Here is a 230,686-nt window from a genome sequence, read left to right on the forward strand (position 1 = left end):
TCGCAAGCTGTGCCGGGTGGCATTCGCGCTCATGAAAAGCCAGAGCGAATACCAGCCGAATTTGAGGCTGCAGGGTTCCCCTGCAACATAGAATCTCCCACATTGGAACGCGGTCACCTGTGGGAGCGGGCTTGCTCGCGAAGGCGTCAGCCCAGACACCGCCAACCTCAAGGCTTACGCAACAAATAGGTATCCATAATCCACCCATTCGCCAACCGCGCCGTCTTGCGCACCCGCTCAATCTCATCCGCCACATCCTTGAGCTTGCCCGAGATCAGGATTTCATCCGGCGTGCCCAGGTAGGCCCCCCAGTAAATCTCTGTCTCCTGATCCGCCACGTGATGGTAGGAATCTTCGGCATCGAGCATCACCACCAGACTGTCCGCATCACCCACCTGCCCTGCCGCCAGCCGTCGGCCGGTGGTGATTTCGATCGAGCGGCCGATGCGATTCAACGGCACCTTATGCTGCGCCGCCAACGCCTGGACGCTGGTGATGCCGGGGATCACTTCGAATTCAAACTCACACCGCCCCGAGGCCAGAATTGCCTGCAGGATGCGCACGGTGCTGTCGTACAACGCCGGGTCGCCCCACACCAGGAAACCGCCGCACTGGCCGTCGGACATTTCCTCGTTGATCAGGCGTTCGAAGGTGTGCTGCTTGGCCAGGTTCAGATCATCGACACTGGCCTTGTAGTCCACATCGCCACGTTCCCGCTCCGGGCTGTGGGCTTCGACAAAGCGGTAGTCGTGATCGGTGATGTAGCGTTCGCAGATTTCGCGGCGCAGGTCGATCAGTTTGTCTTTGCTCTGGCCCTTGTCCATGAGGAAAAACACGTCCGCCCGATTCAACGCCTTCACGGCCTGCATCGTGATGTAATCCGGGTTACCGGCGCCGATACCGATGACCAGCAACGTTTTCATCAAAAGCCTCCGTCAGCATCAGTGCTCATCAAGCGTAGCCGCCAGCGGCCGGTGAACCGCAGTTCGATGGCCGACAACGGCTCGACGTCGATCAGGTTGAACGCGGTGCTGTGCAGAACGTGGGTCAGCACCGCGCGAACCACATAGGGATGGGTAATGGCGATGATGTCGCCTGGCGTCGTCTCCAGCGTCTTTAGCCAGGCCGCCAGGCGCTCACCGAGTTGCACCACCGACTCGCCGCCGTGGGGCGCGGAACTCGGGTCGTCGAGCCAGGCCTGCAGCGCCTCGGGCTCGGTTTTTTGCAGCTCACTGATGCGCTGACCTTGCCAGCGACCGAAATCACAATCGCGCAAGGCATCGACAATTTGCGCATCGCTGCCGAACAGCTCGGCGGTCTGGCGGGTCCGGGCTTCGGGGCCACAGAGCAGGCGCGGCGGGATCTTGGAGGTTCCACGCCGGGAACACTTGGCCGATTGCCAAACCATTTCCACCGGTTCATCCGTAGGAAAACGCGCCAGTTTTTGTGCGACGGTTCGGGCGTGGCAAATCAGCGTCAATCGGGTCGCCTGCACGGGCAATTACTCTTTTCTGGGTAGGCAAACGGCAATACGCCGCAAACAATTGCTCGATTGTGCCGCAAGACGACCTGCTAGGCGAAATCCCTGTGGGAGCGGGCTTGCTCGCGAACGGGGCCCTGCCAGTCAACATTGATATCGCCTGACACTCCGCTTTCGCGAGCAAGCCCGCTCCCACAGTTTTTCCTGCATTTCAAGCCAAGAAAACGGCGATCTCCGACACGGTTATGGGCAATGTCCTACACCATCAGTCGACATCGGTGTAGCCCTTATTACACGGGCACTTCGCCGCACTTTCGGGCTTGCTCCACACACGGAAAAATTCACTAGACATGTAGCGTGAGTTACATAAATACTGTTTTAGCGAATTGTGAAACAAAACCGACATATCCATCCAGCAGGAGCCGGGATGCCACCTCTCAGAGACCTGATCACCGATCCCGGCCTGGACCTTACGCCGTCGGAACGAAAAGTCGTCCGCGCCTTGCTGGACCAGTACCCGCGTAACGGACTGGGCCCGATGTCGCGTCTGGCCGAACATGCCGGTGTCAGCGATCCGACCATTGTGCGGCTGGTGAAAAAACTCGGTTTCGGTGGCTACGCCGAATTCCAGGATGCACTGCTCAGCGACATGGACCATCGCCTGCGCTCCCCCAGCACCCTGTTGCAACCCCGCTCCCACCTGCAAAAAGACGATCCGTGGAGCCATTATCTGGCGGAAACCCATCGTTCCCTGGTGGAAACCCAGGCCCTGACGCAACCTGAAGACGTGCGCATCCTCGTGGAATGGCTGCTCGACGTACGCCATCAAGTGCATTGCTTCGGCGGGCGTTTCAGCAGTTTCCTCGCCAATTATTTGCTTAATCATTTGCGTCTGCTGCGCCCCGGCTGTTTCGCCCTGGAAGACAACGCCCAGTTGCCCGACCGCTTGTTTGACGTGCAGCGCCAGGACGTGGTGCTGGTGTTCGACTATCGCCGCTACCAGTCCCAGGCCTTGCGGGTGGCCAGTGCGGCGAAAAATCGCTATGCGCGGGTGGTGCTGTTCACTGACATCTACGCCTCGCCGCTGCGGGAAATGGCTGACCTGATCATCAGTGCACCGGTGGAATCGGTGTCGGCGTTCGACAGCATGGTCCCGGCGCTGGCCCAGATTGAAGCACTGATCGCCTGCCTGACCCTGCGCAGCCCGGATCTGGCCGATCGCCTGGAAGGCATCGACAACCTGCGCTCCGACTTCGACACCCACCTGCTGGAGGAAAAATAAGGATGTTTACGCTCCCCCACCGCTCGCCACGTGACTTGCCCTTTGTCACCGGCCACACCGCACTGCTGTTGGTCGACATGCAGCGGGCCTGGCTCGAACCGCAGTTCGACCCGCACCTCAACGACCCCGATGCCGAGTACTTCCTGACCCGCGCCCACATGCAGGTGGTGCCCAATCAGCGACGCTTGCTCAGCGCTTTTCGCGGTGCCCGGCAGAACGTGCTGCACACCCTGATCGAAAGCCTCACCGCCGATGGCCGCGACCGTTCCCTGGACCACAAACTCTCGGACATGCACCTGCCCAAGGGCAGCCCGCAAGCGCGGATCATCGATGACCTGACGCCGACGGAAAACGAAGTCGTGCTGCCCAAGACCTCGTCGGGGGTCTTCAACTCCACCAACATCGACTACGTACTGCGCAACCTTGAGGTCCGGCATCTGGTGATCGCCGGCATCGTCACCGACCAGTGCGTGGACATGGCCGTGCGTGACGCCGCCGACCGCGGCTACCTGGTGACGCTGGTGGAAGACGCCTGCGCGACCTACACCCCGGAACGGCATCAGGCCTGCCTCAATGCCGTCAAAGGTTACTGCTGGATCGCCGACACCCACACCGTGCTCGGCCGTTTGCAGGAGATGCAGCCATGAGCGCGCGTCTGTTGCCAGTGCCGATGACCACGATCGTCACCACCGACCTGATCGGCGTGACTCGCGGTCGCTCCTTTCCCACGGATGAACTGGAGCACTATCAAGCCGTCGGTTGCGGCTGGGTGCCGGCCAACAGTGCGCTGACCCCGCAAGACGTCATCGCTTCGACCAGTCCGTGGGGCGCCTACGGTGACTTGCGCTTGATTCCGGATTTAAGCAGCCGGGTGACCGTCAACAACGGCCCGGACGCCAATGCTCCGGCCCTGGATTTCATCCACGGCGACCTCTGCGAAACCGACGGTCGCCCGTGGGCCACGTGCCCGCGCACGCTGTTGCGCAATGAAGTGGAGCGTTATCGGGCCGAGCTGGGTGTGCAGGTCAACGCTGCGTTCGAACATGAATTCAACCTGGGCAGCGGCGATGCCGACCGTCACGCGTTCTCCCTGGAGGCCCAGCGCCAGGGCGCCGAATTCGGTGGCTGGTTGCTCAGCGCCTTGCGCGCGGGTGGCGTGGAGCCCGAGATGTTCCTGCCGGAATACGGCAAGCACCAATACGAAATCACTTGCCGCCCGGCGCTCGGTGTCGTCGCAGCCGACCGTGCGGTGAACGTGCGGGAAATCACCCGGGAAATCGCCCGGCAAATGGGTCTCGACCTGAGCTTCGCGCCCAAGACCACCGAGCACGCGATGTGCAACGGCGTACATTTGCACATCAGCCTGCAAGACTTGGCCGGGCAACCGTTGCTGTACGACGCCGGCACCACCAACGGTTTGTCGGCCCTCGGTCAGCACTGGGCCGCCGGAATCCTGCATTACTTGCCGGCCCTCTGCGCGTTTACCGCGCCGACGCCCGTGTCCTACAAGCGTTTGCTGCCCCATCACTGGAGCGCCTCCTACGCCTGCCTCGGCCAACGCAACCGCGAAGCGGCGCTGCGGATCTGCCCGACGGTGAGCCTGGGCAGCAAATCCGTGGCGGCGCAGTACAACCTGGAATTCCGCGCCATGGACGCCACCGCCTCGCCACACCTGGCCATGGCGGCGCTGTTGATCGCCGGGCGGTTGGGCATCGAGCAACGCCTGACGCTGAACGCGATCACCGATGAAATCCCCGATGCCCTGAACGAAGAACAACGCCGGGCTCGTGGCATTGTTGCCCTGCCCGCTTCGCTGCCCCAGGCCCTGGATTGCCTGCGCAACAGTGAAGCGCTGATCGAAGCCCTGCCCCAGGCACTGCTCGACTCTTATTTCGCCCTGAAAACCGAGGAACTGACGCTGACGGAACAGCTCTCGCCCGCCGAACTGTGTGAGCACTATGCCCGTTTGTACTGAATCCGTTGAACAGGGGCTCTACACCGAGCCCCCGTACACCCTGAGCCGGGAAGCCTCCGAGCACCCGTTGATTCTAGTGTGCGAACACGCCAGCCGTTTTATTCCGCCGGCGTTGAATGACCTGGGCCTGGACGATGAGGCCGCTCGCCAACACATCGCCTGGGACATCGGTGCCCTGGCGCTGGCCGAGCGCTTGTCCGAAACCCTCGGCGTGACCCTGCTGGCAGCGAATTATTCGCGGCTGTTGATCGACCTCAACCGGCCGCGCCATGCCCCGGACAGCATTCCGCCCCAGAGCGAGATCTATCAGGTGCCGGGCAACCAGCAACTGGATGAAGCCACCCGAGAACATCGTCGGCAGGCGCTGTTCAAGCCGTTTCACACGCGCTTGCAAACCTTGATCGACGAACGCCTGGCCCGGGGACAAGCGGTGCGAGTGGTGGGGATTCACAGTTTCACCCCGATTTATTACGGTCAGCCCCGGCCGCTGGAAGCCGGTGTGCTATTTGGCGAAGCCCGGCAATACGCCCAACGGATCATTGACGGACTGAGCCAGCATCCACTTAAAGTGGCCGGCAATCAGCCGTACAAAATCGATCCGCTGGGGGACATGACCGTGCCGGTGCATGGCGATGCCCGTGGACTGGAGTCGGTGTTGATCGAGGTGCGCAACGATCTGCTGCGCACACCCGAGGCGATTGAGCGCTGGGCCGGCTACCTCGCCCCGTTACTGTAGGAAAAAGTAAAACGCTGTGGTTGCACCGACATAAAAATTAAAAAATCGACCGATGAGATGACAAGGAGTACGGCTTTCATGGAAATAGAAGCATTCGGCTACAAGCAGGAGTTGAAACGCAGCCTGTCACTGACGGACCTGGTGGTGTACGGGATGATCTTCATGATCCCCATCGCCCCGTTCGGCGTGTATGGCTACGTCAACGCCGAGGCACCGGGGATGGTGCCGCTTGCCTACATCATCGGCATGGTGGCGATGCTGTTCACCGCCCTGAGCTACGGCAGCATGGCCCGGGCCTTTCCGATTGCCGGCTCGGTTTATTCCTACGCCCAACGGGGCTTGAATCAACACGTCGGTTTCATCGCCGGTTGGTTGATGCTGCTCGATTACCTGCTGATCCCGCCGCTGCTGTACGTCTACGCGGCGATGGCGTTGAACCACCTGTATCCGGACATCCCGAAAGTCGGTTTCATCCTGGCGTTCCTGGTCAGCGCAACCTTTGTGAACCTGCGGGGCATCACCTTCACCGCGCGGATGAACATCGTGTTTCTGCTGGCGCAACTGGTGGTGCTGGGGATTTTCCTGTTCTACGCCTGGAATGCCCTGCACAACGGCGGCGGTCATGGTGAGCTGACGCTGGCACCGCTGTATAACCCGGAAACCTTCAACTTCGCCCTGCTGATGCAAGCGGTGTCGATTGCGGTGCTGTCGTTCCTCGGCTTCGACGCGATTTCCACCCTGGCCGAAGAGATCAAGGGCGACCCGGGCCGCAGCGTCGGCAAGGCTGCGTTGATCACCCTGATGGTAATGGGCGTGATTTTCGTGGTGCAAACCTGGATCGCCACCGACCTGGCCGCCGGCATGGGCTTCAAGTCTGCCGACACGGCGTTTTATGAAATCGCTGAAATCGCCGCCGGCAGTTGGCTGGCGACCCTCACCGGCGTGGCCACGGCGTTGGCCTGGGGCGTGGCGGTGGCGATCACCTCGCAAGCGGCGGTGTCGCGGTTGCTGTTCGGCATGGCGCGGGACGGCAAACTCCCGAAAGCACTGGCCAAGGTCCATCCAAAACACAACACGCCTTACATCAGCATTTACCTGGTGGCGGTGTTGTCGCTGGTGATCTGCTACCTGTTCATCAACTCGGTGGACACCCTCACCTCCCTGGTGAACTTCGGCGCGTTGAGCGGTTTCATGCTGCTGCACCTGACCGTGATCAATTACTACTGGCGCCGGCAGAAATCCGGCCAGGTGATCCGTCACCTGCTGTGCCCGGTGATCGGCTTCATCATCGTCGCCGCCATCATGTACAACATGGGCGTCGATGCACAGAAACTCGGCCTGATCTGGATTGCCCTGGGCCTGGTCTATTTGTTCTTCCTGAATAAGCTGGGCGCCAGCACGACGCTGCCCGACCCGAGCAACGTCTGACAAGAAAAAGGGCGGCGTCTGACAACAGTTCAGGCGACCGCCGCTTCCGCGCGTGGAAACCGACAGTGATAGTCAGGTTCGACGGCAAACCGCCGAACCCTTTGATACAGGAGTGCATCCATGCTGGTCTTACGCCCAGTCGAGTTAACTGACCTGCCCCAGTTGCAACAATTGGCCCGTGACAGCCTGGTGGGCGTCACGTCCCTGCCGGATGACAGCGAACGCCTGCGCGAGAAGATTCTCGACTCCTGCGCCTCGTTCGACAAAGACGTCGAGGGCAATGGTCCGGAGAATTACTTTTTCGTCCTTGAAGACCTGACCACCCAGCGTTTGACCGGGTGCTCGGAAGTCCTCGCCACCGCCGGTTTCAGCGAGCCGTTCTACAGCCTGCGCAACCGCCACTACACCAGCGCCTCCCGCGAGCTGAACATCGAGCATGGCGTGCCGGCGCTGTCGCTGTGCCAGGATCTGAGCGGCCACACCTTGCTGCGCGGCTTCCACATCGATGCCGCATTGGTGCGTACGCCGTTTTCCGAGTTGCTGTCACGGGCGCGGCTGTTGTTTATCGCGGCGCACGCGGCGCGTTTTTCCGACGCGGTAATCACCGAAATCGTCGGCTACAGCGATGAGCAAGGCCAGTCACCTTTTTGGGATGCCTTGGGCAAACACTTTTTCGACCTGCCTTATGTCGAGGCCGAACGGCTCTGCGGCCTGCAAAGCCGCAGCTTTCTCGCAGAACTGATGCCGCAATACCCGATCTACGTGCCGATGCTGCCCCAGACCGCGCAGGACTGCATCGGCCGGATTCACCCCGACGGCCAGGAAGCGTTCGACATCCTGGAACGCGAAGGCTTTGAAACCAACAGCTACATCGACCTGTTCGACGGCGGCCCGACGCTGTACGCGCGCACTGTCGGCATTCGCTCCATCGCCCGCAGCCACACGGGCGTCGCCCGGTCCGTCGAGGCCATCGACGCGCGCGGCAGTTACCTGGTGAGCAACGACTCGCTCAAGGACTTTCGGGCCATCGTGACCGAACTGGCCTATGACGCCGGGCAACCGGTGGGCTTGAGTGCCGAGATGTGCGCCGCCCTGAACGTGACCAACGGCAGCCCGATCCGGCTGATCGCCCTGTGAGCATCACCCGGCCCCGTGCCCAACGACAGCGCCCGAGCACGTGCGCACCAGGAGTTGCATCATGATTGTCCGTCCGGTTCACGTCACCGACCTGCCCGCCCTGCTGGCGCTGGTGCAACAGGCCGGCCCCGGGTTCACCACCCTGCCGGCCAACGAGGAACGTCTGGGCCATCGCGTGCGCTGGTCGCAGCGGACCTTCGCCGAACAGGTCGAGCGTGCCGACGCGGATTACCTGTTCGTGCTGGAAGATGACGATCAACGCGTGGTTGGGGTCAGTGCCCTGACCGGTGCCGTCGGCATGCGCGAGCCCTGGTACAACTATCGGATCGGATTGACGGTCAGTTCCTCGCCGGACCTGGGCATTCAGAAGCAGATCCCGACCTTGTTCCTGAATAACGAAATGACCGGCCAATCGGAACTCTGCTCGCTGTTTCTGCGCCCTGACCAGCGCGAGGGCAATAACGGCCGGTTGCTGTCCCTGGGACGGCTGTTGTTCGTGGCCGAGTTCCCGCAACTGTTCGGCGAAAAACTCATCGCTGAACTGCGTGGCAGTGCCGACGAACAAGGCAGCTCGCCGTTTTGGGAGAGCCTGGGCCGGCACTTTTTCCAGATGGATTTCAGCTACGCCGATCATTTGTCGGGGCTGGGCCATAAATCGTTCATCGCCGAACTGATGCCCCGCCAGCCGCTCTACACCTGCCTGCTCACCGAACAGGCCCAGGCCGTGATCGGCAAGGCGCACCCGAACACGCAACCGGCGCTGAAGATCCTCAACGCCGAGGGCTTTGCCCACAAGGACTACATCGATATCTTCGACGGCGGACCGGTGATCGAAGCCCAAGTCCCGAAAATCCGCACCGTGCGCGACAGCCAGCCGCTGGTGCTGGGCATCGGCACCCCGGACGACCAGGCCCCGGTGTGGCTGATCCATAACCGACGCATGGAAAACTGCCGCATCACCACCGCCAAGGCGCGGCTGGTGGGCAACAGCCTGATCGTCGACCGCCTCACCGCCAAGCGCCTGCAACTGCAACCGGGGAATTCCGTGCGGGCGGTGCCGCTGTTGAATCAGGAGCAGCAGGCTGTGGCGGCGTGACCCTCGAAACCGAGCTCCGCTGTAGCAGCTGGCGAAGCCTGCGTTCGGCTGCGAAGCGGCCGCCAAAACAGACACCCAAGACTTCACGCCAACCCTACATGGCATTTTCCCCGATCATTTGTACACATCGGATTGCGAGCGCTCCGCACTCGAACGCAGCCTTCGGCAGCTGCTGCAAGGTGAACGGTTTCCGAATGCCAACGGCCGCAAACTTTTGACTCTGCTTCCTTCTCCGACAAATTCGTCATCCTATTGACCCCGCGCGCGTGATAGCCTTTTGTTCCTTCGGCGTTGACACTTTTGCTCAAGCCCTTCCATTCCAATGCAGTGGTGGAACTCATATGTCCAGGCTTTCCCATCAAGATTTGCGCCGTAACTTTCGCCAATTGCTGGCTTCCGACACGTGCTACCACACGGCCTCCGTGTTCGACCCGATGTCGGCACGTATCGCGGCTGACCTGGGTTTTGAAGTCGGGATTCTCGGTGGCTCGGTCGCTTCGTTGCAGGTATTGGGCGCGCCAGACTTCGCGTTGATCACCCTCAGCGAATTCGCCGAACAGGCCACCCGCATTGGCCGCGTCGCCCAATTGCCGGTGATCGCCGACGCCGACCACGGCTACGGCAATGCACTGAACGTGATGCGCACCATCGTCGAACTGGAACGCGCCGGCGTGGCCGCGTTGACCATCGAAGATACCCTGCTGCCAGCCCAATTCGGCCGCAAGTCCACGGACTTGATCGGCGTGGCCGAAGGCGTCGGCAAGATTCGCGCGGCGCTGGAAGCCCGGGTCGACAAGGAAATGGCGATCATCGCCCGCACCAATGCGGGGATCCTGCCGATCCAGGAAATCATCAGCCGCACCCAGCAATACCAGAACGCCGGAGCCGACGGGATTTGCATGGTCGGCGTGCAGGACTTCGACCAACTGGAAAAAATCGCCGAGCACCTGAGCGTGCCGCTGATGCTGGTCACCTACGGCAACCCGGCCCTGCGCGACGACAAACGCCTGGCGGAACTGGGTGTCCGCGTGACTATCGACGGGCATGGCGCGTACTTTGCGGCGATCAAGGCGACGTACGACAGCCTGCGTGAACAACGTCAGATCTTTACCCAGGCCTCGGACCTGAGCGCGACCGAACTGACGCATACCTACACGCAGCCTGAGGATTACATTCGTTTTGCGGAAGAGTTTATGCGCGTCAAGGAGTGATGGTTTCGGCCATCACAACGCCTTCGCGAGCAAGCCCGCTCTCACAGGGGATCTTCGTTGAACACACCTCTTGTGATCAGCACAGGACCATTGTGGGAGCGGGCTTGCCCGCGAAAGGGCCAGCCGCTACACCGCTAAACCGTGGCTTTGTACCCCTCCTCCCGCTGCAACGCTCGCTTCTGAATCACATTCAGCACGGCGCAGCCTTCACGCGTCAGCAAATGCACCGCTCGGGTAATGCGGCTCAGGTCGCAATCGGAAGTGTCCTTGAGGTTGAGGCTGGACAAGGTGTCCATGAGGTCGCGAACCACAGTGAAACGGTGCATGGCACAGGCGGCCATGTCGCTGAGTTCTTTTTGGGTGTTGATGAAGAGCACCGGGGATTCGGCGTCGTAGGTGTCGATGGGGAGATAACGGGGCATTACTTCGAACATAAGGACAACTCCAGGTTGAGCCTCCACCGTTCGCGGCCAAGCGATTGAAGGTGGCAGCTGTGTGCGGGTTGGCCGACCGGTACCTGAAAGACCCGGCACACCCGCAGATGTCCCGCGCACAGCCGCCATAACACACATGACGCTATTGCGTTTCAGATAGTCGACCGGCCAAGGTCGTTCGCGGTGTTATTCCGCGAACCGAAACTATAGGGGTCGATGCCAAAACGCGGCAATAGGGTACGTTGTAGGAAAGGTCTTGGAAAGTTGTGGGGTGGTTTTGATGGCGGCGCCAGGCTTGAGAACCACCCCTCACCCTAACCCTCTCCCCAGAGGGTAGAGGGGACTGACCGAGTTGTTTTGGCGGGTTCCTGCGACCTGAAAGATCACGTCGAACTCAAAATTGGCAAACAGCAAAGCATTTGAAATCGCATTCAACCCGGTCGATCACGTCGCCGGATTTCTCAAGAAGCACACGGTCAGTCCCCTCGCCCCTCTGGGGAGAGGGCTAGGGTGAGGGGACGATCCAACTGACCCGCCACCCCACCCTGACCGCACGCGACTCAGCGAGACTTGGCCAACTCCATAATCATCCGCGACAACAGATAAATCCGTGGCGACACGCTCTCGACTTCCGCGTATTCCTCTGGCGTATGAATGTTGCCGCCGACAATCCCGAACCCATCCAGCGTCGGCGTGCCCACACCGGCCGAGAGGCTGGCATCTGCCGCCCCGCCGCTGCCTTCTTCGGTCAACTTGCGGCCAATTTCGCCGTAAATGCCTTGGGCCATGGCCATCAAGCGGTCGGATTCCGGAGTTTGTGGCATCGGTGGCAAGCCACGTTGCAGGGTGGTGGTGACTTCGGTGTCCGGGATCAGTTTGTCCTTGGACACTCGCGCCAGGTCTTTTTCGATGCGGTCGAATTCTTCCGGCACCGCCGCGCGCACGTCGGCTTTGGCGGTGGCTTGGTCCGGGATCACGTTGGTGCGGTCACCGGCCTTGAGCACGGTGAAGTTGATGGTGGTTTTTTTCGCTTCGTCACCGAGTTTGCCCAGTTGCAGAATCTGATGCGCGGCTTCCATCGCCGCGTTACGCCCCAGTTCCGGTGCGACACCGGCGTGGGCCGCTTTGCCCTTGACCTCGACCACCGCCGTAGCGCTACCTTTGCGCCACACCACCAGACCATCGGCAGGGCGACCCGGTTCGAGGTTGAGGGTCACGTCGTGGGCCTTGGCGGTTTTCTTGATCAGATCGGTGGCGACGTCCGAGCCGCTTTCTTCGCTGGCATCCAGCAGGAACGTGATCTGGGCGTAGTCCTTGAAGTCGAGGTTTTTCAGGACTTTCAGCGCGTAAATCCCGGCGACGATGCCGCCCTTGTCGTCCATCACGCCCGGCCCGTAGGCGCGACCGTCCTTGATGTGGAACGGACGCTCGGTGGCCGAGCCTTCCTTGAACACGGTGTCCATGTGCGCCATCAGCAGGATTTTCGCCTTGCCGGTGCCTTTGAGCGTGGCGATCACGTGGCTACTTTTATCCGGGGTGTTGGGCACCAGTTCGATGCTGAAACCGAGTTTTTTCAACTCATCGACGGCGATGTCGCGGACTTGGGTCAGACCGGGCTCATAGCCGGAGCCGGAATCGATGTTGACCAGTTTTTCCAGCAGTTTCAGGGCGTCAGCCTTGTACTGCTCGGAATCGGCGAGGACTTGTTTGTGGGGTTCGGCGAAGGCTGCGGGGGCGAAGGCGCCGAGAGCGAGGGTCAGGGCGAGGCTGGTGAGTTTGAACGTCATGAATCGATCCTTGTTTCTTGTCGGGGGTAGTCGAACCCTACCTGACTGTGGCGCAAGGCTCTATACCGGATGTGACATTGTGGGAGCGGGCTTGCTCGCGAAGGGGCCCGGTCAGTCGACATCACTGTTGACTGACACGCCGCTTTCGCGAGCAAGCCCGCTCCCACAGGGGTTGGAGGTAGGTCACTCAGACCGAGTCGAATAATTCGTGCCGGGGCTTGCCATCACCACAGCAGATCACCCGATTACGCCCGGTGGTCTTGGCCTCATAAAGCGCCTGATCCGCATCGTTAAGCCATAACGTCGCATCCGTATGCGCCGGGTTGAACGCCGCCAAACCAATACTCAGGCTGACTTTCAGCGCCGGGTTTTGCTCGTAGCCGAGGGTGGCGAAGCGATCGCGCAAGGCGTCCATCGCCGCGGCGGCACTGTTGAGGGGCAGGTCCGGGAGAATCACGCAGAACTCGTCGCCGCCGTAGCGTCCAGCGACATCTGCCGCCCGCAGGTTTTGCTTGAGCATTTTGCTCAGCTGACGCAGGACAATGTCCCCGGCGACGTGGCCATAGGTGTCGTTGATGGATTTGAAGTGGTCGATGTCGATCAACGCAATCGCCCCGCCCTGGCTCTGGCGCTGGCAACGCTGGAATTCGACTTCCAGTTGATCCTTCCAGGCGCCGTGATTCAGCAGGCCGGTGAGGCTGTCGGTGCGGCTCAGGGCCAGCAGTTCGCGTTTTTGCCGGCCGAGGGTGATGGCCTGGCGAAAGCAGATCCAGCCCAGCGCCAACGGGTACAGGCACAACAAGGGCAAGCAGGCATAGAGCTGCAACGGACTGGTGTGCGGGATGAACGCGGGGCTGAAAACCAGCAGGCCGACGCCCACCCCAAGGACCTGCGCCACGGTGCCGGCCAGGAGAAAACGCAAGCCGCCGATGGCCACGTTGTTCATCGCCATCATGGAAATCGTGGTGGCACTGGGCAATGGATTGAATTGCATGGCCACGACCCAGAAGCCGCCGAGAAAGGCGTCCACCAGCAGATTACGGTGTTCGGCGTGGTAGGGAAGTGTGGCGCGGCGGGCCCATTGGTAGGCCAGGTGCGGCCAAACGAGGGCATTGAAGAACATCACCACCCAGACCCACGGCGCCGGGTCGAGCGGGTACATCGCCGCGCTCACGCACATCAATCCCAGGGCCAGACCCAAGGTTCGCGACGTGTATAGCCTCCTGGCCAGTGAAAGTCCCTTTCCTCCCGTTTTTGCCATAGAGGCCTCTACCACTGAACGGAACCTGCTCACACCGAGGGTTACGGGTGTGAACGGAGTCTATCAGGGCAACGTCAAATAGCCATCACCGGCTGGCGGTGAATACCGGGGCATTTGCACACACTCCGCACTCCTGTGAGAGCGGGCTTGCTCGCGAAGGCGTAGTGTCAGTCGGCATCTATGTCGAATGTGACGGCCCCTTCGCGAGCAAACCCGCTCCCACAAAAAAAGCGAAAGCACCGCAGGCTTCCACGTTTTGGCTATACATGAAGAAAGGGTTCGATAAACAACGATAAGAGGAGGCTCATGCAAACCTTCCAGGTGTTGATCATCGGCAGCGGTTTTGGCGGCCAGTGTGCGGCGATCAATTTGCTCAAGGCCGGCATCAGCGATTTTCGCTTGCTGGAGCGGCGGGACTTTTTCGGCGGCACCTGGTGCCAGAACACCTACCCCGGTGCGGCCGTCGACGTGCCCTCGCCGCTGTATTCGCTGTCCTTCGCGCCCTACCAGTGGACGCAGATGTTCGCCGAACAGGCCGAACTGCACCGCTATACCCAGCATGTGGTGGAGCACTTCGGCCTGCGGGACAAAGTCGAACTGGAGGCCAACGTCGAGGGCATCGAATGGGATGACGCCAACAAGCGATGGGCCGTTCATACCGGCGCCAAAGGCACGTTCTACGCGCAGTTCCTGATTAACGCGACTGGGCCGCTGAGCCAACCGGTGGTCCCACACTTCGACGGCCTGGATCGTTTCCTGGGCAAAACCTTTCATACCAACAACTGGGATCATTCCTACGACTACAAAGGCAAACGCGTCGCCGTCATCGGCAGCGGCGCCAGTGCGGCCCAGGTGATCCCGACGATTGCCCCGGACGTCGAACACCTGCATGTGTTCCAGCGCACGGCGCACTGGGTGCTGCCCCGTGCCGATCGCACGTTCGGCCGCTTCCAGCGTTGGCTGCTGGGTCTCAAACCCGCCTACAAGCTGCTGCGCTGGATGATCTATTGGCAATTCGAGACCCGGGTGATTGCCTTCAAGTACTCAAAACCGGCGATTCACCTGGTTCAGCAACACGCCCTGCGCTTCCTCAAACGCCAAGTGCCCGACCCCGAGTTGCGGCGCAAATTGACCCCGGATTTCACCATCGGCTGCAAGCGCGTGGTGGTTTCCAGCACCCTGTACCCGGCGCTGGGCCGGCCAAATGTCACACTGCACAGCCGCGAACAGGGCATCGCCTCCCTCGATGAAACCGGCATCAACACCCTGGACGGCCAGCACATCGATGTCGACCTGATCGTCTGGTCCACCGGTTACGACGCCACCGACGGGGTGATTTCCTACCCGGTCACCGGCAAAAACGGCAAGCGTCTGAAAGACTTCTGGACCCAATACCCAAGGGCCTATCTGGGCACCAGCCTGCCGGACTTTCCGAACCTGTTTATCGTCACCGGACCCAACACCGGCATCGGCCACACCTCGGCGCTGTTCATCATCGAATCCCAGATGAACTACATCCTCGGCTGCATTCGCACACTAAAAGAACAGGGCTTGCGCAGCATTGAAGTGCGCCCCGAGGCGGAACGTACCTACACTGAAATGATCCACCGGGAAATGGAGCGCACGGTGTGGAAGTCCGGGGGCTGCCACAGTTGGTATCAAAGCAGGAGCGGTCATGTGATCGCCATGTTTCCGGGGTTCAGTTTCAGCTATCACCGCTTGACCCGAACATTGAAAACCGCCGACCACATACTGTCCTGATCACGTAATAAAGGAAGATGCCTGATGCTTTTGTTGGTAGTTGCAATCGCGGTTTTCGCCGCCTGGAGCTGGCTCAGCTACCCGGCCGTGGGCCATTGGATATATGACTTGAGCATGGCCCTGGAGGCCAAGCTGTATCGGCTGCACAAGATCGTCGTGCCGATCAGCGAAATGACCGTCTCGACCTGGCAAGGTGGGCCGTACGAAGCGTCCAGCAGCATCTTGATGCTGCACGGTTTCACCGCCGACAAGAACCTGTGGCTGCGCTTCGCCCGGCATTTTGTCGACGACCACCGGGTGATCATCCCCGACCTCGCCGGTCACGGTGAAACCGGATTCAAGGCTGGGGGCGGCTACGACATCGGCCTGCAAGCCAAGCGCATGATCCAGTTGCTGGACGTGTGCGGCGTCGAGAAGGTGCACGTGATCGGCAGCTCCATGGGCGGCTACGTCGCCGCCTGGCTGGCGGCCACCTACCCGGAGCGCATTGCCTCGCTGGCGCTGCTCGACCCGGCCGGCGTCACCGCCCCGGAAATCAGCGACATGGACCGCCAGATCAACAAGGGACATAACCCATTCCTGATTCACTCAAGGGAGGAGTTCCAGTATTTCTACAACATGTCCATGGCCAATCCGCCGTGGGTGCCCGGCGTGGTGATGGCCGCCATCGCCCAGCGCTACGAACAAAGCCGCGATGCGTTTGCGGAAATCTTCAAGGACTTCCGCGCCAGCCCGCCGATGGAACCGAAACTCCCCGATATCAAATGCCCGGCGCTGCTGGTGTGGGGGAGCAAGGATCGGATGATCGACGTCAGCAGCGTCGCGGTGTGGAGCAAGGGCATTGATAATTTGCGGGTGGACATCTGGGAAGGGATTGGTCATCTGCCGATGGTTGAACAGCCGGTAAGGGCGGCGCGGTTGTATCAGGAGTTTTTGGGCAAACCACGCACGTAACCCTACCGAAGGCTGCGTTCGCTTGTCTTGTAGCAGCTGCCGAGGTACGAGGCTGCGTTAGGTTTGTAGCAGCTGCCGAGGTACGAGGCTGCGTTCGCTTGTCTGGTAGCAGCTGCCGAGGTACGAGGCTGCGTTCGGCTGCGAAGCAGTCGTGAGATCAAGCCGCGCGGTGTTTCAGGAAGACCGCGTGCTCAGGTTGGACGACTGCTTCGCAGCCGAACGCAGCCTCGTACCTCGGCAGCTGCTACAAGGGTGATATTTGAAATTGGGGACAGGATTGATGAACATTCTGTATGACGAACACATCGACGGCGCCCTGCCGGACGTAGACAAAGTCGCCCTGCTCAACCGGCTGCACCAGCAAATCCCCGACCTGGACCTGCTCTGGCGCGAAGAAGAACTCAAGCCTTACGAATGTGATGGCCTCTCGGCGTATCGCACCACGCCGATGCTGGTGGCCCTGCCCCGGCGACTGGAGCAGGTGCAAAAACTGCTGGAGATCTGCCACGCCCAACACGTGCCGGTGGTCGCGCGCGGGGCCGGCACCGGGTTATCCGGCGGGGCCTTGCCCCTGGAAAAAGGCGTGCTGCTGGTGATGGCGCGCTTCAACAATATCCTGCACATCGACCCCGCCGCCCGCACCGCGCGGGTCCAGCCTGGGGTGCGTAACCTGGCGATTTCCCAGGCCGCGGCGCCGTTCGGCTTGTATTACGCGCCGGACCCGTCCTCGCAAATCGCCTGTTCCATCGGCGGCAACGTCGCAGAAAACGCGGGCGGCGTGCATTGCCTCAAGTACGGCCTGACCGTGCACAACGTGCTGAAACTGGAAGTGCTCACGGTCGAAGGTGAACGCCTGACTTTGGGCTCCGAAGCCCTGGATTCACCGGGTTTCGACCTGCTGGCGCTGTTCACCGGTTCCGAAGGTTTGCTCGGGATCATCACCGAGGTCACGGTCAAATTGCTGCCCAAACCGCAAGTCGCGAAGGTCTTGCTGGCCAGTTTCGATTCAGTGGAAAAGGCCGGTCGCGCCGTGGCCGATATCATCGCCGCCGGGATCATCCCCGGGGGCCTGGAAATGATGGACAACCTGGCGATCCGCGCCGCCGAAGACTTTATCCACGCCGGTTACCCGGTGGACGCCGAGGCGATCCTGCTCTGTGAACTGGATGGCGTCGAAGCTGATGTCCACGACGACTGCCAGCGAGTGCGCGAGGTAATGCAACAGGCCGGCGCCAGTGAAGTACGCCAGGCCCGGGACGAAGCCGAGCGCGTGCGCTTCTGGGCCGGACGCAAAAATGCCTTCCCGGCGATCGGGCGCCTGTCGCCGGATTATTACTGCATGGACGGCACCATCCCACGCCGCGAACTGCCCGGCGTACTGGAAGGCATCGCCCGGCTCGGCGCCGAGCACGGCTTGCGCGTGGCCAACGTGTTCCATGCCGGCGACGGCAACATGCACCCGCTGATCCTGTTCGACGCCAATCAACCCGGCGAACTGGCCCGGGCCGAAGCGTTGGGCGGGCAGATTCTGGAACTGTGCGTAAAAGTCGGCGGCAGCATCACCGGCGAGCACGGCGTGGGCCGGGAGAAAATCAATCAGATGTGCGCGCAGTTCAACAGCGACGAGCTGACTCTGTTTCACGCGGTCAAAGCCGCATTCGATCCGCAAGGCCTGCTCAACCCCGGCAAAAACATCCCGACCCTGCACCGCTGCGCGGAATTCGGCGCGATGCACATCCATGCCGGACAACTGCCGTTCCCTGAACTGGAGCGCTTCTGATGCTGGAATTCGATGCCAGTGAGGCGTTGCTGGCGCAGGTCAACCTGGCCCGGGAAAACGCCACGCCGCTGCGGATTCAGGGCAGTAACAGCAAGGCGTTTCTCGGCCGCGAGGTGGCCGGGGAAGTGCTCGACACCCGCGCCCATCGCGGCATCGTCAGCTATGACCCCACGGAACTGGTGGTCAGCGTTCGCGCGGGTACGCCTTTATCTGAACTGTTGGCCGCGCTCGATGCCGCCGGGCAAATGCTCCCTTGCGAGCCGCCGTCGTTCGGCGAAGGCGCCACCGTTGGCGGAATGATCGCTGCCGGGCTGTCCGGGCCACGTCGCCCATGGTCCGGATCGGTGCGGGATTTTGTCCTCGGTACGCGGGTGATCACTGGTCTGGGCAAACATCTGCGCTTCGGCGGCGAAGTGATGAAAAACGTCGCCGGTTATGACCTGTCACGCTTGCTGGTGGGCAGTTACGGTTGCCTCGGTGTGCTCACGGAAGTCTCACTCAAAGTGCTGCCAAAACCCCGGCAGTGCCTGAGTATCAGCCTGGAAATCGACAGCGTTCGGGCCTTGAGCAAACTCGCCGAGTGGGGCCAGCAACCGCTGCCGATCAGCGCCGCCAGCCATGATGGTGAGCGTTTGTTTCTGCGGCTTGAGGGTGGAGAAGGCTCGGTGACGGCGGCCCATCAACGGCTGGGCGGTGAGCCGCTGGATTCAGGATATTGGGCTTCGTTGAACGAGCAGCGACTGGCGTTTTTCGATGAGGGCCTGCCTTTGTGGCGGCTGTCGCTGCCGAACAATCTCGGGCCTCTATCGCTGCCCGGCGAGCAATTGATCGACTGGGCCGGCGCGCAACGCTGGTTGAAATCCGAGGCCCGCGACATTCAGTCGATGGCCCAGGAATTGGGCGGCCATGCCACCTGTTTCAGTCACGGCGCCAGCGACACACCGTTCCAGCCGCTGGCCCCGGCGCTGCTGCGATATCACCGGCAACTCAAGGCGCAACTGGACCCGCAAGGGCTGTTCAACCCCGGACGGATGTACGCGGAGTTCTAGCATGCAAACCACCCTCAGCGAACAGTCGCGCAAACTGCCACGGGCCGCCGAAGCGGAAAAGATCCTGCGCACCTGCGTGCATTGCGGGTTCTGCAACGCCACTTGTCCGACCTATCAACTGCTGGGAGATGAACTGGACGGCCCGCGCGGGCGGATTTACCTGATCAAGCAAGTGCTCGAAGGCGCGCCCGCCACGGCAAAAACCCAACTGCACCTGGACCGTTGCCTGTCGTGTCGCAACTGCGAAACCACCTGCCCGTCCGGGGTCGATTATCACAACCTGTTCGACATCGGCCGGGCCGTGGTCGATCAAGCCGTGCCGCGCCCGGTGGGGCAACGGCTGTTGCGCGAGGGGTTGCGGGCATTGGCGCCAAATCCAAATCTGTTCAAGTCATTGCTAAAGATCGGCGCGACATTCCGCCCATTATTGCCGCGCACGGTTGAAATGAAATTGCCCCGCAACTTGCCTGTCACGGGCGAGCGCCCTGCCCCTCGACACGCGCGGCGGGTGTTGATGCTCGAAGGCTGCGTACAACCTGGGCTGTCGCCCAACACCAATGCCGCCACGGCGCGGGTGCTGGATCGATTGGGCATCAGCGTCATCCCGGCGCCGGAGGCCGGTTGTTGTGGTGCGCTGGATTATCACCTAGACGCCCAGGCCAAAGGGCTGGAGCGCGCCCGGCACAATATCGATGCCTGGTGGCCGCACCTGGAAAACGGTGCCGAAGCCATTGTGCAAACCGCCAGCGGGTGCGGTGCGTTTATCAAGGATTACGGACATTTGCTGGAAGGTGATCCGGCGTATGCGGCCAAGGCCCGGCGGGTCAGCGCACTGGCGCTGGATCTGGTGCAAGTGCTGGCCGATGAGCCACTGGAACGAGTGTGCGCCGCCACAGACCGGAAGATTGCCTTCCATTGCCCCTGCACCTTGCAGCACGCGCAGAAACTCGGCGGCGCGGTGGAAGCCGTGTTGACCCGACTGGGCTTCAATCTCACGCCGGTTCCCGACAGTCATTTATGTTGTGGTTCGGCCGGCACCTATTCCCTGACCCAACCGGAACTGGCCCGGCAGCTGCGGGATAACAAGCTCAACGCTCTGGAAAGCGGTGGCCCGGAGCTGATCGTCACCGCCAACATCGGCTGCCAGAGCCACCTCGCCAGCGCCGGGCGAACCCAGGTGCGGCACTGGATCGAACTGGTCGACCAGTCGCTGGGAGAATGAAGTTCGTAGGAATCTTCGTTTGTCGGCGCCGCAGAAGGCTGCGATCTTTTGCCCCATCCTCTCTGTCACCGCGCCAGGAATTTTTTTCATGAGCCACCCCAGCTTCGTCAGCCCCGACCTGATCCGCCAACGCTTCTCCAAAGCGATGTCCGACATGTACCGCGAAGAAGTGCCGCTGTATGGCGCGCTGATGGAACTGGTGGAACAGACCAACCGCCACGTGCTGGCCAGCGAGCCGCAGATCGCCCGGCAGCTCGAAAGCACCGGCGAAATCCAGCGCCTGGACCTGGAGCGCCACGGCGCGATCCGGGTCGGCACCGCCGCTGAATTGGCCACCCTCGCCCGGTTGTTCGCGGTGATGGGCATGCAACCGGTGGGTTATTACGACCTGACCCCGGCGGGCGTTCCGGTGCATTCCACGGCGTTTCGCGCGGTGCATGAAACGGCGCTGCAAGTCAGCCCGTTCCGGGTGTTCACCTCGCTGCTGCGCCTGGAGCTGATCGAAGACCTGGAACTGCGCGCCTTCGCCCAATCGGTGCTGGATAAACGCTCGATTTTCACCCACGAGGCACTGGCGCTGATCGAGCAAGCCGAAACCCAGGGCGGGCTCACGGAAAAGCAAGCCTGGGAATTCGTCGAGCAGGCCCTGGAAACCTTCCGCTGGCACCACAGCGCCACCGTCACCGCCGCGCAATATCAACAACTCAGCGCCCAACACCGACTGATCGCCGACGTCGTGGCGTTCAAGGGCCCGCACATCAATCACCTGACCCCGCGCACCCTAGACATCGACATCGTCCAGGCACAAATGCCCGCCCACGGCATCACCCCCAAAGCCGTGATCGAAGGCCCACCGCGCCGCCAGTGTCCGATCCTGCTGCGCCAGACCAGTTTCAAGGCGCTGGACGAGCCGATTGCCTTCACCGATCAAGACCAGACACGCGGCAGCCACAGCGCCCGTTTCGGCGAAATCGAACAACGGGGCGCGGCGCTTACACCTAAAGGTCGAGGGCTTTACGATCGTCTGCTGAATGCCGCCCGGGATGAGTTGAAGGATTTCCCGAATGAAGCCAATGCCGCGCGCTACAACGAACTGATGGCCCAGCACTTTGGCGAATTCCCTGACACGCTTGAAGGCATGCGCCGACAGGAACTGGCGTACTTTCGCTACTTCGTGACGGAAAAAGGCCTGGCGGCGGACGGGTTGAACGGTTCGTCACTGGAAGACTTGCTCAGTGGCGGATACGTGCGGGTTGAACCGCTGGTGTATGAGGACTTTTTGCCGGTGAGTGCGGCGGGGATTTTCCAGTCGAACCTGGGAGATGCGGCGCAAACCCATTACGGCGTGCATTCGAACCAGCAAGCGTTTGAGCAAGCGCTGGGACGCAAGACGATTGATGAATTGGGGTTGTATGCCGAGACGCAGCAGCGTTCGATTGAGGAGTGTCTGGCAGCGTTGAATCGCAGATAAAACCTGTAGGAGCACGGCTTGCCGGCGATGGCGTCCTTGAGATCGCCATCGTGAGCAAGCTCAGCTCCTACACGTTGAGCTTCGCCAGCAGCGCTTCGGCTGTAGCCTGCGAAGACGCCGGATTCTGCCCGCTCAGCAACAACCCGTCGGTCGTCACATAGCTTGCCCAATCCTCGCCCTTCGAATAAATCCCACCCTTGGCCTTCAACTCCTCCTCGACCAAAAACGGCACCACATCGGTCAACTGCACCGCCTCTTCCTCGCTATTACTGAACCCGGTCACACGCTTGCCTTTGACCAACGGCTGACCGTCCGCATCCTTGACGTGACGCAACACGCCCGGCGCATGACACACCGTCGCGACCGGTTTGCCGGCCTTGTACAGCGCCTCGATCAGCGCGATCGAATGCTGGTCTTCCGCCAGATCCCACAGCGGACCATGGCCACCGGGATAGAACACAGCATCAAAATCCTCAGCCTTCACGCTGCTCAACACCACCGTAGACGCCAGCGCGGATTGCGCCGCCGAGTCCTTGCGAAAGCGGTCGGTGGCGGCGGTTTGCGCGTCCGGCTCATCACTTTTCGGGTCCAGCGGTGGCTGGCCGCCCTTGGGAGAAGCGAGGGTCAACTGAGCGCCGGCGTCCTTGAACGTGTAATACGGCGCGGCGAATTCTTCCAGCCAGAAGCCGGTTTTCCTACCGGTGTTTCCCAATTGATCGTGGGACGTTAGAACCATCAGGATTTTCATGTCGTTCTCACTTGATGTCGGGATGTTCGGCGCTCAGCGGCGCGCGGGGATCTTTTTCATTGACCACTCTGCATTTCGATTCGTTGCATTTGTTGAGGCCGACCCTGGATGATGGCGCATGGCCTTGATGCGCAAGAAGTTGCGCACTTGCTCCGCAAAAAAACCGGCCAACCCTGCTGAGCGCCCGGCCCGCCAGGCCCTCCAGCCAAGTGCGCAAGAAGTTGCGCAGTGGTGCGCAACTTCTTGCGCACTTTGGCGGGCGATCCGGGCTTCAGATCCGTTCAAGCCATGGAAAAAACCCCTTCAACCCCCGGTTTATATAGCCCTTAACATTTCTGGCACGGACCTTGATAACAGTCAGGCACCCACCGGGCGATACCGCCTCCCGGGCACTCTCATTTATTTAGCAAGGAGCACATCCATGGCTACTCCAGCGTACATGTCCGTCACTGGCGAAAAACAAGGTCTGATCACTGCCGGCGCATTCACCGCCGACTCGGTTGGCAACACCTACCAAGAAGGTCACGAAGACCAGGTCATGGTTCAGGCGTTCAGCCACGACGTGATCATCCCGCGTGACCCGCAGTCCGGCCAACCGACCGGTCAGCGTGTGCACAAACCAGTTGTGATCACCAAGGTCTACGATAAGGCTTCGCCACTGCTGCAAGCTGCTCTGACCTCCGGCGAGCGCATGAGCGAAATCGTTATCCAGTGGTACCGCACTTCGGCTCAAGGCACCCAAGAGCACTACTACACCACCAAACTGGAAGACGCGATCATCGTCGCCATCAACAACAAAATGCACAACTGCCAGGACCCGTCGAACTCGCACTTCACGCACCTGGAAGAAGTGCAGTTCACCTACCGCAAAATCACCTGGACCCACGAAGTATCCGGTACTTCGGGTTCCGATGACTGGCGTCAACCAGTCGCTTAATCGCGGCTGACCGCTTCACGCATCGGCCAGCTCTGCTGGTCGATGTCGTTTACGCCTTTCCAGAATTTTGCGTCTGCTGATTCCGTCTTCCGGTATTGTCGAACGCCGCAGCACAGCATAAGGAACAAGGGATGTTCGCGCCGGCCAATCAGACCCACTTTGCCCTGACTATCGAAGGTCTTTCCAATGATTTGCAGGTGCTTTCCCTGCAAGGTCGAGAAGCCATCAGCCAGCCTTTTGTGTTTGAGGTGGAACTGGTCAGTGAACAGCCGTCCCTGGACCTCGAAACCCTGCTGCACAAACCGGCCTTCTTGCAGCTCGCACCTGACGGCAGCGGCATCCATGGCCAAATCTATCGCGCCGCCCAGGGTGATTCCGGCAAACGCCTGACCCGCTACGCGGTGACCCTGCGCCCGCAACTGTCCTACCTGGCGCACCGCATCAACCAGCGCATCTTCCAGAACCTCACCGTGCCGAAAATCGTCGGCATGGTCCTCGAAGAGCACGGCATCCAAAGCAACGCCTACGAATTCAAAGTCGGGGCGATTTATCCCGAGCGCATTTACTGCGTCCAATACGATGAATCGGACCTGCAGTTCATCCAGCGCCTGTGCGAGGAAGAAGGTATCCACTACCACTTCCAGCACAGCGCCATGGCCCACAAACTGGTGTTCGGCGATGACCAGACGGTGTTCCCGAAACTCGCGCCAGTGGCCTATCAACAAGACTCCGGCATGGTCGCCACCGACCCGGTGATCAAGCGCTTCGACCTGCGCCTGGAAACCCGCACCAGCCGCACCACCCGCCGCGACTACGACTTCGAAAAACCGCGCCTGACCCTCGAAGCGGAAAGCCGCGGCGACGCCCTGCCCGACCTCGAAGACTACGACTACCCCGGTCGTTTCATCGACCGCGAACGCGGCAAACACCTGGCCAAACGCGCCCTCGAACGTCACCGCAGCGACTTCCAGCTCGCCGAAGGCAGAAGCGATCAACCGATCCTGGTCAGCGGCCATTTCCTGGCCCTTACCCAACACCCAAAAGCCAAGTGGAACGACCTGTGGCTGCTCACCGAAGTTCTGCACGAAGGCAAACAGCCGCAAGTGCTGGAAGAATCGGTCACCAGCCACACCACGAACCTGAAAGACGATTTCCACCAGGGCTACCGCAACCGCTTCCAGGCCACGCCTTGGGACGTGCCGAACCGTCCGCCGCTGAACCATCCCAAGCCACGTATCCTCGGCAGCCAGAGCGCCGTGGTCACCGGCCCCAAAGGTGAAGAGATCCACTGCGATCAATACGGCCGCGTCAAAGTGCAATTCCACTGGGACCGCGAAGGCCAGGCCGACGACAAAACCAGCTGCTGGCTGCGCGTCTCCTCCGCGTGGGCCGGCGCCCACTATGGCGGCATCGCCATCCCGCGCATCGGCATGGAAGTGCTGGTCACCTTCCTTGAAGGCGACCCCGACCAACCACTGATCAGCGGCTGCCTGTACCACAAGGAAAACATCGTCCCGTACGAGTTACCGGCAAACAAAACCCGCAGCAGCTTCAAAACCCTCAGCTCCCCCGGTGGCGGCGGTTACAACGAACTGCGCATCGAGGACAAGAAGGGCCAGGAACAAATCTTCCTGCACGCCCAGCGAGATTGGGATGAAAACGTCGAGCACGACCAGAAAATCCGCGTCGGCAACGAACGCCACGACACCGTCGAGCAAAACAGCTACACGGAGTTCAAGGCCGAGGAGCACCACACGGTTTATGCCGATCGCAAGGTTGAGACGCAGGCGAATGATCATTTGACTGTGGGGGTTAATCAGCACATCAAGGTTGGAACCGGGCAATTCATTGAGGCAGGCCAAGAGATTCACTTGAGCAGCGGCTTGAAAGTGGTGATGGAAGCAGGCACTGAGTTAACCCTGATCGGTGGAGGGAGCTTCATCAAGATCGATGCCGGGGGCGTGACCTTGAGTGGGCCGGTGATCAACATGAACTCCGGCGGCAGCCCGGGAAATGGCACAGGCGCAGCACCTTTGCTGCCGGGGCCATTGAAGCAGGCGGATTCGGACAAGGCTGGGGAATTGTTGGTGCCGGCGCAGCGGCAGGCGTTGATGCAGAAGAAGCCGATTTGCGCGATCTGTGAGAAAGCCAAACTGGAGGCACAAAATGCTTAAACCTGAGTGGTCGCTAGAGAATGGCTTACCCCAGGGTCTCCCATGGAATGGCACAGTAGGTTTGCTGCTGGATGGTGTCAGCGTCGAGAAACTTCCACAGCATCTGTACCAATGGTCTGATGACCCGGTATTCGAGCCGCTCTACCTCGGTACACGCTGGGCCGAGCTGGGTGATATTTCGCCATGCCTCGTCCAGATAAAAACACAGAACAATCCGATCCTGATGCAGTTCCTGAACGCGTCCCGTCAAGAATGGGGCCATCTTGTATTCAGCGAGCAGCCATGGGAACAGATAGTCGCGCACTTCCGTTGGCTCACCAGCGTGATGCACCCGCAAGGCGAAGAAGTTCTATTGCGTATAGCCGACCCCGCCGTGATTCACGCATTGCTCACCCACGCGGATAGCATCAAGGATCCGACCTTGTTCGGCCCTTGTGTACAGATCGTCACCGCCGATGCGGCGCTGAGCTGTTGGCATGTAAACCGGCGCCCCGCCAAAGTCCCCGAACCGAATCACAAAAAACTCTACCGCTTGAGTGACGAGCAGCTCAGCCAACTGGATGAAGTGAATTTCCGCAACATTGTTCTTCGACTCGACGAACACATGCACGAATACTTCCCGTCCTATCTGGCGCAATCGACGCATCTGCAACGCTGGGAACACCTGCACGCATTGGCGTCGACCTCGTATGATCGAGGCTTCAATACCGAACTCGACATCACCCTCTACGCCAACATTCACGGGTTCCTCGGTGAAAGAGCGCTGGAAGAACATCCAGACCTCAATGCAATACTCAAAACCCCATCGGAACAAACGCCCGCACAGCGACTCGAACAGGTCGCTGATATGGCCCAAGTACGGGCTGAATCCCCCCACAGGAATCAAGGATGACCACGCCAACATCGTCCGGCAAAAGCCCGAACAGCGTTGCAAAAAGCCAAGACGACGGCAAGTGCGCCATGGGTGGCTGCTCCCTGATGAAGGCCAAAATCCAACTCATCCCACTACGCTACGGTCTGGTCGAACGACTTGACCCATCCAACGAACTGGCGATGCCGTACAAAACCACTTCACGTCCCCTGGGCATACGCTTGATTCGCGATGGCTGGCTGTACGTCATCGTCGACAAAACACCTCAAGTCATCATGCACGAATACCGCATCCAGAACGGCATCGTGACTCAGTTGCTGTGGGAAAAAGGCGAGATCACCGCCAATAAACGTGAGAGCAACGTGGGTGAAGCCGTGCTGGTGTTCCCGCGATTGAGCAAGCTCTACGTCAATTATTCAGAAGTGCAATGGACAGCTGCTAAATGTTCGCAGGTCATCAAACATAAGTCTGAGCGTAACTACTTCATGCAGTCTGTCGACCTGACCAAGGCAGACCCCGAAAAAGGTGCCGCTAATCTGCTGACCCCGAGCCAAGCGGAAAAATGGATTGCGGAAGTTGCCGAGCAACCGAGTAAAGATCCAGCAGTCACTGGTGCCAAGCCTGAGGAAAGTCAAGATTACCTCTGGGAGCAGGCATCGCAGTTCAAAAAAATTCAGTTAGGCACACTAAAAAAGCAAGTCAAAACAGACAACGAACGTGATCATCTCTATTTGGTCATACAGGATGATCTAGGCGTGCTGCGCGATCTTGCAGAACATCAAGATCTGGTCACGGGTTGGATAAGTGACTGGAGTGATGCTGAGGCTAATCAGAAAAAGTATGTATTTGGTTGCTATATCGAATCGTTGTATACGGTCACCAGCGATACGATTCTTAATGCGGCCCAAGGCGATCCGCGATTTGCTCAGCTCAAAGATGAAACCACCGAAGAACAGCGGCAAACTATCGTCGACTACGTTAATGTAAAAAATCAAACTCAGTACTCAGGGGCAGGTACACATCGCGGTGCAATCGCAGCAGCGAAATCGCGAATGCGGACAAGCCTAATGTCGCTTTATTCAAAATATGAAACGCTCATCGAAACCATAGATGACAATACAGATGATGCTCTCGATGGGGCAAAGATGGGGCAGCAAGGCATCAGCGATCTGATTGACCGTCCGGCTATGGAAGCATTCCTCAAACAACAAAAAACCCAATTAAGTCGCTGGAACAAACGCCTGGATTTGATCAGCAAGGATCGAGCCAATCTAGTGAGCGAGGAGCGCTTTCACCGTTCGGCGTGGTATTTCGATCCGAAAATAGAAGACCAACTCAATACAACTCTCGCTACCGAATACGCGTGCATAAGAGACATTTGCCGGACCGATCTAGCCACGGAAAAACTCGCAGATTTAATTGAGAAACAGCCCGGATTTAACGTACCTACATTTTTCACATTGAGTCTGGCCGACCAGAAAGACATGCACGCTAAGGTTGCATCATTCGTCAAATCATTGCGCGATTCCGCTATGGCCCAAAAGGATTATGTCGGTGCTCAAGAGCTAAGCGGAAAATTTGGCAACCTGTTGACTCAAAACTTGGCTGCCGCTATGCAGCTTAAGGAGGACAGTATTGTTCTCGGGCAATTACGTGATACAGCATACGAACCAGCGAAACAACTACGTCTGGCGGGAGCTCTCGACAATGCAATGCAGGCCTTGCGTAATGGTCAGCCGTTAGATCCGGCGAAAGTATTGCGGGAAATCCCTGGCTCAGCGTGGATAAATGTATTGAGGGCATTCAACAAAAAAGGAATTACGCTGGAGTTTTCATCTGCCAGCCAAATCGAAAAATTTAAGGCTGATATTGTTAGTTTGACGGATCTGCGTAAGCAAATGTCGTCGCTCAAAAATCAAATAAAGCAAACCATCTCCAAAGAACGTAAAGGCCTCGCCGCCAAAGGCGGTTACAAAGCTCTGGTGACTCGCCGAAAAGCCATACAACAAACTATTGCGCCTCTCGAAGGGCGTGTAGCTCAGGCAATGAGCCCTATTGGGGATGGACCCAGCAAAGCCGCCTTCAAAATCAAAGGGCTTAACAACGCCCAACTGGTCGAATTTGAAAGAATGGCCGAGGACTATCGGCTCAAGCGACCGTACAAAGGTTTGTCCGGGGACGTGTTCAAATCGGTAGGAGGGGATTTGTTTGCCTCTGCAGCTTTTATCATGCAGACGGTGAACTTTTATCAAGTTTATGTAGAGTTACGCTCTAAAGCGGTGCGCGACAGCGCAGATAACATTGCATTCTTTAACGCCCTATTTTCTACCATAGGTGGTGGTTTAGCGGCAGCGCAAGGTATTGCTATAACAAGCCTCTCAGTAGCTATCAAGAATTACACAAGCGCTGCGGGCAAAATAAAATTAGCTGCCAAGTTAGGAAAAATCACCGGGGCACTGAGCCCATTTGCTTATATATTCAGTGCTGTCGCAGCAGGAACAAGCATTTACGGCGAAAAAGGTTCAGCAGCCAAATGGACAGAAGCGCTACGCTCAGGTAATGGAGCCAAGCTGGCTGGAGCCAGCATGACATTAGCAGGCGACTCTGGACAGCTTGCGCTTAATGGATGGGCTTTTGCACAAAGTGGCAAATCTATTTATGAAGCGTTTACCACCGTCAACGAAGCCCGTGCACTAGTCTGGGTTAAAGCGGGTAGCCAGTTGCTGAGTGTTGCCGCCAAAGCTAATTTGATTGGCCTCGTACTTACCGGCCTGCAATTAGGCGGAGAGTTCTTGTATAACCGTAACAACAAGACCGAACTTGATACATGGCTGCAAAAAGGCCCTTGGGGCAAGCAGAGTGCTAACCACAGTATGGCCGAGGAACGTCTGTTGCTTGCAGATATCACTGCCGCACCTCAGGTAGCCTTGCAGTCGGTAAACAACCAACCTATGGCCGTCCTCCGAATACCTGGAATAACAGCTCGTGAACTAAATGATGTAGAGTTTGGCGTGAGCGCTTACTGGTTGACAAACCACCAACGTAATGACTGGGAAGCGTGGAGCGAACCATTGCTTTATCAGCTCAATCTTCTTAGCGCTCCGGATGAGCCACTTAAACTGGGTATGGATATATTCCAACACGAGGCTAACGCGCAGCATGGTTTGGCTATTGCCGTACGCTATCACCCCGTCGCAGGCGATACGACTTATCGAGAAAAACGTTTCGAAACTACAACGTTAAATCCGCAGAATGGCAAGCTGCTTCCAGCGGTTTCTGTTTTAAAATCGCGTAACACCGATGCCCCATGGCTGCTGGTTAACAGCGACTTCCTGTAGCAGCCTAGCTCACCACTTAGGATTAAACTTCATGCAATCCAAATCAACACAACACGATGAATTTAATCTAAAACACCAGCGCCCTATCGCTGGTGAATCTCGACGCTTTCTCACTGGTGAGGCAGTTTTCTTTTCGCCGTTGCCTGTTCCTACCGGCCAGACCCCCATGGACTTGGGGGGGAGTTTTCTGGATGTCAATGAAACGTATCTCGATGTAGGTAGCAGCAATTTCAACAAGGCTTTCCAAACCAGAGTTATGATCGCCAGTGGTATGCTTATACTAATTGTAAGTTTGTTAGTGGGCCCCTTTATTGCCGGACTGATGAGTTTTGGTGATCCCTACGGCAGAACATTTTCACAAATTTTCATGGAGTTTTTTTTCCCTGGTGCAGCCATCGGCGCTTGGGCGGCGGCAGGAACAGGCCTATTAGGGCTCTATGTTGTTATCAGTACCACGCGCACTAAAGCACGCTCTCGCCCCATCCGCTTCCATCGGCAACGCCGCGAGGTCTGCTTTTTTGCGGATGGATCTGATGAGCCCGTAATCCAACCTTGGGAAGAGCTGGTATCCTGGCTCTCTATCAGCACTGGCGTAACTGGGGTAGGAATAATTAGCACTTACACTTTTGGCATGGCATTCGATAACCCAAAAGCCGATACAGTACATATGGTAACCCAGGGAGTACCGACCCCAATTCATGGTTTGGGTAAATGGGAAGCAATCCGTCTTTACATGGAGAAGGGGCCGCTATACTGTCCAGGCAAAGCATCCTACGAAGGCCGTCATACATTTGATAAAGAGCAAGCAGACATGCTTGAGGAATACAGACACAACGAACGCTCCGCGCTAAGTGTTGTCTTGTGGTATCTATCTCATATAATCACCTGGTGGAGACTTCCATATTTGGTCGCGGAATGGGACCATCGTTACAGCATGAAATCTCTACCTAAATCTATTACTGAGTGGTCTGAACCTTTATCATCCGAACAATGGGCAAAACCGAGTAGAGAATTGAAAGATCAGAGTGATAAAATCGAAAAATTCTTTTCTCAAGGGAAAGATTTCATGGAGTACTTCAGCGTAAATTTAAACGAGACAAAAACGCAAGAGCCGGAGTCATCGTGAGTATTAAGAAGACCTGTTTATTTTAAGTACAACAGGGACAGATTTTTTTCTTAGCACTCTCCTAGCAAGAGATCGCGCAAAAATAAATCTGCCCCCTTTTGCATCCAAGTCCCAAAAGCTGTTCCGCCGCTATCTCGGCCAGCCATCGTTTGCCATCGGAAAACCTGCAGCGGGATATCGTCCCACCCCATTGCAAATCGAAACCACTGAGTTCTCCGCATGACCGTACAAATGGATGCCCCATACGCTGCCAGTGCTTATCGCAGCAACAGTCATGAACCTTTGCCACCGCCAAAATGGGCGGAAGATATCAATCGTACAGGGAACTTTGACACCCATCTCGCCTTTGGTTACTACTCCAATCTGGAGCCGGCGATGGAGATCACTACCCAGTTGCAAGGTGAAGAGCACACGCGCTACCAACGACAGCAGGAGCAAGAATAAAAGGAAGAAGTTTACTGCGATGCCAGACATTGGTGCTTTCAAAACTCTAGCAAAATTCCACATCTATTGTTCGCACTTAAGATAGTGTGTATTTCTTTCATATGGGTGCCTTGGACCGTTTGGATCTTCGGATCCATCAAGCCAGAGCTTGGGCATGCCCCCCGGCACTGGGCTTGCACTTCTAGTTGCGTTTTCCGCTGTTGCCTTAATGTTAACTTCTTTAACTCTATATGTGACAGAAAAGAAAATAGTCCATCATCTACAAATTGCGGGATTCATTGTCAGTGCCAGTACTGTATTTTGGCTGCAGGGTTCACTCGTGGGCAAAAACAGCCCTGCATCATCAAGGCTCGCATTGATGCGTCCCTGAGCATCGAAGCTTACTACCGCGCTCAAGAAGCTAAGGGCATTCAGGCGACGCCGAAGGCCGATGACTTTGATGAGGTTCATCGCGGTTGAGCGTAAAGCACACAGATTTATTTTTTTAGACGGGCTACACAGCGCACCCCGGAAGAGTCCTCTGCAAGGAGCAGTAAGTTGAAACCCACCACCATGAAGAACTCAATACGACGCCGAAACTGCGCCCTCGTTGCCGCACTCCTGCTGTCGACCAGCACCGCTGCCTGGGCGGTGCCAGCAGGTCAGGCAAAGGCGCGGGCACCCAGTTCGGCGCAACTGATGCACGAGGCACAACGCCTGAGCAGCGAAAATTCATTGGCAGAGGCCACGGTTGCGGCCCGGGCGGCCATGGAGGCAGGCCGTAAGGGCGGCGCCATGGATTTCACGGAACTCGAGGCGGGCGACTTGCTTGTTAATCTGCTGCACCAGCAAGGGAGATACGACGAGGCCCGGAAAGCCGCCGAAGAGCAGATTACGTATTGGGATCGGCAAGCCGCCTCTGTCGGGTCGACAAACAGGCGCGACCCCCGCATCGCGAAAATGCTGGGCCTGGCCATCGAGGCCAGCATGAGGGCGGGTGAACGAGCAGAGGTCCCACGCTTGCAGGAAAAGCTCTTCACGAACAACAGTCCCGAGCCCGGCCTATGGCGCTTGTCGCCGGATGAACCGCGCTTGCGTTACGAACTGGCTGATTTCTCGATGCCACTTCTGCTGGGGCAATGGAAACTGGCGAAGTTTGAGCCCGCAGAAAAACGCGATGCCACCACCCGCCTCCTCTATACGCAGGCGTTGGTAAACGGGCGCCTGAGCGCCGAGATTTCGCTGGCTTATGACGAAGCACAACGCAATTACACCACAACGCAACGCCAGGATTGGCTCAAACCCTATCAGGAACAGCGTGAGGTTCGGGCGGTTGCATCGGCGATGCCCGACCTTCCCTTCGACGGCCTGGTCTCCGTAAAACTCGGGAGAAAAGAGGAGTGTGACGGAGCGCAATGCACCAACATTCGTTGGACGGCGCTACGCGGCGACTGGCGCATGGACGTTGATGTGATTTTTAGATCGCAGGACGAAGCCCAAGCCGCCGAGCAGATGCGCAACTTATTCGCGGCACTGAAATGGCAAAGCGCACCGCCGCTGTTCCGCGAACGCACGATGGCCGAACAGACCCAAGAAATGGATGCGGCCTGGGAGCGTCCCGGCGGCTGGCCCAAGGCCGCTGAACTGGCGGAACAGGCGCTGCCCGACGCGCATTTCTCGGAGGAAATTGCGCGCGTGCAGACACTGATCGGCGTGTCGCAATACCGGCACGGCGCCCTGGATGCCGCCCGCCGCTCGCTGGGTTTGGCCGTTCCCGCCTGGGAGAACGGCTTGACCTTTCAATCCCTCTATAGCACCGCGCTGGATTACGCCGCGGATATCGCCTACCGCCAGGGCAGAGATCACGAGGCCATCGCCCTGAACCGGACGCTCGTCGAAGGGCAGCAAAGCGATGCGACGCTGGGCTGGACAGTCCCGAAGGATGAAAATGCGTTGGTTAACAGCTGGAAAGGCATTCATCTGCCCTTGCGGGTGGGCGGCTACCGCCTGAGATTGGGCACGGAATATCGCTTCTACTACGAAAACCTGCAAACAGGGGTACAGCTTGGCCTTACCGTGGGTTCGGCCCAGACATCGGATGAAAAGCTTGAGTCGTTGCTGCGCTCATTCATGGCGGAAAAGCTGGGACTGCAAGCCGCCGATATGCGTCGATCAACGTTTTCACCCAAGTCGGCCAAGCCTGAGAAGTCGCAAGCAACCGGCCAAAAATGGGAGTTCGATGTGACGAAACTGCCTGACGAGAAAGAAGTCTCCGACGACGACTTCGTTGCCGGCATCCTGCGCAAAACACCGATAAAAATGGCGTTCTGGATCGTGGACCGCGAGGGCGAACGGTCGTTGCTGCGGGCACCGATCATGGAGGGTGAGCAAACCCGGACTGAAGCGAATCAGATTGCGCAGGCGTTGCTCTGGTAGAACCGGACGACCTGCCACCTTCGTGTCAGCGATCAGTCAGGCTGATCGCCCATGCAATCAGGCAGATGGGGACCGATCTGAATCATGGCCGCCGACACCTTGGGGTAGCTTCGGCTCCCCCAATCCAGAGGTCCGCCAGCATTGACCAGGTCGTAGATCTGGCTTTCGCCAATCAACTGACCATTGCGATGATCGTACAGGCGAAAAAAAGCCGGAATTTCCCAGCGTGCGAACCAATACACTTCTGCCTCCGGGTCCGGGAAGGCCATCGGGTGCAAGAACCAGGGCAACAGCCAAAAAGGTTGAAACTCCTGGACTCGATAGCAACCGTTGGGGCTTATGTCAGGGGCGCCGACTGGCTTCGCCAGGCCCTTTTCCCACCACTGCGACGCGGCCCACAGCCCGGCGCAGAACAGAGGCACGCAGAGCCAGAAACGTTGGCGTCGGGTCAGTCTTTTCATCTTCTGATATCCCTATCAATCCGCTTTATATGACAACCGGTATTTCAACTAACGCGTCATCAACCACATACTTAACCACCACCCGATTCCGATAAAGCCGCTCACTCGCCACCAACTCACTCCCCTGCCCCTTAGTCCTGACATCCCGCCATATCTCATTCTCCCGAAACACCCGCCCACCTTCCCGTACAAACCGATGCCCAAGTTGATAAACGTGATACCGGAACTCTCTTGCCCGATCACACAACAACTCGCCTTCCAACTGCTGCTCACCGACCTTCAATTTCAACTGAAAACACCGATCCGTCGGGTTATGCAAAACCAGATCAACATAGTTATAAAAAATCGCCGCGCCGGAGCCGAATGGAAGTACTCGCCCTTCATCAGGAAACGGATCAAAGCTGTGATTTGAGCGTTCGACCACGATCAGCGGCGAGTGAATGGCCATCCAGTGAATCAGGTTGCTCAGTTGGCAGATCCCGCCACCGACGCCTGTGCGGGCTTCGCCGAAGGACAACTCCATGCCTTCGACATACCCGCGCTTGCGGGTCGGTCGGCCAACCAACCGACAAAAAGAGAAATATTTACCCGGACCAATGACCACGCCATCAACAGAAGCCACCGCCAATTTCAGATTAATAACTTTGTTGTGTTGCAGTGCAATATCAGAATCGCCGAGTTTGCGGATCAGTTTGGAAGTGTGTTTGAGGTAACGGAATGGCAACCGAGCGGTGCTCAACGCGACGGCGTATTGCCTACGGGAGAAGCGCCAGGCCAGTTGGCGGAACAGGCGTTTTTGCCACACGCGCAGCCAGTAGAGGGCTGGGTGGTAGAGGGAGAGTGGTTTCATCCGTGTCAGAACGGCGGCGGCCGTTTTCTTCCTTGAATTGAAAAATGCCGCGCATCTTAACGTATTGCACTTGAAAGAAGGTGTTCGCCCAGTGTAATGGCCTGGCAATCCATGCACCGGTAAAGAGCCCTGACACTGGGCGAACGGGAAGCATTTTAATAGAACTCGATGAATATGTCCGTATACATAACCATGAAATTTATGCACACAACCTCAGTGGATATTTATCGATTTCAAACTTACATACATCAAACTCACCAACTGGAACATTAAAGCGATTATTCTTATACAAAAATCTGTACAAGAATAATCACTCTATATAGAGCCAATACTCAACTTTCGTGTTGAGTTGTCACTTTCAAGATATCGGTGTAGGTCACGACAACACTTTGCCCGATTTTCAGGTCCTTCAATTTCGCTTGAACTTCCGGTTTTACAACGTCGACGGTTTTCGATTGGCCAGCTGGATTTTCGAAGGTGACCTGATTTTTCTTCGTATCAATGTGGGTGATTTTCAGCTGGACCTGTACCTGACGAAAGGCTTCGCCGCCGGGATTCGGGTTGTCTTTGGTGGCGCGGATTTCGCCGGTGCGTTCGGTGGACCCTGGCAGGCCTTTGTCGACGTCGGTGTCGAGGTAGGCGGCAACGGAATGGGTAACTTCAACGTTGACCTTGTCGCCGACCTTAAGGTTGCCGAGGTCCTTGGCCTTGTCGCTAAGTTGTACATGAACTTGACGGCCCTCGGCGCCTTCCAAAACAACCTGGTGTTTGACGGCGTCGACGGCGAGGACTTTGGTGGTGACTTGATCGGCTTCTACGGCGGCGGACAGTGGAATATCGGCAGCGATGGCGCTGAGGCTGGCGGCGGAAAGGAGTGTGGCGAGGGTGATGGCCTGGGCCAGTGCGTTGAATTTCATAAACAGTACATTCCCTGTGATTGATGGCAGCGCACGGCTCTGGATCAAGGGTCCGCTCCGTGCGTGCCAGTGAGCATAGACGCTGTTCAGGGAGTGTTCGCAGTTTCTTGCGCGGTGGATTCGCCGCTGTCGGTACCCCGGCTGTTTTCTTTGCGTTTGTTCGAATCGGTGGGGCGCAGGGCGTCGTTGTCGCGCTCGACTTCGCCCGGTGGCCGGGGTTCGTCGGGGTGTTCGGCTTCGGTGATCGGTTTCATTGCGGTGCTCCTCAGGCTTCGGGGTCGTCGACTTCCTGGGCGACGTTCACGGCGGGCGAATCCTTGTGGGCTTGCTCGGCCTTGGCTTTCAGGGTTTGCCATTGTTCGAGGTCGATCGCGCCCTGCCCCAGCAAGTCGTCGGCCACCCGCAGCAGTTCGCTGTAGTGGGCGTCGGGGGACTGCTGCCAATAGGCCTTGTCGTCGAACAGACGTTGCCACGTGGCGAGGTCTGGGGGTTTGAGGTCGTCGCTCATGACGGGCTCCTGCAGGGGCGTTCGTACGGTAGAGGGTTGGCCGACGGTTGGAGTTCCGGTGGGTTTCATCAATGCAATATCAAGATCAAAAGATCGCAGCCTTCGGCAGCTCCTACAAAGGAACGCGTTCTCCCGTAGGAGCTGCCGAAGGCTGCGATCTTTTGATCTCAATAACCCGTCATTTCCAGATAACCCTGCCCCGCCTGACTACCGCTCAAGCGCACCGGCCCTTCCCAATACGGAATGCGCAAATTCATCCACGCATTGGGATTCAGCGCGGTGGTGGTGATGTCGAGTTGTTTGCCGGGGATTTTGATCGACCAGCGCACCGGCATCGAATGCCCGGCGACTTTGGCGGTACCCCCAGGCGTGAGGCTGATGTCATCACCATGTAATAGCTGCGTCTGACCCTGCGCGTCGATCCAGGTACCGGTGAGGTAAGGCGCGCCGTCCTTTTGCCGCATGCGGTAGAGCATCACCTGTTCGCCGCTGTCCAGGTGCAGGGAAAACCAGTCCCAGCCGCTCTGGTTGGCGGTCAGGGGTTGGCTGCTCCACTCGCGGTCGAGCCATGCGGGGCCGCTAACCGTGTAGGTTTTGCCATCGATTTCCAGCGAGCCGTTGGCCTGGAAAAACGGCTGGCTGTAGTAGTACGACGCCTGGCCTTGCTCGGATTTCTGACTGAAACCGTTATCGCCTTGCAACACCAGTGGACGCGTTGAAGTCAGCCGCAGTTGGTAGCTGAATCCCTTGCCCCGAGCGCTGAGCTGCATGTCAGCCAAAGGACCGCTGAACCGCCAATCATCAATCCACGCCTTGAACGGCGCCACGTTCACCCCGGCTTGACCCACGCCACCCCGAGCATAGCGTTCCGCCGCGTGATGCGCCGTGGCAGACGTTACCGCCGCATGCCCGAGCCAGATCGTCTGATTTCCCCAACCGGCCACCTCGGGTGTTGCTTTCAACGCGCTGCGAAACAACGTCCACTGCACGCCAAATTCGCGGCCCTGATCGTCCTTGAGGTTGGCGGTGACGTACCACCATTCGATGCGAAATCCATCGTGCGGCCCATGATCCGCCGGAAAGCTGAACACTCGCCCCGGCACCACCGGGGTAAACGCGGACGCCTCCCCGCCCAGACCGGCAAAGCCCTTCTCCACCGGCGCCGAGTTATCGCAGCCGCTCAACAACGCCAGAATCAGCAGCCCGACCTTAATCCTCATGGGCAAACGTCCTCAGCAGATCCGCCGGTTGGGTGCGGTACAACGTGTACAACGGCCACGCGGAGGCCAGCAAGGTGGCGAGCAACGCCAGCCCCATCAACTGCAACAGTTGCAGCGGAAACACCCGCAGCGGCAGTCGCCAACCGAAGGCCTGGACGTTGACCACCGTGTCCAGGCACCACGCCAGCGCGATGCCCAAGGGCAACGCCAGAATCAGTGTCAACAGCGCCAGCAGCCAGGTTTGCCCGAGGTTGAGCAGCATCAGTTGCCGCCGCGTTACGCCCAGCGCCCACAGCGGCGCGAGTTGCCCGAGGCGGCTTTGACTTTGGGTCAGCAGACTGATGAACAGCGCCACGCCCGCGACGCCGAGGGTCAGGCTGTTGAGCGCGGCGGTGGCGGCGAACGTGCGTTCGAACACTTGAGTAGACCAGCCCTTGAGCCGCGCCTGATCGACAATCCGACTGTCGTCGAGGGCGAAGCGATTTTGCAGTGCGGTAAGGAATGGCGGAATGGCCGCCGGGTCGATGCGCAGGTTAAAACGGTTCGGTGTGAGTTGCGGCCAGCCGCGCAGCAAGTGGTTGACGTTGACCAGCACATGGCCCTTGGGATTGCCGTAGTCGGCGTAGATGCCGACAACCCGTGGCGACCACGAACCGTTGGGCGTCGGGATCGTCAGGTGATCGCCCAGTTGCACTTTCAGGCGCCGCGCCAGTTGTTCGCTGAGCATCACCGTGTCGTCCTTGGCCAGGCGCTCCCACGGGTTGTCGCCCAAGGCTTCGAGCAGCGGCCAGTGTTGGCGATAGTTCGGGTGATCGATCACGCCATAAACGTCCGCCGGCCAGCCTTGCAGCTGGATCGACACTTGCCAGCTGGGCAGCACCGCTGTGAGCGGCGGCTGCTGTTTGAGCCAGGTGTGCAGTTCGCGGGCCTGGGCCGGGTTTTGCGGGTTGAGGTAGAGCTCGGCGGTCAGGCGTTGTTCGAGCCAGTCGCTGAAGGTCTGGCGGAAACCGGCGGTCATGCTGCCGGCACCGATGTTCGCCGCCAGCGCCAGCAGCAACGCCATCAGCGCCAGGCTCAGGGCCGGCAGTTGCTGGCGGCAATCGGCGAGAAACCATTGCCCCAGCACCGAGCGACTGCGGTGCAACACCAGATTGAGCACGGTGTTGAGCAACACCGGCAGCGCCAGTGCCGCGCCGAGCAACAACGCGGCCATCAGCACAAAACCGCTGGTCAGACTGTCGCCCCAGATCAATGCCAGCAGTGCGATCAAAGCGGCAATCGCGGCGACCCAGCCCTGACGCCGCAACCACCGCGCATGGGCCTGATGCCAGGCTTGCGGATTGGCCAGGGCCAGCAACGGCAGACGCGCTGCGCGCAACAGGCTGTTGGCGCCGGCCAGCAAGGCACCGAGCAGGCTCAGACCGATACCGCTGAGCCACCACAACGGACTCAAGCTCAACTGCCCCGCCACTTCGGCGCCGTACAACCCGCGCAGGCTGGCGGCGACATCGGGCAACAGCACGCTGGCCAGCAGATAACCGCTGACGACGCCGGCGACGCCACCGATCAAGGCCAGACCGCCCAATTCGACCGTGAGGCCAGCAATCAACATCCGGGCACTGACCCCGCAGGCGCGCAGGGTTCGCAGCAAGCCTCGGCGTTGCTCCAGTGCCAGGCCAATCGCCGCGTGGACGATAAACAGGCCGACCACGAATGACAGAAAGCCCAAGGCATCAAGGTTCAAGTGAAAGCTTTCGGTCAGGCGCGCGAGGTTGTTTTCTTCGCCACTGGTCTTGAACTGGAGTTGGCCTTTGAGATGTTCGGGCAGAGTCGCGGAGAAATCCTTGGGCAGCAGCAAACGAGAGACTTGATCCGGCAGGCCGAGGATCTGCTGGGCGAAGCCGATGTCCACCAGCAACATGCCGGGGGCCATGTCGGGCTGGGCGTGCAGTGGCGGCAAGGTCTGCCCGCTCTCCGCCACCGGCGTTTCACCTTCGCGCAAACCCAAGGCTTGCAAGGTCTGCGGCGCAATCCAGGTACGCCCCGGCGGGCTGAAGAATTCGACGATGCGCTCCATCGCCAACGCCTGCCCCGCCACCGCCGAACCGGCGGGCAGTGACACCGGTTCGATGCCCATCAACTGCAAACGCTGATCGTCGTGGCCCTTGAGGGTCAACCGACCTTGCAGCACCGGCGATACCGGCCAGCCTGCCCGACGCAGTTCGACAAACACTTGCTGGGAAAACACCCCGCCACCGGATGCACTCAGGCTGGCCTGGGGTTCGCCGCCGATCAATTGACTGGCCCGGGCGTAGCTTTCCCGCGCCTGACTGTTCAGCGCCTGCACGCCGGTCAGCAGACTGGTGGCCAGCCACAACCCGGTCAGCACACTGAAAAACTGCACCGGGTGCTGACGCCAATGGCTCAGCAGCGCGCGCAGGGTTTCGCGAAAGACCCGCACTTCAGCGCACGTCCGCGTCAACCAGACGGCCATGGTGCAACACCACCTTTTCCGCCAGGCGCGCGGCCACCCGTGGGCTATGGGTGACCATCAACAACGTCGTCGGCGTGTCGTCGAGCAGTTCCAGCAACAACTTCAATACGTCATCACTGGTGGCTTCATCGAGGCTGCCGGTGGGCTCGTCCGCCAACAGCAGTTTCGGTTGCGAGGCCAGGGCCCGGCCGAGTGCAACCCGTTGCTGTTGGCCGCCGGACAATTGCTCCGGATAGCGCCGCAGTAAATCGCCCAGGCCCAGACGCCGCACCAGATGCGCCTGCCAACGGGCATCGTGGCGCCCGGCCAGACGTGCCTGGAACGCCAGGTTGTCCTCCACCCGCAAACTGCCGATCAGGTTGAATTGCTGGAACACCAGGCCGATTTCCGTGCGTCGCCAGTTCGCCAGTTGCCCTTCGCTCATCTGCTCCAGCCGATGCTCGCCGCTGCTGATACTGCCGCGATCGACCTTGTCCAGCCCGGCGATCAGGTGCAGCAACGTGCTTTTGCCGCTGCCCGACTCACCCATCAACGCGAGGCTGCTGCCGGGTTTCAAGCTGAGGTCGATGCCTTGCAGTACCGGCAGCGGACCTTGGGGGGTGGCATAGCTTTTGAAGACGCCCTGGACCTGAAGCATGGGAAAACCTGATTGATGAGCGTGGTGCAAGGATAGCGGACTCGCCTGAGCCCATAGACTACCTGTTAATACTTCCAGTAGCGGCCGATCAGAGGCGGGTATCTAATATCGTCACACAAAGAGTGTTTGATACCGAGGAAAGTCCCCCATTGCACCATGGCGTTGCGCAGGACAGGTGCCAGGATCATGAACACTTCTGTTGGCAAATACTTGCGCAAGCCGATAGTCATCGGGATTGTCGAGGTCGGACGCGAGCCAAACTGCATGGCTCTCGCCGTCCACAGCTCAATCGCCTGCGTGTGCAATACCGATGACGGCACGCTGTCGCTGCTCGACACCCTTGCCCTTCGCGTGATCAGCGTCATAGCGCTGCCGATCCAACCGCTGGCCATCGTTATTGATCCCACGGACACTCGGGCCTACGTGACCGGGCAGGGCAAACCGCTGGTGGTGGTCGTTGATATTCCGTCGCGCCAGATCATCGGCGAAATCGCTGCCAGCGAAGGGCATGCGATGGCGCTCAATGCCGAGGGCGACCGGGTGTATATCAACGCCAATCGCCAGTTTTGTGTCATCGATCCGTTGGCCGGGGAGCGGCTGGCGTGTATCGACACCGGCTCATTGACCAGCGCCGCCGTCCTCGGTCACGACGGTCGCCTGTTCTTTTGTGACTACCTGCACCACGAACTGAAAGCGATGAATACGGTAAGCGGCGAGATCGCCACGGTCCTGTCGCTGCCCGAGCCGTTTGAAGAGTTCGCCCTCAGTCCTGCGGGGGACTTCGGGTATGTGCCCTATCGGACCACCGAAGGTGTCGTCGCGAAGATCGACCTGTCGAGCTATGCCATGGCGGACCTGTTGCCCATCCCTGCACTGCCCCACGGTTTCACCCTCAGCCCGAACGGCGGTCTGGCGTGCTGTTGCAGTGCAGCAGAACGGAGCGTTTCAATCATCGACACCGGAACGTGGCAGGTCGTCAGCCGCTTCAAGGCCGGTCGGTATCCGCAGAGTCCGGTGTTCAGTGCTGATGGGAGGCGTCTGTATCTGTGTGATTCATCCGGGGATGCGGTTTGGGTGATTGCGTTGGGTTGACTGCTTACTGGCACACACGCACCTGTGGGAGCGAGCTTGCTCGCGATAGCGGACTGACATTCAACATTAGCGTTGAATGTTAAACCCTCATCGCGAGCAAGCTCGCTCCCACATGGTTTTGAGGTGCACTCGAGAATCACTGCCCCGTCGCCACACTCGTCGCCGCCTGCCCCGGCGTGACAATGGTTTTCAGATCAATGTGCTTCCACTCCGGCTTGGCCCCCAGCCGTGCATTGAAGCGGTAGTTGAAGGTGAACTCATCCGCCGTCGCCACACTCAGCGGCTTGCCATACACCGCCTCCACCCCCGCCAGGTCATACCCCATCAACTGCAACAACGTCGGGAAGATGTTGTAGTGACTGGAGCGATCCTTGTTGCCGGCCAGTTGCGCCGACCAGTCCAACGTTTTCAAGGCGCTGCCCTGAATCACCACCAACGGCACCAGGCCTTCCTCTTCCACCGGGTCGCCACCGCAATGCGTATTGAGTCCAGGGTTGCCGCGTTCATGCAGGTCCTGCCCGTGGTCCGAGGTGTAGATCAGCACCGCATTGCTCAGGTCAGCCTGGGCAAACACCCGCGCGAAGAACTCCCCGACATTCCACAGCAGCGTGTTCTTGTAGGCATTGCGGTACAGCACCCAATCGTCCGGCTGACCATTGAAACCGTCGCGCTTGCCGGTGTCCGCCACTTCGACAAACTGCCCGCGGGGCAAGGTCGGACGGTAGGCCATAAACGCGTCCGGGTATTTGTCGTGCACCGGAAAATGCGCGCCCACCTTGTTGATCACCACCAGTTCCGGCTTGTCGTCATTTAGCAGTTCGATCAGCTTCGCCGCCGCCGCCATGTCGCGGTCGCGCACGCTGGTCTGGTCGAATTGCACGAATTCGTCGATGTCCTTTTTCTCAGCATCGTTCATCAGGTTCTGCAGATTGCCGCCGGTGCGCTGGGCGTCTATGTAGACGGTGCGCAGCCCGGCCTTTTTCGCGTACTGCCAGATCGACGGCAGCGTGGTGTTGATGCGCATGTAGTCGGCGCGGGTGCCGCCGTAGCGCAGGGTGATGTTGGTGTCGGCGCTGCAATTGGCGATGGAAGCGGCGTAGCCGTAATTGAAGATGTCCACGCCCGGGCGCGGTTCCTTGAGGTTGCTGTGCACGCCGAACGGCGCGTTGATGTCCAGGTAGTTGCCGGAAATGCTCTCGTCGATGATCAGCACAATGTCCTGGCCCACCGCTTGATCGCCGCGCACCAGTTTCACCGGTTCCCGCGGGCCGACGGTATTGTGCAGCGATTCATAGGCGAACAGGTTCAGGTAGGCCAGCGGCGTGTACATGATCGGCAGGCCCCGGGCGCCTTCGCCGGCCCGCACGAACAGCACCGCGCTGAGCAGCAACACACCTAACACGGGCGCCGCCACCAGCAACGCCCCCGGCAACGGCATCCGATGACGGGGTTTGAGGCCAATGCCGAACAGCAGCAACAAGCCGCTGACCAGGCCACTGATCAGCGGGTCACGGTACTGGTACGCCGCTTCCTGGATGAAACCGCCGGAATACACCAACGACACGAAGCTGCTGTAAGTCAGGTAATCGGCGGTCACTTTCGTATAAACGTCAAAGAACACGGCCGACACAAACAGCGTTATAGCGAATAGATGTCTAATCAGCGTCTGACGGATGTACGCCGTCATAAACAGCGCCACCGTCAGCACCACAAACATCCCGCCAAATAACAACAGCGGAATACCGATGCCCATGGCACTCAGTCGTTCGAGGTAATAGTCGTAATTCTTAATTAAATAGAGAACTAACAGCAGTTCTTTGAGATATCGAATCATAGTATTTACGCTGCTCGTCGAAGGTATCTGGCCAATAGTTTGTCGGCCATTTTTTGACACTAGCACCGGGCCATCAAACCGCAAGAAATGCCCGACTTTTCTCCAAAGCGTCAAAAAAACGTTGACTCAAATCTGACACACTCAAGGTGCTACAGCCCTTGTAATTCAAGCCTCTCGACCGTTTATCGTTTTCTTCCAAATGTGAAAAACCCGTCAAAACCGCGGCCGAACCAGCAGCAGCAAGCCTTTGATGGCCAATCGCCCCCAAAACCGGGGGTGTTCTAGCATTGCAACATGTCATTTTGCTGACACGAAATGCCGAGGCTGGGCTATACCCCTTTTGACAGTCTAATTCCTGATCTTTCCACCGTCTTACGAGGCACGCCAATATGGACGTGAGCGTATTTGGTACGGGCTACGTTGGCCTGATTCAAGCAGCCGCACTGGCCGATGTCGGACATCGTGTGCTGTGCGTTGATATCGATCCGAACAAGATCAAGCAGTTGCAACAGGCAGTTCCACCAATTAGTGAACCGGGACTTTCCGGCACCCTGGAAGAGAACATCAAGGCCGGCCGTTTATTGTTCACCACCCAGGCCAGCGATGCGGTCGAACACGCCGAATTGATCTTCATCGCGGTCGGCACGCCAGCCGATGAAGACGGTTCCGCCGACCTCAGCCATGTGCTGAACGTGGCCCGGCAGATCGCCAGTTACATGGAAGCCGATCGCACCCTGATCATCAAGTCCACCGTGCCGGTCGGCACCGCGGACAAGGTCGCCGAAGCCGCCAATGAAGAACTGCAACGCCGGGACAAAGCCGCGCTGGTCGTCCGGGTGGTGTCCAACCCCGAGTTTCTCAAGGAAGGCAGCGCCCTCGCCGACTGCATGCGCCCGGACCGGATCATCGTCGGCACCAACGACGAAACCGCCCGCAACCAGTTGAGCGAACTCTACGCGCCCTTTTGCCGCAACCATGAAAAGCTCATGTTCATGGACAACCGCAGCGCGGAGCTGACCAAGTACGCGGCCAACGCGATGCTCGCCACCCGCATCAGCTTCATGAACGAGCTGGCCAACCTCACCGAACTGTTGGGGGCTGATATCGAAGCGGTGCGCAAAGGCATAGGCTCGGACCCCCGCATCGGCTATCACTTTATCTACCCCGGTTGCGGCTTCGGCGGTTCGTGCTTCCCCAAGGACCTGCGCGCCCTGCTGCACACCGCCGAACACAACGGCATGCCATTGCGTCTGCTGCGCAGCGTTACCGATGTCAACGACACCCAGCGGCACATCCTGTTCAGCAAACTGAAAGCCCAATTTCCACAAGGCCTGGCCGGCAAGTCCATCGCCGTCTGGGGCCTGGCCTTCAAGCCCAACACCGATGACATGCGTGAAGCACCCAGCCGTTACCTGATGGATGCACTGTGGGCCGAAGGCGCGAGTGTGCAGGCCTATGACCCGGAAGCCATGTCCGAATGCCGGCGCATCTACGGCTACCGCAATGACCTGCACCTGTGCGCCACCCGTGACGACACCCTGGAAGACGCCGATGCGCTGGTGATCTGCACCGAGTGGAAAAATTTCCGGGTGGTGGATTTCGATCTGCTGGCGAGCAAACTGCGCTCCAAAGTGATCATCGACGGGCGCAACCTCTACAACCCGGAACAGGTGGCCGCCGCCGGTTTGCATTACAGCGGCATCGGCCTTCGGCACATCGTTCCGGAGGTGCTGCGCCCATGAATATTCTGGTGACCGGAGCGGCGGGATTCATTGGTGCCCATTGTGTGTTGCGGCTGTTGCGCGACGGGCACCGGGTCTGCGGGCTGGATAACTTCAACGACTACTACGATCCGCAACTCAAGCACGATCGCGTGCGCTGGGTGCAGGAGCAAGTCGGCCGTTTTCCGCTCGCAAAAATTGACCTGGCCGACGCCCCGGCCATCGAAGCCTTGTTTGCCAGCGAGCAACCGGACGCGGTAATTCACCTGGCGGCCCAGGCCGGGGTGCGCTACTCGCTGGACAACCCGAAGGCCTATCTGGACAGCAACCTCAGCGGGTTCCTGAACATTCTTGAAGGTTGCCGCCACCATCCGGTGAAGCACCTGATCTACGCCTCGTCCAGTTCGGTGTATGGCGCCAACCAGCACACGCCCTACTCGACCCATGACGGCGTGAATCACCCGCTGTCGCTGTACGCGGCCACCAAGAAAGCCAATGAGCTGATGGCCCACAGCTACAGCCACCTGTTCGGCATTCCCAGCACCGGTCTGCGGTTCTTCACGGTCTACGGGCCTTGGGGCCGGCCGGACATGTCGCCGATCCGTTTCGCCCAGGCCATCGTCGAGGGCAGTCCATTGAAGCTGTTCAATTACGGGCAGCACCAACGCGACTTCACCTACATCGACGACATCGTCGAAAGCATCGCCCGCCTGGTCGATCGGCCACCGAGCATCACCCCCGACTGGGACCGCGAACAACCGGACGCCGCCAGCAGCATGGCGCCGTGGCGGATCTACAACATCGGTGGCGAGCACCCGGTGGAACTCAAGGATTACCTGGCCCTGATGGAAAAACACCTGGGCCGCAAAGCCAATGTCGAGCTGCTTCCCCTGCAACCGGGCGATGTGCTCAACACCTGTGCCGATGTCCACGAACTGGAACGAGACACCGGTTTCCACCCGCGCATCGAGCTCGACGAGGGCCTTCGCCGCTTCGTCGCCTGGTTCCGCGATTACTACCCATTGCACGCCCATGCGCCGCTCGCGGCTGAGCTACAGGGCTGAGAGCTACAGCGGAGGAGTCTATGACTGGACATGAAAAAGGTGTGCCACTCCAGAATATGCGTCGTGACAAACGCCTGGACCCGGAGCACCGAATGCGCCTGGACACCGCGATCCACATGCAGGGTCGCGGCTGGATGACCGGTCGCGACGGTGGTCGGCCCTGGACGTTGTCGCGCACCAATCGGGTCGTGGCCTGCTTCGGTGCTCTGGTCATCCTGATCCTGATTTCGCCGCTGTTGCTGGGTCTGGCCCTGGCGATCAAGTTCAGCAGCCCGGGCCCGGTCATGTTCGTGCAAAAACGCACCGGCTATCGCGGCCGCTCGTTCGGCATGTACAAGTTCCGCACCATGGTGGCCAACGCCGAGGAGCTCAAGGAATCCCTGCGCCACCTGAACAAACACGGTGCCGACGCCATCGATTTCAAGATCGACAAGGACCCGCGCATCACCCGCATCGGTGGGTTCCTGCGGCGCAGCAGCCTCGACGAGCTGCCCAACCTGATCAATGTCTTTACCGGCGACATGCGCCTGGTCGGCCCTCGGCCCACCTCGTTCAACGCCTACCGCTACAAGGATAACCACCTTGCACGCCTGAGCATCTACCCCGGCATGACCGGCCTGTGGCAGATCTCCGGACGCAGCAATATTGACTTCGACCAGCGCGTTGAGTTGGACCTCAGTTATATCGCCGAGCAGAGCCTTTTGCTTGATCTGAAGATCTTGTTCAAAACCCCCTTCAAAGTATTCAGCGGCCACGGAGCGAGTTAAATGGACGGTTCAACCAATAAAGCCCTAAGCATCGCCAACCCGAGCGAGTCCAACCTGACCTCGACCGTGCTCGATCAAGATCTGCGGATCCTATTCCTGACCGCCGCCAACCCCGGCGCGGGCACCACCACCAGCGCCCTGGTGCTGGCCAGCCAACTGGCGCAGATGAGCAGCGGCCAAGTGCTGCTGGTCGACGCCAGCCAGTCGGCGACCAACCTCACGGCCCAGCTCAACCTGCAAAAAGAGCGCGGCTTTCGCGACCTGCTGTTCAGCACCGGCACCCCGCCGCTGCTGCAGGATTGCGTGGTGCAGGTCTCCAGCCTGCCGTTTGATGTGCTGCCCAACGGCCGGCATGTACGCGGCACTGAGCACCTGACCGCCGAACGCCTGAGCCCGCTGCTCGATCAGTTGGGCAGTCGTTACCGCTTTGTGGTGATCGACGGCGACGCGGTGTATTCGGCCGCCGACACCCTGGTCATCAGCACCCAGGTGGACGGCGTGATCATGGTCGTGCGCTCCGAGGACACTCGCTGGGAAGTGGCCCAGGCCTCGGTTCAGCGCCTGACCCAGGCCGGGGCGAAACTGGTCGGCAGCGTGTTCAACCGACGCAAGTACTACATGCCTAAATGGCTCTACAAAAACCTGTAAGCAACCAGAAAAGGATGACGCCATGAACGCCAAAATGCTTCTCCTGCTGTTGCTGCCGCTTGCAGGTTGCTCCAGCACCGCCGAAACCAACATACCGGTGAATATCCTCACGGCCGCGCCGGCCAACGCCCAGGCCACCGACATGCCCAAGGTCGAGCAGACCTTGCGGCCCCAGGATGTGCTGGACGTGATCTTCCACATCAGCACCAGCGGCTCGGACGCTTACCGCGTGCAGTCCGGTGACCAGATCGGCCTGAACTTCACTGCGGCCAGCCAGCTCAACGGCAATCAACTGGTGCTGCCTGACGGCACCATTGAACTGCCGGGTGCCAACACGTCGGTGAAAATCGCCGGGCTGACCTCAGAGGAAGCCAAAACCGAGATCCAGCGTGTCTATCAGCGCAAACAACTGTTCCAGCCCAACCGCAATCAACTGACGGTGCAAATCATCAGCCCGCTGAGCAATGAGTCCAACCTCAAGAGCGCGCTGAACCACCCGGCTACCGGCATGAGCCGGGAGATCACCGTGGGCACCGACGGCTATGCGAGTTTTCCGGAAATCGGCGCGGTGCCGCTGCAAGGCATGACCGTCAACCAACTGGAAACCTTCCTCAACAAACGCTATGCGAGTTTGCCGGGGCGAATGACCGTCGACGTGTTGCTCAAGTCCACGGCGGGCAACGAAATCTACGTGCTGGGTGAAGTCGGTCAACCGGGTTCCTACCCGATTCGCCGGCCGGTTTCGGTGCTGGAAGCCCTGACCCTCGCCCGGGGCGCCAACGTCAAGGCACGCCTTGATTCGGTGGTGATCATGCGGCGCAACGGCAATCAGGTGAAGGCCGTGCGCTATGACGTGGAAAAAGCCTTGTCCGGTGATGCCAGCCAGATTGCCTACCTGCAACCGGACGACATGCTCTACGTGCCCAAGACCAAACTGGCCAGCGCCGGTGAGCTCGCACGGCAATTGGCGGACGTGGTGTTGTTCCAGGGTGTGGGCCTGAGTTTCGGCTACCGCCTCGACAACAAAGACGACAACAGCAACTAACTCTCAGGTGATCTGACATGAACCCAAAGGAAAACTACCTGCACGAGTTCTTCAGGATCTTCTTCGCCAACAAGCAGTTGGTGAAACGGGTCTTCCTGATCTTTGCAGTGATCGCCCTGCTCTTGCCGCTGGTGCTCAAACAGAGCTTCGACATCACCGCGCAAGTGATCGTCCAATCGAAAAAACTCTCCCAGGGCGACGCGACAACGTCCCTGAATCAGGAGAATGCCAGTTTCATTCCGCCGTCACTGGCGGACATGGAAACCGAGAGCAATATCCTGCGCTCCCCGGCGCTGATCCGTCAGACCATCAGCGAACTGCGGGATAAAGGCGAGTACACGCCCAGCCCCGGCATGCTGAGCAAACTGGTGTCCGAGCCGCTGAAACGCTTTGTCACCACGCCGCTGCGCGAATACGTGATCAACCCGGCGAAATCTGCGCTGGGGATGGAGACTGATCCAGTGCGCGACACGGTGCTGGATTCGCTGACCCAGGAGGCCATCGACAAACTCAAGGTCGAGACCCTGCCGGGCTCCAACGTGATCTCCATCGTCTACAGCTTTGGCGATCCCGCGCAGGGCACCAAGTTCGTTGCGGCGCTGCTGCAAAACTACCTGGTCAGCCGTCAGGAACTGCAATCCATCGACCTGCCGCAAAGCTTCTATGAAACCAAGAAGCAGCAATATGAGGTGCGTCTGGATGGCCTGGAAGGCAATCGGCTGACGTTGCTGGAGGCCATCGGTTCGTCCGATCCCAAGGAGGAAATCACCTTCCGCCTCAATGCCATCAACACCGAGGAGCAAGCGCTCAACCTGTACCAGGATCGCCTGCTGCAAAGCCAACGCTGGCTCGACTACCTGAAGTCCAGCCTGGCCGCCGCCAATAACTCCAAACTCAACGACTACACCTTCCCCTACACCTTCACCACCACCGTGGACAACGTCGCCTTTGAAGATCGCGAGATCAAACAGATGGGCGAAGCACTGACCACCCAAGTCAGCCGCTACATGAACGACCTGGCGGTGTTCCAGCCGAGCAGCGAACCGATGCTGCTGACCCGCGAACAAATCTCCCGCACCCGCCAGCAGTTTTTGAAAGTGGTGAGCAACCGGATTCAGGAACGTACCAGCGATCTGGCGATTGTCAGTTCGGTGATCGCCCAGAAGACCGCGCGCATCGCCGACTTCAAGAACCGCATCCACCAGTTGCAGGTCACCCAGAGCAAACTGCGGCAGATGGACACCGAGATCGACGCCCTGCACGCGGCGTTCGGTACCTACGCTCAACGCTTTGCCGAAAGCAGCTCGGCCCGTACGCTGGACAACGACCTGTCGAACGCCCGGGTGCTCAGCCCGCCGTTTGAACCGACCGCCCCGGCGTTTCCCAAGCCGTTCCTGATCATCCCGTTCGGCTTGTTCACCGGGTTGTTGCTGGCGATTGCCCTGGTCTATGTGCGTGAGTTCTTCGATCACCGCTTCAAACACCCTGCGCAAATCACCCACGAACTGGGTCTGCCGGTACTGTTGGTGATCAACGAGCAGGCCATCGAGCCGACCAATCCGCACCGGAACTGGACCGTACCGAGCTTCGTGCATTGGGTGCGCAATTGAACGCGCCGCTCAACCCTTCCAGCGCCTTGCCGATCATTCATTTGCTCAGCAGCGGCGGCTTCTATGGGGCTGAGCGGATGCTGCTGGACCATTGCCTGGCGACGCCGGGGCAGCACCAGGTGCTGTTTCTCGATGCGCCGCCAGCCCTGATCGAACGGTTTCGCAAGGCCGGGGTGAATTGCCAGGGTTGCGCGGGGCTGGGGGCATTGCTCGGGCATTTGCGTCAGCGGCGGGCGGAACAGCCGCTGATCAATACGCACAACTTCAAAGGCCTGTTGTTTGGCTGGGTCGGCGCGACGCTGTTGCGCTTGCCTTTGGTGATTACCCAGCACGGCTTTACACCGCGCAGCCCCAAGCAAAAGTTCTACACCTGGCTGAGCCTGCAACTGTGCCGCACCGCCTCGGTGAATCGCGTGGTCTGCGTCGCCGAAAGCATCGCCACGTTGTGCCGCCAGGCCAGTGTCCGCGCGGAGAAGTTGCAGGTAATTCCCAACGGTTTGCCGGCGGCCAAAGGCGTGCTGCCGCACAGCGCTAATCGCCAGCGCTGGCTGGCCGGTTACGTTGGGCGGCTGAGCAGTGAAAAAGGTCCGGACCTGTTTCTCGATGCGCTGATTCCGTTGTGTCAGCAGTACCCGCGACTGGACGCCGTGATGCTCGGCGACGGTCCGGAGCAGGACACGCTGCTGGCACGGATCAACGCCGCAGGCTTGCAGGACCGTATCACCCTGCCCGGCTATCAGACCGCCATGGGTCCGTGGTGGCGGCAACTGGATGTGCTGGTGATCAGCTCGCGCACCGAAGGCACGCCAATGATTTTGCTCGAAGCGATGCAGGCCGGAGTGCCGGTGGTGGCGTTCGGTGTCGGCGGGATCCCCGATGTGCTGGAAGAGCGGCACAACGGCTTGCTCGCCACGCCGACCGACAGCGCGGCCCTCGCCCGGCAGATCGGCACCTTGCTGACCGAGCCGGCCCTGGCCCGCGAACTGAGTGACAACGCAAAACGTACACAACTGGATCGCTACGACCTCAAGGCCTTGGCCGAACGCTGGTCGCAGCTTTATATCCGTACTGCACGGGAGGCACGCGCGTGATCTTTCCGCTCTCGATCATCAGTCTGCTCGGCCTGGTCTGCCTCGGTTTGCTGGCCAGCCCTTATCCGTTTCTGGCACCGGGCGCGGTCATCGGCCTGGTGGGTGTCGCGGTGCTCTATCGCAAGCCCGGTTGGGGCTTGCTGGGGATCGTCGCCCTGGTGCCATTCGAGGGTTTCTTCAAGGACAGCGCACTCTCGGGGACCAAGTTCATCGGTGCTTCGCTGGCCGTGATCCTGATGCTGCAACTGGCCATCCACCAGATTCCATCCGAACGCCTGCGCAGCAACATCTGGCGCTTCCTGATCTGGTTCATGGTGTTGTACCTGCTGAGCACGCTCAATACCGATGACATGGGCATGTCGATGGGGCACCTGCGGGAGCTGAGCGTCGGCCTGATTCTGTTTGTCATCACGCTGCTGGTCGGGCGCGAGTTGAACCTGGATATGTTCGCCAAACTGATCACCCTCAGTGTGGCGGCGACCTGCGTATTGACGATGCTTTCCGTCAAGTATCAGGACCAGGGCCGCGCTTCCGGCCTGCTGGAAGATGCGAACGCCTTTGCCATGCTGATCGCCTTCGCCGTGCCCATGGGTTTGTTGCTGGTGATCCGCAGCCCGAACCTGTTGCACCGCGTGTTCTGGGGCGCGTGCAGCCTGGCGCTGTTGGGCGGCATGACCAAGACTGAATCCCGTTCCGGCCTGGTGGTGCTGTTCCTCAGCCTGATGATCGGTGTCTGGCACTACCGCGCCGAGTTGGCGCGTATCCGGCCACGGCACCTGGGGTTTGCCATGCTCGGCCTGGTGATCGCGATTCCGTTGGCGCTCTATGCGATGCCAGCCGGGTATATCGCGCGCATTCAGTCCTTGAGCATCTTGAGCGCCGGCGCCAAGAGCCAGGACGAATCCCTCGGCCGTCGCGCCTCCTACATCGTGGTCGGCGGCCAGATGATCCGCGAGAACCCGCTGCTGGGCACCGGCCCCGGCACCTTCCCGCTGCACTACGCCACCACCGGTTATGCCAAGGCCTTTTCGGCCAACCGCAAAGTCGGTGACTTGTACCGCCGCGCCCACAACACCTACCTGGAAATCTTCAGCGAACTGGGGATTCCAGCCGGGCTGTTGTTCGTCGGCATGATGACCCTGGGCGTGTACAACCTGATTCGCGCCCGCCGCGAATGGCTGCAGCGACGAAATTGGGAACAGGCCGACCTCATGACGCACCTGGGCATGAGTTTCCTGTCGCTGACGCTGTTCTTGATGTTCCTCAGCGCCCCCAACCAAAAGTACGTCTGGATCATGCTCGCCCTGACCAGCGTCCTGCGCCTGAAGGCTGAACAAGCCCCACTGACAGAGGCCAAGGCATGAACCGAATCAGCATTGTGATCCCGATGTTCAACGAAGCCCGGCACATCGGCCGGACCTTGCTCGCCGCGCAAAAGGCTGCCGATGCGGCGGGCGTGGAATGTGAGCTGATCGTGGTCGATAACGGCTCCGAGGATCACGGCCCACAGATTGCCCGGCAGTTCGGCGCACAGGTGCTGGTGCTTCCCGGTCTGCTGATCGGTGCCTTGCGCAATCGCGGGGCGGCCGTCGCCACCGGGGAATGGCTGGCCTTTATCGATGCCGATGTCGAGATGCCCGAGAACTGGCTGAGTTTGCTGTTCGAACTCGAGTCCACCGCCCAGGCCGATGTGTTCGGTCTGGACCTGCACACCCCGGCTCAGGCGCCGTGGTATGCGGATGCCTGGCAACGCCGCACGCTGCGCCCCGTCAGTCACACATTGCACACGGTGCAATGGTTGCCCACCTCCAACCTGATCATGCGCCGCACCTGGTTCGATCAGATTGGCGGCTTCGACGAAACCCTGCGCACCGGCGAAGACAAGGACCTGACCATGCGTCTGCGGGGCGCTGGCGCGCGTTTGCTGGCGGTCAATGAAAGCGTGGCCCTGCATTGGGGTTATGAAGCCAGTTGGCGTGAATGGATGGGCAAGGAAATGTGGCGCCAGGGCAGTCATTTGCAACTGCTGCGCACCCACGGCTACAGCCTGCGTTTGCTGCGTTTTCCGCTGTTGTCGCTGGTGATCTGGTTGCTGGATTTCCTGGCGATCTCCGCACTGCTGGACGGTTTCCCACACCATGCAGCGGTCATGGTGACGATGACCTCGCTGCCGGGGCTGGTCTTGAGCCTGCGCCAGAGCCTCAAACACCGCGACCTGCTCTTGACCCTTCAGCTGTGGGGCCTGCATTGGGTGCGCCTGCACCTGGCCGGCGCCGCATTCGTTCTCAGTCTGTTCCGTTGGAATGCCAGGAGGCCTGCCCGTGGCTGAATTCATTTTCTGGTTGTGCCTGTTATTGCCGGTCTACGCCTACCTCGGTTATCCGCTGTTGCTGACGCTGATGGCGCCGTTGTTTCCGGCGCGCCAGCATGGGCTGGCGACCCCGCTGAACGTCAGCATCGTGATCGCGGCACACAACGAGGCGCGACACATCGAACACAAGTTGCGCACCCTGCTCGCCCAGGATTACCAACCCGCATGGCTGGAGATCATTCTGGTCAGCGACGGTTCGACCGATGACACCGTGGCTTGCGCGCACAAGGTCATCGACCCGCGCATCACCGTGCTCGACCTGCCCCGCCAGGGCAAGGCCGCGGCCCTGAATACCGGCGTGGCGCTGAGCACCGGCGACATCCTGGTGTTCACCGACGCCGATAATCAATGGTCCCGCGACACCCTCGGCCACTTGCTCGCACCACTGGCCGATCCGAAGGTCGGGGCCTGCGCCGGGCACATGGTAATCCCCGTCACCGGCGGTGGCCTGAGTATCGGCGACAGCCTCTATCGCCACTACGAAGGCTGGTTGCGCCGGGTGGAAAATCGCACCGGTTGCATGGTCTCCGCGGACGGCGCCCTGCTCGCCTTGCGCCGCGAGTTGTTCCAGAACGTACCGGCGGAGGTCAACGACGATTTCTTTATCAGCACCTGCGCGCCGGTGGCGTTCAAACGCATCGTCTACGTGCCCGAGGCCCAGGTGATCGACCACGGCGTCGACGAAGCGGACAAACAATTCCGCCGCCGTCAGCGCGTCACCGTCGGTGGCCTGCAAAGCCTGGCCCAGCGCAGCGAACTGCTGAATCCGCTGAAGCACGGTTTGTATTCGATTGCGCTGATCAGCCACAAGCTGATCCGGCGCCTGGCGCCGATCCTGCTGGTGCCGTTGTTCCTGAGCAATTTCTGGCTGTGGAACGACCACGGGTTCTATCAATTGTTTCTGGTAGCGCAACTGCTCGGCTACGCGGTGGCCATCGCCGGTCTGCTGGATTCGCAACACCGTTTGCCCAAACCCTTTCGCCTCGCCGCGTTCCTTCTGGTGACCCTTGCCGGGATGAGTATTGGTCTGTGGCAGTTCCTGCGTGGCCAGCGGTACAGCCAGTGGAACCCCGAGCAAAATCGATGAGAGGCGCGTGCCATGGCGATCAAACAATTATTAAAGCGCACCAGTGGCTGGCTGTACCTCAACTCCCCGGTGGGGCGCAATCAGTTGCATGGCGCCGGGGTGATCCTGATGTTGCACCGGGTGCTGGCCAACGATCGCGCCGCCGACCTGCCCCATCGCAATGAACTGTGCGTCGGGCCCAAGGCCTTCGAGCACTTGCTGGTCTGGCTGAAAAAACACTTCGACTGCGTGCCGCTGATGGACATCCTGCATCCCGGCACCCAGCGCTCGGAGCGGCCGAAAGTGACCCTGACCTTCGATGACGGCTGGCGCGACAACGCCGTGAATGCTTTCCCGTTGCTCAAGCAATATCAGGTGCCGGCAAGCATTTTTCTCTCCACCGATTTCATCGGCAGCCGCCAGCGTTTCTGGTGGGAAAGCCTCGGCGAAACCCTGTGGGGCAGTCACGGCGAAAAACCCCGGATGCACCTGATCGAGTGCCTGCAACAGGTCGGTCGGCCGCTGCCGGTGCTGATGGATGACCTGGACGTGCAGCGCCGCAGCCTGACCTTGCTGCACTACCTGCAAAGCCTGAAAACCCTGGCAGCGGATGACTTGAGTCGACTGACCGACGAATGCCCCGAAGAGTCGCTGCCCCAGGCCCTGGACTGGCATCAAGTGCGCTCGCTGGAAGCCTCCGGCTTGGTGCGCTTCGGCCCCCATGGCGCCAGTCACGCGATCCTCACCGGCCTCGACGATCAACGTTTGCACGAAGAACTGAGCCGCAGCCGCGATGCGCTGTTGAACGGCTGCAACCGACCGCTGCCGGTCTACTGCTACCCCAACGGCGACCACGACGCGCGGGTTCGGCAACAGGTCGCAGACCACGAATTCCCGTTCGCCCTCGGCACCGGCACCGGTATCTACCGTGGCGGCGGCGAACCTTTGGCCTTGCCACGCTTCGGCGTCAGCCAGCGAACCGCGCGTAATCCGGAGTTGCTGTCGTGGCGCATCTACCGTGGGGCACGGCCATGAGCCGCAGCCATTACCTCAAGCACCTGGCCCTGAGCATGGGCACCAAACTGGCGATGATCGGCCTGCGTTTGCTGCGCAATGTGTTGCTCGCGCGGATTCTCGGGCCGAGCGAACGCGGCTTGTTTGCCCTGCTCAGCACCCTGCCCGACCTGATCAGCGCCGCCACCAGCGGTGGCTTGAATTCCGCGGTGGGTTATCAGGCGGCCAAGCAACGCCCGATGGGTTTGCTGCTGAGCCAAGTGTTGGTGTTCGGCTGTTTGCTGGCGCTGCTGCTGACGTTGCTGGTGGTGGCGTTGACCCGGGAGTTCGGCAGCGAACTGGACATCACCACGCAACTGGGTTTGCTCGCCTGGTTGCTGCTGTTGGCGGTGCCGCTGACGGTGCTGAAAAGCGGCTTGCTGACCTTGCACAACGCGTCCGGTGCAGTGGTCGCTTTCAACGCCTTGCGCCTGGTGGAATCCCTGGCGCCGCTGCTGTTGTTTCTGGCGCTGTTCTGGATGTGGAAAACCGCCGCCCTCGAAGCCGCACTGATCAGTTGGCTGGCGGGCATCAGTCTGGTGGTGCTGGCCGGTTGGGTCTGGCTCAAGCGCAATCAACCGCTGACCCTGCAATGGGATCGCGCCAGTCAAAATGAACTGCTGCGCTACAGCGCCCGCAGCCATCCCGACCTGCTGTTCCAGCAAGTGATCCTGCGTTCCGATTACCTGTTCATCGGCGCCCTGCTCGGCAGCACCGCGCTGGGTCATTACGCCATGGCCAGCGCCGCCGCCGAACTGCTGCTGATCGTCCCGGAAGCGGTGACTACGCCGTTGATGAAACGTCTGTTGCAACAAGACGAAGGCATGGACAAAGTCACTCCGCTGGCCCTGCGCCTGACCGCCACGGTGATGCTCGGCGCGTGCCTGACCATGGCGGTGATCGGCGAATGGCTGATCGTCACGCTGTTCGGCATCGCCTACCAACCCGCGTATCCCGCCTTGCTCGCCCTGCTGCCAGGACTGCTGGGCCTGTGCTATGCCAGCATTCTGCGCCTGGACTTGCTGGGCAAAAATCGCCCCGGCACGGTGTCGCTGCTGATGGGCATCGGCGCGCTGCTCAACCTGGCCCTGAACCTGGTACTGATTCCGGCTTACGGCATCGTCGGCGCCGCCGCTGCTTCGTCCATTGCCTATCTGGCGGTGACCATCGCGTTGCTGGTGTTGTATTGCCGCTTGAGTGGCGTGCCGGTCTGGCAAACATTGATCATCCTGCCCAGCGACGTCGCACCGATGCTGCTGATGCTGCAAAGGAAGTCGGCATGAAACGCCTGGCGCTGCTGTTGGGGTTGGGCCTCGTGCTTGAAGCTCAGGCGGCGTCGATGCGTTGGGCCGACATTCGTGACGGCAGTCTGTTTCTGCAAACGGATCGCCCGGATACCGTGACCGTGCGCTGGGTCCCGGCGTGGCAGGCGGACGCCAACGAAGAACACATTTACCTGGTGGATGGCCAAGGCAAACTCCAGGGCGATCGCCTGATTGCCGCCAGCGAAACCCGTGGCACCCAGAGCTGGCCTTTGGCGCCGGGTGCCGCCAGTGCTCGACTGGAGATTCCGGGCTACAGCTTTCGCCGCTACAAAGTCGAGCACGACGAACACACCGTGGCGCTGTTCGCGCCGGCCAAGGTGCATTTCAGCGCTGAAGTCCGGGACGGCGATGAGTTGTTTTTCAAAGTGGCGCCGGGGGAACACGCGGTGCTGGCCGGCAAGTTCCACGGTGGCGTCGGCGCCCTGCAAGCCCAGCGGGTGGGCGACAGTCGCCAAGTGCTGCTGGCGCTCAAACCCTATCGCGCCTATTGGCAGTTTGATCAGGTCGAACTGCCGGTCAGCAGCAGCGAACAAGTCTGGCGCCTGCGCCTGCGCGGCAGCGGCAAGGTGGCGTTCTGGCTCGACGGCACTGCCAACCTGTTCGCGCAGACACCGCAGCAACTCAAACCGCTGCGTGAAGACGACGGCCAGACCCGCCTGACCCTGCACAACAAGGTGCTCGGCCCGACCCCGAATCTGGGCATCGCCCTGCCCTATGTGATGCCGCCGCCCTCGAGTTTTGCGGTACTTGATGCGCTCGGGGCGCGGGCGGCCAGCTATTACAGTTTCGTCGACATCACGGCGAAGAAGCCGCACTACGAAGACGCGTTCCGTCAGCTGTATCAGGACCGTTTCGGCATCACCCAGGACATCACGTTGCTGGCCGGCAGCCTGCGCCAGGCCGACCTGCGCGCCGACACCACGAGCAATGGCGGACTCGACGCCTGGCTCGCCAGCACCCGTGCGCTTGGCGGCAAGGGCATCCACTACATCGGTTTCGCGGACGAGCCAAACCTCAACTACCCCGATTACGCCCACTACCAAAGCATCTTCAACAGCATGGCCCGGCAAGTGCGCAGCGACCCAGCCAACGCCAAGGCCGGCATTCGTATCGCCATGCCCGCCAGTTCGCGGCTGATCAACGGCCCCTTCGCCGACAATGCGGCGGACAAGCGCGGCATCGATTGGGCACGGCGTCTACTGGCCGAATCCGGCGAGCAGATCGACGCCCTGGCGTGGCACGAATGGATGATTCGCGACCTGCTGGCGACTCGGGTCTACCGCGACAGCGTGCGGCGCGCCGCCGACCTCGTGGGGCTGGACGCCAACGGGCGGCCGCGCAAGGCATTGCTGCTGGACCAGACCAACCTGTCCAGCGGCTCGAGCCTGAGCCCCTACGATCAGGACACCCATTTCGCCTCGCTGTGGTGGGCCTCGGTGGCGATCAATTCGGCCCAGGACGGTCTGCTGGAAATGCTCAACTGGTTCCAGGCCGCCGATGAGCCGAACTACCCCAAAGGCATGATCAAGGTCCTGGATGACGATCACTTCGAGATGAAACCAGTGGGCCTGGCCCAGCAGTTTATCCAGCAGCATTGGTTGCACGACGTGATGGCCCTGGAAAACGACGCCTTCGAAGTCGACGTGCTGGCCATGGCCACCGACCTGCAACGCAGCTTGTTGGGGGTCAATAAAGGCACACGCTTGCAACGGGTGGACCTGAGCGGGGCGAACTGCCCGTTGGCCAAAGGTTCATTGCGCTACTTCGGCGCCGACAACCGCAGCCGTGACGCGCCTTTCCACTGCCGGGACGGTCGCATCAGCTTCGATTTACCAGGGGAAACCCTGTTTGCTCTCAGCTGGATCGCCTCATGACCGCCGTTCGAATGCATGGCTGCGCAGGCATGTCGCCGCGCGTTGTATTACTCCAATCACGGCCGATCCCGTCAGGAGTTAATAACATGAGTATTTTGAAGAAACTCAGTGAACACATCAGACAAAAAGGCCTGCGCGCCACCCTCAACAAGGTGTGGAAGCACTACGTGTATTCCCACCAGGAACTGCTGTGGATGGAGCGCGATCTGGTCAGTCCGGTACCGCCCCACAAACTCAGACCTTATCCGCCGCTGCGGGTCGTCAACATCACGCCCGACAACGCCAGTGCCTTCGCGCGTTACTTCGGCGACCGCGTGGGGACCATGGCTGAACTGGCCCGCGAGGGTTACACCGGCCAAATGCACCTGGATGATAAAGGTGACGCGGTGGCATTCATCTGGGGCGCGGCGCGCAACTACCTCGACAAACATTATTACGGCTGCTGGTTCCCGGTGAAGCCTGGCGAGTTCTTCGAATTCGGTGGCGAACTGACCCGTGCCTACTGGGGCACCACGCTGTCGGTAGACCTGCAACTGGACCTGTGGAAAGCCATGGCCGATCAGGGCTGCGACACCGTGGTGGATGTCTGTGAATTCCACAACATTCCGGCACTCAAGCTGCACATTCGCATGGGCTACAAGGAGCAAGGACGAATCATGAACGTCTACGAGCTGTTTGGTCGTTGGCGTTTCTACCGCGAAACCCGCTACAGCGGTTCACGTCTGGATGCCTTGCGCAAACCGACGCCGAGCCCTGTTGCAGCAGAGGTGACCTGACCTGATGGCGACACGATTCGAATGGCGCACTTCGCTGTGCGCCCCGGACTTTCCGGCAGCGGCTTATGAAGCGCTGCGTCTGCGAGTGACGGACCACACGCCGTTCAACACCCTGGCTTGGCTGGGCGCTGCGGAACAGGCGCTCAAGGACGGGGAACGCCTGCACGTGCTGCTCGGCTGGCGGGGTGATGAACTGACGCTGTGCCTGCCGTTGGTGGCGTCGCGCGAACGTTTTGGCGGGTTGCCGTTCCGGGTGTTGCATCACCTCGGCTATCCGCTGACCGATCGCCTGGCGCTGCTCGCCTGCCTCGATGCCGAGAGCATCCGCAAGGCGCTGATCGTGATCCGCCGTCGCTTGCCCCACGCGTTATTGCAACTCAACGAACTGTCCGAACCCACGGGCGAAGAAAGTGCCCTGACGGAATGGATGGCTCACAGTTCCACCGGTGAACGGCGACTCAGTTGCAAGGTGCCGGTGCACCTGATCAGCGAAGCGGACCACCAGGAAGTCTCGGGCGATCCGCGCTACAAACTACGCCGCGCGCGCAAACGCATCGCCGCGTGTGGCGCCGAGGTACGGCGCATTACCCCGGATGCCTCGACCATGGGCCCGCTGTTGCAGGCCATCAGCGAAGTCGAAGCGGTGAGCTGGAAAGGTGATGAAGGCGTCGGCATCTTCGCCGACGAACGCCACCGACAATGGATGGACCACGCCTTCACGGCCCTCGCCGCTTGCGGCCTGGTGCGCGTGGTGGTGCTGGAGCTGGATGGCCGCTGCATCAGCTATCGCCTCGGCTTGCTGGAGCAGGGTCGACTGTACGACTACAACCTGGCGTTCCTGCCGCAATACGCCGACCTGGGCAGCGGCCGAGTGCTGCTCGAAGAGTGGATCCGCTGGGGCCTGGACGACAACTGGCGCTGGATTGATGCCTCGCGGGTCAGCCTGGAAAACTCCAGTCATCAACTCCACGAGCGCATGACCGGGCAACTGGAACACTGGCGCTGGAGTTTCTATTCCTGGCGGCCCAGTGGCCTGGTGCTGGGGCTGGCGTTGCGTGTCTGGCAGCGACTCAAACCGCTCTTGCAACAATGGCGGGCGAAACGGACAGCAGCGGTGGTCACGGTTTCCACGCCGGCGGCCAAGCCTCAGGCGCCTACTGAAAAAACCATGGAGGGCGAACATGCCTCACCAAGTCATAGTCAACGCTGACGATTTCGGCCTCAGCCCGTGCGAAAACGCGGTAATCCTTGGGGCCTTCCAGGCCGGGGTCATCAGCTCCGCCACGGCCATGGCGAACATGCCGGCGTTCGAAGCGGCCTGCCTGATGGCCCAGCATCCGCTGCTCAAGGGACGGATCGGCCTGCACTTCAACCTCACCTACGGCAGACCGTTGAGCCAGGGCATTCTCGAGCGCCCGACGTTCTGCGACCGCCAGGGTGGATTCGACCTCAACCTGCCCCGCCACACCCTCTGGCTCAATCGCCTGGATCGCGAAGCGGTGATGGACGAATTGGAGGCCCAATGGCAGCACTGCCTGGAACACGACGTGCGCCCCAGCCACCTCGATTCCCATCAGCACGTACACAACATCTGGCCCATCGGCGAAATCGTCGCGCGCTTCGCGGCTCGCCAAGGCGTGGCGGTGCGGCTGGCGCGAAATCTCGGGCAAAACCTGAGCCTGCCCAAACGCGTGTTCAAGGGTTTGCTCAACCGACGCCTACGCAATCTGGCCGGGGCAACGGCGGACTACGTGTGCACGCCGGTGGACCTGCGCAACGCCCCGGTGCCGACCGACGGTCTGCTGGAAATCGTCGCCCATCCGAACCAGCTCGGGGCTGATTTTGGCGATGCCTACCTGAACCCCGGCGAGTCGCTGACGCAGGTGCTAGAGCGGCGCCTTGCCGGTATCGAGCGGGTGTCTTATGCGGTTGTCAGCAGGGATTTTCAGGCCGGTACTGCCGCACTCGAATGAGTTACACACGTTGCAACACATTCAAAGCTGGCGCTTTGACATGAACTTGCAAGCTTCATCTATACCCATCAAAAGCCTCCCCACAACACCCTGGCCTCGGCTAAGGAGAGCGTCATGAATGTGATCGAAAAACTGCGCGAACGTATCAGGCAAAAAGGACTGGGCAACCTCTTCCGGGCATTCTGGAAGCGCTACGTGTTCTTCCATTGGGAGCTGCTGTGGATGGAGCGCGACCTGGTCAGTCCGGTGCCGCCACACAAATTGCGGCCCTACTCCGGCTTGCGTCAGGTGACCATTACCGAGGACAACGCGGTGGCTTTCACCAAGCACTTTGGTGACCGCGTCGGGACCATGGCCGAACTCGCCGCCGAAGGCCACACCGGGCACATGTACCTGGACGAGGAAGGCCACGCCGTCGGATTCATCTGGGGCAGCACCCGGGACTACCACGACCGTCACTATTACGGCTGCTGGTTCCCAGTGAAAGCAGGGGAGTTCTTCGAGTTCGGCGGTGAAATGACCCGCGCTTACTTCGGCACCAGCCTGTCGGTGGACGTCCAGGTCGCCCTCTGGGAAGCCATGACCGCCCAAGGCTGCAACAAAGTAGTGGACGTCTGCGAAACCCACAACATTCCGGCGCTGAAACTGCACATCCGCATGGGCTACCACGAACAGGGCCGCGTGACCCACGTCTACGGCTTGTTCGGCGGGCGCTGGCGCTTCTACCGCGAAACCCGCTACCAAGGCTCGCGCCTCGACCCACTGCGCAAACCAGGACGGCCAGTGGTGGCTGGCGCAACCGCAGGGGCCTGAAAACCCCGACTGTACTCATCACCGTAGGAGCTGCCGCAGGCTGCGATCTTTTGATCTTGATCGGGTGACCGACTCGATACCGCCAAAAGATCGCAGCCTTCGGCAGCTCCTACAGGGGACTTGAGTACATCCGCTTCATTGCAATTGGTTGTGAGGCCGCCTTCGCGGGCAAGCCCGCTCCCACATTGGATCTTCGTCATAAGGAGATCCCCTGTAGGAGCAAGGCTTGCCCGCGATGGCGTCAGTCGAAGCAACACATTCTCCAGCTCAGACTCTCAGCGCCTCACCCCCACCCACGTAAAACACAACGGCAACTGCGCCACCTGATTTTCATACCGGTCATACAGTTCTTCGCGGTTGGAATGCGGGTATTCCTTGAAGTGGCTGATCTGCAGGCCAGCGTCGAGGGCGGCGGTGAAGAGGGCGCCGAGGGTGTGGACGAACCAGTAGGACGCAGCGGCCGGTTGTTCGACTTTGCCTTCGTAGACGATCGGCTGATGCTGCACGAACGGTTCGCTGCGAAAGTACGAGCTGTCCAGGCGATAAGGGTCGGCGGCTTCGGGGTCGAGCATTTCCAGGAACGGGTGGGTTTCGTAGATCACCATCGCGCCGCCGGGCTTGAGGGTTTGCGCGACGTGGCGAAAAAACTCGCCGATGTCCGGCATCCAGTTCAAGACACCGATGGTGATCAGCGCCACGTCGAAACGGCCGTGCAACGCTGCAGGCAAATGATGAATATCCGCCTCGATGAACTCGGCCGCATGGGGTGAACGGGCCGTCAGTTCCCGAGCCTGTTCAAGAAAGGCTGCGGACTGATCAACGCCCGTCACCCATCGCGCCCCCAGGGCAAACAGCGAAAGACTTTCACGACCGTTGTTGCAGCCCAGTTGCACCACGTCCTTGCCTTCGACGCCTACCTGTTCCAGCACACCGCGCAATGTCTCGTCGATGCAGCAAAAATCGGCCTGGCTGACGGCGTTGAGCACGCCCTGCCATTCAGGACCGTCCTTATGATGCTTGGCGGAATCGTTCCAGGCCTCGCGGTTACTGGCCACGGCTTGTTGTTGGGTCGGCATGTCCATTGCTCACTCCAGCTCTCGTTTTTATTGACCGGTACGAGTCTAGATCAGCGTCCGGGGAAACCACATCGGGGCTTTGTTGCGATCTTGTAATCGGACCGTCGCGAGCGCGTGGCCGCACGACAGCTATAGTTAACAGCCTTGGGGAAATGCGGGAAAACCGAGTTCGCAGGTGTCGCCATGAAACAAACCGATCTGACGCTGTGCTTCATCGCCCTTCTCACTGCCGCCAGCGCGGTGCACGCGGACGACAGTCCGATGCAGACCGAGAGCACCAGCAGTGCATTGATCTACTACGGGCCGGACCAGCCCTTCGCCCATCCGGCGCCACCCACCTTGAGTTCAGTGCCGCCGCGCGCGTACATCCCGAGCGCGCCGCAGGACTTCATCCCGATCGCCAGTGAACATGTGTTCTACGACTCACAACTGCCCACCGTGGCGGATGCCAACGTGCGGGTGTTTATCCGCTCCTACGATCCGGAGCGCGGGATCTACGTCAACGATGAGGTCATCGACCCCTCGTGCCTGTTGGCCTGCCTGACCCGTCAGGAACAGGCCATGCCTTGAGCGTCAGTCGCAGGGCCAGGTATGGCGCAGCGCCGCCCGACGATCGATGGCGTTGCGCAGTCGGCGTTTCTGGGTTTCCCAGACTTCGTTGTCGACCTTGCTGGAACGCATCATCTCCAGCACGGCTTGCTTGGCTTTCAGGTATTCGTCCCAGGCATCCTGGCGCTTGAGCCGAAGCGTTTCTTCGTCGGACATTTCCATATGCCGCAGGGCCAATTCGCATTGGTCCTCCAGCATCACGCCCACTGTTGGTTGAATGCGATGGGGCGCGCGGAATCCGGACACGGTGGTGAGGATCGCCTGGGCGCGTGAGCCTCCCCATGCCAGGGCTTTCGCCAGGGAGGGATGCCCCTCAAGGTCATAAAACTCTTCCGCCAGCGGCGTGCCATCGCGGGTATACACGCCGACGAAAACCTGGGGCACATGCTCACGATTGAACCGCGACTGGACCTCGATCTGCGTACCGTCGGTCAGCACCTCATCGTGGCTGCGACTGTGTAATTGGCTGTTGCTCCAGAGCCAGAATTGCGTCCCTCTACGCCGCATAGCCCGCTTCTCCATCAAAGGGGAAAAATCAGTCAGGCACAGCCTCCGTGGATTTTCCACCGCGCGTACCCACCTCTCGTCGTCCTCTGACAAACAACCGACCATCAGTCCATCGCGGCACTTACCACTGACGCTTGTCCGGGCGCGCCAGGCCCAGTTTTTCGATCCGGTAACGCAACATGTCGCGGCTCAAACCCAGCAGGCGCGCCGACTTGGTGACATTCCAGTCGGTCTTGTCGAGCATCTTGCGCACCATGTCGCGCTCGACTTCCGGCAGGTTCATCGATTCGACGGGGTTGTGTTGCCGGGGTTCGATGTATTGCGTTTCCGGCAAGACAAACGGTTCATCCACCAGACTCTGGCAGACGTTCAATTGATGCGCGGCAATGGCGTCGCTCTGGGCGAGCAACACGGTTTGTTCAAGCATGTTGCGCAACTCGCGCACGTTACCCGGCCAGGTGTAGCTCAGCAGCAACTCCTCGGCCTGGTCGCTGAAATACAAGTGCGGTTTGCCATAGCGTTTGCCGTGGATTGCCAGGAAATGCCGAGCCAGCAACAGCACGTCTTCACCCCGGGCGTGCAGACGCGGGACCTTGATCGAAATGATCCGCAGGCGGAAGAACAGGTCACGCCGGAACTTGCCCTGCTGGACCATTTGTTCGAGGTTGCAATTGGTGGCGCTGATCACCCGCAAATCGACTTTGCGTTCTTTCACCGAACCCACCCGGCGAATGGTCCGGTCTTCCAGCAGCTTCAGCAGTTTGGCTTGCAGCAGCAGGTCCATTTCGCCGACTTCATCGAGAAACAGCGTCCCGCCGTCTGCGGCCTCCACCAGCCCGACCCGGCGATCCTTGGCGTCGGTGAAGGCGCCCTTCTCGTGGCCGAACAATTCCGATTCCACCAGGTTGGACGGGATCGACGCGCAGTTGAACTCAATAAACGGCCCTTTGGCCCGCGGACCGTCGAAGTGCAGCGCCCGGGCCACCAGTTCCTTGCCGGTACCGGTTTCGCCTTCCACCAGGACCGGCGGCAGGTCGGTGTTGGCCATCCGGCGCTCCGCGTCAAGCAACTGGCCAATGGTGTTTTTCAGGTAGTGCATCGGTGCCGACTCGCCGATCAACGCCTGCACCCCGGACTTCTGCGCCTCGCGTTCCTGATAGAACGACAGCGTACGCTCCATGCGGTCGGTGGCCAGGGCCTTGTCCAGCAGCAACTTGAGCTCCGGCAGGGCCACCGGTTTGGTGACGTAATGGAAAGCGCCCTCTTTCATCGCCACCACGGCGTCTTCGACGTTGCCGTAGCCGGTCATCATGATCACTTTCAGATCCGGTGCACTGATGCGCAGCTTCTGGATCAGGTCGTGACCGCTCATGCCCGGCAGCGAATTGTCGGTCAGCACCACGTCCGGGACGAAGGTGCCGAGTTGTTCAAGTGCGTCCTCTGCCGAGTGACAGACCGTGACCTCGAAGTCTTTGCGCTCAAGGTAGGTCTGGATGTTCTCGGCGAGGAGCTCATCATCCTCGACCAGCAGTATGCTGTGCTCCATATTCCCCTCCCGTTGCCACTTTAAAGGTGAGACAAACACGGGTTCCTTCCTGCTCCTGACTGGTCAGTACGACCGAGCCCTGGAAGCGTTCCATTATTCGTTTGACCAACGCCAGGCCGACGCCCAACCCGCCTTGCTTGGTGGTGAAAAATGGCTTGAAGACCATTTGTTGCTGCTGTCTGGTCATGCCCTTGCCGGTATCGCTCAGGGTCATGCTCAGTTGCCCCGGTGCCGGCGATTCGATCTCGACGCTCAGCACCCCGCCCTTGGGCATGGCTTCCAGAGCATTGGCGAACAGGCTGTTGAGAATCTGCGTCAGCAGCACGGGTTGGCTGACCACCGGTGGAAAGCTTTGCTGGGTAAAACGCACCTCGACATTTGAGCGTTGGATCAGCGGCTCGAAGGCGCTCAGGGTGTCGTCAATGGCGAGCACCAGGTCGACGGATTCAGAGTCATCGTTCATCGGCCGCAACGACACCAGCAACTCGCGCACCCAACGGGACATGCGATCGACCTGACTGATGATGTCGCCGATGTTCTTCTGGGCGCTCTGGCTCGCGACGTCCTGGGCCAGTTCGGCGCTGGAGCGGATGGTGGCCAGCGGGTTGCGCAAGCTGTGGGCCACTGCCGAGGACATTTCCCCAAGGGCCACGAAGGTTTCATTGCTGATCAGTTGTTTCTGCTGACTTTGCAGCAACGTCGCGGCGCGCCGCACGATCCAGAACAACGCCAGGTAAATCACCGCGCCGCCCAGCAGGGTCGCAATCCAGATCGACTTGAAGCCACGCTGGATACGCTCCACCAGATCCGCCGGTTCCTTGTAGACCTCGACCATGGCGATCACTTTGCTTTTGTCGGCGTTGAACATCGGAATGTAGTTCTCGATGAACAGCAATTGCGGCTCGCGCAATAGCCTTTGTTCCGGGCGTTCCTCGTCGATCTTGTGGTAGCTGGAGGACACCGGCAGCTTCATTTCGAAGGACTCATCCAGTTCCTCATCATCCTCGATACGCATCCCGACCAGCTCCGGGTTGGTTGACCAAGTGATCGTGCGGTCCAGGGCGTAAACGGTGGCCAACAGGACGTCGGGCAGGTGTTCCACGTGATCGAGAAACTCATTGCGCGCCGCGGCCCGGGACAGCGGGTCGACGTCGGGATAAGCCCGTTCCTGGCGCGGATCCAGCAGTTCGCCCATGGTGCGCGTCGGGGTGATCCCGGCGTGACGCAGTTCGGCGTCACCGATGGCCTGGATAAATTGCGCGGTGAGCAAGGCATCGCGCTCGATGCTTTCGGTGACCACGAAACGCGTGGAAATGTAGCCCAGGCCCAGCGCCACGCCGGCGATGATGAAAAAACTGGCCAGGGAAAACCAGCGCAGCAGATTGAACTGACCGCCCCAGCCCTTGCGCGCTGCTGCCGGCATAGTCGGCGCAGGTACTTTTTGTTGTTCTGATATCTGCATGGGCGTGTCCCGGGTGCTTGCTTCGAGCCTTTTTCAGCGGTGTCACGAACAGTGTAGGTCGCAATGTTCGTGATCGACGGGCCAATGATGTTATTTAGCCGCTAGTTCATTTGTGTCACCTCTGGCGCCTGCTCCGTCAGGGGTTGCTGGCGGTCGGTTTCTTCCTGCAAGAAGTCGATGATCGTCTGCGCGGAATGCTCATCCAGGCGCAGATTGGGCATCGAAATCTTGTCGAAACGCTGGTACAGCTCCAATGCAACCGGGTCTTTCTCCGCGAGCATGCGATCCGGTTCGCGAATCCAGCGGTTGAGCCAGGCCGGTTCGCGCAGACGGGTCACGCCGATCAGGTCCGGGCCGATGCTGCGCATGCCGATGCCCTGCCCGTCCTGCGGCCCAAGGCTGTGGCACGAGGCGCAACGGGTGCGAAACAGCTCTTCGCCGTTGCTCGGCGGACGAATCTCCGGTGCGTTGGCGTAGCTTTCCTCGATGCTCGGTTGTTTCCAGTTCTGCAAGGTGTTGGCCAGTTGATCGGCCAGAATCCAAGGGTTCTCAAACGGTGAAGCCTTCATCCAGCGACCGCTGGCCTGGTTGCCGACGATCAGGCTCAGGTTGTGGTCCTTGCTGCGGCCGTTGTCGACGCCCTCGATAAACAGCCCGAGTTTTTTGCGCAGGTCGGTGACGTCGGCAAACTCGCCGGTCAGAAACTTCCAGCCCGGCCCGACCTTGAAACGTTGCGCATAAGCCTTGAGCACCTCCGGCGTGTCGCTGAGCGGGTCAATGCTGATGGAATAGAAAAAAACGTCCTTGCCGACCCGGTCCCCTAGCAACTTCTGCACTTGGCGCAGGCGCGCGGTTTCCAGCGGGCAGGAATCACTACAGGAAGTGAAGATGAAATTGATCACCACCACTTTGCCTTTGATCAGGTCATCGAAAAAACGCACCTGCTGGCCGTCCTGGTCGGTCAGCAAGGTGTTGGGGAAATAGTCGCCGCCCCAGGGTGTCGCCGACTCGCTCGACGACAGTGCCCCTTCATGGGCCAGGAGCACCTGACTGACCAGCAAACAGGTGACCAGGACCAGAATCAGGTGCATGCCCAGGGCGCGGGAGCGCGGCGTGTGCGGTGCCATGTCGGCTCCCCGGCGGTTCATTTTTTCACCGCCACTTGTGGACCGTAGCCGTCGCCGGTACGGAAGGTTGGCAGCGCGGCCGAGTTGACGTAGCGCACCCCGTCCCAGCTCGGCAGCGGGGTCGGCATCAACTGGAATTGCCCGGGTTTCTCAATGTCCCAACGCAGCAGCATCGAGTTGTCCTCATGCTGGGTGTTGTGACAGTGCTCCATGTAGGTCCCGGCGAATTCGCGGAAGTTGATCGCCATCTCGACACTGTCCAGGCCATCGTTTTCCGAACCGATGCGGTACACGTCCTTGCGCGCCCATTTTTCCCATTCCGGTGGCGCCTTGCCGCCGCGACTGAGGATGATCCCTTCCTCGAAGTGCACATGCACCGGATGGCTCCAGCCCTTGCCGCCGGCCTTGATGTTCCACACTTCCAGGGTGCCGAAGCCCGTCACGCCAGCGTCGGTCGGACCGGTCTTCAACTGGGTTGCTGTGTTCAAGCGCCGTGGGTCCATGTGGAAGCCGAAACCGCCATCAGTCTTGACCGTCCACGGCGCTTCATCGGTGCCGTCGGAACGGCCGAAGGTGAAGGTGCGGTGGCGGGCATTGGCCAGCAGCACTTTGTCGGCGGCGTTGTCGCGGTGGATTTTCAGCGGGATCATCACCATGCCTTCCGCTTTGCCCGGTTTGGCCGGTTCATAGGCGGCGGGGTCCATGGCCAGGTCCTGACCGGTGTAAGCCTTGACGTTGAGCTGCAAGACTTTGCCCACGCCCGGGTCACCCTTGTCCCACTGCGGGCCTTTGCTCGACTGCTTGATCACCGCCAGGTATTTCTCCGACAGCACCTCCGCCAGGTCGATGGGCTCTTTCGGGCCTTTGCCGTCGTCGTGGGCCATCAGGTTGACCACGAACACCTTGTCCCCGGGCTTGATCCCGTTTTTCGCAAAGTTGACGATGATGTCGAAGCGCTCGGCGATGCCCTGGGTCGGCAGGATCGCGAAGTGGTTCTTTTTATCGCCATCGGCGTCGAGGTCCATGGTGCCGTCGAACGGCACGCTGTGCTCCATGATGTTGCCGTCGTTGGCAATCATGTGGAACGGCACGCGGGCGTAGGAAACACCGGAGTTTTTCGGCCCCTGGAACTCGCCGCTGCTGCCCTTGACCTCACGCACGATGGCGAACTTGAAGTAGCGCGACACCGAGCCATTGAGGATGCGGAACCGATAGCTGCGGGCGCGCACATCGAGGCTTGGTTTCCACTGCCAGTTGACCAGCACCTGGTCACCGAGGAAGCCGTCGGTGTTGAAGGGGTTGAACCACAGTTGCCCGGCCTGGTCCCACGCTTTGTCGGCGAACACCAGGTTGACGTCATAGTCGCGGTTACCCCACGGCAAGGCGCTGCCGCTGGGGAAACGCAGGTTGACGCCGTCGTTCACCGATTCGTTGCCACGGTCCAGGGCGCTGTAGTAGTTCATCATCGCCGCGTTGCCCTTGTAGACGTTCTGCGCGGTGAAATCGAGCATGTGGTCGTGGAACCAGTGGGTGCTCATGGTTTCGCGCCAGTCGCCACGGATCTTGATGGTGCCGTTTTCGCAGGTCTTGCGGCTGGGGCTCAGATCGTTGGTCCATAGGGTTTCGCCCGGCGAGCAAGGGAATGCGGCGCGCGGGTCATGGGCGTCAGTGTTGATGCTGTCGTAACCGGCCAGCTGGATCGGCCAGCGATAGTCGTAATACTGCCCGGGGAAGAAGAATGCATTGGCATAGCCGTCGCTTTCCGCCGGCGCGTGACCGTTGTGTTCGTGGGTGCTGATGGTGTGCAGACCAAACCCCATGTTGGCCGACGGATCGATTGGCAAGCCGTTGTAATGGCGCATCAGCACCGGCTGACCGTAGCGCACCATCAACAATTTGGGCGGCAAGGTGCCGTCGAAGGTCCAGACCGAGTTGTGGTTCTGCACCGGCATGTTCGGGTGAAAACGCGCATCCACGCCTTTGGCGGTGCCATCGGTGGCCGGCACGCCCGCGACGTTGTGATACAGGCCGCCGGGGCCAAATTCGCCCAGGGCATAACCGTGCATCTGATGGCTGTCACGCCAACCGCTGTTGAGCCGCGCCCCGGTTTGCACGGTTTTGTAGGCCACTTGCGGGTAAAACTCGTTCCAGCGCTGATGGGACCAGCCCTTTCCTGGCGGACGCCCTTCAGCGGATGAACCGATATGGCGGTTGAGGAACACCTCGATCTGCGACTGCCACGGGTTGCGGTCGACCACGTTGGAGAACTGGCTGGGGAATGGCGTCAGCCCCGATTGACGCATGAAGGCATCGAGCGCCGCGCTCGGCGGTGCACTGCGCGCTGCGTTGGTCGGGTCCTGCTGGGGCAACGGGCCCACGGCGGCCGGTGGAAAGCCTAAGGGCGCGGCCGGGGTGGTGGGGTCGAGTTTTTCCGGGCCGAATTCTTCGAACAACACCAATTGCTGAGTGAACGGCTGGGCGCCGAACAACGGGCTCGGCTTGCCATTGGTGGGGTAATTGAAACTGGTCTGCGCCGTCGGCGGCAGGATGTTTTCCTTGCGCGTGTCGTCGCGGCTGCCTTTGACGCCGTCGGGCAGATCGAAGGAATCTTCGTTGGCCTCGGGCATGGTCAAAATGGCGTTCAGGGCGCCCGCCTTGTCAGCGGGTTCGTCGTAGTAGGTCGAAGGGTCGGAAGGCTCGGGCTGACGCTCATCGTCAATCGGGCTGGCGCGCAACGAGGGCGAGATGCCCAAGGCCATCGTCAGGAGGAAACTCAGTGGGGTCAACAGGCCTAACCACTTGCAGGGGTGCCGCGCTTTTGTGTCCATTACCAGCCGCCTCGAAGTCGTGAAGGGGGTAATGGTGTTTTGCAATTACCTCGCCATACTTTTAGCGGCCCTCCACCAAAGTATTAACACCTGATGGATCAATGGCTTATCAATATCATCTCGCCACTGCTGGCCAAACGACTGGGGAATGACACCCGCTAACGGGGAAAGTTCATCCCCGTTTTCAGGGGATTAATTTAAACGACAGACGGACGCAAGTGCCCTCGCCTTCGCGGCTGCCGAGGGTCACCGCACCGCCAAAACGCTCCATGATCCGCTTGACCAGCACCAGCCCGACGCCGAGCCCGCCGGCCTTGGTGGTGAAGAACGGGCGGAAGGCCATGCTGCGCTGCTCTTCGTTCATGCCTTTGCCGGTGTCGCTGAGCACCACGCTCACGCCACGGGTATCGGTCGGTTCAAGGGTGATGGTCAGGGTGCCGCCCTTGTCCATGGCTTCCAGAGCGTTGGCCATCAGGCTGTTGAGAATCTGCGTCAGTTGCACTTGCTGGCTCAGGACCATCGGCGTCTGTCGCGGATCGAACACCACCTGCACCCCGGCCTTGGCAATTTGCTGCTCGAACGCCATCAGGCTGTCGTGGATCGCCGCCACCAGGTTCACCGGTTCCGGGTCATCGTTGAGCGGGCGCAAGGATTGCAGCAGTTCGCGAACCCACTTCGACATGCGATCGACCTGGCCGATGATGTCGTTGATGTTCTTGTGTGCCGGGCCGTTGTCGAACTCCAGGGCCAGCTCGGCGCTGGAACGGATGGTCGCCAGCGGATTGCGCAAGCTGTGCGCAACCGCCGAGGACATTTCGCCCAGGGCGACGAAGGTTTCATTGGTGATCAGTTGTTTCTGTTGCTGCGCCAGCAGAATCGCGGCGCGACGGACGATCCAGTACAAACCCAGGTAAATCAGCCCGCCGCCCAGGGCCGTGGCCAGCCAGATCAACGCCAGGCCGCGTTCGATGCGGTTGATCAGGTCCTTGGGCTCCTTGTAGATCTCGACCATCGCCGTGACGTTCTTGCCGTCGGCGTCGAACAGCGGAATGTAGTTTTCGATAAAGATGTAGTCCGGTGGCGTGATGAACTTCTGCTCCATCCGCGCCTGATCGACGTCGTGATAACTGGCCGAGACCGGGATCTTGAATTCGAAGGCGTGATCCAGATCTTCGTCGGCGTGAATCGTGGTGCCCATGAGTGCCGGGTTGGTGGACCAGATCACCATGCGGTCGGGGGCGTAGATGTTGGCCAGGATCACGTCCGGCAGGTTGGCGATGTGATCGAGGAATTCGTCCCTGGCATTGGCCCGCGCGGCGGGATCGACGTCGGGAAAGAACTTGTCCTGGCGCGGGTCGACCAGCTCGCCCATGGTCCGCACATTGGGGATCGACACATGCCGCACTTCGGCCGAGGCGATTGCCTGAATGAATTGCGCCGTTAACAAGGCATCGCGCTGCACGCTTTCGGTAATCACAAACTGCGTGGACACCGCCCCCAACGCCACCGCCACCGTCGCAATCACCGCCATGCTGATCAGCGAAAACCAGCGCAGCAGGTTGAACGGCTGCTTGCGCGAGCTCAAGCGAATGTCGCCTTCCTCTGGCCGGTGCGTTTGTGCGTGCATGTTCATTGGCGATGATCCAGGCGATTCCCCTATAGAGGGGGTATAGCCCAGTGTTTGGGGTTTGACCCAATGCAAGCAAGCTAAGCAAATCACCCCGTAGGAGCAAAGCTTACCCGCGAAGAACGATGACGCGGTGTGTCAGGCCTGGCGTCTTCGCGAGCAAGCTTTGCTCCTACAGGGACTGGTGATGCTGCAAATCTTGTGAACAACACAAAACAAATGTGGGAGCGGGCTTGCTCGCGAAAGCAATGTATCAGCCGACATTCATGCAACTGACACACCGCTTTCGCGAGCAAGCCCGCTCCCACAGGGGACGGTGTTGGCTTCAAATCTTCTGAACTCACTAAAACAATTGCAGGCGCGAGGCTTGCCCCATTCCCCACTGCCCCATCCACCCCCAATACTGGGGACACTCGCCCGTCCCGACATCCGGCCCTCAATCCCTCCAACCACGCGCAACGCCCGTACCCCGGCCCTCTCCCGCCCATTCCCGCCAATTGGTATGCAATTTGCGCTAGCCCCCTCAACTGGCCCGTCTCCAAGGGACAGGCATTCCGATAGAGGGCTTAACTCATGCACCCTTTACTGTCCAAAACCGCGGCCGCGCTGGTCGTTACCGCTCTTGCCCAAGGTGTTGCCCAGGCAGCGCTGTTTGCCGTCGACCCCGGCCCCTATGTGCCAGCCAACGGTTCGTTTGCCGCCTGGTATCAGGACACCCATGGTCGAACCCTCGACTTGTGCCTGTCCAAGGCACTCAGTTCCAGGGTTGCCAGCGCACCCGGTGCACCGTCCTACATGTGCCTGCTGGGTGCGGTCCCCGGCGTTTTCGACGACACGCAGCCCATCGTGTTCCCGAGCAACTTTCCCGATGAGGCGTTCTGGTTCACCGGCGACGGCTCAATCGTCGATGCGGCCCGGGGCATCGACCTGACCTTTGTCAGCGCCGTGGAAGCCGCCTTCGCCGCTGAAGAACCGGTGGAAGGCGACCAAGTCAGTTTTGGCCGCATCCGCATTCGGGTGGACGTGCCCACCGCCGGTGTCTACACCATCACCCACCCCTACGGCGTCGACATCTTTGACGTTCCCGCCGGAGGGCGTCGCGCCATCAACATGACCCGCGACATCGGCATCGGCACGCCGAAAACCTACGACGGCGCGCTCAAGAGTGACATCGGCCCGTTCCTGCGCAGCGTCAACGGCCCCTACACCGAGACCAACCCGGTCACCGGTCAAGCCGAGAAATTCGTGGGCGACCCGAACCTGGAAGAAGCCTTCACCGGCAGCCCTTTCAACACCAACTACATCCGCATCGAAGGGCCTAACGGGCTGGACCTGCGCACGACCGTGATGGCGATCTCCGGCAAGTTGTCGACGGTGGTTCGACCCACCCCGATCATTGCCGAGCGCAGCACTTACTCGCGCAAGGCCGGTGCCAGTGCCCCGGTGGCCCAGCAGGACGTGTTCGTCATGGCTCCGCCACCACCGGCCACCGTGACCCTGGACAGCAACAGCCCGGTGCTGAACCTGACTGAAGCCAACACCACCGGCCATTGGTACGCCCAGTCCGCCACCAACCCGACGTTGCCGAGCACCTTGCAGGTGACCGCCGACAACCACCTGGCCATCCCCACCAGCACGCCGACCACTGTCCCCACGCCATTGACTGATCTGGTGGTGATTTCGCAGGCCCAGTACAGCCTGAGCAGCGGGCAGCTCTCGATCGTGGCTTCAACCAGCGATGAAACTTCGCCGCCGGTCCTCACTGTCACCTCCGGCACGGGTGTCGCCATCGGCGCCCTCAGCGGCGACGGCGCGGTGAAATCCCTGTCGACCGGCATTTCGCCGATTCCACCGGCCAAGGTTCGAGTGACGTCATCCAATGGCGGCAGCGATACCGAAGAAGTGGTCATCGTGCAATGAACGCGCACCTGCCCAGATCCTCATCAGGAGGCATCATGAACAAATTGCCACGCCTGGCGCTCAACGCCCTGGGACTGACTCTATCGCTGTCCGGCAGTGCTTTCGCGCAGCTCGCTGCCGTCGACCCCGGCCCCTACACCTTTGCCACCGGCAAATTCCCGATGTGGTATCAGGACAACAATCTGCTGTCGCTGGAACTGTGCCAGTCGCGGGCGACCAGCTCGCGGGTAGCGAGCGCTCCTGGCGCGCCAACCTACATGTGCATCCTGAATCCGGAACCCGGATTTTTCGACGACACCCAGCCGATGGTGTTTCCGGATAACTGGCCACCGGAAGCGTTCTGGTACCTCGCCGAAACCAACATCGCCGATGTCGGCGGCTATGGCGTGGATGCCTACGTGGCCGGGGTAGAAGCGGCCTTCACGGCGGAAGACCCTATCGACGGCGATCAGGCAAGCTTCGCGCGGATTCGTCTGCGGGTGAACGTGCCTGTCGCCGGGACTTACACCATCACCCATCCGTACGGCGTGGAAACGGTCAACGTCACCGCGCCGGGCCGTCGGGCGATCAACATCACCCGCGACATCGGCATCGGCGCACCGGGCAATTTCAGCGGCGCGCTGAATGGTCAGGTCGGGCCGTTCCTGCGCAGCGTCAACGGGCCGTACACCGAAGTGAACCCGGACACCGGTTCCTCCGAGTCTTTCGTGGGCGACCCGAACCTCTCCGAAGCGGTCACCGGCAGCCCGTTCAATAACAACTTCCTGCGTGTGCAAGGGCCGGCCGGGACCATCCAGACCAACGTCTTTACCGTGTCCGGCAAGGTTCTCGACAACCGTGCGCAAACCCCGGTGGAAATTGGCCGCGCCACTTACCGCCGCACCGCTTCAGGCCCGGGCACCAGCACTACCCGGGTAGAAGTGTTTGGTAAATCAACCAACGGCTCGAGCCTGTGCTTCCGCGAAACCGTGGCCCTTGTACCCGGACCACCACAAACGCCCTGCCTGACCAGCATGCTCGGCGACAACACGGGCCTGTTCTTCGGCCAACGCCTGACGGGTGCCACCGTGCCTGCCGTGGTGGTGCTCACCGCGACCAACCCGGCCGGTACCACCCGGCCGACGGCAGTCTCGAGCAAGGTCACCGACCTGGTGAAAATCCAGACCGCGCGCTACAGCTGGAGCAACCACAGTCTGGTGATCGAGGCCACCTCCACTGACGAAGTGGCGGTGCCGGATATGGTCGCCCAGGGTTACGGACGCCTGTCGAAAACCGGCATCCTGCAAAAACTTACCGTGGCCGATCTGACCCAGCCACCCGCCACTGTCACCGTCAAATCCGCCTCCGGCGGCAGCGATACCGAGCCTGTCGTGGTGGTGGGTTCTGCACCGGACACCGGCGAGAACCAGGCGCCGATCGTGGTCGCCGACACCGGCAGCACCAGTTTCGGGGTACCGATCACCCTCAACCTGCTGGCCAACGACAATGACCCGGACGGCAACGTGCCGCTGAGCATTACCGCGCTGACCCAACCGGCTGCCGGGCAAGGCACCGTGGCCTTGAGCGGCACCACTTCGGTGGTCTACACCCCGCCAGCCGTGGTCAACGCGCCACTGACAACGACCTTCACGTACAAGGCTCAAGACGTCAAAGGCCTGGCCTCGACCGCTGCGGCGACCGTGACCATCACCGTGGCGCCGAATCGGCCACCGGTGGCCGTCAACGACAGCATCGCGACGTTGGGCGTAGCAATCCCGATCAGCGTGCTGGCCAACGACACCGATCCGGAAGGCAACGTGCCGCTCGGCGTCGCCAGCCTGACCCAACCGGCAGCCGGTCGCGGCACCGTCACCACCGACGGCACCGTGATCACCTACAACCCACCGGCCACGGTCACCACGGCGTTTACCACGACCTTCACCTACATCGCCCGGGACAGCTTCGGCGCCCTGTCGACGCCAGCGACGGTCACGGTGCAAGTCTCGCCACGGCCTGCTGCGGAAACCTTCGCGGTGACCACGGCCACGGTGTCGGCTCGCTCCAACAACCGCTTCACCTGGGACTTTGCGGGCACCTCATCGGTGATCACCGGCAACACCATCACCGTGCAGGTCACCACCCCGACCGGGCTGGTCACCCTGGGTACCACCACCGTGCCGGTGACCGGACGCTGGCGGTTGACGGTGAACAACAGCACCACGGTGGCCCCGTCGGCTAACCCGACAGCGACCATCCGCTCGTCCCAAGGCACCGTGCGTACCGTGACGGTCATCGCCAACTGAGCCCTCGCCCCACCCGCCGATCCGGTGGGTGGGGCCGGCCTCTTCCCACAGGACAACAGCATGAAAACGCCGACCGCCGCCCTGCTCTGCCTGCTTCTGCTTTGCAGCAGTGCGGGCGTGCGCGCCGACGATTTGATGGAAAACGACGACCTGGCGCCCAGCGCCGACCTCGGCGAGTTACCCGCGCCGATTGGCCAGCAAGCGCTGATCAACCAGCTCGGCCAGGCCAACGTCGCGTTGCTGCAACAGAACGGTCAGGGGTTGCTCGGACGGATCGTCCAGTCGGGCAGTAACCAGGAAGCCTACATCCTGCAACAGGGCAGCGACCTCATGGCACAGATCACCCAGCAAGGTTCTGGCAACGACGCCTCGATCACTCAGACCGGCAGCCACAACCGCGCGCAGATTTCCCAGAACGGCAATAACAACGACGCCAGCATCGACCAGGCCGGCACGGGGCTTTCCAGCGCCGTGACCCAGTCCGGTAACGGCATGAGCGTTTCGGTCAAACAATATCGCTAAGCACTGCAATCACCTTGGAGGTTTCATCATGTTTAAATTGACGCCCCTCACCGCTGCCATCCTGGTCATTGTCAGTGCCCAGGCCTTGGCCGACGACAGCGTGTCCACGCAGAACCAGCTCGGCACCGCCAACATCGCCGACGTGAAACAGACCGCGGCGCCGTTCAGCACCGCGACTCAACATCAACTCGGCCAGGGCAACGATGCCGCAGCCGTCCAAGACACTGCCACCGGCACCATCACCCAGGATCAAGTCGGCGACTACAACGCCGGTTACGCCGAGCAACTGTTCGAGAACGGCAGCAACATCACGCAGCAACAGGTCGGCAGCTTCAACACCAGCCATGCCAGCCAATCGATTGGCATGGGCGAAAACCAGGTGCTGCAACAACAGCAAGGCAGCGGCAACTTCTCGTTCGTCTATCAGGACAGCCAGGAAGCCACCAACGGCCAGACCTTCCAGTTCGGTGACAACAACGAAGCCAATATCGAGCAGATTCAGCTGGGCGTCGCCAACAACGCAGTGATCATCCAGTACGGCAGCACCAACTACGCCACCGCCGAACAGATCGCCCACATGGGCGGCCAGATCAACCTCAACCAGGCCGGCGAAGGCAACTACGCCTACGGCGATCAGCGCGATGGCATCGGCGGTACCGTGACCGTCAACCAGTTCGGCGACTTCAACGCCACCGAAGTCTGGCAAGGCGGACAAACTGCCAGCCAGGCCACCGTCAACCAATACGGGCAAACCAATGAAACCGTGGTCGACCAGAGCTTCGGCGAAAACAATAACGCCCAGGTGCTGCAAGTCGGCGACGTCAACGCCATCTATGCCGACCAGTTCGACTCCGTCGGCTCGGTCCTGGCGCTCTATCAGCAAGGCACCGGCAACGTGCACTTCACCTACCAGAGCGGCGACAGCCACGTACTCAACGCCACCTCCGTGGGCAACGGGAACAAGGTCTACGCCAGCGACTGGAAGGGCCCGCAACTGGGCGGCCAGTTCGGCAGCAACCAACGCGCGAACATCAGCCAGAACGGCACCAACAACGTGGCCAGCTTCAAACAGGATGGCGTCGGCCACATCATGACCACCCACCAGACTGGCACCGGCAACAAAACCACGGTCAGCCAGGCTGAAAACTACAACGAGCTGTACTTCGACCAGAACGGCAGCGACAACATCCTCATCGCCGACCAGCGCGGCACGACCAACCTGGCGCAGGGTTCTTCCAACGGAACCGGGAACAGCACTGAGTTCGACCAGTCCGGCACCGGCAACCAGGCGTTCACCACGCAGTTGTATGGCAGTGATAACCAGATCACTGTGAAGCAGGCTGACACGATGAACGTGGCGTACGTCACCCAGGGCGGGACCGGGAACATTGCCACTGTGGATCAGAGTGGTGTGACGCAAATGGCGACGGTTCAGCAGTTTGGCTCGGCTAACCAGGCGAGTGTTCTCCAGCAATAATCGCCCGGCATAAAAACCGCGGCCCTTGTGGGGTCGCGGTTTTTTTGTGCCTGTGAGATTGGGCGACTGTCCGGGCGCCATCGCGAGCAAGCTTGCTCCCACAGGGAGCCTGCGTCGGCCGCAGATCCTGCGAACGACACCGCCCCCCCCTGTGGGAGCGTGGCTTGCCCGCGAATACGGTGTGTCAGGCGGCAGTGTATTGACTGAGCCACCGCATTAGCGAGCAGGCTCGCTCCCACAAATGGGCTGAGTACATTCGCCAGGGATGTGTTGTCTGACACTCAGCCTTCGCGAGCAAGCCCGCTCCCACAAATGGCCTGAGTACATTCGTCAGAGATGGGTCGCCTGACACTCAGCCTTCGCGAGCAAGCCCGCTCCCACAGGGATTTGTGGTGGTCATGGAATTTGTGGCGCATGAAGATCAAGTGTGGGAGCGGGGCTTGCTCGCGAAGAACGATGACGCGATGCATCTGCCGGCCCCATCTGTGGCGAGGGAGCTTGCTCCCGTTGGGCTGCGTAGCAGACCCCTATCCGGCAAACGCCTGTCCACTGACACACTGCCCACTGTTCATCCCACACTGTAGGAGCTGCCGAAGGCTGCGATCTTTTGATCTTTGGCATTCGCGTCCAGGGAAGATCAAAAGATCGCAGCCTTCGGCAGCTCCTACACTAGCGCATGCATCCGCAAGAAACGGGTCGGCTGTCCGGACGCCTTCGCGAGCAGGCTCGCTCCCACAAATGGCCTGAGTACATTCGTCAGAGATGGGTCGCCTGACGCTCAGCTTTCGCGAGCAAGCCCGCTCCCACAGGGATAGCGGGCTGTCGCGGTTATTCGCTCTCCGGATCCATCTTGTTCTGACTCAGATACCGTCCCAACGTCTCGTCCTGCACGGGCGTGGAGTTGTCCCCCGCCACTTGCCACAGATGCCGTTCGATCCCCTGGGCCAGAAGGTGCCCCACCGCCGATTCAATCGCCGACAACACACACAACTGCGCCGGTTCGTTGGTGGTGTAGCCCACTTCAGCCTCAAGCAATTTCTTGAACTCGATAAACTTGAACACCCCGGCACTGCGGCCCACCGAGTAGATGGTCTTGCTGGTCATGACATTCGCCAGCACTTGCCCGCTGCGCACGTCCACCGCCCGCAGGTTTACCGAGACCTGGTCCACCCGATATTCCCGGGAGAGGTCGATCCCCAGATACCGCGCGCCTTCCCCGCCGCTGCGCACGTTGGTGTCGTAGGCAATGATTCCACCTTCAAGCATCAGGTTGGCCGCTTGCAGCGGTGGAAGTTCGCCCTGGATATTCACCGGGGTATTGGGTTTTTTCTGCGAGGCGCGAATGATTTTGCGTTCGGTCAGCAGGTTTTGCAGGCCTTCGCGTTCCAGCACCACAAACCAGCCGCTGGCCTGCAACGCGTCCATCAGCATGCTCGCGGCGCCCTGGGTCACGCTGGTGGAAAACGAGCTGGCCGGGGTCGGTTTGTATTGTCCGGTCTGGTCGCGAAAGCCGTACACCACGGCCATCAAGCGACCTTTGGGCCGTGGCATTTTCAGCAAGTCGTAATAGGTCGACGCCCGTGGTGTGAGGGTCGGTGATTCCGTGTCCTGTTCGGCCGGCATGGTGTCGCGCAAGCTGCAACCTTGTAATGCCGCCAACATCAGCCCTAGCACAATGATATTTTTCATGTCCTTCACTCCCCGGCAGCCTGAGTCCCTTTCAAGGGTTGAGGCCGTTCACCTGAATTTCCGAAACTTCACCGGTCGCTCGGTCGGTCACTTCAATGCTCAGTGCGCCGGAGTCGTCGATGACGTTGACGATAAAACTGTCGGTGGACAGGCTCCCGGTGTTACCCGTGGAGATGTTGTCCAGCAACTGCCCCAGCAACCGCGACTGCAATTGACTGGTGAAGCGTTCAAGGGCCGAGGTGCCTGCCACCGCCGTGCGGTTTTTCAGGTCCGGGTCGTCGTAATCGTTTTGCGCCTGGGCGTTGTTGAGCAGCCAGGTGCCGTTCAACGGGTTACCGCCGAACGATGGGTTGATCGGCGTGTAGACCAGCTCGGTGGCGTGGACCAGGCCGCAACTGCCCAACCCGAGGAGCCAAATGCCGGTGCGCTGTGAGAACGTTTTCTTGTTCATAATTCGTCCTTCTCCAGGTCGGTGGTGTCCTGCAATAACGTTTCCAGCTTGCGCTGGACGATCTGCCGGCGAACCCAGTCGGCGGCGTCGTACGCCTCGTCCTTGAGTTCCACGGTGTTCGGCGGCAGGAACCGCCGATAAACCAGGCGTTGTTGATATTCCACGGTCACCAGGCTGCCCCAGCGGGCCGAGGGTCGTTCGCGTACCACCAGGTTGAAATCCATCGGGCTGGTGGCGCGCAGGCGTTCACTGAACGAGTAGTAAAAGTCGTGGCCGATGTGGGAGATCGTGTCGTCGACGATAAAGCCCATCATTTCGTCCTCTTCACCGGCCGGGGCCAAAGGGCTCAGCAATATCAGCAGCAGCGCCAGGCAATATCGGTTCATGGCGTCAACGCCTGTGGGGCTGTTGACTGGGGCTTGGGCCCGGACGCGCCATCGAGGAAGGCTTTCTCGGCCACGAACTGCCAGTCCTTGTAGCTCGCCATGCCGACGAAATCCGACCATTGGCTGGGGAAATCCGTCTGCTTCAGCGGTGTTTCGGTGGATGGGCAATAGAGGCCGGTGATGCGTCCGTCGAAACCGCGCATCAGCGTCCATTCACCGCCGCCAATCGGGTCCGGATAGAGCTGGCGCAGATGATGTTTGGGCGATGGAAAACGCTCATCCTGCAACAGGTCTTGCAGCTCTTTCGGGTACTGCGCCAGCCCCGGCGAACTGCGGTAATAGCTGCGCAATGCCTGGGCGTATTGGGTGCCGACCCACAGCAACTGGCGCTCGCGATCCCGCCGCGAAGCGGTGGACCACAACTCCCCGGCGCTGGCCAGCCCCATGCCCATCAGCACAATCAGGAACAGCACGCCCAGGTAAGTGAAACCGCCCTCGCTGGCGGGCCTACCACTCGGAATAAAGGCTGCCATCACGCGCCCTCCCGGTAGCACCGCTTTTGATATCGGCCACTGCGCCCGGCACACCGTCCGGCGGCGCGACCAGGACCCAGAGGTCTTTGCGTTCGGCAATCGGATCGGTCGGCGGGTTGCGCAAATAACGCTGCTCAACCAGTTGCTCGATGGAGTCGGGATAGCGCCCGGTGTCGCCGTAATAGTGATCCAGCGCCTCGCGCATGGCCGACAGGCTCTGGCGCAGCGTGGTCTCTTTCGACGCCTCGAGGCTGCTGAAATAGCGTGGCAAGGCAATGGTCATCAGCGTGGCGATAATCGCCATCACCACCATCAGTTCCAGCAGGGTAAAACCCTTTTCCCGACGCATAGGTTCACCACTCGCGGTAGGCAATGCCGTTGAGGCCCTTGCCCCGGGCCTTGGAGTAGACGTCAAACACGTCTTCGCCTTCCCGTGGGTTCTGAGCCGTACTGTCGTAGGAGCGCAAGCCCCAGCCACCGTCGTCGTTACGCTTGACCGGCAGCAGCGGGTCATGGGGCACCCGGCGTAAAAAGTAAAACTTGGCACCCTTGGCGCTGCGCACATCGCGCACGCCGTCCACCAGCACTTGCAGGTTCGGCGGGTAGCCGCTGCTGGCCAGCGACTTCTCGATATAGCCGGCGTCGAAGGCGCGCTTGTAGGCATCGATGGCGTCGCGAATCTGGTACAGCGCCGCGCGCATGTCCTGCTCCTTGCCACGCCGCACCACGGTTTCGGTCAGGGGCGCGGCCATGCCGGCCAACAGGCCGACCAGGGCCAGCGTCACCACGACTTCAATCAGGGTAAAACCGCGCTGGGAGGCGTTCATGATCAAGGCTTCTCGACGACAACACGGGCGGACGAAGCAACCGGCGTGGTCATGACTTCGGTGTGAATCGCCGATTCCATGCCACGGTCAGGCGCCTGGATGTGCATGCTGGTTTCGGTGCCGGTCTGGAACTCCATGTCCGACGGGCTCTGGTACGGCAGGTTGCGCACGATCCGTGGCGTGATCGACAGCACCAGTTCCGACTTGCCGACGGTGTCCTTGTTGCTGCCGAACAAGCGGCCCAATCCAGGAATGTCGCCAAGGCCCGGAATCTTGTTGCCGGTGGCGCCGTGGTCGTTGCGCACCAGCCCGGCCAGGATCTGGGTTTCGCCGTCATGCAGGCGCAACGTGGTCTGCGCGTTGCGGGTGTCGACCTGTACCGGAATCGTGCCCTGGCGGGTCGGCTCCAGCGGCGTGGCGTTACTCACTTCCAGGGCAATCTTGATCGCCACTTCGTTGTTCAAGTGCACGATCGGCTGCACTTCCAGCTTCAGACCGACGTCAAGATAAGTGACGCTTTCCGTGATCACCGGCCCCTGAGTCGAAGGCACCGAGGTGGCGCTGATGATTGGCACCCGCTGACCGATGTGAATCCGCGCCTGTTCACGGTTGCTCACGCGAATCACCGGGCTGGCCAGGGTGTTGATGTCATTGTCCTGCGCATTGATCTTGGCTTGCGGCGACGGCGAAATGGAGATCCGGCTGGAGTTGATGCCCTTCAGTTGATCAAGGATCGTCACCCCCGAACCGTCGCTGTTGACCACGCCGAAAGTGTTCGGCCATTGCAGCCCCAGATCGAGAATGCGCTGGGTGGCGACTTCCATGACTTCGACTTCCAGCACCACTTCAGGGTCGGACTGGTCTTGGGATTGCAGGAGTTTTTCGGCCATGCGCACCGCGTCTTCGGTGTCGCGCATGGTCAAGGTGTTGAGGCGCTCATCGACGAACACGTCGCGGGTCTTGAGCATGGTTTTGATCATGTTCAGCGCGGTGTTGGCATCGACGCTGGTCAGGTAGAAGGTGCGCATCACCAGTTCCTGATAATCCTTGAGCTTCTGCGGCGAGTCCGGGTAGATCAGCAAGGTGTTTTCGTTGACGATCTTCTGGTGCAGCTGATTTTGTTGGAGCAGCAGTTCCACGGCGTCTTCGATGCGCACGTCACGCACGAAGATCGTGGCTTTCATGTCCGGCCGCAGGTCTTTGTCGAAGATGAAATTCAGCCCGGCAACCTGGGACAGCACTTCGAAAATGGTTTTCAGGTTGGCGTCGCGAAACTCCAAAGTCACCGGCCGATCCAGACGAGTACGCAGTTGTGGATACGGCACCACGTTGCGGCTCTGGACCAGGCGAATGTTGCCTTGCAGTTCCAGGGCACCCTCATTTTTCGGATCGAGTTCGAGCATCTGTTTGACCTGACGGTCGGCGCCGTAAATGTCGCCACGGCGCAGGTCGCCCCGGGCCAGTTCGAGTTTGTCGTCCTGGCTGCGCAGGTAATCGAGTTGCTTCAGGGAGTCCTGGGCGCGGCGGTTGCTCGGTTCGATGGTCAGCACCCGGCCGTAGGCCAACCGAGCGGAAGGAAAGTCCCGGCGTGCACGGTCGGTGTCGCCCGCCGTCAGCAGCGCGGTAATCGCTTTGGCGCGGCCGGTGTTCAGCAGCAGGTGCAATTCGGTGTCCCGAGGGTTTTCCCGCAGGCCTTCCTGGATGCGCGCCAACCCGGCTTCATATTGGCCTTGTTCAATCAGGTCGGACGCTTCTTTGTTGGCGACTTGCGCCGTACTGCACGCGGCCAGCGCTGTGCTCAGGCACAGGCTCATCAGCAAACGGGATCTGTTCATTGCGTGCTCCCCACAGACAAGGTCTGGGACAAATGCAGAGGCAGGTAGACCAGGCTCAATTCCACATCGGAAATGCCCTCGATCCGCCACGTGTCGTCGATCACATCCCCTTTGCGTACGACGTATATTTTTTCGCCGTTCTGCAAAAACACTTGCAGGTCGGATTGGTTATGCAGCCTGCCGACGAACTGGAAAGGCATCGCTGGTGCGCTGGGGGCTTGCACCACCGGGGTCAGGTTGACGGGTTGTTCGGTGATGCTGGCCAGTACTGGCGCAGCCTTCCAGCTGCGGGTGGCGAACAGGTCGCCGGACGGGCTCAAGTCCTTGATCGGCGCCGCTTTGAGGCTGGCGGCAGCGACCGGTGTTTTACCTTTGGCGGGTTTGGCCACCGTGGCGACGGTGACTTCACCGTCCTCCGGTTGCCGCAAGTAATCCGGCAACCAGGCCAGCGCCGCCGCCACGCCGAAGAACGCCACCCAACCCACTACGCGTTTGGTATTCATCACGACCTCGACAGGTAAAGGGTCATGCGGATCCGCCCGGTCAGGTCGGTGTCGGCGATCTTCTTGCGCTGGAACTCCACGTCCTCCACCACCACCGCCGGCAACTGGCCGAGCAAGGCGTGCAGGAAGCGTCGCAGTTGCGGATAGCTGCCGCGCACCGGCAGCAGAATCTGATAACGGGCCAGATGAGTCTTGGGATCGATGCCCAGGGAATATTCGCCCCGGGCCAAGGTGATGTGTTCCAGCGCGGCCAAGGCGTAGATCTTGTCGATGGCCACCGTGGCTTGCGGCTGGGACGGCAACTTGCTGCGGAAGTCGTCGAGCTGGCGTTGCGGTACCACCGGTGGCGCGACGCTGCCGTCTTCGACCTTGGCCAGGTACTCGCCGGCTTCGCGGGTCTGCTGGCTGAGGGTTTGCAGCGACTGCCAGTCCGGCACCAGCCCGGCCAAGGCATACATCAGCGTCACGGCCACCAGTGCCATCCCGGCCAGGCCCGGGATACCGAGGCCTTGCAGGTATTCGTGCACGATCAGTCTAGGGATTCGCATCGCCAATCTCCCACGTCGCCGACAGGTTGAATTGCACCGGGTGTTCCGGCACGTTGGCGACGATTTCGTGGCTCAGCAGGGACACGTCCGACAGCTCGTCGCTGGCTTCCAGACGCTGGTGAAATTCGAGCATCGCTTCCAGATCCCGCGCCTCGGCGCTGATCCGCACCTGGCCTTTGCGGGCATCCGGGGTCAGGGTCAGCAAGGCGATGTCATCCCGAGGCATGGCTTCGAGCATGGCGAACAGGCGTTCCCATGGCCGACGCAGTTGCTGGGACACCTTGCGCATCTCGGCGAGGTTTTGTGCTTGCTCGCGGGTTTCGGCCGGGGTCAGGCCGACCTTGCCGCCGCTGTCGCCAGTGAGTTCGCGCTGGGCGTGTTGCAAGTGGCCCTGTTGTTGGGAGGATTGCTGGGCGAGGTGCTGCTGAGCGAATACGCACGCTAGAGTCAGCGCCACGCCAGCAGTCAGCAGGCTCCAGCCCAAGGGGCCCGAGCGGCGGCGCGGCTGGAAGTCGAGGGTCAGGGCGCGCATGTCAGGCCACCGCCCGGGACATCACGTACAGGCAATCCCGTACGCCAGTCCGGTCTTCTTCGAGGGTCCGCAAGTGCACACCGGGCACCTCGGGTTGCGAGTCAATCCGTGCCGGCGCGTGCAGGTAGACGTTCAGCGGCCGTTCACTGCTGGAAGCCTGCAACTGGTTTTCCCGGCCAATCAACGCGGTCAGCGCGGTATCGCTGTCGCTGCTGCCCACCGAGCGCACCGAGGTCCAGCGCCCTTCCCGGGCCAGCAGCAACACGCTGCGCACCGGCTCGGCGACGACGAACAGGAAGTCCCCGGCGTCGAAGCTTTTATCGAAGTGGTTGAACGCCGCCATCAGGTACGGTTGCACCGAACGCAGGCGCAAACCGCGAGCGCTGACCAGGCTGCGCAGGCGTTGCAGCAAGTCCTGGGGCAAGGCCGAAGCGATACGGTCGTAACCCGCCGGTTCCGCCGAGAGCACCAGGCTCCAGGGTTGAGTCGGCACGCCGTAGAGGTCTTCGAAGCACAGTTGGGCGAAGCCGAGCAATTCATCAGGGCTGCTGATCTGGTCGCTCCAGGGCACCAGGCAAAAGCGGCTGAAGTGCCCGGAAATCACCACGCTCAACTCCGCACCGGAACGCGCATGCTCGCCGAGCAACCGGTCGAGGGTTTCCAGGGCAACGGCCCAGGCGTGGAAGCCTTCGTCGATAAAACCGACGCTGCCCAGCCAGCGGGTGTCGCTGCCCTGGCGCTGGCCGAGGCCGACGCCACTGGCGCCCAGCACGGCGACATAACGATCACGAGACAAAAGTGACACGATTGATCTCCTCGAGCGTAGTACGCCCCGCTTGCACCAGTTCCAGCGCCGACTCGCGCAACAGCCGCAAGCCACGTTTACAGGCGTGGGCCTTGATTTTCGAAATCGGTTGGCGCTCGACGATCATTTGCCGCAACTCGTCGTCCAGGTGCAGCAGCTCGGCAATCGCCGTGCGCCCGCGATACCCGGTGCCCCGGCAATGGCCGCAGCCCTTGCCATGCACAAACTGGTAATGACCGACCTGCTGCGGGTCGAGCCCGGAGGCTTGCAGTTCTTCCTCGGTCGGCTGGTGCGGGGCGCTGCAACTGGCGCACACCAGGCGAATCAACCGCTGAGCCAGCACTGCGTTGAGCGCCGAGACCAGGCTGTAGGGGTCGATTTCCATCTGCGTGAAGCGGCCGATCACGTCGAACACGTTGTTGGCGTGGATGGTGGTGAACACCAGGTGCCCGGTGAGGGCCGATTGCACGGCGATCTGCGCGGTGTCCGGGTCACGGATTTCACCGACCATGATCTTGTCCGGGTCGTGGCGCAGGATCGAACGCAAACCCCGGGCGAAGGTCAGGCCTTTCTTTTCATTCACAGGGATTTGCAGGACGCCCGGCAGCTGGTATTCCACCGGGTCTTCGATGGTGATGATCTTGTCCACGCCGTGGTTGATCTCGGTGATCATCGCGTAGAGCGTGGTGGTCTTGCCGCTGCCGGTGGGGCCGGTCACGAGCACCATGCCGTAGGGTTCGGCGGCGAGCCGGCGCAGTTGCTTGAGGGTTTCTTCTTCGAAGCCCAGGGCCTGCAACTGCACGCCGCTGACTTTGTCCGCCAGGTCCTGTTTGTCCAGCACCCGCAGCACCGCGTCTTCGCCGAAAATGCTCGGCATGATCGACACCCGGAAGTCGATCTGCCGACCGCTGATGCCGATTTTGAAGCGCCCGTCCTGGGGCACGCGTTTTTCGCCGATGTCCAGCTCAGCCATGACCTTGACCCGGGAAATCACTTGCTCGGCGAACTCGCTGCCCTGGATCTTGCTGATGTTGTTGAGCACGCCGTCGATGCGGTACTTGATCACCAGACCGCTGCCGGTAGTGCCCAAGTGGATGTCGCTGGCGTGCATTTTCAGCGCGTCGTAGAGGGTCGAGTTGACCAGTTTGACCACCACGCTCGCGTCTTCGCTGATGCTGGTCAGGGACAGGCTTTGCAGGTTGTCGATCTCGACGTTCGCGTCGGCCTGGGCGTTGAGCGACTCCACCGCGTGGAAGCTTTCTTCGTGACGGGCCAGGTAGGCTTTCAGGTCGTCGGCATGCACCAGATAGAGCGGCGCACCGTGCAGGCAATCGTCGATCCAGGCCAGGCGCGCGGTGTCGAACGGGTCGGCGAACACTCCGATGACTTCGTCGGCGTGGCGCAGCAGGATGAATTCGCGCTTGAGGCATTGGGCCAGGGTGACCCGGTCAAATACTGGAGTGGCCTGAAACAGCGTATCGGTGTCGAGCACCGGGTAATGCAGGGTCGCGCCGAGGCACTGGATAAAGGGCATGGGGGCCAGCTCGCACAACACCCCGAGGGCGTCCAGTACCCGTTCGCCGGAACTGGCGGCCCGGATCCGCGCCTGGGCCAATTGCTCACTGGAAAAGCGTGAAGGTGCAGAGTCCAACGGTGCCGGTTCGACGGCCAGTGATAGACGTTCCATGGCTTGCTCTCCAACGCCGGGGGCTTAGAGCCCTGTCGGCGCGGCAGGCCATTGCGGCGGAAGCCGGAACGTCGTGTCGCGCCATTACTCCCCGGTGAGCAATTGTTCGTCGTCCGGCGCCAGCGAGGCCGATGTTCGTCGGCGATCCGCCAGCACCCAACTGCCGTCGTACAACTGCAGCGGGAAACTCTCGGTCCTGCTCTGGCGTCGTTCGACAAAACCTTCAGAAGTGCTCACGCCTGCTTTGGCTTCGCGCTCCATCCCCAGAAGGTCGCAGACTGCACGGGCCAATTCCGCCAACGGAAAGGGTTTGAACAGGATATGGCTGACACCTAACTGTCGGGCCCGCTCACAGACTTCAGCGGTTGGGTGCCCGGTGATCAGCACAAAATGACACTTCCTGTTCTGGCGGACGGCATCGAGCACCTCAAAGCCTTCCATATCCGGCAAGCGGTAATCGAACACCATCACATCAGGTGCAAAACGTTCGGCTTCACCGATTGCCATGGCACCGTCGTGAGCTATCCGGACTTCCAACGCTTGCGCCTGAAGGTAATCCTTGAGGTTTTCGGCAAGCAGTTGTTCGTCTTCGACAACCAGTACTTTGTTTAACAAGGTCGACTCCTTGAAACCGCAGGTCCGAGTACCGAGCCTGGTGGAGTGTGTGCCTTACAAGGGCTAACGCACACTTCATGCCAGGCCGAGCGCCGGTATTTTTATCTGTTCATGTCCTTGAATTTGAAGACAATGCCAGGTCGTCCGGAATCCCCTCCCCCCAAAGGCGGGGAAGCGCATGGATTGGCATTGAAGCTTTTCCCCAGTATTGGGGGGGAACGTTCAATCATCGTCAATCCGCTCGATTCGATTGCTGGATCGAAGTTGCGCCAGAACGTCTCGACGAGCCTGGGCCTTTTGCTGTCGGGCAAGGTAAACCCGGACTGTTTCAAGCCCCTGCTCCTCTGTGACATCGGTCGCCTCCTGGTGGTTCTGTAAATAGATCAAATGCCAGCCAACCGGCGTGCGCACCGGATCACTGACTTGTCCCGGTCTCAAGGCGAACGCCGCCGCTTCGAATTCCGGCATCATGCGCCCGCGGGCAAAATAGCCCAATTCCCCGCCTGTACTGGCCGAAACGTCTTCGGAAGCGCTGCGGGCAACGCTGATAAAGTCCGCGCCTGCAGCAATTTGCACACGTAACTCCTCCAAGCGTAGTCGCGCGGCTTCAACTGTGGCGGCATCGGCGCCCTGGGGTACTTTGATCAGGATATGCCGGGCGTGGATTTGCTCGGGGCTGCTCATCTCGGCGCGGTGCTGTTCGAAGAATGCCTTGACCTGTTTTTCGTCCGGCTGCGCCACGCGGGTCAGGTCGGCGAAGACCTCCTGGGCGGCCAGTTCGCGGCGGGTGTATTCGGTAAAACCCGCCTCATCGAAACCGGAATCTTGCAGTTTGCGGGTGAACACCTCGGCGCCACCGATGGCCTGCCGGGTCAGTGCGACTTGGCTTTGCACGGTAGCGTCGCTGATCACCACCCCGCGCTTGACCGCTTCCTGCCACAACAGCTCTTTGTCGATCAGTGCATCCAGGGCCGCCTGACGCAGTTGCTTGTAGGCCTTGGGATTGCGAATGCTGGCCACCGCCCGGCCCTGGTCTTCCAGGTATTCGGCGAAATACCGCTCCAGGCGAAACTCGGAAATCTCCGCACCGTTGACCCGTGCGGCAACTGGCCCGTTATTACTGAAAGCCACGGGAACCCATAGCATCAGCAGCAACAGTAGCGTCTTCATGATCGAAGCCTCCGTTCAGGGTGTAGCGGCAATGGGTTTGTAGGGCGCAACCAGGTAAAAGCGCTGGTCGGACAGGTCCACGGTGACGATATGCGCGCCGTTCAGGCCCAGGCGCCGGCCGGGGCCGAAGCTGATCAGCGGGGTCAGCCCGGTGTCGAAGTCGTGCAGGCCTTCGAGGGCATCGATGAGCTTTTCGCGGCTGGCATCGCGCCCGGCCTGCTTCATGCCTTCGCTGAACAGCAGCATCGAACTGAACGCGCCCACTTGCAGCACCGCGTGTTCGCCGCCGAGGCCCTGATGTTCGCGCAACAACGTCAGGGCCGTGCGCCCGGACGGGGTCCAGTCGCTGGGCACGAACGGATAGGCGAGGAATATCCGCCGGGAAAACCCGTTGGGCACCTGCAGCAAATCCCCCGCCACCTGGTTCGACGCGGCAAACAGGTAAGGCACCTGCCCCGCGGTCTGCAAGCGTTCGGCCAAGCGACTGAAGCCACCGCCGCTGCCCAGGTAAAACACCGAACGCGACCCCAACGGCAACTCGTCCTGGGCCGAGTCGTAGGCTTGCAACCGCACGTCCTGCCAGGCGTGAGCCTGCAAATACTGGCCGAGGTTCTGCGCCGCCAGTCGCTGGCCGGGGTCATTCGGGTAGGCAATCAGCGTCGGCCCCGGCAGCACCCGCAGACTGTCGGTGGCGAAATTGGCCAGGGCGATCAGTTGCTCGCGCAAGCCGGGCAACGGTTCGAAAATCTGCCGACTGGCCTGGGCCGTGCCGAGCAGCGACAGCGGTCCGATCAGCGGCACCCCGGCCCGTTCCAGGCGGGCGGCCAGTTCGCTGTCCAGCGCCGGGACCAACGGCGCGATCAGGGCGAACACTTGCTCCTGGTCGATCAAGCGGTCGAGGGCCTGCTCGGCACTGGCGCGGTCCGGGCCGGGATCAAGGATCGTCAGGCGCAGCGTTCGACCGTGGATGCCACCCGCCCCGTTGATCCGCGCCACGCTGCCCTGGAGCACCGCCGCCACCGTCGCGCCCTCCTCGCTCAACGGTCCGTGACTCGGTAACAAAGTGCCCAGGTGCAAGCTGTCGGCGCTCAAGCCTGGATCGCGATCATCGGCCAGACGCTTAAGGTAAGCGCTGAGGTCCCGTTGATCCTTCATCGACAGCAAGAACCGTGGCATGGCCGGGTCGAGCCGATTGTTGCCGGGGTCGCGTCCTAGCTGAATCGCCCGGGCCAGCGTGCCTTCGGTGTAGGCCGGGTAATCGCGACCATTGACCTGTTGCTGGCCATACACGCTGCTGAGTCGCGACCAGTTCAGGTCCGGCGGTCGCACCCCGCCCTCCGCCCGGCCCTGGCCATCGGCGCCGTGGCAATTGGCGCACGGCAGGCTGCTGGCCGGCAGCAGGATATCCGCCGCACCGACCCTGGCCATGACCGGCTCGCCGCTGCCTGACAACCCTTCGCGGTACAGGCGCTTGCCCGCACTTTCGCTGGGGCTCAGCGGCAACGCGCTGGCGCTCAGGCTGACGCTGGCGAGAAGGATCAGGAGGGCACGTTTCATGGCCCGGACTCAGCGACCGGCCACGGGCATTGTCAGCAGTTGCAAGCGCTGGGCAATGGCGGCGGCCGGGGCATCGGGACGGATCTTGCTCCAGCGTTTGTTGGCCACGTCACCCACAATCAGTTGCGTGGAATGTTGCTCGGGCGTCGGCACGATCTGGCCGATGCGGCCCAGGACCAGCTCCATTTGCGCCTTGTCGCCGGTAAGAAAAAGCCAGTGGGGACCATCGACACCCTGCTTCAAGGTGTAAGCCTTGAGCACCGCCGGGGTGTCCCGCAGCGGATCACTGGTAAGGGAAATAAAGGTGATGCCGTCGGCCTTGTCGCCCAGCACTTCGCGCACTTCCTTGAGTTTGCGGGTGATCAGCGGGCAGGCATCGGTGCAACTGGTGAAGATCACGTTCAGCAGCACCACGCGGTTTTGCAGGGCATCGCTGTAGAAACGCAGGGTGTTGCCGTTCTGGTCCTGCAACGGCGTGTCGGTGAACCAGGTTTTCGCATCGCGGGTGCCGGTTGCCGGTGCGGCGGCGGCCACGATTGGCGTCGGCTCTTCGTGCCTTTCGTGGGAAAACGCCAGAAAACTGATCACGCAAAAGCACATGGTCAGGAAGATCAAAATGAGGGCTTTCATGGCTGGTTCTCCATGGCGATCGCGGTGTGTTTGGCGTGGGCGTTGCGCTGGCCGCTGAGTTTTTCCACTTCACGGGTCAGTACCGTTGGGTCGGTGAAGCCGTAATAGCGGGTCCAGTGGCGGCTGTTGCCGTCGCCCACCATGATCAACGGCGCATGGTTCTTGAAGTCGCCGCTGAAGGTGCCGAGGCCCTTGAGGGTTTCGGTCACCGATTGCGGAGTGCCGGTGAGCCAGCTCCAGCCCGGACCGTTCTGGAAGCTGCGGGCGTAATCGTTCAGGCGTTTGGGGTCATCCCGTTGTGGGTCGATGCTGATCGACACCAGTTGCACCTCTTTGCCGACCCGGGCGCCGAGTTGTTTCTGCACCTTGCCCATGATCGACGACACCACCGGGCACACCGTGGTGCAACTGGTGTAGATGAAGCCCATGACCACGATTTTGTTGCTGATCAGGTCTTTTTCCAGGCGTACCGCTTTGCCGTTCTGGTCCACCAGTGCGACGTCGGCGAATTTCACCTGGGCGCTTTCCTGGGTCTTGGCCGGCGGCGCGTTGTGCCCGGCATGTTCATCTGCCGAATGCGCCAGAACCTGGCTGATGCCGGTGGCCAACAGGCAGAACGTCAACAAGCCACGGTGTGCGAATCGGTTCATGTCGGTTTCCTCTCAATGTGCATCGCCGGGCAGTACCCGAACGCTGGCAAAGGTCTTGTCATCGAAACTCGCGCCCAGGGACGTCGCGCGCACATGCAGGTACCAGGCGCCACTCTGGTCGAGGGTCACCGGCGCTTCATACACGCCGTTGCCGACGTCCAGCGCCGCCACTTCCTGGGCCCGGGACGTCGGGGCGCGGAAGTAGCGCACCTGCACGTCCTTGACCCCGCTGCGTTGGGTTTTCTGCTTGCCCTCGACGATGCGAAAGCGCACGACATAGGGGTCGCCCACGCCGGCCGTGAATTTATCGAGCATGAATTCCACTTTCGGCAGGCCGGGATGCAGAGCGAAGGCTTTGTCCGGTTCCACCAGGGCGCTGAAGCAGTGAATGATGTTCGGTTGGTTAAGCAGGAACGCCACGTCGAAGCGCCCGGCCTGGGGCAGTTTGATCCGCGCGCTGTACAGCCCCGGCTCGACTTCCCGCAGGCTGCGGTCGATGACCATCGCTGCCCGCGCCACTTGCCCGCGATTGGGGTAACCGGACATCGGCGCGTTCATGCCTTCGGCGTAGAAGTAGGTGGTGTTGTCCACCGGGTTGACCACGAACACCGCGTTGTCATCCCGCGATACCGCCAGGCTCGACGCCAGCGGCAGATCACCGGCCAGCCGTGGCGCCTGGGGCCCGGCTTCGAAGCCCTGGCTGATGGGCGTGCGACCTTCGCCGAGGGATGCCAGGTTGATCATCGTGACCTTGGCCGAAGCCAGTCCGCGCACGTAGGCGTAGGCCTTGGTGAACACAACCTGGTAAGGCTCGGCGGAGACGTCGATGGAGTGGATACGCGCGTCGGTGGCGGCGTCGATGACCTCGACGCGGTTTTCCAGGGTGTTGAGCACCATGCCAAAACGGCCGTCGGCGCTGAAGCCCATCGGCCCGAGGCCCTGACTCAGTTTGATCACCCGGCGCACCGCCAGGCTGCCGGTATCGACCACGGTCACGCTGCCGTCCTGGCCATCGGCGACGTACACCGCTTGAGACAGCGGCGAGTACGCCACCGACAATGGGTGGGGGCCGGTCTTGAGCTGTTGGCTGATGGTCAGGCTGGCGATGTCGATGATGCTGAGGGTGCCGTCGTCGCGGTTGGTGACGAAGGCATGGCGACTGTCTTTGCTGAAAGCGATTTCGTGGTGACCGCGTCCGGTGGCGAGGTGTTTGAGGGTTTTGAGGCTGCGGCTGTCGATTACGGTGACGCCGGATTGTTCGGCGGTTTTTGCATTGTTGCCGACCCACAGCAGACGCTCGTCCGGTTGCAGGGCCACACGTACCGGGTTGTCGCCAGCGGCGAGTGAATCGATCAGTTTGAATTGTTCGCTGTCGATGACCGCCACTTCGCCCGCGGTGGGCATCGAGATGAACACGCGTTTGTTGTCTTTAGTGGTGACCCAATCCATCGGCGCTTGCTTGAGATCGATGCGGGCCATGGTGCTGGTGATGCCGCCGACCGACACCGATGGATCGACCACCGAGACGCTGGCATCGCGGTTCATCACCAGCAGAAAGTAGCTGTTCAAGTCGAGCATCGGCCGCGCACCGATACTGGATTTGAGAAACACCCCGACCCGGGATTTGCAGCTCTGTTCACGGCCCTGGGCCTGGTCGGCGGCGACGGTTTCCGGGTCGAGCCAGGCGCCGGGATTCACCCCCGACAGCGGTTGGCCCGAGTTGCTGTCACGGACCCGGAACTGCACGTCGGCAAACCCGCCTTCGCGCAGCACACCGTCCTCGGCCAGCGCCTGCACCTTAAAGTCCACCGCCACCCCATCACGGGCCAACGACTGCCCGCTCCAGGTATCCGGCAGCGCGACCTCGCTGAGCATCGTCGGCGGCGCCGTGCGCCAGATGCCTAGCCACAGCAGCACCACCGCGACAACCAGCGCACACCCGGCGACTCTTATTGTTCTGCTCATCACGCGTCTCCCTTACCCGTCTGTGCCTGCCACACCGGTCCCCTTGTGGGAGCGGGCTTGCTCGCGAAGGGGCCATCACATGCACCCTAAATGTCGCCTGACCCACCGCTTTCGCGAGCAAGCCCGCTCCCACATTCGATCTCCAGTGGTCGCAGCATCTGCGCCCAACCCCGGTCCCCTGTGGGAGCGGGCTTGCTCGCGAAGGGGCCATCACATGCACCCTCGATGTCGCCTGACCCACCGCTTTCGCGAGCAAGCCCGCTCCCACATTCGTTCTCCAGTGACCACGGCTCTTGCAATCAACCCCTGTCCCTGTGGGAGCGGGCTTGCTCGCGAAGGGGCCATCACATGCACCCTAAATGTCGCCTGACCCACCGCTTTCGCGAGCAAGCCCGCTCCCACATTCGATCTCCAGTGACCGCAGCATCTGCGCCCAACCCCGGTCCCCTGTGGGAGCGGGCTTGCTCGCGAAGGGGCCATCACATGCACCCTCGATGTCGCCTGACCCATCGCTTTCGCGAGCAAGCTCGCTCCCACATTCGATCTCCAGTGACCACGGCTCTTGCAATCAACCCCTGTCCCTGTGGGAGCGAGCTTGCTCGCGATGGCGTCATCCGCCTCACCACCCACACCGCGTCGTTCCCATCGCGGGCAAGCCTCGCTCCTACGGAGCCGGCGCCGGTTCCGGTTCGTTGGTCACCCGCAGCAATCCCCACAACCCGGCGGTGTTGCCGTAGGCGCCGTAGTCGCGGAACAGGTAGTCGCCCGGTATTGCGTTGCTGCCCCCGGCGCTCGGGTGCATGAAGCTGAAATGCGCCGCCGGCAGGATGCTTTCGCGAGCGCCGATGTACATCGACATCGGGTTGTAGCCGAACCGCACCGAGCCCACGCCTGGGGTGCTCATCGGATAGCCACCGGTATCGCTCTTCTCCGACTGGAACGGATTGACCGACCACACATGCCCATCGAGCTGGAAGGTCGAGCCGCGACTGCCACCGGTCGGCATCAGGATGTGGGTGCGGAACGGTTGCCCCGGTTTCACATACAGCACCGGTGTCTGCGGATCGCCGCCGATCAGCGCATTGCTATAGGCCATATGCGCGTTAGGCACGTCCCCGTAACCGGCGCCGCCGGCGTGTCCGAACGGCGCATCCGGCGCCAACCCGAAGCGGAACCAGATCGGCTCGGCCTTGTAGTTGATGGCCATGCTCGAGTTGTCCTGTGGATCGGTCGGTACACCGAAGCCTTCGGCGGCTATGCCTTCCACCGGCCGACCGTTGGCCCAGCGGATGTTCAACGCTTTCTGCCAGACCATCGCAAAGTCGCGGTAAGTGGTCTGCCCTGGCGCCGTGACCGTTGCGTTGGTTTTACGCGCATCCTCCACCCAGGTTGCGCCGATCGGCAGGATGGTCATCGCCCCACCCAAACCTTTCTGCGGTTGTTTGATGAGGTCCGCCGGGGTGATATTCAGTCCGCCGAACTCCACCGCCGTAGCGTTGATGTTGTCGACACTGCGGCCCAGTTGCGAGATCGGCTTGCCTTCGCGTTCCAGGTGCCCGGCGTAGTACTGATAAGTACGGGTCGGGTAGGCGCCACTGTTGCCGATGCGCGGTGGCACGGTCTGGATCGGGTTGGCGCCGACGTTGGTGCCGTCGGACTTGGTGATGTCGTAGGCCAGCAGTTGCGCGTGCAAACCCACGTGGCTCGACGGCCGCAGCAGGTTGTTGGTGAAGATGGTCGAGCCCTGACCATTGTTGCGATCGCGCTTGACCAGCCCTTGCATCACGGCCGTCTGGGTCAGGTCGGGCATGATCACCGGCAAGCGATTTTCCAGCGTGATGTTGATGCAATCGCCCGCCGCTGCGCGCAATACCAGCGGTTCCACCGGTACACCGGGTTTCATTTTTCCGGTGGCAGGATCGAGGTCGGATTTGCGCACGTACAGGATCGCAGTCGGATCATGCAACGGACCGCTTTGCCCGCCGACGGTGATGGTTTCGCCATCTTCAGGATCGACCACGGTGACCTGAGGGATATTCACCGGCCGCGAGTTGAACACCAGGGTGCCACCCGCCGGATTCAACGGCCCACCCACGTGTTGCCCGATGCCGGCCGGATCGCCGATGGTCAGGTTCAACGGATTGCGCAGGATGTCGTTAGCCAGCGCTGCAACCACTTCATAGTTGCGTTGCACGGTCGGCCGGGTGCCGATGCCGTTGGGGTTGGCACTGATCCGTGGGCAGGAGCCATCGAAGGCCACGGTGTTGCGCATACCCGCCGGTTTAGGGTTGTTGGGCACGGCGAACAGATCGTTGCGCTGGGCCGTGTAGTTGCGCATCACGCCCCAGATACCGTTCCAGTAACCTTCAATCGACGCGTCCATCGAGTACAGGTAATCCCCGGTGGTGGCCGCCGAACTGGAGAGCATCGAGACCGGCGCATTGAAACCCATCTGTTCGGAGATACCGACCATCTGCGACGAGCGCCAGCCGGAGTTGGAGCTGTTGCCGAAGCCGGAGCCGCTTTGCAGCCATTTCACCCCGTGCAAGGTCACGTTGTGCTCTTCCTCGTGACCGCCGGCATGCACCCGCAGCCGCACGTTGTCACCGGTGTAGGTGCGCAGCATCGGGGTGAACGGGTCACCGGCCTCGGCGCCGCCCTTGTTGATGTGCGGCGGGAACAGCGTGGTGCCGCCGGTCGGGCCGGTGGCCGCGGTGACCAGGTTCGGCGCCAGGTTCATCGCCGGGATCGAACGGTCGGTGCGGCTTTGCATGGCATACGCCAGGTCGCCACCGAGGCCGTCGGCCTGCATGCCGCGCTTGCCGTCCGGGCCGACCTTGTTCGGGTCGTACACCCGCAAGGCCAGCGGTTCGTTGCGGTAATTGACCACGAACATGCCGGGGTCATCGACCGAGATCGCTTGTGGGCATGGCCGAGTCGGACAACCCGGCACCATGCCGCCCTGCACTTCAATGATGCCATCGAGCAAGGTGCTGGCGTTGTTGCGTACCGGCGGGTTGATCGCGTAGCGGAAGCTGTCCGCGGTGGCCGGGAAGGCTTGCGGATCAGGCACGCCGTTAGGGCCGGCGCCGACATACACACCGGCTTCATAGGCGTGCTGGAAGTCGCTGTATTCGAGGAAGAACTCGCGGAAGCTGTCGTTCTTGCCGTCGCCGTCCAGGTCGCCGGTGGACACCACCGCTTGCCACGACGTCGGCCCGCCATCCTGCCGCGCGCCGCTGTACAACGGCTCGCCGGTTTCAGCGTGGAACCAAGTGGAACCGGCCGGTTCCGCCAGCACAGTGGCGTACAGGCCAATCTGTTGGTGAGTCGATGGGCCTAAGTGGTCGTGGGTGAAAATCGTCCCGAGGCCACGGTCGACACCTTTGGCGTTCACCACCGGATCGACAAACCAGCGCTGCATCGCCGTGCGCGCCCCCACCCAGTCCGCCCGGCCATATTGACCGAAGAACGGATGGGTCTTGGCTTTCGGGCAGGCCGGCGTGCCGTCACGCGGGTCGGTGCCTTCGCACTGGTTGAACTCGCGAATCGCGTGGATGCGCTCTTGCACCGCGCCGGGTGAGAGCACGCCGTCTTCGTAGTTCCAGCCGTTGGCCGAACCGTCGGCGGCGGTCAGGTCCCATTTCGGCAGGTGAATGTGCTGGCCGATCACGTCGGTCGGCGTGCGCACCTGATAGTCGTCCATCTCATAGGTGGCCGGCACCAGGTTGGTTTGCTGGTATTGCACGCAGTCGAAGGTGTTCATGCGCATCACCAGAGGTTCTGGTGGACGCTGCTTGGTGATCACCGGCCAGGCGTCCTCCCACAGGGCGAGGATGCGCGCTTGCGGGAAGTGGTAGCCGACCTTGTTGTACACCGCGTCGAACTGGATGTTTGCGGCTTTGTAGATGCGCGGACGGTCGGCGGTGAAGGTCGAGGAACCGGTGTAAGACATGCCGTCGATCCGTTCGCCACTGGCAAACTCACCGGTGCCGGCGCTGCTGGTCAGGCGTTTTTGCCGATCATCCATGCACGGTTCGTAGTACGGAGCACCGGCAATCGGTAACGCGCCGTTGGTGCGGAACGCCTTCGCCACGATTTGATTACCGGGTAGCAGCGCAAAGCTTGGGTGATCTTTTTTCGCGTGGAAGGCCATGGCCGCCTGTTCGACTTCGGTGCCCTCTTCCGGCATGTAGATCGGTTTGGCCCGGGTCACTTCCTTGGAAAAATCCAGGGACGTGGTCACCGTGTGCGCCTGGCCGCCGGAGGAAAAACCATCCAGGGAATGCCGTCCCAAGCCGCCGTCCCAACCACCGGATTGCGCCGGGTCGAGGTTAGCCCACAACGCTTTGCCGCTAGTCTTCAAGGACTGCGCCTTGGCGGCGTCGAGCATGTCCAGCGGTGGCGTTGGCGGACGTTGGCCCACCGAACTTTCCATGCCGCCGATCCAGAACGGATAGCCAGGGTTTTTCAGGCTGCCGTCGGCATTGCGATTGGCTTCGCTACGATCCACCAGGGCCAGGGAACCGATGGCTTGAGCGCCACCGCCATGGTGTTCGCCGTCATCATCGTCATCGTCATCGGCCACCAGGGTTTCACCGATTTTCGGCACCACGGCGACTTTGCCCGGCATCGGCGCCATGGCTTTGCCCGGCAGCGGCACGACCGCAGGAATCGGCGTCCCCGCGACAATCTCGCCATCGGGCAAGGCCCGGGCGCCTGCGGCCGGTTTACCGCTGCGCAAGGCATACGGTTCGCTGTGATAACCGTCGTTGCCCTGCTGGGATACTTCGAGTTTGGTGCCTTCCTCAAACACATCGTGGACCCGCCACATGCTCCACATGCCTTGGGCAAAGTGCGGATAGAAGTGGCAGTGATAAATCGCATCGCCGGCCACGCGGTTGCGGTTGCCCGACCCGCCGTTGGCGATTTCATAGGTGTAGCCGGCGCCCGGGCCGATGCCCTGGGCATCCACGTAGTCGGAGTTATCGTCGTTCGGGTTGAACAACCACTGATGACCGTGCAGGTGGAAGATGTGCTGTTCGTGGCCGTTGTGGGTGTTGCGGAATTTGACGAAGTCGCCGATGTAGCTGTGGTTGACGTTGGCCGGTTCGGAGGGGTACAGCGCCATGGTCGCCTTGACCCCGATCTGATCGGCGCGGGGCGTTTCGCCGGGGCGAATGTTTTCCAGGCCAACGTTGGCGGGTACGTCCACCAGCATCGCCACGTCGCCCACGGTGTGGGAACTGAGGAAGAATTCTTCATAGGCGCAGGACAGGCAATCGTGCATCGGCCCCACGCCCAAGCGGTTGGCCACCACTTCGGCGCCCATGCCGCCGGAGCCGTAGTTGATCATGAACGAATCCCGGGTCGGTTCCAGCACGTGGGCCATCACCGGGTCGGCCCAATAGGCCGGGAACGCTTGAGTGGCGGCGGTTTCATCCTGGAACTGCGAGGCGAAATCGCGGAATGGTTCGAGCCGATTGGGGATCGCCGGGTTGCGTTTGCCGACGGCTTCCAGCGGATAGGTCGAGGGCGGGAAGCTGCCGTCGGCGTTGCTGCCCATCACGATCGCGTCGCTCTCGCTGGAAATGATTTCATTGCCATCGACCATGCCAATGATCGGCGTGCCGGCCTTGCCTTCACGGATCCACGGTTCGCGCTGCGGGTAGCGCGCCTGGTAGTCGACAATCGGCTGACCGGTCGGGGTGCGGCCGGTGCTGGCCAGGCGCATTTCTTCTTCGGTGACGGTGTTGCGATAGGTGCGACCGCCCTTGGGCACCACCACCACTTCGCCGAACAGACCGTTGGCGACGTTGCCCGCATCGCCTTCACCACCGAAGGTCGCGCCACGACTGCTGGCGGCGAATGCGCCTTCGCGCTCGGCGTACAAGGTGTAGGAACGGCTGGCGCCGGGGGCGATCAAGGTGTTGGCGTTGCGCCCGGTGTAGGACGCGATGTCGTCGATGCTGTTCACCGCTTGCAGGCCGTTGACCTGGAAACCGACGTGGCGGTCAGTGACTTGCTCATCGACTTTGAAATCGTCGACATGGCCGACTTCGCCTTCCTCCTCTTCCCCGCTTTCATGGCTGCCGGGGTTGGCCTGATAGGCCAGCAGGTTTTGCAGGTTGATGGTCAGGCAATCACCGGCGGCGACGCGCAACACCAGCGGACGCGGACGCTTGTCCGGACGCAGCGAAACTTTGCCCGGCACCGCCGAACCACCCAGGGCCAGGGAGCGGTCATGGTCGTCGACCACATCACGGCGCAGGGCGAACATCATGCCGTTGGCGTTCTGTGCGCCGAGGCGGTTGAACATCAGCGGCTGGTCAAACGCCACGACGTTCGCCACCAGATTGCGCTCGCAGCGCACGGCGGCTTCGGCCAGCTCGATGCCCAGCATCGACGCTGCCAACAGCAGCCAGCTTAACAAGGATGGAATGTGGTTTATGCCGGTCATGATCACGGGCCTCACTGTGGGTGCTCACAGGAATAATTCTCGACAAGTCCGGTTGAGCAATCTGCATGCCATAAATAATTTGTTGGTTTATCAGCAACTTAAAGTTACGAGTTAATCAATCGGGGGAAATAACCCACCCCCATTCCCCACTTTCCAACCACGTTTGGCGACTATTTACCCTGTAGCAGCTGCCGAGCCCCGGCGAGGCTGCGTTCGGCGGCGAAGCCGTCGCAAACCCTATCCACGCGGTTGACCTGACACACCGCGCCGCCTGATCTCACGACGGCTTCGCCGCCGAACGCAGCCTCGCCGGGGCTCGACAGCTGCTACGAGGCCCCGGTTTTCCCCATGTTTGGGGGTAACCGCAATCACAACGGCGCATCCACGGCCAGGCCCTGCAAGCGTCGGTATTGGCGCAACACGCTGGGCACATAACGCTGGGTTTCGGCGAACGGCGGGATCACCCCGCCACGGCTGAGCACCGCTTGTGGGCCGGCGTTGTAAGCCGCCACGGCGAGGCTGATGTCGTTGTCGAACAAGGTCATCAAGCGCTTGAGATAACGCGCGCCACCCTGGATGTTGGCCTTGGGGTCGTAGACGTCGGTCACCCCCAGTTCGCGGGCGGTGTCGGGCATCAACTGCATCAGTCCGCCGGCGCCTTTGGCGGAGGTGGCATCGGCGTTGTAGCGGGACTCGGCCTGGATTACCGCGTGCAGCAACGCGGCTGGCAGTTGATTGGCCGTGGCCGCGGCTGAAACCAGCTCGGCATAGGGCTGGCGGGCGATCATTTGTGGCTGCTGATCCATGCTCAGTTGAGCGGTTTCGGGCTCGTGAATCACCCGCTCATAGTGCCGTCCGGGACGGTGGACATTGGACAAAACGTAGCTGCCCTTGGTGTCCATGGAAACGAAGACATCGGCCTGGGCGACGCCGTTCAGCAGCAGCGCGCCGAGCAGTCCTGCGGTGAAAGTTTGCATGTTTCATACCTCCCCTGGCCGGCCCCGAAAAACGGGGCTTTTGCCCCAATGGCCGGTAGTCAACCAGCCATACGCAAGCACTGTGCCGTCGGCGCAAAGGCCCGGATCACAAGGGGTTCAGCGGTATCGCCAAGCGTGAGCATGGCAATTGCATAAGGCCTCTTAGCGACCCTGCTGCCCACTGGATGGAGGTCATCATGAATCAGCGTCCGTGTTCCGCCCCGCGCTCCCAAAGCGGGTTCACCTTGCTTGAATTGTTGGTGGTGCTGGTGGTGCTGGGGCTGTTGGCCGGCATCGTCGCGCCGAAGTATTTCGCCCAGCTCGGGCGCTCGGAAGTGAAGGTCGCCAAGGCGCAGATCGAAGGCCTGAGCAAGGCACTGGATCTATACCGGCTGGAGGTCGGTCACTACCCGTCCACGGAGCAGGGTTTGCAGGCACTGGTCACCGCGCCCAGCGATGAAACCCGCTGGACCGGCCCCTACTTGCAGAAAAAGCTGCCGATGGACCCATGGGGTCGCGCCTACGCCTACCGCTACCCCGGGGAAAACAGCGAGTACGACTTGCTGTCGATGGGCAAGGACGGGCAACCCGGCGGCGAAGGCGAAAACGCTGAAGTCACCAACTGGCAATGACCGGAGCGACGCCCATGCGCTTTCATCTCAAAGCTGTCGGCAAGGCTGGCGTGGTGTCGATGACCGTCGAAGCCCCCGGCCACAGCGAAGCCCGCCGCATCGTCGAAGACCAGGGCTTGCGCGTGGTCAGCCTGCACGCCGAACGGCACTGGCGGGCCTTGCGCCTGCGCCAGCGCGAAACGTTCAACCTGGTGCTGTTCAGCCAGGAGCTGACCACGTTGCTGAATGCCGGCCTGCCGTTGATCGATGCGCTGGAAAGCCTGGCGGAAAAAGAAACCGCGCGCCAGGCCCGCAAAACCCTGAGCGAGCTGGTGCGCTTGCTCTACGAGGGCAAATCGTTCTCCCAGGCGCTGGGCCAGTTGTCGGCGGTGTTCCCGCCGCTCTACGTGGCGCTGGTGCAGTCCAGCGAGAAGACCGGCGCGGTGGGCGAGGCCCTCGGGCGCTACGTCAGCTATCGCCAGCGCATGGACGAGGTGCGGCAGAAGATTATCAGCGCCTCGATCTACCCGCTGCTGTTGCTGATTGTCGGCGGCGGCGTGGTGCTGTTTCTGATGGGCTACGTCGTGCCGCGCTTCAGCCTGGTGTTCGAAGGCCTCGGTTCGAACCTGCCGTGGATGTCGCAGGTCCTGATGAGCAGCGGCATGTTCCTCCACACGCATCAGCTTGAATTCTTCGGCACACTGGCGGCGATCATCGTCGCCCTCGCCTTCCTGCAGCGGCAACCGGCCTTTCGTCGGGGCGTGGACCGCTTGATCGAAAAACTCCCGGCGGTGCATCAACGAATCTTCATGTACGAACTCGCACGCTTCTACCGTTCCCTGGGAATTCTGCTGCAGGGCGGCATCCCCCTCGTCACCGCCATGGGCATGGTCCGCGGCCTGCTCACCGTCGCTTCGCGGGTGCGTCTGGACCAGGCCTGCGAACGGGTGCGCGAGGGGCAATCCCTCTCCACCGCGCTGGAACTCAATCACCTGGTGACCCCGGTGTCCCTGCGCCTGCTGCGTGCCGGCGAACAGTCCGGCAACCTCGGGCAAATGATGGAACGCAGCGCCGACTTCTACGACGAAGAAATCAGCCGCTGGATCGAGTGGTTCGTGCGCCTGTTCGAACCGCTGCTGATGACCTTCATCGGCCTGCTGATCGGCGTCATCGTGATCCTGATGTACATGCCGATTTTCGAACTGGCTTCAAGCATCCACTGACCTTCTGCAGATGGGTCGAGCGCTACCGTGCATCGGTCATCTACGTCTCGAATGAATAAATCGGAACGCTGATGTGTTTACGAACTGAATCAGGCAGCACGTTGCATTGTTCATCAACGTTCCAACTTGAATAAAAAGACGGAGAACGACATGCACATCAACAAGCTTTTACTGGCAGTAGCGATTGGCGCAGTTCTGTCGGCGTCTACCGTTCTGATTCCGGACAGCCTGTCCGGTGTATCGAGCGCACAGGCCAAGGATGGTGGGAGTGGTGGCGGTGGCGGCTCCGGTGGTGGGGGCGGCGGTTCGGGAGGCGGTGGCTCTGGTGGTGGAGGCGGTTCAGGTGGCGGTGGTGGCTCGGGCGGCTCCGGTGGTGGCAATGGCGGCGGCAGCGGCAATGGCGGCAGTCACGGCGGCGGTGGCAGCAGCGGCAACGGCGGAAACAGCAGCGGCCACAGCGGCAGCGACCATGGCTCGGGGCAAGCAGGAAATGCCTCAAACTCCGGACGCAGCGGCACCCATGCCGAGCGTGGGGATGATCATGGGGTTCATCGCTCGGGTGAACTGGGCGACGACCACGGCGTGCATCGCTCCGGTGAGCTAGGTGATGACCACGGAGTGCATCGCTCCGGAGAGCTAGGCGACGACCACGGCGTGCATCGTGCCGGTGAGCTGGGCGACAACCGTGGCGTTCATGCGGTCGGCCAGGTCGCCGACGACCATGGCGTTCACGTCGGCGGTGAGCCCGGGGATGACAAACGGGCTAACTAACCAGCACATATCCCCTGTGGGAGCGGGCTTGCTCGCGAATGCGGTGGGTCATTAAGCAGAGATGTTGACTGACCCACCGCATTCGCGAGCAAGCCCGCTCCCACAGGTGTTGGTGGTGTACGCGAATAATGAATACGCCGCCAAACCAGGCTCGCTCCCACAGGGGAAAGTGTCAGGCGTTATAACGTGCCCTCACGCTGATCCAGCCGCTCGCGCAAAAACTCGATAAACGCCTGCACCGGCCGCGACCCCTGGCGATGCTGCGGGTACACCGCCGACAACGTTAGCGGCTCAGGCCTGAAGTCATCGAGCACCGGCACCAACCGCCCATCCTTCAGCGCCGCGCCGACAATGAACGTCGGCAAATACGTAATCCCCATCCCCGCAATCGCCGCGTCCTTGAGCAATTCCCCATTGTTGACCCGCATCCGCCCGGTGACGTTGACGGTCAGCGGTTTGCCCGGCCCGTCGAACCGCCATTGCACCTGACGTCCATGCCCATACGGCAGGCAATCATGGTTGAGCAGGTCTTCGGGTTTACTCGGAGTGCCGCGCTCGGCCAGGTAGGCCGGGCTGGCGCAGTACACCCGCTGGATCGAGGCGATGCGTCGGGCGATCAGGGTCGAGTCTTCCAGCACGCCGATGCGCAGCGCCAGGTCGTAGCCCTCGCCGAGCAAATCCACCGGGCGGTCACTCAGGTCGACTTCCACGGTGACGTCGCGATAGCGCTGCAAAAACACCGGCAGCAGACAACCCAGATGCGCCAGCGCAAACGACAGCGGCGCGCTCAGGCGAATGGTGCCACGGGGTTCGGTGGTCTGGCCGGCGATGCCCTGCTCCACCTGTTCGACTTCGCTGAGCAGGCGCAAGGCGGATTCGTAGTAACTCTGGCCCAGGGGCGTCACGTCCAGGCGCCGGGTCGAGCGGTTGAGCAAACGCACGCCAAGGCGTTCTTCCAGTTGCATCAATCGACGACTGACAAATTGCTTGGACAGGCCCAATTGATCGGCCGCCGCGGTGAAGCTGCCGCAGTCCATGACCTGGCAAAAAATACGCATATCTTCGAACGGGTTCATTGTCACGCCCTGGTTGACAGTCAAACACTTTATAGCCGCTTTTTCCGTTTATGGCACCCCATTAATCTGTGTCCATGGTGCAGCGACAAGCGCTGCTCCTGAACCCAAACCTATTACCGGTAGGAGCTGCCGAAGGCTGCGATCTTTTAAAAGCAAGATCAAAAGATCGCAGCCTTCGGCAGCTCCTACAGGGGACCCCACACAAATTTAAAAAGGATTTGCACCATGAATCTCGTCAAAAAGACCCTGACCGCTTCCCTCCTCGCCCTCGCCGTTGGCAACGCATTCGCCGCCGGCAGCCCAGGCGTTGAACACACCACCCAGGCCTTTCTCGAAGCCCTCGCCGCTGGCGGTGGCAAACCCCTTGAGCAACTGAGCCCCAAGGACGCCCGTGCGGTGCTGACCGGTGCGCAGAACTCGGTGAAAGTGGATCTGTCGGGCGTGGAAGTCAGCGAGCGTGCGATCAAGGTCGGCGAGCAAAGCATCAACCTGACAATCGTGCGTCCGGCCAAGGTCAAGGGTGAGTTGCCGGTGTTCATGTTCTTCCACGGTGGCGGCTGGGTGCTGGGGGATTACCCGACGCACCAACGCCTGATTCATGACCTGGTGGTGGGCTCCGGCGCGGTGGCGGTGTATGTCGATTACACACCATCCCCGGAAGCGCAGTACCCGACCGCGATCAACCAGGCCTATGCCGCTACTCGCTGGGTCGCTGAACATGACAAGGAAATCGGCGTCGACGGCAAACGCCTGGCGGTGGCCGGCAACAGCGTCGGCGGCAACATGGCGGCAGTCGTGGCGTTGATGGCCAAGGAACAGAAAACCCCGGCGCTGCGTTTCCAGTTGCTGATGTGGCCGGTGACCAGCGCGCAATTCGATACCGGCTCTTACCAGCAATTTGCCGAGGGACATTTCCTGACCAAGGGCATGATGAATTGGTTCTGGGACAACTACACCACCGATGCCGGCCAGCGTGCGCAAATCCACGCCTCGCCCTTGCAGGCCAGCGCCGAACAACTCAAAGGTTTGCCGGCAGCACTGGTGCAAACCGCCGAGTTCGACGTGTTGCGTGATGAAGGCGAGGCCTATGCCCGCCACCTGGATGCGGCGGGTGTGCCGGTGACCGCGGTGCGCTACAACGGGATGATTCATGACTTTGGGTTGTTGAATCCGTTGAGTCAGATTCCTGAAGTGAAGGCGGCGGTGCGGCAGGCGGCGTTGGAACTGAAAACCCACCTGAACTGAATCCGATCCCTGTAGCAGCTGCCGAGCACCGCGAGGCTGCGTTCGGCGGCGAAGCCGACGCCAATCCTGTCACCCCGATAGATCTGATACACCGGGGTGTCTGGTTTTACGACGGCTTCGCCGCCGAACGCAGCCTCGCAGGCTCGGCAGCTGCTACAGACCAGATGCGATCTTACTTTCAGCGGAGTTCTCCCATGTCCCTCATCTATGACCACCCCTTGTCCTGGAGCGCCCTCCTGCTGGTGATCGACGCCCTGCTCTGGCACCTCGCGCCGTTACAGAAACGCGTCATCCGCATTGGCCTGCGTCTGGCGCTGTTCCTGATCTTCAGCGCGGTGATCATCAACGCCGGGGTCAGCCCGTTGCAGGCGCCGGTGTTTGCCGATGACCGCGTGGCGCAGCTCGGGGCCACGGCGTTGGGGATTGTCTGGTGGCTATACGCCGCACGGGTGCTCACCGAAGTCATCGGTCTGGTGCTGATGCGCCGCATCGGTCACAGCGGCCGCTTGTTGCAGGATGTCATCGGCGCGCTGGTGTTTCTGGTGGCCATCGTCGCGGCGGCGGGTTATGTGCTGGAGCTGCCGGTCAAGGGTTTGCTGGCAACGTCCGGGGTGGTGGCGATCGTGGTCGGTCTGGCGCTGCAAAGCACCTTGAGCGATGTGTTTTCCGGGATCGTGCTCAACACCACCAAGCCGTATCAGGTGGATGATTTTGTGGTGATCGACGGCGTGGAAGGCAAGGTGCTCGACATCGATTGGCGCGCCACCCATTTACTCACCAGCGCCGGCACCATGGCGGTGGTGCCAAACTCGGTGGCGGCCAAGGCGAAGATCGTCAATCTCAGTCGGCCGAGCAACATGCACGGGGTGTCGATCAGCATTCAAGTGCCCAATTCCATTCGCCCGCGTCGGGTGCTGGATGCGCTGGATCGCACGCTTCAGGGCAGTAGCACGTTGCTGCTCAACCCGGCACCGAAAGCCGTGTTGAAGGAGGCTGGCGAAACCATGTCTGTCTACGTGGCCAGCGGTTTTATTGCAGACCTGAGCAAAAAAAGCGAAGTGCGTAATCAACTGTTCGACCTGGCGCATCGGCATCTGGAAGCGGCGGGTATTTCCCGGCAGCTTGATGGCGTGATCGAGCCGTCGACCCGGGCCCGGGCGTTGCTGGATGAGGTGAAAATCTTCCGTTCCCTGGACGAGGATGAGCGTGATCGACTCGCGCAAGCCATGGTCCCGCAGCAGTACACGGCGGGTCAGGTGGTGCTGGAATTGAACGAGGTGCCGGACAGCCTCTTCGTGATCGCGACCGGCGTGGTCAGCGCCACCGTGCCCGACGGCACCGGGCAAACCGAAGCCGGGCGCATGGGGCCGAGCGAAGTCATGGGCGAACAGAGCATCCTCACTGACACCCCGTCCCAGGCCTGCTTTACGGCGCTGACGTCGTGCATCATTTACCGGATCGACAAGTCCCTGACCCGCGATTGCATGGCGCAACGTGGCGAGGTTGGGCGGGCGTTGAACAAGTTGCAGGCGGTGCGGCAGCAGAACAGTCGGTTGGCGTTGATGGCCGTGCCGGCGCCGGTCAAGAAAGGTGGTTTTCTGGGGTGGCTACAAAAACGCTGACACCCGACAAAACACCCCCGTAGCAGCTGCCGAGCACCGCGAGGCTGCGTTCGGCGGCGAAGCCGTCGTCAATCCTGCCAGCTCGGATAACCTGAAACACCGCAGTGACTGGTTTTACGACGGCTTCGCCGCCGAACGCAGCCTCGCGGTGCTCGGCAGCTGCTACGGGATTTAGTCGGATAGAAAAATGCCCGCGCAATGGCGGGCATTTTTTGTGCGGGGAGACTTACTTGGCGGTCAACACCGAATAGCTGTTCATCAAATTGCGATAGTTCGGAATGCGCGGCGACAGCAGGTTGGCCAGGCCTTCCATGTCGTTGCGCCAGTCGCCTTGCAGCTCGCACGCCACGGAGAACCAGTTCACCAGTTGGGCACCGGCCGCCGACATGCGCGCCCAGGCGGCTTGTTGCACGGTTTCGTTGAAGGTGCCCGACGCGTCGGTAACCACGAACACTTCGAAGCCTTCAGCCAGCGCCGACAAGGTCGGGAACGTCACGCACACGTCAGTCACCACACCGGCAATGATCAACTGCTTGCGACCGGTCGCCTTGACCGCTTTGACGAAATCTTCGTTGTCCCAGGCATTGATCTGACCTGGGCGCGGGATGTACGGCGCGTCCGGGAACAGTTCTTTCAGCTCAGGCACCATCGGGCCGTTCGGGCCGTTTTCGAAGCTGGTGGTGAGGATGGTCGGCAGTTTGAAGAACTTGGCCAGGTCCGCGAGGGCCAGCACGTTGTTCTTGAATTCGTTGGGCGAGAAATCCTGCACCAACGAGATCAGGCCGGTCTGGTGGTCAACCAACAGTACAACGGCGTCGTCTTTGTTCAGGCGTTTGTACGGAACGTTGCTCATGTGAAACTCCTCGGTAGTGGGATGGTGCTTGGGGCGCCGGCACGTCGGGCCGGCGCTTTTTTATGTGCGTTAAAAGGCAAAACACGAGCAGCCAAAGGCGCCCCAGAAACCCGCGAAATCGCTGACCGGCGCATTCGACAGACGCGCCTTGTTGTGGCTGTGGGCATGCACGCCACACGGCCCGCTGCAATGGTGAGCCTGGGCCTGCATCGGCGAAGTCGGGCGCCAATGGCCAGGGACTTTCACTACCGGCGACCAGTCCGGCAGCACCGGCACGCTGGCCGGCCCGAGTTTTTCGAAGTCACCGGCGGCGTACACCACCTTGCCGCCGACCACGGTCAACACGGACTCGATCCACTTGATTGCCTCTTCATCGACGCTGAAGAAATCCGCGCTGAGGGCGGCGACGTCGGCCAGTTGCCCGACCTTGATCTGGCCCTTCTTGCCCTGCTCGGATGAGAACCAGGCGCTGCCGTGGGTGAACAGTTCCAAAGCGGTCAGGCGCGACAGGCCCTCGGCGTGCAATTCCAGACCGCCGACGGTACGGCCGCTGACCATCCAGTACAGCGAGGTCCATGGATTGTAGCTGGACACCCGCGTGGCGTCGGTGCCGGCGCCGACCGGTACACCCTCGGCCAACATGCGCTTGATCGGCGGCGTGGCTTCGGCGGCTTTGGCACCGTAACGCTCGACGAAATACTCGCCCTGGAACGCCATCCGGTCCTGAATCGCAATGCCACCGCCCAGCGCCCTTACCCGCTCGATATTCTGTGGAGTGATGGTTTCGGCGTGGTCGAAAAACCACGGCAAACCGTTGAACGGAATATCGCGATTGACCTTCTCGAACACGTCGAGCATGCGGCTGATGGATTCGTTGTACGTGGCGTGCAAACGGAACGGCCAGCGTTGTTCCACCAAGTGGCGCACCACCGGTTCCAATTCAGCTTCCATGGTTTGCGGCAGGTCCGGGCGCGGTTCGAGGAAGTCCTCGAAATCCGCCGCCGAGAACACCAGCATCTCGCCGGCGCCGTTGTGTCGCAGGTAGTCGTCGCCCTGGTGCAGGGTCACGCTCGACGTCCAGTTTTTGAAGTCGGTCAGCTCTTCCTTGGGCTTTTGGGTGAACAGGTTGTAGGCGATGCGGATCGTCAGTTGCTGGTCCTTGTTCAACTGCTCGATGACTTGGTAATCGTCCGGGTAATTCTGGAAACCACCACCGGCATCGATGGCGCTGGTCAGACCGAGGCGATTGAGTTCACGCATGAATTGGCGGGTCGAGTTGACCTGATATTCCAGCGGCAGCTTCGGCCCCTTGGCGAGCGTCGAGTAGAGGATCATCGCGTTCGGCCGCGCGACCAGCATGCCGGTCGGGTTGCCGTTGGCGTCACGGACAATCTCACCGCCCGGCGGGTTTGGCGTGTCGCGGGTGTAACCGGCAACGCGCAGTGCCGCGCGGTTGAGCAAGGCGCGGTCGTACAAGTGCAGGACGAATACGGGCGTGTCCGGCGCGGCCTGGTTCAACTCTTCCAGGGTCGGCATGCGTTTTTCGGCAAACTGGAATTCATTCCAGCCGCCGACTACCCGCACCCATTGCGGCGTCGGGGTGCGGTCAGCCTGATCCTTGAGCATGCGCAGGGCATCGACCAGTGACGGCACGCCTTCCCAACGCAGTTCGAGGTTGTAATTGAGGCCGCCACGAATCAGGTGCAAGTGCGAGTCGTTGAGGCCGGGAATGACGCAGCGGCCCTTGAGGTCGATGACCTGGGTGCCCGAGCCGCGCAGGGCCATGGCTTCGCCGTCATTACCGACCGCGACAAAGCGCCCGTCCTTGATCGCTACCGCACTGGCCAGCGGGTTTTCGCGGTCAACGGTATGGAATTGGCCATTGAACAGAATCAGATCGGCGTTCATCACGGTTCCTTTTTCGCAGTGGAGTGAGACAACCAGGGCGCGAACAATCGGGTCGCCCGGGGCATGAACAGGTACACCACCGACACCACGATGGTCACGGTGATCAGGAACGTGGCGACCACGTAATTGGACAGGATGGGGTGGAGCTTGAGCAGCGGCCCCCAGAGCATTGGTACCAGCAAGGTATGCGGCAAGATCACCAGCAGCGTCACCACCGCTTGCTTCCAGCGCGGTGGCGGTGGCGCAGCAGCGTCGACCGTTGGCGCGAACCAGAACTCATTGACCGGGTTGACCTCGGTCTGGTCGCCGTCAGCCAGCATGGGCGTCGCTTCGTTGACCAGTTGCAGGCGTTGCGGCGAATCGAGCCAGTGTTGCATCGACTCGGTGGAGCAGAACCGCAGCACGCAGGTGTACATGTCGAGGCCGGCGCTTTTGCCGCGCATCACGTCCACGCCCAGGTGCCCTTCCTGCTGCCCGGCAATCGTGACGATATTGCGCAACCAGGCTTCATACGGTGCTTCGAAACCGGCTTTGACCCGGTGCTTGATGATCAAGGTCACGATCTCATCGAAACCCGGTTTTGCGGCGGTGACGTGGTTGGCTTCAGGCATAACGCAGAACTCCGGCGAATCGGTCATTGAGCGCCAGCCGTCCGGGCCCGGCGATAAGGATGCTGGTGAACACAATCAACAGCAGCCAGCCGAACTGCCCTTCAAACAGGCTCCATTGCGGATGCACGACCACCAACGCCACCAGCAGCAGAAACAGAATAGGCAAACACGCCAATCGCACCAGCACCCCCGCGACGATCAGCAGCGGGCACAACACCTCGGCGAAAATCGCCAGGATCAGCGTGAGGTTGGCGCCGAGGTGGAATGGGTCTTCGATGGTTTGCAGTTGTTCGCTGTAATTCAGCAGCTTGGGCAAGCCGTGCACCCACAGCAGAAACAACCCGCCGCTGACCCGTAAAAACAACAGCCCCCAGTCCCGAGTCCGTTCATCCCATCCCGATGCGTTCATGGCCTGTGCGCTCCATTGAAAAATCACCGGCATGGCTTCGCCGGCACTTGACCTGATAGTGCCGGGGTGAGGACGGGGAAAATTGGATGTACGTGCTCTTTTTGTGGGAGGGCTCAAATCCGGCAACTTCCACAAATGCCTTGTTGACCCCAACCCCTTGTGGGAGCGAGCTTGCTCGCGATGGCGGAGTGTCAGTCAACATCAATGCTGACTGATCAGCCGCCATCGCGAGCAAGCTCGCTCCCACAGGGGATCTTCATTGCCGAAATTGATCGTTCCCACGCAGAGCGTCGATCAGGGCTGTGTTGGTCTGGGGTTACGGGATCGGGATGTTGAGGGGTTCGGACATGTATTGGCTGATGCGTGAGCGCAACCATTTTTCCGCCGGGTCGTTGTCGTGCACGCCGCTCCAGGCCATAGACAGTTGTGCGGCTTCGATGGGGAATGGTGGGTCTTCGGCACGCAACGCGCAGCCTTCGACCAGGGCACACGCGGCGTAATCGGGGACGGTGGCGATCATTTCGGTGCCGGCCAATAAGGCGCGCAAACCGCTGAACTGCGGCACGCCCAGCACTACGCGGCGGCTGCGGCCGATCTTGGCCAAATCAAGATCGATATTGCCGCTCAGGTCACCGGAAAACGACACCATCGCATGGGGCCGTTCGCAGTATTCGTCCAGGGTCAGGGAGCCGGGCCGTTTGTCTGCGCGCAACACCTTGCAGGGGATGTCCCGCAGTTTCTTGCGCTTGGCGTTGGCCGGCAAATCGGTGGTGTAGCTCACGCCCACGGAGATTTCCCCGGACGCCAGCAACGCCGGCATCAGCAGGTAATTGGCCCGACGCACGACGACGATGATCCCCGGCGCCTCTTCCCGCAGTTGACTCAACAGCGGCGGAAACAAGCCGAACTCGGCATCGTCCGACAGGCCGATGCGGAACACATCACAACTGCTCGCCGGTTCGAACTCCTTGGCGCGGCTGACGGCGCCAGAGATCACATCCATCGCCGGTTGCAGCTCCTTGAGAATCGCCAGCGCCCGCGCCGTCGGTTCCATGCCGCGACCGTTGCGCAGCAGCAAGGGATCGTCGAACAGATCACGCAACCGCCCCAGCGCCGCGCTCACCGCCGGTTGACCCATGAACAGCTTTTCGGCAACCCGGGTCAGGTTCTTTTCGAACATCAGGGCTTCGAAAATCACCAGCAGGTTCATGTCGACGCGGCGCAGATCGTTACGGTTCATAAGGGCAATCCATTTGGGTTGTCAGCCAGGCACGGTTTGTCGAACTCTACTCGATCAACGGCACTTTCGCCGCTCGTTTGTACGGGCCGTATTCTACCGGCACCCATTGGAAATGCTTGCCCTCGGCGGCGATGTGGCCAATGCCCGGGAACGGCAAGTGTGCGGCGGTGACCCAGGTCTTGCTGGTGGCGGCGTCGGTGAAGACCTGATTGCGGCTCTTGATCGCCTGCTGACTGTTGACGTCAAAACCGATCGACACCTCAGGGTGCAGGAACTGCACGGCCAGGTTATGCACCAGATCGCCCATGAACAAAATGCTCTGGCCTTGGGAGGTAAAACGGTAGGTGGTGCTGCCCGGCGTGTGCCCGGCTTCCAGCGTGGCCTCGACACCCGGCACGGGCGACTGGCCGGCCTCAAAGGTTTTGAAGCGACCCGTCGCGACGTAAGGCGCCGTCGAATCCTGGGCGATTTTGAAGTACGGCTTGGCGCCTTCGGGGGCCTTGGCAAGGGCTTGCGGGTCGAGCCAGTAAGCGGCTTCGGCCTTGGCGGCGTAGACCGTGGCGTTGGCGAAGACCGGTTTTTGCTCGGCATCGACCAGGCCGCACACATGGTCGAGGTGCAGGTGCGTCAGCAGGATCGTGTCGACCTGATCCGGCTGATAACCGGCGGCTTTCATGTTGTCCGAGAGCATGCCGGCCGTGGCGCCGATGCACTGCCCTGCCCCGGTGTCCACCAGGATCAATTGCTTGCCGGTGTTGATCAGGAAGGCGTTGAACGCGGTTTGCACCCCGGGCGTTTCAATCGAGCGCCGGGCCAACAGTGCGCGGATCTGACTCTGGGTCAGGCCCTTGAGCAGTTTCGGCGACAGGTCGTTGTAGCCGTCGAACAACGCGGTGACTTCGTAATCGCCCACCGCCAATCGGTAGTAGCCGGGCACTTGGGTGCCGACCTGAGCCGGCGCTGCCGCCAGGGAAATACCGGAAGCCAGCGCCATCGCGAGGCCCAGCGTGCAAACCAGAGAATGCTTCATGCCTTCACCTTTATAAACCTGAGAAAAACCCACTGTCAGGGTTGCATCTTGCGCCTGCCCGACCCTCGATCAATTGCAGCGATGTGCTGAGTTGGCACGGTTTCTTCGCTGCAAACCAAGTGTGGAATTAACAACGTTTAACTCGCCTGCCCGCCCCCCGCGCCCAAGAATGAAGCCCTCTGCGCAGACCTGTTTTCTTCAAAAGGGAAGGTGCTGACCCACCGTGCAGTGCGCCAGCGCATTCCCACCGACACGGATATTTGTCATGGCCCACGTTCAGCATTACGCCGTCAGGGCGTCCGCCACGCCAGCGCCTAAAACCACCACCGGCGGCCTCGCACCCTGGCGCGAATCCTTGGTCAAGCAACTGATACTCGACGGCCTGAGCGACACCCTCGAAGTGACCGAACTGGCCCGGGCCTGCGCCCTCTCGCGCAGTCATTTTTCCCGGGCGTTCAAGTGCAGCACCGGGTTGTCGCCCCAGGACTGGATTCGTTGCCAGCGCATTGCCAAAGCCAAGCAGTTGATTCGGGACACCGACCTGACCCTGACGCAGATCAGCCTGGAATGCGGGTTTTGCGATCAGGCGCATTTCTGCCACATCTTCACCCGCAGCGAAGGGATTACGCCGTTTGCGTGGCGGTGCAGGGGTGCGCGCGCGGTGCCATTCAGTAGCAAAAGATCGCCGTCGCCAGGGGTGTGCGCACACCCGTAAATCCAGTGAACACAACCCCTGTGGGAGCGGGCTTGCTCGCGAAGGCGATGTCACATTCAACACATTGGTTGACTGACAGTCCGCTTTCGCGAGCAAGCCCGCTCCCACAGGTTTTTCGGTGTTAATCAGCTCTTCAAAAAGTCCAGCAGATCTTCGTTGAGCTGATCCTTATGCGTATCCGTCAAACCGTGCGGCGCACCCGGATAAACCTTCAACGTCGACCCCTTGACCAACCGGGCCGAAGCAATCCCCGCCGCTTCAATCGGCACCACCTGATCCGCATCGCCATGCAGCACCAGCGTCGGCACGTCGAACTTCTTCAGGTCTTCAGTAAAGTCGGTTTCCGAGAACGCCTTGATGCAGTCATAGGCATTCTTGTGGCCGGAGGTCATGCCTTGCAGCCAGAACCAGTCGATCATGCCTTGGGACGGTTTGGCGCCCGGTTTGTTGAAGCCGAAAAACGGGCCGCTGGCGAGGTCAATGTACAGCTGCGAACGGTCGGCCAACGAAGCCTGGCGAATCCCGTCAAACACTTCGACCGGCAAGCCACCGGGGTTGGCTTCGGTCTTGAGCATCAGCGGCGGTACCGAAGAAATCAGCCCGACTTTCGCTACGCGGCCCGTGCCATGGCGACCGATGTAACGCGCCACTTCGCCACCGCCGGTGGAGAATCCGAACAGCACGGCATCCTTCAGGTCCAGCAATTCGATCAGTTGCGCCAGGTCGTCCGCGTAGTGGTCCATGTCATTGCCGTCCCACGGCTGACTCGAACGACCATGACCACGGCGATCATGGGCGATGACCCGATAGCCTTTGGAGGCGAGGAAGATCATCTGCGATTCCCAGCTGTCGGCATTCAGCGGCCAGCCGTGGCTGAAGACGATGGGCTGACCGGTGCCCCAGTCCTTGTAGTAAATCTCGGTGCCGTCGCGGGTGGTGAAAGTGCTCATGTGGCGTACTCCTTTTGTGGGGGGATGAATCAAACCGGGGCGTGATGCAGGCGTTCGGCCAGACGCGCGACCCGCTCGCCCAGGTGCGCGGCGGTGCAACGATCCTCGGGCGGTGGCGCATCGTCGGGGGACTGTTCGACATTCGATTGGGCCATGGCGCCCAACGAACTGCCGAGGCGATTGAGCTGGCCATCAAACAGGCCGGTGCTGCTGCGCGCCGGCAACAGATCGAGGCCGACCCAGATCATCGAATGCTGGGCCGCGAACACGGCCATTTGCAGCAGGGTGTTGAGTTTGTCGCCGCACAGGCAGCCGGAATTGGTAAACCCGGCAGCGAGTTTGTCGCGCCACGGCCGCGCGAGATAGAACGCGGCGGTGGCTTCCATGAAACCCTTGAAGGACGCCGAGGCGCTGCCCATGTAGGTCGGGGCGCCGAAGATGATCGCGTCGGCCCGGTGCAGGTGTTCCCACTGGGTGTCGACGTCCTCCACCGAAATCAGCCGACAGGTGCTGCCCAAGTGCCGTTCCACGCCCATCGCCACGGCTTCGGCCATGACCCGGGTGTGCCCGTAGCCACTGTGATAGACCACCACCACATCGCTCATTCCGGCATCCTCCAGAAGTGTCCATTCCTTTTACAGCGCGAAGACAGAGGTCTTCGTTGGACTTGAAGCCCTAGAGTTTTGGGCGTAGACCAGACGCTCGACGAGTTAAACGTTGTTAATTTTCAAAATCGCGCCCAACACCCCGCAGTGCTTTTTGTCACCCTTGTGCCCAATAAACAGGGCGCCGCGACCGACACCGGGAACGCGGCAGTCGCGGTGAACACCTGACGGTCCGTCGAGCACGCGTTGCGCTGACCCACAATCCTGAGGAATATGCTCGGAAAACCGCGAACTAGACGGATGCAAGCAGGAGTGACCCGTTGACCCTTTCCCCCGAACAGGCCGTGCTTTTCGGCCCTTACCGGATCTATCCCGGACAACGTCTGATCCTGGAGGGCGACCAGCCTTTGCGCCTGGGCCGGCGCGCCATGGACATTCTGTTGATCCTGCTGGAGCACGCCGGGAACGTGGTCAGCAAGCAGCAATTGATCGCGCAGGTGTGGCCTAAAAACGTAGTCGAAGACATCAATTTGCGCGTGCACATGGCGGCGTTGCGCAAGGCCCTGGGCGACGGTCAGGCCGGCCAGCGCTACATCGTCACCGTGGCGCAGCGCGGTTACAGTTTTGTCGCGCCGTTCTCCCTGGAGACGGTCGGGCAACACCCGGACAACACGGCTCACGAACCCCGTCGGCATAACCTGCCGGTACGCCGCACCCGCATGATCGGGCGCCAGCATTTGGTCGACAGCGTAGTGACCCACCTGGCCCGCCAGCGCTTTATCACCCTGGTCGGCCCTGGCGGTATCGGCAAGACCACCGTGGCCCTGCGGGTGGCCGAGCAGTTGATCGGTCACTACCGCGACGGCATTCGCCTGTTGGACCTGGCGCCGCTCAATGACCCGACCATGATCACCGCACATCTGGCGACGCTGCTGGACCTGGCCCTGCACGACGATGAGCCGATGAACGGCCTCGCCGCCTTCCTGCGCGAACGGCAGATGCTGTTGGTGATCGACAACTGCGAACACCTGATCGACGCAATTGCGCTGCTGTGCGAAAGCATCCTGCGCGGTGCGCCGCAGGTGCACATTCTGGCCACCAGCCGCGAGAGCCTGCGGGCCGAAGGCGAGTTTGTGCAACGCCTGGAATCCCTGGACTGCCCTCCTCCTATTGCCGTGCTCGACCGCGCCCAGGCCCTGAGTTTTTCCGCGCTGCAACTGTTCGTCGAACGGGCGATGGCCAGCCACGACAGTTTCGAACTGAGCGATGCAGAACTGCCTTTGGCGATTGAGATCTGCCAGCGTCTGGACGGTATTCCGTTGGCCATCGAACTGGCGGCGGCGCAAGTCGTCGACCTCGGCATCAGTGGTTTGCACACGCAACTGCAAGGCAATTTCCGCCTGTTGACCCAAGGCAGCCAAACGACCCTGGGCCGTCATCAAACCCTGCGCGCAACACTGGACTGGAGCTTCGAACTGCTCAGCGCCTGCGAGCAAACCGGCCTGCGCCGACTGGGGATCTTCCGCGATGGTTTCACCCTGGAATCGGCAGCGGCGGTCATCGTCGGCGCACACATCGAACCCGGCGAGGTGTTTGCCTCGATCACGCAACTGGTGGCCAAGTCATTGCTGAACGTGGAAGTCGGCGATGAAGAGGTGTTTTATCGACTGCTGGACACCACCCGCAGCTACGCCCTGGAAAAACTGCACCTGGCGGCTGAACTGTCGGACACCCGGCAACGGCATGCCGAACGCTGCCTGGCCTTGATGCACCAGGCCCAGAACGATTGGGAACAAACCCCCACGCACCTGTGGATCGAGCGTTACGCCCGAAGCCTGGAAGACATTCGCGCCGCGCTCGAATGGGGTTTGAACGCCAACGGTCCGCAGGCGCTGGCCATTCGTTTGACCGCCACCTCGACACCGCTGTGGCAGGAGCTGTCACTGCTCAAGGAGCACGGGAGTTATGTGCGTCGGGCCCTGGCGTTGCTGGCGGCCAGCCCCGAGCCCTGCCCTCGCCTGAGCATGTCGCTCAAGCTTGCCCTGGGCAGTTCCTGCTACCACGCCCAGGGTGGCACCGCTGAAACCGTCGACGCCTTTGTCAGCGCCCGAATCCTCGCCGAACACTGCGACGATGTCGCCGGTCAGTTGCGGGCGGTGTCCGGGCACATGGCGGTCAATCTCTGCAGCGGCAACTATCAAATGGCGCTGGAGCAAACCCGGCAGTTCGACCAATTGGGGTTGCACGGCGACGCGGTGCTGGCGCTGAGCGCTCACCGTTTGCGCGTCCTGGCCCTGCACTTTTGCGGGGATCAACGTCAGGCGCGAGAGGATGCCGAGCAGGTTATCCAGCGCATGGCCCACAGCGGCCACCTCAACCGTTTCACCCGTGGCTTCGGCGTGCAGTACGACCAGAGCGTTGCAGCGTTGACCATTCTGGCGCGGATTCTCTGGCTGCAAGGCTACCCGGAACAGGCGTGGCGCACCGCGCGCCAGGCGCTGGACATCGCGATGCAGATCAACCACGGCACGTCCATCTGCTACACCCTGGCGTTGTCCGGTTGCCTGATCGCCCAGTACAACGGCGACCTCGCGACCGCCCGTGAACTGGTGCGACTGTTGCTGGAACAGGCGCAGAAACATTCAGTGCTGCTGTTCTACAACTGGGCCCGGCAGTACGCGCAGGTGATCGATGGGGTCGAGGGGCCTTCGCAACCGGGTGTCGGGTTGGTAAAAGAGATCATGGTGACGCTGGACGGTGGTTTTGTGGATGAGGGACTGTTGGCGCGCGCCGAGAGCGGTGCGGCGGGTTGGAGCGCGGCGGAGATTTTTCGGGTTCGGGGGGAGGCTTTGGTGGCGGAGGAGAATTCGCCGATAGAGCTGGGTTGTTTGGGCGGGCGTCTTCGCGAGCAGGCTCGCTCCCACAGGGGTGAGGCGGTGCTGCTCAGGGCGTTGGCCGTAGCGAAAAGTCAGGGGGCGTTGGCCTGGGAGTTGCGCAGTGCGACTTCGTTGGCGCGGCTTTGGCAGGGTCAGGGCCAGGCTCGGAAAGCTTATGAGTTGCTGGCGCCGATTTATGGGCGATTCACCGAAGGTTTCGCCACACCGGACCTGATGAAAGTCCGGCGTTTACTCGACGAACTCAGCGGGCAATTGCGCGCCTGAGATCCAGCGCGCCCGGCTGGTGTAGTGCGCATGACTGCGTTCGAGTGCACGCAGGTGGCCGCTGTTTTCGAGTTGTTCCAGGGCATAGGTGCGCATGGTGTTGAGGAAGCGATAACGGGGCGCGCCATTGACCTGCTCGACCGACAGCAGCGATTTGCTCACCAGTCGCTCAATCATGGCCAACAGGTGCATCGGCGGCAGCACCGCACAACTGATCACGCCTATCGCTGCATCCAGGGTGAAGGCCATTTTGAACACCGCCAGGTGCTGCAAGACCATTTGCTCCAGCGGACTCAAGCGTTCGTAACTCCAGTCCAGCGCGGCTTTGAGGGTTTGATGACGCGGCACGGCGGTGCGCCGGCCCTGGGTCAGCCACTGGAAGCAGTTGTCCAGTTGCGCTTGCAGGCCTACCAGCGCCAGCGCATCGATCTGCGCCGCTGCCAGTTCGATGGCCAGGGGCAGACCGTCGAGCCGCCGACACACGTCGCGCACGGCTTTGAGGTCCTGTTCGCGCAGGGTGAAACCTTGCTGGCGCGCGCGGGCGCGGCTGACAAACAGCTGCACCGCCGAATAGCCCATCGCTTCGGCCACGCTATAAAGCGCCGAGGCTGGCGGCACCGCGAGGGGCGGCAGGCGCAGCACGGTTTCGTCCCGTGCCTGGAGCGGTTCGCGACTGGTGGCCAGGATCGACAGCCGTGGCGCGCTAGCCAACCAGTCATGCACCAGCGTGCGACAGCGTTCAAGCAAGTGCTCGCAGTTGTCGAGCACCAGTAAGGCATGCCGTGAGGTCAGGTCCGTGCCGAATGGCAGGGTGTTGCTCAGGTGTTCGACCACTTGCGACGGATCGTCGAGGCTCGCCAGATCAATGAACCAGACGCCGTCGCGGTAGTGCTGCAACAGCAATTCCGCCACGCGCAACGCCACGGTGGTCTTGCCGATACCGGCCGGGCCGACCACAGTCATGAACCGCCGAACCGGCAACTGGCGCACCACGCTGCCGACAATCGAGTCGCGCCCGGTGACCGGTGTCAGCCGCGCAGGCAGGTTGTGTTGGGGCGGGTGTACGCTGTCAATGAACACCGGCGTCGCCTCCAGCGTGCGTTGCACCGGGGCGATGAAACTGTAGCCACGCTGGGGAAGGTTGACGATGTAGCGCTCGCCGTTCTGGCCATCGCCCAAGGCCCGGCGCAGAGCGGCAATGTGCACCCGCAAGTTGATCTCTTCGACCACCGACGTCGGCCAGACCCGGGCGATCAATTCGTCCTTGCTGACCACCTCGCCGGCGCGCTCGACCAACACCTGCAAAATGTCCAGCGCCCGCCCGCCCATGCGCAGCGACCGATCACCGTCAAGGATCAGCCGTTGGCTGGGATGAAACGCGTAGGGGCCGAACCGCAGCACCGCATCGCTGGTTAACGCTCTGAGGCTGTTCATGCACGTTCACGTGCTGAAGACCTGGCCGGGCTCAAGGTACTGAAACATCCGTTGCGCACGTCCATCCAGGCTCCCGCACCTCCATTGCAAAACATTCATGGCTATCTTGGCAGGCATCGATGACCGTACAACGACCGCGCGGGGGGCAATACGGACATCACGGTGCGCAATTCTGCCAAAGAGTCTCTAGCTGAACTGCTCGCGGTACTGCGCGGGGGTCAGGCCGAGTTTTTCACTGAACAAAAAGCGCATGTGCCGCACGCTGCCGAAGCCGCTTTTGTAGGCCACGGTCTTGAGCGGTGCGTCGCAGGTTTCCAGCAGATTTCGGGCGTGGTCGATGCGCGCACTTTGCAGGAACTCCATGGGCGTCATGTTCACTTCACGGGCAAACAGGCGTGCGAAGTGCCGCGAACTCATGTTCGCCAGGCTCGCCATGCGTTCGATGCTGAAGGCTTCGTCGAGGTGTTCGAGCACGTAGTTTTGCACGCGGGTGATGGGCGTTTCCTGCGGGGCGACCGTGGCCATCAACGGACTGAACTGCGCCTGCCCGCCCTGGCGTTTCATCACCACCAACAACACTTTGGCCACGTCCTGGGCGACTTTTTTGCCGTGGTCCTGGGCGACGATCGCCAAGGCCAGGTCGATGCCCGCCGTGACCCCGCCGGAGGTGATGAGGTTGCGATCCTCGACGTAGATTTGATCGGTTTCGACCATCGCTTTCGGAAAACCTTTGATCAGCCGTTCGGTGTAGTGCCAGTGAGTGGTCACGCGATAACCGTCGAGCAAACCGGCATGCCCGAGCACAAAGGCACCGGTGCAGATCGAGCCATAACGTCCGGCGCGGGTCACGGCACCGCGCAGCCAGGCCAGCAAGGGCTGCGGTTTGTCGTTGTAGGCGCCGGGGCCGCCGGGGATCAACAACAGGTCGTAGTGTGCGCTGGCCTGATCGATATGCAGGTCAGCCTGGACGCTGACGCCATTGGACGCGCGCAGCGGACCGTGCTCGGTGCCGAGCATCGACAACACATAGTGGTCGGCCGGTTCCAGGTAACGGTTGGCGATGGAAAACACCTCCATCGGCCCGGCCATGTCGAGCAGGAGAAAGTTGGGGAACAGCACCATTGCCACGGTTTTCATGGGTTGAGCATCGCTGAGGTCATAAGAAGAACTGCCCATCTGTTAAACACCGAATCCCCTGTGGGAGCGGGCTTGCTCGCGAAGGCGGCATCACATTCAACATCATGGCTGACTGATACACCGCCTTCGCGAGCAAGCCCGCTCCCACAGGGGGTTGTGTGGTTTGCATTATGGCCAAGTGTGGCGAGGGTGTCGGATAAGAATGCGTGATCCCTCGCACAAAACTGTCAACCTGAAAGAGACAGTATTTCAATTTTCATCTACTTATTGCATCTACGGGTAACCATTAACCTTCTCCTCACTCGGACGAATTCACGTCCTGACAGGAGATTTCATCATGCTGACCCTTCGCAAAGCCTCGGATCGCGGCGCGGCCAATCACGGTTGGTTGAAGTCGTTCCACACCTTTTCCTTCGCCAACTATCGCAACCCGAAAGAGCAGGGTTTTTCCGACCTGTTGGTGATCAACGATGACCGCGTGGCGGCCGGCAAAGGCTTTGGCCAGCACCCGCACCGGGACATGGAGATTTTCTCCTATGTGCTCGAAGGCGCCCTGGAACACAAGGACACCCTGGGCACCGGTTCGGTGATCCGCCCCGGCGATGTGCAACTGATGAGCGCCGGCAGCGGCGTGGCCCACAGCGAGTACAACCACTCGGCCACCCGTGGCGTGCACTTTCTGCAAATCTGGATCGTGCCTGAGGTCAGTGGTGCCAAACCGCGTTATCAGCAAGAGCATTTCAGCACCCAGAAAAAACGTGGGCGCTTGCAGTTGATCATCTCCCCGGACGGAGCCAGCGGTTCGCTGCAAGTCCGTCAGGACGCACGGGTGTATGCCGGGCTGTTTGATGGCAAGGAAAGCGCCACTTTGGAATTGGCAGCCAACCGTTATGCCTATGTGCACGTAGCTCGTGGCAGTGTTGAACTCAATGGCATGCAATTGCAGGAAGGCGATGGTGTGCGGGTTCGGGAAGAACAGGTGCTGACGTTAGGCAATGGCGTGGATGCCGAGGTGTTGGTGTTTGATTTGCGGCCGCAGGAATTGCCGGAAATGCCATAACCGCAACAGGCCCCGTAGCAGTTGTCGAGCCCCAGCGAGGCTGCGTTCGGCGGCGAAGCCGTCGTAAAATCAGGCACCGCGGTGTTTCAAGTAAACCGTGGTGGCCGGATTGACGACGGCTTCGCCGCCGAACGCAGCCTCGCTGGGGCTCGACAGCTGCTACGGGGCTACTCGGTTGTATTCGAAAACTCCTCGACGATTTCATCTATCACCGCCCTCACCCGCGCCGTGTGCCGCAGGTCTGCGTGGGTCACCAGCCACACGTCATACGGCACTGGCCGCGTGCGTTCCGGCCACAATCGGACCAACCCGTCCCGCTCCCCCATGTACACCGGAATCTCGCCGACCCCGATCCCCGCCGCAATGGATCGCCGCACCAGCAGACCCGACCCCAGGCTCGACACAATCCGCCCACGGGTCACCGGTTCCGACACCAGCGTCATCTCCTTGTTACTCGCGAGATACGGCTGATACACCACCAAATCATGCCCTTCAAACGCCGAACCCGGCGCCGGCACGCCGTGGGTGTCGATATAGCCTTGGGAGGCAAACAGCCCCACCGGCCAGCGCGCAATGCGCCGGGCGATCAGGTCCGGGTTGTCCGGTCGGGCGTTGCGCACGGCGATGTCAGCTTCGCGCTTGGCCAGGCTGATCATTTGCGTCGACGCGTCCAGTTGCACCCGCACATCCGGGTGTTTGTCGTGCAACCGGGCAATCGCCGGGATCAGGAAATCGATCGCCAGAGAATCGGTGGTGCTGACCCGCACGGTGCCGGTCAACCGATCATCCAGGCCCTGGATTTGCCGCTGCAGCTCCAGCGCCGACACTTCCATTTTCTCCACGGCCTGCAACGCCGCTTCGCCCACCGCTGTCAGCGCATAACCTTCGGAAGTCCGCAGGAACAGCGTCGCGCTCAGGGACTTTTCCAACGCCGTGACCCGCCGCCCGACGGTGGCCTGATCGACGCCCAGCACCCGCGCCGCGCCACGTAACGTCGATTCACGGCACACCGCCAGAAACACCCGTGCGTCATCCCAATTCATACGACTTCCCTCGCAATGCATATTCGCATCACTGTAGCGCGAAATCGCTGCATTACTGCATCAATAAACCCCGATACGCTGGACGCCAGAGATAACCTCACAGGACCGTTCTCATGCACAGCACATCGACCACCCCGCGCAGCGCAATCTGGCTGCCGATCTTCGCCGGCCTCTGCGCCAGCCTGGTCAGCATTGGCCTGGCGCGTTTTGCCTATACGCCGCTGATTCCTTCGTTGATCCAGGCGCAATGGTTTTCCGCCAATGACGTGGTGTACCTCGGCGCCGCCAACCTGGTGGGTTACCTGATCGGCGCACTGATCGGTCATCCGCTGGCTCGACGCGTGGGCAACAGCAGCGCCCTGCGCCTGATGATGCTGGCGGTGACGCTGTCATTTTTCGCCTGTGGCTTTCCGTTGTCGGTGAGTTGGTTCTTCGGCTGGCGCTTGCTGTCGGGGGTGGCCGGTGGCGCGATCATGGTGTTGGTGGCGGCGACCGTGTTGCCCCATGTGCCGGTGTCTCGTCGAGGCTTGGCCAGCGGTGCGATTTTCCTCGGCATCGGCCTGGGCATTGCCGGTTCGGGGACGATTGTGCCGCCGCTGCTCAGTCTGGGTTTGCAGAACACTTGGTTCGGCTTAGGCGTGCTGGCGCTGGTGTTGACCGCCGCGAGCTGGTTTGGCTGGCCGACCTCTACCCCACAGCACGCCGCACTGGTGATTAGCGACAGCGTGAAGTCGCCCACCCCGCCGGGCCTTTATCTGCTGTTTGCCCAGTACGCGTTCATGGCGGCCGGGTTGGTGCCGGCGATGGTGTTCCTGGTGGACTTTGTCGCCCGAGGCCTCCGCGCCGGGGCGCATGTCGGTGCGCTGATCTGGGTCATGTATGGCCTGGGCGCGATTGTCGGGCCGGTGAGCTATGGTTTTCTCGCCGACAAACTCGGCGCGCGGTTGAGCATTCGGATTGTGTTGGTGGTGCAGGCGATTGCCTTGGGTTTGCTGGCAATTTCCAGTTCCTTTATGGCCCTGGCGTTGCTCGCCGTGATCCTCGGCTCGTTCCCGCCGGGCATCGTGCCGCTGGCGCTGGCCCGGGTGCATGAACTGGTGCCCAATCACCATCAACAGCAGATTGCCTGGAGCCGTGCCACGGTGTCGTTTGCCACGTTTCAGGCGCTGACCGGGTTTGCCTATTCGGCGATTTTCAATGCCAGTGGCGGGCAGCATGCACTGTTGTTTGTGCTGGCCGCTGGGGCCATTGTTGTTGCATTGGTTCTGGAATTGGCGATGCGGTTAATCGCCAAAATCAAAAGATCGCAGGCTTCGCCAGCTCCTACATTGAATCGCATACACCCTGTAGGAGCTGTGTAGGAGCTGTGTAGGAGCTGTCGAGTGAAACGAGGCTGAGATCTTTTGATCTTTCAACACCACAACACGGTCCCACTTATCAATCACCTCCACAGGAACCCAAAATGACCCTGCCCCAAACCATGACCCTGATCGAAATCACCCAACCCGGCGGCCCCGACGTCCTGCAACCTCGCGACGTGCCCATGCCCACGGTGGCCGCCGGTGAAGTGCTGATCCGCGTGCACGCCGCCGGGGTCAATCGTCCGGACGTAATCCAGCGCGCCGGCAAGTACCCGATGAAACCCGGCATGAGCCCGATCCCCGGCCTGGAAGTGGCCGGCGAAGTGGTCGCCATCGGCAAAGGGGTGAGTGAGTTTGTGCTCGGCGACAAGGTCTGTGCCCTGACCAACGGCGGCGGTTACGCGCAATATTGCGTCGCCCCGGCAAGCCAGACGTTGCCGATTCCCGATGACATGGACTGGATTCAAGCCGCCGCCATTCCGGAAACCTTCTTCACGGTCTGGGCCAATCTGTTTGAAATGGGCGGCGCCAGCAAAGGCCAGCGCGCCTTGATCCACGGTGGAACCAGCGGCATCGGCACCACCGCGCTGATGCTCTGCCGCGAGTTCGGCGTCGAAGCGTTCGCCACCGCTGGCAGCGAGGAAAAGTGCGAGGCGATTCGTAAACTCGGGGCCAAGGCGATCAACTATCGCGAGAAGGATTTCGCCGAAGTCATTGCCGAGAAAACCGCCGGCAAAGGCGTCAACGTGATCCTCGACATCATGGGTGGCTCGTACTTCAACAACAACGTGGCCGCCCTGGCCATGGAAGGCCGACTGGTGATGCTCGGTTTCCTCGGCGGCGCCCATGCCAAGGACGTCGACTTACTGGCAATCATGGCCAAACGCGCGATCATCACCGGCTCACTGCTGCGCTCGCGCACCCAGGAAGAAAAAGCCGCCATCGCCCAAGGGTTGTACGAATACGTCTGGCCGGTGCTGTCGGCCGGGCGATGCATGCCGATGATCGACAAGGTCTACCCGTTCACCGACGCCGCCCAGGCCCATGCGCGGATGGAAGCCGGCGATCACATCGGCAAAATTGTCTTGAAAATGGATCAGTAACCCTCACCCGCCGACTGCGCACCCCCGATGATCGCGATGCCGGAGCTGCTGCCCAGACGGGTCGCGCCGGCCTCGATCATCGCCACGGCGGTCGGGTAATCGCGCACGCCGCCCGAGGCTTTCACGCCGATGGTTGGACCCACGGTGCGGCGCATCAGGGCGACGTCTTCGACCGTGGCGCCGCTGCGGCTGAAACCAGTGGAAGTCTTGACGAACGCGACGTTGAGCTCGCGGCAGATTTCGCAGGCCTTCACTTTTTCCGCATCGGTGAGCAGGCAGGTTTCGAGGATGACCTTCAGCGGTACATTGCCGCAGGCCTGTTTGACCTGGGCGATGTCGTCCTGGACCTCGGCGAACAAACCGTCCTTCAACCAGCCAATGTTCAACACCATGTCGATCTCCCCCGCGCCGGCGGCAATCGCCCGCTCGGCTTCGAAGGCCTTGGTGTCACTCAATCCGGCGCCCAGCGGGAAGCCGATGACCGCGCAAACTTTGACGTTATGCCCGGTCAGGCACTGCGCGGCGAGGGGCACCTGCGCGGAATTCACGCACACTGAATAGAAGCCATGTTCCGCGGCCTCGCGGCACAGGGTGGCGATTTGTTCGCGGCTGGCGTCCGGCGCGAGCAAGGTGTGATCGATGTACTGCGCCAGTGCCTGGGGTGGGAGATGGGCCATCGCAAAAACTCCTGTTTGTATATTCAAATGCCCCTGCGCCACAATCGAGGATCATTTGCGCAAAAACGTTACAAAACTCACAATTAATGTTACTTAAATAACATCAACAATCAACCCCGGAATGCCTGTGGACAGTAAAAAAGCCGAGCGTCTCAAGCTGATTCAACAAGCCCTGCAAGACCAGAGCGCCATTCACCTGCGCGAAATGGCCGCATTGCTGGACGTGTCGGAGATGACCCTGCGCCGCGACCTGAGCAAGTACACCGACCATCTGCGCCTGCTCGGCGGCTACATCACCAAGATTCACGACGGCAATGAACCCGGCGATTACCGTGTGGCCGAACAGGACACCCGGCATGTCGAGGAAAAACGTCGCATCGGCAAACTCGCCGCGCGGTTTATCCAGCCCGGCGACACGGTGTTTTTCGACTGCGGCACCACCACGCCATTCGTGGTGGATTTCATCCCCGACGAGCTTGAATTCACCGCCGTGTGCAACTCCCTCAACGTACTGCTCAAACTCTCGCAAAAACCCAACTGCCACATCGTGGTGTGCGGCGGCACGTTCCATCGCAAAAACCAGGTGTTCGAGAACCAGACCGAATTCGGCATCCTCGACAGCGTGCGCCTGACCTGGGCCTTTGTGTCCGCCGCCGGGGTCAGCCAGGACTTCGGCGTGACCTGCTTCAATTTCAATGAAGTGGAGGTCAAGCAGAAGGTCCTGCGCCAGGCGCAACAACGGTTGCTACTGGCCGACCACAGCAAGTTCGACACCGTGCGCACCGCGCATTTCGCGGCCCTTGAGGATTTCCAGTACGTGGTCAGCGACAAGAAAATCCCCAAGGTTTATCGCAACGCCATCGCGGCCAGCGGCGCACAGTTGATTATCTGATCATGGCTTGTTGCTCGGCCTTGTTCAGATAACCGGTGGTGACCTTGAACGCCGCCATCTCCCCCGCCGCCAGCGAGCGCACGTGGCCCTTGGCGGACTCGGCGCGATAGCCTTCCGGCTCGCAAGTGGCGGGCAAGATAAACGCCGCCACTTGTTGATCGGGGTTATGCAAAATCCAGCGCGCGGCATGCTCGAACTGGTCGGGGCGATAGCGCGTGTAGAACGCCGCGCCGTCCGGATGACTCAGCAGAAAATGCGCATCGCCGTTTGAGTCTGCACGTACGCCGTCGAAGAAAAACACGATCTCCGGGTCGTAGAGGTCCGGGCGATCCAGACAGCGGAACTGTTCCGGTTCCAATGCCAATTGCTCCATGTAACGGCTCCAGGCCGGCGTCGGTTTGACGTGGGCTGGCACGCTGCTGCGCAGGCGCACCCGCTCAAATCCCAGTGGCTCAATAAACCGCGCACCCTCGACGTAGGCGTAATTCATGTGGGCCATGTACATCAGGTCCATGGGTTTACCGGCCAGGTTGGTCACGCTCATGGCGATGTCGAACAACGCAGAATCGGCACGCAAGGTCACGCTCGGGCTAGCCAGATAACGATCGCCGAAACCCTGGGCGTATTCGTACTCGCCACCCAGGCGCAGGAACGGTCCGGCGCTGTCTTCACCGACTTCCAGCCAGGCGCGATCCATCGCCGCGCAAGGCATTTCGCCGTGCAGCGGATGATCGTCCTCGGGCGTCGGGCAGCCGTTGCGCAGCAAGCCGCTGTGGAACATGAAACAGCCGTAAGTGCCGATCACCGTCGGGCTGGGCCTTGGCTGGCTGAACAGGTTGCTCATGGTCAGGTCGCAACCGTCGAACACGGCGTCCCAGATCATCTGGCCTTGATACGGCAGCACCACCAGTTTTCCGCGGCTGTTGGCCAGTTCCAGCGCCAGTACGCCGCTGGGATAAACGCTGGCGCTGACCCTGAATTGCTCTGATTCGAGCAGCGTCTTCGGCGCTTCACCAAACAGCGCCGGATAGAGATTGATCCGCGTGCTCATGAAGTCACCGCCGTACCCACCGGTGCCCGTTCGCTGGCGCAATGGCGCAGGCAACGCACCGCATAAGCGACGATCACGATGAAGCACAACAACGGCACGCTGTAGGCCAGTTGCATGTTGCCGCCGCTGTAATCGGACAGCAGGCCCTGGAAGATCGGAATCACCCCGCCACCGACGATGCTCATGACCAGCAGCGAACCGCCGACGCCAGTGTCTTCACCGAGACCGTCGATGGTCAGGCCATAAATGGTCGGCCAGCATGGACCGAGGAACACGCTCACACCGACTGCCGCATACACTGCGGTGATGTTCGGCACGAGGATGGTGTAGGCCAGCAACACGATGCACAGCACGCCGTACACCGCCAGCACCTTGGCCGGGTGCAGTTTGCGCATCAGCACGTTGGCGATCATTTTGCCGATGAAATACATGGCGAAAGTCGTCAGCAAGAACCACGACGCGCTGCGCTCGTTCATCCCGCCCAACTGCATGGCCAGGCGAATGGTGAAACTCCACACGCCAACTTGCGCGCCGACGTACAAGAACTGCGCCAGCACGCCGAAGGTGAAACGCTTGTTGCCCCACAACCGCGACAGGCTCTGGCCGAGGCTGGCGGTTTTCTTGCTCGCGGTCTGCACGCCTTTGCACGCCGGAAACCGGGTGATGGCGACCAGGATGAACATCAGCACCAGCACCGCGATCATCCATTTGTACGGCAGCAAGGTGGACTGGATCATTTGCAGTTGCTGGATCGCCGCGTCCGAGGCGCTCATTTGCGTGAGCTGCTCGCGGGTGGCATCGGTGTCCTTGAACATCACGAAGCTGCCGACATACACCCCGGCCATCGCGCCGAACGGGTGAAAGGTCTGGGAGATATTCAGGCGACGGGTGCCGGTTTCACGCGGGCCCATCAGCGTCGAGTAGGTGTTGCACGCGGTTTCGAGGAACGACAGCCCCGCCGCGATCACGAACAGCGCCAGCAGGAACATGCCGTACTTGGCGGTCGATGCCGCCGGGAAGAACAGCAGGCAACCGAGCATGTACAGCATCAGGCCGATCAGGATAGTGGTCTTGTAGCTGAAACGCCGAACCACCAATGCCGCCGGGATCGCCACGAAAAAGTAGCCGAGGTAAAACGCCGATTGCACGAACGCAGTCTGGAAATCGCTGAGCAGGAAGGCTTTCTTGAAATGCGCGATGAGCACGTCGTTCATGCTCGCGGCCGCCGCCCACAGCGCAAAGATGCTGCACAGCAAGATGAAGGCGAACCAGGGCGTGCGGTTCAGGTAGAAACCATCGGGCGTCTGTTGGAGCGGAGGCTTTGTCATTGTTGTTCTCCGGGTGAGTTTCGAGGGGTGAATCAGTTCGGTGTCAGGCGTCGAATTGACGCTGGAATTCAGCGAATGCGGGGCCGTCCGGGTAGGAGGTTTGAGTGCCGAGGCCGGTGACCGAGCAGGCGGAATAGGCCACGGCCTGGGTCATGGCGGCACGGATATCGCGGTCGCGGCTCCAGTGCTGGATGAAGCAACCGATAAAGGCATCTCCGGCGCCGGTGGTGTCGCGGGCGGCAACACGCAGGCCGGGAATCTGGAACTCACCCTCCTCGCCGACGTACAGCGCGCCTTGCTGGCCGAGGGTCACGATCACGTGGCGGATGCCGCTGGCGACCAGGGCTTTCGCGGCTTTGAGCGCGGATTCGGGCGAATCGACAGTCTGGCCGCTGATCAGCGCCAGTTCGGATTCGTTCGGTACGAGGAAATCCAGTTGCGCCAGGTGTTCGCGGCTCAGGCCGGCCAAGGCTGGCGCCGGGTTGAGCAGCACCGGGATGTTGTGTTCGCGGCCGAAGGCGATGGCGTGGTAGACGGTCTCCACGTTGATTTCGAGTTGCAGCACGATCAGGGAACATTCACGCAGGGCTGGCGCGGCGGCATCGATGTCCGCCGGGGCCAGATGCGCGTTGGCACCTTTGACGATGAGGATGCTGTTGTGGGAGTCGGCCTGAACGAAGATCGGCGCCACGCCGCTGGATACGCCGGGCACACGCTGTACGTAGCGGGTGTCGATGCCGAAACGCTGGAAATTGGCCAGGGTGTTGTCGGCAAACATGTCATCGCCGACTTTGGTCAGCATCAATACATCCGCCCCGAGCTTGGCCGCGGCCACCGCCTGGTTGGCGCCCTTGCCGCCGCAACCGAGAGCAAACCCCGGCGCTTCCAGCGTCTCGCCCTGGGCCGGCATGCGGTCGATGTAGGTGATCAGATCCACCATATTGCTGCCGATGACTGCGATCTTGCTCATTGCTATCCCACCTTGTGACGGCTTGCCAGGCTGAGGCCGGCGTTGTTGTTTTGTTATTTAAATAACATTTTGTGTGATTATTCAATCTTTTTGTTGGATGAGTGGACAGGCAAAGACGAGCGGCTTTGCGCAAATGGGGGGGCAAACACTTATTGGGTGAACGACGCAGATCCATTGTGGGAGCGGGCTTGCTCGCGATAGCGGCTGGTCAGGCGACATTGATGCTGACTGTTCCGACGCCTTCGCGGGCAAGCCTCGCGCCTACAGGGGACAGCGGTGGGCATTGATTGGGTGAACGATGCAGATCCAGTGTGGGAGCGGGCTTGCTCGCGAATGGGGTGTGTCAGGCGAAATCAATGCTGGATGTGCTGGCCTCTTCGCGAGCAAGCCCGCTCCCACAGGGGGATCGGGGGTATGCATCACACCGTGCAACACACACGGCTGTCGAAATAATTCCCCTCCCCGCCGCGCATCTGTTAAAACCCGTGCTTTCCCCTGTTCGACTGGACCGCTGCATGTTTTCTACCCTCATGAGCCGCTTGGGCCGGCGCTGGTTGCCGTTGTTGTGCATGGCGCTGTTGATCGTCGGTCTGCCGGTGGGTTGTGGGGTGCTCAAGTACAAAGAGCGCGAATTGCTGTTTCGCATCGAGCCGGGCACGGCGGGCTGGTATCACGGCTTGCCGCAGGACGTTCAGGAGTTCGACATCAAGCCCGCCAGTTTCAAGGGCGGTCAAAACCTGCATGCCTGGTGGTGGCCGGCCGCGCGCCGCGATGCGCCGTCGATTCTTTACCTGCATGGCGTGCGCTGGAACCTTACCGGCCAGGCATTCCGCATCGAGCAATTGCGCGCCATGGGCTATTCGGTGCTGGCCATCGACTATCGCGGGTTTGGCCAGAGCAAGGGTGATCTGCCGTCGGAAGCCAGTGTCTATGAAGACGCCCGCGTCGCCTGGGATCGTTTCAAGCAGATGCAACCGGACGCCAATAAACGCCTGATCTACGGCCATTCCCTGGGCGGCGCGGTGGCCATCGATCTCGCGGCAGATCTGGCGACAGAGGCGAAAAAAGACCACGTTGCGGTGCCGGTGCGCGGGCTGGTGATCGAGTCCACCTTCACCACGCTGGGGGATGCTGTCGCGCAAGTGGCCGACAGCAACCTGCCGGTGAAATCCCTGCCGGTGCGCTGGCTGCTGTCGCAGAAATTCGATTCCATCGACAAGATCACCGAGATCGACATGCCGTTGCTGGTGGTCCACGGTCTGGCAGATGCGTTCATGCCGTCGCGCTTCAGCCAACAATTGTTCAATGCCGCCAACGAACCCAAGCGCCTGTTGCTGATTCCCGGTGGCACCCATAACAACAGCATGAGCCTGGGCGGCAGTCAGTATCGCCAAGCCATCGAAAACCTGATGAAAGCCAAGCCGGCCCAGGTTGCAGCGGTGAATCGCAGTTCGCCAGAGACCTAAGGCCTAGCGATAACCCCGGGCCTGCAAATCGAATAACTGCGCATAACGCCCGCCCGCAGACACCAGACTGTCGTGATCGCCGCGCTCCAGAATCGTCCCCTGATCCAGCACGATGATGTGGTCGGCGTTGCGCACACTGGAAAAGCGGTGGGAGATCAGCAAGGTCATGCGGCCCTGGGTGTGCTCGCTGAAATGCTCGAACACCGCCGCTTCCGCCGCCGGGTCGAGGGCTGATGTCGGCTCGTCGAGAATCAGGATGTCGGCATCGCGGCGCATGTAGGCGCGGGACAAGGCGATCTTCTGCCATTGCCCGCCGGACAATTCCTGGCCCCCGGCAAACCAGCGCCCCAGTTGCGTGGCATAACCGCGATCCAGCCCTTCGATAAACGGCGCGGCCATGCCTTCGGCGGCGGCAGCTTTCCAGCGCTGTTCATCGTCGAAAGCCAGGGTGTCGCCGACGCCGATGTTCTCGCCGACGGAGAATTGATAGCGAATGTAATCCTGGAAAATCACGCCGATGCGCCGTCGCAACGCGTCTTCCTCCCAAGTATTCAGATCGCTGCCGTCCAGCAGAATCCGGCCCTGATCGGGGCGATAGAGCCGGGTCAGCAATTTGATCAGCGTGGTTTTTCCGGAACCGTTCTCCCCCACCAACGCCACGCTACGACCGGGCACCAAGTGCAGGTCGATGCCTTCCAGCGCCGCACGAGTGGACCCCGGATAACGAAACCCGACATTCTCGAAACGCAGCCCATCACCGGGCAGTGCACCCACGGTCAGGCTGCCGTTATCGCTCACCACCGGTTCGGCGAGGTATTCGTAGAGCGCCGACAGGTACAGACCGTCTTCGTAAAGTCCGCTGATTGCACTGAGGCTGCTGCTGACGGCGGTTTGTCCCTGTTTGAACAACACCAGATACATGGTCATCTGCCCGAGGCTGATCTGACCGTGCACGGCGTCCACCACCACCCACGCATACGCCAGGTAAAACGCCGTGGTGCCCAGCAAACCGAGGACAAAACCCCAGCCATCCCGGCGCAGGGTCAGACGCCGGTCTTCGGCGTAGAGCCGGGCAAACGTCTCGCGATAGCGCTTCAACAGCAACGGCGCAAAGCCGAACAGCTTGACCTCCTTGATGTAGCCCTCGTGGGACAACAGCGTCTCAATGTAACTCTGCTGCCGACTCTCCGGCGCCCGGCGAGTGAACAGCCGAAACGCATCCCCGGAAAAATGCGCCTCGGCAAAAAACACCGGCAACGCACCGACCACCAACAACACCAACGCCCACGGGGAAAAATGCACCAGTAGCACGCCAAAACTGATCAGCACAATCAGGTTCTGGATCAACCCCAACGACTTCATCACCAACGCCAACGGCCGGGTCGACGCCTCGCGCCGCACCCGCACCAACTTGTCGTAGAACTCCGAGTTCTCGAACTGCACCAGCGACAACGTCTGGGCCTTCTCCAGAATCATCGTGTTGACCTTCTGCCCCAACTGCACCCGCAACAACGACTGCTGCACCGACAACGCCCGTTGCGTCCCGGACAGCAAAGCAAGCACACCCGCCTCGAACAACACATAACGCACCACCGGCCACAACGGCGCACTGCCCTGCTGCGTGTGTAACTGCATGGCAGTGACCACCGCGTCGACGATGCGTTGCCCGATCCACGCGGCCAGTGCCGGGAGAACACCGGCGATCAGGGTTGCCAGCACCAGGCCCAGGAACAACCCGCGTGAAGTGCCCCAGACCAGCAGCAAGGCGCGTCTTGCCTGGTCGAGTAGCGAGGCGAAGCGAGTGAGGGTTGGCATGGGGCGATGGGCTCGGCAAGCGGCGGGTAATGATCAAGACAATGCGCCATGGTACTTCAGCCTGGCCATGAGAAAAGGTACGAAAGAACTGTAACGTTTGTTCCCTTGACGCGTGCACGCGTCCGGATGAGGATCGACCGCCAATCAAACCGCGACGCAAGGAGGCCGGGATTGATACCCGAGTGGAATCCAGAGGGGCTTATCCCTCCAATCAATGAGCACAATCCAGCGGGGATGGACAGATCTCCCTACGAGGTTGATCTAGTAGCATTCGTGGAGCGCTTCGCGAGCAACCTGGACCGATGTGCTATTTTGGAAGGCTATCTTTCACACCGTTCTGAGCTTCATAGAATGGGTATGGCTGAGGGTTTTCAATGGCTGGACGGCAGCTTCACAGAGAACATCGAACTCTCTGATCAACGATCGCCCAGAGACATAGATGTCGTTACCTTCACTTTTGAGGGAGACGAGTTCTACGATGGCTTGCAGCCTGATCAACTAAGATTGTTGGGAGCGACTCGGGAGGATCAGTCCTTCATAAAAAATCAGTTCAAAGTTGATTTTTATGTTCAATCCCTCAGTGATGCGCCAGAGCGCCTGGTAGAAATGACATCGTACTGGTACAGCATGTGGTCCCATCGAAGAACCAAGCAGTGGAAAGGGTTCCTGCGGGTTGACCTTGCCCCTCGGCAGGATCAAGCAGCAATCGCCATGCTGAAGGCTCGCAAACAGGAGCTCACTCATGAATAGAAATGAATATCTGCATAAATCAGCAGAACTTCTTTTCCTCGAGAAGCAGCTGGAAAAACCTGGACTCAGCAAGCTTTCCGCGATGTCCATCCGTTCTCGAATAGCTGAAGCAAAATCGTTTCTCGAAGCGAATAGCCAAGACACTTATCAGCCGGCCAAGGTCATCCTTACTTATCGTGGTGCACCTGTTTGGGGAACGCACGGAGTTCTAGCCGAATTTGGCGCTGCCGCTACCCAGGCGTTCAGCGAGGCCATTGCCACAATTGCCGCTTCAATCTCCGGCACGCTTGCTGACAAAGGACCTATTCCAAACCGGTCGAGTAATCAATTGCTTATCACGGGGACCGCTTTGGGCTCTTTTGGGTTCGAACTGGAGGAAGTTCCCGCGCAAACGCAACTTGAGATTGAGGGCACAACCTCAGTGTCACTGGCAATCGATCTGATGGCGGAACTGCTGGAAGCAACGACTAAAAGTGACGAAGAACTATCCGAGCCTGTTTCACGGCTTGCCGGTAGAGCGATATCCAGCGTTTCTGACTTTTTGGGAAAGCTATCCAGCTACGACGCCTCTTGCTCGCTAACCACCCGCACCAGACAATTTCAGTTCACCGATAGCGAGCAGGTTCGACGCAGCAAGGCCCGACTGAACCTGGATAATATTCGGGAATCGGTCGAGACCTTCACAGGTGAATTTATTGGAGCACTACCAGACAAGCGTTCATTCGAATTTAAAACCACCGATGGATTGGTGATTTATGGAGGGATTGCGAGAGAGCTCCCTAATCCAAATGCCGTGAACCTACACCTCTATAAAACCTATGATGTCACATTGAGCGCCAAGCGAATCGGCTCCAGCAAACCTCGCTATATTCTGCAGCAGTTTCCTTGGACTGATTAATTCGGTAATCCGTATACAAGCAGCCCACCCGGTCATATGAAAGAGTGGGCTGTTTCTCGAAGTCGCAGATAAAACCTCATCCGCGCAAGTTTTAGAATTAGGCAAAATCAGGCCCATTCACCGCCCTTTCCTGAAACCGCGCCCGATACCGCCCCGGACTCTCCCCCGTCCACTTCTTGAATGCCCGGTGAAACGCGCTCGGTTCCTGAAAGCCCAACTGCTCGGCAATGTCGCCCACACTGGCCTTGCCATGGCGCAACTGCTCAAACGCCACCCCACGGCGCACTTCGTCCTTGATCTCCTGATACGAACAGCCTTCACGCTCCAGTTTGCGGCGGAAGGTGCTGGGGCTCAGGTGTTGTTCGAGGGCGAAAGCCTGCAAGGTGGGCCATTGGCTGTAATGGCTGTTGCGCAGGCGTTGATGAACCTGGGACGCGAGGCCGTGTTGGTTGCGGAAGCGGATCACCAGCCATTGGGGCGCCGTGCGTAAAAACACTTTTAACGATGCCAGGTCCTGCACGACCGGCAGGCGCAGGTAGTGGCTGGCGAATTCGATTTCGGTGCGTTCGGTGCCGAAGGTCAGGTTGGGGCCCCAGAGCAGGCGGTCGTCGCTGAGGGAGACGCGCCCATGGCGGAAATCCGCGCGGTCGATGGGGATGCGCCGCCCGCCGAGCCAACACAGCAGGCTGATCATCAACACCAGGAAGGTTTCTTCGCCCAGGCGGCTGACGTCGTTGTCGGTCGAGCGGGTTTGCAGGCTGATCACCGCGCGTTTGCCGCGCACGGTCAGCGTGCCGCGAAAGTCGCTGAGGAACAGGGCGAAATTGGCCAGGCATTGGCGCATGGCTTTGTGCAGGTCGGGTTCCTGAATCAGCGCTCGGCAAATCAGGGCAAAACTGCCCGGTGGCATGCCGTGGCGGTCGAGGCCGAAAAATTCGTCGTTGAGCTCGCGAATCTGCAGCAGCCATAAGGCGGCAAACGCGCTGGCCGGCACCCGGGCCGTGGGCTGGTCGAGCAACGCCGGGTCGATATTGGCCTGTTCCAGCACGGTCGTCAGGCGTTGGGGGTTGCCCTCCAGCCGATGGATCATCGCCCGCACAAAGTAGGCCGCCACTGAATCCTTTTCCCGCATGTGAACGTTTTTCTCCCCATCGCCCGACTGGCAAAAAACACCAGTGCCGTTGAACAGTTGCGGCATAGGACAACCGCCCTGCCGGTTCTAGACTCGCGCCATAGTACGCCTTCGGCCGTTATGGCGGCCAAGGTATCGAACGGTTTGATCGCAAGGATTTCCAGGATGAATCTGCAACACATTGGCGTGATTGGCGCGGGCACCATGGGCAACGGGATTGCGCAGGTCTGTGCCGTGGCCGGCTTCGACGTGACCTTGATCGATATCAGCGAGAGCGCCCTGCAAAAGGCTGTTGCGACCGTGGGCAAAAACCTCGACCGGCAAGTTGCCAAAGAGACGCTCAGCGAAGATCAGAAACTCGCCGCCCTCGCCCGGATCCGCACCAGCACCGACTACAGCAGCCTGCACAGCGTGCAACTGGTGATCGAAGCCGCCACCGAGAACCTCGACCTGAAACTGCGGTTGCTGCAACAGATTGCCGCGCAGGTCGGCGCCGACTGTGTGATTGCGTCCAACACCTCATCGCTGTCGATTACCCAACTTGCGGCCAGCGTCAGCCAGCCCGAGCGCTTTATCGGTCTGCACTTCTTCAACCCGGTGCCGGTGATGGGGCTGATCGAGGTGATTCGTGGCCTGCAAACCAGCGACGCGACGCATAAGCTGGCGCTGGACATGGCCACCACGTTGGGCAAAACCGCGATCACCGCCGGCAACCGTCCGGGTTTTGTGGTGAACCGGATTCTGGTGCCGATGATCAACGAAGCGATCCTGGTACTCCAGGAAGGCCTGGCCACTGCCGACGACATCGACGCTGGCATGCGCCTGGGTTGCAATCAGCCGATCGGTCCGTTGGCCCTGGCTGACTTGATTGGCCTGGACACGGTGCTGGCGATTCTCGAAGCGTTCTACGACGGCTTCAACGACAGCAAATACCGTCCGGCGCCGCTGCTCAAGGAGATGGTCGCCGCTGGCTACCTGGGACGTAAAACGGGGCGTGGCTTCCATGCCTATGCCTGAGCGTTGTTCGCGTTTCGCCGAGTACCGGGACAAAGTGCTGGAGTTGTTCGCCAGCAAGGGTTTCGGCCAGGTCGGCATGCGCGAACTCGCCACCTGCCTGGGGCTCGCCCCGGGCTCGCTGTATCACCATTACCCGAGCAAGCAGCACTTGCTGGCGGACTTGATTGAAGAGTTTTACGAAGAACTGCTGGCGACGCTTGGGCGCATCGAGAAAAAGGCCAAGCGCGATATGCTGCCGAGGCTGATTCAGGCGCACCTGAATCTGCATCGGGAAATGCCCTGGCATTTTCGTCTGGCGGAGCGGGACAGCGGGTGCCTGAATGACGATCAGCAGGCGCGGGTCCGTCAGTTGCGTGAACAATACGAACACCGGTTGATGCACATGCTGGGGCCCAAGTCCCGGCTCGGTGAACAGGGCCAGTTGGCCGTCGGCCACGCAATCGCCAATTTGCTCAACAGCGCGCCCGGTTGGCTGACGCAACATGCGTTGGTCGACGCCGAACGCGATGAATTGCTGGAAAACCTGGTGAGCGGCGCCGTCGAGCGCCTGCTACGCCCGTCGGCCCCTCGAGCAGTTGCCTGAGGCAGGGACCTTCACGGCATAATGGCGCCCCCCTCAAAACACCAAAAGGATTTCGTGTGTTCTCGCGCCTCAATACCCTCTGGACCTGGCTCTTTTACGCCATGAGCTGGCTCGTTGTACTCGTCTTGGTGTTGCACTACGCCTTCTTCGATTGGTTGTTGATCACACCGATTGATGTCGGCGGCACTTTCATGGGCGGTGGCATGGCCACACAGATGTATTTGATCGGCTGGATCATGGCCACCCTGGGTCTGATTGTCGCGATTTTGTTACGCCTGCCCGGCGCGCTCTATGGCTGGATCGGCGCCGGCCTGGTGCCGTTGGGCATCGGCGCCTGGTGGCAACTGAACTACCCGGACAATGCCGAAGAAGTCATTTACAGCACCAGCCCCCATGAGATCGGCACCGTCATGCTGATCGGCGTGATGTTGCTGGGCAGCGGCCTCTACGTCCGCGCCCGACGCAAACCCCGTGCACTGGATCGGGAGCACATGCCGGTGCAATTCATCATCGCGGCGATGCTGGCCGCGTTTTTTATTGGCGTGCCCCTGGCGATTTACAAACAACAGACGCTCCCCCACTGCGCCTTCAACAAGGCCGGCCAACAGTTGACAGTCTGCATTGGCGACGACCCCGTCATCGTTGATTGATCGGGCAATAAGCAACGCCTTGGCTATAGAAAAAACGTCTGAACAATCCCGGCAAGAACCCGCCTCTAACGCTTTGCTATTTGAGGTCAAACCCCATTGAAGCCGGAGGCCGTCGTGGCCTCCAGCCTGACTCGGTTACCGGGAGCACAGCATGAAAATCAATCCCTACCTGATCTTCAACGGCGACTGCAAAGCCGCCTTCACTTATTACGCCAAGGCCCTGCCCGGCACGATCGACGCCATGATGACCTTCGGCGAAACACCGGCCAAGGATCACGTGCAGGCGGACTACCACAATCTGATCATCCACACCCGCCTGTCCGTGGGCGACCAGGCGATCATGGGCTCGGACACCACACCCGACCGCCCGACCGATGACATGAGCGGCTGCTCGATTTCGCTGAACGTCGACAGCATCGCTGAAGCCGAGCGTGTGTTCGCGGCACTGGCGGAGGGCGGCACGGTGCAAATGCCATTGGAAGCCACGTTCTGGGCGGCGCGATTTGGAATGTTGGTGGATCGGTTTGGCGTGGCGTGGATGGTGAATTGCGAGAAGGATCAGTGAACTGATCGATACTCCTGTGGGAGCGAGCTTGCTCGCGAAAGCGGTGGGTCAGTCAACATACAAGTCGACTGACACACCGCTTTCGCGAGCAAGCCCGCTCCCACAGGGTGAGTGTTCATCTTTGGACTCTCTGGCAACTCCGTGATTGTCTGCACCGTCAATACGCTGTCCCGGCGCGGGTGCTGGATTTGCTGGTGTCTCCTGTGAACGCCTACAAAGTCATCGACTCCACCACACACAACTCCCCCAACGCGTCGATCCGTGGTCGGCCAAACAAATAGCCCTGCCCCCACTCGCTACCACACGCCGTGGCCAACGCCCGATCAGCTTCGGACTCGATACCTTCGATAATCACGCACGGTGCCAGGGTCTTACACAGTTGCACCAGGTGACCGAGGGTCTGGGCGCTGTTGGTTTCCAGGCGTGCGCGCTGCAAGTAGCCCTGGTCGATCTTGACGATGTCCGGGCGGGTCTGGCGGATGAATTCCAGGGTGCCGAGGCCGGCGCCAAAGTCGTCGATGGCTACCCGGCAGCCGAGTTCACGCAAGCACAGGACGAACTCGATGGCGGCCGAGGTGCTCGGCGGTGTGGCGCTTTCGGTGATTTCGAGCACCAGTCGTGCGGCCACTGAGGGTGTGTCGCGCAACTGCATGAGGATGGGTTGCCAGTAGTCGTCGACGATGGCGCTCTGCGCGGAAATGTTGCAGCCCAGCCGCAGGTGTTCGTTTTGCAGCAGACGGTCGATCACGCTGTGTACTACGCTGCGGTCCAGCTCACGCATCAGTTGATGTTTCTCCAGCATGGCGAAGGGATAGACGCCCTCGCCCTGGGCATTGATGTGCCGCAACAAGCCTTCCTGGTACAGCACCCGACTGCTGTCGGGCAACCAGACTACTGGTTGAAACGCCAACACCAGCCGACCCTGTGCCAACTCTCGATAAAAGCTTCTGACTCTGTGCATGTCATATCCGTAGACAAAGCGGCGGCCGGCCGCGGTTGAGCGTTGACTGCCGGCCATAATCGACGCTCGCCCAGTCATCAGGAAGTGTTCCCGGATACCTTTCGCTTGTCCTTGGAAACGCGTCCCTACCGTTTATCGACTGCGATCATTTGTTTATTGCGATCATGCGCCGGCTAGCGCGACATCACTTAGCCATCACCTCAGGTATAACCATGCACACAATGACCAGCGCCAGTTTTCGGGTGCTTGCCGATGTCCTGACCGACGGAGGGGCAAACGTAGAAGCCCTGCTCAAACAGTTCGACAGTGGCGAGGAGGTCTTTGCGAATTCCAAGGGTGTCAGGCTGGAGCTGGTTTATAAGGTGATGGCGGAAGCGGCCATGCGTACCGGCAATCCGGACATTGGCCTGCTGGCGTACACCCGGGCGCACCCGGCCAATCTGGAGGTGTTGGGTTACGCGGTGATGTCATGCGCCACATTGGGCACCGCGCTGCAACGACTGGTGGACTATCACTCGCTGATCAACAATGGCTTTTACCGGTGCCTGGACCACAAGCCCCGTGCGCTGAAGATGATCGGTTTCGACATCAGCCTCGAACCGTCGCTGACGCCCCGCCCGTTTATCGACGCCGGTGCCGCGCAAACCCTGGGATTGGTGCACTGGCTGCTGCCCAAGCACAAACCCCTGCCGCTGGCGGCGACGTTCACCTATCCCAAACCCGCTGACACGTCCCGACTGGAACAACTGCTGGGCAACAATCTGTTGTTCGGCGCGGCGTACAACAGCCTGTCGTTCAGCCTCGACGACTGCGCGATTGCCCTGCCCACCGCCAACCCGGCGCTGGACGTCTTGCACGTCGAATACGCCCGCGCACGCCTGGATGTGCTGCTCAACGACTCGATGACCGCGCGGGTTCGGCGGGTATTGTCCGAGCGCCTGGCCCAGGGCGTGACCAGTGACCTGGACAAGATTGCCCAGGTGGTCGGCGTCAGTGCGCGCAGCCTGCAACGGCGCTTGAGCAATGAAGACATGCACTTTTCGGCGTTGCAGGACGAGGCGCGGTTGATGCTGGCGCATAACTTCCTGCGCAACTCGGCACGCAGCGTGAAATACATCGGCGCGTTGTTGGGGTTTCGTGATCAGAGCAGTTTTCACAAGGCCTGTATTCGCTGGTTCGGGATGACGCCGGGGCGGTATCGGCAGGCTTCCTGATTCGCAATGCACAGGGGATTTGTTGTGAACACAGGGCTTATGAGCAACAGAGATCAATTGTGGGAGCGGGCTTGCTCGCGAAAGCGGTCTGTCTGGTACATGGATGTTGAATGTGCCGCCTTCGCGAGCAGGCTCGCTCCCACAGGTGATCTGCGACAGACTTCATCCCCGCGACATCCTGTCCATCTGCTGCCGGTGGTCGGCGGCCACTCTCGGCTGGTAACCTGCGCCCTGCTCTTTCAATGACGACGGTGACGCATTTGATCAGCAGTACCCCCACCCTGGCCCGGGATATCGACGGTAAAGCCATCTCGGCCCTGGTGCTCGACGAGGTCCGGGAAGACGTTCTGGCCCTGGCCGAGCAGCAAATTTATCCCGCTCTGGCGGTTCTGCTGGTCGGCGACGATCCGGCCAGCCACGTGTATGTGCGCAACAAACTGCTGCGGGCCAAGGAAGTCGGGATTCGCTCGCTCGAATACCGTTTGCCGGACACCGCCAGCCAGGCGCAGGTGCTGGAACAGATTGCGCAATTGAACGCCGATGCCTCGGTGAACGGCATTCTGGTGCAGTTGCCGTTGCCGGGGCATATCGACGAAGCGGCGGTGATTCATGCCATCGACCCGATCAAGGACGTGGACGGTTTCCATCGCGAAAACGTCGGCGGTCTGGTGCAAGGCATGGAGGTGCTGACGCCGTGCACGCCCAGCGGCTGCATGCGTTTGCTGAAGGAAACCTGCGGCGACATCAGCGGCTTGCACGCGGTGGTCATCGGCCGGTCGAACATTGTCGGCAAACCCATGGCGACCTTGCTGTTGCAGGCTCACTGTTCGGTCAGCGTGGTGCATTCACGCAGTGTCGACGCGGCAGCGCTGTGCCGACTGGCGGACATCGTTGTGGCGGCGGTGGGTCGGCCGCATTTGATCGATGCCAGTTGGCTCAAGCCTGGGGCGGTGGTGATTGATGTCGGGATCAATCGTATTACTGACGCGTCTGGCAGCCACTTGGTGGGTGATGTCGACTACGCCAGCGCGCGGACGGTTGCCCGTGCGATCACGCCGGTGCCGGGAGGTGTGGGGCCGATGACGATTGCGTATTTGTTGAAGAACACATTGATCGCCGCCAAGTTGCAGCGTGCGGCACTGGCCCGTGAGTCGGATCCGGATGGGTGTGATTCGGATATCAACTGACCGACGCGAAACCTGTAACGCACTCGACTTGTAGCAGCTGCCGAGGCACGAGGCTGCGTTCGGCTGCGAAGCAGTCGTGAAATCAGCCGATGCGGTGTTTCAGGAAGACCGCGTGCTCAGGTTTCACGACTGCTGCGCAGCCGAACGCAGCCTCGTGCCTCGGCAGCTGCTACAAGCCGGACGCAGCCTCGTACCTCGGCAGCTGCTACAAGCCGGACGCAGCCTCGTGCCTCGGCAGCTGCTACAGGCCGGACGCAGGCTGCGTCAGTAGCGATCAAAAACGCGGCTTAACCGTCTTCCACTCCGGTTTATATCGCTGCATCTGCTTCACATCATCGCGCTGGCGAATCCCGCAAGTCAGGTACTGATCATGCAGCTTGCCCAGCTGATCATGATCCAGTTCCAACCCCAGCCCCGGCGCCCGGGTGATCTTTACGCAGCCATCCACGATCGGCAACTTACCGCCCTTGATCACTTCTTCGTCCGGTTCCTGCCACGGGTAATGGGTGTCGCAGGCGTAATCCAGATTCGGTACCGACGCCGCCACATGGGCCATGGCCATCAGGCTGATGCCCAGGTGCGAATTGGAATGCATGGACACGCCGAGGCCAAAGGTCTGGCACATTTTCGCCAACGCCTGGGTGTCGCGCAGGCCGCCCCAATAATGGTGATCGGCGAGCACAATCTGCACGCTGTTCAACGCGACGCTGCGGCGAAATTCATCGAAGTCGGTGACCACCATATTGGTCGCCAGCGGCAGGCCGGTGCGCTTGTGCAGTTCGGACATGCCTTCCAGGCCAGGCGTCGGATCTTCGTAATATTGCAGGTCATCGCCCAGCAATTCGGCCATGCGGATAGAGGTGTCCAGTGACCAGTTCGCATTTGGATCAATACGCAGCGGATAACCGGGAAACGCCTTCTTCAGCGCCTTGATGCACGCCACTTCGTGCTCCGGTTCCAGCGCGCCAGCCTTGAGCTTGATGCTCTTGAAACCGTAAGTTTCGATCATGCGCCGGGCCTGGGCGACGATCTGTTCTTCGTTCAGCGCCTCGCCCCAACTGTCCGGTTTATAAGGCGAATCGATGTGCTGCGCGTACTTGAAAAACAAGTAAGCGCTGAACGGAATTTCATCGCGAATCGCCCCGCCCAACAGGTCCACCAACGGCACATTCAGCGAGTGCGCCTGCAAGTCGAGAAACGCCACTTCAAACGCCGAATACGCATTGCTCACCGCTTTGCTGGCGTGGGAACCGGGGGCCAGTTCGGCACCGGCCACGCTGGTGGTTTTATTCGCCGCCACGGTCGCTTGCACGATGGCGCGCAGTTGATTGAGGTTGAACGGGTCGAGGCCGATCAACTGATCCTTGAGTTGCATCTGGATCGCCAGCGCCGGGGCATCACCGTAGCTCTCGCCGAGGCCGATGTAGCCGTTGTCGCTCTCGATTTCGATGATCGAGCGCAGCGCAAAGGGTTCGTGAATGCCACTGGCGTTGAGCAGTGGCGGATCGCGGAAGGCGATGGGGGTCACGGTCACTCGTGTGATTTTCAAAGGGTCAGGCTCCGATTATCCAAGTCTTAATGTGAAGCGGCGTGGTTCGGCACCACAGCTTTGGTCGCGATTTGTTTGCTTGCTTTCGGGGTGGTGCGGGCAAAGAAAATCACCACGGCGGCCACCAGCGACGTCGCCGCCAGGCCATACAGGCCGCCCTCGATCGAGCCGGTGGATTGCTCCAGGAAACCGAACGCGGTGGGCGCGACAAAACCGCCGAGGTTGCCGATGGAGTTGATCAACGCGATCACTGCCGCCGCGATGCGCGCATCCAGATAACTTTGCGGAATCGGCCAGAACAGGGCTGACGCAGCCTTGAAACCGATGGCGGCAAAACAGATCGCGACAAAGGCAAAGATCGGGCCGCCGGTGGTGGACATGAACATGCCGAACGCGGCGATCACCAGCGTCAGCGCGACCCAGGCTTGCTGGAATTTCCATTTGCTGGCCATGGCCGCGAAGCCGTACATCGCGATGATGGAAATGATCCACGGCACCGAGTTGAACAGACCGACCTGGAAGTCGCCGAGGTTGCCCATCTTCTTGATCATGCTCGGTAGCCAGAATGTGGCGCCGTAGATGGTCAGGGCGATGGAGAAGTAGATGAAGCAGAACAACGCAATCTGCCGGTCGGCCAACAGCTTGAACATCGACGGCACAGGGCCTTTCGCAGCCTCGCGGACTTGCTGTTCTTCGGCGATGGCAGCAATCAGCGCGCCGCGCTCCTCATCGCTCAGCCATTTCGCTTCGCGTGGATGGGATTGCAGCCAGAACCAGACAAAACCGCACAACACGATGGAGGCAAAGCCCTCGATCAGGAACATCCACTGCCAGCCATGCAGGTTCAAGCCGTTGACGTTCAACAATGCGCCGGAGACTGGGCCGGAAATCACCGAGGCTATCGCCGAACCGCTGAGGAATACCGCCATGGTCTTGCCGCGTTCAGACGCCGGCAGCCACTGGGTGAAGTAATAAATGATGCCGGGGAAGAACCCGGCCTCCGCCGCGCCGAGGATAAAGCGCAGCACGTAGAAACTGGTCTCACCCTTGACGAAGGCCATCGCCATGGCGGCGGCGCCCCAGGTGAACATGATGCGGGTCAGCCAGACGCGAGCGCCGTAGCGCTGCAGCAGCATATTGGACGGCACTTCAAACAAGGCGTAACCGACGAAAAACAAACCGGCGCCCAGTCCATAGGCCGCAGCGCCAATGCCGAGATCCGTTTCCATGTGGCTGCGCACGAAACCGATGTTGACCCGGTCGATGTAGTTGACGATGAACATGACCACGAACAGCGGCAGCACATGGCGTTTCACCTTGGCGGCGGCACGGGCCAGCACCGTGGGCTCCGGCGTACTCTGGAGGGTATTCAAGGGGCGACTCCCGATCTTGTTTTTTTGGGGACGAGCCGATCATGGACGCGGCAATTGATCCCGTCTAATCTAACTTGGCATTCGATTGATACCTGGATTAGATCAATGTTCGAACTCACCCAGCTGCGCTGCTTTACCACGGTCGCCACCGAACTGAATTTCCGTCGCGCCGCCGAACGCTTGAACATGACGCAACCGCCGCTGAGCCGACAGATACAGCTGTTGGAGCATCACTTGGGCGTCGAGTTGTTCACCCGCACCACTCGCAGCGTCGCGTTGACTGCCGCCGGTCGCGCGTTTTTCATCGAAGCGCAAAACTTGCTGGAGCGCGCCCAGCAAGCGGCGGTCACCGCCCGGCGCTTTGCCGAAGGCGACATCGGCTCGGTCAACATCAGTTTCGTCGGCAGCGCGGTGTATGAATTCCTGCCCAAGGTCATCGCTGAAGCGCGACTCAAACAGCCCCACGTGAAAATCGATCTGTCGGAGATGAACACCTACCAACAGCACGAAGCCTTGCGCGCTCGCCGCATCGACCTTGGCATCGTTCGCGCGCCATTGCTGGAGCCGGGCTACGCCACCGAATGCCTGGTGCGCGAGCCGTTCCTCCTCGCCGTGCCGAGCAATCATCGACTGGCCAGCGCCGAAAGCGTGTCGGTGCAGGACCTCGACGCCCAACCTTTCCTAATGTACTCCCACGCCGCCTACCCGCCGTTCAACGAACTGCTGACCGGTATGCTGCGCTCGGCCCGCGTCGCCCCGGAATACGTGCAATGGCTGGGCTCGTCGCTGACCATCCTGGCCCTGGTCAACGCCGGCATGGGCCTGGCCCTGGTGCCGCGCTGCGCTTCAAGTGTGGTGTTCAAGAACGTGGTGTTTCGCGATATCGACCTGGGGGAAGGCGTGCAAAGCGAGCTGCATTTGATCTGGCGCGAAAACAACGACAACCCGGCGTTTGCGATGCTGCTGGAAGGGATTCGACGAGCGGTCCGGGACGGTTGGGGCGCGCCGTGAATGTAGTTTTCGGCAGGCATGAAAAAGCCCGACCTTTGCAGATTGGGCTCATGCACTCACCGCTAATAGCGGTGGTACTCCTGACCTCCGTAGTAACGACCGTGATCACGTCCATGCCCATGCCCATCATGCCAGTACGGCCAGCAGCCGCCGAGCAGCAGGGATGCTGCAATCACCAACAGTAAAGGGGTCGTGCGTTTCATAGGATCATCTCCGGGCAGGCAATGCCTGACGCTGTAATCATTTGAACTGCACGAAAACGCGATGGTTCAGAACGCTCGGATCAACGGATCCGGGCTCATCGGATTGATGCCTGCTGCTTCAACGATGTCACCCTCACCGACCACTTCGAATCATATCCGCCGCCTTCTCGCCAATCATGATGCACACCGAATTGGGGTTGCCTGAAATCAACGTCGGCATGACCGACGCATCGGCGACCCGCAGCCCTTCAATACCGTGCACCTTCAAGTCCGGACCGACCACCGAACGCTCATCCACACCCATGCGACAGGTGCCAGACGGATGCAACGCGGCGTGGGCTTCTTCGTGGCAGAACTTCTTCATGGCGGCTCGCGAGGTTACCGTGGCATCCGGCACATGGCGCCTTGCGAGATAAGGCTTGAAGGCTGCCTGGGACATGATTTCCTCGCCCACCAGGCAACCGTCCACCAGGCTTTCAATGTCGTACGGGTCGGAGAAATAGTTGGGCACGATCCGTGGTGGCGACATTGGGTCGGCGGAATACAGCTCCACATAGCCTCTGGATTTCGGCCGGATCTGTCCCAGGTTGAGGGTGCAGCCGTTGCCACCGGGCACCGAGTCAACGCCCTCTTCAATGCCTGCGCCAACCACCATGAAATACTGGATATCCGGATTGGTGGCCGCTTTGTCGCCCCACCAGAACGCCCCGCCCTCGATCAGGTTGGAGGCCGCCGGGCCTTGCCGGAACAGCGCGTATTGCAAGCCCGCCATCATCTTCCAATGGAGCTTTTTGTACTTGTCGTAGCTGTGCGGGCCGGTCAATTCATACACCAGCGACACTTCGATATGGTCCTGGAGGTTCTGCCCCACGCCGGGCAAATCCTTGATCACTTTGATGCCGTGCTTTTCAAGCTGCGCGGCGGGGCCGATGCCGGACAACATCAACAAACGGGGTGAGTTGATCGCGCCGGACGACAGGACGATTTCCTTCTCGGCGTGCATCACCTGGCGCACACCCTTCTCGATGTATTCCACGCCAATGGCCTTGTTGCCCTGCATCAGGATGCGGATCACACGGCAACCGGTCTTGACCGTCAGGTTCTTGCGCGACTTCGCGGGGGCCAGATAGGCCACGGCCGCACTGCTGCGAAAACCGTTCTTGGCGGTGATCTGATACAACCCGCAGCCTTCAGGTTTACCCGAGTTGAAATCCTCGTTGTAGGGCAAGCCGTACTGTTGGCAAGCGCGCAGCCACACTTTGGTCAGCGGATGAATATTGATCGGATCAGACACCCCCAATGGCCCGCCCACGCCGTGGACGTCGTTACAGAAACGCTCGTTATCCTCGGCTTTCTTGAAGTAAGGCAATACGTCTTTGTAAGACCAGCCGGTTGCGCCCTGCTCGGCCCAACCGTCGTAATCGGCGGGTACGCCACGGATGTAAATCATCGCGTTGACCGAACTCCCGCCTCCCAGCACGCTGGCCTGGACCATGGTCGGGGTTTCGGCGCGGCGTTGATCTTCGGTGGGCTCCCAGGCATAGCGCTTGAGCAGTGGGCCTTGCGCCGTTTTGTAGTAAGCGCCGGGAATATGGATGTAGGGGTTGCGGTCGCGCGGCCCCTCTTCAAACAGAACCACCGACGCAGACGAATCTTCGCTGATTCTCGATGCCACCGTGCAGCCCGTCGAGCCGCCTCCGATTACGATGAAATCCACCATGACGCTTAAGACCTTTTATGAGGTAACGAGGGAGTAGTTAATCCGTGGGAACGGCGCTTTATCGACCAACGAGGCTGACTAAAAGCGCCTTCAGCTCTTTCGCGACCTCATAGCTGTTTTGCTGCTGCTGTTTCTTGCAGAACAACTCGCAACTCCACCAGCCGTCGTAACCGGTGGCCTTCACCGCGTCCGTCCACTCGGCGAGGTTCAAGATCCCGCGCCCGGTCGGGATGTCCCGAAGGATGTCTTCATTGGGAATGCCACCGGCAAACGGCAGCGAGTCGCACACATGCACGCCGTAGATCACATCTTTGTTCATGCGCGCGATGTCTTCGGGTGTAACGCCGGAGGTAAAGCAATGCCAGTAATCGATCACCATTTTGACGTTGCTGCGTTCGGTGCGATCGATCAGCTGCAGTTGGTGTGCCAGGGTGTTCAACGGCGTCCACGACAACGCTTCCAGATAAAGCAGTACGTCGTACTGCTTGGCCAGGTCTGCCAGCAGCGCCAGATTGTGGGCGGTCAACGCAAATTGCTCGGCTTCATCGTGCCCGAGCAAACCGCTGTAATGAGTACTGCTGCCGTGTTGCTGAAAATCAATCACCGCTTGCACGTTGATCGGCCCGGTGAGCACTTGCACACCTTTGGCGCCGGCCAGGTTGGCCAGTTGAAACAGACGTTGCGCTTCCTTCAGCAAATCGTCGCGTTCGGCGCCCTGACGTTCGATGTCCCTCAGGTAGCCGATCCCGGTGACGTGGGTGTTGCTCAGCAGCGCTTTGAGTTCCGATTCGGAATGACCGGCCTGCAAATAGGCTTCCAGTTTGCCGCTGTAGATCTCCAGCGCATCGAAACCGACGGTCGTTGCGATGTCGATGTCGATTGCCAGGGTTGAATGTTTGGCGACTGTGGAGTGCAAGGCCAGGATGTTGTTTTGAGTGTGCATATAAGGCTCCTACCGTTGACATCCAGTGTAGAGCGATAGGATTCCGGCGGTTATTTCGCACTCGCGGCAAATGCGGCGCAACCTGACGCAGTTGCTGCGTCAGGTGTGGATGCTCCCACAGGGGTTACAGGGCAGAATTCGCGAGGCGGTTGGCCAAGGTGGAGACGGCCATTGCAGCCGCGTCCAGTCGTTCCTGCGACAACCTTCCCTGAGCGATGGCCGCGGTGATGGCGCGAACGATCTGCGGCATCTCCGGCATCGCCTTGGCGGACACCAGCAACAGATCCGCCCCCGCGTTCAGCGCCGCCACCGCCACTTCGCCGAGGGACAAGTCGCCGATGGTGGAGCGGTGATCGAGGTCAATGGTCATGACCAGGCCCTTGAACCCCAGTTCCTGGCGCAGCAAACCGATCAGTTCGGGAGACAGCGACGCAGCAACCGGCGGCTCGCACGCAGCAAAAATCGCCGGCCCCATCATCACCGCGTCGGCCCCGGCATTCACCCCGGCTTGAAACGCAGGCCAGTAGGCTCGCAGTTGATCCAGCGACTCGTTGACCACCGCCACTTCCGTGGCCGGTTGATTCAGCAGCACCGGATGCCCGGGGAAATGCTTCAGCGTGCTGGCCAACCCGGCCCGACGCACACCTCGAACATAAGCGCCGACCATCGCAGCCGCGCGCTCGACATCATCGCTAAGCGTGCGCCCCTGCAGCCAGACATTGGTGCCGCCCACCACATCGGCGGTCGGCGACAGCAGCAGATTCACCCCGGCATTGCGCACGGCGGTCGCGACTTGAAAACACGCCTCTTCAAGCTCAACCACAGCCATCGCCCTGGCCCGCTCGGGTTCGGGCAGCGCCGGCGCTATCCCTTGCAAACGGTGCACCGCGGAGATATCCGCATCCGCCGCGAGCAGCAACGGACCGCCCAGCTCCTTGGCCGTGCCGGTGAACCGCTGCCACTTCTCCAGGGTTTCCGCTTCCAGGCGGCTCGCGCTCATCTTGCCGCTGACATACTCCTGCGCGGTCTCGCCGAACAGCAGACTGCGCCCGCCACTGCCGAGAAAACGGCGCACGCTGTCGTTCATGTCCAGATCGAGCAACACCGGAAACAGCACGCTGAATGCCTTGCTTTCAAGGGTGCTCATGATCACCCCCGACGCGAAGTGTGTTGGTCGTGATTCGCCGCTGCCAGTGCGCGCACCCTGGTGGCCGCGTCCAACAGTGTTTGACGGTCCAGTGCGCCTTCGTGAACAGCCGCGACAATCGCCTCGGCGATGGCATCCAGGCCCGACTCGCTGGACACCAGCAACAAGTGCGCGCCCGCCGCCAACGAAGCGACGGCAGTGTCGGTGATCGAATGACCCCGGAGGATGGACACCGCATCCAGATCATCGGAAATGATCAAGCCGCCGAATCCGAGGGTGTCACGCAAAACCCCGATGACTTTGGCCGAGGTCGAGGCGGAGTGATCAGGGTCGATGGCCGGGAAAACCGCAGGCCCAGGCATCACCGCTTGCACACCGGTCGCGATGACGTGCTTGAACACGTCGAGGTTGTCATTGAGCAATTCCAGCGGCCCCGGAACCGTAGCTTCGGCGATGGCCGGATCGTTTTCAGTGACGTAATGACCGGGGAAGTGCTTGGCGGTGGCGATGACCCCGGCACGCTGGACCCCACGGATAAAGGCACAGGAAACCCGGCTGACTTCTACCGGATCAGCCCCCAAGTGACGGTTGTGCAACCACGGGTTGGCGCCCGTGACCACATCGACAATTGGCGCCAGGAACAGATTGACGCCCAGGCCCCGCGCTACGGTGGCCATGTCAAAACTGCGTTGTTCGATGTCTTGCGCACTGAGGTCGTTAAGCTGTGCTCTCGACGCAATGGCCGGCACCAATTGATGCAGGCGCTCGATACCGCCGAGTTCCTGATCCACCGCAATCAGCACGGGCGCCCCGGCCAACGCCGTTGCCTCTGCGGCGATGTCGATGAAGTCGGCCTGGGTTTCAGTGCCCTTACGCGCTTGGCTCATGTCCCGGCCGACGTACTCGTCCCGGGTTTCACCGAGCAAAATGGAAACGCCGCCACGGCTCAAATAACGACGGACGTTGTCGTCCAGCTGCAGATCCCCGAACGCGGGCAGCAGGACGGAATACGCAGCTTGATGCAGTTCGCTTGACATCGCTTTTCCTCAACACAGTTTTTGAGCGGAACGCTCGACTTTTTTATCGTGATCGCGTTTTGAGCCAACGGATTTACTGATCTGGAAAAACCACCCAGGCCCGCCGTTGACTGGATTCGACGCAGGCCTGGGACAACAGCACGCCGCGCACGCCTTCGTGAATATCCGGCAACGGCACGGTCGTCGCTGTGCGCCACCTCGCCCTGGCATCGAGGGCTTCGGCGAAATCGGCATACAGCACGGCCAAAGCTTCCAGATAACCCTCGGTATTGCCTGCGGGCAGGCTGGTGAAGGTCAACGTCTGGGCCGCGTTGTCGCTCTGGCCGCGACGGTAGATGCGGTCGGCACCGTCGATAGGCGTAAACAACAGGGTTTCCGGTGATTCCTGGCACCATTCGAGCGACGCCTTGCTGCCAATGATCTTGAACCGCAACCCGTTGCGATGCCCCGGCGCGGCGAAACTGGCCCACAGCAAACCGTCTGCGCCACCTGCAAATTCCAGTTGCACCACACAGGTGTCGTCCAGCCCCCAACCGGGCACGACCGTGGTCAACTTGGCGTTCAGATTCGTGCAGCGCCGCCCGGAAAGGAACTCGAGCATGTTGAAGGCGTGGGTCCCGACATCGCCCAACGCACCGGTCGGGCCGGCCTTCGCAGGATCGCCGCGCCACGCAAGGCTGTTGCTCAATCCCTCCACGCCCGGCGCCAGCCACTCCAGCAAATACTCGACATACATGAAGCGGATTTCACCCAATTCCCCGGCTTGAATACGACTGCGCGCATCCCTGACCATCGGATAGCCCTGATAGGTGTAGGTCACTGCGAAAAACGTATTGTTGTGATCGGCAATGCGCGCCAACTCGAAGGCTTCTTGCGGGTCATTGACCAGCGGTTTGTCGCAAATCACCGGGATCCCGGCCTCAAGAAACAGCCGGCACGGTTCGAAATGCAGGTGATTGGGCGTGACAATGACCACCGCATCAATGGGGTCCGGACGCCGGGACTCGGCAGCGGCCATGTCTGCGAATGACAGGTAAATCCTGTCTTGTTCAAGATTGAACGCCGCCCCGGCCTCCCGACATTTATCTGCGTCCGAAGAGAAGGCGCCGGCGACAATATCGAAGCGATTGCACAAGCGCATGGCCGCACGGTGATAGCTGGCGAAATAAGCGCCCTGCCCACCGCCGACCATGCCGACCTTGAAACGCCTTTGCCCTGGAATGTCACCGGTTAATCTTGCCATCGCTTGAAGACTCCACTAATGAGTGCTCCATGAAGTATCAGCGGCGCTTCTTTTTATCTCCATTTCGCACTTCATCAATACATGACGCGCACTGAAGCACCCTGGCCGCCAAACAGTATCTTCAAGACGAAGCAACATCAGTTGTTACCCACGAAAAATCAATGTGTTACTGGCTGTGGTCGGGAGTAACCCGAAGGCTCTGGACTGGCCCGCCCGGCCACAATGATCCAGCCTTATCGGCGCCAAACAAGCCGAAAACACGCCGCATTCAGCTGTTTATAAAAGAACCCTTGGAACTGAATAAACCGGCATAAAACATGCTTGGATTAATAACAGTAAATTCAAGCACTTGTGGTTAAGCAAAGGGTTATTTCGATAACTGCGCTATAACTTTTATAACCTGCCACTTAATTAACCAGACCCCATCGAGATAACAATGCCCAGCCGAGGAGATCAGCCCCCCATGTCGTTGACTGCCGCCACCTCGCACCCCGAGCGACAGCAGGTTCGCAGTGACTTGCAGGCCAATGTGCAAAAGAACCTCAGTACGCTGGTGGAGTCCTGCCGGTCAGTGGCCGATATGTGCCGCAAGGTCGACGTCAATCGCCAGCAGTTCAACAAATACCTGGTGGGCCAGCACGTTCCTTCGCAGAAGATCCTGCAGAAGATCGGCCGCTATTTCATGATGGAAGCCGAGGACCTGTTTCGCCCGCCCGCCGAGTTCAAGAAGTTTTATGAAGGGTATGAAAATGAGCTGCCGACAGACTTGCGCGCCTCGGCGCAATTCAATCATTTCTTGCCGCTGGCCAAGCAATCGGCTGATCTGCTTGAAGACTATCTGGGCGTCTATTACCGCTACCACAACTCATCGATCTACAAGGGGCGGATCCTGCGCTCGGTGACGTGCCTGTATCGCGCCGATTCGATGGTGCAGTACGTCACGGTTGAGCGTTTCCCGTTGCTCGATGGCAGCGGCAAGATTGGCTACTCGTTTACCTATCACGGTTTTTGTCTGTTGCTCGGGGACCGTTTGTTTCTGGTGGACTTTGAAGGCAAACAACGCAACGAGATGACGTTTTCGATCCTGACCCCACAGCATCGCCGACCGATCCGCTTCCTGTATGGCCTGGTGACCGGCGTGGCGTCTTCGTCTTTCCGCCAGCCCTTCTCTACCCGAATGGCGCTGGGTTTGGTGGATAAAGGCAAGATCCGCAAGCATCACCTGCGCAACGCCACCGCCGTGCTGCCCAGCGACCCGTCTTTACCCCTGGAAGTGCGCGAATACATGACCGGCGACAACGCGACCATCGTGTGGGGCGGTCAGGACTGAGGCGGTTGCTCACCGCCCTTTTCCTCGTCATTCATGGCTTTGCGAAAGCCCTTGATCGACTCACCGACATCGGTGCCCAGATGCTTCAGCTTCTTGGTGCCGAACACCAGCACAACCACCACCAGAATGACGACCCAGTGCTTCCAGTCCAAAATACCCATCGCCTGATTCCTCTGCAGACCCGTTGATTAATTCACCCGCGAACCGCGCGCCGTGATCACCTCGACCAATGACGGCCCTTTGCTGTTCAGGGCCTTGATAAAGGTCGGATTGAGTTGTGAAGCGTGCTCGACCCGCCACGCCTCAAGACCGAAATTCCTGGCAATGCCAGCAAAGTCCGGCGAGTAGGGTTTGCCGTCCGGCAAATTGAATTCGCCGGCGCGATGCTGCTCGACCACCGGGACCTGCACATCGCTCAATGACACGTAACCACTGTTGTTGAACACCAGGAACACCACGGGAATGCTGTGCATCACGCACACCGCCATCTCCTGCATCGACTGCAGGAAATCCCCGTCGCCCACGGCGCACACCACCTGACGCGCCGGCATCGCGAGCTTCGCGCCGATCGCCGCCGGCACCGCCCAGCCCAGCGTCCCGACAGCGCCGGTGCACAGAAGATTGCCGGGATCGTCGAGGGGGAACATTTCCCGTGCGATGGCCTGGATACGCCCCGCGCCGATGACCAGCAGCGCATCGTTTTCCAGCACCGCGCGCAATTCGGCCAAGGGTTTGTGAACGGTCAAGACCGGAAGATCGCTGACGCTGTCGTCAATCCAGTGCGGTGTGGAATTCTCACCCGGCGCGGCGGTTTTCAATCGGGGATCCGGCCGTTGCGTTTCGCTACTCGCCCGTAACGTGGCGGGCGCCAGGCTGACGTCCAGAGAAGCGTTCTGCACCGCGTGGGCAATCTCCAGGCTGACCGGGCCGACCCGGCCACTCAACATCGTATCGAACGCCTGACGCAGGGCCTGCGGCAACTGTTCAATCGCCGAGACCTGCACATGCGCTTTGGTAATGCCGGGGGCCAGCCCTCCTGTGGGAGCGGGTTTGCTCGCGAAGTCGCCGGCAGATCCAACATCAATATCGCCTGACACTCTGCTTTCTCGAGCAAACCCGCTCCCACACTTGGCTTGGCACAGATCACCTGTGGGGGTGTGCTGGTCAAACAAAACACCGTCACCACTGATGACCAACATCGCCGATGAGTCCGCCAACGCCGCCGCCATCGCGCCCAGGGCTTTCGAAATAGCCGGCGGGACGGGCAGCAACACCGCCATGGGACGGCCGCAGGCGCGGAAATAGCCGTCGGCCAGATGCACCGAGCTTTGCTCCTGCATCACTTGAATGAACGGGATGTCGGTGCCGGCCGTCAGCAAGGCTTCCACCAATGTCCACGCGCCGTCACCCGGCATTCCGGCCACGTAGTCGACACCGTTCGCTTTCAGCGCTTTCGCCACAATCTGGCCGCCAGTGAGTTTCACAGGACACTCCAATCAAAACCTCAGGATCACGATTGGAGTATTCGCCCGCCGCCGCCCCGGCTCAATTTCGCACACCCGGTAAAAGAGACGCAGGTTGACGCAGCTGATCGATCCCCCTCACCCGTTCAGGGAGAACTATGGTTAGGGAGGGTCTGCTGCGCCGATTAGGTCACTTTGATGCGTCAGAGTGCGTCGCTTTTAAAGATGCTGCGAAATTGAGTGCTCTGCCTGCCAGGCCAATACTCGATCCATGAAAACAACAAGCCGAGCCTATCAAGCGCTGGGCGCGCCGCTTCAAGGCTTGACCTCGCAACACGAGGAAAGCGGCGCCGCCCAGCCAAGGAAGAGTCAATCGGATCAGTGGAGGTCAACTGCGCAATGCCTGTTGCACCCGGCATTTTCGCGCCGCCCGCCTCCCCAGCTGCAAAGGACCCATGCTGGCCATAACACTGCCGATCTACAGACATTGCTAGTCGCAAAGCGTTTGCTAACAACCACCCTAGGCAGGAACTCGAAATGAAAAAAGAAACAGAGACGGGTTATGGCTTGACCGGCATTGACCTGGATTCGATCAGCTTGAAACGGCGCACGTTTTTGCTCGGGGCCGCCGCCTCTGCCGTGGGGTTGTACGTGGGTTCTTTCGTGCCCAGTGCGTTCGCCGCGTCGGGCGGGCATTTGGAGATTCTTGGCTGGGAAGGTGAAACCGGTGACGCGGAACTGGCTGAATGGCGCAAGCAGCGTGGCATCACCGTGCGCTCCAGCTACGCCAGCAACCAGGACGACATTACCGCGCGGCTGGCCGGTTCCGATCCGGTGCAGCTTGACCTGACCATGTACGCGTTGGGCTACGAGACCATCTACCAGGAAATGGGCCTGCTCAAGGCGATCGACACTTCGAAGATCCCCAATTACTCGCAGGAAAATACCGTCCCGCTGTTCTACAAGGGCAAGCGCTGGTTCTGGGATGGCAAACAGTGGGGCGTGCCGCTGCTGTGGGGCATGAACACCATTGTCTACAACCCGAAAAACGTGAAAAAGCCGACCGAGTACAAGGACCTGCTGGACCCGAAACTGAAGGGCAAGCTGACCTTCGTCGATGACGGCACTTCCAACTGGTCCCTCATCGCGATCATTGCCGGCTACGGCGACAAGTTCCCCAACCTGACCCGTGCCGAGTTCGACGACGCCTTCGAAAAACTCAAGCCGTATCGCGATCAATGCCGCGTCTTTGCCGCCTCTTCGGGTGACGCGGTGTCCTTGCTGGTATCGGGCGAAGTCGACGCGGTGTTCTCGGCGTCAGCCAACACCCCGAGCGAAACCGTCAAACGCGGCGTGACCACCGCGCTGTCCGTTCCCAAGGAAGGCGCGGCGCTCTGGTGCGATGCCTTGTTTATCCCGAAAACCGCCAAAGACGTGCCCCTGGCGCTGGAGTTCATCAACAAGACGCTCGAGGCGGAAACCCAGGCCAAGATGGCGACCACCATGTTCTCGGGCGTGGTCAACCAGAAAGCCGTGCCGCTGCTGCCCGATGACCTGCGCAACACCTTCGACTACGCAAACCTCGACAGCTTTTTCGAGAAGTCGAAACTCTACGGCCAGCCGCCCCTGAGCTCCGACAAGTATGTGACCTATGCTGAATGGATCGATCAGTGGGCGAACTTCAAAGGCTCGTTCTAGAGCCGCCGGCAACCCGGTGCAGCGGAAGGTTGGTTTGAACGGACGGTGACCGGAGCGCGCGTGTTTACGGGCACGCGCTGCTCCGTTTGATGAGGGCGATGCAATGGCCTGTCGACGCCATTCACAACGCCCGGAAACAGCACACGTTACGCCGTGCATGCGCTCGCCAAAGCGCCCTCGTTATCGATAAAAAAGTAAAGGCACCCTAATCATGAACGTAGTCAACAACAGCGAGCCCATCCTTCTTGATGAACGGGAATCGCAGGCCGGTAAACACGTGAAAATCGACAAGAAAACCCTGAGCGGTTATTTGCTGGCGTCGCCTCCCCTGTTTTTCCTGGTTGTGTTCTTTCTCATCCCGTCGGTGCTGCTGCTGGTCGCCAGTTTCTGGACTGCCAAGACCTTCAGCATGGAACCGGCCGCGACCCTGGCCAACTATGCCAAGGCCCTTGGCGCCAGCGGGTTTTACGACTCGCTGTGGATCGCGCTGCAAAACGGTTTCTGGACCGCCGTGCTGTCCACGGTGATCAGCGCACCAGTGGCCTATTACATCGTGTATCGCACGCGCTCCAACGCCGTGCTGTATCTAGCGTTGATCTCGTGGTTTTCCAGCTACCTGGTGCGGGTTTACGCCTGGCGCTCGATCCTGGGCACCAACGGCGTGATCAACTCCACCTTGCTGCACCTGGGGCTGATCGACCAACCACTGGACTGGCTGGTGTTCAGCAAGTTCTCCGTGGTGTTGACCCTGGTCCACATCATGTTGCCCTTCACCCTGTTGCTGCTGGTGTCGGGCTTGCGCGACATCAAGAAGGATTACCTCGAAGCGGCCGCCGACCTCGGTGCCAGCGGCGCGACCATCCTGTGGCGCGTGATCATGCCGATGGCGCACAAGAGCATCGTCAGTTCGTTCATGTTCACCTTCGTCCTCGCCGCCAGTGACTACGTCACACCGCAGTTACTCGGCGGTCGAGATGCCATGACCACAGGCCTGGTGATCGCCAACCAGTTCCGCTCGGTGGGTAACTGGCCACTGGGTGCGGCGATGGCCTACCTGCTGTTGATTGTCTTCATGCTGGTCTATGCGCTGCTGCTGGGTGTGTTGCGGGCGGCCAACCTGGCGCCCGGCAAGCGTTACCACGACTGAATGCCGCCCATAACAACAAGGTGACCGCCATGATCAGACTCTTCACTTACGTTTACATGCTGTTTCTCTACGCGCCGATCGCGATTATCACGCTGTTCAGCTTTCACTCGTCGGCCTCGTTGTCGTTCCCGTTCGAGGGCTTCTCTACCCAATGGTATGAGGCGCTGTTCAGCAGTTCGGACTTCATGACGGCCCTGACCAACAGTGCGATTGTTGCCGCCGGCTCAACCATTCTCACCACGCTGCTGGGCACGTTTTCGGCGCTGGCGCTGATGCGCATGAAAGGCCGGGTCAAAAAGGTCTTTGCCTTCATGAACTTCGCCCCCATCGCCCTGCCCGGTCTGTTCCTGGGGATCGCGCTGGTGATTTTCTTCTCGTTGATCGGCCTGCCGCGCTCGCTGCTGACGGTGGTGATCGGGCATACGTTGTTCACCTTTCCGTTTTTCGTCGAGTCCGTGCGTTCTCGCCTGGAATACTTCGATCTGTCGTTCGAAGAAGCGGCCCGGGACCTGGGCGCCACGCCGCTCAAGGCGTTCTGGCTAGTCACGCTGCCGATCATCGGCCCGACGATTGCCGGCGCCGCGATCCTCGCGGTGGCGCTGTCGATGGACGAATTCCTGATCACCGTGTTCGTCACCGGCAGCGACACCACGCTGCCCCTCATGATTCTTTCGATGATGCGCCGCGCCGTCAGCCCAACCATCAATGCCGCCTCGGTATTCATGCTGGTCGTGACCATCGCCATCATCGTAATCGCCGGCCTGGTCATGACCTTGCGCCGTCGTCGTCTCGAACTTGAACGTGCTGAAACTGCAGAGTAATCGCCATGAGCAACAGTATTGAACTGACCGGAATCTCCAAGAGCTACGGTGGCCTGACCGCCTTGGGCAAAGTCGACCTGACCGTCAAACGCAACGAAATCCTGACCTTGCTCGGCCCCAGCGGCTGCGGCAAGACCACCCTGATGCGCATCATCGCCGGCTTCGAAGAGCCCACCACCGGCAAGGTCGTGATCGACGGCAAGGACTCCACGTCCCTGCCGCCCGAGCAGCGCCCGGTGAACATGGTGTTCCAGAAATACGCGCTGTTCCCGCACCTCGATGTGTTCGATAACGTCGCGTTCGGCCTGCGTCTGAAGAAGAAACCGAAGGATGAGATCAAGCGTGAAGTGACCAAGGCCCTGGAATTGGTGCAACTGGATGGCTTCAAGAATCGCTGGATCTCCGAGCTCAGCGGCGGCCAGGCGCAACGGGTCGCCCTGGCGCGGGCGCTGGTGAATCGCCCCGCCGTGTTGCTGCTCGATGAACCGCTGGCGGCGCTGGATTTGAAGATTCGCCACCACATGCTCAACGAGATCAAACGCATCCACGAAGAGACTTCGACCACCTTCGTTTATGTGACCCATGACCAGGATGAAGCGATGATCCTGTCGGACCGCGTGGTGTTGTTGAACAAGGGCGGCATCGAGCAGATCGGTGGTCCGCAGGAGATGTACTGGTCGCCGCGCACACTGTTCGCCGCGAAGTTTTTCGGCGACACCAACATCGTCAACGGCACGTACGGGCTGGGCGATACCAGCAATGGATTTGTCGATCTGCCGTTCGGTCGTTATGCGCACACAGCCAAGAACAGCCTCGGCGCCGGGCCGGTGAATGTTTCAATCCGTCCTGAAACCATCGGCCTGGAGCCTGCCCTTGGCGCGACGCTGGCTGACGGGGCATTTGCCGGGAAGGTGAAGGACACGTCGTTTATCGGCAACCGGGTGATTTACCGGGTGGCGGTGGCCGGCGGCACCATCGATCTGAAATGCCAGCAACTGCCGACTCCGGGCAGCCTCACGCTGCCGCCCGGAGCAGACGTGGCGCTGACCTGCAAGCCGGATAGTTTTGTGGTGATACCGGCGTAAACACAAACCCCTGCCGATTTCAGCACGGGATCTATCAGTCACTTCAGCGCTGGATCATTCGCTCTTGCACAAGAGCATGATCCGGCGTTTTTTTGACCAGGACGGTACACAACAATGGTCGACTATATCGTCGTCGGAGGCGGGTCAGCCGGGTGTGTGATTGCAGCACGCCTGAGCGAAAATCCGCAGGCTTCGGTGATCCTCCTCGAAGAAGGTCCGAGAGACAGCCACCCGTTTATTCATCTGCCGGTCGGTTTCTACAAGACCAGCCAAGGCAACCTGGTCGAGCATTATCCATGGGAGCCGCCAGCGGACTATATCGGCACCGCCAATCCCACCATGGTGCAGGCGCGTGCGCTGGGCGGCGGCAGTTCGGTCAACGCCATGGTGTACCTGCGCGGGCAACCCGCCGATTACGACAGTTGGGCCGCCGCCGGTGCCCAGGGCTGGGCCTACCAGGACGTCCTGCCCTTCTTCCGCAAATGCGAGATCAACGACCGCTTCAGCAACGACGCCCACGGCACCGATGGCCCGCTTGGCGTCAGCGATCAGCGTTACACCCATCCCTTGACCAAGCGCTGGCTGCAAGCCTGCCAACAGGCTGGATTGGCCTATAACGCCGACTTCAATTCCGGGGTGCAGGACGGCTGTGGGTTGTATCAAATCAACGCGAAAAACGGCCTGCGATCGAGCACCTCCATCGCGTACCTGAAGCCTGCGCGCAAGCGACCGAACCTGACGGTGAAAACCAACTGCCGGGTACTGCGAATCCTCATCGAAAAGGGGCGCGCGACGGGGGTTGAATATGTGGAGAAAAACCAGCGTCATGTGCTCAGGGCCGAATGCGAAGTCATCATCAGCGCCGGGGCGATCAACTCACCGAAACTGTTGATGCTGTCAGGTATTGGTCCGGCCGATCACCTGCACGAGAAAGGCGTCCAGGTGATGCATGACCTGCCTGGGGTCGGGCAGAACTTGCAGGACCACATTGAGGTGTCCTTGATCAATGAACTGCGCCGCCCCTTGAGCTACGACAAGTACAAAAAGCCACACTGGAAACTCGCTGCCGGCTTGCAGTACGCGTTGTTTCGGGAAGGCCCAGTGACCTCCAACGTGGTCGAAGGTGGCGCGTTCTGGCGCACGTCGCTGGCGGAGAACCGTGCGGATGCGCAGTATTGCTTCATGGCCGGCGCCGGCGTCGAGGCGGGCGTCGGCTCCGTCCCCGGCGGCAATGGCTGCACCTTGAACGTATGCCAGACCCGCCCGCGCTCGACCGGCGCGGTGCAACTGCGCAGCGCCAACCCCATGGACCAGCCGTCGATTCAACCCAACTACCTGAGCGATCCCTTCGATCTGGAATGCATGGTGCAAGCGACCGAATTCGGCCGCCACATCATGTCCCAGAGCGCCATGGCCGGGCACATCCTGCGCGAGCACGTCCCTGCCGACCCCTTGCGTACCCACGACGATTACCGCACGTTCGTACGCCAACAAGCCCACGCCGCCCTGCACCCGGTCGGCACCTGCAAAATGGGTGTGGACGACATGGCGGTGGTGGACAACACGTTGCGGTTACACGGAATCGAAGGCCTGCGCGTCGCCGACAACTCCATCGCCCCGAGTTTGTGCTCCAGCAACACCAACGCCCTGGCGATCATGATCGGCGAGAAAGCGGCAGATCATATTCGGCGTGGCCATTAACCCGCTTTCACAGGCGATCTGTGCCAGACGCAGGTTTTGTGAGCGACGCCATTCCAGTGTGGGAGCGAGCTTGCTCGCGATAGCGGTGTGTCAGGCAGCGATGATGTTGACTGACACGCCCTCTTCGCGAGCAAGCCCGCTCCCACAGGGGGATCTGTGCCAGGCGCAGGCTTTGTGAGCGACGCCATTCCAGTGTGGGAGCGAGCCTGCTCGCGAAAGCGGTGTGTCAGGCAGCGATGATGTTGACTGATACTCCCTCTTCGCGAGCAAGCCCGCTCCCACAGGGGGATCTGTGCCAGGCGCAGGCTTTGTGAGCGACGCCATTCCAGTGTGGGAGCGGGCTTGCTCGCGAAAGCGGTGTGTCAGGCAGCGATGATGTTGACTGACACGCCCTATTCGCGAGCAAGCCCGCTCCCACAGGGGATCTGTGCCGAGCCCAGGTTTTGTGAGCGACGCCCATCCAGTGTGGGAGCGGGCTTGCTCGCGAAAGCGGTGTGTCAGACGACGATGATGTTGACTGACACGCCCTATTCGCGAGCAAGCCCGCTCCCACAAGGGGATCTGTGTCAGGCGCAGGTTTTGTGAGCGACGCCATTCCAGTGTGGGAGCGGGCTTGCTCGCGAAAGCGGTGTGTCTGGTGACGGTGATGTTGACTGTGCCAGAGCCATCGCGAGCAAGCTCGCTCCCACAGGGGGATCTGTACCAGGCGCAGGCTTTGTGAGCGACACCAATCCAGTGTGGGAGCGGGCTTGCTCGCGAAGGCGGTGTGTCAGGCGACAATGATGTTGACTGACACGCCCTCTTCGCGAGCAAGCCCGCTCCCACAGAGGGTCAGACCTTGAAGTTGTTCATCAGCAGCTGTTGCTGGTTCGCCAAGTCGTTGAGGGATTGGCTGATCCGGGCCGATTGATCAGCCTGTTCCACCAATGCGCCCGTCACATCCCGGATCGCCGAGACGTTGCGGTTCACTTCTTCGGTCACCGCGCTCTGTTCTTCCGCCGCGCTGGCGATTTGCAGGTTCATGTCGGTCATGATTTCGATGTTCTGGCTGACATGGACCAAGGCACCGACCGCCTCCAGTGCCTGGGCAGCGCTGGCGTCGGCCTGGCGGTGCTGACTCTGCATGGCATTCACCACCTCGCGCGTACCGCTTTGCAGGCTTTCGATCACGCCCTGGATCTCACTCACGGAATCCTGGGTGCGCTGGGCCAAATGGCGAACTTCATCCGCCACCACCGCAAAGCCGCGCCCTGTTTCCCCGGCCCTCGCCGCTTCGATGGCGGCGTTCAGCGCCAACAGATTGGTCTGCTGGGCGATGGTGCGAATCACATCGAGCACGCTGCCGATTTTTTCACTGCTGTCGGCGAGCTGGCGGACTCCGCTCATGGCGCCGCTCATGTGATCGGCCAGCAACTGAATGGAATGCGCAGCCGTCTCGATCGTACCTTTGCAGGACCGCGCAGCGACGTCGCCATTGCGCGCAGCGGTCGCGGCCATGGACGCGTTGCGCGCGACGTCTTGAGAAGTCGCACTCATCTCATGGGCAGCGGTGGCGACTTGCTCGACCTCGCGCAGTTGTTGCTGCATGCCGCTGCTGGTTTGAGTCGCAATCGACGACGCCTGGTCTGCGGTGGATCGGGTCTCCAAAACACTCTGACTGACCTCGGCAATGATCGGCTGCAGCTTATCGAGGAAGCGATTGAACCAGCCCACCAGCGCGCCCATTTCATCGCGGCGCTCGGCGTTCAACCGGCGAGTCAGGTCACCCTCGCCATTCGCGATGTCTTCCAGCATGACGGACACCCGACGAATAGGCCGAGTGACGCTGACCGCCAACAACCCCATCAACAACGTACCGGCCACGGTGACCCCGATCCCGGTGGCCACTTGCACCATGATCGACCGGCGATTGGATTGCTCCATCACCTGCTGCATCTCTGCGACCGAGGCCATCAGCGTGGCGCGCGGCACTTCAATGACGGTCATCCACTGGCTGGCATTCGGGATCGGCGAAAACGGCACGACGAGCATCACGTTGGCGCTGTCAGGCTCATCGAGGGTCAGGGTTTTACCCGACTTCGCACCTTCGAACATGTCAGCGGCCTGTCGCGGATAGAGGTCCTTGATGGATGTGCCCAACGCCGCAGGATCGCCGCTTTTACCCATGACGGCACCGGCGGCGCTGACAAACGTCAGTTGCCCCTGACCGTCGAACAGCGAGGTACTGGCTTTCTGCGCAATGTTTTGCAGGCTGCTCAACGGCAGGTCGATGCTGACCACACCAAGGAATTTCCCACCATCCATCAATGGGATCGCGATGCTCGACGTCAGGGTCGGCACAGCGTTGAGCTGGAAGGTATAAGGCTCGATCAGGCACGCCTTGCGGGTTTTCTTCGGGCAATTCCACCAGGCTTTGCCGGGATCGCCGTCGTCGAGCATTTCCTTTTCATCGAGGACGAAGTTCTGCATCGACGACACATACACCGCAAACCGACCCTTGGTATTGCCAGTGAAATCCGCGCCATTGATCGCGCTGCCGTCCGCGCCGTCCAGCGCATTCGGTTCAAACGAAATGCCGACGCCGAGGATCTCCGGCGTGGTCGCCACTTGCGCGCGAATCAAGCGATACAGATCGCCACGCAGCTGCGCCGGGGCCAAACCATTTTGCTTGGCCTGGCGGCGCATCATCACGACCTGGGTGGCCAGGGAACGGGTGAACATCAGGCTGCTGAGGAAGCGCTGCTCAATCCCGTTGGCCTGCAAGGCCCCCATCGCCTCCAGGTATTGCACGGAGGCCTGGGACAGCGCCTGGGTACTGGACGCGCTGACCACCGCCGAGGTGTCGCGCATCTGCTGAATCGAAAACCCCACCAGGCAAAGCACCATGACAAACAGGCAACTCCCGGCAGCCAGCGTAATTCTTGTTTTGATCGACAAGGTTCCCATCGCATCGCCTCACTAAAATCCAGCCTGGAACAACGAGTTCTTTCGCGCGCTTCAAAAAAAAGCTCCCCATACGGAGAGCCTGAAAACACTTGGAAAGACGGTGAGAGTGACCAGCAGCAGCGAGAAACGACCCTTTTTCCCGCTACCCGCTTGCCAAGTGCTGCAACTGAGCAACAACCCTCAAGCGGGTTTCTTGTAGCGACGAATGCGGATATCCGCCTGCTCCTTGTGCCCGGCAAAACCTTCCATGCCGCACAAGCGCGAGCAGTATTCGCCGACCAGCACCGACGCTTCGTCCGTCAGCACTCGCTGATAGGTGCAGGTCTTGATGAACTTGCCGACCCACAATCCACCGGTGTAACGCGCGGTGCCGGTGGTGGGCAGGGTGTGGTTGGTGCCAATCACCTTGTCGCCGTAGGAAACGTTGGTCCGCTGACCGAGGAACAGCGCACCGTAGTTGGTCATGTGTTCGAGGAAATACAGCGGCTCGCGGGTCATCACCTGAACGTGCTCGGAGGCAATCCGGTCGGCTTCCTGCACCAGCTCATCGACGGTGTCGCACAGGATGATTTCGCCATAATCGCGCCAGGCGACCGAAGCGATCGGCGCGGTGGACAGGATGGCCAGCTGACGCTCGATTTCCGCCGGCAGGGTTTCTGCGAGTGCCGGGCTGTTGGTCAGGAACACCGCAGGCGAGTTGACGCCATGCTCGGCCTGGCCCAGCAAGTCGGCGGCGATGATTTCCACGTCGGAGCTGTCATCGGCAATCACCAGGGTTTCGGTCGGACCGGCGATCAAATCGATGCCGATTTTGCCGAACAGTTGGCGCTTGGCTTCCGCGACATAGGCGTTGCCTGGGCCGACGATCATGTCCACAGCTTTGAAGGTGTCGGTGCCCAGGGCAAACGCGGCAATCGCCTGCACCCCGCCGACGCAATAAATCTCATCGGCACCGGCCAGGTACATCGCGGTGACGATGGCCGGATGGGGTTTGCCGTCAAACGGTGGCGCTGCAGCGACCACGCGTTTCACGCCAGCAACTTTGGCGGTCAGCACGCTCATGTGCGCCGAGGCCAGCAACGGGTATTTGCCGCCGGGGATGTAGCAGGCCACCGAGTTCACCGGAATGTTACGGTGCCCGAGGATCACGCCCGGCAGGGTTTCAACTTCGACGTCGTGCATCGAAGCTTTTTGCACTTCGGCAAACCGGCGCACTTGCGCCTGGGCAAATTTGATATCGCCGAGTTCCTGCTCCGACAGACTGGCGACACACGCCGCGATTTCAGCGTCGGTCAGGCGGAAGGACACGGGATCCCACTTATCAAATTGCTTCGAGTATTCGCGTACGGCGGCGTCGCCGTTTTTGCCGATGTTGGCGATGATTTGCTCAACGGTGTCGCGGACTTGGGAGGCGATTTCGGCTTGAGCTTCGACAGGCTTACTTTTTTTCAGATAACGAATCATCAATTTGCTCCAGGTGGTTCTTGAGCGCACGCCAGATGCACTCAGCATTGGCGACCATCTTTTCGTACCCCTCTGCCCCGGGCAATTTCGCAGCCTCCTTATTGATGACGCGATCTGACGCAGCACAGACGCAGTGTTGAAGCACTGCCACGATAACTGCCGTTATTCGTATAACCTTTTCTTATTAAAACCCGCAAAGCGCTGCGTCCGCTGACTTGTCGGATTGCCTGCGAGCCTTACTCCACAAGGCCTAAACCCCATATAACAAGGGCTTTAAGCCTCCTCCATGAAAAAACCAAAACAGGCATTGACTTAGCCATTCGGAGTGATAGCTTAAATAAGCGGTTATACGTATAACCTAATAATCACAACTTGAAGAGGTGACCAACCGTGAGTCGAGTCTTGTATCTATTCGGTGGCTGGCCCGGCCATTACCCCTACGAAATTGCTGCATGGGCCCGGACCGTTTTCCAGGAACTGGATTTCGAGGTCGAAGAGTCCACCGACATCTTCACACTGGACAGGGACTTGACCGGTTATGACCTGATCGTGATCGGCTGGAACAACGCTGTCACCACAGAAACCCTGACCGCTTCCCAGGAAAACCGCTTGCTCGAAGCCGTCGAAAGCGGCACCGGGCTGGTGGGTTGGCACGGTGCGGGCGCGGCGTTTCGCGCCAGCCTCAAGTATCACTGGGTGCTGGGCGGCTCGTTTCTCGAGCACCCGATGGGCGAAGGTTTTCCCCATCCGTACCAGGTCAACATCATCGACCGCAGCCACGAAGTCACCCAAGGCGTCGAGGATTTCGAGGTGCGCTCCGAGCAGTACTACATGCAGGTCGACCCGAACATCCACGTATTGGCCGAAACCACGTTCGACGGTAATCCGTTCCCGTGGATCAAGGGCCATCGCAGCCCGGTCGCCTGGGTTCGCCAGTGGGGTCAGGGCCGGGTGTTCTATCACTCGATCGGCCACGACACGAGCAACCTCGCCGACCCGAATATCCGCCGCCTGACCAAGCAGGGCCTGAACTGGGCAACCCGCGGCCGCGCACAAGGCACCGGCAACACCACCCCGCTTTCATCAACCCAAGGAGTCCTGTCATGACTAAATTGACCGGCAGCCAGATCGTGGCTCAAACCCTGAAAAACTATGGCGTCGAATACGTCGCCGGCATCCCCGGCCATGGTATCTGGACCCTCACCGACGCCTTCCTTGAAGAAGACTCGAAGCTCAAGTTCATCCAGGTCTTCCACGAACAGAGTGCGGTGCACCTCGCGGACGGTTACTACCGGGTTTCCGGCAAGCCGATGGCGGCGGTCACTTCCATCGGTGCCGGCGCGGCCAACACCGTAATCGGCATGGCCACCGCGTTCACCGACTCCACCAGCCTGATGCTGATCACCGGCGGGCCGCCCACTCACATGCGCGGCCACGGTTTGTTGCAGGAGCTGGAACGCTACACCGACAACGACTTCCCGAAAATCGCCGAAGCCGTAACCAAGCGTCACTGGGTCGCGACCCGCGTTGAAGAGCTGCCGTTCATGATGCATCGGGCCTGGAGTGCGATGGTCACGGGCCGCCCAGGTCCGGTTCATCTGGAAATCCCGATGGACGTTCAGGCCGAAGCCGCCGAAGTGACCCTGCACGCTTTGGAAGAACGCACTCCGATCGGCAAGTGCTTCCCGGATCCGGCGGCCACCGCCCGTGCGGTTGAAGAGCTGAAGACGTGCAAGCGTCCGGTGCTGGTGATCGGCGGCGGTGTCATCACCGGCGAAGCCAGCGCTGAAGTGCTTGCCCTGGCCGAAGCCTGGAAGATTCCGGTGGTGACCACCTGGAATGGCAAAAGCGGCTTCCCGGAAGATCACCCGCTGTTCGCCGGCAGCGTCGGTCAGACCGGCACAATGTGCGGTAATACCGTGGCGTCCACCGCCGATGTGATCATCGCCGTGGGCTGTCGCTTCACCGACTGGTCGTCGTCGAGTTATGCCAAGGGCGTGACCTTTGCGATTCCGCCGTCGAAGCTGATTCACATCGACATCGATCCGCACGAAATCGGCAAGAACTACCCGGTGACCGTGGGCATTTGCGCCGATGCGAAATACGCCCTCGCCCACATCGTCGAAGGCTTGAAAGGCCAGACCGTGGACCGCGAGGAATACCTCAGCGACCTGCGCGGCTATCAGGACGAGTGGGAAACCAAACTGGCGGGTCGTCGTGATTCCGACCGCTTCCCGTTTACCTCGCAACGTCCGCTGGGCGCACTGCGCAAGATCTTCCCGCGGGACACCATTGTGGTGGTCGGCTCCGGCAACACCCAGGGCGCAGTCAAGCAGACGTTCCCGGTGTACACGCCGCGCACACACCTGACCTCGGGCGGCTTCTCGTCCATGGGCTGGGCCGTGCCTGCCGCCATCGGCGCCAAACTGGCAGCACCGAACCAACCGGTGGTGTGCATCCTCGGCGACGGCGACTTCCTGATGACCTCCCAGGAAATCGCGATCTGCGTGACCAACAACATTCCCGTGGTGTTCATGATCCAGAACAACGCCGGGTACATGTCGATTCGCGGTGGCCAGCGCAAGCAGACCAGTCGCCACATCGGCACCGAGTTCAATCACCCGGACGGCACACCGTACAGCCCGGATTTCAAAGCGGTCGGCGAAGCCTTCGGCCTGAAATCCTACCGCGTGGAGCGCCCTGAAGACCTCGAGCCGATCCTGCAGGAAGCCCTGGACCTGAACGTGCCGGTGCTGATCGAGATCCCGACTGACCGTGACGCCGCAGGTCCTTGGGTGCCGGGCTGGTGGGACTTCCCGATTCCGGAGTACATCACTGACGAACGCCAGGACGAATACCGGGAACTGCGCAACTCCGAACAGCACCTATAAGCACTGGAGCAGCTCAAATGAGTGATGCCTTGATTTCGCATCATGCAGAGCTGAATCCACAACCGGGGGCGCCGCGCGAACCGCGCGCCCTCGACGTGGTGACACCTGATGCAGATGGCAATATCAATTGTGATGTCGTGATTATCGGTTCGGGCATGGGCGGTTCGACGTTTGCCCATGCGCTGCGCGAAAGCGGACTGGACATTGTGATCGTCGAAAGGGGGGATTTCCTGCCCCGTGAAATACAGAACTGGAGCACCGAATCGGTGTTCGCCGAAGGCCGCTATCGCAATGCCGAGCAGTGGCTGGATGAGTCCAATCAAGCGTTTTCCCCAGGCGTTTTTTACTACGTCGGCGGCAACACCAAATTCTACGGCGCCATGCTGCCACGGTTTCGCGAAGAGGATTTTGGCGAGATTCAGCATGCCGAAGGCGTGTCACCCGCATGGCCCATCAGTTACGCAGAACTGGAACCCTGGTACGCCAAAGCTGAAAAGCTTTACCGGGTGCATGGCCAGGCCGGCAGCGATCCAAGCGAACCGTGGCGCTCCGGGCCTTTTCCACAACCTGCGCTCAAACATGATCCGGCCCTGGCCCCGCTGGAGCACAGCATGCGCCGCTCAGGGCTCAAGCCGTTCGTGATGCCGGCCGCGGTGGATTATGGCGACGGCGGTGGTTGCGTCTTGTGTTCAACCTGCGACGGCTATCCCTGCCTCGTGGACTCCAAGGCTGACGCTGAAGTGTCGGCGCTACGACCGGCCCTGCGCAGCGACAACATCCGGCTGATGACCCGCACCACGATCAAACAACTGATCACTGGCAGGGACGGTCGCACCGTCACCGAGGCCCGTGGCCTGATCGATGGCCGTGAGGTGACGCTGCGTGCCAAACGCTTCGTGCTGGCGTGCGGCGCGGTGAACAGCGCCGCGCTGTTGTTCAAGTCAGCGAACGAGCAACACCCGGAAGGCCTGGGCAACAGTTCCGGGCAACTGGGGCGCAACTACATGGTGCACAACAGCACCTTCATGCTGGCCGTGGACCCGCGTCGCAAGAACAAAGTGATCTTCCAGAAAACCCTGGCGATCAACGACTGGTACAGCGCCAGCCCACACAATGCGTTCCCCCTGGGCAACGTGCAGATGCTGGGGAAAATCCGCGAGCCGATGATCACCTCGATGCGCCCATGGCTGCCCAAATTCGCCTCGCGCTACATCACCGACCACAGCGTCGATCTGTACCTGACTTCTGAGGATTTGCCGACGCGGGAAAACCGGGTCACGTATGACCAGCAGCGTGGCGCGATCAAGGTCCACTGGACGCCGACCAACCTCAAGGCTCATGAAGGCTTGGTGAGCAAGACCAGTAAAGTCATGCGCGAGGCGGGTTATCCGGTGATTCTGAAGGCGCGCATGGGGATCGCCACCAACTCCCATCAGTGCGGCACAGCGGTGATGGGCACTGATCCCGCCACGAGTGTGCTGGATGTGAATTGCAAGCTGCATGACCTGGACAACGTCTGGGTGGTCGACAGTTCGTTCTTCCCGTCGTCGGCGGCGGTAAATCCGGCGCTGACCATTGCGGCGAATGCCTTGCGGGTGGCGGCGAATTTCATGAGGGCCTGATACCCCGCCCCGTAGCAGCTGTCGAGCCCCGGCGAGGCTGCGTTCGGCGGCGAAGCCGTCGTAAACCCGACATACGCGGTTTGCACGGTAAACCGCGTAGTCTGATCTCACGACTGCTTCGCCGCCGAACGTAGCCTCGCCGGGGCTCGACAGCTGCTACGGGGTTGGTGTTTCGCTTGAGATTTTTAAACCTTGAGCGTCGAGGTGCGCACAATCAATTTCGTGGCGAAGATCTTCTGCTCGGGTTCGAGCCGGGTGCCGGCCGGTGCATTCAGCTGTTCGGTGAGCATCCTCGCGGCGTAGACGCCCTTCTCCACCATCGGCTGGCCAATCGTGGTCAAGCCGAGTTGCACCGCCTCGGGGATATCGTCAAAGCCAATCACGGAAAGGGTTTGCGGGACGTTGCGATTGAGCGCGTGGGCGGTTTTCATGCAGGCGATCGCCATCACATCCGAGCAGGCCACCACCGCCGTGACGTCGTTGGAGGTCAGCAGCGTGAAGGCCGCCGCCTGCCCCGACGTCGAATCCAGCCCGCCGGCTTCGATAATGCTCAAGTCCTCGAAAGCCAGGCCAGCCGCACTCGCCGCTTCCACGTAACCGGTCAGTCGTTCCCGGACAATGCGTTCACTGGCGCTCTTGAAACGCGCCTGATCAATCGGCCCGCGATAGCCGTCGGGGTTGAGTCGGTCAATGATGACGCCGATCTTGCGGTGCCCCAGGTCGAGCAAATGCTGCATCTGCGTGCGGGCGGCGCCGCGATCATCAATGCCAACGAAAAACGAGTCGTCCACCAACGGCGAATCGATCACCACGAACGGAATGTTCTGTTTCACCACGGCCAACACGGCCGGGTGATCGTCCGGCAGGGTTGAAATAATCAAGCCATCCACCAGCCCGCGCAGGGCCAGGCTGCCGTGATTCGCCGCGGGCGAACGTCCGACCAGGCGATTGTTATTCAGCGGGAATAACGTCAGCGCGACGTTCTCCAGTTCGCCCACTTCACTGATGCCGCGCAACAAGGCAATCGTGCAGGGATCGGCAAATGCCAGGGACAGTTTGTCCATCATCATCAGCCCGATCGCGCCGATCTTGCCCGAGCGCAGGCTGCGCCCCAGCACGTTGGGCCCCGGGTAACCCAATGAAGCAGCCACTTCAAGGATATGTTCACGCTGGGCTTGCGACAGTTTGGAGGGGCGATTGTAAGCGTAGGACACCGCAGGCTGAGACACCCCCGCCGCCAGTGCTACATCTTTCATTGAAACGGATGCCATCGCTTGCTTCCCGATCTTTTTGAAACCTCGTTCGAGGTCCGTGAAAAAACATGCACTCAGTGTACCCGTTGACGGGAAACCTTCGGAACCAGTCGCGTGGCACTGAGCATGACCGCGATCATCAACGAGGCCACGGCGAGCAGCGCCGCCGACAGGTTCGTCGCGTGGGCAAACAACCCGATGACCGCCGGGCCCATCAAGATGCCGAGATAACCGAGGCTGGTCGCGGCGGCAATCGCCAACTCACCGGGCATGGTCCGTTGGGCGCCGGCCAGGGATAAGTAGACCGGGGCAATGTTGGCCAGGCCGGCGCCAATCACTGCGAATCCCACCAGGTTCCACAGCCAGTCGGTCGCGAGCACCACCATCAGAAACCCCAGCATCACAATCAGGCCACCGCCGATGAGCACCGTGCGCGAGCCGAGCTTCAACAGAATCCGGTCACCGCTCAAACGTCCCAGGGCCATCATCACGGCGAACGCGGCATAACCGAGGCCGGCAATCGAATGCTGGACCCCGCGCACCTCGGCGAGAAACACTGCGCTCCAATCGAGAATCGCGCCTTCGGCGAGAAAAGCGAACAGACACAGCACCCCCAGCAGCAAGACCTTCCGGGTGGGCCGGACAAAAATCGGGCTGCCCTCATCGCCGCTGCGCCCCAGCATGTGCCGCCCGGCGGTCAGAACGAAAGCGACCAGTGCCGCCAGCACCGCACTGCTGGCCAGCAACGGTGTTGCGCCGAGCCATAACAATCCGGTCATGCCCGCCGCACTGACGATCGTTCCGAGGCTGAACAAGCCATGAAAACCCGACATCAATGAGCGACCGGTCGCACGTTCTACCATGACGCCCTGGACATTCATCGTCACATCGACCGAGCCGCAGCCTGCGCCGAACACCGTCAGGGCGAACATCAAACCGGCGAAGGAATGCGTGGTCGCCAGCATCGGCAATGTCAGCAGCACCAGCGCGATGCCGACGTGCATGGTGAAGCGGCAACCTTTCCTGGCGTTGAGGATGCCGGCGAGCGGCATCATCACCAGCGAACCCAGGCCGAGGCAAAGCAACAGCAGGCCCAGCGCTCCGTCGTCGACTCCGGCCCGACTGCGCGCATACGGCACCAACGGTGCCCAGGCGCCCATGCACAGGCCTGACAGCAGAAATGTCAGCCGATAAGCCGCCATGTGAGGGGTAGCGCATGGCAGTACCAATTCTTGAGACGACACGGAAACCTCGGTGCTCGAATTACGGAAGTTATACGTATAACTGAAAAATATTGATCAGGCTATACGGGCGTGGCAATGCCTTAAAGGTTGGTCAAGTTAATCGGCGTAATTCTGCCTACCCTTCTCGACGTAAATCTGAAAAGGGTTGACAGCCAATCTCCTGAAAATGTTACTTTCATGGAGTTATACGTATAACCCAATTGCATAAACACCCCACAAAAACAAAAGGGACCATGCAGCGTGATCGACGACCTTCCGGCAACAACTATCCCCCTGCGCATTCGCAAAGCGCGCATCGCGACGTTTCTCGGCTTCATGATGATCGGCGCCCTGATGTACATCTGGTCCACGGGCGTCAGCGTGTTCAGGGTGCAACTGGGTTTGACCGGCGAACTGGGCGACGGGAGTTTCGGCTTGATCGCACTCGGGGTCGGCGTGGGTTCGGCAACCGGCGCGCTGTTAGTCGGCCGGTTGCTGGACACCTTCGGGGCGAAACCGGTGATCACGGTGTGCGCCCTCGCGTATCCCCTGTCCATTATCCCGCTGGGATTCGTCAGTGGATTCTGGTTCGCCTTGTGCTTCGGCGTGGTCCTTGGGTTGCTGCGTGGCGCGATGGACACCGCGCTGAATGCCCACGGCGTGCAAGTCGAACGCTTCTACCAGCGCTCGATCATGTCGGGGTTTCACGCGTGCTATTCACTCGGCGGTTTTCTGCTGGGAATGGTGTGCAGTTGGCTGACCAGTTTCTACACCGACAGCGTGCTAGTGCCCTACACCGTGCTGGGCGTGGCGTTGTTTATCGTGGGCTGTTTTTTCAGTCGATGGCTGCTCGGCAAGCATGATGTGCCGGACGCGTCATCCGGCGATTGGCACACAGGCGCGCGCTCGACCGATGAGGCCGGCAAAGGACCGTCGACCAAAACGCTGCTGGTCATGATTGCCCTCGGCACTTTGTTGCTGGGCAGCATGATGGGCGAAAACGCGATTGCCGACTGGGGTCAGGAATACATTCGGCGTGAGTTCTCGACGACGACTTCGACGGCCGGCATGGCAGTCTCCGTATTCGTCGGCGCGGCTTTTGTCGGGCGTCTTTTCGGTGATCGACTGGCGGCCGCGTTCGGCAATTCGCGGGTGGTTTTCGGCTGCGGGACGCTGTGTGTTCTTGGCATGATCATCACCATTGTCGGCGGTACCGCGCTGACTGGCATTGTCGGCTTCGCCCTGTTCGGCCTGGGCCTGTCCTGCATCGCGCCGCTGATGATTTCTGCCGCCGGACGCCGCGATCCCAACCATGCCGGTCGCAACATCGGTATCGTCAACTGCATCGGTTTTTCCGGGATGCTCGTGGGGCCGGCCGCCATCACCGTGATTGTCAGCAACTTCGGCCTGGGCAGGCTGATGTTTTTCCCGTTGATCATGCTGGGCTTGCTGGCAACCTTCGGCCCGTTGTTGATGAGAACGCCCAAAGCCGCAAGCCCACAAGAACAGCGCTACACAGAAACCTCACCCCGTCGAGGTGGCTGAATCACTGACCACCCCGACGTTGGTTGCGCCGCCCTAAAGCATCGGCGAAGTGCTCACCACCCGCAGCGCCAGCCCTTCAAACGCATCCAGGGTAATGGTGAACTCACCCTCGGGCGTGAGATCACCTTCGACCCGTTCATTGATGATATCGACCACCGGCCCCGGCGCAATATTAGGCAGGTGCAGGGTTTCAGTGATCGGCGTCGGGCCGAAGTTCAGCGCGGTGATTTGCGTACCTTTGCCGGCCGGCAGTTCATGGACCATGATCAGCAACCCCGGATGCTCGACGTCCGGGATCAGGATCTGGCGACTGGCGGCGATGTCGTAGGCGCGGCGCGCGGCGAGGATTTTGCGCAGTTGCGAGACGAAGGAGTCCGGGTCCTTCAATTGGCTCGGCAGGCTGCCGTACAGCGTCTTCGGTCGCGGCATTTGCCCGGCCGATAACGGCGCATCGGGGTTGAGATCCACCAAGTCGTAGGCACCGCGATGAATCCAGCGCGTGTCACCGTCGCCCATCAAGTGCTCGACCTGTTCCGCCGGCAACGGCAGCGCACCGACCAAATCCCACCCCGACAGCGCGAACACGCCCGGCTGCATGGCGTTGTACATCACCAACAGTAAATGCACCTGGCGAATCTGCTGGATATCAGCGGTAGTAATCGCGTCGAGGTCACGGATTCCCAACGCGGCGGTGATGATGCTCGCGGTAGTGCAGGACACCCCGTTGGTGACGAATTTCAAGTTGTAGGGCGCGTGCTCACCGGCCAGGCGCTCATACATCTGCTCGCGGATATGCTCGCGCAAAATGTTGCCGGGAAAGGTCTGGCCCTGATAGAGGAAATTGTCGTGGGCGTGCAGCGTCCAGAAGTGCACCAGTTCCAGGGTCAGTTCATCGTGATTCTGCAAGGCATGGATCAACGAGCCCGGATCGATGCCCTGGGTGTGCATCTGGCGCAGCATCAGGCGCAGGAACTCGGTATCGCCCATCAGCAACGCATGCTGGTAAGCCGGTCGGGTGATGAAGTCGTAGGAAAGATCAGCACCGCCATGGGACATCGCCGCAATGTCGTCGATGGTCAGGTTGAGTTCCTGGAAACTGAAACCACCGGCCTTGCGGATCGCCCCGGCGAGCAACTGATTGCCGGTGATCGATAACGGGTGGCTTTCAGACCAGGCAGTGCCATCGAGCTTGCGCTCCACGCCGAGGAAACCGTTGGCGTCCAGCCGCAGAATCTTCGCCCCCATGACATCAATAGCATGCAAGGCATCACCGATGATCATCTGCTGCGCGGCGAAGGTCGGGTCCAGCCAGTTCAACGACGGCTGACCTTCCTTGAAGTAATGCAGGTAAACCCAGCGCCGTGGCTTGCCGTCGACCCCGACCACCACCGAGGTGGCGCTCCAGTCGGTTTCCTTGACTCCAGGCTCGAAGAAAATCACGCGCTGCAATTGCCCGACGATGTAGTGCTTGTCCCGCAGCACATCGACCTGCGCCGGGCTGAGGTTCTGGGCATCGCGACCTTCGGCGATGTCCGGCAGCAGCGGCCAGTCTTCCTCGCGGATTTCGACCATGTGGTACAGGCCCGGGTAATCCTCGTACGCCATCTCGGCCAGGCGGAAATCCGCGCCTTTTCCCGTGTGCGAAGGGATCACGTCATCGATGATCACAGCGTTGTGCGCAGCGGCCATGCGGGTCAGCGCCTGAAGCTGCGCCTCGGTCCCGAGTTGCGGGTCGATCTCGAAACTGATGCGGTCAAAATTGCCGTCGATCGTTGGCGTGCGTTCAGTCCCCGTCAGGCCGCCGGACATTTTCAGCGGCCCATTGTGAATGCCCTGGATACCAATTCTCGACAGCGCGTGCCACAGGGTTTCATCCCCCAGCGCCTCCAGCACCGTGCCATTTTCACGGGTGACGATGGAGGCCGGGTACGCGGTGAACCACACCGACGCCAGGGTCGAAGCATCACGGGGCCGCGTGTGGGCGTAAGGCTGTTGCCACAGTCGGCCTTGCCCGGAATACAGCTTGGCCCGCTGTTTTGCGGCATGCAGCATGGATTGCTCGACCAGCCAGGTCACTTGGTTCTTTTCAGCAGCCGTCATAAAACAAATACCTATTGTCGGGATAAAACCGCAATTGGCCAGCGCCTGCGTACAGCAGCAAAGGCGCGACTCGTCTTTATATGAGGCCCTGATGTGGCATTCGTTGCGTCTGTCGCTGATTACAGAGGCAGCGGCCGATCCTGCACAACCCGTTTCATGACCAGCGTCGAGGTCAGCCGCTGCACATTGGGCAGCGTCGACAGGCGCTCATCGTAGAGCCGCTGGAACGCCGGCAAATCCTGGGTGATGACGTGCAGCAGGTAGTCCGGCTCCCCGAATAAACGCTGGGCATCCACTATTTGCGGGATGTCGACGAGCGCCGTCTCAAACGCTTCGACCGCTTGCCGGTCGCCCTCACGCAGCGTGACAAACACCATCGCGGAAAAGTTAAGGCCCAATGCAACCGGGTCCAGTTGTGCCCGATAGCCGAGCAACACCCCCGACTCTTCCAGTGCCCGAACGCGTCGATGGCAAGGGGAAAGGCTCAACCCCACACGCTCGGCAAGTTCGGTGACCGAAAGGCGACCGTCCTTTTGCAGCTCAGAAAGAATCTTTCGATCAATCCTGTCCATTTGGAAGAACCTCCTGATTTACGGCGTTTTAATGACCATCTTTGAAAGTAAACTCTAACCACTTTTCACTATTCTTCCCTTCATCAATAAAGACTGGTCTGAGCAGTAGATGAGGAAAACCCGATGACTCTGAGTGTTTTCGTGGCCTTCTGGGCGGTGTCGATTCTGTTCGTCATTACGCCAGGCGCCGATTGGGCCTACGCGATTTCGGCGGGGTTAAAAGGCCGGGTGGTCATACCCGCCGTGGGCGGATTGTTGTCCGGTCATTTGATCGCCACCGTCATTGTTGCCGGTGGAGTCGGCACGCTGGTGACCCAGCACCCCATGGCCTTGTCGGTGCTAACCGTTGCCGGGGCGGGATATCTGCTGTGGCTGGGCATCAACATGCTTGCCCACCCCGCTACACCCCATGCGGATGATATTCAGACATCGGGCTCCTGGCAGCGCTGGGCGATCAAGGGACTGTGCGTGAGCGGGCTCAATCCGAAAGTGTTCCTGCTGTTCCTGGCGCTATTGCCGCAATTTACCGACGCCGCCGCAGCCTGGCCTGTGCCGATGCAGATGATTGCGCTGGGCCTCATCCACACGGTCAGTTGCGGCGTTATTTATTTGCTGGTCGGGTTTGGTTCACAGATCGTGTTGCAGGCGCGTCCTGCTGCGGCTCGTTTTGTCAGTCGTTTCTCTGGGGCGGCGATGATCATTATTGCGGTTGTTCTGATCATCGAGCAGATGGTGGGTCGATAAGCCAATGTGATATCCAGAGGTTGGTGTAGGAATATTTCCAGGCCCTTAACACAGGTGGAGATCCTACCAACGCGGCTGCTGGAATAGCCTGTTGATTGATCAAGGGTAAAACGCAGACAAATAAAAACGGGCTGCGAGATAAAATCTCGCGGCCCCTTTGAATTATAGGGCCGGAACGGAGTGATTCGAACAGCAGACTAGAAAACCTGGGCCACATACTCGTCAGTACTCACCACCTTGGCGTAACCGAACTTCAAGGCGGCCATGAACGCCGCATGCACCAGCGGCGCAGGCACCTTGACGTCGTTGAATTCCAGGTCGTGGGTCGTGCAGGCATCATGAATAACAGTCGCTTCAAACCCGAAGTCGTCAGACGCGCGGGTGACAGCATCGATGCACATGTGGCTCATGTTGCCGACCACGGTGACCCGTTCAATCTCGTTGTGTTCAAGCACTTCGAGCAGTTCCGTTTCGCGGTATGGGTTCATGAAGTGTTTGACGATGACCAACTCGTCCCCAAGATTGCGCACCTTCTCGTGCAATTGCGCGCCATGGGAGCCTGGGACAAAAAATGGTGCATCGGGCGCCAACGTCTCGTGACGGATATGGATGATCAGGTCACCCCGCTGACGTGCGGCACCCATTACACGAGCTGCATTGTCAGCGGCCAAGTCAGTCGCGTTCAGTTCCCATTTGCCGCCGGAAAAATAGTCGTTCTGAATATCAACGACGATGAGTGCTGTGTTAGCCATACGGTTACCTCGGTATAGAGTCGACTCGGAATTGATGGATCATTTCAGGGCACTTGCGGTGTTTCGTACCAACCACGGTCGGGGGTGGCGAAGCGCATTTTCTTGCGGATGAACTCGGCATTGGCGGCGCTGGTTATTTTTTCGAGCAGCGCAAATGCGACTTCGGTGGCGGTGCCGGGGCCGCTTGAAGTGATAATGTTGTCATCGACAACCAAGGGGCGATCGACAAAGCGCGCACCGGTTTCCAACAGTTGGTTTTTCCGCTTGCCGCCCTTCTGGTGGTAGGTCGTGGCGTTCCTGTCACGCAGCACACCGGCCACGCCCAGGCACACGGAAGACACACAAACACTGGCAACGGGTTTATTGAGTTCTACGAAATGCCGGATGGTCGCCAGGAAGGGTTCGCTCAAGGCTTCCTCGTAAAAGCCCGACGGCTCAAAACCACCAGGCAGTGCCAAGGCATCAAAGCTGTTCACGTCCAGATCGCTCAATAAAAAACCTGGATTGAGCGAGAGACCGAAGGTGGTCACGATATGTTCGCGAAGGCCAGCGTTGACCAGTTCCACAGGCTGATCACCCAGCAAGTTGGCCCAGCCAAGCACATCGGTAAAAGCAGCCATTTCCAAGGGCTCTACGCCGTTGGCCAGTAACATAAGCACGCGTTTCATCAATCATGAGTCTCTGCTATTCAGCATGGAAGAGTGTCTGTGCGCTTATGCTCTGCCTTAACCACGGCGCGGAGAATGACCACAAACTACAATCCACTATTTCACTCACTGAAATGCCCGGCGTCCGATTCGAAAGTCGTTGCCAGCCTGATTGAGACAGCTGCGGGCTTTTCGTAGCGCCACTCGTCCGGCGCCCAGCACCTTCCCTCTTGCCATTCTTCTAAAGGTTATAACTTTGGGAGATTCAATCATGAACAGACGAATCGCAGCGCTCACGCTCTCCGGCTTGCTGTCGTCTTGCCCGCTCTTCGCGCTTGCTGTTGAGAAGACGACTGCAGAATCAGCCGTGCCCCCTACTGTTATTCCTGGAGTTAACCAATCTGGCAGCTCCGAGGCTGACGAGGACAAAGCGAGCAAAAAGGGCGAGGAAGCTTCCGGCTCAAACTCCGGGGCCAGTTCTGAAACCCTGAAGAAAGACTCGGGCTCCTCGGGCAACTCAAAGAAAGAGAAAAAGCCCAAGCAGTAGCGGTGCCGGCGGTTGCGGCCCACGACCAGGCTTTTCGGGTCTCCAGGCGAAAAAAACCCGCCGAAGCGGGTTTTTCATCTATGTCCAGTTCAGTTTGGCCAGGCGCCACTCAAATTTTCAATCAATGAGGGGGTCACCACTGCGCGATATCCATCAGCATTTGGGTGCAATCCATCCGCAACATACTGATTAAACAGATCGGGATTTGATTTCAAGACCGCCTCCCACCTTGGATAATTGTCGATCAAACGAAGTCCCCTGGCTTTTGCGACATCCCGGTACATCTGGAAGTAATCTCTTAACTTCGGTCTCTCCACTCCAGAGCCTCCAATCACTGGATTCGTCACCATTAAAATGATCTCCGTCGATGACTTGGCAGCCTTGATCCGGTCAATCATTAACTCGAGGTTTTTCCGCGCTTGTTCGACGGTGGTTTTGTGGGGAAGGAAAGCGTCGTTGATCGCGAATTCGATAAACACCGTATCCGGGCTTTTGGAGATAACTCGACTTTCGAGATTTTCAACACCCCATCCCGACCACATCGAACCCTTGCCACTATTTATAACCGTGGCACGTCCTGGGTAACGCTGATTCAGATCATCCCCCAGCTGCTGCACCCAGGCGCCAGAGGCCGTCAAGCTCGTACCATAAGCTACGACGGTCTGCGCCTTGCCAGCATCAAGGTTTGAATAGAGATCGCTTTCCTGACCAGCAAAGCTGGCCGCGCTTAACGGAAGTAACATTCCAGCAAACAGAGCCTTGGCCCACAAACCATTCATTCAACTGTCCCGATCTTTTTACAGGAGGCAAGGATGACCCTGTGAGCTTGAGGCGTCCACAGGTGGCATTGGGCCTCACCCCGTAAGGTGCGGGCGAGGATGTTTCGGTCATTGTCAGGAAAGATGGGCAGAAAATTGCAGGACATGCGAACGAAGGCATGGCCAAAAACTACCAGCGGGACCAGGAAATCGTCTGCTCCGAGGCGATTTTCCTGAGCCGAATATCAGCGAAATCACCGGGTAGTTTTGCGCTGTTTGCGCAGACCTGAAATGAGAAAAGGATCAAGCCCGTTAAGTACTTGATCCCCTCACGAAATATGGTCGGGACGGAGTGATTCGAACACTCGACCCCTAGCACCCCATCTCCTTTTGCATACTTCTTGAAAGCTTTGAAAATATCACTCTGGATTTTTCCAAGTGAGTATTTACTTGAGCTCCAGCGGTGTTCTGCTCTACGAGAGTCCAGCAACGTCCATCAAGAGCCGACGTTTTTGTGGGGGGAAAAGTAGGGGGAGCACCAGCTCAAACTATGATCCAACCGAGAAGAACCGGTGAAGTGAATAGGGTTACCGATCGGTTATTTTTTCAGAACACCCTGTCCAAAATCGAACCGCCAATACTGAATTTCATACAACTGGAATGCTTCTGATCGAAGGAAATGCACTTGTGGCAGGGTCTGCCTTGCGATTCATTTACGTTTCGCGATAAGCTCAGTCACCAGCGCCGCTCATGGTCGGCGCGCTGCCCACCCCCAGGGGCCCTAGAGGCCGCAGCTAAGTGGATATTCAACCATGTATCTATAGAAGCCTCTGGCCGCTCCTGTTTCAGGCACCGGGGAATGTGGGTGGGCGTCTCCGGTGTAGCTCTTCGAGAGCAACGGAAATCACCATGGCATTGCTGAAAACCTCCTATCTTCGTGAAAACATCGTTCGTCAATCCAAACGTCTTAGCGAGAAACTTGCCGTCCCGCTAACTACCGCCAAAGAGATACTCGCTTCAGGGCCTTACGGTTGCGCGAGCTGGGCGGATTTAAACGCCCGACTGGAGTCACCTTCCCCACACGACGAATCATTGATCCTTGCGGCTTTACCGCACGTGGACACGGCACAAGCTTATTTTGCCAACAACATACGTGAGCTGGCGAAGGCGCTCAGCCGCCGCATTTTGACAAACACCAATTTGGCCGGTTTGTACGAAATACTCAGGTACGTCTTTGTTATATCCCAAGTACCAGTATCGCTCAGTGATATTGCTACGAAGATAGAGGCCAGTGCCTGGCAGCCAAGTCACATCGGCCCCGATCCTGCCGCTGTTATTCATGCTTATACGAGAATCAATGACACTTATATCAAACTCATTGCGACTCGCGTCTACCTTCCAGAATATTACGATCTCGGAGAGCACTACCAACCTCTCGCAAAAATAGCCGAGCCTTACAACGAGAAGATCAAAATCATTTGGTCCGACCCGATGGGTTGGTACAAGGCAACCTGCGACTATCTGGAGGCCTTTGACCGTACAGCGGATGACGATGAATATGACGTCGAGCTGATATTGCCTGAGGAACATTTGGATGAGGCCATGCGCATTCACCAACGATGGTTCGACAATGCCTTGAACGCATGGCGTGACGAAAGCCGTTATGGTGAGAGTGACCAATATTTTGTGCCCTATGCTCTTCCACTAGGGTGTTACCTAGTGCTCGGCGTACCCTGTACCGCTCCTGCCAATCTCCCTGTGCTCAACAGTACTTCAGTCGCGTTTGACTCAGAGTGGGACAACGACACCACTCTGGTGACGCTCGGCAAGCAGCCTGTGTGTATTGAATGGATCACCATCAACAACCAGATACGGCAGCATGATGGTGAACACCATGAGCATTTCAAAAGTCTAATGGATGGCGTCTTTTCTCACTCGGATTGCGAACTTGATCAATTTCAATCCGAAGGCCGTTACCACAAGTTGTTCTACATCACGCCTGCCTCGAATTTTGCGATCGACAGTTATTTGAAGGTCGAACTCGAACCGTCTGGTGACGAAGAGTTCTTTGTGCTTCAAACCGACAATCCCTTCCTTGCATCGAAAATCGTGAATTACGCATCAACGCGACAACTCATGGGGTATCAATCGAAACTTGGGACCTCCAATTTCCTTATGAAAATTGAGGCTAAAGAGTCGCTCCTTGAAAAGGCTAGCTTAGCCTTGATCGCGTATCGGGCGGGTAACAAAAAAAGCTATAACTTGATCACTCAATCCCTGCTAACCAGAAGGGCTGAAAACTCCACGGTGGTCGTGAATATCCAGGCCGCCCTGCTGTCACTTTGCGACCTGATTGACAAGCGGGTGCTCAAGGATGCTATTCATCATGGGATCGTGGTGTACTGCGATCCGGGGTTTCTCGATGATCTCGATGTACCGTCAAAGCGCAGTAAAGGCTTACAGGTCGCACCACAATCACTGATTGAAACGCTTGAGCAACCGTTCCAGGAAAAAGACTTTTCTCTCCACGATTTATTCTCAAACCTAACGCTGGCCCACTACACCCGACGAAATCACTAGCGCCAACATAACGAGAAATGCCCCTTGAGTTTTGCTCCGGGTCATTTTTATTTCACGTAGGCGTTGAGGTGGGTTGAGCACTCTGCCGTTCAAAAAGCACACGCAGAGCGCGCCCCATACAACGATTGATTCATTACGTAGCTCAAGGAACCCCAACAATGAGCGCAGGTTTTGTTTACTTGATCATCAATCCCAGCATGCCCGGACTGGTTAAAATCGGCCAGTCAACACGCTCATCCAAACAACGGGCGAGGGAGGGAAAAGGAACTTGGGTACCTGATAATTTTGAGGTCGTCTACGATGAACTTGTCACCGACTGCCGGCAGGTAGAAATCCTGATGAAGCAACGTTACCTGGACTACCAATACAAACCCAACCGAGAGTTCTTCCAACTCCCCATTCGCGAGGCCATTCGAGGACTGATGGAGGAGGCACTGAACTTCCGCGTGCCTCAGGTGGGCTCTAACAGCGGCGTGGAAATTCTTCCGGACTTGAAGCGCAAGTACCCGACTTATCTGGATCCTGCTTTTCACTCGATCAAAATCGTCCACCGCGATAATATCGTTTATCTAGAGTCTGTAAGATTTCGCCACACCACTAGCCGGGACGAGATCGTCGAGCGCACCGATTTGGCGTTTATTTCCGATGGGGAAATCGATATGTTTATAGCCAATCGCAGCCCTGAGGATAACGCCCGACTTTTCGTGCATGAACTGGACGAGTATTCGATGATTCACTGCACTGATCTTTTCACTCAGCAAGCGTGCTCATACATCGCGGAAACACATGAGAAAAGTCGCTGCCTTTCTTAAACGCTTGTGCCAACCGGATCAAAGATGGCACCGCGCTCTTTACCAAAATAACTCAGCACTCCCCGCTCGCTACTTTGCTGGTAGCAGGCGGGACACTGTTGTGCGGTCACCGACCGTGGGTATGCGATCCACGAAGTACACCTACCGCCAGGAGCGTTTCGTGTTTACCGTGACATCTCTGGTGCGCAGTTCCACGGCAACAACTCTTCATAGTCGGCCACCGACTGCGCATGCGATTCAGTTACACGGTTACGGCGAAACGCTTAGCATCAAGGGCGGCAACGGCCGAGAATCCTGCGCCCTTCTTGAAGCTCATGTTATGGACGAAATTCTTCATCGCATCAGACGGGTCGATGGTTTCGAGGTTAAGTCCGTCAACAGTTGGCCTAGAGAACGCAGCACTCAGAATTGGCTGCTCCTCCATATGACCTGTCGAGCTGTTGAGCACATTGTCCAGAGCGGTGACGATGACTAGGTCATCCGGCAGGATTGCCAACAACTCTCGACCTACTCGCAGAGCGCAGCTGCACACGTAGTCCTGGTGAAGCTCGTTGAACCGCCCAGCAGGCATAGCTTTAGTCGACAGCTTGCCGCTTTTGAGTAGAGATTTGATTTCAGTCGGAATCACGTCGGAGCCATGGATAGCGAGTCTGGCTTCTAGGACACCACCTTCATGAACAATCATCTGAATGGCTGAGCCGAGGTGCGAGATTTCTGCAAACGACTCGAAAGCTTCGATGGCATCGAGCTTGGCTTGACGGTCACCATCAAGGATACGGATCGCAATGTCCCGCTCCTCTGCCCACTCGGTATTGGCAGTCTTCCATTCATCAAGCTGAGCCTGATACTGCCTTTCATCTTCCGCCTGTGCGGTGCCAATCTTGCCGAGCAGGACTGCGCGTTGACGAGCCTCTAGCTTGAAAAGGCGAGCCCAGAAATTGGGGCGATATGTAGCGGCCGCATGCGTGGCTTCTTGCTCAAGTGTACCGCTCTTCAGTGGCTGTCTAGGTTCGGGGTTGGAGAGAAGCCGTTTCCATTTCACAGGCTCGGCACACTCCTTGTGCATCGAAAGGAGGACATCTATGTGATTTTCGTACACATCGACTTCATACGCTGCTTGCTCCAGCGCTTCCATCTTTGCGTACTCTTTCTGTTGCTTTTCGAGCTCACGCTGCCGGCGATGAGCGTTGCGCTCTGATCTCCGCGCAGACGCTTGCAGCGAACGTACAGTCCCTTTCCAGCCCATCACGATTCTCCATACCGTTCATGTGATGGCACATTAACATAGCTCGTAGCTTTATCTGAATCACCTAAGAACCTGGAGACTGAAAATACCAGGTAACCCAGATGGAGCGCATTTGTACTCCACGCGTCACAGAACGAGGGCAGAGTCAACTACGCACAAAAAAAGGGGCGCCTCCAACGACTGCAGTGTAAACAGGTCGAGTCTCGAAACAGATGGAACGCCCCTTTCCCCTCGACAACATCGTTGCATGAACTTAGGTCGCCTCACAGCCGAAACGGAACCGTCGGAAGCGTCTTCACTGAAATTTACCCATTAAGAAACCAATCCTCTAGAGCCGGCTGAGAGACGCGGTCGAAGGTCAAGCACCTTAATCAGTAACCGGAGACTGTTGCCCATCTCGCGGACAACTCTAGAAGCTTCGAATTCAAGCAGTTCTCGCAGCCCCTCAATGCCAATTAATTCTCCAGTTTCCGGATGCTCCCATCTACGTTCGCTCGCAACAGTCACGAGTAGACAGCCCGAACGGCAGCACTCAGCCGCCATGTATCGAGTAACAAGCTGGTTTTTTATCGTGTCACGCAGTACACGTCCTGACCAGTTTTCGCCAAGTTTGAGTTCAACCGTAGCCTGCTGCCCCGATATTGCCCGCATTCGAATATCCGTCTCCTTCTCGTCAGCGGTAGCCGCTTCTTGGTCGACCGTGTAGACATGATTGGACGCGTTTCGTAGTTCCCGAGCAATTTCCCGGCGCATTACTTTCTCTTCACTGATCAAAACCCAAGCATCTCGTGGCGTAACATCCTGAAGCAGCAAATCATCGAGGTCTTCGAAGCGGTCGACAAGAACGGCGAACATGTCATCGCGCGTGGTCGGCGGTGCCTCACCGTAGCTATTGAGTGTCGCCACCTCTGACTCGGTGAGCACGGCTCCATCAACTTCTTCAGCCGCCTTTTCGCGAGCAAGCAATGCGAGGCGGTCACGAAAATGAGCGAAAAGTGGATCTGCGAGCATCTCGATTTTGACCATCCAAGCTTCAGCACCTTGAGTGTCAAGAATTGCAGTGAGGAGCGCGTTTCTTGCGTTTTGCGCATCGTCTCGAGGACCTGGTGAAAAGGTACCCTCATGAGTAATGTCGTCGGAGGGACGAACATGCTGATATGCAAGTCGGAGTAACCGCAGGAGCAACTGGGGGGTGAAGCCAGATGTACTTAGATCGACGCGCAGACTCGCGAAGCGGTCCCCAAACAAAGTACTGAAGGCATTGATAGCGATACCAGTTGGCATGGGCTCATGCAGTGCCAGTAATAGCTCCAAGGCGTCTGCCCCTGCTCCTGGATCGAGACGCATCAATGTAGTGAGCCAAACCTGAGTAAAGGGACCGTTGTCGGCAACGCTCAGCTGTTTCGCAGCCAAAGTGTGAATCTTGCCACGCGTTTCGCCGCCGCCGTGCTGAAGGAGAATTTTTAGTACCCGCTCAAGTCGACCTAACGCAGCGGCCTCGTCTTCGTCACGACAAGGATTATCGACATAAGCATCAAGCCAGCGTAGTAATCGAGGCACAAACAATTGCGCCACGATGTCCGAGGCATAACTCACATCCTGAAGTAACATGGCAAACGAATTTGTCTTAGCGACTTCATTGAGTTCAGCGGTCAAATCGGGACCTAGCGTCTGTTCGACCGCGTCAGGAAACTCCCGCGCCAGGGATTCGAGCCATGCTGGAAAACCGTTGCACTCAACTCGAGCGTAGCGCGCGGCCAGTTTAGCCTCAACTACGGAAAGGTTCCGCGCCCAGTCAGGGTCTTCAGCTTCGGCGGCAATCGCGGCCAGCCCGAGCTGCCACCTAATAAGAAATGTCCCCTTTTGCTCCGCGGGTCTCTCGTAGCGAAGCGTTGGATGATCGCCGCGCCAAATAGCGCGCATGCTGGTACGTAGCCGGTCGGCGGTCGTTTTGCCAAAATGCGCCTCAAGAAAACGACGATCCCAACCGGATGCACGGCTTTCGTTTCCAGAGCGCTGCATCGCCTGCCACAAATTCCAAGCGGTATTTCCTTCGCGATCGGGTGTAAAAGCTTCATCGGGGTGCTCAACAACCTCACACCAGAATGCCACCCAGTCCGCATGCTGAGTTGCTTGGCGCTCTTCGCTTGCTCTGCGCTGCTGATCTATTCGAGCCTCTAGCTTGACCATTTCCGGATCGATTTCCGGTGGAGCGAGATACTGATCTATCAGGGCGATCAGCACAGGCTTATCGAGAACATACTGCTTGAGGCCTTCGATATGATCACGAGAATCGCCGACACCGTCCCAGATACCACGCATCGAGGCATGGAGCATCATTGCACGCTCCGACAACGGGCGATCAGCGTCAGCCAAAATGCGTCGCACCCACGCAGCATCTTGTTCGTAATTTAATTGGATGGGACCGCGGAATGAAGCCTGGCAAAATCGCGCCCAAGAGTCAGCTCGCGGGTGCAGACTTTCATTGAACGCATCATCAGACCAGAAAATTGCCTCGCGCTGTATTGAGTTCAGTTCCGAAAGTGCTTTGCGTAGGTTCTTCAGCGGCTCGTCGTGGGTATGATCATCGGGCAGGAGCCGCAATGCGATCGTAGATGAGCGAAGGACTTCTAGCCGACACTCGTCCCCACGAATAAGTCTTAAGCAAACCGCTGCGAGCGCTGAGAGCAATTGGGAGCGTTTACTGACGAGATGTGGCCACTCACTCACCCAAGCCAAATCCTCGGTGACCAAGTTGGTCAGCCCCTCGCGCAGCGTCTCCAGATAGCCTGGAGCGAATTCAAGCTCTGCAATACTGTACGGTAGCGGCCATCCTAGCTCGTGCCCCGTACTTGATGACTCCGAGAGCCCCCTCAAAATCCCACAGAGTCGATCAGGTGTAAAAAATAGAGGAAACAATCTGACGACCGCACCACGCACCACGGAGTCGGGCCAGAGTGCCTGTGCCTCCTCCATCGATTGTGTGAGTAACTCGACCCGAGAGTCACCAAGACGAGCGAGTGCCGTAATCGCATCAAGACGCTCACCGTCCATAGCCAATCCATCGATTGCGACTGTATGAGCAATATCCGCACATGCTGGCATCGGCCCTGCACCAACTAGATCGAGCAACAGCTCACGGATCTCGGGATTCTCAATGCCCTCCCCCCACAGCTGTAAAACTTGTCCTTCCAAGTCAGGTGAAGCAAAACGATGGATCTGCACCTGCGGAGCTTGCAGCCCACGCCATCCTCCAGGTCCGTAAAGCCTCACATAGGATCGCAATGCGTCTGAGCGCTGAGAAAGTGTGAGCGATTCGGGGTCAGCGTGGTCCAGCAATACGTTGGGCTCGCGATCACGAACTTCGGAAAAAATAGTTGGCTGTGATGCAGCTAGCCATGCCGCGACCGGACGCATTGTCGGCCGGACTACCTTATCGTTCTGTTGAGTCTCAGCGAAGAGCAGTCGCTTGACCGCCTTGATTGGCATTCCCTGGCTCAATCGACGGTCAAGATACTGTGCCGCAAGAAATTCGAGCACCGAGCGGTGATGGAACCGGACTCGACCGTAGCTCGCAAAACCGAACAGCGCTCGCTCCAGCAATGTCTCCCGCTCCTGCGGAGTCCAGTCATGTAGTAGCACTTCGGGTTCTAGCGCCCCGCCAGGCTCCCCGCCACGATCTGCCTCCACACTGAGGCGTATGGTCAACTTCCGGGTAAGCAGAGCAGCGAGCGCAAGCCGGCTTGCTCCCTCCAATGCCTTGTCGGGTGAGAGTTGCGCGGGCTCACCACGATCGGTACGAGGCTTGAGTTTGATGCGGATATTTTGCTCCACCTGCTCTCGATGGGTGCGAATGCGGCGGTGCTCGCGCCAATCAGAGCAAAGCTCGACAAGGTCCTGCGGTCGGCGTGCAAAATCCTCCGCGTTCCGCTTACGAATGTCCGCAAGTAGGACATCGGCATCGTTGACCCCCTCAATTACCGCCATCTCACGAATCTGCTGGTCGGACAACGGCATCAATGCGACGTTACGCCATACAGGAGCCACGTCCTCCTTCTTGGCGGAATCACGCCGCAAACGGCCCGTCGCGATGTCTGCGAAATTATCTCCGCTCGGTACCAGTTCAACCTGATCAGGGACTGGTAAATATCGCTGGATCAGTTTCTGATCCACAGCGACCGGTCGGGTTGTTATAACAATCTGAACCCTTCCGAGCTGACTGCCAATGGCCTTACCCAAGCGCTTGAGAGCAACCTCAAAAGAACCGAGGGTCAGCTTCAACTCATCAATCGAATCCAGAAAAAACGTGGCAATTTCTGATTGAGCAGCCTGCCAAGCCTCAAGCCGCTCCTCCTCTTCTCGTGACAGTAAGTCCGGTAGATTGGCTGTTGCGAGCTGCGATAGCTCCAGAAAGAACGCAGGCTCGCCTTTCTCCCACAATGCCTGCTGCTGTGCTCGACACTCATAGGTCTTTCCGGCGCCGGCTTCTGAAACAATCAGAACACGCTGCGATTCAAGCAACGTTTCCCAGCCAACATCTTTCGCCCACCCCAATCGCGACAGCAGTGATGCCTGCTCAATGTCGGCGATCTCCTCCTGAGATAGATTGCGGAAGGTACGCTGAATACGCGGGTTGGATTTGTGTGGTGATTGCATCAGCGACCTTTAGCCATTTCAGTTGTACCTGCACGTTTCTGCCAAAAGGTATCGTATTAAATACGAAGACACATTGATGCTAGCCACGATAGTCGGCTGGCAGCGATCTACTGTCATTCACGCGTTCGGCATTTTTCGATTTTCGGTTCCAAGGCGAAGCTCAAGCATCGATTCCAGCGGCGACGCCGCTCCTGGCCCAAAAGCTCACCACTTTTGTCATTTCTGTTAGTCATAAACATAGTCGTTTGACTATCCCTCATCGTAAGAGAGAAACGGTGTCCTGTCTTTCATGGGGCTCATTCATGCTGCAATAACGCAATCCGTCGCCTGGGAACGCTTCATACAAACCGGCAAAAGCTGGCGCTGGGAAACTGTGCTACAAGATATGAGCATGCCTTAGGCGCATGGATAGTTCAGGGAGGAGCAAATGGCACAATTAGTGTTTGTTCATGGTGTCGCCACACGCGACACACCGGAGTATCGGGCCTCGATCGCAAACCGGGAGAAGTTGTTTCGCGAACTGTTGTTCGCCCCAAACGACGTCGCTATCCATTCGCCAATGTGGGGCCAGTTCGTCCCCTCTATCTCCCATGAAGTATTCAGCACCGATCAGGGGGTGGGAACTTATTCCCTGAACGTTGGCACGGCTCATGGGCTTGGAGCTGGCCTCATGGGAGCAGGACAGGTGGAAGGCGTACCCGATATTTCGATTGGGGCCGTCGGAAAGCAGGATCCTGTAGCGGCGCTTGACGCCATTTGCTCGGAGATTGCCGACCGGGCTACACGCGAGAAGCGAAACCTCATGCCTGAGGAACTTCAGGCTTTCCGCAAAGCCTCTGAACTCATTGCATCAAACAGTGGCGCGAGTGCGTTTGTTGGCGACGCCGACGCTCAAACGATCGCGGATCTACTGAACGCCGGGATGCCGCCAACCTACGGCATCGGCAGTCTGATCGGCGACGCCGTCTCGGCCGTCACGGACCGGGTGCGCAATGCGGCGTCGACGCTCGGCTTTGGCGCTATCAGAGGCAGTCTCAGCCCCGCTATCGGTCAATTCATGGGCGATGTCTTCGTCTACCTGAAAGAAGGAGAGCTTCGCCAGAAAATTAGAAGCGAAGTCGGTGAAGCTCTAACCAAGGCTCATGAGGGAGTGAAGGCTGGCAAGGGCCCTCTCGTGGTCGTCGGACACAGCATGGGAGGCGTCATTCTCATCGACATGCTGACAAATCCCGCGTCGTCGGGCCTACCTGAAGAACTGAAGGTCGATGCCCTACTGACTGTAGGTTCGCAACCGGGCTTCTTCGCCGCTCTCGATCTTCTTGCACATAACCTGCCGGTCGGCTCGCAGCGCCGCAAGCCAGACTGCGTCGAGCACTGGCTCAATATCTTTGACCCCATCGATCCTTTGGCCTTTCGCGCGGATATGATCTTCAAAGACGTGATTGACCTATCGTTCAACTCCGTTGCGGGAATCACGGAGGCACATTCGAAGTACTTCCAGCGGCCTCAGTTCTATGCTCGCTCGCGTAAACGGCTACAAGGCTTCGGGATATTGTGAGGTCGAACCAATGACATTGTTGATTGATCGTGCCTTGCAAGGCCCCAAGACCCATGCCTTCATCATCGGCGTGGGTAATTACCCGCACGCGAAGGCAGGCTTTGGTGTTCAGGAAAACCTGCGCAAGGTTCCCAATCTCCCTAGCGCTGCGGACAGCGCCAAACTCATGTGCGATTGGCTGCTCAGCAATCAGGACCGGCTCGCCGCTCCGCTCGCGACCCTTGAAGTACTAATTTCAGATCCGCCCAATCCTAACAACCGCTACCCTTGGGACCATAGTCCGGTAGAAACTGCCACCGACGTCAACGTCTCGACCAGGGGGTTGGAATGGTTCAATCGCGTCGTCGCCGAACCAGACAGCGTCGCGTTCTTCTATTGTTGCGGTCATGGCGCTTCACATTTACAGCAGCCGGTCCTGTTCCTCGAAGACCTGAACCAGGGTCCGGTTAATGTATGGAAACACATTAATCTGAGTTCACTCGCGCAGGCTCTGAGAAAGAGCCAGTCCGTGTCCGCCGCTTTTTTGTTTTCCGATGCGTGTGGCCAGTTTGTGCCAGAGTTCGAACTCGGGAGGCCCCAGGATTGCCGGTTCTTTCCTGATCCCAGCCTGTTTGCGGCAAGCCGCAACCAGGTGTCGTTGTTATGCGCCGCCGCCGAAGGCCAACTGGCCTACGAAGGCGCGGATACGAGCGACAGTCCCCTCAAGTTTGGACGCTTCACCCAGGCAGTGCTGAAAGGCCTGAGCGGCTCTTCCGCGCGCTGGTCCAGGAAGGGATGGGGCGTCAGCTGCCGCGACTTGCTCACAGATATCAAGTCTCTGCGTCGCGTTTTTTTCAGTCATTGGAGCGAGAACGAACCTTTCGAGCCTTACCCAGCCGTCACACAGGCGGATCCGATCCCGATTGTGTTTCCTCTCGAGTTCGAACTGCCACTCGTCGTCATGACCGACCCGCCAGATCGGATGCCTCATTACAACTTTGTCATCAGCCAGGAGAACGATCCGACACGGCCATGGTTAAAGAACAGAGAAGCGGGTGACCCCAGCGCTTGGAGCACAACGGTTCCACCTGGACGCGATGCGCTCTACGCGATTGCAGTCAGGGGCGCCGATCACTATCCGCTGCTGCTCCAACCCATGCAGCCCTTGTTTGATCAGTGGGTGACCGTGCCATGAAAACGAGCCTGCATTTCGAAGCACCGAATGACCTTTCCGTTGGAACGGTTCGGATTAAGGGGGCAGGGGACATAATCGCTGATTGGGTCGCAACCCCGGACAACCGCACCTTCCTGCAGAGCGATTTGAAACCTGGCATCTACTCGGCCGAAATCAGCCCTGCCGGGGTTTCACCTCAGTCGGTCATTTTCGAAGTGCGCGAGGGGCAGGCCAACAATGTGGTCTTACCGTCCTTTTCGGCTCTCTCTTCGTCAGGCAGTAATACGAGCTTCTTTGATACAGACAACCAGCAAACGGTTGCTCAAGTACCGGATTCGATGAGTCTGAATATGCTCGAAAAACTGGAAATGCCCGCGCATCAGAGCGAGGCATTCTCGGGCACCATTGGCGAGCAGACTCTTGACTCCAAACGCTCGCAGAAAATCGATATCTCCCGGGAGAAGAAACGCATTTCCATTGGTCTCTCGGAAGAAAAAAACGGCCGTGAGACCTTCGATACGTTTCGAGGTCAATCGAGGATGGAGCTGTTCTCGGGGAGGCTTGAAATCGAGATTCCGACGGACCTCAGTCGCAATCACTGGGCCGGCCATCGAGTCAGGCTATCGGCTGCAATCGAGAAGGTGCGGGTCGAAAGATGCCTTCTCCCACTCTATTGTGGCGGTACAAAGATCACGATAGCGGCGCCGCCCTTCTCACCCTCGGATCTTGAACTCAACATCATGCCGGTCGATCCGAAACTACGAGCACTCATGCGAGCACTGGATGCGGGAACCTCCGCTGAAGTAAGCGCTGTTCGCGACAACGTGCTCGGCAAGGCTGATCCAGCCGCCCTACTCGATGATCTGGCCGATCCCTGGGCGGCCATGCTCGCGGGGCTCCTTGCGGTCCGCTTTCCGGATATATTCCAGCCGATCGATTCAGGTTGGGCGGAAAAACTTGTCGAACGCGCCAGTTGGGCGTTCGATGCCTATGTTATCAGGGCCAATCAGGCGCTTAGCGTTGCTCGCACCTCTCCCGACGCTCAGGACGAAGCGGTGGTCAATGCGGCCACTTTTCTCGCCAAGGCGCAGGTCGCGGGATCACCCTACTATCGCTACTCCAATCAGCTCTTCGCGGAGATGGTGGTGGGCATCGCGGACTATCTCAAGATGAACGCCCCTCGCGTCGATCCAGCCGCTGTGAGGAGATTTGATCGGCTATATGACCGCTGGCAACGCGAGCTTGCGCTGCAACGTGGAGCAGGATCGACGTTCACCTGGCTTGCTCGCGATCCAGCAGCGTTAAAAGAAAACAGAGTCCTTGTGCCGTACCGGGGGTCCTCCGGAAAGCTGCGACAGAAAGACTGTACGATCATATTTGAAGGACAGTTGGGTGCCGGTCAAATTGCAATCATCGGAGGAGGCCCAAACTCCTTTCGGCCGTTGATGAATGAGGGCAATGCTCTTTCCACCACCGTCGAGTCGAAGTATGACTTTCCCCAGATGCCAGCACTTACCCGAGCACCGGGGCCTAACGACGACCCCAACAAAGGAAGATTTGGCGGTCAGGCCAGTCACAGTGGTTTTACTCTCACAGCAGCGTTCGAGCCCACGAAAAATCGCGACTTGATCACGATCATCCTAACGCTGGAGGCTGAACGGTCGGCCAAGCTCGGGCTCGGCGACTTCGCGTGGTTCGTTCTTCACCCGACCTTCTCGCCATCAGCCCTGAAGGTTACCTTTCGAGGACGTCGCGCCCAACTGCGCATACAGGCGTGGGGCGGATTCACCGTAGGCGTCTGGCTGCCGAAGGCGGGTCTTGAATTCGAGTGCAACCTCGCCCAGATTGAGGAAGCGCCCTACATCATAAAAACGCGCTGATCCTAACTTAACCACTCTCCCAAGACCCGCATAACCAGCGCCCTACTCTGCTCCTCATTCAGAGGAGACGAAGTTGGTGATCCGCGCCACCGCCAATGCTTCCAAGAGATAGAGCTGGTTGATCAGCATGAACTCGCGCACGGCTTCCTGGGGATTGCAGAGGATCTCACGGTGAGCCCGGGGATTACGGTAGGCAAGAAAAACCGCCACGAACAGTCCCGCTTTTCCTGCTTGCTCGCCGCCGTCCAGATCGTTCCAGTGGAGCAGGGACTTGTCGCCCTCAAAAGCTTTCTTGAACAGATGAGTGCCACTCTTGTCGTAAATGCCTACTCTATCTCTGACAATGTCTTCTAATCGACGAAAGGCGGTATTAATCGCTGAGTCCGGACTCTCAAGGAGGCTGATCGCCAACTCTACAAGTCTCTCGTCGAGAAGCCCTAAATTGATAGCAGCAGGAAAGCATTGCTGAACATCACGGACGTCAGTTTCTCGCGGCAAATTTGGTTGTCGTAGGATGTAGTCGTAGAATCTAGTTGGACGAATAGGACGAGATTTCTCCAGTCTTTCCAAATCAGATGAAAGCAGGCATCCAGCCTCAATCCGTTGCTTCACCGCTCGATCGATGTCGTACTCTTCAATCTCTACGCTATGCAGTTGTAGGATCTTCAGAGCGGTGGAAAACCCACTCGGCCCCTCTCCTGAATACCCCGACGTGAAGCCTGTCTTTATAAGCACCTGTCGCGCAGGGAATATTCTTAGTAAAAAACTATGCTCACCAATGCTTCCATCGAACCAAGATAAAATCCAGGCTGACTTGATCTGGCCGCCAGAGTTGATGATATTCACGATGGCGTCGATGGAATTCTGAGTAATTCCAGAACTACCGTGATATTCAATCCCGGCAACTTTGCTGATATCTACCGTTTTCCTCATTTTCGCTCCCTGACAATTGGAGTTTAGCTTATTGTAGTGTCGGACCGAACTGAATGGCGTCCTGTAAATGGTCAGGTGAGATATGAGAGTACCGCATCATCATCGGCAACGAGGCGCTACCCGCAAATACTCTATACGTCTCGAATTGCTCACCTTTAATGATGAAGTGGCTACCTGCGTAGCGTCACCGCCCTTCAACATGACATCTGTCCCGAAGATTTTTGCCCACAATATAGGACGTCAGCAGAGGCTGAATCACTGGCCGGATAAACCCAAGCCAGCGTTCAAAATAACTTGACCACTACACCGTATCCATTACCTTGCGCGGTGTGCCCCTCAGAAGTCAGGGTTAGTACGCTCTTCTTCTCATATTCTCATCGCAAGTTCATCGTACCGACAGAAAGCATTGGCGAGTTGCATCTGGCGGGGTGTTCGGCATTGAGCCTCAAACAAAGTAGGCGACGCAACGAGTACACAAACACATTTTGCACGTGATGTAGCGACATTCAGTCGGTTTAGGCTGTAGAGAAACTCCATTCCACGCGGTGCATCGACGTAGCTTGATGTTGTCATCGAGTAAATGACGATCGGCGCTTCTTGTCCTTGGAATTTATCGACAGTTCCGATCCGAGCGCCCGAAATGCGGTCCTGCAACTCGAACACCTGCGCATTATAGGGAGCAATGATTAATATATCTTGAAGCGTTATCAGTCGCTCAACACCATGCCTGTCGATCCAGGTAGTGCCTGACGCAAGGATTTCCTCCACGAGCGTTCGAACGCGATCAGCCTCTTCCGGCGATGAACTCTGATTGCCTTCAGAAACGACTGCCACGTAGCGGAGGCCTGAACCATTGAGGCGTCCGGGTGAGCGAATTGCTTGAGCCTCCAATCCTGGGCGAGGATGAAGACGCCCCTCGTAGAATAGTTCGGACGTATAGGAGCAGATGTCCGGATGAAGACGCCATGTCTCCGCAAGAAAAAGTCCTCGGTCAGACGCAATCGTCTGCTCTTCACCAAGAATATGATGCAGAGCTGAAACATCAGTGCCTTCTGGATGACTACCCTGCATCGGCTGATCGAGTTGTTGCGGATCGCCTAGCAACACAACGCTATTCGCCGCTTGTGATACAGCAATTACATTCGCAAGCGCCATTTGCGCCGCTTCATCAATAAACAGCACATCTACGGAGTGCGTTGCATCAGGCGACGCCCACAGCCAAGCAGTCCCTCCTGCCACATTTGCTCTGCTGCCGATGGCGCTTAGCAAATCAGCATTACTTTTTACAAATCGCAATCGCTGCTGATCTGGCTCCATCTCCGAAGGTTTTTGAAAGCAGCAAACATCAATTCCCATTTCTTCAGAAGCCTTCACAACTCCATCGAGAAGGTTGCGGATGACCTTGTGGCTATTGGCAGTCACTCCAACAGTCTTCCCGGCTTGTACGAGAGAACAGATCATGCGTGAGCCTGTGTGCGTCTTGCCGGCACCTGGCGGCCCTTGAATTGGAAGCAGCCCACTTTCGATATGTGCCGCAACACGGAGTGCGGCATCTAGGGCAGGCTCACCTTCATGCTGGATCGGTTGATTGTCTATACGAGGGGGCAGACGCATCAGAAGATCACGAGCGGCCTGAAAGGGTCCGCCTCCCTCCATCCCATGAGCAACGACATGTTCGCCGATGCGAACAAGCGCATTGGCGAGGATAGTAGTATTAATAACTGTGTGGGAAAAAACTGCCTCAGGATGAATATTTGCACTGTCCCCTCTTTTCTTAATATCGACCCAACGTTCATCCAGAGAAATTGCGTCGACGCTGCCTAGCTTCCTGCCTCCTAAAGTGTGCAAATCCTCACTGCCGCGCATCTCCGTTTCTTGAGGAGGGAAGCCGTAGCGATGAATGGGTGCCTTAGCTGTTCCCCCATTCACGCCCACAAATGTTAGACCTGAAAGTCCAGCTCGCTCGTCGAGCAAATCTTCTGCCATAAGGTCAGAAAGGCGGAAATACTCCCACCAAAGCGCCTTCTGTTCTCGCCGATGCCAGTCAAGCGAATGCGCCAGAATCCATCGAGCATGCTCCTCGGCCGTGCGCTCTGCCGCATCAGTAGGAACCCCGTCCGTCAACCGTTCGATAAGCCCATTGATCGCCTCTTGCCATTCACCAAGTGCCTCGCTTGGCACGCTCTCAGGTACTTCCGGTCGAGGAATGATATTGCCAACATTGATCAAGTTGGTGCGCCGTATTTCTAACCAGTCGCGAAGGCGCCATGTAGATACGCAGTCATCTCGGTTGTATCCAGTCACAACATAACGATCAGCATCATTGATGAATGCTAAATCTCCCAGCTCAAGACATGCTTGAACCTTAGCAAGCGCCATGTTTGCTTCTGAAAGCTCTGTATCTCGGATGAAATCGTATAAGGGCTCAAGCTTTTTGATCGAGTAACTTTCCACGCTCGCTCGCAGACCATTTCGTATCACGCTGTAAAGGTCAACAAAGCGTTTGGAGCGCAGAAGAGCATCAATCTCCTCTTCACGACTTGCATGCCGCCCCATCAACCGTTTTAGAGCAGCCGGCTCATAGGGTGCGAAATGGTAAATGTGCAGATCCGGGTATTGCTCCTGTCGAGCGACGACGAAATCGATGAAACGCTCGAAATTCAGTTTTTCCTCCTCACGAGATAGCGCCCAGTCAGCTGTGTAAGCTATGCCATTGCTACCATCAATAAAAGTATAACCAAACAAGTACTCAAGGCCGCCTTCCCCAGCAAATGGATCGCCCTCCAGATCGAAGAAGATATCCCCGACTGAGGGTTCGGGTAGGCTCGCTAAACCGAATCCTTCCGTCACAGGTAAAAGTTCGTGAAGCACGCTCCCAGCTTCGCGTCCCTCGATCTGAATGCGCGCCTGCTCTCGTACCCGCTCGTACGAATGTACTGCCCCGCGCGAGGGTCTCCATGCAAGCGGAACCGGCATTGCTGCTAGATCCGTCATGGCTTCTATGCCGTGCCGTCTTAACTCATCGATATGGACTTTGGTGATCCCGGCCACAAGCGAGAGATGGTCATCCTCTCGACGTTTCCGGTCGCAACGACTCTGCCAACGACAGATGTCGCAATGCTCCTTCGGTTCAGGATAGATCACCTCCCCCGCGTTCTCGATAGCAGCTACAAGGCTGCTTTTGACTCGTCGGAAGTACGCTGCGTAATCGTCCATTCGATACATCTGTGGCTCATACCCAGACCATGGGGCAACTACATAGCTATGCGTCGGGCAACCCCCTTGGATGGTGCCGACTAGATCCGCATACAAGCAAAGCTGCAAGACAGTTCCACCTTTGGTCTCACGAGCGAGCTTGGTATCGATCACCTCATAAGACCATGCTCCGAGATCACTCTCGACCTCTATTCGCCTGAGGACATCCGTGCGACCCACCCAACCATTCGCGCGAAACGCGCCTTGTACTATGATCTCGTCCCCAGCGACCATGGCGCTCCTTGTGCGCTCGACCGATTCGTCATCAACTCCGACACCGTCAATGATTGTGACGGATAGACCTTGGGATCGTAGGTGCTCGACAAAGCCTTGTTCATGTCGCGCGCCACGCTCCCAAAGAATCTGCAGCAATGGGTCCCAGATAGCGGGGCGTTCTAGCTCGCCATTCGCCACAGCTAAGTCAAGGCTCGTTAAGTGCCGGCAGTTAAGATGTCCAACCAAGTCAGAAGCACTAAGAAAAATCGAATCGCCTAGCCTTTGCATTTGATTCCGACCTCATCAAAAGTCCATTCAGATGCTCTGTCGTCCAAATGCCAGCTCTAGTGACTTTTAGGATTAGCCAAAGCGAATGCTCGCTCGTCGAGTGTAGTCAATAGTGAAGGCTCCACTGTGGATCGAAAAACAGGCACTCAAACATACCCCGTCGTGCGCTACCTTAGAGCTTCATCCTCATCACGACGCGACTAGGAACCATGGAATGAATCGCAAGCAGTTTCTCGAGCAACCGGACGTGCTCGGCCTCATCGAGTGGCTAATCGAAAACCTCCCCACTCTGCCAGTGCATCTGAAGGTCGCGCGCAGCAGGTTCGTGCGCAAAGCGATCGACTGCAAGGTTCAAGGTATCGAAGCGGTTCAGGCGGAATACCAGTGGGGCGGGAACTGGGAGACGGTCAAGGCGGAGCTGCGCCGGCTGCGCATTCGCTTGCGCCTTGCGGTTCGCGCCCGCGATGAGTTCGCCACGCATGGGGCCTGCGAAGCGATCCTAGCGTGGGGAAATGTCGATGGCGCCGTCGGATTCCTCAAGGAGCAAATGCACGACAAGAACTTGGTGAATTACCTAAAGCAGTGCCAGGCGCTTCTCGCGCTGGACCGCAAGCAGCAGCTCAACCACCTCACCAAGCAGAACATCCTAAGATTCGACTCGGGCATGACTAAGATCCATGCCCTGCTCGACACCACTGGCTCTCCCATCTATGACGGCCGGGTCGGTGCCGCCATCGCGCTGCTCTACCGCCTGTACCGCCAAGGCACCGGCACCACTGCGCCGCAGGCACTGGACTTCGCCTGGGGGCCAGGGATCGGCGACCAGATTCGAAACCCAAAACACTTAAAGCTTGGCTACAACGGTACACCGCAACTCTCCACCACCAGTCGCCACCTTTGGGCACGGCGCCAGCTCCAATTAGGTTGGATCATCCGCGCGGTACTAGAAGGGTCCGAACTATTCGCCAAGCAGCCTCAGCTGGTAGACCGCTGCCATGCCTTTGAAGCTGGATTGTTCATGATGGGCTATGACCTACGCAGTCTAGTCCCCGACGGCTATACGATCCCAGTGCCGCCCAAGCCTAACTACCGGGTACGTAGGATGACCCGAGCGACCTGAGATAAACAAGCTGATGGTTGACCTGTATGTAGTTCTCAATACGCAGGAAAATAGTCTTAAACACTCAAAAACCTCAGGACCTGAAGAGAAAGACCAATCAACATTGGTAAAGAGACCACGCGTGAGCGCCAGAGCCTGCGTCCGCCCACGCGGAAGCCGTGAGGATTCCACCCAGAGCCGGTGGTTTTGTAGGGGTAAAAACGACCAAACATAAAAAAGGGTCGCGAGATAAAATCTCGCAACCCTTTGAATTATATGGTCGGGACGGAGTGATTCGAACACTCGACCCCTAGCACCCCATGCTAGTGCGCTACCGGACTGCGCTACGCCCCGACTAGGCGTTAAACCTGTCCCTCATCTCGAGGAACGCTCAAGAATATATCGCAAGCTTTTGAAAACTGGAAGTATTCAAATGCAGGATTTTATTTCTTGAGTACAACCAACACGTCTTCCAATTCAGCAATCATCTGCCGAATCATCTGCTTGTATTGGGTGGTGTCGTCTTTGGCTTCATCGCCGGACAAACGCAAGCGTGCGCCGCCGATGGTGAACCCCTGATCGTAAAGAAGCGCGCGGATCTGCCGGATCATCAGCACGTCTTGTCGCTGATAATACCGGCGGTTTCCGCGGCGTTTGACGGGGTTGAGTTGAGGAAACTCCTGCTCCCAGTAGCGCAGCACGTGTGGTTTTACCGCACACAGCTCGCTGACTTCACCAATGGTGAAGTAGCGTTTGCCTGGGATGACGGGTAGCTCGTCGTTATGACTTGGTTCCAGCATAAGCCTCAACTCGGGCCTTCAACTTCTGCCCTGGACGAAAGGTGACCACACGGCGAGCCGTGATCGGGATTTCTTCACCCGTTTTCGGATTGCGGCCAGGCCGCTGGCGTTTGTCACGAAGGTCGAAATTGCCGAAGCCGGACAATTTGACTTGTTCGTTGTCTTCAAGAGCGTGCCTGATTTCTTCAAAAAACAGTTCGACCAATTCCTTGGCCTCCCGTTTATTCAGGCCCAGCTCTTCATACAGACGTTCCGCCATCTCAGCTTTCGTCAGAGCCCCCATACGTCACTTCCTTAACGTGGCGTTCAACCTTTGTTCGAGCGAGGTGAGGATATTTTGCGTCGTGGTATTCACCTCATCGTCATTAAGAGTGCGCGATGGATGCTGCCAGGTCAAGCCAACTGCAAGGCTTTTTCTATCAGGATCAATGCCTTTACCCTGATATACGTCAAATAGCCTGAGGTCCGTCAGCCATTCCCCTGCATTTTCACGGATTACGTCCAGTACGGCGCTGGCTGCGACGTCTTTTTCGGCAATCAGCGCAAGGTCACGACGCACTTCAGGAAAGCGCGACAACTCTTGGAATTTAGGCATTTTCCCCAGCGCCACTTCCGCCAGAACCAGCTCGAAAACGAAGACCGGACGGTCGAGACCGAGGGTTTTCGACAATTCAGGGTGGATGGCGCCGACGTAGCCGACCAGACGACCTTCACGCTCGATGCGCGCGGTCTGACCTGGATGCAGCGCCGGGTGTTTGCCCGGTACGAAAGTGAACGAACCCAGCGCGCCGGCGAAGCCCAGCACCGCTTCCACATCAGCCTTGACGTCGAAGAAGTCCACAACATCGCGACCTTGCGCCCAGCCTTCCGGCAGACGGCTACCGCACACAACACCCGCCAGCATCGGCTCTTGCTTCAAGCCTTCCAGCTGACCGACAAAGCGCAGGCCGCTTTCGAACAGACGGACACGATCCTGCTGACGGTTCAGGTTGTGCTGAAGCGCCTTGACCAGACCTGGCCACAGCGACGAACGCATCGCCGCCATATCGTTGGAAATCGGGTTGGCCAGCAACAGCGGTTCAACACCTGGATTAAACAACTCGAACTGTTTCGGATCGATGAAACTGTAAGTAATCGCTTCCTGATAACCACGAGCCACCAGCAGACGACGCAGTTCAGGCAGGTCGCTACGGGCTTCGGCCTTGGCTTGCGGCGCCAGGCGAGCTTGCGGGTAGCGAACCGGCAGACGGTTGTAACCGTACAGACGGGCCAGCTCTTCGATCAGATCAACTTCCAGGCTGATGTCGAAGCGATGGCTTGGCACTTCTACGCGCCACTGCCCTGCTCCACCGGCGGAAACGGTCAGGCCCAAGCCGTTGAGCAGACGCTCGACTTCGGACGCTTCCATTTCCATGCCCAGCATCTGGGAGATGCGTTGCGCGCGCAGGGTAACCGGCGCGATTTTCGGCAGATGCTGCTCGCTCACGGTTTCAATGATCGGACCAGCTTCGCCACCCGTGATTTCCAGCAGCAAGCCAGTGGCGCGCTCCATGGCTTCACGGGCCAGTTGCCAGTCCACACCACGCTCGTAGCGGTGCGAAGCGTCGGTGTGCAGGCCGTATGAACGGGCCTTGCCAGCAACGGCAATCTGATCGAAGAACGCGCTTTCGAGGAATACGTCGCGGGTGGTCGCGGTGTTGACGCCGCTGTGCTCGCCACCCATCACGCCGGCGATGGCCAGGGCGCGGGTATGGTCGGCAATCACCAGCGTATCGCTACGCAGGCTGACTTCCTGACCGTCGAGCAAAACCAGCTTCTCGCCGTCTTCAGCCATGCGCACGCGGATGCCGCCATTGATTTCGGCGAGATCGAATGCGTGCAGCGGTTGACCCAGCTCCAGCATCACGTAGTTGGTGATGTCGACGGCAGCGTCGATGCTGCGCACATCGCCACGACGCAAGCGCTCGACCATCCACAGCGGGGTTGGCTTGGTCAGGTCGACGTTACGAATCACACGCCCCAGGTAACGCGGGCAAGCAGCGGGTGCCAGCACTTCGACCGAACGCACTTCATCGTGTACGGCTGGCACGGCAGCCACTACCGGACGGGTGACTTCGGCGTTATACAGCGCGCCAACTTCGCGGGCCAGACCGGCCAGGGACAGGCAGTCGCCACGGTTCGGGGTCAGGTCGACCTCGATGCTGGCGTCGTCCAGGCCCAGATATTCACGAATGTCCTGACCAACCGGCGCATCGGCCGGCAATTCCATCAGGCCATCGTTGCCTTCGCCCACTTGCAGCTCGGCTTGCGAGCAGAGCATGCCGTTGGACTCAACGCCACGCAGTTTGGCTTTCTTGATCTTGAAGTCGCCGGGCAATTCGGCACCGATCATGGCGAACGGGATCTTCAGGCCCGGGCGCACGTTGGGCGCACCGCACACGACCTGGAAGGTTTCCGCGCCATTGCTGACCTGGCAAACACGCAACTTGTCGGCGTCCGGGTGTTGCTCGGTGCTCAGCACCTCGCCCACCACGACGCCGGTGAATTCGCCGGCGGCCAGCGTAACGCTGTCGACCTCAAGACCGGCCATCGACAGACGAGCAACCAGCTCGTCGCGACTTACCTGCGGGCTTACCCAGCCACGCAGCCATTGTTCACTGAATTTCATCCTGCTCTCCTAAGAATTCGTTACGACTAGCGAAATTGCGCGAGGAACCGCAAGTCGTTGTCGAAGAACAGACGCAAGTCGTTCACGCCGTAACGCAGCATGGCCAGACGCTCAACGCCCATGCCGAAGGCAAAGCCCGAGAACTCTTCCGGATCGATCCCGGACATACGCAGCACGTTCGGGTGAACCATGCCGCAGCCCATGACTTCCAGCCAGCCAGTCTGCTTGCAGACACGGCAGCCTTTACCGCTGCACATCACGCATTCCATGTCGACTTCGGCGGATGGCTCGGTGAACGGGAAGTACGAAGGGCGGAAACGCACGGCCAGTTCTTTTTCGAAGAACACGCGCAGGAACTCTTCGATGGTGCCTTTGAGGTCGGCGAAATTGATGTCACGATCGACCAGCAGGCCTTCGACCTGGTGGAACATCGGCGAGTGGGTGATATCCGAGTCGCTACGGTACACACGGCCTGGGCAGACGATGCGGATCGGCGGTTGCTTCGATTCCATGGTGCGGACCTGTACCGGCGAGGTATGGGTGCGCAGCAACATGTTGGCATTGAAATAGAAGGTGTCATGCATCGACCGGGCCGGGTGGTGGCCTGGGATGTTGAGCGCTTCAAAGTTGTGATAGTCGTCTTCGACCTCAGGGCCTTCGGCAATGCCGTAGCCAATGTGGGTGAAGAACTGTTCGATACGTTCCAGAGTGCGTGTAACCGGATGCAGACCACCAGAGGTCTGGCCACGGCCAGGCAGGGTCACGTCAATCGACTCGGCGGACAGTTTGGCGGCCAGATCGGCCTCTTCAAACAGTGCCTTGCGCGCATTGAGAACCTCTGTGACACGCTCCTTGGCAACGTTGATCAGCGCGCCGACTTGCGGACGCTCTTCTGCCGGCAAATTCCCCAGGGTCTTCATCACCTGAGTCAATTCGCCCTTTTTGCCAAGGTAGTGAACCCGGATTTGCTCCAGGGCATTGATATCTTCAGCGCTTTGCACAGCCTCTAGAGCTTGAGAGACCAGCGCGTCCAGGTTTTCCATGTACAGACTCCAGATACAAAATAGGGGAAGAGCTTGAAGGCTCTTCCCCTATTTATGACGTTTAACACCTGGCCCCACAGAGGTGAGGCCGGGTGACTGTCGGGGGTACTTAAGCCAAGGTGGCTTTAGCTTTCTCGACAATCGCAGCAAACGCCGCTTTTTCGTTCACTGCCAGATCAGCCAGAACCTTACGGTCGATCTCGATGGACGCTTTTTTCAGGCCGGCGATGAAACGGCTGTAGGACAGACCGTTGATACGTGCACCAGCGTTGATACGAGCGATCCACAGAGCGCGGAACTGACGTTTTTTCTGACGACGGTCACGGTAGGCGTATTGGCCTGCCTTGATTACCGCTTGCTTGGCAACACGGAATACGCGCGAGCGAGCGCCGTAGTAGCCTTTAGCAAGTTTCAGAATTTTTTTGTGACGTTTACGGGCAATGACGCCACGCTTTACACGAGCCATGAGTTACTTCCTCTATTCTTGACTAAATTAACGAAGGCGCAGCATGCGCTCGACTTTTGCCACGTCACACGGTGCCAGCAAGCTGCTACCGCGCAGTTGACGCTTACGCTTGGTCGACATTTTAGTCAGGATGTGGCTCTTGAAAGCGTGCTTGTGCTTGATACCGTTAGCAGTTTTCAGAAACCGCTTAGCAGCACCACTTTTAGTTTTCATTTTTGGCATGTTCGGATACTCCGCATTCAGTTGATAAACATAATCAGAAGGCCTGCCGTGCCCTATTGATTACTTCTTCTTTTTCGGGGCGATGACCATGATCAGCTGGCGTCCTTCCATCTTAGGATGCTGTTCGACCGAACCGTACTCGAGCAAGTCACCTTCAACTCGCTTGAGGAGTTCCATCCCCAGCTCCTGGTGGGCCATCTCACGGCCGCGGAATCGCAAGGATACCTTGGCCCTGTCCCCATCACTCAGGAAACGTACCAGGTTGCGCAGTTTTACCTGGTAATCCCCTTCCTCCGTCCCTGGACGAAACTTGATTTCTTTAACCTGGATCTGCTTCTGGTTTTTCTTGGCAGCGGCAATCTGCTTCTTCTTTTCGAAGATAGATTTGCCGTAGTCCATCAGTTTGCAAACAGGGGGTACTGCATCGGCGGAAATTTCCACCAGATCCAGTTTGGCCTCTTCAGCCTTAAGAAGCGCGTCTTCAATTGACACAATCCCAAGCTGCTCACCCTCAGCCCCAATTAACCGAACCTCGCGTGCCGAGATATTCTCGTTGATCGGGGCTTTCGGTGCAGCTCGTTTATCTTGTCTCATTTCACGCTTAATAGTAATTACTCCGAATCTGGGCGACCACGCCGGGAAACCGCTTGAGCGAGGAACTCAGCGAATTGGGCGACGGGCATCGAGCCCAGGTCAGCACCTTCACGAGTACGCACAGCGACAGTCTGCATCTCGACTTCCCGATCTCCGATAACCAAGAGATAAGGAACCTTGAGCAAAGTATGCTCGCGGATTTTAAAGCCGATCTTTTCATTTCTCAAGTCAGACTTGGCACGAAATCCGCTTTCGTTGAGAGTTTTTTCAACCTCAGCGGCGAAATCAGCCTGTTTATCAGTGATATTCATGATCACTGCCTGGGTCGGAGCCAGCCACGCAGGGAACGCACCCTCGTAGTGCTCGATCAGGATTCCGACAAAACGTTCGAAGGAGCCCAGGATCGCCCGGTGCAACATAACCGGGTGCTTGCGACTGTTGTCTTCGGAGACGTATTCGGCTCCCAGACGGACAGGCAGATTAAAATCGAGCTGAAGGGTACCACACTGCCAGACGCGGCCGAGGCAATCTTTCAGCGAGAATTCGATCTTCGGACCGTAGAACGCACCTTCGCCCGGCTGCAAATCATACGGCAAGCCTGCGCTATCAAGGGCTGCAGCCAATGCAGCTTCAGCGCGATCCCACAGCTCGTCGGAACCGACGCGTTTTTCCGGACGAGTGGACAGCTTCATCTCGACGTCTTTAAAGCCGAAGTCGGCATAAACGTCCATGGTCAACTTGATAAACGCAGCGGATTCGGCCTGCATCTGCTCTTCGGTGCAGAAGATGTGGGCGTCGTCCTGAGTAAATGCACGCACGCGCATGATGCCGTGCAAGGCACCCGATGGCTCGTTACGGTGGCAAGCACCGAATTCAGCCAGACGCATCGGCAACTCGCGGTAGCTCTTCAGGCCTTGGTTGAACACTTGCACGTGGCAAGGGCAGTTCATCGGCTTGATGGCGTAATCGCGGTTTTCCGACTGTGTGGTGAACATGTTGTCGGCGTAGTTGGCCCAGTGCCCGGATTTCTCCCACAGGCTGCGGTCAACGACTTGCGGAGTCTTGATCTCCAGGTAGCCATTGTCGCGTTGAACCTTGCGCATGTACTGCTCGAGCACTTGGTACAGGGTCCAGCCGTTCGGGTGCCAGAAGACCATGCCCGGCGACTCTTCCTGGGTGTGGAACAGGCCCAGGCGCTTGCCGATCTTGCGGTGATCGCGCTTTTCAGCTTCTTCGATGCGCTGGATGTAAGCCGCCAGCTGCTTCTTGTCAGCCCAGGCGGTGCCGTAGACGCGCTGCAATTGCTCGTTCTTGGCATCGCCACGCCAGTAGGCGCCGGACAACTTGGTCAGCTTGAAGGATTTCAGGAAGCGGGTGTTCGGCACGTGCGGACCGCGGCACATGTCGACGTATTCTTCGTGATAGTACAGGCCCATGGCCTGCTCGTTCGGCATGTCCTCGACCAGGCGCAACTTGTAGTCTTCGCCACGGGCCTTGAACACTTCGATCACTTCGGCGCGCGGAGTGACTTTCTTGATCACGTCGTAATCTTTTTCGATCAGCTGTTGCATGCGCTGTTCGATGGCGGCCAGGTCGTCCGGAGTAAAAGGACGTTCGAAGGCGATGTCGTAATAGAAGCCTTCGTCGATGACCGGGCCGATGACCATCTTGGCCGTCGGGTACAGCTGCTTGACCGCGTGGCCAACCAGGTGGGCGCAAGAGTGGCGAATGATCTCCAGCCCCTCTTCATCCTTTGGCGTAATGATTTGCAGCGTGGAATCGCTGTCGATGATGTCGCTGGCGTCAACCAGCTTGCCATTGACCTTGCCAGCCACGGTGGCTTTGGCCAGGCCAGCACCAATGGATGCGGCGACCTCGGCTACGGAAACCGGGTGATCGAATGAACGTTGACTGCCGTCGGGAAGAGTAATAGTTGGCATGGCGCCTCCTCTCCTAGTGGTGACCCCTACCAAAGGTCACGTGGGTTGGGATGAGCCAGTACAAGATCCGATCCAGGCCATTCAATAACGAACGCCTGCCTTACAGCGGCAGGAGCCTTGCGGCCAACCGGAAAACCGAACCAGAGTGACTGGGATTCAAATCAGGGTTATTCGCGCCTCTGCCGCTACCGGGACCAAAGGTCATCCGGAGCCCGCAAAAGCCCGAGCGAGGCATGCTAGCACAGATGAACGGTCGTCGCGGTAGAGAGGTTTTCTGCTGGGGTAAATCAAGTGATTTTATGCCAGAGTGCTGAACTTGAACGCCGCTTTACCCCTCAGATAACAAGACATTGACCCACAAGGAGCATCCCAGCATGCGTCTGAATCGTTTGTTCGCTGTAGTCGCCCCCATCGTCCTGTTGCTGCCACTGGCCGCACACGCAGACTGGCCAAAGGGCGAGCGCGAGAAATACATGGCTCAGTGCACCCAGGCAGCCACCCCACAGATCGGTGCCGCTGCAGCCAAGGCTCACTGTGCCTGTGGCGCCGACGCGATCAAATCGTACCCGGCCAGCGACATCCAGGCGTTGATGGACAACAAGGCCAGTGATGCCCTGAAACAAAAAGCACTGACCCAGATTTCGGCCTGCAAGGCCGATAACAAGGCGAAAAAATAAGCCCAAAAAGACGCTTTGAAGGCCCCGCCAGCCAGTGAAAAGCCTCCAAAAAGCGCTTTTTCGTACAATTTATGCAGGTTTTACAGCTTTTTTTATCGTCTTTACTTTCGGCTGAAACCCTTTTAAAACGGGGCTTTCAGCCGAATCAGGCAGCAAAGAAAGCACGACTGTTTGGCAAACAACCCCTCCGGGGGGCTCCCAAACCGTACATTTCGACTATGATAGTCCCGTGTGCCCAGTTGGCCTGAGCAGCACAGTACTACTGAAAATATATGTTTCTTGGAGATACACCATGTCTAATCGCCAAACCGGCACCGTTAAATGGTTCAACGATGAAAAAGGCTTCGGCTTCATCACTCCTCAAGGTGGCGGTGACGACCTGTTCGTACACTTCAAAGCTATCGAAAGCGACGGTTTCAAAAGCCTGAAAGAAGGCCAGACCGTTTCCTTCGTGGCTGAGAAAGGCCAAAAGGGTATGCAAGCTGCACAAGTTCGCCCAGAGTAAGTTTCTGGCGCACTAAAAAAACCCCGTCCATGTGACGGGGTTTTTTATGGGCGAAACAAAAAGCGGCCCAGCGATCAGCCGCAGTTGACGCGCGTGATCACCAGGTTGTCATCGGTGTTCAGGTTCAGGCGATCGGAGCGGTACTCCAGGGTCACCATGTCGTTGGGCTTGAGGATCCGGGCGTTCTGCGCGCCTGTGCGATTACGAGCCTGCTCCAGCAGTTCGGGCGAGGCCTTTTTGCCGATGGTGAATTGCGCCGCTTCTGAATCACAACGGCTGTGGCCGGTGTCGGTCACCACAGGGTCCTTTGCTGCCGACTCGGTGGAGGGAGTGCTGCAACCGGCCAGCATGGCAACGGCCAACAAAGTACCCAATGACGCGAGCTTCCAAGGCATGAAGCCTCCTTCTTTCAATAGTTAAGCTGAGTTCGTGCGACCGCCAATCCGGCCTTTGGTTTCACAGGCAGCGCTATCAATCTGCCCCCGCTACCTGAACAATCAGCAAGTTTGCCTGAGCGCCGTCCCGTCGTTCATCACGCAATCGTGACTGAATATGAACAGCACATCAGTAGATGTCGATGTAGTCGAACGGTGGCGTCGGCCAGTTCTCTTTCAATGCATTGAAGATCTGCATGACCCAGACCTCATCACTGGCGGCGACCAATCCTACATAACCCGAGCCCTTGGCCCACGTCTCCAGACGAAACAGCAGGCCACCGATGTCGGTGCCGCCAACAACGCCCGATGAAATATAAGCGATGCCAGCCTTGGTCACCCGCAACTGGGTGTGCTCGTCGTCGCTGGCGGAGGCCAACAACTGGCGCACGGCCTCAAGGGTCAAACCGTCAGGGGTGTTCAAATCGATCTGCACAGCGCGGTCCTTGAAAATCCATCAAAGACCAAGTGTCGCATAGCCCTCCTCTCATGCCTAAGTCGGAGTGCCAAACGCCGCGCAAAATGGTTAACTCGGTACTCAGACTTTCCCGACTTCACGAGCGACATCATGACCACCCTAAGCATCGACGCCGACATCAAAGCCAAGTGGGCACAGGGACACAGTTCTTACAGCCCCGGCAGCCCAGAAGAACTGGCAATCATTGGGATCGATCTGTTGGTCAAGGAACTGGGAACGCAAGCCGCGCAGTCGTTCATCGCCCAGGTATTCGAAAAATACCCGACTGACTACCTCGGCGTGGTGGATTCAGGCAGGGAATAAAAACCCGCAGGCTGGCACCTGCGGGTATACCGCTTACTTCAGACGCGCCAGACGCTGGGTCAGCAGGTCGAAGAAACCCTGGGCATCACCATTCTCGACCCAGAAAGCATTCTTCGGTGCTTTCAGGCCGTCATACCAATCGACGACGGTCTGGCCAAACGTAATGCCTTCGCGGCTGTCGATCGCCACGTTGACCGAACGACCGGTGAACAGCTCCGGCTTCAGCAGGTAAGCGATGACGGTGGCGTCATGCACCGGGCCACCCGGGATGCCGTAGTGCTCCATGTCGCCTTTGACGTATTCATTCAGAATATCGCCCACGATCTTGCCGGCATTGTTGTTAAGCGCGGCGATCTGCTTCAGGCGCGCGTCGCTGGTGAGGATCTTGTGGGTCACGTCCAGCGGCAAGTAGGTCAGTTTCACGCCGCTCTTGAGCACCACTTCCGCGGCCTGTGGGTCCGCGAACAGGTTGAACTCGGCCACCGGGGTGATGTTGCCGCCATTGAAGTGCGCACCGCCCATGATCACCACTTCCTTGATGCCCTGAACGATTTCAGGTTCCTGGATCAGCGCCAGGGCCAGGTTGGTCTGCGGACCGAGCATGGCGATGGTGATGCTGTGGGGTTTGGCTTCTTTCAAGGTGTCGATCAGGTAATTGACCGCATTGCCCTCGGCCAGACCTTTCTTCGGCTCATGCACGGTGACACCCGACAAACCTTCCTTGCCATGGATGTTCTCGGCGTAGATCGGCGTGCGCATCAGCGGTTTCGGCGCGCCCGCGTAGACCGGCACCTCTTCCCGCCCTGCCCACTCACGGGCCAGCCGCGCATTACGCGAGGTCTTGTCCAGACGCACGTTGCCCGCCACGGTAGTCAGCGCGCGAATGTTCAGTTCTTCCGGCGAGGCCAGGGCAAACAGCAAGGCAACGACGTCGTCGGCACCCGGGTCAGTGTCGATGATCAAGTCGATCTTTTCCGCCGCCTGGGCGCTTGTTGCGGTAATCAGGGACAAAAGCAGCAGACTCCGGAGCAGATGATGCAGTTTCTGAGCATAGCGGTGCATAGCGCACTCCTTGTGCGTGGGAAAGCAGAAAAAGATACAGCGAGTTAGAACGTCACCCCGGACACCAGCACGATGTTGCAGTACGGCGAACATTCGCCTGTACGAACAATCGCCCGCGCCTGTCGGCTGAGGACTTTGAATTGCTCATGGCTGAGCAGCTCACGGCGGCCCAAAGCGCCTTCGGCACTCAGCTGATCCAGGGTCGTCAGGGCCGTCGGTTGTTTGTCCAGGATCTCCTGAGCGAGCACATGGCTTTCGACCTGCATTTCGCTGAGCACCACTTTCAAGGTGCTGACGAAATCCGGAATGCCGTGGGTCAGGGCCAGGTCGATCAGTTCAACGCCCGGCGGCACCGGCAGACCGGCATCGCCGATTACTACCATGTCGCCATGGCCGAGGGACGCGATCAGCCGCGACAGCGCGACATTGAGCAAAGGAGTCTTTTTCATGGGGTTTTAAAAGCCTGTACGTCGAACAAGGTAGGAATCGAAGGCTGGGCACCGGCACGAGTGACCGACAGCGCCGCAGCGACCTGACCGAAACGAATCGCCTCGGCCTCGCTTTTGCCGGACGCCAATGCTGCGGCGAAACCGCCAACAAAGGTGTCACCCGCCGCCGTCGTATCAACGGCTTTCACGGTCGGCGCCGGGAAATGCTGGAAGCCTGTGCCGTCGGCAAATAGCGATCCTTGGGCACCGAGAGTGATGATCACTTTTGCGGCGCCCATGCCGATCAATCGGGTGGCAGCCGTTTCGGCGGTTTCCAGGGAGTCCACCGGCAATCCGCTCAGGGCCGAGGCTTCGCTTTCGTTGGGGATCAGGTAGTCGATGGCTGCATACCAATCCGCCGGCAACGGACGACTGGCTGGCGCCGGGTTGAGGATCACAGTCTTGCCCAGTTCACGACCGCGCTTGAGCGCATGGCCGACCGTGGCGTCTGGCACTTCCAGCTGACAGATGATCACGTCTGCGGCTTGCAACACCGCGTCGAAACGGTCGATCACCTCAGGCGTCAGCGCACCGTTGGCACCGGCGACAATCACGATCGCGTTCTGACTGTTGTCATCGACCACGATCAAGGCCACGCCACTGGCGCCATTGACGATGCTGACCGCTTGGCAATCAATCTTCTCGGCCAACAGCGCCCCGCGCAGTTCCTGACCATAGGCATCGGTGCCGACGCAGCCGACCATCGACACCTGCGCTCCCAGTCGTGCGGCGGCCACGGCCTGGTTCGCACCCTTGCCGCCGGAGACCGTGGCAAACGACTGACCGATCAGCGTTTCACCGCCACGGGGCAGCCGTGGCGCCCGGGTCACCAGGTCCATGTTCAGGCTGCCTATTACCACTACTTTTGCTGGCATACGTCACTACTCATTAATTCGGTTTCTGCGGTGCTTTCAGCGGAATTCGGAGAACACACCGGCCAGCGGCGCAGTCGACTCTCGCAAGACAATGCTGGGGGTCACGATACGTTGATCGGTGGCCAGGCTCGGGGTGGCAATCCGGCGCAACAACACTTCGGCGGCCATCTCGCCCAGTTGCAGGATCGACTGGCCCACGGTGGTTAGCGCCGGGTAGACATAACGGCTCATCTGAATGTCATCGAAGCCAATTACCGATAACTCGGTGGGTACGCGAATATTGCGCTCGGCGGCTGCTCGCAGCACACCGATGCCGATCATGTCGTTACCGGCGAAAATCGCGCTGGGCGGGTTCTTCTCCAGCAAGATCGCCGCCGCACTGTAACCGCCGGTGCTGGTGAAGTCGCTTTCCAGCATGCGTTCGCGCGGCACTTCAACGCCCGCCTCTTTCAACGCCCGGCAATAACCGGCCAGACGCATTTGCGCCACGCTGGTATCCGCCGGCCCGCCGATGGTGGCGATGTCCCGATGACCCAGTTCCAGTAAATGTCGTGTCGCCAGGTAAGCGCCGTATTCATGGTCGATGCGCACCAGATCGGCATTCACGCCTTCCAGCCCGCGGTCGACAATCACCATCGGCGTGCGCACGCCCGCCAAGCCTTCAGCGAGCACGGCATCGCCACCGGCCGAGGCCACGATCAAGCCGTCGATGCGTTTTTCCAGCAGCACCCTTAAATAGCTGCGCTGCTTGTCCGGGTTGTCGTCGGAGTTGCAGAGGATCACGCAGTAGCCGTTACGCTCGCAGTAATCCTCGATGCCCCGGGCCAGCTCGGCGAAGTATGGGTTGAGGCTGTTGGGCACCAGCAAACCGATGGTCGCCGTGGTTTTGGCTTTCAACGAACGCGCGACGGCGCTGGGTACGTAGTCGAGGCTTTTGATCGCCGCCTCGACTTTCACCCGCACTTCTTCACTGACCGGGCGCGTCTTGTTCACCACGTGGGACACCGTGGTGTAGGAAATTCCTGCAAGTGCCGCCACATCCTTGATCGTTGCCATGAATCAGGTCCGCCGGCTTGCGCGCTGACTGCGATAAGTATCCAGCACCACCGCCACCACGATAACCGCACCGGTGATGATGCGCTTGGTTGGTTCGGTCGCACCGATCTGCGCCAGGCCGGCCGCCAATACCGAGATGATCAACACACCGAAGAATGTACTGATGACCGAACCACGGCCGCCCATCAGGCTGGTCCCGCCGATGACCACGGCAGCGATCACTTGCAGCTCCAGGCCGGAACCGGCATTCGGGTCGGCGGCTTCCAGACGGGAAATCTGGAACAACGCAGCGATACCGGCCAACAGGCCCATCAGGCTGAACACCAGAATCTTGTAGGGCTTTGGATTGATGCCTGCCAGACGCACCGCTTCTTCGTTGGTGCCGATGCCGATCAGGTAACGGCCAAACACGGTACGGGTCAATACTGCCTGGGCGGCGATGATGATCACAAAGGCAATGATGAACGACGGCGAAATGCCGAAGGCGATCGGGTTGGACAGCCAGGCGAAGGCGTCACCGATGTAGGCCGTGCGCGAGCCGGTCATCTGATACGCCAGGCCACGGGCCATTTCCAGCACGCCGAGGGACACGATGAACGACGGGATCCGCCAGGCCACGGTGATCGAGCCGGTGATGGTTCCGGCCAGTGCCGCTACCGCCATGCCAAGCAAGGCTGCCGGCAAGACGCTCCAGCCCCAGCCGAGAATCGCCACGCTGACCGCCGAGGCCGCGAGCGCCAGCACCGAACCGACCGACAGGTCGATGCCGCCGATGATCAGCACAAAGGTCATGCCGACCGCCAGCACCATCAAATCCGGGATCTGGTTGGCCAGGGTACTGAAGGTGTCGTACGACAGAAAATGGCTGCTCAGGATCGAGAACAGCGCGACCATCGCCAGCAAGGCACCGGCCAGGCCCAGGTAGGTGCCGAGGCCGTAAAAATTGCCACTACGTTTACCGGCAGACGTTGCAGTTTTCATGGAAGATCCCTAGGCGCTGCTTCGTTGAGCAACGCATCACGTTTTTGGTAGCCGGCAAAAGCGGCGGCAAGCAAATCATCCTGGGTCCAGCTGTCGCGCTCGAATGTGTCGATCAGGCGTCCCGCCGACAACACGCCGATCCGGTCGCAGATCAGCATCAGTTCCCGCAGGTCACTGGACACCACCACCAGCGCTTTGCCTTGGCGCGTCAATTCGCCGAGCAACGCATAAATGTCGAACTTGGCACCGACGTCGATACCGCGGGTCGGTTCATCGAACAACATCACCGAACAATCGCGCTCCAGCCAGCGGCCGATCACGACTTTCTGCTGGTTGCCGCCGGACAGTTCGGACACCAATTGCGTCGGGCTGGAGCTGCGGATGCGCATGGCGTTGATCTGACGCTGGGCCAGGGCCATCTCGTCAGTGTTGTTGACCACGCCCGCACTGGAAATCACCGGCATGTTGCCCAGGGCGATGTTGGCGCTGATCGACTGGGTCAGCAGCAAGCCTTCGCCTTTGCGGTCCTCGGTGATCAGGGCGATACCGTGGCCCACCGCGTCGGCCGGCGAGCGAATACTCACGACTTTGGCCGGGGAACCCAACGCGACCGTGCCGCTGTCCGGGGTATCGGCGCCGAAGATCAAGCGCAGCAACTCGGTGCGCCCTGCCCCGATCAGCCCGGAAATACCGTAGATCTCACCGGCGCGCACTTCGAAAGACACGTCGCGCACCTTGTCGGAACGGGTCAGTCCTTTAACCGTCAAAGCCGGCGCCCCGATGTTGCGCGGGCCCAGGTCCATGTGCTCGCCGAGCTCTCGGCCCACCATCAGGGTGACCAGTTGCTCGCTGTTGTAATTGGCCATCGGCTCGACGCAGACCAGGTTGCCATCACGCAAAACTGCAATGCGCTGGGCCACCCGTGCCAGTTCTTCGAGGCGGTGGGAAATGTAGATGATCGACACGCCGCGAGCTTGCAGGCGAGTGATCTGTTCGAACAGCATCTCGACTTCCCGCGCCGTCAGCATCGCGGTGGGTTCATCGAGGATCAGCACATGGCAGTCGCCGATCAGGTTGCGGGCGATCTCGACCATTTGCTGGTGGCCGATGCCCAATTCGCCGACCAGGGTGTCCGGGTCAATCGCATCCAGGCCAACCTGAGCCATCGCCTCGATCGCCGCCTTGCGCAGTTGTTTGCGGCTGATCCAGCCACCACTGCTCGGCAGGTTGTCGAGAAACAGGTTTTCCGCCACCGACAGGGTCGGCAACAGATTGAGTTCTTGCATGACCATGCGGATGCCCAGGTCTTCAGCCTGGGTGCGGCTGCCGGGGCGGTATTCCTGACCCTGGAATTGCATCTGGCCGGTGGTCGGCGTGACCAACCCGCCGATGATTTTCGACAGGGTGCTTTTGCCGGCGCCGTTCTCGCCGGTCAACGCCAGCACTTCACCGCGCATCAGCGTCAGGTCGATGCCGGTCAGGACCGGTTGGGCATAGGTCTTACCGATACCGCTGACCGAGAGGACAGCGTTCGGGGCGGAAACTGACATAAAAACTCTCCATGCGCTCGCCCGGACGGGCGAGCGCCGTTGTGTCGCCAGAAGGACTACTTGGTAACCAGCTCTACCGGAGTTTCGATTACGCCGTTGGTGCCGCTGTCGACTTTCTCGCCCTTGATGATTTTCAGCGCAGTCTCGATACCGAACACGGCTTGCTTGGCGGCAAACTGGTCAGCGGTGGCCAGCACACGGCCGTCCTTGAGCATCGGCTTGATGGCGTTGATGTTGTCATAACCGACCACTTGCACCTTGCCAGCCTTGCCCGCGGCACGGACCGCGGAAACAACGCCGACGGCCATGCTGTCGTTACCGGCCAGCAGGGCTTTGACATCCGGGTATTCGCTGAGAATCGAGGCGGCAACCTTGTTGCCTTTATCGATTTCCCAGTCACCGGATTGCACAGACACCACTTTGATGTTCGCGGCTTCCATCGCATCCTTGAAGCCCGCAGTACGCGCCTGGGCATTGGTCGTGGTGGACACGCCTTCAATGATGCCGACTTCGTCACCGGCCTTCAGTTGCTTGGCCAGGTACTCGCCTACCAGACGCGCGCCTTTGCGGTTATCCGGGCCTACGAAGGGTACGGTGATGTTTTTGCTTTTGACGACGGCTGGATCAAGCTGGTTGTCGATGTTGATCACGGTAATACCGGCATCGACGGCTTTCTTGATCACCGGCACCATGGCCTTGGAGTCAGCCGGCGCGATAACCAGCGCGTTGACCTTGGCCAGGATCATTTGCTCGACGATGCGGGTCTGGCCAGCGGTGTCCGTTTCGTCCTTGATGCCGTTGGAGATCAGGTCGAAATCGGCGGAGTGATCTTTCTGGTAGGCCTTGGCGCCGTCTTCCATGGTCAGGAAGAATTCGTTGGCCAGGGATTTCATGACCAGGGCGACTTTAGGTTTTTCAGTATCGGCGAACGCCGAAGAGAGGGGCAAAGCGGCGGATGCGGCAGCCAGCATAGCGACAGCGAGAAGACGTCCAGCGAATGGCAGCTTCATGGGTTCACTCCGATCTTATGATTATTGTGAGCAACGCTTGCGCTAGCGTAGGCTACGTGGCATTCCCGATGGAACGAGCCATCATGGCTGCCGCGCAAACGTTTGCGTAGACCGAACTATGCGAACCCTGCCGGGATTTGTCAACGAGCAGAATCGACCATTTTGTGTACTCGGCCAGCAAAAGCGGAGTATTCACATCACGCCGTGGTGTTGACCATCGTTCCGGTGCTGGCACCCTTGGACAATTCCTTGACCAGCGCGGCGGACACTTCCAGCAGCGCGCCGTTGGTTTCGGCGATCTGCCCTTGAATCGCCATGACCGCCGTCGACTTGGCTTCCGGTGTCGGATAGGACGCCGCTTGGGCGGCGGCCAGTTGTTGCTGTTGCTCGCGCAGTTGCTGCTGCAACTCTTGCATGCGCTTGAGCAGGATTTTCACCGCGGCGCTCTGATTGCTAACGGCCTCGTCTGCGGCTTTTGTATCGGCGTTTTTATCCAACCCCACCGGGCCAGTCTTGACTACCTTGCCGTCGTCTTCTTGAGTGCCCAGCGCTTTGGCTGCCTCGGCTTGCGTAGCATCGTTCAACGCGCGGATCGTGGCAGCGGACTTACCGCCGATGGTGACACCTGCGGCGTTGGGAAGACCGACTGATAACGACATGTGAACTCCTGAAAGAAAGATCCCTTTAGAGAACCATCGACCGGCGCGGTGTTTTCTTTAGCACTGATTCGAAATCCGGCAAGGTAACTAATCAACAAGGATCGTAGGCCCTTTCGGAGAACCGAACGTAAATACTCAACGTATTCGGAAACCCGGACAACGGGTTGTTTAACTTCATTTCAACCGACATAAATACTGATATAAATCATAAGCTTAAAGTTTTCTCTCGTTCAAAGTAGGGCTGGTACAGATCCTGCTCCTTCTCGTGCACCCCCGGCATTCAGATCGGCCAGGGGCGTATCTAGATGAACTTGCATCAGCACCGTCACTACTAGAGAGAAAATAATGAAATCTGCATTCAACACCTTTATTCCGGGCGCTTTGGCCCTCCTGCTGCTCCTGCCCACCGCCCTTCAGGCGAAAGAAGTCGAGACCCAACAGAAACTGGCGAACGTGGTGATCCTGGCCACCGGCGGCACCATTGCCGGCGCTGGCGCCAGCGCGGCCAACAGTGCCACCTATCAGGCCGCCAAAGTCGGTATCGAGCAACTGATCGCCGGCGTGCCGGAACTCAGCCAATTGGCTAACGTGCGTGGCGAACAAGTCATGCAGATTGCTTCTGAAAGCATCACCAACGACAACCTGTTGCAACTCGGTCGCCGCGTGGCGGAATTGGCCGACAGCAAAGACGTGGATGGCATCGTCATCACCCACGGCACCGACACCCTGGAAGAAACCGCCTACTTCCTGAACCTGGTGGAAAAAACCGACAAACCGATCATCGTGGTCGGCTCCATGCGTCCGGGCACCGCGATGTCCGCCGACGGCATGCTGAACCTGTACAACGCCGTGGCCGTGGCCAGCAGCAAAGAAGCGCGCAGCAAAGGCGTGCTGGTGACCATGAACGATGAAATCCAGTCCGGTCGCGACGTCAGCAAAATGATCAACATCAAGACCGAGGCCTTCAAAAGTGCCTGGGGCCCGCTGGGCATGGTCGTCGAAGGCAAGTCCTACTGGTTCCGCCTGCCAGCCAAGCGCCACACCATGGACTCGGAATTCGACATCAAAACCATCAAGAGCTTGCCTGACGTAGAAATCGCCTATTCCTACGGCAACGTCAGCGACACTGCCTACAAAGCCCTGGCGCAATCGGGCGCCAAAGCGATCATCCACGCCGGCACCGGCAACGGTTCGGTGTCGTCGCGCGTGGTGCCAACCCTGCAGGCCCTGCGCAAGGACGGCGTGCAAATCATCCGCTCGTCCCACGTCAACGCCGGCGGTTTCGTGCTGCGTAACGCCGAACAGCCTGACGACAAGTACGACTGGGTCGTGGCACATGACTTGAACCCACAGAAGGCACGCATCCTGGCCATGGTGGCGTTGACCAAGACCAATGACAGTAAAGAGCTGCAACGGATGTTCTGGGAATACTGATCCGCCCTCGCCCGACCGTTTCTGGTCGGGCACCGCTTGCGCCACTTGCCCGTTCGGGTGAGTGGCGCCTCCTACAAAAAAACGCCAACGGTCCTACACCAAACGGAAAAAATCGCTGTCAGAGGATTTTCTTGAATTTTAAGCAGTTGCGAAAAAGCTTACAGTTAAATACTGTATGCCCGTACAGCTTAATAAGGATAATTCCGTGGCCACTACCGCTGCCTCTCCCGGCTCCTTTGAACGCATGGGTCTGCGCGTTCAAAAAATCATCAATTCCCCTACCGCACAAAAATCCAAAGCCGCATTGATTTTCCGCCTGCCGGACGAACCGGTGGATGAATGGGAACAGTTGCTCGAAGAAATCGACGAAAACGATAACGTCACCCTCGCCTACCGCGACGATGGCGGCGTGCAGATTTTCTGGGTTGTGCCGAAGGAAGATTGAGTCAATGAGTGTCCGCTGGTTTGCTTTGCTGTTTCTATTCATTGCCGTGGGCGCCCAGGCTGGCGCCCCACGTACCTTCAACGAAGCCAAGAAAGTCGCCTGGAAGCTCTACGCACCGCAATCCACCGAGTTTTATTGCGGCTGCAAATACACCGGCAACAAGGTCGACCTCGCCGCCTGTGGTTATGTGCCACGCAAGAGTGCCAAGCGGGCCGCCCGTATCGAGTGGGAACACATTGTCCCGGCCTGGCAGATCGGCCATCAGCGTCAGTGCTGGCAGTCGGGCGGGCGCAAGAACTGCACACGTTACGACCCGATCTATCAAAAAGCCGAAGCCGACTTGCACAACCTGGTGCCGAGCATCGGTGAGGTGAACGGCGACCGCAGCAATTTCAGTTTTGGCTGGCTGCCGGTGCAATCGGGGCAATACGGTTCGTGCCTGACCCAGGTTGACTTCAAGGCCAAGAAGGTCATGCCCCGCCCTTCGATTCGCGGGATGATCGCGCGGACGTATTTCTACATGAGCAAGCAGTACGGTTTGCGGCTATCCAAACAGGATCGCCAACTGTATGAAGCCTGGAACAAGACTTATCCGGTGCAAACCTGGGAGCGCCAGCGCAATCAGAGCGTGGCGTGTGTGATGGGGCGCGGCAACGAGTTTGTCGGCCCGGTAGACATGAAAGCTTGCAGTTGAACCGGCGCTGAAAACACAAAGGCCTCGGGCATGAAAACCCGAGGCCTGTGTTCGTTCTAACCGCCGACTTTGTTGTAGCGCCAGTAGCCCATCAGGTTAAGCGACTCCCGGGGAATGCCGCGTTCCTTGATCAAGTACTTGCGCAGGCTCATCACCTCGACCGTTTCGCCGGCGATCCAGCCATAGAATCCATCGCTGGCTGACTCGGAGGTTTCCCAGAGGATCTCCTCGTCCACATCGACTTCCGCCAACTCCACCATTTCGGATGCTTTCGATGCGTATGACGGCAGGGTCGCCCGCCGGACCGCCTCGACCATCAGCGATCCTGCGCTGGCATGGTCGCGAATCAACCATTCAACCGAAAGCCCCGGCCAGTCTGGAATCGGCAGCGCATCTTCCCTGCTATCGACTTCAAAAAAGGCCAGGGTTACCGGCGGCTCATCAAGAACCGCCAACTCGTCGAGTATCCCGAGTGCCGCCGGTAATGCGGTGGCATCGGCAACCAGCAACAATTGCTTGAGCGCTTGTGGCGGCTTCCATTCAAAACCGCCCGCGTCACGGGCCGTAAAATGCCGATCCGGCGCGGTGATCTGGATCGAGGCACCGGGTGTCGATCGAATAGCCCAACGGGAGGCCGGACCGGTTTCGCCGTGCAACACAAAGTCGATGTCCACTTCGCCCTGCTCGGCACGCAAATGACGGATGGTGTAGGTGCGCATCGCCGGACGCTGGGCCACCGGCATTGAACGGTAACGGGCGTACCAGCCATCTTCATGGGAAAGCCGGGCCGGCGAGCCATCCTCGGCGGGAAAGAACAATTTCACCCGCTGATCCGGCGCCCAAGTCGCCATATCGGTGACCATTGGCCCGGCCAGGGTGACGCGCATCATGTGCGGGCTCAGGGTCTGCTTGCGCTGCAAGACCGCGTCGAAGATTTTGTAAGGATTGGTGGAGGCCATGGGGAGTTCCTTCTGGGAATCGACAGTGACTACGTTTAAATACGAGTCACCGCGAACACCCTTTAAGAATCCCCGCTGAACGGCGCCTGAACCGTTGTGCGGTTACTGAGCCGCCGGACGCTCGATGATCAACGATTCGATGTTCATCTTTTTCGCCCGAGTCAGGGCCGCATTCAAATCTGCCTGCCGGGCCTCGGCCTCGGCTTTGGAAGCGAACGGTCCGAGCAGGATCCGATCCTTGCCGTTTTCCCGGACCACATTGGAAACGAAGCTATGCTCGATCAACCAGCCGCTCAAGTCGCTGACCGCCTGGGTTGTTTCGCCGCGCACTTCGAGATCCCATTGCGGACCGGTTGCGACAGCGGGCGTTGTTGCCGGTGCGGAAACAGTCGCAGAAGGCGTCTTTTGCGCGCTCGCATCCTTCCCTTCACCGCATCCTGCCAACGCCAATACTGCGATTACCAAAGCCATTTTGCGCACAACGTTTCCCTCTGAATGCCGAAAGCGCAGATTTTAGCATTCATGAATACTTCCCGAGTCCCGCAAAATGGGCACAAAACAACGAGAATCATGGTTGCGGCCTCTGTATAGTTACGCCTTGGGAATTAATGCAGCATCTGCGCGTCAGAAAGAGGCACCCAAACCGTGAGACTTCGCACTAATCTATAACTACACCGACCTCTGCACTGTCTGAATCAGGTGCCCTACAAAGCAATCAAGGAGAAGACCATGCTGATACTCACCCGCAAAGTCGGTGAAAGCATAAACATCGGTGATGACATCACCATTACCATTCTGGGCGTTAGCGGCCAGCAAGTCCGGATTGGCATCAACGCCCCTAAAGACGTTGCCGTGCATCGCGAAGAGATCTATCAGCGCATTCAGGCTGGGCTGACCGCTCCAGACAAGCCACAACCCTGAATCCTGCTGCAGTCAGTAGCCAGCCCGTTCGCTTCAGCGCAATGGCTGGCTAAAGATTCATGCTCGGTATTTCGTTGAGCACCCGCCGCCTCCCCCTCCCTGTTACGTGAAGCCAATACTACCGGCTTCGGCCACGCCCTGGCTGTCAGACCATTCGCTTTAACCCCGACGAATAGGTATCGCTATCCGAAGGTCACTCCCCGCGCCATGCCAGTGGCCGCAATCACCATGAGCATCATCAACAGCGCTTCGACATGACTGATCCGTGCGAACAGCTTCGCCCTGCCCTGGTCAAACGCAGCGCCGCGCTTCAAGGCGATCCGCCACTTGATCAAGGTGATCATCGGCACCAGCTCCAGCAACAGAATGATCACGAACAGCGTCATCTTGAGATGAAACAGCGGCTGATGAAGGTAATAGTCAGTGCCTTTTTCATACCCGCCGAAAGCTCGCAGCAACCCCGTGACCAGCAAAATCCCCGCGCAAATCCCCCACACGTTATCGGCGACCAAAACGTTGCGGACCTGCGCCGTGCCTGCGGCCAGGCGACTTAATGCCGTGCCCCGAGTCAGTACACCCCAAAGGCCCATGGCAAACGCCAAGAGATGGATCGCCGCGAGAAACCAGTGAGACAGCATAAGGATGCTCCTGACAGGGAAATGGAAAAGGGCTTGTCAGTAGTAGCCCAAAACCTGGAGATCTGCCTGCCTGTGGCCTACAGAAAAAGAGGCCCATTCTGACCAGCATGATGTGAACCAAATGGGCCAGAATAGGCGCTCACCAAGGATGGAACCCATGGACCGATCAAACTTGCCGACACTTGTCCTGCTCCCGGGAATGGATGGAACGAGTGAACTGTTCAAGCCTTTCGTGTCGGCGCTGGACCACGCTTGCGACATCGTTGTCGTGACTTACCCCTGCGATATCCCGTTGAGTTACGACGAGCTGGAAGCGATTGCCAGAGCGTCGCTGCCCACCGATCGCCCGTTCGTGTTGCTGGGCGAGTCCTTCTCGGGACCGATCGCTATCGCGCTGACGGCTTTGCACCTGCCGCAACAGGTCGGGCTGGTGCTTTGCTGCACGTTTATCAGCAACCCGCGGCCGCTGTTCAACCCTCTGCGCTTTCTGGTCAACCTTTTGCCGATGAGCGCCGTGCCCGCCGGATGGCTCAGCCCATTGCTGCTCGGTCGATTCTCTACTGCCGCATTGCGCACGTCCCTGAGTCGTGCGATCAATCAGGTCAACCCCTCGGTGATGCGTGAACGGCTGCGTTCGGTTCTAGAAGTCGATGTGTCTACGCAACTGGCCCAAGTGAACGTACCGACTGTTTATCTGCGCGCCACCGATGATCGGGTGGTGCCAAAGACTGCCTCCGAGCGGATTGCCCGGCTAAAACCGCAGGTGCAGATGATCGACTTGAAAGCGCCCCACTGCCTGCTTCAGGCGGTACCCGATGAGGCCGCGCGCCAGGTCATGGAGTTTTTGCGAGCCACTGACACCTCGTAACGCATTACAACTTTGTCATTGAGTTGTCAGCGAAGGTCGCACCCTCGATTCATACAGTGTCGTCGTCAGCTACCCAACCCGGGTGGCTCGCCTTCCACCGATGATGACAAGGGTCGACACCATGAAACCAATGAACAAACTCTGCCTGATCGCCGCCAGCCTGATGATGCTCGGCACCGGCTCCGCCATGGCTAGCAACATTGCGCCCGTGAAGGCTAACAACGTCGTGCTGGTGCACGGCTCCTGGGCTGATGGTTCGAGTTGGTCCGACGTAATCACTCGTCTGCAAGCCGCCGGTTTGCACGTCACCGCCGTGCAGAATCCGCTGACTTCCGTGGCCAACGATGTCGCGGCCACTCAACGCGTACTCGATCAACAAGACGGCCCGACCGTGCTGGTAGGCCATTCCTACGCCGGCACCGTGGTCAGCGAAGCCGGGGTGGATCCGAAGGTCAGCTCCCTGGTCTACGTCGCCGCCCGCGCCCCGGATGCCGGCGAAGATTTCGTCGCCCTCTCCGGCAAGTACCCGACCATGCCCGTGCGGGCCGGCACCGAAGAGCACGACGGCTACGTCAGCTTGAAACAGGACGCCTTCCTTAAGTACTTCGCCAGTGACGTGCCCCACGACAAAGCCATGGCCCTGTTCGCCGTGCAACAACCGATCGCCAAAACCCTGTTTGGCGAACGCACCACCGCCGCAGCGTGGCATACCAAACCTTCGTGGTACGCGGTGTCCAGCCTCGACCAGACCATCAACCCGGACCTGGAACGCTTCCTCGCCAAGCGCATGGGCGCGACCACCATCGAGCTGCCGTCGAGCCATCTGTCGCTGGTTTCCCACTCGAAAGAAATCGCCGACCTGATCCTCGAAGCCTCCGGCCGCCAGCCGTAATCCCGGGCCGAATTGCATTACAACTTTGTCATTCAACTGTTGGTCGGCTGTCCGGATCGCCTCGTTAACCTGAGCTCACTGCCCAGTCACTCAACCGGCAGCCACCGTCATCCAGATTAGAGAGAGACACACCATGAAAATGTTAATCCTCGGTTTCGCCGCCCTCCTCGCCACCGGCTCGGCTTTCGCCGATACCCAGCCACAGGCGCCAGTGATTCATGACAAGACCGGTTTCTTTGTGCACATGGACGTCGCGAAAGTGCTGTCCAGCACCGACATCTCACAACAGTGCGGCATTATTCCTGCGCGGCTGGACTATCTGGACCACAACGGCCAGGAGCACGTACTCGATTACCAAGTCGAAGGCTCCGGCTGCACAAGCGACAATTGAGTGCGCGCGCCGACGATGTGTGGCCCGCGTCATACGCAGATGATCGGGCTACACTGGCTCACGCCCCTCACGGCGCAATGATTTCTTTACGGACACCGACCATGAACATCCTTGTCGTTGAAGACGAGCCCAAGGCAGGCAACTACCTGCTCAACGGCTTGCAGGAACTCGGTTACTCGGTCAGCCTGGCCCGCAATGGCGTGGACGGCTTGCACCTGGCTCTGGAAACCTCGTTCGACGTCATCGTGCTCGACGTGATGATGCCGAAAATGGACGGCTGGGAAGTGCTGCGGCGCTTGCGCAAGGAAGCCGATACGCCGGTGCTGTTCCTCAGTGCCCGCGACGACATCGCCGACCGCATCAAAGGCCTGGAACTGGGCGCCGACGATTACCTGATCAAACCGTTTTCCTTCGCCGAACTGGTCGCACGCTTGCGCACCCTGACCCGACGCGGTCCGTCCCGGGAAGAAGAACAGCTGCAAGTGGCCGACCTGCAGATCGACGTGCTCAAACGTCGCATCACCCGCGACGGCGTGCGGATCACCCTGACCAACAAAGAATTCGCCCTGCTGCACCTGTTCGCCACGCATCAAGGTCAAGTGCTGTCGCGCTCGCTGATTGCCTCGCGGGTGTGGGACATGAATTTCGACAGCGACACCAATGTGGTGGACGTCGCGGTGCGGCGTTTGCGCCTGAAAGTCGACGACCCGTTCCAACTCAAGCTGATCCACAGCGTGCGCGGTATCGGCTATCGCTTTGATACGCAGCCATGAACCGTCGACCGCACTCCCTGACCCTGCGCCTGGCACTGTTGTTTGCCTTGCTGGCATTTGCCTCTGTGATCACGCTGGGCGTGTGTTTGTATCGCGAACTGGAGCGCGAGTTGATCCGGCGAGACGATGCCGCGCTGATCACCCGGGTCGATCAACTGCGCACCTTTCTGAATGACAGCAACACCCTGGACCTGA

At 59.7% G+C, this 230,686-nt stretch carries 200 protein-coding genes, 1 tRNA gene and 7 pseudogenes (1 of these 208 cut by a window edge); 101 read left to right on the forward strand and 107 right to left on the reverse strand.

The window, feature by feature from the left end:
* Window positions 1-167: 167 nt before the first annotated feature.
* Both cobF and HB680_RS00010 read right to left on the reverse strand, forming a co-directional pair.
* Window positions 168-923 carry a precorrin-6A synthase (deacetylating) gene (cobF, locus tag HB680_RS00005; protein ID WP_213936571.1) on the reverse strand — a complete coding sequence of 252 codons (756 nt, stop codon included), beginning with the start codon at window positions 921-923 and terminating at the stop codon, window positions 168-170.
* Window positions 923-1,495 (reverse strand): histidine phosphatase family protein, encoded by a 573-nt coding sequence (locus tag HB680_RS00010; protein ID WP_213936572.1) that lies wholly within the window; start codon window positions 1,493-1,495, stop codon window positions 923-925. Before HB680_RS00010 ends, cobF begins: the two co-directional genes overlap by 1 nt.
* A gap of 412 nt (window positions 1,496-1,907) precedes the next feature.
* Here HB680_RS00010 and HB680_RS00015 point away from each other — a divergent pair, with 412 nt between their 5' ends.
* The 8 genes from HB680_RS00015 (at window position 1,908) to HB680_RS00050 (ending at window position 10,345) form a co-directional block, all read left to right on the forward strand.
* Entirely contained in the window at window positions 1,908-2,762 is an 855-nt protein-coding gene (locus tag HB680_RS00015; protein ID WP_213936573.1) for a MurR/RpiR family transcriptional regulator, read from the forward strand.
* 2 nt (window positions 2,763-2,764) lie between these two features.
* Window positions 2,765-3,409 (forward strand): isochorismatase family cysteine hydrolase, encoded by a 645-nt coding sequence (locus HB680_RS00020; protein ID WP_213936574.1) that lies wholly within the window; start codon window positions 2,765-2,767, stop codon window positions 3,407-3,409.
* On the forward strand, window positions 3,406-4,737 hold the full coding sequence (locus tag HB680_RS00025; RefSeq protein ID WP_213936575.1) for a glutamine synthetase family protein: 1,332 nt from the start codon (window positions 3,406-3,408) through the stop codon (window positions 4,735-4,737). The genes HB680_RS00020 and HB680_RS00025 overlap by 4 nt, the downstream gene beginning before the upstream one ends.
* Complete coding sequence (locus tag HB680_RS00030; RefSeq protein ID WP_213936576.1) at window positions 4,721-5,473, forward strand: N-formylglutamate amidohydrolase; 753 nt, start codon at window positions 4,721-4,723, stop codon at window positions 5,471-5,473. The genes HB680_RS00025 and HB680_RS00030 overlap by 17 nt, the downstream gene beginning before the upstream one ends.
* 78 nt (window positions 5,474-5,551) lie before the next feature.
* Window positions 5,552-6,901, forward strand: coding sequence for an APC family permease (locus tag HB680_RS00035; protein WP_213936577.1), 1,350 nt, complete (start codon window positions 5,552-5,554; stop codon window positions 6,899-6,901).
* A 120-nt stretch (window positions 6,902-7,021) separates the two neighbouring features.
* Window positions 7,022-8,038, forward strand: a complete 1,017-nt coding sequence (locus tag HB680_RS00040) for an arginine N-succinyltransferase (protein WP_213936578.1) — start codon at window positions 7,022-7,024, stop codon at window positions 8,036-8,038.
* 61 nt (window positions 8,039-8,099) lie between these two features.
* Window positions 8,100-9,134, forward strand: coding sequence for an arginine N-succinyltransferase (gene astA / locus HB680_RS00045; protein WP_213936579.1), 1,035 nt, complete (start codon window positions 8,100-8,102; stop codon window positions 9,132-9,134).
* A gap of 341 nt (window positions 9,135-9,475) precedes the next feature.
* Window positions 9,476-10,345, forward strand: a complete 870-nt coding sequence (locus tag HB680_RS00050; RefSeq protein ID WP_213936580.1) for an oxaloacetate decarboxylase — start codon at window positions 9,476-9,478, stop codon at window positions 10,343-10,345.
* 134 nt (window positions 10,346-10,479) lie between these two features.
* Here HB680_RS00050 and HB680_RS00055 read toward each other — a convergent pair whose 3' ends face one another.
* Window positions 10,480-10,779, reverse strand: coding sequence for a hypothetical protein (locus tag HB680_RS00055; RefSeq protein WP_213936581.1), 300 nt, complete (start codon window positions 10,777-10,779; stop codon window positions 10,480-10,482).
* Between the two features lie 560 nt (window positions 10,780-11,339).
* Window positions 11,340-12,566: a M20/M25/M40 family metallo-hydrolase gene (locus HB680_RS00060; protein WP_213936582.1), complete on the reverse strand. Its 1,227-nt coding sequence runs from the start codon at window positions 12,564-12,566 to the stop codon at window positions 11,340-11,342.
* Window positions 12,567-12,642: 76 nt separating this feature from the next.
* Here HB680_RS00060 and HB680_RS33050 point away from each other — a divergent pair.
* Window positions 12,643-12,735 (forward strand): annotated as a pseudogene (locus tag HB680_RS33050) (metal ABC transporter ATP-binding protein); the annotation flags it as partial.
* Window positions 12,736-12,753: 18 nt separating this feature from the next.
* Here the strand turns inward: HB680_RS33050 and HB680_RS00065 are convergent.
* Window positions 12,754-13,827 (reverse strand): diguanylate cyclase, encoded by a 1,074-nt coding sequence (locus tag HB680_RS00065; RefSeq protein WP_213936583.1) that lies wholly within the window; start codon window positions 13,825-13,827, stop codon window positions 12,754-12,756.
* A gap of 306 nt (window positions 13,828-14,133) precedes the next feature.
* On the opposite strand from HB680_RS00065, the gene HB680_RS00070 reads away from it, so the two are divergent.
* The 6 genes from HB680_RS00070 to HB680_RS00095 all read left to right on the forward strand — a co-directional run bounded on the left by HB680_RS00070 (window position 14,134) and on the right by HB680_RS00095 (window position 22,064).
* Entirely contained in the window at window positions 14,134-15,588 is a 1,455-nt protein-coding gene (locus tag HB680_RS00070) for an NAD(P)/FAD-dependent oxidoreductase (protein ID WP_213936584.1), read from the forward strand.
* Window positions 15,589-15,612: 24 nt separating this feature from the next.
* A complete protein-coding gene (locus tag HB680_RS00075; RefSeq protein ID WP_213936585.1) occupies window positions 15,613-16,542 on the forward strand; it encodes an alpha/beta fold hydrolase in 930 nt (309 codons plus the stop codon).
* Between the two features lie 280 nt (window positions 16,543-16,822).
* The gene (glcD, locus tag HB680_RS00080) at window positions 16,823-18,322 is read left to right on the forward strand and encodes a glycolate oxidase subunit GlcD (RefSeq protein ID WP_213936586.1); all 1,500 of its coding nucleotides are present in this window, start codon (window positions 16,823-16,825) and stop codon (window positions 18,320-18,322) included.
* On the forward strand, window positions 18,322-19,371 hold the full coding sequence (gene glcE, locus HB680_RS00085; protein ID WP_213936587.1) for a glycolate oxidase subunit GlcE: 1,050 nt from the start codon (window positions 18,322-18,324) through the stop codon (window positions 19,369-19,371). The genes glcD and glcE overlap by 1 nt, the downstream gene beginning before the upstream one ends.
* A gap of 1 nt (window position 19,372) precedes the next feature.
* Window positions 19,373-20,593, forward strand: coding sequence for a glycolate oxidase subunit GlcF (gene glcF, locus HB680_RS00090; RefSeq protein ID WP_213936588.1), 1,221 nt, complete (start codon window positions 19,373-19,375; stop codon window positions 20,591-20,593).
* Window positions 20,594-20,681: 88 nt separating this feature from the next.
* Window positions 20,682-22,064 carry a VOC family protein gene (locus tag HB680_RS00095; RefSeq protein WP_213936589.1) on the forward strand — a complete coding sequence of 461 codons (1,383 nt, stop codon included), beginning with the start codon at window positions 20,682-20,684 and terminating at the stop codon, window positions 22,062-22,064.
* Between the two features lie 67 nt (window positions 22,065-22,131).
* Here the strand turns inward: HB680_RS00095 and HB680_RS00100 are convergent, their stop codons facing one another.
* Window positions 22,132-22,812 carry a type 1 glutamine amidotransferase domain-containing protein gene (locus HB680_RS00100; protein WP_213936590.1) on the reverse strand — a complete coding sequence of 227 codons (681 nt, stop codon included), beginning with the start codon at window positions 22,810-22,812 and terminating at the stop codon, window positions 22,132-22,134.
* A 421-nt stretch (window positions 22,813-23,233) separates the two neighbouring features.
* On the opposite strand from HB680_RS00100, the gene HB680_RS00105 reads away from it, so the two are divergent.
* The 7 genes from HB680_RS00105 to HB680_RS00135 all read left to right on the forward strand — a co-directional run bounded on the left by HB680_RS00105 (window position 23,234) and on the right by HB680_RS00135 (window position 34,117).
* Window positions 23,234-23,749, forward strand: coding sequence for an Hcp family type VI secretion system effector (locus HB680_RS00105; protein ID WP_054051032.1), 516 nt, complete (start codon window positions 23,234-23,236; stop codon window positions 23,747-23,749).
* Between the two features lie 131 nt (window positions 23,750-23,880).
* Window positions 23,881-25,923 carry a type VI secretion system tip protein TssI/VgrG gene (tssI, locus tag HB680_RS00110; protein ID WP_213936591.1) on the forward strand — a complete coding sequence of 681 codons (2,043 nt, stop codon included), beginning with the start codon at window positions 23,881-23,883 and terminating at the stop codon, window positions 25,921-25,923.
* A complete protein-coding gene (locus HB680_RS00115) occupies window positions 25,916-26,815 on the forward strand; it encodes a DUF4123 domain-containing protein (protein ID WP_213936592.1) in 900 nt (299 codons plus the stop codon). Before tssI ends, HB680_RS00115 begins: the two co-directional genes overlap by 8 nt.
* Entirely contained in the window at window positions 26,812-30,132 is a 3,321-nt protein-coding gene (locus HB680_RS00120) for a toxin VasX (RefSeq protein WP_213936593.1), read from the forward strand. Before HB680_RS00115 ends, HB680_RS00120 begins: the two co-directional genes overlap by 4 nt.
* A 31-nt stretch (window positions 30,133-30,163) precedes the next feature.
* The gene (locus tag HB680_RS00125; RefSeq protein ID WP_346657327.1) at window positions 30,164-31,258 is read left to right on the forward strand and encodes a hypothetical protein; all 1,095 of its coding nucleotides are present in this window, start codon (window positions 30,164-30,166) and stop codon (window positions 31,256-31,258) included.
* A gap of 219 nt (window positions 31,259-31,477) precedes the next feature.
* Window positions 31,478-31,702, forward strand: coding sequence for a hypothetical protein (locus HB680_RS00130; protein WP_213936594.1), 225 nt, complete (start codon window positions 31,478-31,480; stop codon window positions 31,700-31,702).
* Between the two features lie 537 nt (window positions 31,703-32,239).
* Complete coding sequence (locus HB680_RS00135) at window positions 32,240-34,117, forward strand: hypothetical protein (protein WP_213936595.1); 1,878 nt, start codon at window positions 32,240-32,242, stop codon at window positions 34,115-34,117.
* 32 nt (window positions 34,118-34,149) lie between these two features.
* Here the strand turns inward: HB680_RS00135 and HB680_RS00140 are convergent, their stop codons facing one another.
* From HB680_RS00140 to HB680_RS00175, 8 genes are all read right to left on the reverse strand, one after another.
* Window positions 34,150-34,578 carry a hypothetical protein gene (locus tag HB680_RS00140; RefSeq protein WP_213936596.1) on the reverse strand — a complete coding sequence of 143 codons (429 nt, stop codon included), beginning with the start codon at window positions 34,576-34,578 and terminating at the stop codon, window positions 34,150-34,152.
* 25 nt (window positions 34,579-34,603) lie between these two features.
* Window positions 34,604-35,428, reverse strand: coding sequence for a VanW family protein (locus tag HB680_RS00145; RefSeq protein WP_213936597.1), 825 nt, complete (start codon window positions 35,426-35,428; stop codon window positions 34,604-34,606).
* Window positions 35,429-35,760: 332 nt separating this feature from the next.
* Window positions 35,761-36,345, reverse strand: coding sequence for a hypothetical protein (locus HB680_RS00150; RefSeq protein ID WP_213936598.1), 585 nt, complete (start codon window positions 36,343-36,345; stop codon window positions 35,761-35,763).
* A gap of 86 nt (window positions 36,346-36,431) precedes the next feature.
* Window positions 36,432-36,599 (reverse strand): hypothetical protein, encoded by a 168-nt coding sequence (locus HB680_RS00155; protein ID WP_213936599.1) that lies wholly within the window; start codon window positions 36,597-36,599, stop codon window positions 36,432-36,434.
* An 11-nt stretch (window positions 36,600-36,610) separates the two neighbouring features.
* A complete protein-coding gene (locus HB680_RS00160) occupies window positions 36,611-36,853 on the reverse strand; it encodes a hypothetical protein (protein ID WP_213936600.1) in 243 nt (80 codons plus the stop codon).
* Window positions 36,854-37,020: 167 nt separating this feature from the next.
* Window positions 37,021-38,073 (reverse strand): lipocalin-like domain-containing protein, encoded by a 1,053-nt coding sequence (locus HB680_RS00165; RefSeq protein WP_213936601.1) that lies wholly within the window; start codon window positions 38,071-38,073, stop codon window positions 37,021-37,023.
* Complete coding sequence (locus tag HB680_RS00170) at window positions 38,063-40,534, reverse strand: FtsX-like permease family protein (protein ID WP_213937088.1); 2,472 nt, start codon at window positions 40,532-40,534, stop codon at window positions 38,063-38,065. Before HB680_RS00170 ends, HB680_RS00165 begins: the two co-directional genes overlap by 11 nt.
* Window position 40,535: 1 nt before the next feature.
* Window positions 40,536-41,204, reverse strand: a complete 669-nt coding sequence (locus HB680_RS00175) for an ABC transporter ATP-binding protein (RefSeq protein WP_213936602.1) — start codon at window positions 41,202-41,204, stop codon at window positions 40,536-40,538.
* 186 nt (window positions 41,205-41,390) lie between these two features.
* Here HB680_RS00175 and HB680_RS00180 point away from each other — a divergent pair, with 186 nt between their 5' ends.
* Window positions 41,391-42,296: a hypothetical protein gene (locus HB680_RS00180; RefSeq protein ID WP_213936603.1), complete on the forward strand. Its 906-nt coding sequence runs from the start codon at window positions 41,391-41,393 to the stop codon at window positions 42,294-42,296.
* A 136-nt stretch (window positions 42,297-42,432) separates the two neighbouring features.
* Here HB680_RS00180 and HB680_RS00185 read toward each other — a convergent pair whose 3' ends face one another.
* On the reverse strand, window positions 42,433-44,130 hold the full coding sequence (locus tag HB680_RS00185) for a sulfatase-like hydrolase/transferase (protein ID WP_213936604.1): 1,698 nt from the start codon (window positions 44,128-44,130) through the stop codon (window positions 42,433-42,435).
* A 389-nt stretch (window positions 44,131-44,519) separates the two neighbouring features.
* On the opposite strand from HB680_RS00185, the gene HB680_RS00190 reads away from it, so the two are divergent.
* The 17 genes from HB680_RS00190 to HB680_RS00270 all read left to right on the forward strand — a co-directional run bounded on the left by HB680_RS00190 (window position 44,520) and on the right by HB680_RS00270 (window position 63,327).
* Window positions 44,520-45,872, forward strand: coding sequence for a UDP-glucose/GDP-mannose dehydrogenase family protein (locus tag HB680_RS00190; RefSeq protein ID WP_213936605.1), 1,353 nt, complete (start codon window positions 44,520-44,522; stop codon window positions 45,870-45,872).
* Entirely contained in the window at window positions 45,869-46,915 is a 1,047-nt protein-coding gene (locus tag HB680_RS00195; RefSeq protein ID WP_213936606.1) for an NAD-dependent epimerase, read from the forward strand. The genes HB680_RS00190 and HB680_RS00195 overlap by 4 nt, the downstream gene beginning before the upstream one ends.
* A gap of 20 nt (window positions 46,916-46,935) precedes the next feature.
* Complete coding sequence (locus HB680_RS00200) at window positions 46,936-47,682, forward strand: sugar transferase (RefSeq protein WP_213936607.1); 747 nt, start codon at window positions 46,936-46,938, stop codon at window positions 47,680-47,682.
* Entirely contained in the window at window positions 47,683-48,330 is a 648-nt protein-coding gene (locus tag HB680_RS00205) for a CpsD/CapB family tyrosine-protein kinase (protein WP_213936608.1), read from the forward strand.
* Window positions 48,331-48,352: 22 nt separating this feature from the next.
* Window positions 48,353-49,375, forward strand: coding sequence for a polysaccharide biosynthesis/export family protein (locus HB680_RS00210; protein WP_213936609.1), 1,023 nt, complete (start codon window positions 48,353-48,355; stop codon window positions 49,373-49,375).
* 17 nt (window positions 49,376-49,392) lie between these two features.
* Entirely contained in the window at window positions 49,393-50,985 is a 1,593-nt protein-coding gene (locus tag HB680_RS00215; protein WP_213936610.1) for a Wzz/FepE/Etk N-terminal domain-containing protein, read from the forward strand.
* Window positions 50,982-52,076, forward strand: a complete 1,095-nt coding sequence (locus HB680_RS00220) for a glycosyltransferase family 4 protein (RefSeq protein WP_213937089.1) — start codon at window positions 50,982-50,984, stop codon at window positions 52,074-52,076. Before HB680_RS00215 ends, HB680_RS00220 begins: the two co-directional genes overlap by 4 nt.
* On the forward strand, window positions 52,073-53,440 hold the full coding sequence (locus tag HB680_RS00225; RefSeq protein WP_213936611.1) for an O-antigen ligase family protein: 1,368 nt from the start codon (window positions 52,073-52,075) through the stop codon (window positions 53,438-53,440). Before HB680_RS00220 ends, HB680_RS00225 begins: the two co-directional genes overlap by 4 nt.
* On the forward strand, window positions 53,437-54,405 hold the full coding sequence (locus HB680_RS00230) for a glycosyltransferase (protein WP_213936612.1): 969 nt from the start codon (window positions 53,437-53,439) through the stop codon (window positions 54,403-54,405). The genes HB680_RS00225 and HB680_RS00230 overlap by 4 nt, the downstream gene beginning before the upstream one ends.
* Window positions 54,398-55,534, forward strand: coding sequence for a glycosyltransferase (locus HB680_RS00235; protein ID WP_213936613.1), 1,137 nt, complete (start codon window positions 54,398-54,400; stop codon window positions 55,532-55,534). The genes HB680_RS00230 and HB680_RS00235 overlap by 8 nt, the downstream gene beginning before the upstream one ends.
* 12 nt (window positions 55,535-55,546) lie before the next feature.
* Window positions 55,547-56,548, forward strand: a complete 1,002-nt coding sequence (locus HB680_RS00240; RefSeq protein WP_213936614.1) for a polysaccharide deacetylase family protein — start codon at window positions 55,547-55,549, stop codon at window positions 56,546-56,548.
* The gene (locus HB680_RS00245; protein ID WP_213937090.1) at window positions 56,545-57,849 is read left to right on the forward strand and encodes an oligosaccharide flippase family protein; all 1,305 of its coding nucleotides are present in this window, start codon (window positions 56,545-56,547) and stop codon (window positions 57,847-57,849) included. The genes HB680_RS00240 and HB680_RS00245 overlap by 4 nt, the downstream gene beginning before the upstream one ends.
* The gene (locus tag HB680_RS00250) at window positions 57,846-59,765 is read left to right on the forward strand and encodes a hypothetical protein (RefSeq protein ID WP_213936615.1); all 1,920 of its coding nucleotides are present in this window, start codon (window positions 57,846-57,848) and stop codon (window positions 59,763-59,765) included. Before HB680_RS00245 ends, HB680_RS00250 begins: the two co-directional genes overlap by 4 nt.
* 86 nt (window positions 59,766-59,851) lie before the next feature.
* Window positions 59,852-60,541 (forward strand): N-acetyltransferase, encoded by a 690-nt coding sequence (locus HB680_RS00255; RefSeq protein ID WP_213936616.1) that lies wholly within the window; start codon window positions 59,852-59,854, stop codon window positions 60,539-60,541.
* 4 nt (window positions 60,542-60,545) lie between these two features.
* Window positions 60,546-61,751, forward strand: coding sequence for a GNAT family N-acetyltransferase (locus tag HB680_RS00260; RefSeq protein ID WP_213936617.1), 1,206 nt, complete (start codon window positions 60,546-60,548; stop codon window positions 61,749-61,751).
* Window positions 61,723-62,514 (forward strand): ChbG/HpnK family deacetylase, encoded by a 792-nt coding sequence (locus HB680_RS00265; protein WP_213936618.1) that lies wholly within the window; start codon window positions 61,723-61,725, stop codon window positions 62,512-62,514. Before HB680_RS00260 ends, HB680_RS00265 begins: the two co-directional genes overlap by 29 nt.
* 114 nt (window positions 62,515-62,628) lie before the next feature.
* The gene (locus HB680_RS00270) at window positions 62,629-63,327 is read left to right on the forward strand and encodes an N-acetyltransferase (RefSeq protein WP_213936619.1); all 699 of its coding nucleotides are present in this window, start codon (window positions 62,629-62,631) and stop codon (window positions 63,325-63,327) included.
* Window positions 63,328-63,602: 275 nt separating this feature from the next.
* On the opposite strand, the gene HB680_RS00275 is transcribed toward HB680_RS00270, so the two are convergent.
* Window positions 63,603-64,409 (reverse strand): class I SAM-dependent methyltransferase, encoded by an 807-nt coding sequence (locus HB680_RS00275; RefSeq protein WP_213936620.1) that lies wholly within the window; start codon window positions 64,407-64,409, stop codon window positions 63,603-63,605.
* A gap of 177 nt (window positions 64,410-64,586) precedes the next feature.
* On the opposite strand from HB680_RS00275, the gene HB680_RS00280 reads away from it, so the two are divergent.
* On the forward strand, window positions 64,587-64,973 hold the full coding sequence (locus tag HB680_RS00280) for a hypothetical protein (protein WP_213936621.1): 387 nt from the start codon (window positions 64,587-64,589) through the stop codon (window positions 64,971-64,973).
* A gap of 3 nt (window positions 64,974-64,976) precedes the next feature.
* On the opposite strand, the gene HB680_RS00285 is transcribed toward HB680_RS00280, so the two are convergent.
* The 6 genes from HB680_RS00285 to HB680_RS00310 form a co-directional block, all read right to left on the reverse strand.
* Window positions 64,977-65,519 carry a hypothetical protein gene (locus HB680_RS00285; protein WP_213936622.1) on the reverse strand — a complete coding sequence of 181 codons (543 nt, stop codon included), beginning with the start codon at window positions 65,517-65,519 and terminating at the stop codon, window positions 64,977-64,979.
* A 121-nt stretch (window positions 65,520-65,640) separates the two neighbouring features.
* Window positions 65,641-67,065 carry a sigma-54 dependent transcriptional regulator gene (locus HB680_RS00290; RefSeq protein ID WP_213936623.1) on the reverse strand — a complete coding sequence of 475 codons (1,425 nt, stop codon included), beginning with the start codon at window positions 67,063-67,065 and terminating at the stop codon, window positions 65,641-65,643.
* Window positions 67,034-68,527 carry an ATP-binding protein gene (locus tag HB680_RS00295; protein ID WP_213936624.1) on the reverse strand — a complete coding sequence of 498 codons (1,494 nt, stop codon included), beginning with the start codon at window positions 68,525-68,527 and terminating at the stop codon, window positions 67,034-67,036. The genes HB680_RS00290 and HB680_RS00295 overlap by 32 nt, the downstream gene beginning before the upstream one ends.
* 101 nt (window positions 68,528-68,628) lie before the next feature.
* Entirely contained in the window at window positions 68,629-69,675 is a 1,047-nt protein-coding gene (locus HB680_RS00300) for an SCO family protein (protein ID WP_213936625.1), read from the reverse strand.
* Window positions 69,672-72,482: a multicopper oxidase domain-containing protein gene (locus HB680_RS00305; RefSeq protein ID WP_213936626.1), complete on the reverse strand. Its 2,811-nt coding sequence runs from the start codon at window positions 72,480-72,482 to the stop codon at window positions 69,672-69,674. The genes HB680_RS00300 and HB680_RS00305 overlap by 4 nt, the downstream gene beginning before the upstream one ends.
* A 184-nt stretch (window positions 72,483-72,666) precedes the next feature.
* On the reverse strand, window positions 72,667-74,115 hold the full coding sequence (locus HB680_RS00310) for an ATP-binding protein (RefSeq protein WP_213936627.1): 1,449 nt from the start codon (window positions 74,113-74,115) through the stop codon (window positions 72,667-72,669).
* Between the two features lie 567 nt (window positions 74,116-74,682).
* Between HB680_RS00310 and HB680_RS00315 the strand changes: the two genes are divergently transcribed.
* The 4 genes from HB680_RS00315 to HB680_RS00330 are packed head-to-tail and all read left to right on the forward strand — an operon-like array spanning window position 74,683 to window position 80,310.
* Window positions 74,683-76,029 carry a hypothetical protein gene (locus tag HB680_RS00315; protein ID WP_213936628.1) on the forward strand — a complete coding sequence of 449 codons (1,347 nt, stop codon included), beginning with the start codon at window positions 74,683-74,685 and terminating at the stop codon, window positions 76,027-76,029.
* A gap of 35 nt (window positions 76,030-76,064) precedes the next feature.
* Window positions 76,065-78,311 carry an Ig-like domain-containing protein gene (locus tag HB680_RS00320; protein ID WP_213936629.1) on the forward strand — a complete coding sequence of 749 codons (2,247 nt, stop codon included), beginning with the start codon at window positions 76,065-76,067 and terminating at the stop codon, window positions 78,309-78,311.
* A gap of 60 nt (window positions 78,312-78,371) precedes the next feature.
* Window positions 78,372-78,833 carry a curlin gene (locus HB680_RS00325; RefSeq protein ID WP_213936630.1) on the forward strand — a complete coding sequence of 154 codons (462 nt, stop codon included), beginning with the start codon at window positions 78,372-78,374 and terminating at the stop codon, window positions 78,831-78,833.
* A 28-nt stretch (window positions 78,834-78,861) separates the two neighbouring features.
* Entirely contained in the window at window positions 78,862-80,310 is a 1,449-nt protein-coding gene (locus HB680_RS00330; protein ID WP_213936631.1) for a curlin, read from the forward strand.
* A gap of 828 nt (window positions 80,311-81,138) precedes the next feature.
* Here HB680_RS00330 and HB680_RS00335 read toward each other — a convergent pair.
* From HB680_RS00335 to HB680_RS00430, 20 genes are all read right to left on the reverse strand, one after another.
* Window positions 81,139-81,999: a CsgG/HfaB family protein gene (locus HB680_RS00335; protein WP_213936632.1), complete on the reverse strand. Its 861-nt coding sequence runs from the start codon at window positions 81,997-81,999 to the stop codon at window positions 81,139-81,141.
* A 31-nt stretch (window positions 82,000-82,030) separates the two neighbouring features.
* The gene (locus tag HB680_RS00340) at window positions 82,031-82,450 is read right to left on the reverse strand and encodes a curli assembly protein CsgF (RefSeq protein ID WP_149658700.1); all 420 of its coding nucleotides are present in this window, start codon (window positions 82,448-82,450) and stop codon (window positions 82,031-82,033) included.
* Entirely contained in the window at window positions 82,447-82,836 is a 390-nt protein-coding gene (csgE, locus tag HB680_RS00345) for a curli production assembly/transport protein CsgE (RefSeq protein WP_213936633.1), read from the reverse strand. Before csgE ends, HB680_RS00340 begins: the two co-directional genes overlap by 4 nt.
* The gene (locus HB680_RS00350) at window positions 82,833-83,369 is read right to left on the reverse strand and encodes a type II secretion system GspH family protein (protein WP_213936634.1); all 537 of its coding nucleotides are present in this window, start codon (window positions 83,367-83,369) and stop codon (window positions 82,833-82,835) included. Before HB680_RS00350 ends, csgE begins: the two co-directional genes overlap by 4 nt.
* Window positions 83,344-83,718, reverse strand: a complete 375-nt coding sequence (locus HB680_RS00355) for a type II secretion system protein (protein ID WP_054054499.1) — start codon at window positions 83,716-83,718, stop codon at window positions 83,344-83,346. The genes HB680_RS00350 and HB680_RS00355 overlap by 26 nt, the downstream gene beginning before the upstream one ends.
* Before the next feature lie 4 nt (window positions 83,719-83,722).
* Window positions 83,723-84,196: a type II secretion system protein gene (locus tag HB680_RS00360; RefSeq protein WP_213936635.1), complete on the reverse strand. Its 474-nt coding sequence runs from the start codon at window positions 84,194-84,196 to the stop codon at window positions 83,723-83,725.
* Between the two features lie 2 nt (window positions 84,197-84,198).
* Complete coding sequence (locus HB680_RS00365; protein WP_213936636.1) at window positions 84,199-86,031, reverse strand: secretin N-terminal domain-containing protein; 1,833 nt, start codon at window positions 86,029-86,031, stop codon at window positions 84,199-84,201.
* Complete coding sequence (locus tag HB680_RS00370) at window positions 86,028-86,534, reverse strand: hypothetical protein (protein WP_213936637.1); 507 nt, start codon at window positions 86,532-86,534, stop codon at window positions 86,028-86,030. Before HB680_RS00370 ends, HB680_RS00365 begins: the two co-directional genes overlap by 4 nt.
* Window positions 86,534-87,082 carry a GspMb/PilO family protein gene (locus tag HB680_RS00375; RefSeq protein ID WP_213936638.1) on the reverse strand — a complete coding sequence of 183 codons (549 nt, stop codon included), beginning with the start codon at window positions 87,080-87,082 and terminating at the stop codon, window positions 86,534-86,536. Before HB680_RS00375 ends, HB680_RS00370 begins: the two co-directional genes overlap by 1 nt.
* On the reverse strand, window positions 87,069-87,614 hold the full coding sequence (locus tag HB680_RS00380; RefSeq protein WP_213936639.1) for a PilN domain-containing protein: 546 nt from the start codon (window positions 87,612-87,614) through the stop codon (window positions 87,069-87,071). The genes HB680_RS00375 and HB680_RS00380 overlap by 14 nt, the downstream gene beginning before the upstream one ends.
* A 1-nt stretch (window position 87,615) precedes the next feature.
* A complete protein-coding gene (locus HB680_RS00385; protein WP_213936640.1) occupies window positions 87,616-88,419 on the reverse strand; it encodes a hypothetical protein in 804 nt (267 codons plus the stop codon).
* Window positions 88,400-90,106 (reverse strand): GspE/PulE family protein, encoded by a 1,707-nt coding sequence (locus HB680_RS00390; RefSeq protein WP_213936641.1) that lies wholly within the window; start codon window positions 90,104-90,106, stop codon window positions 88,400-88,402. Before HB680_RS00390 ends, HB680_RS00385 begins: the two co-directional genes overlap by 20 nt.
* Window positions 90,107-90,190: 84 nt before the next feature.
* The gene (locus HB680_RS00395) at window positions 90,191-90,721 is read right to left on the reverse strand and encodes a response regulator (protein WP_163913982.1); all 531 of its coding nucleotides are present in this window, start codon (window positions 90,719-90,721) and stop codon (window positions 90,191-90,193) included.
* Between the two features lie 222 nt (window positions 90,722-90,943).
* Window positions 90,944-91,891, reverse strand: a complete 948-nt coding sequence (locus HB680_RS00400; protein ID WP_213936642.1) for a peptidylprolyl isomerase — start codon at window positions 91,889-91,891, stop codon at window positions 90,944-90,946.
* Window positions 91,892-91,906: 15 nt separating this feature from the next.
* Window positions 91,907-93,448 (reverse strand): ABC transporter substrate-binding protein, encoded by a 1,542-nt coding sequence (locus HB680_RS00405; protein ID WP_213936643.1) that lies wholly within the window; start codon window positions 93,446-93,448, stop codon window positions 91,907-91,909.
* A 9-nt stretch (window positions 93,449-93,457) separates the two neighbouring features.
* Window positions 93,458-94,078 carry an SCO family protein gene (locus HB680_RS00410; RefSeq protein ID WP_213936644.1) on the reverse strand — a complete coding sequence of 207 codons (621 nt, stop codon included), beginning with the start codon at window positions 94,076-94,078 and terminating at the stop codon, window positions 93,458-93,460.
* The gene (locus HB680_RS00415) at window positions 94,075-94,728 is read right to left on the reverse strand and encodes an SCO family protein (RefSeq protein ID WP_213936645.1); all 654 of its coding nucleotides are present in this window, start codon (window positions 94,726-94,728) and stop codon (window positions 94,075-94,077) included. The genes HB680_RS00410 and HB680_RS00415 overlap by 4 nt, the downstream gene beginning before the upstream one ends.
* Before the next feature lie 12 nt (window positions 94,729-94,740).
* On the reverse strand, window positions 94,741-96,693 hold the full coding sequence (locus HB680_RS00420; RefSeq protein WP_213936646.1) for a cytochrome D1 domain-containing protein: 1,953 nt from the start codon (window positions 96,691-96,693) through the stop codon (window positions 94,741-94,743).
* Window positions 96,694-97,357: 664 nt separating this feature from the next.
* Window positions 97,358-103,153, reverse strand: a complete 5,796-nt coding sequence (mnxG, locus tag HB680_RS00425) for a manganese-oxidizing multicopper oxidase MnxG (protein WP_213936647.1) — start codon at window positions 103,151-103,153, stop codon at window positions 97,358-97,360.
* Between the two features lie 368 nt (window positions 103,154-103,521).
* The gene (locus HB680_RS00430) at window positions 103,522-104,130 is read right to left on the reverse strand and encodes a lytic transglycosylase domain-containing protein (protein WP_213936648.1); all 609 of its coding nucleotides are present in this window, start codon (window positions 104,128-104,130) and stop codon (window positions 103,522-103,524) included.
* A gap of 197 nt (window positions 104,131-104,327) precedes the next feature.
* On the opposite strand from HB680_RS00430, the gene gspG reads away from it, so the two are divergent.
* The 3 genes from gspG to HB680_RS33005 all read left to right on the forward strand — a co-directional run bounded on the left by gspG (window position 104,328) and on the right by HB680_RS33005 (window position 106,735).
* Window positions 104,328-104,762: a type II secretion system major pseudopilin GspG gene (gene gspG, locus HB680_RS00435; RefSeq protein ID WP_213936649.1), complete on the forward strand. Its 435-nt coding sequence runs from the start codon at window positions 104,328-104,330 to the stop codon at window positions 104,760-104,762.
* Between the two features lie 14 nt (window positions 104,763-104,776).
* A complete protein-coding gene (locus HB680_RS00440; RefSeq protein ID WP_213936650.1) occupies window positions 104,777-105,964 on the forward strand; it encodes a type II secretion system F family protein in 1,188 nt (395 codons plus the stop codon).
* Between the two features lie 150 nt (window positions 105,965-106,114).
* On the forward strand, window positions 106,115-106,735 hold the full coding sequence (locus HB680_RS33005) for a hypothetical protein (RefSeq protein ID WP_213936651.1): 621 nt from the start codon (window positions 106,115-106,117) through the stop codon (window positions 106,733-106,735).
* A gap of 14 nt (window positions 106,736-106,749) precedes the next feature.
* Here the strand turns inward: HB680_RS33005 and HB680_RS33055 are convergent.
* A pseudogene (locus tag HB680_RS33055) lies at window positions 106,750-106,869 on the reverse strand (metal ABC transporter ATP-binding protein); the annotation flags it as partial.
* Between the two features lie 45 nt (window positions 106,870-106,914).
* The gene (locus tag HB680_RS00450; RefSeq protein WP_213936652.1) at window positions 106,915-107,811 is read right to left on the reverse strand and encodes a LysR family transcriptional regulator; all 897 of its coding nucleotides are present in this window, start codon (window positions 107,809-107,811) and stop codon (window positions 106,915-106,917) included.
* A 225-nt stretch (window positions 107,812-108,036) separates the two neighbouring features.
* On the opposite strand from HB680_RS00450, the gene HB680_RS00455 reads away from it, so the two are divergent.
* The 3 genes from HB680_RS00455 (at window position 108,037) to HB680_RS00465 (ending at window position 110,853) form a co-directional block, all read left to right on the forward strand.
* Complete coding sequence (locus HB680_RS00455; protein ID WP_213936653.1) at window positions 108,037-109,056, forward strand: alpha/beta hydrolase; 1,020 nt, start codon at window positions 108,037-108,039, stop codon at window positions 109,054-109,056.
* A 194-nt stretch (window positions 109,057-109,250) separates the two neighbouring features.
* On the forward strand, window positions 109,251-110,678 hold the full coding sequence (locus HB680_RS00460; protein ID WP_213936654.1) for a mechanosensitive ion channel family protein: 1,428 nt from the start codon (window positions 109,251-109,253) through the stop codon (window positions 110,676-110,678).
* Window positions 110,647-110,853, forward strand: a complete 207-nt coding sequence (locus HB680_RS00465) for a hypothetical protein (protein ID WP_213936655.1) — start codon at window positions 110,647-110,649, stop codon at window positions 110,851-110,853. The genes HB680_RS00460 and HB680_RS00465 overlap by 32 nt, the downstream gene beginning before the upstream one ends.
* A 51-nt stretch (window positions 110,854-110,904) precedes the next feature.
* On the opposite strand, the gene ycaC is transcribed toward HB680_RS00465, so the two are convergent.
* From ycaC to HB680_RS00495, 6 genes are all read right to left on the reverse strand, one after another.
* Window positions 110,905-111,531, reverse strand: coding sequence for an isochorismate family cysteine hydrolase YcaC (gene ycaC, locus HB680_RS00470; RefSeq protein WP_123513827.1), 627 nt, complete (start codon window positions 111,529-111,531; stop codon window positions 110,905-110,907).
* 69 nt (window positions 111,532-111,600) lie between these two features.
* Window positions 111,601-113,439 carry an amidohydrolase gene (locus HB680_RS00475; RefSeq protein WP_213936656.1) on the reverse strand — a complete coding sequence of 613 codons (1,839 nt, stop codon included), beginning with the start codon at window positions 113,437-113,439 and terminating at the stop codon, window positions 111,601-111,603.
* Complete coding sequence (locus tag HB680_RS00480; RefSeq protein ID WP_213936657.1) at window positions 113,439-114,050, reverse strand: antibiotic biosynthesis monooxygenase; 612 nt, start codon at window positions 114,048-114,050, stop codon at window positions 113,439-113,441. Before HB680_RS00480 ends, HB680_RS00475 begins: the two co-directional genes overlap by 1 nt.
* Complete coding sequence (locus tag HB680_RS00485; protein WP_213936658.1) at window positions 114,043-114,459, reverse strand: DoxX family protein; 417 nt, start codon at window positions 114,457-114,459, stop codon at window positions 114,043-114,045. The genes HB680_RS00480 and HB680_RS00485 overlap by 8 nt, the downstream gene beginning before the upstream one ends.
* 316 nt (window positions 114,460-114,775) lie before the next feature.
* A complete protein-coding gene (locus HB680_RS00490) occupies window positions 114,776-115,699 on the reverse strand; it encodes a LysR family transcriptional regulator (protein ID WP_213936659.1) in 924 nt (307 codons plus the stop codon).
* Between the two features lie 46 nt (window positions 115,700-115,745).
* Entirely contained in the window at window positions 115,746-116,729 is a 984-nt protein-coding gene (locus tag HB680_RS00495; RefSeq protein WP_213936660.1) for an MBL fold metallo-hydrolase, read from the reverse strand.
* 265 nt (window positions 116,730-116,994) lie between these two features.
* Here HB680_RS00495 and HB680_RS00500 point away from each other — a divergent pair, with 265 nt between their 5' ends.
* Window positions 116,995-117,444 (forward strand): AraC family transcriptional regulator, encoded by a 450-nt coding sequence (locus HB680_RS00500; protein ID WP_213936661.1) that lies wholly within the window; start codon window positions 116,995-116,997, stop codon window positions 117,442-117,444.
* Between the two features lie 125 nt (window positions 117,445-117,569).
* Here HB680_RS00500 and HB680_RS00505 read toward each other — a convergent pair whose 3' ends face one another.
* Window positions 117,570-118,394 carry an alpha/beta hydrolase gene (locus HB680_RS00505; RefSeq protein WP_213936662.1) on the reverse strand — a complete coding sequence of 275 codons (825 nt, stop codon included), beginning with the start codon at window positions 118,392-118,394 and terminating at the stop codon, window positions 117,570-117,572.
* Between the two features lie 29 nt (window positions 118,395-118,423).
* Window positions 118,424-118,999, reverse strand: a complete 576-nt coding sequence (locus HB680_RS00510; protein ID WP_213936663.1) for a flavodoxin family protein — start codon at window positions 118,997-118,999, stop codon at window positions 118,424-118,426.
* Between the two features lie 320 nt (window positions 119,000-119,319).
* Between HB680_RS00510 and HB680_RS00515 the strand changes: the two genes are divergently transcribed.
* Window positions 119,320-122,160: a winged helix-turn-helix domain-containing protein gene (locus HB680_RS00515; RefSeq protein ID WP_213936664.1), complete on the forward strand. Its 2,841-nt coding sequence runs from the start codon at window positions 119,320-119,322 to the stop codon at window positions 122,158-122,160.
* Here HB680_RS00515 and HB680_RS00520 read toward each other — a convergent pair.
* Both HB680_RS00520 and HB680_RS00525 read right to left on the reverse strand, forming a co-directional pair.
* Window positions 122,125-123,594 carry a winged helix-turn-helix domain-containing protein gene (locus HB680_RS00520; protein WP_213936665.1) on the reverse strand — a complete coding sequence of 490 codons (1,470 nt, stop codon included), beginning with the start codon at window positions 123,592-123,594 and terminating at the stop codon, window positions 122,125-122,127. The two genes, HB680_RS00515 and HB680_RS00520, sit on opposite strands and share 36 nt — an antisense overlap.
* Window positions 123,595-123,780: 186 nt before the next feature.
* Complete coding sequence (locus tag HB680_RS00525; protein WP_213937091.1) at window positions 123,781-124,731, reverse strand: GlxA family transcriptional regulator; 951 nt, start codon at window positions 124,729-124,731, stop codon at window positions 123,781-123,783.
* 337 nt (window positions 124,732-125,068) lie between these two features.
* On the opposite strand from HB680_RS00525, the gene HB680_RS00530 reads away from it, so the two are divergent.
* Window positions 125,069-125,791, forward strand: coding sequence for a pirin family protein (locus HB680_RS00530; RefSeq protein WP_213936666.1), 723 nt, complete (start codon window positions 125,069-125,071; stop codon window positions 125,789-125,791).
* A gap of 167 nt (window positions 125,792-125,958) precedes the next feature.
* Here HB680_RS00530 and HB680_RS00535 read toward each other — a convergent pair whose 3' ends face one another.
* Window positions 125,959-126,834, reverse strand: a complete 876-nt coding sequence (locus tag HB680_RS00535) for a LysR family transcriptional regulator (protein ID WP_213936667.1) — start codon at window positions 126,832-126,834, stop codon at window positions 125,959-125,961.
* A 113-nt stretch (window positions 126,835-126,947) separates the two neighbouring features.
* On the opposite strand from HB680_RS00535, the gene HB680_RS00540 reads away from it, so the two are divergent.
* Both HB680_RS00540 and HB680_RS00545 read left to right on the forward strand, forming a co-directional pair.
* Window positions 126,948-128,195 carry a YbfB/YjiJ family MFS transporter gene (locus HB680_RS00540; RefSeq protein ID WP_213936668.1) on the forward strand — a complete coding sequence of 416 codons (1,248 nt, stop codon included), beginning with the start codon at window positions 126,948-126,950 and terminating at the stop codon, window positions 128,193-128,195.
* A 101-nt stretch (window positions 128,196-128,296) separates the two neighbouring features.
* Window positions 128,297-129,298: an NAD(P)H-quinone oxidoreductase gene (locus HB680_RS00545; RefSeq protein ID WP_213936669.1), complete on the forward strand. Its 1,002-nt coding sequence runs from the start codon at window positions 128,297-128,299 to the stop codon at window positions 129,296-129,298.
* Here the strand turns inward: HB680_RS00545 and deoC are convergent.
* A complete protein-coding gene (gene deoC, locus HB680_RS00550; RefSeq protein ID WP_213936670.1) occupies window positions 129,292-129,975 on the reverse strand; it encodes a deoxyribose-phosphate aldolase in 684 nt (227 codons plus the stop codon). The genes HB680_RS00545 and deoC overlap by 7 nt on opposite strands.
* A 121-nt stretch (window positions 129,976-130,096) precedes the next feature.
* Here deoC and deoR point away from each other — a divergent pair, with 121 nt between their 5' ends.
* Complete coding sequence (gene deoR / locus HB680_RS00555; RefSeq protein ID WP_213936671.1) at window positions 130,097-130,867, forward strand: DNA-binding transcriptional repressor DeoR; 771 nt, start codon at window positions 130,097-130,099, stop codon at window positions 130,865-130,867.
* Here the strand turns inward: deoR and HB680_RS00560 are convergent.
* Genes HB680_RS00560 through rbsK (HB680_RS00570) form a run of 3 tightly spaced genes read right to left on the reverse strand, consistent with a single transcriptional unit; the run spans window position 130,860 to window position 134,216 of the window.
* Window positions 130,860-131,918, reverse strand: coding sequence for an aldose 1-epimerase family protein (locus tag HB680_RS00560; RefSeq protein ID WP_213936672.1), 1,059 nt, complete (start codon window positions 131,916-131,918; stop codon window positions 130,860-130,862). The two genes, deoR and HB680_RS00560, sit on opposite strands and share 8 nt — an antisense overlap.
* Window positions 131,915-133,246 carry an L-fucose:H+ symporter permease gene (gene fucP, locus HB680_RS00565; protein WP_213936673.1) on the reverse strand — a complete coding sequence of 444 codons (1,332 nt, stop codon included), beginning with the start codon at window positions 133,244-133,246 and terminating at the stop codon, window positions 131,915-131,917. Before fucP ends, HB680_RS00560 begins: the two co-directional genes overlap by 4 nt.
* A 43-nt stretch (window positions 133,247-133,289) precedes the next feature.
* Window positions 133,290-134,216: a ribokinase gene (rbsK, locus tag HB680_RS00570; protein ID WP_213936674.1), complete on the reverse strand. Its 927-nt coding sequence runs from the start codon at window positions 134,214-134,216 to the stop codon at window positions 133,290-133,292.
* Between the two features lie 515 nt (window positions 134,217-134,731).
* Between rbsK (HB680_RS00570) and HB680_RS00575 the strand changes: the two genes are divergently transcribed.
* Complete coding sequence (locus HB680_RS00575; RefSeq protein ID WP_213936675.1) at window positions 134,732-135,682, forward strand: alpha/beta hydrolase; 951 nt, start codon at window positions 134,732-134,734, stop codon at window positions 135,680-135,682.
* Window positions 135,683-135,685: 3 nt separating this feature from the next.
* Here HB680_RS00575 and HB680_RS00580 read toward each other — a convergent pair whose 3' ends face one another.
* Window positions 135,686-137,497, reverse strand: coding sequence for an ABC transporter ATP-binding protein (locus HB680_RS00580; protein ID WP_213936676.1), 1,812 nt, complete (start codon window positions 137,495-137,497; stop codon window positions 135,686-135,688).
* A 126-nt stretch (window positions 137,498-137,623) separates the two neighbouring features.
* Here HB680_RS00580 and HB680_RS00585 point away from each other — a divergent pair, with 126 nt between their 5' ends.
* Window positions 137,624-138,247 carry a hypothetical protein gene (locus tag HB680_RS00585; RefSeq protein ID WP_256735432.1) on the forward strand — a complete coding sequence of 208 codons (624 nt, stop codon included), beginning with the start codon at window positions 137,624-137,626 and terminating at the stop codon, window positions 138,245-138,247.
* Window positions 138,240-139,145 carry a hypothetical protein gene (locus tag HB680_RS00590; RefSeq protein WP_213936677.1) on the forward strand — a complete coding sequence of 302 codons (906 nt, stop codon included), beginning with the start codon at window positions 138,240-138,242 and terminating at the stop codon, window positions 139,143-139,145. Before HB680_RS00585 ends, HB680_RS00590 begins: the two co-directional genes overlap by 8 nt.
* Window positions 139,146-139,242: 97 nt before the next feature.
* On the opposite strand, the gene HB680_RS00595 is transcribed toward HB680_RS00590, so the two are convergent.
* Complete coding sequence (locus HB680_RS00595; protein ID WP_213937093.1) at window positions 139,243-140,277, reverse strand: AraC family transcriptional regulator; 1,035 nt, start codon at window positions 140,275-140,277, stop codon at window positions 139,243-139,245.
* 165 nt (window positions 140,278-140,442) lie between these two features.
* On the opposite strand from HB680_RS00595, the gene HB680_RS00600 reads away from it, so the two are divergent.
* The 5 genes and pseudogenes from HB680_RS00600 to HB680_RS32585 all read left to right on the forward strand — a co-directional run.
* Window positions 140,443-141,294 carry a 3-hydroxybutyryl-CoA dehydrogenase gene (locus tag HB680_RS00600; RefSeq protein ID WP_213936678.1) on the forward strand — a complete coding sequence of 284 codons (852 nt, stop codon included), beginning with the start codon at window positions 140,443-140,445 and terminating at the stop codon, window positions 141,292-141,294.
* Window positions 141,281-141,877, forward strand: a complete 597-nt coding sequence (locus HB680_RS00605; protein ID WP_213936679.1) for a TetR/AcrR family transcriptional regulator — start codon at window positions 141,281-141,283, stop codon at window positions 141,875-141,877. Before HB680_RS00600 ends, HB680_RS00605 begins: the two co-directional genes overlap by 14 nt.
* Window positions 141,878-141,978: 101 nt before the next feature.
* Window positions 141,979-142,527 carry a hypothetical protein gene (locus HB680_RS00610; protein WP_256735433.1) on the forward strand — a complete coding sequence of 183 codons (549 nt, stop codon included), beginning with the start codon at window positions 141,979-141,981 and terminating at the stop codon, window positions 142,525-142,527.
* Between the two features lie 151 nt (window positions 142,528-142,678).
* Window positions 142,679-143,092, forward strand: a complete 414-nt coding sequence (locus HB680_RS00615) for a VOC family protein (protein ID WP_213936680.1) — start codon at window positions 142,679-142,681, stop codon at window positions 143,090-143,092.
* Window positions 143,073-143,192, forward strand: a pseudogene (locus HB680_RS32585) (metal ABC transporter ATP-binding protein); the annotation flags it as partial. The gene HB680_RS00615 and the pseudogene HB680_RS32585, both read left to right, overlap by 20 nt.
* A gap of 111 nt (window positions 143,193-143,303) precedes the next feature.
* Here HB680_RS32585 and HB680_RS00620 read toward each other — a convergent pair.
* Entirely contained in the window at window positions 143,304-144,053 is a 750-nt protein-coding gene (locus HB680_RS00620; protein WP_213936681.1) for an EAL domain-containing protein, read from the reverse strand.
* Between the two features lie 212 nt (window positions 144,054-144,265).
* Between HB680_RS00620 and HB680_RS00625 the strand changes: the two genes are divergently transcribed.
* Window positions 144,266-145,267 carry an AraC family transcriptional regulator gene (locus HB680_RS00625; RefSeq protein ID WP_213936682.1) on the forward strand — a complete coding sequence of 334 codons (1,002 nt, stop codon included), beginning with the start codon at window positions 144,266-144,268 and terminating at the stop codon, window positions 145,265-145,267.
* Between the two features lie 260 nt (window positions 145,268-145,527).
* A complete protein-coding gene (gene folD / locus HB680_RS00630; protein ID WP_256735434.1) occupies window positions 145,528-146,454 on the forward strand; it encodes a bifunctional methylenetetrahydrofolate dehydrogenase/methenyltetrahydrofolate cyclohydrolase FolD in 927 nt (308 codons plus the stop codon).
* Between the two features lie 274 nt (window positions 146,455-146,728).
* Here folD and HB680_RS00635 read toward each other — a convergent pair whose 3' ends face one another.
* Window positions 146,729-148,003: a glucarate dehydratase family protein gene (locus HB680_RS00635; protein ID WP_213936684.1), complete on the reverse strand. Its 1,275-nt coding sequence runs from the start codon at window positions 148,001-148,003 to the stop codon at window positions 146,729-146,731.
* Between the two features lie 26 nt (window positions 148,004-148,029).
* Complete coding sequence (locus HB680_RS00640) at window positions 148,030-149,376, reverse strand: MFS transporter (RefSeq protein WP_213936685.1); 1,347 nt, start codon at window positions 149,374-149,376, stop codon at window positions 148,030-148,032.
* Window positions 149,377-149,481: 105 nt separating this feature from the next.
* On the opposite strand from HB680_RS00640, the gene HB680_RS00645 reads away from it, so the two are divergent.
* Window positions 149,482-150,387 carry a LysR substrate-binding domain-containing protein gene (locus HB680_RS00645; protein WP_123512867.1) on the forward strand — a complete coding sequence of 302 codons (906 nt, stop codon included), beginning with the start codon at window positions 149,482-149,484 and terminating at the stop codon, window positions 150,385-150,387.
* A gap of 62 nt (window positions 150,388-150,449) precedes the next feature.
* Here the strand turns inward: HB680_RS00645 and HB680_RS00650 are convergent, their stop codons facing one another.
* From HB680_RS00650 to HB680_RS00675, 6 genes are all read right to left on the reverse strand, one after another.
* Window positions 150,450-150,590 carry a hypothetical protein gene (locus tag HB680_RS00650; protein WP_213936686.1) on the reverse strand — a complete coding sequence of 47 codons (141 nt, stop codon included), beginning with the start codon at window positions 150,588-150,590 and terminating at the stop codon, window positions 150,450-150,452.
* Window positions 150,591-150,723: 133 nt separating this feature from the next.
* Window positions 150,724-152,310 carry a GMC family oxidoreductase N-terminal domain-containing protein gene (locus HB680_RS00655; RefSeq protein ID WP_213936687.1) on the reverse strand — a complete coding sequence of 529 codons (1,587 nt, stop codon included), beginning with the start codon at window positions 152,308-152,310 and terminating at the stop codon, window positions 150,724-150,726.
* 58 nt (window positions 152,311-152,368) lie between these two features.
* The gene (locus tag HB680_RS00660; protein ID WP_213936688.1) at window positions 152,369-153,253 is read right to left on the reverse strand and encodes a sugar phosphate isomerase/epimerase family protein; all 885 of its coding nucleotides are present in this window, start codon (window positions 153,251-153,253) and stop codon (window positions 152,369-152,371) included.
* A gap of 124 nt (window positions 153,254-153,377) precedes the next feature.
* Window positions 153,378-154,400 (reverse strand): glycoside hydrolase family 3 N-terminal domain-containing protein, encoded by a 1,023-nt coding sequence (locus HB680_RS00665; RefSeq protein WP_213936689.1) that lies wholly within the window; start codon window positions 154,398-154,400, stop codon window positions 153,378-153,380.
* Between the two features lie 2 nt (window positions 154,401-154,402).
* A complete protein-coding gene (locus tag HB680_RS00670) occupies window positions 154,403-155,437 on the reverse strand; it encodes a glycoside hydrolase family 3 N-terminal domain-containing protein (protein WP_213936690.1) in 1,035 nt (344 codons plus the stop codon).
* A gap of 73 nt (window positions 155,438-155,510) precedes the next feature.
* Window positions 155,511-156,680: a Gfo/Idh/MocA family oxidoreductase gene (locus HB680_RS00675; RefSeq protein WP_213936691.1), complete on the reverse strand. Its 1,170-nt coding sequence runs from the start codon at window positions 156,678-156,680 to the stop codon at window positions 155,511-155,513.
* 463 nt (window positions 156,681-157,143) lie between these two features.
* Between HB680_RS00675 and HB680_RS00680 the strand changes: the two genes are divergently transcribed.
* Window positions 157,144-158,010: an XRE family transcriptional regulator gene (locus tag HB680_RS00680; RefSeq protein WP_213936692.1), complete on the forward strand. Its 867-nt coding sequence runs from the start codon at window positions 157,144-157,146 to the stop codon at window positions 158,008-158,010.
* A 5-nt stretch (window positions 158,011-158,015) separates the two neighbouring features.
* On the opposite strand, the pseudogene HB680_RS00685 reads toward HB680_RS00680, so the two are convergent.
* Together HB680_RS00685 and HB680_RS00690 are read right to left on the reverse strand one after the other, a co-directional pair.
* Window positions 158,016-158,171, reverse strand: a pseudogene (locus HB680_RS00685) (twin-arginine translocase TatA/TatE family subunit); the annotation flags it as partial.
* A gap of 27 nt (window positions 158,172-158,198) precedes the next feature.
* A complete protein-coding gene (locus HB680_RS00690; protein ID WP_213936693.1) occupies window positions 158,199-159,494 on the reverse strand; it encodes a thiamine pyrophosphate-dependent enzyme in 1,296 nt (431 codons plus the stop codon).
* A 516-nt stretch (window positions 159,495-160,010) separates the two neighbouring features.
* Here HB680_RS00690 and HB680_RS00695 point away from each other — a divergent pair.
* The 7 genes and pseudogenes from HB680_RS00695 to HB680_RS32590 form a co-directional block, all read left to right on the forward strand.
* Entirely contained in the window at window positions 160,011-161,171 is a 1,161-nt protein-coding gene (locus HB680_RS00695; RefSeq protein ID WP_213936694.1) for a PotD/PotF family extracellular solute-binding protein, read from the forward strand.
* Window positions 161,172-161,382: 211 nt separating this feature from the next.
* Entirely contained in the window at window positions 161,383-162,318 is a 936-nt protein-coding gene (locus HB680_RS00700) for an ABC transporter permease (protein ID WP_213936695.1), read from the forward strand.
* A 29-nt stretch (window positions 162,319-162,347) separates the two neighbouring features.
* Window positions 162,348-163,139: an ABC transporter permease gene (locus HB680_RS00705; RefSeq protein WP_213936696.1), complete on the forward strand. Its 792-nt coding sequence runs from the start codon at window positions 162,348-162,350 to the stop codon at window positions 163,137-163,139.
* 5 nt (window positions 163,140-163,144) lie between these two features.
* The gene (locus HB680_RS00710) at window positions 163,145-164,224 is read left to right on the forward strand and encodes an ABC transporter ATP-binding protein (RefSeq protein WP_213936697.1); all 1,080 of its coding nucleotides are present in this window, start codon (window positions 163,145-163,147) and stop codon (window positions 164,222-164,224) included.
* A gap of 114 nt (window positions 164,225-164,338) precedes the next feature.
* Window positions 164,339-165,925 carry a GMC family oxidoreductase N-terminal domain-containing protein gene (locus HB680_RS00715; RefSeq protein WP_213936698.1) on the forward strand — a complete coding sequence of 529 codons (1,587 nt, stop codon included), beginning with the start codon at window positions 164,339-164,341 and terminating at the stop codon, window positions 165,923-165,925.
* A 152-nt stretch (window positions 165,926-166,077) separates the two neighbouring features.
* Window positions 166,078-166,209: pseudogene (locus HB680_RS33060) on the forward strand (metal ABC transporter ATP-binding protein); the annotation flags it as partial.
* A 465-nt stretch (window positions 166,210-166,674) separates the two neighbouring features.
* Window positions 166,675-166,752 (forward strand): annotated as a pseudogene (locus HB680_RS32590) (DUF4381 domain-containing protein); the annotation flags it as partial.
* A 4-nt stretch (window positions 166,753-166,756) separates the two neighbouring features.
* Here HB680_RS32590 and HB680_RS00720 read toward each other — a convergent pair.
* Window positions 166,757-168,871, reverse strand: coding sequence for a methyl-accepting chemotaxis protein (locus HB680_RS00720; protein ID WP_213936699.1), 2,115 nt, complete (start codon window positions 168,869-168,871; stop codon window positions 166,757-166,759).
* Between the two features lie 180 nt (window positions 168,872-169,051).
* On the reverse strand, window positions 169,052-170,335 hold the full coding sequence (hisD, locus tag HB680_RS00725) for a histidinol dehydrogenase (RefSeq protein ID WP_213936700.1): 1,284 nt from the start codon (window positions 170,333-170,335) through the stop codon (window positions 169,052-169,054).
* Between the two features lie 390 nt (window positions 170,336-170,725).
* Here hisD and HB680_RS00730 point away from each other — a divergent pair, with 390 nt between their 5' ends.
* Genes HB680_RS00730 through HB680_RS00740 form a run of 3 tightly spaced genes read left to right on the forward strand, consistent with a single transcriptional unit; the run spans window position 170,726 to window position 174,848 of the window.
* The gene (locus tag HB680_RS00730) at window positions 170,726-171,442 is read left to right on the forward strand and encodes a ThuA domain-containing protein (protein WP_213936701.1); all 717 of its coding nucleotides are present in this window, start codon (window positions 170,726-170,728) and stop codon (window positions 171,440-171,442) included.
* Window positions 171,439-173,226: a thiamine pyrophosphate-binding protein gene (locus HB680_RS00735; RefSeq protein WP_213936702.1), complete on the forward strand. Its 1,788-nt coding sequence runs from the start codon at window positions 171,439-171,441 to the stop codon at window positions 173,224-173,226. Before HB680_RS00730 ends, HB680_RS00735 begins: the two co-directional genes overlap by 4 nt.
* Before the next feature lie 17 nt (window positions 173,227-173,243).
* Window positions 173,244-174,848 carry a GMC family oxidoreductase gene (locus tag HB680_RS00740; protein WP_213936703.1) on the forward strand — a complete coding sequence of 535 codons (1,605 nt, stop codon included), beginning with the start codon at window positions 173,244-173,246 and terminating at the stop codon, window positions 174,846-174,848.
* A gap of 185 nt (window positions 174,849-175,033) precedes the next feature.
* Here the strand turns inward: HB680_RS00740 and HB680_RS00745 are convergent, their stop codons facing one another.
* The gene (locus HB680_RS00745) at window positions 175,034-176,119 is read right to left on the reverse strand and encodes a LacI family DNA-binding transcriptional regulator (protein ID WP_213936704.1); all 1,086 of its coding nucleotides are present in this window, start codon (window positions 176,117-176,119) and stop codon (window positions 175,034-175,036) included.
* Between the two features lie 56 nt (window positions 176,120-176,175).
* Window positions 176,176-177,303: an MFS transporter gene (locus HB680_RS00750; RefSeq protein WP_213937095.1), complete on the reverse strand. Its 1,128-nt coding sequence runs from the start codon at window positions 177,301-177,303 to the stop codon at window positions 176,176-176,178.
* Window positions 177,304-177,588: 285 nt separating this feature from the next.
* On the opposite strand from HB680_RS00750, the gene HB680_RS00755 reads away from it, so the two are divergent.
* Window positions 177,589-178,869: an MFS transporter gene (locus tag HB680_RS00755; RefSeq protein WP_213937096.1), complete on the forward strand. Its 1,281-nt coding sequence runs from the start codon at window positions 177,589-177,591 to the stop codon at window positions 178,867-178,869.
* Between the two features lie 33 nt (window positions 178,870-178,902).
* Here the strand turns inward: HB680_RS00755 and treS are convergent, their stop codons facing one another.
* Together treS and HB680_RS00765 are read right to left on the reverse strand one after the other, a co-directional pair.
* On the reverse strand, window positions 178,903-180,969 hold the full coding sequence (treS, locus tag HB680_RS00760; protein WP_213936705.1) for a maltose alpha-D-glucosyltransferase: 2,067 nt from the start codon (window positions 180,967-180,969) through the stop codon (window positions 178,903-178,905).
* A 119-nt stretch (window positions 180,970-181,088) separates the two neighbouring features.
* Window positions 181,089-181,541 (reverse strand): Lrp/AsnC family transcriptional regulator, encoded by a 453-nt coding sequence (locus HB680_RS00765; protein WP_213936706.1) that lies wholly within the window; start codon window positions 181,539-181,541, stop codon window positions 181,089-181,091.
* Between the two features lie 123 nt (window positions 181,542-181,664).
* Here HB680_RS00765 and HB680_RS00770 point away from each other — a divergent pair, with 123 nt between their 5' ends.
* Window positions 181,665-182,285, forward strand: coding sequence for a LysE family translocator (locus HB680_RS00770; RefSeq protein WP_213936707.1), 621 nt, complete (start codon window positions 181,665-181,667; stop codon window positions 182,283-182,285).
* A gap of 197 nt (window positions 182,286-182,482) precedes the next feature.
* Here the strand turns inward: HB680_RS00770 and HB680_RS00775 are convergent, their stop codons facing one another.
* A complete protein-coding gene (locus tag HB680_RS00775; protein WP_213936708.1) occupies window positions 182,483-183,037 on the reverse strand; it encodes a cysteine hydrolase family protein in 555 nt (184 codons plus the stop codon).
* Between the two features lie 44 nt (window positions 183,038-183,081).
* Window positions 183,082-183,705: a DJ-1/PfpI family protein gene (locus HB680_RS00780; protein WP_213936709.1), complete on the reverse strand. Its 624-nt coding sequence runs from the start codon at window positions 183,703-183,705 to the stop codon at window positions 183,082-183,084.
* Between the two features lie 250 nt (window positions 183,706-183,955).
* Here HB680_RS00780 and HB680_RS00785 point away from each other — a divergent pair, with 250 nt between their 5' ends.
* Window positions 183,956-184,231 (forward strand): hypothetical protein, encoded by a 276-nt coding sequence (locus HB680_RS00785; RefSeq protein ID WP_213936710.1) that lies wholly within the window; start codon window positions 183,956-183,958, stop codon window positions 184,229-184,231.
* A gap of 89 nt (window positions 184,232-184,320) precedes the next feature.
* Here the strand turns inward: HB680_RS00785 and HB680_RS00790 are convergent, their stop codons facing one another.
* Window positions 184,321-185,010 carry a GDSL-type esterase/lipase family protein gene (locus HB680_RS00790; RefSeq protein WP_213936711.1) on the reverse strand — a complete coding sequence of 230 codons (690 nt, stop codon included), beginning with the start codon at window positions 185,008-185,010 and terminating at the stop codon, window positions 184,321-184,323.
* A 119-nt stretch (window positions 185,011-185,129) separates the two neighbouring features.
* Between HB680_RS00790 and HB680_RS32595 the strand changes: the two are divergent.
* From HB680_RS32595 to HB680_RS00800, 3 genes and pseudogenes are all read left to right on the forward strand, one after another.
* Window positions 185,130-185,254, forward strand: a pseudogene (locus tag HB680_RS32595) (integrase); the annotation flags it as partial.
* Window positions 185,255-185,898: 644 nt separating this feature from the next.
* Window positions 185,899-187,569, forward strand: coding sequence for a hypothetical protein (locus tag HB680_RS00795; RefSeq protein ID WP_213936712.1), 1,671 nt, complete (start codon window positions 185,899-185,901; stop codon window positions 187,567-187,569).
* A gap of 158 nt (window positions 187,570-187,727) precedes the next feature.
* A complete protein-coding gene (locus HB680_RS00800) occupies window positions 187,728-188,381 on the forward strand; it encodes a GIY-YIG nuclease family protein (protein WP_024076463.1) in 654 nt (217 codons plus the stop codon).
* 241 nt (window positions 188,382-188,622) lie between these two features.
* On the opposite strand, the gene HB680_RS00805 is transcribed toward HB680_RS00800, so the two are convergent.
* Window positions 188,623-189,627, reverse strand: coding sequence for a hypothetical protein (locus HB680_RS00805; protein WP_213936713.1), 1,005 nt, complete (start codon window positions 189,625-189,627; stop codon window positions 188,623-188,625).
* A gap of 312 nt (window positions 189,628-189,939) precedes the next feature.
* Complete coding sequence (locus tag HB680_RS00810) at window positions 189,940-194,283, reverse strand: hypothetical protein (RefSeq protein ID WP_213936714.1); 4,344 nt, start codon at window positions 194,281-194,283, stop codon at window positions 189,940-189,942.
* Between the two features lie 427 nt (window positions 194,284-194,710).
* Here HB680_RS00810 and HB680_RS00815 point away from each other — a divergent pair, with 427 nt between their 5' ends.
* The 3 genes from HB680_RS00815 to HB680_RS00825 are packed head-to-tail and all read left to right on the forward strand — an operon-like array spanning window position 194,711 to window position 198,874.
* Window positions 194,711-195,841: a hypothetical protein gene (locus tag HB680_RS00815; RefSeq protein WP_213936715.1), complete on the forward strand. Its 1,131-nt coding sequence runs from the start codon at window positions 194,711-194,713 to the stop codon at window positions 195,839-195,841.
* Window positions 195,842-195,851: 10 nt separating this feature from the next.
* On the forward strand, window positions 195,852-197,015 hold the full coding sequence (locus tag HB680_RS00820; protein ID WP_213936716.1) for a caspase family protein: 1,164 nt from the start codon (window positions 195,852-195,854) through the stop codon (window positions 197,013-197,015).
* Window positions 197,012-198,874: a pYEATS domain-containing protein gene (locus HB680_RS00825; RefSeq protein ID WP_213936717.1), complete on the forward strand. Its 1,863-nt coding sequence runs from the start codon at window positions 197,012-197,014 to the stop codon at window positions 198,872-198,874. The genes HB680_RS00820 and HB680_RS00825 overlap by 4 nt, the downstream gene beginning before the upstream one ends.
* Window positions 198,875-198,928: 54 nt before the next feature.
* On the opposite strand, the gene HB680_RS00830 is transcribed toward HB680_RS00825, so the two are convergent.
* Window positions 198,929-199,807: a TIGR02391 family protein gene (locus HB680_RS00830; protein WP_213936718.1), complete on the reverse strand. Its 879-nt coding sequence runs from the start codon at window positions 199,805-199,807 to the stop codon at window positions 198,929-198,931.
* Window positions 199,808-200,173: 366 nt separating this feature from the next.
* Complete coding sequence (locus HB680_RS00835; protein ID WP_213936719.1) at window positions 200,174-203,566, reverse strand: TM0106 family RecB-like putative nuclease; 3,393 nt, start codon at window positions 203,564-203,566, stop codon at window positions 200,174-200,176.
* Between the two features lie 214 nt (window positions 203,567-203,780).
* On the opposite strand from HB680_RS00835, the gene HB680_RS00840 reads away from it, so the two are divergent.
* Complete coding sequence (locus tag HB680_RS00840; protein ID WP_213936720.1) at window positions 203,781-204,686, forward strand: hypothetical protein; 906 nt, start codon at window positions 203,781-203,783, stop codon at window positions 204,684-204,686.
* Window positions 204,687-204,942: 256 nt separating this feature from the next.
* Here HB680_RS00840 and HB680_RS00845 read toward each other — a convergent pair.
* The 9 genes from HB680_RS00845 to thrS form a co-directional block, all read right to left on the reverse strand.
* Window positions 204,943-205,019: transfer RNA gene (locus HB680_RS00845), tRNA-Pro, on the reverse strand.
* 89 nt (window positions 205,020-205,108) lie between these two features.
* Window positions 205,109-205,465, reverse strand: coding sequence for a MerR family transcriptional regulator (locus HB680_RS00850; RefSeq protein ID WP_003179985.1), 357 nt, complete (start codon window positions 205,463-205,465; stop codon window positions 205,109-205,111).
* Window positions 205,446-205,748: an integration host factor subunit alpha gene (gene ihfA, locus HB680_RS00855; RefSeq protein WP_002553164.1), complete on the reverse strand. Its 303-nt coding sequence runs from the start codon at window positions 205,746-205,748 to the stop codon at window positions 205,446-205,448. Before ihfA ends, HB680_RS00850 begins: the two co-directional genes overlap by 20 nt.
* A gap of 3 nt (window positions 205,749-205,751) precedes the next feature.
* Window positions 205,752-208,133: a phenylalanine--tRNA ligase subunit beta gene (gene pheT, locus HB680_RS00860; RefSeq protein ID WP_213936721.1), complete on the reverse strand. Its 2,382-nt coding sequence runs from the start codon at window positions 208,131-208,133 to the stop codon at window positions 205,752-205,754.
* 26 nt (window positions 208,134-208,159) lie between these two features.
* Window positions 208,160-209,176 carry a phenylalanine--tRNA ligase subunit alpha gene (gene pheS / locus HB680_RS00865; RefSeq protein ID WP_007905876.1) on the reverse strand — a complete coding sequence of 339 codons (1,017 nt, stop codon included), beginning with the start codon at window positions 209,174-209,176 and terminating at the stop codon, window positions 208,160-208,162.
* Between the two features lie 109 nt (window positions 209,177-209,285).
* Window positions 209,286-209,642 carry a 50S ribosomal protein L20 gene (gene rplT, locus HB680_RS00870; protein ID WP_007905879.1) on the reverse strand — a complete coding sequence of 119 codons (357 nt, stop codon included), beginning with the start codon at window positions 209,640-209,642 and terminating at the stop codon, window positions 209,286-209,288.
* 27 nt (window positions 209,643-209,669) lie between these two features.
* Complete coding sequence (rpmI, locus tag HB680_RS00875) at window positions 209,670-209,864, reverse strand: 50S ribosomal protein L35 (protein ID WP_008145659.1); 195 nt, start codon at window positions 209,862-209,864, stop codon at window positions 209,670-209,672.
* 60 nt (window positions 209,865-209,924) lie between these two features.
* Window positions 209,925-210,476, reverse strand: a complete 552-nt coding sequence (infC, locus tag HB680_RS00880) for a translation initiation factor IF-3 (protein ID WP_169857083.1) — start codon at window positions 210,474-210,476, stop codon at window positions 209,925-209,927.
* Entirely contained in the window at window positions 210,476-212,398 is a 1,923-nt protein-coding gene (gene thrS / locus HB680_RS00885) for a threonine--tRNA ligase (RefSeq protein WP_010455934.1), read from the reverse strand. The genes infC and thrS overlap by 1 nt, the downstream gene beginning before the upstream one ends.
* Before the next feature lie 374 nt (window positions 212,399-212,772).
* Here thrS and HB680_RS00890 point away from each other — a divergent pair, with 374 nt between their 5' ends.
* Window positions 212,773-213,075, forward strand: a complete 303-nt coding sequence (locus tag HB680_RS00890; protein WP_213936722.1) for a hypothetical protein — start codon at window positions 212,773-212,775, stop codon at window positions 213,073-213,075.
* 292 nt (window positions 213,076-213,367) lie between these two features.
* Entirely contained in the window at window positions 213,368-213,580 is a 213-nt protein-coding gene (locus HB680_RS00895) for a cold-shock protein (protein WP_003179963.1), read from the forward strand.
* Between the two features lie 74 nt (window positions 213,581-213,654).
* On the opposite strand, the gene HB680_RS00900 is transcribed toward HB680_RS00895, so the two are convergent.
* Window positions 213,655-213,975, reverse strand: coding sequence for an I78 family peptidase inhibitor (locus HB680_RS00900; protein WP_213936723.1), 321 nt, complete (start codon window positions 213,973-213,975; stop codon window positions 213,655-213,657).
* A 169-nt stretch (window positions 213,976-214,144) separates the two neighbouring features.
* Window positions 214,145-214,450: a hypothetical protein gene (locus tag HB680_RS00905; RefSeq protein WP_054053050.1), complete on the reverse strand. Its 306-nt coding sequence runs from the start codon at window positions 214,448-214,450 to the stop codon at window positions 214,145-214,147.
* Window positions 214,451-214,582: 132 nt separating this feature from the next.
* On the opposite strand from HB680_RS00905, the gene HB680_RS00910 reads away from it, so the two are divergent.
* Window positions 214,583-214,795 (forward strand): hypothetical protein, encoded by a 213-nt coding sequence (locus HB680_RS00910; RefSeq protein ID WP_213936724.1) that lies wholly within the window; start codon window positions 214,583-214,585, stop codon window positions 214,793-214,795.
* 33 nt (window positions 214,796-214,828) lie between these two features.
* On the opposite strand, the gene HB680_RS00915 is transcribed toward HB680_RS00910, so the two are convergent.
* The 8 genes from HB680_RS00915 to HB680_RS00950 form a co-directional block, all read right to left on the reverse strand.
* Entirely contained in the window at window positions 214,829-215,857 is a 1,029-nt protein-coding gene (locus HB680_RS00915; RefSeq protein ID WP_213936725.1) for a nucleoside hydrolase, read from the reverse strand.
* Between the two features lie 44 nt (window positions 215,858-215,901).
* Entirely contained in the window at window positions 215,902-216,306 is a 405-nt protein-coding gene (gene rbsD, locus HB680_RS00920) for a D-ribose pyranase (protein ID WP_213936726.1), read from the reverse strand.
* On the reverse strand, window positions 216,303-217,220 hold the full coding sequence (gene rbsK, locus HB680_RS00925; RefSeq protein WP_213936727.1) for a ribokinase: 918 nt from the start codon (window positions 217,218-217,220) through the stop codon (window positions 216,303-216,305). Before rbsK (HB680_RS00925) ends, rbsD begins: the two co-directional genes overlap by 4 nt.
* A gap of 36 nt (window positions 217,221-217,256) precedes the next feature.
* Window positions 217,257-218,276 carry a LacI family DNA-binding transcriptional regulator gene (locus tag HB680_RS00930; RefSeq protein WP_213936728.1) on the reverse strand — a complete coding sequence of 340 codons (1,020 nt, stop codon included), beginning with the start codon at window positions 218,274-218,276 and terminating at the stop codon, window positions 217,257-217,259.
* A gap of 3 nt (window positions 218,277-218,279) precedes the next feature.
* On the reverse strand, window positions 218,280-219,257 hold the full coding sequence (locus HB680_RS00935; protein WP_213936729.1) for an ABC transporter permease: 978 nt from the start codon (window positions 219,255-219,257) through the stop codon (window positions 218,280-218,282).
* Entirely contained in the window at window positions 219,254-220,807 is a 1,554-nt protein-coding gene (locus tag HB680_RS00940; RefSeq protein ID WP_213936730.1) for a sugar ABC transporter ATP-binding protein, read from the reverse strand. Before HB680_RS00940 ends, HB680_RS00935 begins: the two co-directional genes overlap by 4 nt.
* A gap of 56 nt (window positions 220,808-220,863) precedes the next feature.
* The gene (locus tag HB680_RS00945; protein WP_213936731.1) at window positions 220,864-221,817 is read right to left on the reverse strand and encodes a sugar ABC transporter substrate-binding protein; all 954 of its coding nucleotides are present in this window, start codon (window positions 221,815-221,817) and stop codon (window positions 220,864-220,866) included.
* A gap of 197 nt (window positions 221,818-222,014) precedes the next feature.
* Entirely contained in the window at window positions 222,015-222,476 is a 462-nt protein-coding gene (locus HB680_RS00950; RefSeq protein ID WP_213936732.1) for a hypothetical protein, read from the reverse strand.
* A gap of 345 nt (window positions 222,477-222,821) precedes the next feature.
* Between HB680_RS00950 and HB680_RS00955 the strand changes: the two genes are divergently transcribed.
* The 3 genes from HB680_RS00955 (at window position 222,822) to HB680_RS00965 (ending at window position 225,049) form a co-directional block, all read left to right on the forward strand.
* Complete coding sequence (locus HB680_RS00955) at window positions 222,822-223,910, forward strand: asparaginase (protein ID WP_213936733.1); 1,089 nt, start codon at window positions 222,822-222,824, stop codon at window positions 223,908-223,910.
* A 175-nt stretch (window positions 223,911-224,085) separates the two neighbouring features.
* Window positions 224,086-224,355, forward strand: coding sequence for a DUF1654 domain-containing protein (locus HB680_RS00960; protein ID WP_213936734.1), 270 nt, complete (start codon window positions 224,086-224,088; stop codon window positions 224,353-224,355).
* Window positions 224,356-224,359: 4 nt separating this feature from the next.
* Complete coding sequence (locus HB680_RS00965; protein WP_213936735.1) at window positions 224,360-225,049, forward strand: endonuclease I family protein; 690 nt, start codon at window positions 224,360-224,362, stop codon at window positions 225,047-225,049.
* A 56-nt stretch (window positions 225,050-225,105) separates the two neighbouring features.
* Here the strand turns inward: HB680_RS00965 and HB680_RS00970 are convergent, their stop codons facing one another.
* A complete protein-coding gene (locus tag HB680_RS00970) occupies window positions 225,106-226,008 on the reverse strand; it encodes a siderophore-interacting protein (protein ID WP_213936736.1) in 903 nt (300 codons plus the stop codon).
* Window positions 226,009-226,110: 102 nt separating this feature from the next.
* Window positions 226,111-226,488: an SPOR domain-containing protein gene (locus HB680_RS00975; RefSeq protein WP_213936737.1), complete on the reverse strand. Its 378-nt coding sequence runs from the start codon at window positions 226,486-226,488 to the stop codon at window positions 226,111-226,113.
* A gap of 249 nt (window positions 226,489-226,737) precedes the next feature.
* Here HB680_RS00975 and csrA point away from each other — a divergent pair, with 249 nt between their 5' ends.
* Window positions 226,738-226,929, forward strand: coding sequence for a carbon storage regulator CsrA (gene csrA / locus HB680_RS00980; RefSeq protein WP_017337657.1), 192 nt, complete (start codon window positions 226,738-226,740; stop codon window positions 226,927-226,929).
* A gap of 182 nt (window positions 226,930-227,111) precedes the next feature.
* Here csrA and HB680_RS00985 read toward each other — a convergent pair whose 3' ends face one another.
* Window positions 227,112-227,567, reverse strand: a complete 456-nt coding sequence (locus HB680_RS00985) for a DUF2214 family protein (protein WP_213936738.1) — start codon at window positions 227,565-227,567, stop codon at window positions 227,112-227,114.
* 157 nt (window positions 227,568-227,724) lie between these two features.
* On the opposite strand from HB680_RS00985, the gene HB680_RS00990 reads away from it, so the two are divergent.
* The 5 genes from HB680_RS00990 to HB680_RS01010 all read left to right on the forward strand — a co-directional run.
* Window positions 227,725-228,435: an alpha/beta hydrolase gene (locus tag HB680_RS00990; protein WP_213936739.1), complete on the forward strand. Its 711-nt coding sequence runs from the start codon at window positions 227,725-227,727 to the stop codon at window positions 228,433-228,435.
* Window positions 228,436-228,556: 121 nt separating this feature from the next.
* Window positions 228,557-229,327 (forward strand): alpha/beta hydrolase, encoded by a 771-nt coding sequence (locus HB680_RS00995; protein ID WP_213936740.1) that lies wholly within the window; start codon window positions 228,557-228,559, stop codon window positions 229,325-229,327.
* Between the two features lie 133 nt (window positions 229,328-229,460).
* Entirely contained in the window at window positions 229,461-229,718 is a 258-nt protein-coding gene (locus HB680_RS01000) for a DUF2790 domain-containing protein (protein WP_213936741.1), read from the forward strand.
* Window positions 229,719-229,819: 101 nt separating this feature from the next.
* Window positions 229,820-230,491, forward strand: a complete 672-nt coding sequence (locus HB680_RS01005) for a heavy metal response regulator transcription factor (RefSeq protein ID WP_054053013.1) — start codon at window positions 229,820-229,822, stop codon at window positions 230,489-230,491.
* On the forward strand, window positions 230,488-230,686 hold the start of the coding sequence (locus HB680_RS01010; RefSeq protein WP_213936742.1) for a heavy metal sensor histidine kinase. The gene runs 1,199 nt beyond the window's last position; the window shows 199 of its 1,398 coding nt (coding positions 1-199); it begins with the start codon at window positions 230,488-230,490; its stop codon lies beyond the right edge, outside the window. Before HB680_RS01005 ends, HB680_RS01010 begins: the two co-directional genes overlap by 4 nt.

The organism is Pseudomonas sp. dw_612 (assembly GCF_018449725.1).
In the GTDB taxonomy this organism is placed as follows: Bacteria; Pseudomonadota; Gammaproteobacteria; order Pseudomonadales; family Pseudomonadaceae; genus Aquipseudomonas.

What these genes read in the sequence shown, in the direction of transcription:
- HB680_RS00160 (WP_213936600.1), bottom strand. Translation starts at nt 36,853, where the DNA reads ATGAGCGACGACCTCAAACCCCCAGACCTCGCCACGTGGCAACGTCTG.
- HB680_RS00485 (WP_213936658.1), bottom strand. Translation starts at nt 114,459, where the DNA reads ATGAACGCATCGGGATGGGATGAACGGACTCGGGACTGGGGGCTGTTG.
- HB680_RS00305 (WP_213936626.1), bottom strand. Translation starts at nt 72,482, where the DNA reads ATGGACACAAAAGCGCGGCACCCCTGCAAGTGGTTAGGCCTGTTGACC.
- HB680_RS00950 (WP_213936732.1), bottom strand. Translation starts at nt 222,476, where the DNA reads ATGTCGTTATCAGTCGGTCTTCCCAACGCCGCAGGTGTCACCATCGGC.
- HB680_RS00250 (WP_213936615.1), top strand. Translation starts at nt 57,846, where the DNA reads ATGAAACGCCTGGCGCTGCTGTTGGGGTTGGGCCTCGTGCTTGAAGCT.
- HB680_RS00595 (WP_213937093.1), bottom strand. Translation starts at nt 140,277, where the DNA reads ATGCGGGAAAAGGATTCAGTGGCGGCCTACTTTGTGCGGGCGATGATC.
- HB680_RS00440 (WP_213936650.1), top strand. Translation starts at nt 104,777, where the DNA reads ATGCGCTTTCATCTCAAAGCTGTCGGCAAGGCTGGCGTGGTGTCGATG.
- HB680_RS00775 (WP_213936708.1), bottom strand. Translation starts at nt 183,037, where the DNA reads ATGGCTAACACAGCACTCATCGTCGTTGATATTCAGAACGACTATTTT.
- HB680_RS00850 (WP_003179985.1), bottom strand. Translation starts at nt 205,465, where the DNA reads ATGCTGGAACCAAGTCATAACGACGAGCTACCCGTCATCCCAGGCAAA.
- HB680_RS00355 (WP_054054499.1), bottom strand. Translation starts at nt 83,718, where the DNA reads ATGCGTCGGGAAAAGGGTTTTACCCTGCTGGAACTGATGGTGGTGATG.
- HB680_RS00025 (WP_213936575.1), top strand. Translation starts at nt 3,406, where the DNA reads ATGAGCGCGCGTCTGTTGCCAGTGCCGATGACCACGATCGTCACCACC.
- csrA (WP_017337657.1), top strand. Translation starts at nt 226,738, where the DNA reads ATGCTGATACTCACCCGCAAAGTCGGTGAAAGCATAAACATCGGTGAT.
- HB680_RS00600 (WP_213936678.1), top strand. Translation starts at nt 140,443, where the DNA reads ATGAATCTGCAACACATTGGCGTGATTGGCGCGGGCACCATGGGCAAC.
- HB680_RS00590 (WP_213936677.1), top strand. Translation starts at nt 138,240, where the DNA reads ATGAATAGAAATGAATATCTGCATAAATCAGCAGAACTTCTTTTCCTC.
- ycaC (WP_123513827.1), bottom strand. Translation starts at nt 111,531, where the DNA reads ATGAGCAACGTTCCGTACAAACGCCTGAACAAAGACGACGCCGTTGTA.
- HB680_RS00240 (WP_213936614.1), top strand. Translation starts at nt 55,547, where the DNA reads ATGGCGATCAAACAATTATTAAAGCGCACCAGTGGCTGGCTGTACCTC.
- HB680_RS00815 (WP_213936715.1), top strand. Translation starts at nt 194,711, where the DNA reads ATGGCACAATTAGTGTTTGTTCATGGTGTCGCCACACGCGACACACCG.
- HB680_RS00840 (WP_213936720.1), top strand. Translation starts at nt 203,781, where the DNA reads ATGAATCGCAAGCAGTTTCTCGAGCAACCGGACGTGCTCGGCCTCATC.
- HB680_RS00375 (WP_213936638.1), bottom strand. Translation starts at nt 87,082, where the DNA reads ATGCGAATCCCTAGACTGATCGTGCACGAATACCTGCAAGGCCTCGGT.
- HB680_RS00280 (WP_213936621.1), top strand. Translation starts at nt 64,587, where the DNA reads ATGAAACAAACCGATCTGACGCTGTGCTTCATCGCCCTTCTCACTGCC.
- HB680_RS00095 (WP_213936589.1), top strand. Translation starts at nt 20,682, where the DNA reads ATGAGCCACCCCAGCTTCGTCAGCCCCGACCTGATCCGCCAACGCTTC.
- HB680_RS00645 (WP_123512867.1), top strand. Translation starts at nt 149,482, where the DNA reads ATGTTCGAACTCACCCAGCTGCGCTGCTTTACCACGGTCGCCACCGAA.
- HB680_RS33005 (WP_213936651.1), top strand. Translation starts at nt 106,115, where the DNA reads ATGCACATCAACAAGCTTTTACTGGCAGTAGCGATTGGCGCAGTTCTG.
- HB680_RS00540 (WP_213936668.1), top strand. Translation starts at nt 126,948, where the DNA reads ATGCACAGCACATCGACCACCCCGCGCAGCGCAATCTGGCTGCCGATC.
- HB680_RS00120 (WP_213936593.1), top strand. Translation starts at nt 26,812, where the DNA reads ATGACCACGCCAACATCGTCCGGCAAAAGCCCGAACAGCGTTGCAAAA.
- csgE (WP_213936633.1), bottom strand. Translation starts at nt 82,836, where the DNA reads ATGAACCGATATTGCCTGGCGCTGCTGCTGATATTGCTGAGCCCTTTG.
- glcF (WP_213936588.1), top strand. Translation starts at nt 19,373, where the DNA reads ATGCAAACCACCCTCAGCGAACAGTCGCGCAAACTGCCACGGGCCGCC.
- HB680_RS00625 (WP_213936682.1), top strand. Translation starts at nt 144,266, where the DNA reads ATGCACACAATGACCAGCGCCAGTTTTCGGGTGCTTGCCGATGTCCTG.
- HB680_RS00275 (WP_213936620.1), bottom strand. Translation starts at nt 64,409, where the DNA reads ATGGACATGCCGACCCAACAACAAGCCGTGGCCAGTAACCGCGAGGCC.
- HB680_RS00265 (WP_213936618.1), top strand. Translation starts at nt 61,723, where the DNA reads ATGCCTCACCAAGTCATAGTCAACGCTGACGATTTCGGCCTCAGCCCG.
- HB680_RS00390 (WP_213936641.1), bottom strand. Translation starts at nt 90,106, where the DNA reads ATGGAACGTCTATCACTGGCCGTCGAACCGGCACCGTTGGACTCTGCA.
- HB680_RS00330 (WP_213936631.1), top strand. Translation starts at nt 78,862, where the DNA reads ATGTTTAAATTGACGCCCCTCACCGCTGCCATCCTGGTCATTGTCAGT.
- HB680_RS00960 (WP_213936734.1), top strand. Translation starts at nt 224,086, where the DNA reads ATGCCCGTACAGCTTAATAAGGATAATTCCGTGGCCACTACCGCTGCC.
- HB680_RS00620 (WP_213936681.1), bottom strand. Translation starts at nt 144,053, where the DNA reads ATGCACAGAGTCAGAAGCTTTTATCGAGAGTTGGCACAGGGTCGGCTG.
- HB680_RS00895 (WP_003179963.1), top strand. Translation starts at nt 213,368, where the DNA reads ATGTCTAATCGCCAAACCGGCACCGTTAAATGGTTCAACGATGAAAAA.
- HB680_RS00965 (WP_213936735.1), top strand. Translation starts at nt 224,360, where the DNA reads ATGAGTGTCCGCTGGTTTGCTTTGCTGTTTCTATTCATTGCCGTGGGC.
- HB680_RS00810 (WP_213936714.1), bottom strand. Translation starts at nt 194,283, where the DNA reads ATGCAATCACCACACAAATCCAACCCGCGTATTCAGCGTACCTTCCGC.
- HB680_RS00720 (WP_213936699.1), bottom strand. Translation starts at nt 168,871, where the DNA reads ATGGGAACCTTGTCGATCAAAACAAGAATTACGCTGGCTGCCGGGAGT.
- fucP (WP_213936673.1), bottom strand. Translation starts at nt 133,246, where the DNA reads ATGACAAAGCCTCCGCTCCAACAGACGCCCGATGGTTTCTACCTGAAC.
- HB680_RS00400 (WP_213936642.1), bottom strand. Translation starts at nt 91,891, where the DNA reads ATGAAGACGCTACTGTTGCTGCTGATGCTATGGGTTCCCGTGGCTTTC.
- HB680_RS00745 (WP_213936704.1), bottom strand. Translation starts at nt 176,119, where the DNA reads ATGGCATCCGTTTCAATGAAAGATGTAGCACTGGCGGCGGGGGTGTCT.
- HB680_RS00800 (WP_024076463.1), top strand. Translation starts at nt 187,728, where the DNA reads ATGAGCGCAGGTTTTGTTTACTTGATCATCAATCCCAGCATGCCCGGA.
- HB680_RS00970 (WP_213936736.1), bottom strand. Translation starts at nt 226,008, where the DNA reads ATGGCCTCCACCAATCCTTACAAAATCTTCGACGCGGTCTTGCAGCGC.
- HB680_RS00780 (WP_213936709.1), bottom strand. Translation starts at nt 183,705, where the DNA reads ATGAAACGCGTGCTTATGTTACTGGCCAACGGCGTAGAGCCCTTGGAA.
- HB680_RS00500 (WP_213936661.1), top strand. Translation starts at nt 116,995, where the DNA reads ATGGCCCACGTTCAGCATTACGCCGTCAGGGCGTCCGCCACGCCAGCG.
- rpmI (WP_008145659.1), bottom strand. Translation starts at nt 209,864, where the DNA reads ATGCCAAAAATGAAAACTAAAAGTGGTGCTGCTAAGCGGTTTCTGAAA.
- HB680_RS00370 (WP_213936637.1), bottom strand. Translation starts at nt 86,534, where the DNA reads ATGAATACCAAACGCGTAGTGGGTTGGGTGGCGTTCTTCGGCGTGGCG.
- HB680_RS00455 (WP_213936653.1), top strand. Translation starts at nt 108,037, where the DNA reads ATGAATCTCGTCAAAAAGACCCTGACCGCTTCCCTCCTCGCCCTCGCC.
- HB680_RS00270 (WP_213936619.1), top strand. Translation starts at nt 62,629, where the DNA reads ATGAATGTGATCGAAAAACTGCGCGAACGTATCAGGCAAAAAGGACTG.
- HB680_RS00660 (WP_213936688.1), bottom strand. Translation starts at nt 153,253, where the DNA reads ATGCACACTCAAAACAACATCCTGGCCTTGCACTCCACAGTCGCCAAA.
- HB680_RS00130 (WP_213936594.1), top strand. Translation starts at nt 31,478, where the DNA reads ATGACCGTACAAATGGATGCCCCATACGCTGCCAGTGCTTATCGCAGC.
- HB680_RS00055 (WP_213936581.1), bottom strand. Translation starts at nt 10,779, where the DNA reads ATGTTCGAAGTAATGCCCCGTTATCTCCCCATCGACACCTACGACGCC.
- HB680_RS00910 (WP_213936724.1), top strand. Translation starts at nt 214,583, where the DNA reads ATGACCACCCTAAGCATCGACGCCGACATCAAAGCCAAGTGGGCACAG.
- glcE (WP_213936587.1), top strand. Translation starts at nt 18,322, where the DNA reads ATGCTGGAATTCGATGCCAGTGAGGCGTTGCTGGCGCAGGTCAACCTG.
- HB680_RS01000 (WP_213936741.1), top strand. Translation starts at nt 229,461, where the DNA reads ATGAAAATGTTAATCCTCGGTTTCGCCGCCCTCCTCGCCACCGGCTCG.
- HB680_RS00495 (WP_213936660.1), bottom strand. Translation starts at nt 116,729, where the DNA reads ATGAAGCATTCTCTGGTTTGCACGCTGGGCCTCGCGATGGCGCTGGCT.
- HB680_RS00040 (WP_213936578.1), top strand. Translation starts at nt 7,022, where the DNA reads ATGCTGGTCTTACGCCCAGTCGAGTTAACTGACCTGCCCCAGTTGCAA.
- rbsK (WP_213936674.1), bottom strand. Translation starts at nt 134,216, where the DNA reads ATGAGCAAGATCGCAGTCATCGGCAGCAATATGGTGGATCTGATCACC.
- gspG (WP_213936649.1), top strand. Translation starts at nt 104,328, where the DNA reads ATGAATCAGCGTCCGTGTTCCGCCCCGCGCTCCCAAAGCGGGTTCACC.
- HB680_RS00180 (WP_213936603.1), top strand. Translation starts at nt 41,391, where the DNA reads ATGAACACTTCTGTTGGCAAATACTTGCGCAAGCCGATAGTCATCGGG.
- HB680_RS00940 (WP_213936730.1), bottom strand. Translation starts at nt 220,807, where the DNA reads ATGTCAGTTTCCGCCCCGAACGCTGTCCTCTCGGTCAGCGGTATCGGT.
- HB680_RS00740 (WP_213936703.1), top strand. Translation starts at nt 173,244, where the DNA reads ATGAGTGATGCCTTGATTTCGCATCATGCAGAGCTGAATCCACAACCG.
- rplT (WP_007905879.1), bottom strand. Translation starts at nt 209,642, where the DNA reads ATGGCTCGTGTAAAGCGTGGCGTCATTGCCCGTAAACGTCACAAAAAA.
- pheT (WP_213936721.1), bottom strand. Translation starts at nt 208,133, where the DNA reads ATGAAATTCAGTGAACAATGGCTGCGTGGCTGGGTAAGCCCGCAGGTA.
- HB680_RS00065 (WP_213936583.1), bottom strand. Translation starts at nt 13,827, where the DNA reads ATGGCAAAAACGGGAGGAAAGGGACTTTCACTGGCCAGGAGGCTATAC.
- tssI (WP_213936591.1), top strand. Translation starts at nt 23,881, where the DNA reads ATGTTCGCGCCGGCCAATCAGACCCACTTTGCCCTGACTATCGAAGGT.
- HB680_RS00505 (WP_213936662.1), bottom strand. Translation starts at nt 118,394, where the DNA reads ATGAGCACTTTCACCACCCGCGACGGCACCGAGATTTACTACAAGGAC.
- HB680_RS00155 (WP_213936599.1), bottom strand. Translation starts at nt 36,599, where the DNA reads ATGAAACCGATCACCGAAGCCGAACACCCCGACGAACCCCGGCCACCG.
- HB680_RS00900 (WP_213936723.1), bottom strand. Translation starts at nt 213,975, where the DNA reads ATGCCTTGGAAGCTCGCGTCATTGGGTACTTTGTTGGCCGTTGCCATG.
- HB680_RS00475 (WP_213936656.1), bottom strand. Translation starts at nt 113,439, where the DNA reads ATGAACGCCGATCTGATTCTGTTCAATGGCCAATTCCATACCGTTGAC.
- deoC (WP_213936670.1), bottom strand. Translation starts at nt 129,975, where the DNA reads ATGGCCCATCTCCCACCCCAGGCACTGGCGCAGTACATCGATCACACC.
- HB680_RS00820 (WP_213936716.1), top strand. Translation starts at nt 195,852, where the DNA reads ATGACATTGTTGATTGATCGTGCCTTGCAAGGCCCCAAGACCCATGCC.
- HB680_RS00770 (WP_213936707.1), top strand. Translation starts at nt 181,665, where the DNA reads ATGACTCTGAGTGTTTTCGTGGCCTTCTGGGCGGTGTCGATTCTGTTC.
- HB680_RS00585 (WP_256735432.1), top strand. Translation starts at nt 137,624, where the DNA reads ATGAGGATCGACCGCCAATCAAACCGCGACGCAAGGAGGCCGGGATTG.
- HB680_RS00450 (WP_213936652.1), bottom strand. Translation starts at nt 107,811, where the DNA reads ATGAACCCGTTCGAAGATATGCGTATTTTTTGCCAGGTCATGGACTGC.
- HB680_RS00210 (WP_213936609.1), top strand. Translation starts at nt 48,353, where the DNA reads ATGAACGCCAAAATGCTTCTCCTGCTGTTGCTGCCGCTTGCAGGTTGC.
- HB680_RS00185 (WP_213936604.1), bottom strand. Translation starts at nt 44,130, where the DNA reads ATGATTCGATATCTCAAAGAACTGCTGTTAGTTCTCTATTTAATTAAG.
- mnxG (WP_213936647.1), bottom strand. Translation starts at nt 103,153, where the DNA reads ATGACCGGCATAAACCACATTCCATCCTTGTTAAGCTGGCTGCTGTTG.
- HB680_RS00070 (WP_213936584.1), top strand. Translation starts at nt 14,134, where the DNA reads ATGCAAACCTTCCAGGTGTTGATCATCGGCAGCGGTTTTGGCGGCCAG.
- rbsK (WP_213936727.1), bottom strand. Translation starts at nt 217,220, where the DNA reads ATGCCAGCAAAAGTAGTGGTAATAGGCAGCCTGAACATGGACCTGGTG.
- HB680_RS00520 (WP_213936665.1), bottom strand. Translation starts at nt 123,594, where the DNA reads ATGAACAGCCTCAGAGCGTTAACCAGCGATGCGGTGCTGCGGTTCGGC.
- HB680_RS00560 (WP_213936672.1), bottom strand. Translation starts at nt 131,918, where the DNA reads ATGAGCACGCGGATCAATCTCTATCCGGCGCTGTTTGGTGAAGCGCCG.
- HB680_RS00530 (WP_213936666.1), top strand. Translation starts at nt 125,069, where the DNA reads ATGCTGACCCTTCGCAAAGCCTCGGATCGCGGCGCGGCCAATCACGGT.
- HB680_RS00995 (WP_213936740.1), top strand. Translation starts at nt 228,557, where the DNA reads ATGAAACCAATGAACAAACTCTGCCTGATCGCCGCCAGCCTGATGATG.
- deoR (WP_213936671.1), top strand. Translation starts at nt 130,097, where the DNA reads ATGCCTGTGGACAGTAAAAAAGCCGAGCGTCTCAAGCTGATTCAACAA.
- HB680_RS00075 (WP_213936585.1), top strand. Translation starts at nt 15,613, where the DNA reads ATGCTTTTGTTGGTAGTTGCAATCGCGGTTTTCGCCGCCTGGAGCTGG.
- cobF (WP_213936571.1), bottom strand. Translation starts at nt 923, where the DNA reads ATGAAAACGTTGCTGGTCATCGGTATCGGCGCCGGTAACCCGGATTAC.
- HB680_RS00215 (WP_213936610.1), top strand. Translation starts at nt 49,393, where the DNA reads ATGAACCCAAAGGAAAACTACCTGCACGAGTTCTTCAGGATCTTCTTC.
- HB680_RS00365 (WP_213936636.1), bottom strand. Translation starts at nt 86,031, where the DNA reads ATGAACAGATCCCGTTTGCTGATGAGCCTGTGCCTGAGCACAGCGCTG.
- HB680_RS00300 (WP_213936625.1), bottom strand. Translation starts at nt 69,675, where the DNA reads ATGAACCGCCGGGGAGCCGACATGGCACCGCACACGCCGCGCTCCCGC.
- HB680_RS00230 (WP_213936612.1), top strand. Translation starts at nt 53,437, where the DNA reads ATGAACCGAATCAGCATTGTGATCCCGATGTTCAACGAAGCCCGGCAC.
- HB680_RS00285 (WP_213936622.1), bottom strand. Translation starts at nt 65,519, where the DNA reads ATGCGGCGTAGAGGGACGCAATTCTGGCTCTGGAGCAACAGCCAATTA.
- HB680_RS00105 (WP_054051032.1), top strand. Translation starts at nt 23,234, where the DNA reads ATGGCTACTCCAGCGTACATGTCCGTCACTGGCGAAAAACAAGGTCTG.
- HB680_RS00945 (WP_213936731.1), bottom strand. Translation starts at nt 221,817, where the DNA reads ATGAAGCTGCCATTCGCTGGACGTCTTCTCGCTGTCGCTATGCTGGCT.
- HB680_RS00460 (WP_213936654.1), top strand. Translation starts at nt 109,251, where the DNA reads ATGTCCCTCATCTATGACCACCCCTTGTCCTGGAGCGCCCTCCTGCTG.
- astA (WP_213936579.1), top strand. Translation starts at nt 8,100, where the DNA reads ATGATTGTCCGTCCGGTTCACGTCACCGACCTGCCCGCCCTGCTGGCG.
- HB680_RS00650 (WP_213936686.1), bottom strand. Translation starts at nt 150,590, where the DNA reads ATGAAACGCACGACCCCTTTACTGTTGGTGATTGCAGCATCCCTGCTG.
- HB680_RS00700 (WP_213936695.1), top strand. Translation starts at nt 161,383, where the DNA reads ATGAACGTAGTCAACAACAGCGAGCCCATCCTTCTTGATGAACGGGAA.
- HB680_RS00890 (WP_213936722.1), top strand. Translation starts at nt 212,773, where the DNA reads ATGCGTCTGAATCGTTTGTTCGCTGTAGTCGCCCCCATCGTCCTGTTG.
- HB680_RS00405 (WP_213936643.1), bottom strand. Translation starts at nt 93,448, where the DNA reads ATGAAACGTGCCCTCCTGATCCTTCTCGCCAGCGTCAGCCTGAGCGCC.
- HB680_RS00165 (WP_213936601.1), bottom strand. Translation starts at nt 38,073, where the DNA reads ATGAGGATTAAGGTCGGGCTGCTGATTCTGGCGTTGTTGAGCGGCTGC.
- HB680_RS00420 (WP_213936646.1), bottom strand. Translation starts at nt 96,693, where the DNA reads ATGAGCAGAACAATAAGAGTCGCCGGGTGTGCGCTGGTTGTCGCGGTG.
- HB680_RS00320 (WP_213936629.1), top strand. Translation starts at nt 76,065, where the DNA reads ATGAACAAATTGCCACGCCTGGCGCTCAACGCCCTGGGACTGACTCTA.
- HB680_RS00015 (WP_213936573.1), top strand. Translation starts at nt 1,908, where the DNA reads ATGCCACCTCTCAGAGACCTGATCACCGATCCCGGCCTGGACCTTACG.
- HB680_RS00680 (WP_213936692.1), top strand. Translation starts at nt 157,144, where the DNA reads ATGTCGTTGACTGCCGCCACCTCGCACCCCGAGCGACAGCAGGTTCGC.
- HB680_RS00100 (WP_213936590.1), bottom strand. Translation starts at nt 22,812, where the DNA reads ATGAAAATCCTGATGGTTCTAACGTCCCACGATCAATTGGGAAACACC.
- HB680_RS00290 (WP_213936623.1), bottom strand. Translation starts at nt 67,065, where the DNA reads ATGGAGCACAGCATACTGCTGGTCGAGGATGATGAGCTCCTCGCCGAG.
- HB680_RS00545 (WP_213936669.1), top strand. Translation starts at nt 128,297, where the DNA reads ATGACCCTGCCCCAAACCATGACCCTGATCGAAATCACCCAACCCGGC.
- HB680_RS00205 (WP_213936608.1), top strand. Translation starts at nt 47,683, where the DNA reads ATGGACGGTTCAACCAATAAAGCCCTAAGCATCGCCAACCCGAGCGAG.
- HB680_RS01005 (WP_054053013.1), top strand. Translation starts at nt 229,820, where the DNA reads ATGAACATCCTTGTCGTTGAAGACGAGCCCAAGGCAGGCAACTACCTG.
- treS (WP_213936705.1), bottom strand. Translation starts at nt 180,969, where the DNA reads ATGACGGCTGCTGAAAAGAACCAAGTGACCTGGCTGGTCGAGCAATCC.
- HB680_RS00430 (WP_213936648.1), bottom strand. Translation starts at nt 104,130, where the DNA reads ATGCAAACTTTCACCGCAGGACTGCTCGGCGCGCTGCTGCTGAACGGC.
- HB680_RS00415 (WP_213936645.1), bottom strand. Translation starts at nt 94,728, where the DNA reads ATGAACCGATTCGCACACCGTGGCTTGTTGACGTTCTGCCTGTTGGCC.
- rbsD (WP_213936726.1), bottom strand. Translation starts at nt 216,306, where the DNA reads ATGAAAAAGACTCCTTTGCTCAATGTCGCGCTGTCGCGGCTGATCGCG.
- HB680_RS00195 (WP_213936606.1), top strand. Translation starts at nt 45,869, where the DNA reads ATGAATATTCTGGTGACCGGAGCGGCGGGATTCATTGGTGCCCATTGT.
- HB680_RS00175 (WP_213936602.1), bottom strand. Translation starts at nt 41,204, where the DNA reads ATGCTTCAGGTCCAGGGCGTCTTCAAAAGCTATGCCACCCCCCAAGGT.
- HB680_RS00030 (WP_213936576.1), top strand. Translation starts at nt 4,721, where the DNA reads ATGCCCGTTTGTACTGAATCCGTTGAACAGGGGCTCTACACCGAGCCC.
- HB680_RS00315 (WP_213936628.1), top strand. Translation starts at nt 74,683, where the DNA reads ATGCACCCTTTACTGTCCAAAACCGCGGCCGCGCTGGTCGTTACCGCT.
- HB680_RS00295 (WP_213936624.1), bottom strand. Translation starts at nt 68,527, where the DNA reads ATGCAGATATCAGAACAACAAAAAGTACCTGCGCCGACTATGCCGGCA.
- HB680_RS00410 (WP_213936644.1), bottom strand. Translation starts at nt 94,078, where the DNA reads ATGAAAGCCCTCATTTTGATCTTCCTGACCATGTGCTTTTGCGTGATC.
- HB680_RS00510 (WP_213936663.1), bottom strand. Translation starts at nt 118,999, where the DNA reads ATGAGCGATGTGGTGGTGGTCTATCACAGTGGCTACGGGCACACCCGG.
- HB680_RS00615 (WP_213936680.1), top strand. Translation starts at nt 142,679, where the DNA reads ATGAAAATCAATCCCTACCTGATCTTCAACGGCGACTGCAAAGCCGCC.
- HB680_RS00825 (WP_213936717.1), top strand. Translation starts at nt 197,012, where the DNA reads ATGAAAACGAGCCTGCATTTCGAAGCACCGAATGACCTTTCCGTTGGA.
- HB680_RS00245 (WP_213937090.1), top strand. Translation starts at nt 56,545, where the DNA reads ATGAGCCGCAGCCATTACCTCAAGCACCTGGCCCTGAGCATGGGCACC.
- HB680_RS00675 (WP_213936691.1), bottom strand. Translation starts at nt 156,680, where the DNA reads ATGGCAAGATTAACCGGTGACATTCCAGGGCAAAGGCGTTTCAAGGTC.
- thrS (WP_010455934.1), bottom strand. Translation starts at nt 212,398, where the DNA reads ATGCCAACTATTACTCTTCCCGACGGCAGTCAACGTTCATTCGATCAC.
- HB680_RS00735 (WP_213936702.1), top strand. Translation starts at nt 171,439, where the DNA reads ATGACTAAATTGACCGGCAGCCAGATCGTGGCTCAAACCCTGAAAAAC.
- HB680_RS00830 (WP_213936718.1), bottom strand. Translation starts at nt 199,807, where the DNA reads ATGAGGAAAACGGTAGATATCAGCAAAGTTGCCGGGATTGAATATCAC.
- HB680_RS00785 (WP_213936710.1), top strand. Translation starts at nt 183,956, where the DNA reads ATGAACAGACGAATCGCAGCGCTCACGCTCTCCGGCTTGCTGTCGTCT.
- HB680_RS00490 (WP_213936659.1), bottom strand. Translation starts at nt 115,699, where the DNA reads ATGAACCGTAACGATCTGCGCCGCGTCGACATGAACCTGCTGGTGATT.
- HB680_RS00710 (WP_213936697.1), top strand. Translation starts at nt 163,145, where the DNA reads ATGAGCAACAGTATTGAACTGACCGGAATCTCCAAGAGCTACGGTGGC.
- HB680_RS00580 (WP_213936676.1), bottom strand. Translation starts at nt 137,497, where the DNA reads ATGCCAACCCTCACTCGCTTCGCCTCGCTACTCGACCAGGCAAGACGC.
- HB680_RS00325 (WP_213936630.1), top strand. Translation starts at nt 78,372, where the DNA reads ATGAAAACGCCGACCGCCGCCCTGCTCTGCCTGCTTCTGCTTTGCAGC.
- HB680_RS00695 (WP_213936694.1), top strand. Translation starts at nt 160,011, where the DNA reads ATGAAAAAAGAAACAGAGACGGGTTATGGCTTGACCGGCATTGACCTG.
- HB680_RS00795 (WP_213936712.1), top strand. Translation starts at nt 185,899, where the DNA reads ATGGCATTGCTGAAAACCTCCTATCTTCGTGAAAACATCGTTCGTCAA.
- HB680_RS00190 (WP_213936605.1), top strand. Translation starts at nt 44,520, where the DNA reads ATGGACGTGAGCGTATTTGGTACGGGCTACGTTGGCCTGATTCAAGCA.
- pheS (WP_007905876.1), bottom strand. Translation starts at nt 209,176, where the DNA reads ATGGAAAACCTGGACGCGCTGGTCTCTCAAGCTCTAGAGGCTGTGCAA.
- HB680_RS00380 (WP_213936639.1), bottom strand. Translation starts at nt 87,614, where the DNA reads ATGCGCGCCCTGACCCTCGACTTCCAGCCGCGCCGCCGCTCGGGCCCC.
- HB680_RS00610 (WP_256735433.1), top strand. Translation starts at nt 141,979, where the DNA reads ATGAGCTGGCTCGTTGTACTCGTCTTGGTGTTGCACTACGCCTTCTTC.
- HB680_RS00665 (WP_213936689.1), bottom strand. Translation starts at nt 154,400, where the DNA reads ATGAGCACCCTTGAAAGCAAGGCATTCAGCGTGCTGTTTCCGGTGTTG.
- HB680_RS00350 (WP_213936634.1), bottom strand. Translation starts at nt 83,369, where the DNA reads ATGGCAGCCTTTATTCCGAGTGGTAGGCCCGCCAGCGAGGGCGGTTTC.
- HB680_RS00535 (WP_213936667.1), bottom strand. Translation starts at nt 126,834, where the DNA reads ATGAATTGGGATGACGCACGGGTGTTTCTGGCGGTGTGCCGTGAATCG.
- HB680_RS00150 (WP_213936598.1), bottom strand. Translation starts at nt 36,345, where the DNA reads ATGAAATTCAACGCACTGGCCCAGGCCATCACCCTCGCCACACTCCTT.
- HB680_RS00915 (WP_213936725.1), bottom strand. Translation starts at nt 215,857, where the DNA reads ATGCACCGCTATGCTCAGAAACTGCATCATCTGCTCCGGAGTCTGCTG.
- HB680_RS00705 (WP_213936696.1), top strand. Translation starts at nt 162,348, where the DNA reads ATGATCAGACTCTTCACTTACGTTTACATGCTGTTTCTCTACGCGCCG.
- hisD (WP_213936700.1), bottom strand. Translation starts at nt 170,335, where the DNA reads ATGATTCGTTATCTGAAAAAAAGTAAGCCTGTCGAAGCTCAAGCCGAA.
- HB680_RS00115 (WP_213936592.1), top strand. Translation starts at nt 25,916, where the DNA reads ATGCTTAAACCTGAGTGGTCGCTAGAGAATGGCTTACCCCAGGGTCTC.
- HB680_RS00955 (WP_213936733.1), top strand. Translation starts at nt 222,822, where the DNA reads ATGAAATCTGCATTCAACACCTTTATTCCGGGCGCTTTGGCCCTCCTG.
- HB680_RS00605 (WP_213936679.1), top strand. Translation starts at nt 141,281, where the DNA reads ATGCCTATGCCTGAGCGTTGTTCGCGTTTCGCCGAGTACCGGGACAAA.
- HB680_RS00260 (WP_213936617.1), top strand. Translation starts at nt 60,546, where the DNA reads ATGGCGACACGATTCGAATGGCGCACTTCGCTGTGCGCCCCGGACTTT.
- HB680_RS00050 (WP_213936580.1), top strand. Translation starts at nt 9,476, where the DNA reads ATGTCCAGGCTTTCCCATCAAGATTTGCGCCGTAACTTTCGCCAATTG.
- HB680_RS00835 (WP_213936719.1), bottom strand. Translation starts at nt 203,566, where the DNA reads ATGCAAAGGCTAGGCGATTCGATTTTTCTTAGTGCTTCTGACTTGGTT.
- HB680_RS00020 (WP_213936574.1), top strand. Translation starts at nt 2,765, where the DNA reads ATGTTTACGCTCCCCCACCGCTCGCCACGTGACTTGCCCTTTGTCACC.
- HB680_RS00575 (WP_213936675.1), top strand. Translation starts at nt 134,732, where the DNA reads ATGTTTTCTACCCTCATGAGCCGCTTGGGCCGGCGCTGGTTGCCGTTG.
- glcD (WP_213936586.1), top strand. Translation starts at nt 16,823, where the DNA reads ATGAACATTCTGTATGACGAACACATCGACGGCGCCCTGCCGGACGTA.
- HB680_RS00125 (WP_346657327.1), top strand. Translation starts at nt 30,164, where the DNA reads ATGCAATCCAAATCAACACAACACGATGAATTTAATCTAAAACACCAG.
- ihfA (WP_002553164.1), bottom strand. Translation starts at nt 205,748, where the DNA reads ATGGGGGCTCTGACGAAAGCTGAGATGGCGGAACGTCTGTATGAAGAG.
- HB680_RS00360 (WP_213936635.1), bottom strand. Translation starts at nt 84,196, where the DNA reads ATGAACGCCTCCCAGCGCGGTTTTACCCTGATTGAAGTCGTGGTGACG.
- HB680_RS00480 (WP_213936657.1), bottom strand. Translation starts at nt 114,050, where the DNA reads ATGCCTGAAGCCAACCACGTCACCGCCGCAAAACCGGGTTTCGATGAG.
- HB680_RS00145 (WP_213936597.1), bottom strand. Translation starts at nt 35,428, where the DNA reads ATGAAACCACTCTCCCTCTACCACCCAGCCCTCTACTGGCTGCGCGTG.
- HB680_RS00035 (WP_213936577.1), top strand. Translation starts at nt 5,552, where the DNA reads ATGGAAATAGAAGCATTCGGCTACAAGCAGGAGTTGAAACGCAGCCTG.
- HB680_RS00985 (WP_213936738.1), bottom strand. Translation starts at nt 227,567, where the DNA reads ATGCTGTCTCACTGGTTTCTCGCGGCGATCCATCTCTTGGCGTTTGCC.
- HB680_RS00655 (WP_213936687.1), bottom strand. Translation starts at nt 152,310, where the DNA reads ATGGTGGATTTCATCGTAATCGGAGGCGGCTCGACGGGCTGCACGGTG.
- HB680_RS00255 (WP_213936616.1), top strand. Translation starts at nt 59,852, where the DNA reads ATGAGTATTTTGAAGAAACTCAGTGAACACATCAGACAAAAAGGCCTG.
- HB680_RS00715 (WP_213936698.1), top strand. Translation starts at nt 164,339, where the DNA reads ATGGTCGACTATATCGTCGTCGGAGGCGGGTCAGCCGGGTGTGTGATT.
- HB680_RS00670 (WP_213936690.1), bottom strand. Translation starts at nt 155,437, where the DNA reads ATGTCAAGCGAACTGCATCAAGCTGCGTATTCCGTCCTGCTGCCCGCG.
- HB680_RS00525 (WP_213937091.1), bottom strand. Translation starts at nt 124,731, where the DNA reads ATGAAAACCGTGGCAATGGTGCTGTTCCCCAACTTTCTCCTGCTCGAC.
- HB680_RS00805 (WP_213936713.1), bottom strand. Translation starts at nt 189,627, where the DNA reads ATGGGCTGGAAAGGGACTGTACGTTCGCTGCAAGCGTCTGCGCGGAGA.
- HB680_RS00060 (WP_213936582.1), bottom strand. Translation starts at nt 12,566, where the DNA reads ATGACGTTCAAACTCACCAGCCTCGCCCTGACCCTCGCTCTCGGCGCC.
- HB680_RS00750 (WP_213937095.1), bottom strand. Translation starts at nt 177,303, where the DNA reads ATGGCGGCTTATCGGCTGACATTTCTGCTGTCAGGCCTGTGCATGGGC.
- HB680_RS00340 (WP_149658700.1), bottom strand. Translation starts at nt 82,450, where the DNA reads ATGAACAAGAAAACGTTCTCACAGCGCACCGGCATTTGGCTCCTCGGG.
- HB680_RS00765 (WP_213936706.1), bottom strand. Translation starts at nt 181,541, where the DNA reads ATGGACAGGATTGATCGAAAGATTCTTTCTGAGCTGCAAAAGGACGGT.
- HB680_RS00140 (WP_213936596.1), bottom strand. Translation starts at nt 34,578, where the DNA reads ATGAAAAGACTGACCCGACGCCAACGTTTCTGGCTCTGCGTGCCTCTG.
- HB680_RS00790 (WP_213936711.1), bottom strand. Translation starts at nt 185,010, where the DNA reads ATGAATGGTTTGTGGGCCAAGGCTCTGTTTGCTGGAATGTTACTTCCG.
- HB680_RS00990 (WP_213936739.1), top strand. Translation starts at nt 227,725, where the DNA reads ATGGACCGATCAAACTTGCCGACACTTGTCCTGCTCCCGGGAATGGAT.
- HB680_RS00200 (WP_213936607.1), top strand. Translation starts at nt 46,936, where the DNA reads ATGACTGGACATGAAAAAGGTGTGCCACTCCAGAATATGCGTCGTGAC.
- HB680_RS00935 (WP_213936729.1), bottom strand. Translation starts at nt 219,257, where the DNA reads ATGAAAACTGCAACGTCTGCCGGTAAACGTAGTGGCAATTTTTACGGC.
- HB680_RS00310 (WP_213936627.1), bottom strand. Translation starts at nt 74,115, where the DNA reads ATGAACATGCACGCACAAACGCACCGGCCAGAGGAAGGCGACATTCGC.
- HB680_RS00335 (WP_213936632.1), bottom strand. Translation starts at nt 81,999, where the DNA reads ATGAAAAATATCATTGTGCTAGGGCTGATGTTGGCGGCATTACAAGGT.
- HB680_RS00930 (WP_213936728.1), bottom strand. Translation starts at nt 218,276, where the DNA reads ATGGCAACGATCAAGGATGTGGCGGCACTTGCAGGAATTTCCTACACC.